Raw genomic sequence first — 230,686 nt, 5'->3', positions numbered from 1 at the left:
GTTGCGGTGAAACCACTGCAGTCCTCACCGCCCGTCGCAACATTGGCGACAGTTTACCTAACCGTGCCCGTTGGGCTGCCATTGCCACCAACGCTAAGCCCATGAACATCAACGTTATAAAACGTCTTTTCATTATCATAACTGCGGCAAAGATAACAAAAAATTCAAAAACCACACAAAAGGCGCCCCTTCTTTTACGCTCTTTCAAAAAAATTCTGTATTTTTGTAGCCCGAAAACAAATAACTAAATACTAACAATGAAGAAAATACTGCTCTTAACCATGTGGCTTGCTGTGGCACTAAATGCTATGGCACAAAATGCAGAACAAGCCATGAAGGCCGACTTGATGCAGATGTTGGCTAACTTTTCAACTTATCTTAAGAACGACTTCCAGGACTGTGCAGCCCCCAACAGCCTCAACGAGGTGTGTGGCTGTTTCAAGGGCGAGAACACGATGGGCAACGACGAGCGCGGTGTGCGCCCCAATGCCGACCTATCAATGATTTGCGCCTTTCTGGTGAAGTATGGCAAAGACCAGGTGACACTCCCTGCCAACGTGACGTGGGACGACCTGGAAACCATGGCCATGAAGAGCCTGGTGTTTGCCTACTCTACGCACAAGGCCAACAAGTTGAAGGTGTGTGCCGGCAACAAATACTGGGGGTCCGTCTCCACAAGCGATGCCGTGTGGGAGAGTTCGCTATGGGCTATGTCTGTAGCCTACTCAGCCTTCTTCCAGTGGGACAAGCTGACCAACGACCAGAAAGGCTACGTCTATAATCTGTTGAAAGCCGAGTGCAACTATGAGTTGGGCCGCAACATCCCCACCGGCTACAATGGCGACACCAAAGCCGAGGAGAACGGTTGGGAGGCCGACGTGCTGGCAGCCACGCTGGGCCTGTTTCCTAACGATGAGCTGGCCCCCCGCTGGTTCCAGCGCCTGCGCGAGTTTGCCATCAACAGCTATTCACAGAAAGACGACGCTACCGACCAAACCGTGATAGACCCCGACTACGACCAGAAGCGCGTGATGGATCTCTATAAAGGCAAGAACCTGTATGACGACTACACGCTGCAGAACCATAACTACTTCCACACCTCCTACCAGAACGTGGTCATCCAAGAACTGGGCGAAGCGGCTTTGGCGCTAAAGCTATTCCAGCAGGGACTCTATGGTGAGGAGAAATGGCAGACCAACGCCCTGATGCACAACAACGACAAGGTGATGAGCGAAGTGCTCTACTGGTTGGCCCTGAGCGACGGCGAACTGGCCATGCCTAACGGCAACGACTGGAGCCTGTTCCTCTACGACCAGATCACCTCCTACTCCACCAATGCCTGTTTCCTGCGCGATCCCCACGCCCTGATGCTCGAAGACCGTGCCTACCAGATGATCAAGTCACGCCAGCAGACCACCACCGACGGTCAGTGGCTGCTGCGCCCCGACGTAGGTGCACGCCGCATGGGCGTTGAGGCTCACCGCGTGATGATGACCTGGCTGATGCACGAGGTTCTTTCTACAGCCGATCTGACCCCCACACGCTGGGAGGACTTTAACCGCGAATATGCCGAGGCGAAGGTCTTTGCCTCACAAAACATTGTCCGAGCTTCCAGCCCGCAGCGTTTCACCACCTTCTCGTGGAGCACCGGTCTGCAGAGCTACACGGGCTATATTGCGCCCCACGTCTCTGCTTTGGAACAGTCAAACCTCATCGTGCCTTTCCGTGCCAACAATACCGGTAACTTCCTGGGCTGGTACGACGTGAGCGGCAAGAAGACCAATGCCACTCCTGTGGTGAGCGGCATCTACGACCTGCGTGGCAACAGCTATGTGATGAACGGCGAGCTGAACACCAACGATGGTGTACTAAACAATCGTTTCGCCATCTATTCCACCCCCGGCAATGCCGTTATCTATCTGGACTATGTGCGTGCCAATGCGCCTGTCACCATCACTGCCGAGAAAGGCGGACTCATGGCGATCAGCATGGATGAGTTTACAAAGACCAAGCGCACCTTCTACACAGCCGAAGGCGAACAGGAACTGGACGGCAACACACTGAAGAAGATGACAACACCCTGGGTGAACATCGACAACCAATTAGGCATTGTGACCAGCGGCAAGGGACAGATGGCTTTTGGTGAACGCGCCAACAACAATTCGGTGATGACGGCCAAGCTTTACACCTGCTACAATAATACCAGCAGAAGCGTGAAGAGCGGCGAGACGGTTGACCGTCGTGCCGTGGTCTATTACTCAAACACCGATGCGAAGACCACCTCACAGCTCTCTTCCTGTCTCACACCGATTACAACACCCGACGGATGGAACGCCGTCTTTGCTTTCGACCCTGATAGCACTGGTTATTTCATCCTGTCCAACTTTGCCAGCGACAAGCAGTTCCAACTGTCTGCTATAGAAACGCCATTGGGCTATCCCGTTCTGTCGGTGCCGTCACACTTTTACAGCTTCGCCTTAGAAGAGAATCATAGTCATATTGATGTAGTGAAGATCTACTATGACGACCCAAGCCTGATAACCATACAGGAAAAAGATAATCCCAACGTAGCCTACTTTACAAGCATGGCGGACTGCGAATGTGAGTACACCATTCGCGCTATCACAGAAAAAGGCGTTGTGGAAAAGACTTTCAAGACTTCTGGCACCGTCAAAGCATCAATTGTGGGAGGCGACCTTCTGATCGAGGAAGGTGCCACGTTTCCTGCTCCCGATGAAAAAGAAGACCTTACGCAAGGCTATGAAGACATCACGGAGAGCGTTCTAGAGAATGGCAACTTTGAGACCGACGAGACCTATGGCAAAGCCGATGGCAGCGTCACGCTGAATGGTGTCGTCTATAACCCCTGCTACACCAACACCGTGGCAGCCACCAATGCGAAGTGGCCCAACATCCTGCCCGTCAAAGGCTGGAAGGCAGGCAACGCGCTGAGCGGCGGTTCCAACTTCTGTCGCATGTACTCCATGCCCTACAGCACCACACAGTATTGCGCCAGCCCCAGTTCGGTAGGCAACTACACCGCCCGCTGTTCGCGCCCCATGGCCGATACGGCTTGTGGCAACCGTGTGCTGACGGTGCTCAACTCATGGGATGCGGGTACCAATGCCATCACGCAGACCGTCGTTCTGCCCAAGGGCAAGTTCCGTCTGCTAATGGATGCTCGCTACGAGTGTCCGAACCAGACCAACAATAATGGTACCACCATCACCACCAGCGGCAACAACACCTGCACTTCGATGACTGGTGTCAAGATTGGCACCAAGACCAACTACCGCTATCCATCTGCTAACGCCTCATGGCAGCTGCTGTGCTTCGACTTCGAACTGACCGCGCCACAAGAGGTCACCATCTCCATGGGCTACAAGTCATCAATCAGCGCCGGCGCAGCCAACAACACGCTGCTCTACCTCGACAACGTGCGCCTGCTGCAAGACAACAACACCATCGATGGCATCCACGAGCACCAGGCTGCAGCACCCCGTGGGGTGTGCTACGACCTCATGGGACGCCGCATAGCTGCCCCTGCCAAAGGGCTCTATATTTACAACGGAAAGAAAATTGTGAGATAAAAAAAGAGAATACTATCTGACCACGGGCATCGGTCGGCCAATCAGTGTCGAGTCGATCTTTGCCTTAGGCAGATGCAAGGGGCCTAAAGGCGAATGCAGGCTTTTGCCCTTAGAATCGAACCTGTTGACATCAAACCAAATGGTGTTTTCAGGTTCGGTTTGTTCTATACGCACATGGGCTGTGCCATGGCCCAGGATGCCTAGTCGTGCGGCGGCGCCATAGCTCAAGTCAACGATGCGTCCACGGATGTAAGGCCCGCGATCGTTCACCCTCACCACCACCGTCTTGCCCGTCTCGGTGTTGGTCACCTTCAGGAAGGTGCCAAACTTAAAGCTCTTATGGGCACACGTCATACTGTCGTGATGCAGTCGTTCGCCATTGGCCGTTCGTGTGCCGGTCATTCGTTTAGAATAATAAGAAGCCTTACCGCTCTGGCTCTGCGCCAAAGCAGTAAGGCTTATTGCCACTAACATTAGAAATATCGTTATCTTTCTAAGTTGCATTCAGTTTTTAATTATACGATGCCCTGCGCCAGCATGGCCTTTGCCACTTTCATAAAGCCTGCCACGTTGGCACCCTTCACGTAGTTCACATAGTTGCCCTCGCGACCGTACTTCACGCACTGCTCGTGGATGCCCGACATGATCTGATGCAGACGCTGATCCACCTCCTCGGCTGTCCACGACATGCGCATAGAGTTCTGTGTCATCTCCAGACCAGAGGTAGCCACGCCACCAGCATTCACAGCCTTACCGGGGGCAAACAGCTGACCGGCAGCAATAAACTTATTCACAGCCTCGGCGGTGCAACCCATGTTAGACACCTCAGCCACACAGAGAGGCTTCTGGGCCAGAATCATGTCGGCATCATCGCCGTTCAGCTCGTTCTGAGTGGCACAAGGCAGATAGATGTCGGCCTTCTGCTCCCAGGGCTTCTTACCTGCAAAGAACTTCGAGCCGGGGAATTCCTCCTCGTAGGGCTGACAGACGTCGTTGCCCGATGCACGCAGTTCCAGCATGTATTCTATCTTCTCGGCATCCAGACCCTCGGGGTCGTAGATATAACCGTCGGGTCCACTGATGGTGATCACCTTGGCACCCAGCTCGGTAGCCTTCTTGGCAGCACCCCAAGCCACGTTGCCGAAGCCCGAGAGAGCCACGGTCTTACCCTTGATATCGATGCCGTGGGTGTCCATCATCTGGTGAACGAAGTAGAGAGCACCATAGCCCGTAGCCTCAGGGCGCAGGATGCTGCCGCCCCACTCCATGCCCTTACCCGTCAGGGTGGCGCCATGGAACTGCGAGGTCAGTTTCTTATACATGCCGAAGAGGTAGCCAATCTCACGACCACCCACGCCGATGTCGCCGGCGGGCACGTCCATATCGGGACCAATCACCTTGTAAAGCTCGGTCATAAAGGCCTGACAGAAGCGCATGATCTCGGCATCGCTCTTGCCACGGGGAGCAAAGTCGCTACCGCCCTTACCGCCACCCATGGGCAGTGTGGTCAGTGCGTTCTTGAAGGTCTGCTCGAAGCCCAGGAACTTCAGAATAGAGAGGTTGACCGACGGGTGGAAACGCAGTCCGCCCTTATAGGGACCAATGGCGCTGTTGAACTGCACGCGATAGCCGATGTTCACCTGCACCTCACCCTTGTCATCGACCCAGGGCACACGGAATGTAGTGATGCGTTCGGGCTCCACGATGCGCTCCACGATCTTAGCCTTTTCAAACTCAGGGTGCTGGTTATATACATCCTTGATAGATTCGAGCACTTCGCGTACGGCCTGCAGGTATTCCAGCTCACCGGGATGCTTGCGCTCCAACTCTTGCATAATTTTCTGTACTTCCATAGTGTGTTATAGTTTTAAAGTTGTCAGATTGTTTATTTATACACCGCAAATATATGGAAAATTACGTTACCGACCAAGAAAAAAGGCAAAAACTTTCGTCTTTGCCTTTCAATTTGCCATTCTTTAACGATTTTCACTGTTCTTCAATATTGTACAGGAAGTCGTTGTATGGGTATTTCTGCACATGCAACTCGCGCACCTTATTATATAGTACGCTTCTCAGTTCGTCGATGTTCTCCTTCTGTTTTGCCGAGATAAAGAGGCAGTCGCCCTGCATCTTGGCCATCCAGGTGCGTTTCAGGTCGTCGAGCGAGATATTCTCCTTGGTGGGCTCACGCAGATCGTCTTCCTCCTGTGGGGTCCACTTATAGGCATCGATCTTGTTGAACACCACCATCGAGGGCGTCTCCGAGCAGCCCAGTTCGCCCAGCGTCTGCTCTACCACGCGTATCTGGTCTTCGAAGTCGGGGTGCGAGATGTCCACCACGTGCACCAGAAGGTCGGCCTCGCGCACCTCGTCGAGTGTTGACTTGAACGACTCCACCAGGTCTGAGGGCAACTTACGAATGAAGCCTACAGTGTCGGCCAACAGAAACGGCAGGTTCTCGATGGTCACCTTGCGCACGGTGGTGTCGAGCGTGGCAAAGAGTTTGTTCTCGGCAAAGACGTCGCTCTTCGACAGCAGGTTCATCAGCGTCGATTTGCCCACGTTGGTATAGCCCACCAGTGCCACACGTATCAGTCGGCCACGGTTCTTGCGCTGTGTGGTCTTCTGCTTGTCAATCTCGGCCAGTCGCTGCTTCAGCAGAGTGATGCGGTGCAGGATGATACGGCGGTCCATCTCCAACTGTGTCTCACCAGGTCCGCGCAGTCCCACACTACCTTTTCCGCCACCCGAGCCAGAGCCACCACCCTGGCGCTCTAAGTGCGTCCACAAGCGCTGCAGTCGGGGCAGCATGTAGCGGTGCTGTGCCAGTTCCACCTGTGTCTTTGCCTCGGCCGTCTGGGCGCGCATGGCAAAGATGTCGAGAATCAGCGAGGTGCGATCCAGTATCTTCACCTGCAGTTCCTTCTCGATGTTACGTATCTGTTTAGCGCTCAGCTCATCATCGAATATCACCATACCCACAGGCTGTGGTGCCTCGCCCATATCCTCGGCCGATATCAGCTGTTCTTCCTGCTGATCCATCCAGTCGTCGTAGGCATCTTGACACGCCTTGATATATTGTCTGATCTCGTCCAACTTACCGCTACCCACATAGGTCACGCTGCTGGGTCCGCCCACTTTCTGCGTGAATCGTTTCACCACGCGGGCGCCAGCCGTATCAGCCAGAAACTCGAGTTCGTCGAGGTATTCTTTTGTTTTTGCTTCGTCTTGTTGTGGGGTTATCAGTCCCACCAGCACAGCCGTCTCGGCCTTAGCTTCTGATATTACAAATTCCTTCATTCAATATAATTATCTGATAATCGGGTACAAAGGTATAAATAAAAAGTGGGATAACCATCAGGTCGTCCCACATTTTATTTATACAGATTGTATCTTACCGCTATAAGATTATTTCTTCTCTGCAGGGAACATCAGCATGAGGGCTGGCATACCACTGGCACCATAGCTCTCGACAACATCGTTCTTGCTGGTCTTCTTTGCGAAGTTACCCATCTGGATGCCACGAGTCTTGTCCATATTAGCATATGCACTCTGCAGATTAATCTGAATGTGTGACAGGTATTTCTGCTTCGCCACGTCATCCAAGCCACAATCATAAACCAGCATTTTGATATACTGCGCATAGATGGCTGCATAGACACCCTGCTCATAACCTTTCTCAAAGTCGAGAATGGATTTGGTGCACATGTGATCTATGATATAGTCGGCAGCGCGCTGTGCCTTTGTCAGGTAGCTGGCATCTTGAGTCAACTGATAGAGCATGCAGCTGGCACCGATATAGGTGGACTGATTGTAGAGGTGATCGCTGAAGCCTGGTGCACCACCATGAATACCGTCAGCCACACGGCCGTTGGCATCGACGAGCACCTCATCGGCCCATGCATAGACCTCCTTGGCCTTTTCCAGATACCAAGCCTTCGTCTGATACTTAGGACGGGGCTCTGCAGATGGTGTGCGTCCCTCTGGCACCAACTGATAGAGATGGCAAGCGGCAATCACTGTTGGGAAGTTGATGCAAGCCGAACGGAAGTCACCGGGCTTGTGAGGACGAGCGTGGTCAATGGGCTGCCACTCCCAGAACATACCGCCGCCGGCCTTGCCTGCAAAGCGGGTAGGATCGGCATAAGAACCATCGTCGCCCACTTTCTCAGAACCATACCACACGCGGCAGAAGCTCTGCTCTGAGTATTTCAGATACTCGGCTTTTCCAAATGTCTCGTAAGCACGAGCCAGAGCACCTGTCCACCACATGATGTCGTCATATACAAACCAGCCATTGTTCGTGCTGGGGTTGTCGAAATCGAAGTTCACATAGTGCGTCTTCTCACCATTATAGATCTTGTCGTGCAGTTTCTTGTATTTCTTCATGCGCGACTTGTTGCCCTCGGCCTTAGCACGATTATAGGCATTGACCACCATGTCGTAATAGATGGCCTGGCACCAGATGGCGGCAGCACATCCAGAAACATCGTTGTCGCGATAGCCGTTGCCGCGATGGTCGGCACGCGCCTGTTTGGTGTCTGCTTTATAAATGAACTCATCTGTGTCAAGGAATACGGCATTAAAGTCGTCGTAGGTTTTCCACTGTGCTTCGTTGTTGTAGGAAATGCTCACTTGGGCATTGACATGGCTCCACGCCATGAGACAAAAGAAAAGTAATGTTAGGTGTTTCATTGTTTTTAGCATATATATAAATTGAAGGCGCAAAATTACGAAATTAATCCTGATATGCCAAATGTTTTTTGTTCTATTAAGATTATTCGGCTATAGCTGGATGCTGACAATTGGCATCCACATATCATCTTCTTAACGTCACAAAAAAAGGCCCCTCAACGTGGCATCATACGGCTTTCATCGGCTCATTCAGGCCGAATCGACAGCTCACACTGCCCGTTTGAGAGACAAAAACAGGGGGTATTACAAACCATTAGTTTAACTCTTACTATCGACCTAGACTTTAGAATTGTCATTTCTAGAGTCTAGATGAGTGAATTCTAGACTTTAGGAAGGAGGAATCTAGACTTTAGAATGTGCAGTTCTAGAGTCTAGATCCGACACAAAACTTACCGAATTGCATCGCAAAACGGCCACTATTGCTTGCTAATAGTGCCACTATTGCCACGCAATACTGGCACTACTGGCATGAGAATGGGCTTAAATGAATGTTTAATCGTGCTCCTGCAGCCACGCCGTCAGCACTTGGCAATACTCTCGGTGGGCATCGACGAAGCACATGTGTCGCGAGCGGCGGAACAGATGCCAACGGCTGTTGAGGATGTGTTCATAGAGCGAAGCAGCCACAACGGGTGTGCAGATGTCTTGCGTGCCACTGCAGATGAGCGTTGGCTGCGTGATTTGGTTCAGCTTGCTGGTGTATTCAAAGTCCTTCAAACTGCCCAACGGCTGATACTCGTTGGGGCCCCAGCCATAGAGGTAGGCCTCTCTGCCTGCACGCTTCGGGCGCGTCAGGCACTCGGGCGACAGTGCATCGGTGCTGGTCACGAAGCGGTCGAAGTAATGATCGTTGGCACGCAGATAGTCGGGGTCATCCCAGTTGCCCGTAGCCTCGGCCCTGCGGATGGCAGCCTTGTCTTCTTCCGAGAGATAGGTGATGAGCCGATGTTGCTCGCTGGCCCACAGCGAACTGGACGCATGACCCGAGGAGAGAATCAGCGACTTCACGCCCACAGGCTTTTGATCGATGGCATAGGCAATGGCCTGCATGGCGCCCCACGACTGTCCCAGCAGGTGCACCTCGCGCAGATGCAGATGCTCGCGGATGGCCATGAGCTCGTCTATCCACGTCTGCAGTGTCCACAGCTCGGGATGTCCGTCCAGATAGGAGTTGCCACAGCCTATCTGATCGTAGGAGATGATCTGTCTGCCCGTGTCGGCCAGCTCGTCGAGCACCTCGAAATAGTTGTGCGTGCTGCCCGGGCCGCCATGCAGCAACAACAAGGGCGCCTTGTCGGATGGTTCTCCCACGATGCGGTAGTAGGTCTGATAGTCCAGAAACGGCATATAGCCTTCAGTAATACGATGATTCATGTTGTTAATAGTAGCTTAGTAATTAATCGATTGACGTTGCGAAGATACAAATTATTTTGAATACTAACAAGAAAAAACGCAAAAATACATCGTTGACAGCGAAACGGAAGTACAAAATAGTTAAACTAACCTAATAAAATTATAAATGTACGTACCATATATTATTAAATTACTACATTTGCACTACTAAAAAACATTACCAACCAAAACCTGAATAATAATGAATAAATATGCTGTCATCATGGCCCTTCTGTTACTATTCTCCCTAACAGGACGGGCAAAAGTTAAAACAACCGTGTGGGAAAATCCCTCTACTGAGTATGGAAGCCATTACGGCAATGGTAATTTTCTGCTCGACCTCGACGTAAGTAAGGTGGAATTGAAAACCGACGAGACGATGGTACACATCACAGCACGTCTTCGCCAAGCAGAAACAGACTACGCCTTCCAACTGACAGGCGACACCTATCTAAAAGTGGGCGAAAAACGTTTTTACAGAGTGTTGATTGACCCTAAAGAAACCAAGGAAAAAGGACTATACGAACTAGCCATCCACTTCCCACCACTTCCAAAAGGCACAAAGGCTTTCGACTTTTTCGCCAGCAACAATCAAGAGACATATCAGATCAAAGGCATCAAACCTGCAGAAGAACGCTGGAAACAGCTTTTCCCTTCGTATTGGAGCGACAAACAGGGCAACTGGAAAATAGCATTTCTGGATGATTGCGCCATCTACCAATGTAAGTTCTGGGACTATAGACAGTGCAGCGTGAACCAAAAGACAGGCGAGGCTGACATCGTCATGCAGAATGGCAATGACATAGTGAAAGTCAGCATTGGAAAGAACAAGAAAGGCATACGCACCATACAGATGGGCAACCAAAAAGAAGAACTAGCTATGATAACCTCTCGCTACATGCCCGACTACCCCACAAAGGACATGCGAACCGACTTTGTGGATACAGACTATAAAACCGACACTGTGACACTCATAGGCTGGATTAAAGACATGCCCGACTTCATGAAACCCCAGAACACCTTTGGCATCTGCCACGGGAATATCTATACCGATAATGAAGAAACTGTCAATGCCGACTTGGATGAAAAGGGCCGATTCATGATAAAAATACCTCTGCTAAACAGTTCGGAGCTTCTATGCGACTGGAATCGTTGCAATTTTTATACCATGCTTGAACCCGGCAAGACCTACTTTCTGCTGTATGACTACAAGGAGGGGCGACGTTACTTTATGGGCGACGACTGTAGGCTACAAAATGAACTTATCAAGTATCCACCCTGTTGGGATTCCAACAACTTTTATATTGGTTTAGAAGGAGCAGGACACGCTAGCGATGAAGAGCTCGAGCAGTATATGACATCGGTTGACAGTCTCTTAAAGGTTCAAACGGCCCAATTAGACGCTTTCTGCGAGCATCACCCTACCCTGTCTTCACGCTATCGTATTTTCAGTAAAGGAAACATGCTGACTAATCATGCACAATCATTCGGGCAGGCACGTTTCAGAATGCGTAATTTCATGCTATCCGACAATGCCCGCCGCTATGCTCACGACACCTTCTGGACTAAATTCGAGCATCCCTACACTTTGCATTCCTCTCTAAGCTATTTTATGCGCGATTATCTGGATGATGTACTAAGAGTTCACTCAAAACCAACTTCTTTGCTGATTGCTGACTATATCAACGATATTACATCCAGCGATGAGGAGCAGGCCCTTCTGACACGCTGGAGTAAATGGATTAACGAGGCAAATGCGAAAATAAATGCTGCTCCAACCAATGAAGAAAAGAAAAAACTGGCAGAAAAAATCAATGCCGACAATGCTGAACTGATCAGAGATATTAATCAGATCCTGAACAGACCAAAGGTTCAAAAGTTCCTTCACAGCATGTACACCCTACATAAAATGGAAAAAGAGTCATATCTTCTTGACTCAATGGGTATTGATCCATTTATCAAGAACGTCTGGCTCACACGAACTGTACTAAATACCTTTGAGCATGACCATTCATCGCTAACGCCAACTGTCTTAGACTCGATGACAGCCATCATTAATAACCCTTACAGCACTGCCTTGATAGAGGAGGCCAACAAGCACTATCTAGCCATCGAAAATCGAGAATTTGACAAGCAGGTACTGAAATCGGCAGACCATCTTGCCGGCATCACAGAGGGCGAAGCATTACTCAAGAAAATCCTGGAGCCCTATAAAGGAAAGATGGTGCTGCTCGACATTTGGGGCACCTGGTGTAGCCCTTGCAAGGAGAGACTGTCGCACTCTGGTGAAGAGTATGCCAGACTGAAAGACCACAACATTCAGTATCTCTATCTGGCCAACCATAGTCCACAGGAATCATGGGAGAATGTTATCAAGGAGTATCAGGTTTATGGACCAAACGTGGCTCACTACAATCTGCCTGATGAGCAACAGAAAGCCATTGAGAGCTATTTGAATGTGCATACATGGCCAACCTACAAGCTGTTTAATCAGAATGGTGAGCTCCTTGACGCAGACATTGATCCGATCGACCTCGACGAGCTGGAACAACAGATATACCGAATGCGATAGGGCTCAACTAAAGGATTCTTTTTCAAACATTAAAGCACGCCACCAGACAACAAAAAAGCAGAAAAGTCGTCATCTTTTAAAAATAATCATGTAACTTTGCAGCTGAAAACTGAAAGCTAACATTACAAACAAGATGAAAACTTTTCTACTGAACAGCATGGCGGCCCTCTTGACCCTGAGCGCCGGAGCGCAATGCGCTTACGATGACCAGAAGTTGCGCACAGACAGCCTGGACAGAGGTGTGGTGGCTGTACGCGACGGCAACAGTGTGTTTCTGAGTTGGCGCACACTGAAAGGCGACCGCAAAAACGAACCCTTTTACGTTTATAAGAACGGTGAACTGCTAACGAAAGAGCCACTGACCGAAGGTGGCACCTGCTTTGTGGACAACACTCCATTGGACAAAGTGAACATCTACGAGGTGCGCGGTGGAGCAGCCAACGGGCTGTTTACACTGCGCAGCGAAGCACCACATGGTTACGTGGCTGTGAAACTTGACAAACCTGCCGATGGTACAACACCCGACGGGAGGCCCTTCAGCTATACGGCCAACGATGCCAGCGTGGGCGACGTGGATGGCGACGGACAATACGAGATATTCCTGAAATGGGATCCTTCCAACTCGCACGACAACTCGCACGATGGCTATACGGGCTCCACACTGATAGACTGCTACCGACTGAACGGACAGCGGTTGTGGCGCATTGACCTGGGCAAGAACATACGCAGCGGCGCACACTACACGCCATTCATCGTCTATGACCTGGATGGCGACGGCAAGGCCGAACTGATGGTGAAGACGGCCGACGGCACCTGCGACGGCCAAGGCCACGTGATAGGCGACGCGGCGGTGGATTACCGCGAACTGCGCGGACGCATCCTGGAGGGACCTGAGTATATCAGCGTGTTCAACGGTCTGACCGGCGAGGTGATGGACACCAAGCCCTACATGCCCGGAAGAGGAAAACTGAGCGCCTGGGGCGACGACCGCGGCAACCGCTCGGAGCGCTACCTGGCTGGTGTGGGCTACTTTGGCCACAACACGGCCAGCGCCATCTTCTGTCGTGGCTACTACACCCGCAGCGTCATTGCCCTGTGGGACTGGGATGGGCACCAGCTGCAGAACCGCTGGACCTTTGACACCGACGATGCCCAGTGGAACGACTATGCCGGACAGGGCAACCACAACCTGCGCATCGCCGACGTGGATGGCGACGGCTGGGACGAGATAACCTATGGGTCGATGGCTGTGGACCACAACGGCGAAGGCCTTTACAACACGGGCATGGGACATGGTGACGCCATCCACCTGGTGCCCGATCCACTGACCGACCGACTCTACATCTGGGATTGCCACGAGAACCGCCGAGACGGCAGCGACCTGCGCGATGCCAGGACGGGCGAGGTGGTGTTTCAGATCAAAAGCACCAGCGACGTGGGCCGCGCCATGGCTGCCGACATCGACCCCACCAACTACGGATGGGAGCTGTGGAGCAGCGACAGCCACGGCATTCGCAACATGAAAGGCGACGTGATGGCCACGGCACAGGATGCCAAGGACCCACAGCACCAAAACAGGCTGGGCATGAAGATGGGACGCTGGCTGAGCATCAACTTCGGCATTTGGTGGGACGGCGACTTGCTGCGCGAACTGCTGGATCATGAGAGCGTCACGAAATATAATTGGGAGACCAAGAACATCGACCTGGTGAAACGCTTTGAGGGCATCCGCTTCAACAACGGCACGAAGTCGAACCCCTGTCTGGCGGCCGACATCCTGGGCGACTGGCGCGAGGAGGTGATGGCACGCAACGAGGACTCCAGCGAACTGCGCATCTACACCACCACCATCCCCACGAGCTATCGCATCAACAGCCTGATGAGCGACATCCCCTACCGCCTGTCGGTGGCCACGCAGAACGTGGGCTACAACCAACCTTCGGAACCTGGCTACTATATTGGTCCCGACAAACAAGACTACGTAAAATAAAAACTCCATACCTGACTATGAAAAGAATCATACTGACAGTGGCATTGATGATGCCTTTAATGCTGTCTGCACGCGAAGCAACAGTGACATCACCCAACGGAAAACTCACCGTAGAAATCAACGACCAAAATGGATGTGCCACCTATGCTGTCACTCTGGACGGACAGCAGATGGTGCTGCCATCGGCACTGGGACTGAAGACCGACTTTGCCGACTTCACCCAGGGACTGAAGATCCTGAACACAAAGGCCACGCCAGTGGACCGCAGCTACGAGATGCGACAGGTCAAACAGTCGAAGATGCACTATGTGGCCACACAGCTGGACGTTGACCTGGAGAATGCCAAGCACCAAAAGTTCACGGTGCAGTTCTCGGTATCTGACAACGATGTGGCTTTCCGCTACAGCATTCCACGTCAGAAGAACGACAATCCTAAATGTGCGTTCATCACAGAGGAAGCGACGGCATTCTTGCTGCCCGAACAAACCACAACGTTTATCTGTCCGCAGATTGGTCCGTTTACCGGATGGGAGCGCACTAAGCCCAGCTACGAAGAGGAATACAAAGCTGATGCGCCCATGAACGTGAAGTCGCAATATGGTCGGGGCTACACCTTCCCCTGCTTGTTTCATGAGGGCGACAAGGGCTGGGTGCTGATCTCTGAAACAGGCGTCAGCAGTCAATATTGCGGCTCGCACCTCTCTGACTATGAAGCAGGCAAGGGCTATACCATTGCCTTCCCCGATGCTAAGGAGAACAACGGCAACGGCTCGGCACAGCCAGGCATCATGCTTCCCGGCACAACGCCATGGCGCACCATCACCGTGGGACAGACTCTGAAACCTATTGTAGAGACCACCATCCCCTATGACGTGGTGGAACCGCTCTACGAACCGTCAGAGGACTACAAGGCGGGACGTTACACCTGGAGCTGGCTGATTTGGCAGGACAACTCCGTTTGCTGGGACGACCAGATTGCCTTCATCGACCTGGCTGCCGAGATGGGCTACGAATACTGTCTGGTGGATGGCTGCTGGGACACGCAGATAGGGCGCGACCGCATGCCCGCACTGTCGAAATATGCACAGGAGAAGGGCGTGGCCCTGATGTTGTGGTACAACTCGAATGGTCACTGGAACGACGCGCCACAGACCCCACGCGGATGTATGGACACCAACATGGCCCGCGACAAGGAGATGCGCTGGCTGAAAGAGATTGGCGTAAAAGGTATTAAGGTGGACTTCTTTGGTGGCGACAAGCAGGAAACCATGAAGCTCTATGAGGACATACTCTACGATGCCAACCGCTATGGCATTCAGGTGATCTTCCACGGTTGCACGCTGCCCCGCGGATGGGAGCGCATGTATCCCAACTATGTGTCGAGCGAGGCCGTGCTGGCTTCCGAGAATGTGTATTTCTCTGACTACCATGCTGCACAGGAGTCTTTCCAACTGACCATGCACCCCTTCTGTCGCAACGCCGTGGGCACCATGGACTGGGGTGGCGTGATCATGAACAAATACATGAGTCGCGACAACAAAAGTCGCCACCAGCGTCAGACCACCGACGGTTTTGAGATAGCCACCGGCTTCATCAATCAGGCTGCCATACAGTGTGTGGCCGTTCAGCCCAACAACCTCGAAGACTTGCCTCAGCACGAGCTCGACTTCCTGAAGCAGTTGCCCACCACATGGGATGAGACCCGCTTCATCGACGGCTATCCCGGCAAATATGTCGTGCTGGCCCGTCGCCACGGCAACGACTGGTACATCGCAGGCCTCAACGCCCAGAAGGAGCCTCTAAAGTTGACACTCGACATCGCTGGATACCAGATGCTGCTCAACGACCAGGCCGACAAGAAAGGACACATCACCGGAACAAGCATCACACGCATTGCGAACAAGGCCCTGAAGAAGGGAAAACTGAACATCACCGTGCAGCCAAACGGTGGTTTCGTGGTCTTCTGATTTAGTTAAAAAATCAAATTTCGCACCGCACTTACATATAAAATATGTATCTTTGCACCAAATAAATGTAAAAACTATGAAAACATTACTTCTTTCGCTTGCTGTGCTATTGATGCCAGCATGCATGTCTGCACAGGACCATACAGACGCATTCACCATCCGCATCAAAGGGATGAGATGCGAAGAGTGTGCACACAAGGTGAAGACCAGGCTGCTCAAAGAAAAAGGTGTGGAAAGTTTGTCGTTCGACCTGGAGAAAAGAACGGCTACGATTAGTTACGACCAGACGAAGATCAGTCCCGACTCTATCAAGTCTATACTGAAAGGTACGCGCTACAAGGCATCCCCCTACAACGAGAATGACACCATTCTGCGCGGCATGGGGCTGCAGATGAGCGACATGCACTGTCAGAACTGTGCCAACCGCATCATGAAACGCATGGAGGGCATGGTGGGTATCGACAGCATAGCGGCACATGTGGACAGCCACTACGTGTTCTTCCGCTACGATGCCAACCGCACGTGCAAGGCAGCTATCCGCGAAGTGCTGGGCGAGATGGGATTTACGCCCGTGAACTACTACACCAGCAAGGACATCAGCTTTGCCTACTTCCTGATTCCGGAAGACACCGACGTCGAGGAAGCCATCGAGATGGCACTCTCGCTGGAGGCGGTGGACGATGCCAACGCCAACAAGCAGAAGCACTCGCTGGCTATCACCTATGCCAACAAGTACACCACGGAGGAGAAGTTGCTGGAAGGACTGCGCAGCGCTGGCATCAAGGCCACACTGCCCGCCCCACACACGTGCAAAGAGTAACCAATCAGTATTGACCACAGAGACGTGAAGCGATTACTATCATTTTCATTACTGCTGCTGTGTGCAGTGGCCATGACGGCTGCCGACATACGCATCACCGTGACGGAGAAGAAAAGTCATGAGCCCATCATCATGGGTACCGTCATGCTGAACCCCATCGGACTGGGCGTGGTGACCAATATGGAGGGCGTGGCCGTGCTCAGCAACGTGCCCAACGGACAATACACGCTGGCAGTGAGCTACGTGGGCTTTCAGACCCGCCAGATACAAGTACGCGTGGACGGCAAGGACCTCGCCATGAAGGTGGAGCTGGAAGAGGCGTCACTGACACTGAAGGAGGTGAGCGTCACCGCTCGCCAGAACATCAGCGGTGCCTCGACATCGAGCGTCATTGGCCGACAGGCCATCGACCACCTGCAGGCCACCTCGCTGGCAGATATCATGCAGTTGGTGCCCGGCCAACTGATGGGCAACAACGACCTGACATCGGCCTCGAACCTGCAGTTGCGACAGCTGGTGAACAACAACACGTCTGCCTTTGGCTCGAGCATTGTGATTGACGGTGTGCCCATGTCTAACAATGGTGCTCTGCAGCAAGGCTCGTTCTCTTCGGCGGCCTTCACGGGTACCGACCTGCGCCAGGTGGCTGCCGACGACATCGACGAGGTGGAAGTGGTGAGAGGTATTCCCTCGGCGGAATATGGCGACCTGACCAGCGGACTGGTGGTGGTGCACTCGAAGGTGGGCGTCACCCCCTGGCAGTTTAAGAGCAAGATCAACCCAGGCATGATGAACTACAGCCTGGGCAAGGGTGAGAACATCGGCAAGATGGGCGTGGTGAACGGCAGTCTGGACTACGCACAGGCATGGGGCGACCCACGCATGAAGACGCGCTCGTTCCACCGCTACACGGCCACCCTGGGATGGGGCTACGACATCAACAGCCGCTGGCACACCAACACCAAGGTGCGCTACATGCAGGCCAAAGACTGGACGGGCAAGGATCCCGATGCCATTGCCGACGGCACCTACTCGGAGTCGAAGAACCAGACATTCTCGCTGACACACAACGGCAAACTGCAACTGAACAAGTTGCTGGCACGCACCGTTTCCTATACCATCGGTGTCAGTCTGACGCAGAACGACAGTCGCAACGCGTCGTTTGCCAGCGTCAGCTCGGGACTTTTGCCCATCATCACGGCCACAGAGACTGGCTACTACGTGGTGCCGTTTGAGACTCGCTCCTATCTGGCGACAGGTATCACGGAGAGTCGCCCTGGAAATATTTACGCCAAGGTGAGCGATCAGTTCTTCTTCCGCTCGGGGAAGACTCGCCAGTCGTTTAAGATTGGCGTTGACTATCACTACGACTGGAACAACGGACGCGGCTACTACAACGGCGACGAGCGCTATCCGCTGCGCCCCAACAGCGACGGACGCCCGCGTGCCTTCAGCGACATCCCTGCCCTACACCAACTGGCAGCCTATGCCGAGGACATGTTCACGTGGAATATTAATAAGGTGAACCGACTAAGGGCCACTGCCGGTGTGCGCTTCACGGCCTTGCAACCTTTTGGCAAGGTGGCAACAACGGCACTTTCACCTCGTATCAACGCCTCTTTCACCGTAACGAAGTGGCTGGACCTGCGTGCCGGCTTCGGCATGAACTCGAAAACGCCCGGACTGAGCTACCTCTATCCTGACAAGAAATACAACGACCGTGTGTCGGCCAACTACATGCCACAAGACGGTTCGGCACAACTGCTGGCCTACCACACACAGGTCTATGAGGTGGCCTACTCGAAGAACATGAAGAATGCCACCACTACGAAAGTGGAACTGGGCGTGGACTTCAAACTGCGTGGCGGCAAGAAACTGTCGCTGCTGGCCTACCGTGACAAGACACCCAACGGGTTTGGTCCGGTGACCAACTATTTCACTTATGCCGTCAACCACTTTGCCACCGTGCCCCCATTGGATGCCAGTGGCAACTATGACTTCACAAGAGGCTACGACCGTCAGGACATCATCGCCATGACAACAGGCGAGATAGGCAACACGAACACCACCGTGAACCGCGGTGTGGAAGCCGACATGGACTTTGGCACGGTGAAGATGCTGCGCACCTCGTTCTACCTGAGCGGTGCCTGGCAGGAGACCAAGACATGGTCCACCGACCTGAACAGCCAGTCGCCCAAGGCGGCCTTATTGCCCACAGCCTATTCGAGCATCGGCACAACGCCTTTCAAGGTGATCTATCCCTCGGGCTTGGACTATTCGAAATACCGCCGCTTTGTGACCACACTGCGCACGGTGACACACATCCCAGAACTGGGTATGGTGGCCTCGCTCACAGCACAGGCCATCTGGCAAGACTGGCACTCCAGCTATCAGGCCGACAAAGACCCCATCGGATGGATTGACAACGACCTGCAGCGTCATGACATCACCAGCGAGATGCTGAACGGCTACCTGGGCATGGATGCGAAATACTATGCAGCGAAGCCTACCGGACAAAGCAGCGTGGCCATACAGGACCTGCTGATACGCGTCAGTGACAACGAGCCTTCGAAGGCACCCGTCACCTGGAACCTGCAGGCGCGTCTGACAAAGGAACTGGGCAAGGTGGGCGGACTGTCGTTCTACGTCAACAACGCCCTCTACTACGAGCCCTACATGAAGGGCAACAACACCAGCACGCTGAGTCAGCGAAATGTTGGCATGAGTTTTGGTGCCGAACTTTATCTGAACTTATAAGCACATGAAGAAGAATATACTAGCCCTTTTACCCACCATACTGCTCGTGGCCTGCGTTGACTATCAGGACGTGAGCCACGCCATCGACGCACAGGTGCAACTGCAGATGCCGGCAGAATTTACTCAGGGCCATGACTACGAGGGCCATGACATCGTGATGACCATAGGCGACAAGACTCTGACTGCACAAACAGATGCCAACGGCATTGCCACCTTCAAGGCACTGATACCCGACATCTATGGCATATCTACCTCGTGGTCGATCAGCAAGGCGCAATATGAACAACTGACAGGACACGTGCTGACAGCCAACGGATGCACCGTGTCGGGCAGTCTGAACGAACAGCTCATCTCGGATGCGCAACAAGGTAAACCCATCGTGCTGCCTACATTCCTGGCCATCAAGCGCGATATTGTGATCAGCAAGATAGCCTCGGCTGGTTCGAAAGACCAGAACAACCGCAACTATATGGCCGGTAAGTATCTGGAACTCTACAACCAGGCCGATGAGACGGTGGATGCCAGTGGCCTGTATATCGGACTGCTTGACTCGACGAACCCGCAGCCTTTCACGCTCGACAACCTGCATGAGGTGTACAACGACGCCTATGTGGTGGTGAAGCAGGTGTTCCAGATTCCTGCCGACAAGCCCTACCCCGTGGCTCCCGGTGGTACGATACTGATTACCAACAGTGCGACGGACCACAGTGACATCAACGCAACTGAGCACGACCTGAGCGGTGCCGACTTCGAAGCGAAAGACGCCACGGGAAAAACCGTCAACAACCCTGCCACGCCGGCACTGCTGACTGCCTTCTCATCGACCAACGCCAACGCAACAATGAACCTGGTGCAGGGCGGTCCTTGCGGCGTGATCATCTTCAGAACCAGCGAGGACCTGACCGACTGGAAGCGCGACTATGCCTATGGCAAGACGTCGGGCATGATGTACCTGATGGTGCCTCGCGAACTGGTACTCGACGGTGTGGACTATCTGAAGAACAAAGCCACCGGCGTGGATATCAGTGCGAAGCGTCTCTATACCGACATCGATGCCGGCTACGCCCATATTGAAGCCACCAACGGTTATACCGGCGAGGTGGTGTATCGTCGTACGGAAAGCATTGCCACCGATGGTCACAAGATACTGATGGACACGAACAACAGCTTGAACGACTTCAAAGTTTCAACCACTATTAAACCCCGTGAATATGATGAATAGACGACTGACACTATCACTACTGGCACTGCTGGCTGCATATTCACAGGCACAGGAGAACAACTACCGCTATGCCGACGCTACACAGGCATGGAGACTGACCAACAATGCGGCTGCACTGGGACTGGACTCTACGGAGAACAGGGGCTATGCGCTCTTTAACGCCGATCATCAGAGCGGCGACTATAAACGGGTGCAGGAGGGATTGCCGACGAACCAGTTGCGATTCAAGACGGAGCGCTATCAGACGATTGGCAAATACCTGCACGGCTATGGTCGCTTTGACTTCGACTATGGCAGAGAGAAGAACAGAGCATGGTGCGACGTGATGCGCCCCTACGATGCGAACCCATACATGGCAGGAAGCGCCATCAAGGGGAAATACGACTTTCAGGACTTTGACTTCACAGCTGCTTTAGGAACAGTTGACCTGAACAACTGGCGCTACGGCCTCAGACTGGACTACAAGGTGGGCGACCTGAGCCGCCTGCGCGATCCGCGTTCCCGCTCGCAACTGCTGGACTACAAGCTTTCACCATCGGTCGTGCATACCATGGGAAGGCACACCGTTGGTCTCAGCGCCAGCTACCAGCGCCGCAAGGAGAAAATCACAGGCGTCACCACCGTGCAGCAAGACCCCACGTTGAAGTATTACCTGATGACGGGCATGGAACATGCCGAGGGAACGACTGGCGGTTATAGCAGTTTCGCACGTGAATGGGTGGATCACACCTTTGCAGCAGAGATTAGCTATGGCTATCGACATGCGGATGGACATTCCGTTGTTGCTGCAAGCATAGCGAGAGACAACGAGTATGTGTATGGTCAATATAAGTATGAACCGGGACGCTTCACCGGATTCACCTATGCACTTGATGCACACCACCGCAGCAAGGAGGGCCGTCTGCTTCATCAGCTGGATCTTCATGTGAGCTATCGCCAAGCCTATGCCGACGAATACCGGCAGAAGCTGCAACAGGAAAAGGATGCAAAGACGGGGTTCACCTCTTTTTATTATACGAACCTGATGACCTTCAAGAAGCGTTACCAGGTGAATTGTTTCGAGGCAAACATGCGCTACAGAGCGCATCTGACCAGTCAAAAAGATGAGAAAGCCTACTTCGGAGCCTCTATTTCCCTCAACGACAACGAGAACAAGTACCTGTTGCCCACATCAAGACTGTCACACGGAGGCACGTTGCTACTGACAGAAGGTGGCACCGCCATCGGCAAAAGGCTTTGGATAGATGCCGAAGTAGGCGGTTTCCTGTCACAAGAAGCTGCACTTAGCCTGGCAGACCCTGACACGGACTATGCCCAACAGGTGTTGCTAACCGACATGAACTACTACCGGGCCAACTACTGGACAGGGAAAGTGGCTGTGAGCTATCAGTTCCCACTGACGCTGAAAGGACAGACGTCCTGGTGGTTTGTGCGTGCCTACGGAAGCTATGTCAGGGCTAACGGACAGATGGACTGTCGCTGTATAGGACTGAGCATCGGACTCTATAATTAAGATTTTTTGGCAACTGAGATATTAAACCGACAGGCCTTGAGCCCGTCAAGAAAATGATTGTATAAACTAAGAAAAAAGGATAAAATGAAGAAAACAAAGATGACACTTGTCAGCGCAGCAGCTCTGCTGATGCTGGCTACCATGTTTCAAAGTGCGAAACCCGAGGAAGTGATGACCAAACAGGACGGCATGTACGTGATTAACACCACCACCCTGGGCAAAAAAGTGACCGGATATGTAGGTGCAACACCGCTGAAAGTCTATATTCAAAAAAACAAAGTGGTTAAGATTGAGGCACTGAAGAACCAGGAGACGCCTAAGTTCTTTGCCAAAGTGAAGCGCGAAATGCTCAGCAAATGGAATGGTATGAAAGTGAACGATGCACTGAATGCAAAAGTTGATGGCGTCACTGGTGCCACGTTCTCGTCGGAAGCCGTGAAGGACAATGTTCGTTTGGCACTGGAGTACTATAAGAAGAACAAGTAAAAAGTGTGTGTTTGTTTTGGAGTTTCGAAGATTATTCGTAACTTTGCCCTCTGTAACAAATACAATATGAAATTATAAAAGCTATGGCAACACCTGTTGAATTCAAGTACGCCCCAATGTTTCAGTTGGGCGAGGATAAGACCGAGTATAGACTTTTGAGCAAGGAAGGCGTTAGCGTCAGCCAGTTCGAAGGCAAAGAGATTGTAAAAGTATCTAAGGAAGCACTGACACTGCTGGCACAGCAGGCTTTCCACGACGTGGAGTTTATGCTGCGTCGCGAGCACAACCTGCAGGTGGCTCAGATCCTGAACGATCCCGAAGCCTCAGAGAACGACAAGTATGTAGCGCTGCAATTCCTGCGCAATGCCGATGTGGCAGCTAAGGGCGTTCTGCCTTTCTGTCAGGACACGGGTACAGCTATTATCCACGGTGAGAAGGGTCAGCAGGTATGGACTGGCTTTGAAGACGAAGAAGCGCTGAGCCTGGGTGTGTTCAACACCTTCACACAGGACAACCTGCGCTATTCACAGAACGCACCTCTGAACATGTATGACGAGGTGAACACCCGTTGCAACCTGCCCGCACAGATTGACATTGAAGCCACTGAGGGTGCTGAATACAAGTTCGTGATGGTGGCAAAAGGTGGTGGCTCGGCCAACAAGACCTACTTCTACCCCATGACCAAGGCTACAATCCAGAACGAAGGCACGCTGATCCCCTTCCTGGTAGAGAAGATGAAGTCACTGGGCACAGCTGCTTGTCCTCCTTATCACATCGCATTTGTAATCGGTGGTACATCGGCTGAGAAGAACTTGCTGACGGTGAAGCTGGCTTCTATCAAGTACTACGACTCACTGCCCACTACAGGTGATGAGACAGGTCGCGCCTTCCGCGATATTGACTTGGAGAAGAAGTTGCTGGAAGAGGCCCACAAAATTGGACTCGGCGCACAGTTTGGCGGTAAGTATCTGGCTCACGACATCCGCGTGGTTCGTCTGCCCCGTCACGGTGCAAGCTGTCCTATCGGTATGGGTGTGTCTTGCTCGGCAGACCGCAACATCAAGGCAAAGATCAACAAGGACGGTATCTGGCTGGAGAAGATGGACTCTAACCCCTGCGAACTGATTCCTGCAGAATATGCTAAGCCTGGTGAGGGTTCTAAGGGTATCGAGATTGACCTGAATGAGGGTATCGACGCTGTACGCAAGGAACTGTCTAAGTATCCTGTCAGCACTCGTGTTAACCTGAAGGGTACCATCATCGTGGCTCGCGATATTGCCCACGCTAAACTGAAGGCTCGTCTGGATGCTGGCGAAGGCATGCCCGAATACTTCAAGAAGTATCCCGTGCTCTATGCTGGTCCTGCTAAGACACCAGAGGGTTATCCCTGTGGTTCGATGGGCCCAACAACTGCCAACCGCATGGATCCATACGTTGACGAGTTCCAGGACAACGGTGCATCGCTGGTAATGATTGCCAAGGGTAACCGTTCACAAGTAGTGACCGATGCCTGCAAGAAGCACGGCGGTTTCTATCTAGGTACCATCGGTGGCGTGGCTGCCGTTCTCTCACAGAGCTCGATCAAAAGCATCGAATGCGTAGAGTATCCCGAACTGGGAATGGAGGCTATCTGGAAGATTGACGTAGAAGACTTCCCCGCATTCATCCTTGTAGATGATAAGGGCAACGACTTCTTCCAGACACTGAAGCCCTGGACACCCTGTCAGAAATAATATCAAGCTCACATGAAAAGGATTCCCGCCTTTTTGATAGGGGCAATTTTTCCCCTTCTTCTCACGGCGCAGAACGTTGAGAGAGGTGGCTGTATGCCAGACTTCGATACAGAAGCAACGCATCAGCACCGTGCAAGAAAGAAGCTTCCTCCTATCAAAAAGGATTGGGATTCCACTCGTGTGTATAAACACCCGGTAGTGCTTTTGAACTTCAAAGGCGACTCTACCTACTTCACTAAAAATCACACCAAAGCCTATTACGACTCGCTTTTTAATGCTCATGGCTTCAACGAGCGTGATGGCAAAGGTTGTATTGCCGACTATTTCCGTGAACAGTCGAATGGCTTATTAAACCTAAAATTCGATGTCTTTGGTCCTTATGAGGTTTCACAGAAAGCACAACGCAGAAAGAACCCGACAGAAAACACCAAAGACTATAATAAAGAAGCCTTAGGAGAAGCCCTGAATGCTTTTGTGGCAGAGAATGCAGACTTGGATTTTAGTCAATATGACTGGAACGGCGACAAGAGCATAGAGCAAGTCATCTTTGTATATGCAGGCACCAGTGGCAATATCAATAGTCCCTTATGCTGGGGCCACATCTGGCCACACACCAGCTTTTTAGACACCACCATTACCACAAAAAGCGGCTATCAACTTTCAGACTATACTTGCAGCGGAGAGATATGGCCTAACAACGCTTCTTACGGCTTAGGCACTATTTGTCATGAATACAGCCACTTTTTGGGATTACCCGACCTTTACCCTGTGAATGGTTGGCGGTATTCTGCCGTCGATGAATGGGACCTGATGGACGGTGGCAACTTCACAAACTACGGATGGTGCCCGCCCAACTACTCTCCCATGCAGAAGATGCTGCTGGGATGGGCTAAGCCTATTGAGTTGACCAATCCGACAAGCATCGTCAACCTGAAACCTATTTCGCAAGGTGGTGAGTGCTACAAAATCAGCCATTCGGACGACGAGTTTTACCTTTTGGAAAACAGGCAATGGGAAGGATGGGATGCAGGATTGCCAGGGAAAGGACTGGTGATCTATCACGTCTATTACCTTCCCAACGAATGGGCAGGAAATACCGTAAACAACACGGAAGGCCAACTGCACTATGAGCTTGTGAATGCCGACGACCTGGACTTCAGCGAATGGGAACAATTGCTGAAACAAAGAGATTGGAGCGCTTATCAGAATAGCCGCAGGCGAAACAATTATCACCTTAGCTCTTCTGCCTACCCCTGTATCACAGATTCTATTTCTTTGAGGAACGACAGCCTGACAAATACGTCGGTGCCCGCCAGCGTGATGATTACCAGAAATGCTGCAGGCGAGAACCTACTGTCTAAGCCTATTACGGATATACGAATGACGGAAGATGGCCTCATCTCGTTCAACTTCATGGGAGGTGATCCCGAAATACTGGAAGTAAAGCACCCATTTAACGACCGTAAAGTGGCACTTTACTATCAATTAGACGGCACTTTACGCCAACAAAACAGTAAGAAAGGGATTTATATCCTAAGAAGAGAAGACGGAAAAATGATTAAATTCGTAAAATAGCAACCAAACAAAACTGTAAAAATCATGAGATTAATTATTGAACCTAATTATGATTTGATGTCACAATGGGCAGCAAATCATGTGATTGAGAGAATTAACGCTGCTAACCCTACAAAAGAAAAGCCTTTTGTATTAGGACTTCCTACCGGTTCTTCGCCTATCGGCATGTATAGAGCCTTGGTAAAAGCCTATCTGGATGAAAGAGTATCGTTCAAGAATGTGGTGACATTCAACATGGACGAATATGTAGGACTGCCTGAAGATCACCCCGAAAGTTATCACTCATTTATGTTCTCGAACCTCTTTGACCATATCGACTGTCCCAAAGAGAACATCCACATTCTGAATGGTAACGCCAAGGATTTGGATGCCGAGTGTGCTCATTACGAACAGATGATCGAGGAAGCCGGCGGCATAGACCTTTTCTTAGGTGGTATAGGTCCCGACGGTCACATTGCATTCAATGAGCCAGGTTCAAGCCTGAGCAGCCGTACACGTCAGAAGACGCTGACCACCGATACCATCATTGCCAACAGTCGTTTCTTTGACAACGACATCAACAAGGTGCCTAAGACCGCTCTGACCGTAGGTGTTGGAACTGTGATGGCTGCCAAGGAAGTGATGATCCTGGTAAACGGTCATGCTAAATGTCGCGCTCTGCAAGCTGCCGTAGAAGGAAGCGTGAACCACATGTGGACTATCAGTGCACTGCAGATGCACCAGCACGGCATCATCGTGGCAGATGATGCTGCCTGCGAAGAACTGAAGGTTGGTACCTATCGTTACTTCAAGGATATAGAAAAAAATAACCTGCTGTAGTCAAACAGCAGGTTATTAAGAACCATATTAGTCGAGCTCTTCGTCAGCCTCGTAGCCTCCCATTTCGCGGATGGCATTTTTCAGCATCGTATATTGCTGATAGAGGTGGTTGACGGGGAGCTCGCCTTTTGTATAGTCGTGCATAGGGCTCTTCAGGAAGAAGCTGAGGAAGCGCTGTATGCCATAACGACCGGCACGAGCAGCCAAGTCACTCAGCAGACAGAGGTCCAGACAGAGTGGTGCGGCCAAGATAGAGTCGCGGCAGAGGAAGTTGATCTTGATCTGCATGGGATAGCCCATCCAGCCAAAGATATCAATATTATCCCATCCTTCCTTATTGTCGTTGCGAGGGGGATAATAGTTGATGCGCACCTTATGATAATACTGTGTGTCCTCATCGTTGCCATGACCATAGAGGTCGGGCTGCAAATCAGGACGCAGGATGGTCTCGAGGGTTGACAACTTGGAAACCTCTTTCGTACGGAAGTTAGCAGGCTCGTCGAGCACCAGACCATCGCGGTTGCCCAGGATATTGGTAGAGAACCAACCATTCAAGCCCAGGCAACGTGTGCCAATAATGGGCGAGAAGCCACTCTTCACCAATGTCTGACCTGTCTTAAAGTCCTTACCGGCAATAGGCATCTTTGTCTTTTCAGCCAACTCCCACATAGCAGGAATATCGACAGTGGTGTTGGGAGCACCCATGATGAAGGGAGCACCCTCGGTAAGGGCAGCATAGGCATAACACATAGAGGGAGCCACGTGCTCGCGATCGTCGGCCTTCATAGCCTTCTCGAGTGCTTCAAGTGTACCATGTACAGGCTCATAAACGGGCACATAGATCTCGGTAGAAGCAGCCCAGAGCACTACGATACGTGCGCAGTTGTTGGCAGCCTTGAAGTTGCGGATATCCTCACGCAACTGCTCTACCATCTCCCAACGTGTCTTGCAGTCCTTCACGTTGTCACCATCAAGTCTTTTAGCATAGTTCTTGTCGAAAGCGGCAGGCATGGGAACGATCTTCTCCAGTTCCTCACGTACCGGCATGATGTCCTTTTCCTTGAGCACCTCGCAATACATAGCACTCTGGAAAGCATTCTGAGGATAGACATCCCAACAGCCAAACACAATATCATCGAGCTTGGCCATTGGCACGATCTCATCATACTTCAAGTACTTTGCATCAGCACCACGGCCCACGCGCATCTTGTCATACTGCGTCATAGAACCAATGGGCTTAGTCAGGCCTTTACGAGCCATCAGAACACCAGTCATGAAAGTTGTGGCGACAGCACCATTACCCACAACCATGATGCCGAGTTTACCCTCGGCTGGTTTTACAGTTGATTGTTTCATTGTTTTAATTTGTATTGGTTAAATAAACATTACTTACTATTATCTATCTTAGAATGACGCCCTAAACGTAAATTTCACAATCTGCTTATGAGCGGTGGGCAACTCATTATAGCTGAGTCGTCGAATATACTCCACATGGAGGAGTTTGAAAATGTTGTGTATGCCTACAGATACCTCCCAGTAAGGACGGCTCTTATCCATCACATGACTACCCTCGGGGAACATCATCAGGACATCGCTCGACTGGTTCTCTGCCAAGAATGGATTGTTTTTATCCGACAAGCTTCCCCACAACATCTTAGCGCTGATAAACTCGCGCCATTTCAGACGCTTGAGGAAAGGAATGCGGTTAAACAGTTTGCCGTTAAGGTCCCAGTCGGCCATCACAGAGATGTAACGGTCGTTCAGGAACTCCATATTATTAATCAGGTTGAAAGTCTCGTCCTCGAGCACATAGCCTAAGTTAGCTACAGGCATAATCAGCAAGGGATAAGGCACCTGATTCCACTGGGCACCAAACTTGGTTCTGACGCCAAACTTACCCCAGTTCATGGGCAGCCAGAAGCGTTTGTAGAACTCACCCTCAGTGAAGTTATAACGATACTGTCCACCCAGCACGCCATCGAAGCCCATGGTATGCTGCAAGCGGAACACTGGCGCGTCAAGTGAGAGCGGCCAACGGTGCTGTTTGGTATTGATGAAGGTCTCGCCAGGAGCCAGTCGGAATCCCACAGTAGCTTCGGTATAGCGCATAGACTGAGGGCCTAAGCCGGTCATCTTTGGCTGCTTAAAGTACTGCGTATTATGATCACTAATAGCCTCAAGCTTGGTGAACGACAGATTGCCTATAGGCTGTAGCTTTTCAGTTTTTACATTACCAAAGAGCTTCAGTCCCCACTCCATCTCATAGTCAATACCAAGCTGCTGTCTGTTATAGAGGAACATCTTGTCCATCTCGGCAAACTTCAGTGAGGTGAACAGGTTGTCTTTATCGGTCTGGATAAACTTATCGCTGGCCAACATCACGTCGCGCATGGACTCGAAGTACATCGCCTTGCGCGGAAACTCGCGAGGCAGATAGCCAGGACGGTTGAACGTATAAGTGAGCTGTGCATCATAGTAGTTCTGATTCGACTCCATACCACGGGCATAATAGCCTTTCAAGAACAGATGCGGATGCAGGTTTGCCGTTGTCTGGGCCGAAGCACGCAAGCGCCACTTATCAAAGAAATTCTGGGAAACGATCGTATTGATAGGTCCGATATCCACTTTCGATGGATGGTCCTTAGTGCCTGTATCTACGAAGTTCTCTACAAGAGCTCTCAAAGCAAAGATGGCATACTTGAATCCTTTGATCTGCTGCAGGTTCTTCACAAAACTATCCATTGAGCTTTCACTCTTTGTCAGTTCTACCTGGCGATATTTAGCCCAGAAATCATCATCTTGCATCTCGGCATAGGCATCCTTTAGCACTTTCTTCTTACCTCTCAACAACTGGCGCGGCACCTCTGTGAAATCATAGTCACTATGGCGTGTCGTACGCACCACAATGAACTTCGACAATAGCTTAGAGAGATAGAGTTCCACCATCATGTCATCTACCGTCAGGACCCAGTCGCCATTAGGTTGCTTGGTGTATTCCTGAATGCTCTGCATGTTCTCCACCCAGTTCACACTGGTAGTCTTCGGAATGGTCAGCTCGCAACGCTTCACTTGATAACTGGAGTCATCAAGCACATACAAACGACCACGAAAACCAAAGTCCTGCTGATTGTTGGGGGTAAAGTCAAGCATGATACAACGATCAGTGCCTACCATCGTAGTATCCGAGATATAATAACGATAAAATGCTATAGCGTCTTTTCCGATAGGACTGGTAAACGGATATTGGAACAGACGGATATCATCCTCGTAGATGTCGATATCCGTAAAACATTCGGCCATTACCTGATTGATAATATCGCCCGTCTGGAAAAGGTCGTTGACACCCGTTGACGTCTCACCTTTGATGATACTTTTCTCTGTATGCGGGTCGCGACGATAGATCTCCTGCGTTACCTTTTCTTCTACCGACAGTGGCAATATGAGCTTATTGTTATAGGAGCTCACCTCCACCTGATTAAGCAACCAGGGGTGACGCTGAAACAGTTTCGACTCGAGGGTATCCAACTTCAGATCGTTCAGTCCGAACATAATCTTCTGATAGTTGTTATACTGATAATAGTCATGATTCTTCAGATCGGTCTTCTTCCTTGCGGCAATCACTTTCTTCATCAGTTCTACAGCAGGGTTGTTCTTACGACTGTACTTCGATCTTTTCTTCGAACTGACCTTCACTTCCTCAAGCACCTTCGAGTTAGGCTTCAAACGAACAATCAGATTCGCAGGCGTCTTATTATCTATATTTATCACCTTGGGGCTATAGCCAACAGCGCTGACCGTCAATCGCCATCCATGATGACGTTCAATCTTAAAATATCCTAAGCTATCAGCGCGAACAGCCACCTTGTTGCTGCGATAAATGATGCTAGCCATTGAAACAGGCTTACCATTACCGGCATCTATTACGTGTCCCGTAATCTGAGCCTGTGCTTCAACAGCTACCATCAGCATCAGCAGTATTAGCAAGATGGCTGACATTCTTAATCTTTGTGTTATCCTTCTCATATGATGCGGCAAAGTTAGCAATTAATTTGCTTTGCGCAAAACTTTTCCGTCACGGAAAGTGTTCTTTTTTACTTTTTTCAGAAAACCAAACGTCTTTTTTTAGTTATGGAACACCAATCCATCTCCAAACTCATCGACCACAATCGGTTTTTCTCGGTCTATTTCCTCTGCCAGAATCTTCTTCGACAGGTCGTTGAGCAGATACTGTTGGATAGCTCGCTTCACGGGTCGTGCTCCAAAGTCGGGATCATAGCCCTCTTCCGCCAGCCATGCCACAGCATGATCGCTGACTTGCAACTGGAAACCTTGTGGCTCCAACATCTTCTGTACACGTCCTAGTTGCAGACGAACCACCTGAGCTATCTCTTCTTTCGACAACTGCTGGAAGGTGATGATCTCGTCAATACGATTCAGGAACTCGGGACGCATGTTCAGTCGGAGCTGCTCGCGCGAAGCATTACTTGTCATTATGATAATGGTGTTCTTGAAATCGGCCGTACGTCCCTTGTTATCAGTCAGACGACCGTCGTCCAGCACCTGCAACAAGATGTTGAACACATCGGGATGTGCCTTCTCTATCTCGTCGAAGAGTACCACGCTATAAGGCTTGCGACGCACTGCCTCCGTCAGTTGTCCACCCTCATCATAACCGATATATCCCGGAGGCGCACCAATGAGTCGGCTGACCGTATGTTTCTCCTGATACTCAGACATGTCGATACGCGTCATCATCGTCTCATCATTGAACAGGTATTCTGCCAGTGCCTTTGCCAGCTCCGTCTTACCAACACCCGTGGTACCAAGGAAGATGAATGAAGCAATCGGTCGCTTGGGATCTTGCAGTCCTGCACGTGAACGACGCACAGCATCACTCACGGCCGTGATAGCCTCCTCCTGACCAATCACACGCTTATGCAGTTCCTCTTCCAGATGCAATAGTTTCTCGCGTTCGCTCTGCATCATGCGGGTCACGGGGATGCCCGTCCAACGGCTCACCACCTCAGCTATATCATCGGCCGTAACCTCTTCACGCACCAGCGAGTTGCCGCCTTGTGCGCTGGACAGCTGATTTTGAATAGCCTTGATATCATCCTCCAGAACCTTCAGTTTCGAATAGCGGATCTCTGCCACCTTACCATAATCGCCCTCGCGCTCAGCACGCTCAGCCTCCAACTTCAGGTTCTCCATTTCCTGTTTATCCTGTTGGATCTTATTAATAAGTTGGCGTTCGCCTTCCCACTTGGCACGGAATTGCGTCTCTTGCTCTTTCAGTTCTGCAATCTCTTTATCCAACTGAGCGATCTTAGGCTGATCACCCTCACGTTTGATTGCTTCCCGCTCTATCTCCAACTGAGCCAAACGACGCATAATCTCGTCCAGTTCCTCAGGCACCGAGTCGCGCTCCATACGCAACTTGGCAGCAGCCTCATCCATCAAGTCGATAGCCTTATCCGGCAGGAAACGCTCTGTGATATAGCGTTCCGACAGTTGTACGGCTGCAATACAAGCATCATCCTGTATTCTCACCTTGTGATGATTCTCGTAGCGCTCTTTCAGACCACGCAGAATAGAGATGGCCGAGAGTTCATCCGGCTCATCCACCATCACCGTCTGGAAACGACGCTCCAGCGCTTTGTCCTTCTCAAAATACTTCTGATACTCATTGAGCGTCGTAGCACCGATAGAACGCAGTTCACCTCGTGCCAACGCAGGTTTCAGAATGTTAGCAGCATCCATAGCGCCTTCACCCTTTCCTGCACCTACCAAGGTGTGTATCTCATCGATAAACAGGATGATGCGGCCCTCAGAAGCCGTGACTTCGTTGACAACACTCTTCAGGCGTTCCTCGAACTCACCCTTATACTTCGCGCCAGCCACCAGAGCACCCATGTCAAGCGAGAAGAGCTGCTTATCTTTCAAGTTCTCTGGCACGTCACCACGTACGATACGCTGAGCCAGTCCTTCCACAATAGCCGTTTTACCCGTACCAGGTTCACCTATTAAAATAGGATTATTCTTCGTACGACGTGAGAGGATCTGCAGCACACGACGGATTTCATCATCACGACCAATCACTGGGTCGAGCTTTCCTGCACGGGCCAGGTCCACCAGGTTCTTGGCGTACTTCTCCAACGACTGATAGTTGTCATCTGCACTCTGGCTTTGCACCTTCTGTCCACGACGCAGTTCCAGAATGGCCTGACGCATGTCTTTCTCGTTAGCACCGGTATCTTTCAGCATACGACTCACCGTTGAGTTAACTACAAGCAGTGCCAAAAGAATGGGTTCACAAGACACATACTCGTCGCCCATCTCTTTAGAAAAATCTTCCGCCTTCTGCAAAACCTTCTGGCTGTCGTTCGACAAATAGGGCTCCCCGCCCTGCACGCGTGCCAGGTGCTGGAGCTCTTGCGAAACCAGCACGTCTAACTGCTGCACATTGATACCCAACTTCTGGAACACGAAGTTGGTGATGTCTTGCGCCTTATCCATCAGAGCCTTCAACAAGTGAACAGGCTCAATGGACTGTTGACTGTTCTTGCGAGCTATGTTCACAGCCTGCTGAATAGTCTCCTGCGCTTTGATTGTAAACTTTTCAAATGTCATAATATTCTCCTTTCCAATTATTTAATTCGTTCTACCCAAGTTCCTCAAACTGTATGCCCAAGCCCAAACACAGACAAAACGACAATCAGGTATGACAATTTGTCACCACCAGACAAGCGCCCTCAGCAGCCAAGCACTCGTCTTATTTCGTTAAACTTTCTTTTTTTAACGCTACATTCCCCCCGTGTATCAATATTTATTTGTAACTTTGCTCAAAATGTGAGCTCCAATGAAGAAGTATATAATGATTACAGCCATCCTGCTGATGGCATCAACCACCTTATTGTATGGTCAATCCAAATTGACCTATGCTAATCTTTGGAAACAGGCCTACGATGCTGAAGAAAAAGATTTGCCTCGCACACAGATCACCATTCTTAAAAAGATTGCCCATAAAGCAGAGAAAGAAAAGAACTACGGCCAACTGCTGAAAGCCGAACTTTCAGAAGCCAAAGCCATCACCACCATCTCTGTTGACTCACTGAAGTCTGCCGTTGAACGCTTGGAGCTACGCGAGCAGAAGGCAGAAGGCAAGTGGGCGCTTCAAGCCGTCTATGATGCTGTACTCACAACGATATATGAAAACAATGCGCAGTCTTTCGACGATGCCAGACAACAAGCCGCGAGCTATCGCAAGAAGGCGCTTTCCCACCCAGACGTTTTAGCCGCCACAAAGACAACAGACTATACGCCTTTTGTCATCAAAGGGAAAGATAGCCATTTCTTCAACGACGACCTGCTGAGTATCATTGGCTACGAAACCGGTCAGACCAAGAAACTTCACAAATACTATCTGACCACGTCCAACCGCGAGGCACAGCTTCTCACGGCCATCGTTGACGCCACCCCCCGGCAGCTCGACTCGCTCATGACCTGCTATGGCGACCTGGACGTTTGTGGCGAAGCAGCCATCAGCCGCTATGAGAAGATGTCGTATGCCGATGTCGCCGAGCGCATCGCCTTCATCGACAATGCGCTGCAGCGCTGGGGCAATTGGCCACGCATGAACGAATTGCGCAATGCCCGCATGCGACTGGTCCAGGAACGGTTCTCTGTCAGTATCGACAAGCACATCACCATCCCTGACCGTGAGCAGAAGATTGCCATCCAAAATCTGAGAGGCATCAACCAGCTGTCGATGCAGATCTACAAGGTGAAAGCCGATGGAAACATCACGTTGAATCCCAACAATGTCGGTGACTATGAGAAGCTTAAGCCACTTCTCACCACAACACCTTTCAGTTGTAAGCGTCTGTATTCAGACTGGAAAGAATACGAGCTACTTAACGACTCCCTCACACTTCCTGGTCTGCCGGCAGGCATCTATCTGCTTGAGTTTTCATCGCGTCCCACCACATCTACCGCACGATTCCTCTACTTCGTCAGCAACGTCCGTTTGCTTTCGCAAAGCCAGCCCAACAACTACACGCGCTATGTGGTTGTCAACGCCACCACGGGCCAACCCATAGCTGGTGCTTCTGTCCGTCTGACTATAAACGACAAGGTCACCACACTCACCACTGGCGCAAAGGGTGAATGTTTCTATCAGTTCAAGGACGATCAGCGCGCAGAAGCATATGCTTCGACTAAGGACGACCCATTCTTTCCAAGTTCTTACTCCTACCGTCTTTATTCCTCCAAGAAAGAAACACGCGACATCAACTTTGTCGAGATCATGACCGACCGGGCCATCTATCGTCCTGGTCAGAAAGTTCACATGGCTGCCATTGCCTATCTCACCACTAAAGACAATGCCCACCGTGTGCTAAGCGGCAAAAAGCTCACAGCCTCTTTATATGATGCCAACAGCACCCTTTTGGAGGAGAAACAACTTCTCACCGATTCGTTTGGCACCGTCAGCACCGAATTTGCCCTGCCCACCAAGGGCATGACAGGTCATTATCACTTGCGTGTTGACGGCAAGAACCATTACTTCCGCGTGGAAGAATACAAGCGCCCCACGTTCCTGGTCGAGTTTCCCAAGGTGGAGCAAGACTACAAAGCTGGCGATACACTTACCATCAACGCATCGGCCAAGAACTATGCCGGCATACCTGTTCAAAACGCCAAGGTGACCTATCGCGTAGAGCGCCGTCGTGCCTGGTGGTGGTTTGCCAACATGCGCTATTGGGACACCCTGTGGTTTGGCAACCAACTGCAAGACGAGACCATCGCCACGGGCAAGGCCACGACCGATGCCAACGGCCAGTTCGAGGTCAAGCTACCACTGACGATGCCCGAAACCGAGCATCCTTTCTTCTGCAACTTCATTGTGACTGCCAACGTCACAGACATGGCTGGCGAGACACGCCACGGCGAACTCACGGTTCCTCTTGGCAATCGCAAGACTGCACTGAGCATTGACGTGGAAGACAAGATGCTGGCCGAGATGATGACACTGCCCACATTACACCTCAGAAATGCTGCTGGCAACGACCTCATACGCAAGGTTCGCTACCAGTTGGATGGCGGAAAATGGAGAACCATAGAGACCCGTGCAGCTATCAACCTGCCCCACCTGAAGAGCGGTAAGCACACACTCAAGGCTGAATACGAAGATGAGGTCGTTGAAAAGTCGTTCGTCATCTTCTCACTCAACGATACGAAGCCGGCAGAAGAGACCGACGACTGGTTCTACCTCTCCGACGAACGCTTCCCGAATGACGGCACGCCCGTCACACTCCAGATAGGCTCTTCTGCCAAAGATGTGCACATCATCTACACCATTGCAGCAGGCGACGCCATCATCGAGCAAGGCTCTGTTGACAAGTCCAACGAGCTTATCAACCGCAAGCTGACCTACAAGCCCACCTATGGCGATGGCCTGTCCCTGAGCTACGCATGGGCCAAGGAGGGGCGCGTTTACACTCACAGTTTCACCATCCTCCGCCCGATGGAAGACAAGAAACTGAAACTGCACTGGGAGACGTTCCGCGACAGGCTCACACCTGGTCAGCAAGAGGAATGGACCCTGAAGGTTGACCCTGTCGCAGCAGGAGGTACCCAACTCATGGCCACCCTGTTCGACAAGAGTCTCGACCAGCTCACCAAGCACGAATGGGGCTTCGAGCCCTTCACCAGTTTCTCTGTGCCATTCCTAAGCTGGAACTATAAGGAGGGATATAATGCTCAGAGATTTGCCACACGCAAGCTCACCCTTCTGAAAGTAGAGGATCTCAAGTTGAGCCACTTCGACAGCTCATGCTATCCCAGCATGTGGTATCCTCACGCCACGACCGTGACAAGACGTGGATTAAATCTGGCCGAAGTTCCTGTCAAAAGGACTAATGCCGACTCCGAAGTATATGAATGCCTTGAGGCTTCCGATGCTCCAATAGGCTCTTTCGGCAATGTTATTACCACCGGAAGTGCTGGTTTAAAGAAAAATACTGCCAACAATGCACAGTCAGCACAAGCCACAAGCGCTACCCCTCAAGTTTCCATGCGTGAAAACCTGCAGGAGACGGCCTTCTTCTATCCACAGCTGCTGGCAGATGCAGATGGGCGCATCTCTATGAAGTTCACTTTGCCCGAGAGTCTCACCTCATGGCGCTTCATCGGACTGGCTCATACCAAAGATATGAAATATGGACTGCTGGAGGGTGAAGCCGTGGCTAAGAAGGATGTGATGATCCAGCCCAACCTGCCCCGCTTCATTCGCATGGGCGACGAGGCCACCATCAGCGCACGCATCTTCAACACCAGCGACCACGCTGTAGAGGGCACCGCCCGACTGGAATTGCTCGATCCCGAAACGATGCAAGTTCTGCACGCCGACAGCCGTACCACTTTGGTTACGGCAAACTCCACCTTTGCCGTAACTTTCCCTTATGTTTGCCGTAACCAAAGTCAGGGTTTGGTAGTAGCAAAGTTATCCTTTGCTGGCGAAGGCTTCAGCGACGGCGAACAGCACTACCTTCCCATCCTGTCCGACAAAGAGCAGATGACCGTCACCATCCCATTCACACAGACGGTTCCTGGCACCAAGACCATTGACCTGGCTGCCATGATCCCTGCCGATGCCACACATCCCCGACTCACGTTCGAATACACCAATAATCCTGCATGGCTCATGATCCAGGCACTGCCCACCGTGGCTCATGCCAACGACCAGTGTGCCATCTGCCAAGCTGCTGCGCTCTACTCTAATACCGTGGGGCGCCACATCTTGGAGCAGAACCCGCAGGCCAAGCACCTCATTGAGGCCTGGAAGCAAGAGACTACCGACAAGACATCGCTGATGAGCGCTCTCGAGAAAAACGAAGAACTGAAGGATCTGCTACTCAGCGAGACGCCCTGGATGGCTGATGCCCGCCATGAGACCGAGCAGAAGCGCCAGCTCTCCGACTTCTTCGACAACTCACTGATGAACGCCCGCATCGCATCGGCCACCAGACAGCTCGACATGCTACAGCAGTTTGATGGCTCTTGGAGCTGGTGGCCTGGCATGAGTGGGTCGTTCTTCATCACCGTTGAGGTCTGCGAGATGCTGGTACGCCTGAACCAGATGGCAGGCGAGCAGGAAGATGTCAAGAAGATGCTGAAAGCCTCGTTCTCTTTCATGGATCAGGAAATCATCAAGATGGTCAAGGAGATGAAGCAAGACGAGAAGAAGGGTCATCGCCAGTCGTTCCCCTCCTACAAGGCGCTGCAGTATCTATACATGTCGAAGCTCAGCGGCAGAACGCTCTCTGCCAAGGTCAGCGAGGCACAAAGCTACCTCAAGAAACTACTGAAGAAAGACATCAAGCACCAAACCATCTACGAGAGAGCGCTCACAGCCATCATCCTCGAGTCGCCTGCTTACCTCAAGAGCATCAAGGAGCACACGGTTTACAAGGAGGACATGGGACGCTACTTCGACACGCCACGCGCCACTTACTCTTGGCGCGACTATCGCATTCCCTCACAGGTGGCTGTCATCGAAGCCTTGCAACGCCTGACGCCTGCCGACACAACGACGATCGACGAGATGCGCCGCTGGCTCCTGCAGCAGAAGCGTACACAGGCTTGGGACACGCCTATCAACAGCGTCAATGCCATCTATGCCTTCTTAGGTCAACAGTCTTCACAGACCTTACAGGGCAACCAGCGTTCTCAGACCGTCTTAAAAGTAGATAATCAGCTCATCGACATGCCGAAGGCCACCGCTGGCCTGGGCTACGTCAAGAGCACACAGGACTATCAGGGTGCTAAGACCTTCACCGCCGAAAAGGCCACCACTGGCACCAGTTGGGGAGCCGTCTATGCACAGTTCTTGCAGCCTGCTGCCAGCATCCAGTCGGAGGGCAGCGAGATCAGCGTGAAGCGCGAGATCATCGCCGACCAGCCCCTGAAGGTGGGCAACCGCGTAAAAGTGCGCATCATCATCAAGACTGAGCGCGATCTGGACTTCGTCGAGGTCATCGACAAGCGTGCCGCCTGCATGGAGCCCGTCAACCAACTGAGTGGCTACCGCAATGGCTACTACTGTGCGCCGAAAGACAACGCCACCTATTATTATTTCGACCGTCTGGCCAAGGGCAAGCGCGTCATCGAGACAGAATACTATATCGACCGCCCCGGCACCTACGAGACAGGCGCGCTCACCGCTGGCTGTGCCTATGCTCCCGAGTTCCGCGGCCAAACAGCATCAGAAACAATCATCGTAAAATGAAAAAGATACTGACTCTCACCTTGTTTTGCCTGACTGCATTCACCATTCAGGCACAGAAGCTGACCATCAGCAAGCAAACGATAGACGTAGGCAAGACGGCCTACGAAGTCCCCATCACTGGCACCTTTGAACTGAAGAACAAAGGGCCCAGGAGCATCGTCATCACCAATGTCAAAGCCGACTGTGGCTGCACCAAGACGGAATGGCCCAAGAGGAGCATCTCTTCGGGCGAGAAGTTCACCATCTCGATGACCTACGATGCCCGCATGCTGGGACATTTCAACAAGCAGATCGCCGTCTATTGCCGCACCAGCGGTCGCACGTCGAAGACGGAGATAAAACCTGTCTATCTGAAGATGAAAGGTGTGGTCCTGGCCGAGGCTTCTACCGAGAATATGGCTGAGAAATATCCCTACGACCTGAATGGACTGCGCGCAGACATCAACAATCTGGAGTTCGACGATGTGAACAAGGGCGACGTGCGCCAGGCAGAGTTCAACATCTACAACAACACCAGTTCGGTCATCACACCCAACATGCTTCATCTGCCTCCCTACCTCGCGGCAAAGGCCATCCCCGAGAAGCTGAGCCCTTATCGCACGGGTAAGATGATTGTAACGCTGAATAGCCAGAAGGTCTATGGCATGGGACTCACCCAGACATCCATCTATCTGGCCAGCACTCTGGGCGAGTCTATCCGTTCCGAGATTGAGATTCCCGTATCGGTGGTGTTGCTGCCCGACATGTCTAAGTTCGACGGCAACAACAAGCAGTTTGCGCCCAAGATGCAGCTGTCATCCAGCGAACTGTCACTGGATGCCAAGCACAAGAGCGGCGTCATCACCATCACCAACCAGGGACGCACCCCACTCAAGATTTCGTCCATGCAGCTCTTCACCAAGGGTGTGAAGGTGCAACTCAACAAGAGCGAGCTGCAACCTGGCGAGGTAGCCACCCTGAAAGCCAAGGTCTATCCTAACGACCTGAAGAAGGTGCGCTCTAAGCCACGTATCCTCATGATCACCAACGATCCTGACCATGCTAAAGTGGTCATCAGCATCAACTACAAATAAAGAAGACTATGGAGCACCCCGAGAACAGTTCTGAATATGCTGGCCTGCAGGTGAACAGCGGTGTGGAGCAACCCTCCATCATCAATCCTTACCTGAAGCGCAACCGCATACGCCGTCGTGAACTCACGGCCGACGAGATGGTGGAGGGCATCCTGAAAGGCGATGTCACCATTCTTTCGCAGGCCGTCACGCTGATAGAGAGCACCAATCCCGACCACCAAGCCAAGGCTCAGGAGGTGATCAACAAATGTCTGCCCTACAGCGGCAAGTCGGTGCGCATCGGCATCAGTGGCGTTCCCGGCGCCGGCAAGTCCACCTCTATCGATGAGTTTGGCATCCACCTGCTGAAGGAGAAAGGCGGTCGCCTGGCTGTGCTGGCCATCGACCCGTCGTCCGAACGCACCAAGGGAAGCATCCTGGGCGACAAGACCCGCATGGAGAAGTTGGCTGTTCATCCCGACTCCTTCATCCGTCCTAGCCCGTCGGCAGGCTCACTGGGTGGCGTGGCTCGCAAGACGCGCGAGACTATCATCCTCTGCGAGGCCGCTGGCTTCGACAAGATTTTCGTCGAGACCGTTGGCGTGGGACAGAGCGAGACAGCCTGTCACTCGATGGTCGATTTCTTCCTGCTCATCCAGGTGGCTGGCACTGGCGACGAGCTGCAAGGCATCAAGCGTGGTATCATGGAGATAAGTGATGGCATCGTCATCAACAAGTGCGATGGCGACAATGTGGACCGCTGTCAGATGGCAGCCACCAACTTCCGCAACGCACTGCACTTCTTCCCCATGCCCGAAAGTGGATGGACGCCCAAGGTACTGTGCTACAGCGGCTTCTATGGCACTGGTGTCAAGGAGGTCTGGGACATGATCTACGAGTATTTCGCCTTTGTGAAGCAGAATGGCTATTTCGACCATCGCCGCAACGAGCAGGCTAAATACTGGATGTACGAGAGCATCAACGAGCATCTGCGCCTAAGTTTCTACAACAATCCGCAGATCAAAGCACAACTCAACGCTGCCGAGCAGACGGTACTGGCCGGGCAGAAGACGTCATTCGTGGCCGCCCAGGATCTGCTCGACGATTATTTTAAATTGCTTAAAGAGTAAAGTTCAATGTTACAAGTTGAAATAGACGAAGGCAGTGGTTTCTGCTTCGGTGTGACCACCGCCATCAAGAAAGCTGAGGAGGAACTGAAAAAAGGCAAGACGCTCTACTGCCTGGGCGACATTGTCCATAATGGCATGGAGTGCGAACGACTGAAACAGATGGGCCTCATCACCATCACGCACGAGGATATGAAGCAGCTGCACGACGTGAAAGTACTATTGCGTGCACACGGTGAGCCCCCCGCCACCTACGAACTGGCGCGCCAGAACAACATCGAGATCATCGATGCCACCTGCCCGGTGGTACTGAAGTTGCAGAACCGCATCAAGCAGCAGTACGACACGGCCAAGAGCCAGATTGTCATCTTCGGCAAGAAAGGTCATGCCGAGGTGCTTGGACTTGTCGGTCAGACCGAGGGTTCGGCCTTCGTCATCGAGAATTTCGAGGAGGTGAAACAGCTTGACTTCACGCACGACATCTATCTGTATAGTCAGACCACCAAGTCGCTCGACGAGTTTCATCGCATCATCGAGTACATCCAGGAGCATATCTCGCCCGAAGCCACCTTCAAGAGCTTCGACACCATCTGCCGCTCGGTGGCCAACCGCATGCCCAACATATCGCAGTTTGCCACCCGCCACGACCTGATCCTCTTTGTCTGCGGGCGCAAGAGCTCTAATGGCAAAGTGCTGTTCAACGAGTGTCTGCGCGTGAACCCCAACTCGCACCTTATCGAAGGACCTGAAGAGATCAACTCCGAATGGCTGAAAGACATCGAGACCATTGGCATCTGTGGTGCCACCAGCACACCTAAGTGGCTCATGGAGCAGTGCCGCGATGCCCTACTAAAACTATAAATACGACTCATTATGGCTAACATACCACAAGAATTCAATTCTTTCTACCTGAAGGATGTATCGTTCATCAACCTGATGACTCGCCGCATCTTCAACGTACTCATCGTGGCTAACCCTTATGATGCCTTCATGCTTGAAGACGACGGGCGCGTCGATGAGAAAGTGTTCGACGAATATACCGAACTGGGCATGCGCTACCCACCCACCTTCACGCAGGTTTCTACCACCGAAGAGGCCAACGAGGTGCTGAAGACCACCGACATCGACCTGGTGATTTGCATGCCTGGTAATGCCGACAACGATGCCTTCACCGTGGCTCGCGAGGTGAAACAGGTTCACCCGCAGATTCCTTGCGTGGTGCTGACGCCTTTCTCACACGGCATCACACGCCGCATGCAGGATGAGGATATGTCTATCTTCGACTACGTGTTCTGCTGGTTGGGCAACACCAACCTCATCCTCTCCATCATCAAACTGATTGAGGACCAGATGAACATTGACCACGACATCCGCGAGGCCGATGTGCAGATGATTCTGCTGGTGGAGGACAATATTCGTTTCTACTCGTCTATCCTGCCCAACCTCTACAACTATATCCTGGCACAGAGCAAGCGTTTCTCGACCGAGGCGCTGAACCCCCACGCTGCAGCCCAGCGCAAGCGCGGACGCCCCAAGGTGGTGCTGGCCACCAACTACGAGGAGGCCATGTCTTTCTACCTGAAGTACAAGGACAACGTGCAGGGCGTGATCAGCGACACGCGCTTCCCCATGAAGGCATCGGTGAATCGCCTGTCGCACATGGAAGAGGGCGACCCCGAGGCCGGACTGAAACTGTTTCGCGAGATTCGCAAGCACGACGAGTTCGTGCCATTGATTCTGCAGAGCTCAGAGACCGTCAACAAGCAGAAGGCTGAGGCCGAGGGCTATGACTTCATAGACAAGAACTCTAAGAAGTTCAATGTGGATCTACGCAATCTGCTGGAGGAACATCTGGGCTTTGGCGACTTCATCTTCCGCGACCCCGAGACCAAAGAGGAGGTGATGCGCGTGCGCTCACTGAAGGAGTTGCAGGACAACATCTTCAAGATTCCTCACGACTCGCTGATGCACCACATACGCCGCAACCACATGAGCCGCTGGCTGTGTGCACGTGCCATCTTCCCCGTATCGCAGTTTCTGAAGCACGTCACCTGGCATAAGCTTCAGGATGTGGATGCCCACCGTCAGATCATCTTCGATGCCATTGTGCAATATCGTAAGATGAAGAACATTGGCGTGGTGGCCGTCTTCGACCGTGCTAAGTTCGACCGCTATGCCCACTTTGCCCGCATCGGCGATGGTTCGCTGGGCGGAAAAGGTCGTGGTTTGGCTTTTCTCGACAATATTATCAAGCGCCACCCCGAGCTCAACAAGTTCGAGAATGCGCCTGTACAGATTCCGAAGACGGTGGTGCTCTGCACCGACTTCTTCGACGAGTTCATGGACTCCAACAACCTGTGGAGCATTGCCCTGAGCGATGCCCCCGACGATGTCATCCTTCAACACTTCCTGAAGGCGCAGTTGCCCGATGCACTGATAGAGGACTTCTTCATCTTCTTCGAAGCCATCAAGAAGCCTATCGCCATCCGTTCGTCATCGCTACTCGAAGACTCTCACTATCAGCCTTTCGCTGGTATCTATTCCACCTATATGATTCCCTGGCTCGACGACAAGTACGAGATGCTGAGCATGCTGGCATGCGCCATTAAGAGTGTCTATGCCTCGGTTTACTATCGCGACTCGAAAGCCTACATGACGGCCACGCAGAACGTCATCGACCAGGAAAAGATGGCAGTCATCATCCAGGAGGTGGTGGGCCAACAGTATGGCGATCTCTACTACCCCACCTTCTCAGGTGTGCTGCGCTCGCTGAACTACTACCCCATTGGCGACGAGACGGCCGAAGAGGGCATTGCTTCACTGGCGCTGGGACTGGGAAAATACATCGTGGATGGCGGACAGACGCTGCGTGTATCGCCCTATCATCCGCACCAGATTCTGCAGACCAGCGAGATGGAGACGGCGCTACGCGACACGCAGACACGCTTCTATGCGCTCGACATGTCGCACGTAGGCACCGACTTCAAGGTCGACGACGGATTCAACATCAAGAGCCTGCGCGTGAAACAGGCCGATCAGGATGGCTCGCTGCGCTACATCGCTTCTACGTTCGACCCTATGGACCAGATCATCCGTCCCGGCATCTACGAGGGCGGACGCAAGGTCATCACCTTCGACGGTGTGCTGCAGCAGGGTGTATTCCCCCTGCCCGAGATTCTGCAACTGGCTCAGAAGTTCGGTGCCGAGGAGATGCGTCGCCCCGTAGAGATTGAGTTTGCTTGCAATCTGGACACCACTTCCACCAACCCTTCGGGCGGTGCTACTGGTTCGTTCTATCTGCTTCAGATTCGTCCTATCGTTGACTCTAAGCAGGTGCTCGACGAGGATCTGCAGAAGATTTCCGACGAGCAGTGCCTCATGCGCTCGCACAACTCGTTGGGACACGGCATCTCCGAAGATGTGGTCGATGTTGTCTATGTGAAGACCGACGAGAACTTCACGGCTTCCAACAACCCGATGATTGCTTGCGACATTGAGAAGATCAACCGCAAGTTTCTGGATGAAGGCAAGAACTACATTCTGATTGGTCCAGGCCGCTGGGGCTCCAGCGACTACTGGCTGGGCATCCCCGTGAAGTGGCCTCACATCTCGGCAGCCCGCGTCATCGTGGAGGCTGGTCTGAAGAACTATCATGTGGACCCTTCGCAGGGCACTCACTTTTTCCAGAACCTCACCTCTTTTGGTGTGGGCTACTTCACCATCAACACCTACACAGGCGATGGTGTGCTGCAAACAGACATCCTCGACGCCATGCCTGCCGTCGAAGAGACCGAATACGTACGCCACGTGCGCTTTGACCGTCCGCTCAAGATCATGATGGACGGCAAGAAGCAACAAGGACTGGCTATGCTGCCTGATAGAACCTAACAATATGCTCCTATGTTGAATCTAAACCTAACTACTACTATTCAGATGCCTGACCACTCGTTGCGTCGGGCAGTCATTGAGCTGTGCGGAAAGGTTGGAAAACCATTGCTGAAGCTCTCTACAAAAGACTATGAGGACAACGGGCTGGGACACCTTGTGCAACAGTTCGACGGACAGGCCGGACTGGTGAACATCGCCGTGTTCAACGAGCTGCAGCACACCATCACGGGTTGGCCTGGCGGAAAGCCTAATGCCGACGACAGCACTCGTCCTGAGCGTGCGCTGCCCTACCCCAAGCGCGTCATTGTGTTCTCGCCTCATCCCGACGATGATGTCATCTCGATGGGTGGCACCATTCGCCGACTCATACAGCAGAACCACGACGTACACATAGCCTATGAGACCAGCGGCAACATCGCCGTAGCCGATGAAGAGGTGCGGCTCTACATGCACTTCATCAACGGTTTCAACAAGCTCTTCGCCAATAGTGCCGACGAGGTCATCACGAACCGCTACCGCGACATCATGGGCTACATCAAACAAAAGAAGGAGGGCGACCTTGACACAGCGGAAGTGCTCACCGTCAAGAAGCTTATCCGCCGTGGCGAGGCACGCAATGCGTGTGGCTACAACGGCATCACCAAGGACCACACGCACTTTCTCGACTTGCCTTTCTATGAGAGTGGAAAGATAGAAAAGCTGCCCGTCACCGAGCGCGACGTGCACATCGTACAGAAGCTCATTGCCGACATTAAGCCTCATCAAATCTATGTTGCTGCCGACCTTGCCGACCCTCATGGTACACACCGCAAGTGTACCGATGTGGTCTTAGCAGCCATCGATCAGGAAAGACAGGCGGGAGCCGCATGGCTCAACGACTGTCGCATCTGGATGTATCGCGGAGCTTGGGCAGAATGGGATGTGGCCGACATCGAGATGTGCGTGCCCATGTCGCCTGAGGAGCTGCGTGAGAAGCGCAATGCCATTCTGCGCCATCAGAGTCAGATGGAGAGTGCGCCTTTCCTGGGCAACGACGAGCGCCTGTTCTGGCAGCGTGCCGAAGACCGCAACCGTGACACCGCCCGCCGCTACGACGAACTGGGCCTTGCCTGCTACGAAGCCATGGAAGCTTTCGTGGAATATCACTTTCCATCCGGATCCAAGTAAAAATCATCTACGGAATTTGGCACTTTAAGATAATTGTCCTATCTTTGAACTTGCATTTACAGTTACTTTTCGTAGGATATATGACAAAAAAGAGTTGCACATCAATGCAACTCTTTTTTTATGGAGTAGTGTCGATAAAGGCTTGCTCCTCTCGGATTTACCGGATAGTCAAAAGAGGAAACTTTTGACGTTGCAAAGATAGGAACAATTTCTATAAGTTCCAAATTTTTGCTATTCTTTTTATTTTTTGTTATTCATTTTACGCAGAGAATAGAACATCAACACATAACAATAGTGGCACTTTTGCATAGCAATAGTGGCAGTATTGATGTGCAATAGTGGCAGTTTTGACTTGCAAAAGTGGCACTTTTGAGTCGCATCTAGGGGCTGGAATGGAGCGATACAGGGGCTAGATTGAGTCAATACAGGGGCTAGAATGAGATTATCCAGGGGCTGGAATGGAGTATTTTAGCCCCTGGATGAAAATCAATACTTACGGAATGACACATTGAAAGCGCCAATATGAGGGTGTAAAAGCGCCTATATAAGGGTATTAAAGCGTCACTTTAAGGACACAAAAGCGCCCATGTCAGGACTCAAAAGTGGCGCTTTAAAAATGTAATGACTCCCCTCTCCCGTCGGAGAGGGGTTGGGGGTGAGGCTTCTGGGGGTGAGTCTTTTTTCTTACACCAACGGCGCAGCCTTCAACTGCTCGAGAGCTCGGCAGAGCTGATCGGGACACGAGGTGCTGCGCACACCGCAGTGGATGCCATTGAGTTTGCCGATGACGTCGTCGATATGCTGACCGATGACCAACTTGCTGACGCCCTGCAGGTTGCCATTGCATCCGCCCACAAAGAATACCTGCTGGATGATATCGTGCTCGTCGGCAGTGACGTCAATCAGTTTTGAACAAGTGCCTGTAGTCTCATAGAGGATATGTTTTGTTTTCATTGATATGCTGTTTGGTGATTCTTTTGATAATCAAGTTTGCCGGTGCAAAGGTACAAAATAAAACGGAAGAAAGGCGATTATTGTGAAAAAGGATGCACATAATTTGCATATTACAAGAAAAATACCGAAATTTGCAACACTTAAACAGATGATATGAAACATAAAGCAGGATTTGTAAACATTGTAGGAAACCCCAACGTGGGTAAGTCAACACTGATGAACCAGCTGGTGGGTGAACGCATCAGCATTGCCACCTTTAAGGCACAAACCACACGCCACCGCATTATGGGTATTGTGAACACCGACGACATGCAGATTGTGTTTTCTGACACCCCTGGTGTGCTGAAACCCAACTACAAGTTACAAGAGTCGATGCTGGCTTTCTCGGAGAGTGCGCTGACCGATGCCGACGTGCTGCTCTATGTGACCGACGTGGTGGAGAACCCCGAGAAGAACATGGAGTTTCTGGAGAAGGTGCAGAAGATGACCATCCCCGTGATTCTGCTGATCAACAAGATAGATGAGAGCGACCAGAAGACGCTGGGCGACATTGTCACGAAGTGGCACTCGCTACTGCCCAACGCAGAGATACTGCCCATTTCGGCCAAGAACAAGTTTGGCACCGACATCCTGCTGAAACGCATCCAGGAGTTGCTGCCCGAAAGTCCGGCCTTCTTCGACAAAGACCAGTTGACCGACAAGCCAGCCCGCTTCTTTGTCAGCGAGATTATCCGCGAGAAGATTCTGCTGTACTACGACAAGGAGATACCCTACTCGGTGGAGGTAGTGGTGGAGCGTTTCAAGGAGGACGATCGTCAGATACACATCAACGCCGTGATCTACGTGGAGCGCGACTCGCAGAAGGGCATCATCATTGGCCATCAGGGCGTGGCACTGAAGAAGGTATCTACAGAAGCCCGCAAGACGCTGGAGAAGTTCTTCGACAAACATATCTTCCTGGAGATTTTTGTCAAGGTAGATAAGGACTGGCGCTCGTCGAAAAAGGAACTTGATAATTTTGGGTATAATCCTGAATAACAATAAGAAATATTCCGAAGCACGACGTGTTTCGGAATATTTTTCGTATCTTTGGCTTCACCGAACTTACTCAGCACTCGGAAATGAAAAGAAAAGCAAGCTTTCCTTTTGCATTTCACTCGTTTTTTCGTAACTTTGCACCCAAATAATACGTATTATGGGAAATTTAGTAGCTATTGTAGGACGTCCCAATGTGGGAAAGTCCACTTTGTTTAATAGACTGACTAACAGTCGACAGGCTATCGTGAGCGACGAGGCCGGCACTACACGCGACCGTCAGTATGGTAAGTGTGAGTGGTGCGGACGCGAGTTCTCGGTAGTAGATACCGGCGGTTGGGTAGTCAACAGCGATGACGTTTTTGAAGAAGAGATTCGCAAGCAGGTGCTGGTGGCCACCGAAGAGGCTGACCTGGTGCTGTTCCTTTGCGACATTAAAAACGGCGTGACAGACTGGGACATGGATGTGGCTCAGATTCTGCGCCGTGCCAAGCTGCCAGTGATACTGGTGGCCAACAAGGCCGACGATGGTAAAGACCTGTACGGCCAGTACGACTTCTACAAGTTGGGCCTTGGCGATCCCTACTGCATCAGCGCTGCCACGGGTAGCGGTACGGGCGACCTGCTGGACAAGGTGCTGGAGGCACTGCCCGAGAAGCAGAAGGACGAGGCTGAAGACGGCATCCCCCGCTTTGCGGTGGTTGGTCGTCCAAACGCTGGTAAGTCGAGCATCATCAACGCCTTTATCGGCGAAGACCGTCACATCGTGACCGACATTGCCGGCACGACACGTGACTCTATCTATACTCGTTACGACAAGTTCGGATTCGACTTCTACCTGGTGGACACCGCCGGTATCCGTCGTAAGAACAAGGTGTCTGAGGACTTGGAGTTCTACAGCGTGATGCGCTCTATCCGCGCCATTGAGAACAGTGATGTGTGCATCCTGATGATCGACGCCACCCGTGGTATCGAGGCTCAGGACATGAACATCTTCCAGCTGATTCAGAAGAACAATAAGAGCCTGGTAGTGGTGGTCAACAAGTGGGACTTGGTAGAAGAGAAATCACAGGTGGTCATCGACACCTTCGAGCAGGCCATCCGCAAGCGCATGGCTCCATTCGTTGATTTCCCCATTATCTTTGCCTCGGCACTGACCAAGCAGCGCATCTTCAAGGTGCTGGAGACAGCCAAGGAGGTGTACCTGAACCGCAAGGTGAAGATTGGCACCTCGAAGTTGAACGAGGTGATGCTGCCCATCGTGGAAGCCACACCCCCACCCTCAATCAAGGGTAAGTATATCAAGATTAAGTACGTATCGCAGGTGCCCGACACACAGATACCTACGTTTATCTTCTACGCCAACCTGCCACAATACATCAAGGAGCCCTACAAGCGCTTCCTGGAGAACAAGATTCGTGAGAACTGGACGCTGACAGGTTCGCCTATCAACGTGTTTGTGCGACAGAAATAAACGCTGATGAAGAAAACGATATTTGCGATTGTCACACTGGTGCTGGTCTTCGCAGGCTGTAGCAAAGAGCTGACGCCTGAGGAAAAAGCGCAGGAGGCAGCACTGGCCTACTATAACAGTCTGCTGGCAGGCGACTACGCTGCATTCCTGGGCGGACGTGCCAACACAGACAGTCTGCCCGACAGCTATCGCGAAGGACTGCTGAAGATCTACCAGCAGTTTCTGGTCAGACAGCAGGAGGAGCATGGCGGCGTGGTCAGCATCGAGGCAAACCGCGCCTGCATGGACTCCACACTCAATGTCATGCAGGTATTCATGAACCTCAACTTCGCCGACTCTACCAAGGAAGAGATCGTGGTTCCGATGGTAGAGCACGACGGAGAGTGGAAGATGAAATAAGAATATTTTTTAGCAATAAAGGATAATGATACAATCAATGACGGGCTACGGCAAGGCAGTCGTAGCATTCAAAGACAAAAAAATCACTGCCGAAATAAAATCACTCAACTCCAAGCAATTGGATTTGACCACACGCATCACCCCACTCTATCGCGAGAAGGAGATGGAGATACGCCAGATGATTGCCGCCCAGCTGGAACGCGGTAAGGTGGACTTCGCACTCTGGATAGAGAAGAACGCCGGCGTGGACGCCACACCTATCAACACCGCACTGGTGGAGAACTACTACCACCAACTGAAGAGCGTGGCAGAGAAGGTGGGCATACCCGAACCAACCGACTGGCTCTACACGCTGACCCGCATGCCCGACGTGCTGACAAAGACCGAACAGGAGGTGCTCAGCGACGAGGAATGGGTGGCTGCACGCCAGGCCGTAGAGAGTGCCATTGCTGCGCTGGTTGACTTCCGCAAGCAGGAGGGTGCCGCACTGGAGAAGAAGTTCACCGAGAAGGTGGACAACATTGAGCGTCTGCTGGCCGAGATTGAGCCCTACGAGAAGAGCCGCGTAGAGAAGATTCGTCAGCGCATCGTGGAAGGCCTGCAGCAGATTCCCGGCGTGGAGTACGACAAGAACCGCCTGGAGCAAGAGCTCATCTACTACATCGAGAAGCTGGACATCAGCGAGGAGAAGCAGCGTCTGACCAACCACCTGAAATACTTCCGCGAGACCATGGCTAACGGTCACGGTCAGGGCAAGAAGCTGGGCTTCATTGCTCAGGAGATGGGTCGCGAGATCAACACCACCGGTTCGAAGTCTAATCAGGCCGAGATGCAAAACATCGTGGTACAGATGAAAGACGAACTGGAGCAGATCAAGGAGCAGGTGCTGAATGCGCTGTAAAACCTCCCCCGGCCCCTCCCAAGGAGGGGGGTGCCTAACGGGCACCGGTAGAAGGGATACCATCATTAGATAATGAAGTATGAATGATCTTGTTGATTCACAACATAGAGAAGAGGATATCAATACGCTAGGTGCTCCTCTCCCTGAGAAGGAGCGAGGGAGGTTCCGATACGAGACGACAGATGGTTCTACCTATAAACTACTGCTGAGAAATGCCAAAAGCAATCGTCGGCATATGACTCCCGCAGAGTCGGCGTTATGGGAATATCTCAGACACAAGAATCTAGGCGTGCGATTCAGACGGCAACATCCAATTTATGGTTATATTCCAGATTTTGTTTGTTTAGAGAAACAACTTGTTGTCGAGGTTGATGGAGGCTATCATTATATTGGTGACCATCCCATGAACGATGAAGAACGCACGAGATACCTAAACCAATATGGTTTTGAGGTGATACGCTTCACTAATGAGGAGGTTATTTGTAACATAGAGAAGGTAATAGATACCATAAAACAGGCAATAAACAATCAATGAACAATAAAACAACAACATCAGGAAATCCGCAAGGCGCTCCCCTCCTTGGGAGGGGTCGGGGGAGGTTGTTAATTTTGAGTGCCCCCTCCGGCAGCGGCAAATCAACCATCGTGCAGTGGCTGATGAAGGAGCATCCTGAGCTGAAATTGTATTTTTCAATCTCTTGCACCTCGCGTGCACCTCGTGGCACTGAGCAGAATGGTGTGGAATACTTCTTCCTGACACCCGAGGAGTTTAAGTCGAAGATTCAGAACGATGAGTTTCTGGAGTATGAGGAGGTATATCAAGATCGCTTCTACGGCACCTTGAAGCAGCAGGTGGAGCGCCAACGCGAGGCCGGACAGAACGTGGTGTTCGACGTTGACGTGAAAGGTGGCATCAACATCAAGAAGTTCTATGGCGAAGAGGCACTCAGCCTGTTCATTCAGCCACCCTCGGTAGAGGAACTGCGCCGCCGCCTGGAAGGTCGTGCCACGGATACACCCGAGGCTATTGCCGAACGACTGGCAAAGGCTGAATACGAAATGACGTTTGCGCCCCAGTTTGACCATATCATCGTGAACGACGACCTGGAAAAGGCCAAGCAGGAGACACTGGAAATCATAGCAAGATTCCTAAACGCGCCCGAACTCATCTAAGAGACAAAGGGACTGCAAACGGAATCAGGGGGTTGAGGAAATGGAAAGCGAAAGTCACACATACCCACAAGGCGCTCCCCTCCTTGGGAGGGGCCGGGGGAGGTCCATCGGCCTCTTCGGCGGTTCGTTCAACCCCATACACATAGGCCATATCTCGTTGGCCAAACAGCTGAAGCAACTGGCTGAGCTCGACGAGATATGGTTTATGGTTTCTCCACAAAACCCACTGAAGGAAAGCAGCGACCTGCTCGACGAAAAGCTGCGCTTTGAAATGACAGAAGTAGCCCTTCTCGGTGAAGAAGGACTTAAGGCCTGCGACTATGAGTTCCACATGCCCAGGCCTTCTTACACATGGAACACACTGCAACAACTCAGTAAGGACTTCCCAGAGCACACCTTTATATTATTAATAGGTGGCGACAACTGGCAGAATTTCCATCGCTGGTACAGAGCCGATGACATTCTTAACAACCATCGGATAGTGGTCTATCCCCGACGCGGCTGCGAGATTGACACAGCTTCGCTGCCAGCCAACGTGAGCGTAGCCAATACAGAGTTGCTCGACATCTCGAGCACCGAAATACGCGGACGAGTAAAACGAAACGAGTCTTTAGAAACTTGCGTACCAAAGGTTATCGAACCCTTGGTACGCAAGCTTTACAGGTAGTTAATCTTGATAATACCGCTATCGGCAATTTTCTGGAGGTCTGGCAACAAATAGACAGTCTGCCGTTCATCATCGCTGACAATATTGAAAGGCAAATCACGAAAGACCTCAGACAACGGACCATTCTTCTTAGTTCTGATGAGTGTGGCTTTCAAGCGCTCGACACCGCGGATTGCCAACGGTTCTTTCAGTGACGTGATGATAGCATTCTCTACTTTTTTCTTTGCCACACGACACGACACTACGAAATCAGTGATACTCCCTTCGCTGCCCTCTATCTGTAATGACAGGAAGGAAATAATGCCATAGTCACCAAACTTGTCTTTGCAGCCGAAAGCAAAAGCAACCACATCATTCCGTTTCAACAATTGCTGAAACTCATCTTCTGTATACCGATTGGTTGTCAAGTTCAACTGATTACTCCTTGACACTAGCTCAAAACAGCGTTGCTGATTCTGTGGGCCTACAGCATAGACCTCCAATGTCATTCCAAGATTTCTTAAATAGGCTTCATAATTGTCTGAGAAGCTTTCCGCAAATTGCTTCCGCGACACTTCTTGCATATAGGAAAGTCTGCGCTTTTTGCTCAATTCGCTGACGGGCACGTTGAATTCGTCGCGTTTCAACAACTGTTGCAGATTCTTTTCGTCGTAAACTCGCACCATGGGGAGCGCTGTTTTTACCTCTTCACGCTCTCTGACGTTGTCGTCGATAAAAGCAAAAGAACTGATGCCTAAGTTCAACCGCTTGGCAATCTCCTTGATATTGAGGCTTTTCTGCCCCCAGTTGATAGCAGGACACAGGAAATACTCGTCGATGCCCAGTTCCTTGAGTTTGTCGAATGCCGGCTGATAGTCGTTCTTGCTGGCTATCGAATTCAAGATGCCACGCTGGTCGAGCTGTCTGACAACGCTAAGGGCCTCGTCGTTGAGCACGACATTGCTATCATTTACCAACGTGCCTTTCCAGAGCGTATTATCCAAATCCCATACAACGACCTTTATTTTTTCTGCAGGTTTCTCTTCCTCAGCTGACTTCTGCGTCTTCAACCTGAACAGGTCCAGCCATGTGAAAACAATGGTGGTGTCGGTCTCTTCGTTCATCGGGGTGATGAATATGCGTGTTTCGGGCACATTGAATTCAATGGATGATATATCAACAGAAAGTTGGTTATCGCCTTTCTTCAGAGTAAACATTTGCGAGAAAAGGACTTTCTCGGGCTGGTCGATCTGTACCATTAGCTGCACCTGCTCCTTATCTCTCAGCTCACAGTCCATATAAAGCAGGTCAAACTTTTCGTTCTTCACGCAACAGGTGGTGAGCCAATGATTTTTGTAACGGTTAAACCGGGAATAGGGGGCATAGCTTGGCAGTAGTCCTCTCATGGCATGTGCCACTGCGAACACCATCTTCGACAAGCATTCATTGAGTTTGTCTGCCCTCCTGTAGACCATATCGCGAACGGGATGAGAGGCATACATAGCTTCGAGCTTAGCCCATTTCCTGAAAGTGCAGACAGCCGCATAAGGTAGAGAACCAGTCGATTCATAGCTTTTGCGGATGCCTCCCTGCATTCTGACGCAACGGTTGTCCTTACGCCGCTGGTAGTTTACACAGTGATGATAACAGTAAGGGGGACTACACTCTACGCAATGTTCCTCCCACATGAGCAGACAGCGGCTTTCATAATCGAAAGGCAGTTTGTGGGGTTTAGGCGAAATCCCTTTTTTAGGTTTATCTGTTGCAAATACGGTTTCAAACATGTTGAAATTCCTTCCTAAAGTGTTTCAAAAGAATATCCTTTTATTGTGCAATGCTCCAATATTGCAGGCAGCAACAGCCTTGTCCTCTGTTCGTGCTCTTTCGAGAAATGGAAGAGGACGATACCTTGCCCCTTGGCTGTATGAGCATCGATATCGGCCAGTATGCTGGTTAACTCAACGTCAGGACGCACGTCGCCTGACTCGACATCCCAAAGCACTATTCGCTTTTTCCTCAGGAGAAACATTTCCCAGAAGTTAAGAATACCCCATGGGGGTCTGAACAGGATTGTGCTAGTGGACAATATCTCATCACATTTTCTCACGTCGTCAGCATAGTGTCGCGGTTCTGTTTCCGGGCCATACAGGTGGGAGTAGGTATGATTGCCAACGGCATGCCCCTCAGCCATCAGTCTGTCGTAAAGATCAGGATGGGCCGCCACATTACAGCCACAGCAGAAAAAGGTGGCTTTTGCTTGATGAAGAGCCAGCTGTTCAAGAACGAATTCGGTGATGCCAGGCTCCGGACCGTCATCGAAGGTCAAGAAGACTGTCTTCGTCCCGGTATTGACGGGATGGTATGCAAGGAAGCTCTTGACGATGCCGAAGTACATATCGGTCTTGAAGTGCTTGAAAGAATCCAGTCGCATGAATTATTGCATTGTGTTAATCAAATTTCGAGTGGCCCATCCAAATGCCTATGCGGTTGCCTACAGCCGACGTAATGCGCCTGAAGTTGCCCTTCTTCAAGTTGAGCCACAGTTCTTCTAAGGAGCGTCCCATCTTCACCCAAGGATGTCCCCACCCCATCGTGCGGAAGGCCCGCTGCTTGTACTCCACGTTCTCTATCACATACTTCGGGTGCCGCAGAGGAAACGCCAGTTCATGGTGGCGCATGGTGAAGATGCGTCTCAGTCCGCTCGGAATGGTATCGTTGCTGCCGGAATAATGTGTGCCCTCGTCGGTAGCGCCTGCATTAGAGATCATGTTAACACGAGGTATGATGCTCAGCCCCGAGTTAAAGAACATAGATGCGTGGAAGAGCGTCTCGTAGTAAGCCTTGCCCAACGAACGGTGATAGCGGCAGAACTTCACGAAGTCTTTCTGATACTTGCGTTCCTTGATGAGCGCCTCCAGCTGGTGCATGTTGAACTTGTCGTCAAGGAAGGCATAATGTTCATCGTCCCACTGATCAACGACACGTCGCCAAGTGGCCCAGCCGTTGATGCTGAAGGTGGTGGTGAAGAAATAGTCGTAAGGCATGTCGGGTGTCTGCTCGTCGTAGTTCATACCCGTGATGATGCTGATGCGCTGGTCATTCTCGTAGCGATCAAGCATCTCCTTACAAAAGGGGAAAAACGAGAGTGAGGGACAGTCGTCATCCTCGAACTTGATACATTTGTCATAGAGCGAGAAGGCCCATTTCACCGACAGATAGTTGGAGGGATCGCATCCGCGGTTCACCTCGCTATAGTTACGATGAACAGTGCAGTGCCAGTCTATGGATGCATCGGCCACAATCTCCCGACACTGCATCATTTTCTCCATATCAGCCTCGTTGCGCGGACCGTCCTGATACAGCAATAGCTTGGAAGGGCGTGCCTTCTTAATCTGTTCGAACAGGCGCTGAAGCATGTCGGGTCTGTTGAAAAACAGAACCAGCACTGCAATATCAGTCTTGGCTGAATAGTACTCCATGATATTTCTGTAAGAATTAGTAGGTGCAAAAGTACAAATAATATTTTGAACTTCAAACAAATTATTGTACTTTTGCACGTCAAATCTCATCAATAAAGATATCGGGAACCTTCATATGACCACATCGTTTAGAGATAAACTGACCATACTCTGCCAATACGCAGAAGAATACTGGTTAGAACATTGGGGCTATCGACTGATGCCCACCAGGCAAAAGCGTTTCATCAAGTCACTCAAGAACCGCAAGACCATACGTGTGGCTTTCTTTGCCCTCGACATCGCCATGTGGAAGTATCAGGGACTGTACCGCCAACTGGAGGCCGACAAGCGATTTGAGCTGCACATCATCCTGTCGCCTACCATCAATCATGATCGGAAGCAGCAGCTAGACAATCTCGAGAAGATGCGTGCCTTCTTCACTGAGCATGGGATGGCCTACCACGACTGGCGTCTGGAAGACAACGAGCCGCCATTGGATGTGCGACACGAAATCAACCCAGACATCGTGTTCTACCCCCAGCCTTATCATGGTGTGTTCCATCCCAAACATTGTTTTCTGAAGTTCACCGACAGATTGATTGCGTATTATCCATACTGTTATCTTCAGGCCTCTACGGCCTATAACTACGATGGACCTTTCCAGAATATTGCATGGAAACTGTTCTACTTCGACCGTTATAGCTTGCAAGATGCTCAGCACTTTGCAAAGAACAAAGCACGCAATGCGGTCGTTACGGGCTATCCGAGTTCTGATATCTTCATGCGAAACGAGCCATCTACGGCCTGGCACGACGAACATCACCGGCGTAAACATCTCATCTGGGCTCCTCACTTCTCTCTGGCCAACGAAGGAACCTCGTTCTCACGATCAAACTTCCTGAATCTTTGCGACTTCATGGTGGAACTGGCCGAGCGCAACCAGGACCGACTGCAGATAGCGTTCAAGCCTCATCCCAGTCTCTATCGCGAGCTTTGCAAACATCCGGAATGGGGACAGGAGCGTGCAGATGCCTACTACCAGAAATGGGCCACGATGCCCAACACGCAGTTGGAAACTGGCGACTTCGTGGATCTCTTCCGCGGTTCAGACGCCATGGTCCACGACAGCGGTTCGTTTGTCATTGACTATCTGTACTTCAACAAGCCCGTCATGTTTATCAGCAGGGACGTCAGCCTGATTAAGAGAGAGGTGAGCAAGCTCAGCCAAATGGCCTACGACGAGCATTACATCGGAAAAGATCAGGACGACATTCAAAGATTCGTTGAAGAGGTGGTACTGGCTGGCAACGACACCAAACGAGAGGAGCGCACAGAGTTCCTGCAAAAGACGCTGCTCCCAGGCAACGGCAAGAGCGTTGCAGAGAACACCTATGAAGAAATCATTCGTTCGCTGGGACTTCAATAGACAGCGAATGATGCTTTGTTTTTTTTCTTTTTAGGGTTTCCTATTGCCTTCCTTAACGATTACCAGTGAGCAGACGAAGGAAGCCTGGCGCAAGCTTCTGCATCAGCCAATAAGCGCCCACGCTGATGGCATAGATAACCACCGGAACCAACAAATACTGGAAGAGCAGCAGGTCGGCAGGAAGATGCTTGAAGACAGCCTTCACAACGAAGAAAGCCAACGGCAATGAGAACTCGATGTGCAAGGCATATACAAAGAAACTGCTGTCATTGAGTATCTTTGGGAACCGGAAATCGGGACGATGCTGTAGCAACTTGTGAGCTAGACAAAAGGCTGTTGCCATGCCCGAAAGTGCATAAAGTGTTATCAGCTGGAAACCCCAGAAATGCTCGTAGCTTCCCACAGCCGTGAGGAATAGCAGCAAACCAACGGTCAACAGGTAGTTGAGCTTTCTCAACACCTTATTCTCTATATACAGATTGTGCTTGTTCATGCTCCAATAGCCACCCAACACGAAGTAAAGACATTGCACGCGCAACGTCATGTAGGGCCACACCCTGAAGCACAACAGCAAAAGAAGGAGCATGGCGCCATACTTTCCCGTGCGCTTCAAGAACCAATAGAAGACTGGCGAAAGCAGAACAATCAAGATCAAGTCACGCACATACCAGAAGGTGCCCAACACAGGACCATTGAGGAGCAAGGGCATGCCAAGTAGATTGGGATATTCGGCATGGTGCGAGGTGTAATCCCAGAAGATGTGTCCCCACGGGATGTTGTTCCAATAGTCAACAGCCTTTGTGGGAAGACTGGTTCCCCCAAGACTCTCGCCATAGAACACGAGCATCGTCAGAGGAATACACAGCAGATTCCACAAGACGAAAGGCACAAAGAGCGTGTGGAAACGACTCTTCAACTTGCGCTTGTAAGTGGAAAGGTCGAGCTTCTCCAACTGATAAAAGAACAGATAGCCTGAGATAAAAAAGAATGTGGGCACGGCTATCTGGGCAACACCATCACTGAGAAACACCTTGGCCAGACTGCACACATCCGCCATCGTGAGATGCGACCAATCTGAGACGTGCGTCACTTCGCCTCGAGAGTGTATCACTACGACCAGAAAGGTCAATGGGAAACGCAGTATGGATATGATCTTGGAGTTAATGGTTGGCATCATTCTTTCTTATCTTTTGTAACACGAACTGCTGGCACTCGTCCAGTATCTTCACCTTTGCGATGCGCATCACGGCATAGTATAATAGTGCAGCAATCAAGATGCGACTCGACAACAGCAGATAATCATTCTCAAGACCACACGTCAGCAGATAAGTAAGTCCCATCACGCCAAAAGCCGAGAGGGCAAAAGGTGCAAAGTCGGCAAAGAACGACGTCCAGCGATAGCCCGTCAGTCGCTTCAGGAAGAAGAACCAGATGGGCACCCACAGCAGATTGACAGCCACGAACACACAAACCATCACCCTGAGACCGTAGGGCCAGAGCGTATAGAGCAGTGCCAACTGAGCCAATCCCAACAGACAGGTATTCACCATATAGATGTTGCTCTTGCCACGCGCCACGATGGCATCTTGCATCAGCGTGACAAGTGGAACAAAGGCACAACTGAGACAAAGGTAGGGCAAAAGCTGAGCAGACTGCTCCCACTTCTGACCAATGGTGATCATGATAAACTCGTGAGACACCAATGCGAAACCGAACAAGACGGGGAATGAGATAAAGGCCGTGAAGCGCATCATCTTGCGCAGCACCCGCAACTGTCGTTCGCGCTCGTCCTGCAAACCGGCCAGCACAGGCACATCCACTTGCTTCAGCATGCCTTGCAACAGCAACATGCTCATGGAGCTCCACTTATAAGCCTGACTATAATCGCCCGTCTCCTCTTTAGTGAAATAGCGCCCCAGCAAGATACTCATAATATTGGCGTTGACCTGCATGAGAATGGCCGAGAGCATGATATTCACACTGAAGGGGAACATACGCTTCACGGGACCGAAGTCGATGTGTAGCGTTGGGCGCCAAGGACTGTAATACCACAGCAACAGGGTGTTGATGAGTATCAACGTGAGGCTCTGCGTAGCCAGCGACCAATAGGAGCAATGACAGTAGGCCATCACAACACCAATGACGCATGATGTCAATGTAGCTATCATCGTACATTTGGCCACCTCCTTGATCTTCAGGTTTTTCGTGAGATAGGCCGACTGAGCCATTCCCCAACTAGAGAACACAAAGCCCAGAAAGGCATAGCGACAAAGCAACACCAACTCGGGCTTATGATAGAAGTCAGCAATGAAAGGCGCAGAGAAAAAGAGGATCGCATAGAGTATCAATCCGGCAAAGACATTGAACCAGAACACCGAGTTGTAATCCTCGTGCTGCGGATTCTTTGTCTTCAGCAAAGCCGTCTTGAAGCCGCTGGACTGCAGTTCTGTGGCTATCACCGAGAAGATGGCAATCATGGCAATCATACCATAGTCGCCACGATCCAGTTTTCGCGCAAGAATAATGCCAAAGACCAACGCCAGCACCTGCTGAACGCCATTGCTCAGCCCACCCCAGAATAGACCTTTAGCAGTTTTCTCTTTCAGCGTCTCAGCCATCATTAAACCCAGATTTTCTTATCTTGAATTGACAATTCAAAGCCTACAGAGTGACCTTTTATACGTTCATAAATCTTTGTCGCAAAGACAATATCATGAAGTGCCATGCCGTAATTATAGCTAATGATTCGCTCTTCATCGTCAGCACGTCCTATGATCTTTCCCTCCAAGACCTCTTTTAATTCTGCATATTGACGAAATCTACTAAAGTACTTGAACTTTTGTATTTGCTCCGTATCATCTCCAAATACCTTATCAAAGAAAAGATCGCAATTCTGGAAGCCACGTGTATGCACAGGAACAAGTGTCAAGCCTGGCTTAAACCACGCATCATCGGGGAAAAGCAATTCTGTAGCCACAGTGACACACGATAAAAGTACGTCGGCTTCAGATAAGAATGTCCGTCTATCATCAATGATTTCAAAAGACACATTCTTAAAAGACTTAAAGCGATCAACAAACAAGTCCGCCTGATTCTTATAGCGCATCAGGCGGAACTTGATTGGTCTTTCCCTATTATCATCTATCAGACATAATGCCACAGCACGAGCAATATTGCCCAATCCCATCACTGAGTAGGTGTCAACTCCCTTGCGCTGCAGTTGTCTGACAGCCAATGCTGCTACAGCCCCGGTACGCATCGCTGTTATCCAGTTACCATCGATAAGCGCCAGGAGTTGTCCTGTTGCAGCCTCATATAGGTAAATGATACTCTGCAAGGTGGGTGTTTGTCCCTCAATACGATTTACCACTTTAATTCCAAAATATCTATTTCCGCCCTCATCAGGAAGCAAACAAGGCATAGACGTGATAAAATCAGAACGCTGAGGCACAACACTCAGTTTAGCTGGCATTTGGGCTTTATCCTTGATGAGGAAAGCATACTTAGCCCATTCGATACAATCTGAAGGAGAAATGCCTAATTGCTCGATTTGAGGTTGTTGTATGTTTGTTACCCAAATATTCTTCATTTACTCGCAGTTTCTCTTATTTATCCCACCTGACTACCAGGTTTCACATCTTTTGTTGTGGTTACAACGCTCAGACTCTCGTCGGCATCAACGGCAGAAAGAATCATGCCCTGGCTCTCGATGCCCATCATGGTGCGAGGAGCAAAGTTGGCCACGAAGAGAATGCGTTTTCCAATGAGTTCCTCTGGATTCTCATAGAAGGCTGCAATGCCCGAGCAAATGGTGCGATCGGTGCCAGAACCATCGTCGATGGTGAACTGAAGCAGCTTCTTCGACTTCTTCACCTTCTGACAATCCTTCACCAGACCTACACGAATATCAAGCTTTTCGAAGTCCTCGAACGATACGGTATCCTTGATAGGAGCGGCCTTATAAGCAGCTGCCTGGTTTGCCTTCTTGGTAGCCTCCAACTTGTCGAGCTGCTTCTGGATGACCTCATCCTCGATCTTCTCGAACAGCAGAGCAGGCTCGCCCAACTGGTGTCCAGCCTCCAGGAGGTTAGTGCTGCCCAACTGCTCCCACTCGAAGTTGTCGATGTTCAGCATCTCGCGCAGTTTCTTGCTGCTGAAAGGTAAGAATGGTTCGAAGGCAATAGCCAGGTTGGCGGTGAGCTGCAAGCAGATGTTCAGGATAGTCTCGCAGCGCTTGGGGTCGGTCTTCCATACCTTCCAAGGCTCACACTCGGTGATGTAGCGGTTGCCAATACGAGCCAGGTTCATGGCCTCGAACTGAGCATCACGGAACTTAAACTGCTCCAGCAGTGCCTCTACCTTAGCCTTCACGTCCTTAAACTCCTCGAGGGCCTGCTTATCCACCTCCTGCAGTTCGCCACAGGCAGGAACAACACCGTTCCAATACTTCTTGGTGAGCTGAAGTGCACGATTGACGAAGTTACCATAGACAGCAACGAGCTCGTTGTTATTGCGATCCTGGAAGTCCTTCCAGGTGAAGTTATTGTCCTTGGTCTCAGGTGCATTGGCAGTCAGCACATAGCGCAGCACATCCTGTTTGCCAGGCATATCTACCAGATACTCATGGAGCCATACAGCCCAGTTGCGCGAGGTAGAGATCTTGTCGTTCTCCAGATTCAGGAACTCATTGGCAGGCACATTGTCGGGCATGATATACTTGCCGTGGGCCTTCATCATCACAGGGAAGATGATGCAGTGGAACACGATGTTGTCCTTACCGATGAAGTGCACCAGACGGGTGTCCTCATCCTGCCACCACTTCTCCCAGTTGCCCCACTTCTCGGGCTCCTTCTCGCAGAGTTCCTTGGTGTTTGACACATAGCCGATAGGTGCATCAAACCATACGTAGAGCACCTTGCCTTCTGCATCCTTCACAGGCACAGGAATACCCCAGTCCAGGTCGCGAGTCATAGCACGTGGCTGCAGGTCCATATCCAGCCAGCTCTTGCACTGACCGTAAACGTTGGGGCGCCACTCCTTGTGCTCCTCCAGGATCCACTGCTTCAACCAGTCCTGATACTCGTTCAAGGGCAGATACCAGTTCTTGGTCTTTTTCAGCACAGGTGTAGAACCAGAGATGGTTGACTTAGGATTGATGAGTTCTGTGGGCGAAAGGTCGCGGCCGCACTTCTCGCACTGGTCGCCATAGGCACCCTGCGCATGACAGTGGGGGCACTCGCCAGTCACATAGCGGTCGGCCAGGAATTGCTTAGCCTCCTCGTCGTAGAGCTGCTCGGTTGTTTCCTCGGTCAACTTGCCCTCGTCATAGAGTTTCTTGAACCACTCTGCAGCAAACTTATGATGTGTCTCTGAGGTGGTGCGGCTATAGATATCGAACGAGATACCAAACTCCTCGAACGAGTCCTTAATCATCTTGTGATAGCGATCTACCACATCCTGAGGTGTGATACCCTCCTTGCGGGCACGTACTGTGATGGGCACACCGTGCTCATCGCTACCTCCGATAAACAGTACGTCGCGCTTCTTCAAGCGAAGATAGCGCACATAAATATCAGCAGGCACATACACACCGGCCAAGTGTCCGATATGCACGCCACCATTAGCATAGGGCAGCGCCGACGTCACCGTCGTACGCTTATAATTCTTGTTTTCCATCTTTGTTAAATACGTATTTATTCTTATTTTGGCCACAAAGGTACAAAAAACCCCACAGATGGCAAAATATCTGTGGGATTTCTTGTATTAAAATACAAATACAAAGCGTATGAAGAGGGGTGCGGCTGCGCCGCAAGATGAGAGATGAGAGATGTGCGGCGTTGCCGCAAGATGAGAGATGAGAGGTGAGAGGTGAGAAGGGAAAAGCACTCGTTTTGTAGAGCAAGAGTAGCATTTTTAATGGTCAATAGTCAATGAGCAATGAAGCAAGAGTGGCAGTATGGTGTTGGATCTAGAGTCTAGAATGGTGCAATCTAGAGTCTGGAATCGATCAATCTAGAGTCTGGAATGAGGAGTTCTAGAGTCTAGATGCGGAGTAAAAGTGCCACTATTAGAAAGCAAAAGGGCCACTATTGGAGAGCAAAAGGGCCACTCTTAGTCAGCAAAAGGGCCACTCTTGATCAGCCGTAGGGCCTGAATAGGTCGATCGGTTAGCTCAAATGAAATGCTGATGGCAGTTTTAAAGGTAGCGCAGAATATCGCTGAAGTGTTCCACTTTGATCAGTCGTTCGTGGTCAATATCGTCGAAATGCTCCAATTGCCACGTCACATGAAAGGGGATATGGATGCCCCAGGCACCAATAGCCAGCGCTGGCGCGATGTCGCTCTTCAGCGAGTTGCCAATCATGAGCAGTTCTGAGGGATGGATATGCTGGTGTTCACACAGCGCCAGAAACTCACGTTGGGTCTTATCGGAAGTAATCTCTACATCGTCAAAGTATTTCAGCAGTCCCGAGCGCTTCAGTTTGTTCTCCTGATCCTGCAGTTCGCCCTTGGTGAAGCACACCAACTTATAGGGACTATCCTGCAGTTTTTCGAGCGTTTCTGTCACGCCTTTCAGTGGTGTTGCAGGCAGACGTAGCAGTGACTTACAATCCTTCAACAGGTCGTTCAGTTCGTCTACCGACAGATGAGAGCCGCCCACACGCATGGCCGTCTCCAGGATGCTGATAGTAAAGGCCTTACAGCCATAGCCCATATCCGCCATATTGGCCGACTCTGTCTTAAAAAGCTCACGTTTGGGATCCTCACAATAAGGCGCTATCAGACGATACAGATGCTGTTCCACCTCGTCAAAAAAGCCCTGACAGTCCCACAACGTATCGTCGGCATCTATCGCCACCACTTTTATCTCATTGCCTCTCATATCCTTAAAGCATTGGTTTTCCATGCTAATAGTAACGCTTTTAGAATGTAATAGCTTTACTCCTGCACTGGAAAAGTTATTGTTTTGCAGTTGCAAAGTTACAGAATAAATATGAATTACTCCCCGCCCTCAAGCAAAAAAAGCATTTTATCTTGGCTGTTATAAAAAAAATGTCTATATTTGCAGTCATTAAATTATACAACTTAATAAGAATCATGGCAAACAAGAAACTTTTACTAGGCGACGAGGCCATAGCGCTGGGAGCTATCCACGCAGGTCTCTCTGGCGTTTATGCATATCCGGGTACGCCCTCGACCGAAATCACTGAGTTTATACAGAACAATCCATTAGCACAGGAACGCGGCATCCACAGTCGCTGGAGCACCAACGAGAAGACAGCCATGGAGGCTGCACTGGGCATGTCGTTCATGGGCAAACGAGCACTGGTATGCATGAAGCACGTGGGACTGAACGTCTGTGCCGACCCATTTGTCAACAGCGGTATGACGGGTGTCAACGGCGGCGTCATCGTTCTGGTAGCCGACGACCCCTCGATGCACTCTTCGCAAGACGAGCAAGACTCGCGCTTTTATGGAAAGTTTGCCCTGATTCCCACTTTCGAACCCTCTAATCAGCAGGAAGCCTACGACATGATGGCACGCGCCTTTGAGTACAGCGAGCAGCAGAAGTTGCCCGTGCTGATGCGCGTCACCACCCGTATGGCCCACTCGCGCGCAGTAGTTGAGGTGGCCAGCGAGGCTCGCCCTGAAAACGAGATGAACTACGATGCCATCGCTTCCAACTGGGTATTGCTGCCTGCCAATGCCCGCAAACGCAACGACGTGGTGACGGCTCAGCAGGCCACCCTCGAGGAAGACGCTGCCAACTCACCATATAATATATACGTAGAGGGTCACGACCGCAAGCTGGGTGTCATTGCCAGCGGCATCGGTTTCAACTATGTCAACGAGTGTTTCCCTGAGGGAAGCCCCTACCCCATCCTGAAGATCTCACAGTATCCCCTGCCCAAGAAGCTGGTGCGCCGCCTGATGGACGAGTGCCAGGAGGTGCTGGTTGTAGAGGAAGGACAGCCATTCATCGAGGATATGGTGCGTGGCGTGGCTGATATGAAGAACGTTCACGGTAAGTTGGACGGCACCTTGCCACGCACTGGCGAGCTGACACCCGACATCGTGAAGAAGGCGCTGGGCATGGAGATTGGCGAATGCTTCGATCCATGTGCCGACGTTGCCCCACGCCCACCTGCACTCTGCCAGGGTTGTGGCCACCGCGATGTGTATGCAGCCCTCAACGAGGTGCTGAAGGAATACGAGAATCCTCGCGTCTTTGGCGACATCGGTTGCTATACGCTGGGCTTCCTGCCACCCTTCCGCGCCATCCACTCATGCGTGGATATGGGTGCTTCAATCACCATGGCCAAAGGTGCTGCCGACGCAGGTCAGTGGCCAGCCGTAGCCATCATTGGCGACTCTACCTTCACGCACAGTGGCATGACGGGCCTGCTGGATGCCATCAACGAGAATGCCAACATCACCGTCATCATCTCAGACAATCTGACCACTGGTATGACTGGCGGACAAGACTCTGCCGGCACCAATAAGTTTGAGGCCATCTGCCGCGGTCTTGGTCTTTCCGACGAGCACCTGAAGGTGGTGGTTCCACTGCCCAAGAACATGCCAGAGATTACGCAGATCATCCGCGACGAGATCAACTACAAGGGAACGAGCGTCATCATTCCCCGTCGCGAATGCATGCAAACACTTCAACGTCACCTGAAACAAAAGAAAGCACAGAAATGAAAACAGATATCATCCTTTGCGGCGTAGGCGGACAAGGCATCCTCTCTATCGCCACCATCATTGGCGAAGCCGCCATGAACGAGAACCTCTATATCAAACAGGCCGAGGTACACGGCATGAGCCAGCGCGGCGGCGACGTACAGTCGAACCTGCGCATATCCAGCAATCCTATCCATAGCGACCTGATAGCTAAAGGCAGTGCCGACGTGATCATCTCGATGGAACCCATGGAGGCCCTGCGCTATCTGCCCTATCTAAAGAAAGACGGATGGGTCATCACCTCTGCTACACCCTTTGTTAACATACCCAACTATCCCGATATGGCCACCATCGAAGGCGACCTGGCCAAGTTGCCCCACGTCATCAGCCTCAACATTGAGCAGATGGCTAAGGACAATGGCGTGCCCCGCTCGGCCAACGTCATCCTGCTGGGTGCTGCCCAGAAGGCATTAGGCATCGAGTACCAGAAGTTGGAAGATGCCATCCGCCGCGTGTTTGGTCGTAAAGGCGAAGCAATCGTCGAGGCCAACATCAAGGCTCTGGCACTGGGACGTGAAGCTCAGAAATAACAATAAGAACAAAAAGAACTAATAACATGATGAAAAGATCTTATGTTTTCATAATGGCCATTCTCACCTGTAGCATCATCGCGTTTGCACAGGACAAGAGTGAGTACCACCAGCGTGCCCTTGAAGAAGAAGGCACCAACGTAACAGCCGCGCGCTCTTCCTACATCAAGGCCTTCCGCGACTATGTCAGCAAAGGTCAACTGAAGTCGGGCGTGGAGTGTGGCGTCAAGGCCGCATCGCTGTACTACAAAGAGAACGCTTTCAAAGAAGCCTTCGAGTTGCTGCGCGACATCGATGCAACGATCAGTAATGCCAGCGCCAACGAACAGGCTAAGGCTGGCATGCGCTACCTCACCTCGAAGGAGCGCATGCAGATGTACGTCAGAATGCGTCGCAGCGCCAGCGCGATGGACCATATCAAGAACATGGAGGTCTATGCAGCCAGGGCCAACGACGAGAGCTTGAAGAACGACCTGCTCTACAACAAGACCATCTACTATTACACCTTCGGACAGAACGAGCTGGGCGATGCCATGTTCACACAGATGTCGAAGAAGCTCACCGCCCAGAAGGAGTACGACAAGGTGGACGAAGCCTACAAGATGCTGATTGCCAACGGCCGTCGCAGCAACAGTGCCAGCTTGGTGGCCGAGTCTTATCGCAGCTATATGGTGTGGAAAGACTCTGTCAGCGCCCTGAAGACTGCCGAGGAGATTGACTCGCTGAAACAGCAGATAGCCGACAACGAGACCTCTATTGCCGACAAAGACAGCACGCTGTCCCTGCGCATGGGCTTCATCATTGCCCTCATCGTGGTCGTCGTAGCACTGGTCATCGCACTGGCCGTGGGCGGCATCACCCTCATGCGCTTCATCCTGCTCACCCGCAAGCAGAAGAAGACCATCAAGTTGGCCAACGAGAATAATGCGCTGAAGGCTAAGTTCATCAGCAACATCTCGGCCCAGCTGGAACCCACACTGCGCAAGATTGACGGACAACAGCCCGAGATCAAGGCTCTGCTCGAGTTCTCTTCGCACATTCAGACACTCTCAGACATCGAGAACTCAATGGACGAGGAAGTAGAACTGGAGGAGACCGCACTGACCCAATACTGTGAGGCACTGATGGATGAGATTCGCGACAAGGTGCGCAAGGACGTAGAACTGACCGTCAACGTGCCCAAGATGTTTGCCAACATCAATCGCGCCTACGTCTCTCACATCATTTTCCACCTGCTGAGCAATGCCGCTGAGCACACCCCAGAGGGCGGACATATCACCCTCGAGTTCAAGAAGCGCAGCGTGCATAAGTTCCAGTTCCTGCTATCCAACACCGGCGAGAGCATCCCCGAAGAGCAGCGCGACGAGCTCTTCAAGCCTTTCCGTGAAGTCCGCGACCTCACCACAGGCGACGGTCTGGGACTGCCTATCTGCAAGCAGATGGCGCTGAAGATGAAGGGCGACCTGGAAATTGACCCACAGTTCACTAAGGGCACACGCTTCGTGCTCGACCTGTTTGCATGATTATGAAACCAACACCAATAAAGAAAGAAATTGTAGATGCACTGATTGCCAAGATGGGCATTCAGGACTTTGCTAAAGCTACCATCCGCGAAGTGAAGCAGGTGGCAGCCACCGCCGAGAAAGATAGCGGCGTGGAGTATATCAAGATGGAGATGGGCATCCCCGGTCTGCCTGCCGCCAAGGTGGGTGTCGAGGCTCAGATCAAAGCCCTACAGAGCGGCATTGCTCACTCTTATCCCGACATTCAGGGCTATCCCGAACTGAAGAAGCAGGCCTCGCGCTTTGTGAAAGCCTTCATCGGCGTGGACATTGCCGCCGAGGGTTGCGTACCCGTTTGCGGCTCTATGCAGGGCACCTTTGCCTCGTTCCTCACCTGTTCGCAGGCCAACAAGCAGAAAGACACCGTCCTGTTTATCGACCCGGGCTTCCCTGTGCAGAAGATGCAGCTACAGGTGCAAGGCGTGAAGTACGAGACATTCGACGTCTATGACTTCCGCGGCGACAAGTTGCAGGCCAAACTCGAGAGCTATCTCAGCAAGGGTAACATCTGCGCTATTGTCTATTCCAATCCCAACAACCCCTCTTGGGTCTGCCTGACAGAGAGCGAGTTGCAAACCATTGGCACACTGGCCACCAAGTATGATGCCATTGTGATGGAAGACCTGGCCTACTTCGCCATGGACTTCCGCGAGGACCTGAGCGTACCCTTCCAGCCACCCTATCAGCCCACCGTGGCCCGCTACACCGACAACTACATGTTGCTGATCAGCGGTTCTAAGGCATTCAGCTATGCTGGTGAGCGCATCGGTGTGGTCTGCATCAGCGACAAGCTTTTCCATCGCCACTTCACCGATCTGGCAGCACGCTATGAAGGTCTGCCCTTCGGTCTGGTATTCTCTACCCGCATGCTCTATGCCTTGAGCAGTGGCACCAGTCACTCGGCACAGTATGCGCTGGCCGAGATGTTCCGTGCCGCTTGTGATGGTGAGTACCACTTCCGCGACGAAGTCAAGGTCTATGGCGAGCGTGCCCATAAGTTGAAAGAGATCTTCCTGCGTCACGGGTTCCACGTGGTTTACGACCGCGACCTGGATCGCCCCGTGGCCGATGGCTTCTATTTCACCATTGGCTATAAAGGCATGACCAGCGGCCAACTGGCCCGCGAGCTGATGTACTATGGTGTGTCGGCCATCTGCCTTGTCACCACGGGTTCGCATCAGGAAGGTCTGCGTGTCTGCACTTCGTTCATCGAAGATCACCAGTATGCACAGTTGGATGAGCGCATGAAGATCTTTGCAGAAAACAATCCCGCATAATTCATTAATCGTATAAAAACAAAGATAGCTACCATCTTGCGGATGATAGCTATCTTTGTTTTTTATATAGACGTCTTTTCTATTTCTCAACCAGAATGCGGGCATCGACGGCAGTCACATCATTTTCGTCGGCCAACAGCGGGTTGATATCCATCTCTTTGATCTCTGTGGCAAAGCGAAGCAAGGTGCTCAGGCGCACGATAATCTCGGCATACTTTCGCTCGTTGATGCCTTTTTGTCCGCGTGTACCTTTTAATATCTTATATGCACGCAGCGAGTGAATCATGGAGTAGGCCTCCTCATAGGACAAAGGCGCCAATCCTGACGACACATCCTTCAGCACCTCCACAAAGATGCCACCCAGGCCGCAGAGCACCACATGACCGAAACGCGGTTCGTATTTAGCGCCAATAAACAGTTCGCGGCCCTTTAGCATCTTCTGAACCATCACGGCCGTTGCCCCAGGTATCTGCATCATTCGCTCGAACTCGGCCACCAGCACCTCCTTTGAACGGATGTTCAGCGACACGCCGCCCACATCACTCTTATGGACAGGACCTACCACCTTGACCACCACGGGGAAGCCACACTTCTCGGCAAAGGCCACCACCTGTTCCTTGTTGTCACTCACAAACTCGGGCACCGTAGGAATGCCGGCAGCTGAAAGCAGATCATGAACCAGGTTGGGGGCGATATAACCATTATCGGCAATACCATCAATGATTCTCCTTATCTGCGGCACATCCACACCATTCACCACCACGTTCTGTTCGGCGGGTGCCGGTGTCTTCATGACCTGTGTCAGTGCAGTAGCCAGCGTCACCTCATCGCAGAAGTTCACATGACCACGTTTCAAGAACTCCTGCACCTCGGGACCTGCCGTGCTCAGACTGGGCAGAATGGGGAAAATAGGTTTCTTGCATTCCATAATCTTCTTATGCAGCACATCATAGACCTCGAAGATCTTGACCAGTCCCGGTGTACCGAAAATAACCATGATAGCATCGATGTCGGCCATCTTCTCGCAATAGTCAATGGCTATGCCAAGATGCTCGGCCGTACCTGTAGCCAGAATATCGATGGGGTTCGACACACTACTGCCTGGCAGAAGCTTCGATTTCAGTTCCTCGGCCACGGGCCCAGTCAGCGGTGGCACGTTCATGCCTCCTTTTGCCAGTGCATCGGTGAGCATCACACCTGGTCCGCCAGCATGAGTAATTACTGCTATTCTTAGTGGAGAACTGAGAGATGAGAGATGAGAGGTATGATTAGTTTTGCCATTATGAGTTTCATTACCTTGAGGATGAAGGTAATCATACCTCTCAGTTCTTAGTTCTCCGTTCTCAGTTACTTTAAAGATACAGCCCACGGTGGTCAGTTCTTCACGCGAGAAGCAACGCACGATGCCGGCCTTGCGGAACAGAGCCTCAACAGCCGAGTCACTCGAAGCAATGGCGCCCGTGTGGCTGCTGGCCGCACGGCTTCCTGCCGTCGAAGAACCGGCTTTGATAGCTGCAATCCTGCAGCCCTTCTTAATCAAGGACGTAGCATGATAAAGCAACTTATCTGGATCGGTAATATTCTCGATATAGAGCAGTTTGACGTGGGAGTCGTTTTCAGCATCGAAATGCTCGTCCATATATTCCAGTACGCTCTCGATACCTATTTGTTTACCATTGCCTATAGACCACACGCTGTTGAACTGCAGGCCTTTGCTGACAGCACTCTCCAGAATAAACACTGCCGTAGCACCCGACCCCGAGATGAAGTCCACGCCCTTGGCATTCAGGTGAGGAATAGGTTTGGTGAATACGGAGTGGTGCCAACGCGTAAGCAGACCTATACAGTTAGGGCCTATCAGCGCACAATCATACTGCTGGCAAGTGTCCAGGATGCGTTTTTCCAGCTGTGCACCCTCTTGTGTCTCCTCGCTAAAACCGGCCGATATGATAATAAAGGCACGTACCTGCTTCTCGCGGGCCAACAGTTCCACATAGTCTGGACAGAACTTGGCAGCCACTACCAGGATAGCCAGGTCGGTGGGCGGCAGTTCCTTGGGGTCGTGGAAGGCCTTGATACCCTGCACCTCGTCCTCTTTGGGGTTCACCACGCGCAGCGTACCTTCAAATCCTCCACTCAACAAATTTCGCACCACGGCACCACCGGGTTTATGCACATTGTTAGATCCACCAATCACCACAATGCTCTCTGGTTTTAGTAGTTGTCTGTTTATCATAGCTTTTTTGTATTTTGTTGCAAAAATAATACAATTTAAGGAGAAGACAATAAGTTTCGTGACTATTTTTTGGCGAAAAGCAATAATTATTGTACTTTTGCAACACACAAACCTAAAAACTTAGACATGATTTGGAATCCCAACAAAGAATGCATGAGCCGCGATGAAATGAGCGCTCTGCAAGGTAAACGACTTCACAAGATTGTGGAGTACGTGTACCACAATGTACCCTTTTATCGTAACAAACTTCAGGCTTTGGACATCCGCCCCGACGACATCCAAACCATCGAAGATATCAAGAAGTTGCCCTTTACCACCAAACAGGACTTGCGCGACAACTATCCCTTTGGTCTGCAGGCAGCACCTCAGAGCGAGATCATCCGCGTGCATGCCTCTTCGGGCACCACTGGCAATCCCACCATCGTGGGTTACACCCGCAAGGACATCGGTATCTGGAGCGAGACCATGGCCCGCTGTCTCACAGCCTTTGGCGTGACCCGCGACGACATTTTCTCTGTGGCCTACGGCTACGGACTGTTCACTGGCGGTCTGGGTGCGCACTACGGTGTGGAGCACATGGGAGCCTCTGTCATTCCCGCAGGAACGGGCAACACCGAGAAGCACCTGAAGCTGATTCGCGACCTGGGTATCACGGGCATTGCCTGTACGCCGTCTTACGCCCTCTATCTGGCTGAGACCATGGAGAAGATGGGTATCAAGAAGGAAGACATCCGTTTGAAGATTGGTGCCTTCGGTGCTGAGCCATGGACCGAGCAGATGCGACAGGAGATTGAGGCGTGTCTGGGACTGAAGGGTTATAACATCTATGGACTGAGCGAGATCATGGGTCCCAGCGTGAGCTACGAGTGTGAGATGCAACACGGCAGCCACATCAACGAGGACCACTTCTATCCTGAAATCATCGACCCCGTGACCCTGGAGCCCCTGCCCAACGGCGAGACCGGCGAACTGGTGTTCACCACGCTGACCAAGGAGGGCATGCCACTGCTGCGCTACCGCACCCGCGACCTCTGTTCGCTGTTGCCCGGCGTCTGCGAATGTGGTCGCACCAACATCCGTATGGGCCGCATCGAAGGTCGTTCAGACGACATGCTCATCATCCGCGGTATCAACGTCTTCCCCTCACAGGTGGAGAGCGTCATTCTCTCTATGCCAGAGTTTGCGCCACGCTACATGCTGGTGGTAGACCGCGTCAACAACCTCGACACGCTGCAGGTACAGGTAGAGCTGCGCCAGGAATACTTCACCGCCACCTTCGACACGCCCGCTGCCGTTGCCGAACTCGAGAAGAAGCTCAGCAACAAGTTGAAGAGCGTGCTCAGCATCGTGGCCAAGGTACAGCTGAAAGCCCCCAACACCATTGAGCGCAGTCAGGGCAAGAGCGCACACGTGATTGACAACCGAAAACTGTAGAAAAACAACCATTCCCCCACCCCTCACCGCGAGGGGTGGGAGTTAATACTGAAACCTTTATAAACTATTTCAAATATTACTCAATGAAACAAGATAATAACATAATGCCAGAGAGCCCTTACTTCAATCCGGAGCGCGAGACCATGACACGCCAGCAGATTGAGGCCTTCCAGTTGGAGCGTCTCAAAGAGACTGTGCACCACTGCATGAGCAACGAGTTCTACCAAAAGAAATTTAAGGAGGCAGGCATCACGCCCGATGACATCCAGTCGCTGGCCGACATCCGCAAGCTGCCTTTTACCACCAAACAAGACCTGCGCGACACATACCCCTTTGGCATGAGCTGTGTGCCCCTGCGCGACTGTGTGCGTCTGCACTCTTCCAGCGGCACCACCGGCAACCCCACCGTGATACTGCACACCCAGAAAGACCTCGACGAATGGGCCAATCAGGTGGCACGCAACCTGTGGATGGTGGGTCTGCGCCCCGACGATGTGTTCCAGAACTCATCGGGCTATGGCATGTTCACCGGCGGACTGGGTTTCCAGTATGGCGCCGAGCGCCTGGGCATGCTCACCGTTCCCGCTGCTGCCGGCAACTCTCTGCGCCAGATTAAGTTCATCAAGGACTTTGGCACCACGGCCATCCATGCCGTACCCTCATACGTAACCCGCCTCTACGAGGTGATGCAGGAGCAGGGCGTTGACCCGCGTCGCGACACCAAACTGAAGGTGCTGGCCATTGGTGCCGAGCCTCACAGCGAGGAACAGCGCAAGCGCATCGAGGAGATGATGGGTGTGAAAGCCTACAACTCGTTTGGTATGAGTGAGATGTGTGGACCTGGTGTGGGCTTCGAATGTCCCGAGCAGAATGGTCTGCACTTCTGGGAAGACTACTACATCGTAGAGATTGTCAACCCCGAGACCCTGGAGCCTGTGCCCGATGGCGAGATTGGCGAACTGATACTCACCACCCTATGTCGAGAGGCCATGCCGCTGTTGCGCTACCGCACCCGCGACCTCACCCGCGTGCTGGGACGCAGCTGTCCCTGCGGTCGCAACCATGTACGCCTGGACCGCATGCGCGGACGTTCCGACGATATGATGGTGCTGCGCGGTGTCAACATCTTCCCCATCCAGATTGAGAAGATCTTGATGCAGTTCAAAGAACTGGGCAACAACTATCTCATCACCCTGACCACCGACGACAACAACGACAACATGACCGTAGAGGTGGAGCTGGCCGACATGTTCACCGACGACTACAGTCGCTTGCAGCAGCTCAACAAGGACATCACCCGTGCCTTGAAGGACGAAATACTGCTCACGCCACGTGTCAAACTGGTGCCCCGCGGCACACTGCCCGTCAGCGAAGGTAAAGCCGTGCGTGTGGTAGATAAGCGCAAGGTGTACCAGTAAGCTATAGAGACAACAATAAAGAAACAACATAACCAAGTAAAATACTAGTATTATGACAATTAACCAACTATCCATCTTCATTGAGAACCGTTCGGGCACACTCGTTAAAGTTCTCGACCTGCTGAAGCAGTCAAACATCCAGATCATTGCTTCCACCATTGCCGACACGGCAGAGTATGGCATCTATCGCATCATCTGCAGCGAACCTTCACGCGCCTATGAGGAGCTGAAGAACGCAGGCGTGGCCGTAGCCCTATCAAAGGTGTTCGCCATCCAGTTGGACAACGAGCCCGGTCGTGCTGCCGACGCCGTCAAGACATTCAGCGATGCAGGTCTGGGCATCACCTACCTCTATTCATTCCTGTTGGCAGGTAAGGGCATCCTGATTTTCCGCACCGACGACACCGACAAGGCGAAGGAGGTCATCAAGTCAAACGGACTGAACTATATCTGCGAGAAAGACTTCGCATCGATCATCTAAACACCTTCTGAAGGTGTCATCAATAAAGGCCAGAATTCCATGAATTTTGGCCTTTATTTGTTTTATGCTTGCCAAAAAATCTTATAGCGGTTTTGGCACTGTCAGATAATTGTGCTACCTTTGCAGCGCAATATTGCAAGATAACTGAAAAAAATAACGAGCTTTTTTCCCTACCCACTGGGCGAAAGCCATGATGGTGGAAGCTTTTTAAACTATGATTTATTGTATATCAAAGAAAATGGACGTGGCTGGTAGCCACCAACTATCATTATCGTACGACAGCAAGTGCAGCCGCTTGCACGGTCACAACTGGACAATCACCGTTTTTCTGGCCTCGGAAGATGTCAATGCCGACGGCATGGTGATTGACTATTCACACATCAAGAAAGCCATTCACGGCTATCTGGACCACGGCAATCTCAACGACCTGTTGCCCTTCAACCCCACGGCCGAGAATATCGCCGCCTGGGTGGTGAAGCAGTTTCCCCAGTGCTATAAAGCCATCGTAGAAGAGTCGTTTGGCAACGTAGCACAAGCCTACGACAATGATTTTCCCATCGACGCCCGCTATCTGCTGTGATGTATAGAGTCAACGAAATATTCTATACCCTTCAGGGTGAGGGCCGACACACCGGACGTGCCGCGGTCTTTGTACGCTTCAGCGGTTGCAACCTGCGCTGTCCTTTCTGCGACACTGACTTCAGCCACTATCAACCGATGACGGCCGACGAGATTATCGAGGCCATCAGTCAGTGGCGCTCGTGCGGCTTTGTCGTTCTCACAGGTGGCGAGCCATCGCTGCAGGTCGATGATGCACTGATAGAAAAGCTGCATCAGGCCGGTTTCTATGTAGCCATAGAGACCAACGGCACTCACACGCTGCCAGTCAGCATCGACTGGATCACATGGTCGCCTAAAGATCAGTTTGCCGACCATGTGCCAGCACCCCAACTAAACAAGATTAACGAAGTGAAAGTAGTGTTCGACGGTCTGCACGATCCCGAACGATATGCCAGTGAAGCTAAAGATGCCTACCTGTGTCTGCAACCTTGCGACACTGGCGACAACACAAGAAACCAACAACTTACTGAACAATGCGTGACATACATCCAGCAGCACCCGCACTGGCACCTGTCACTGCAGACGCATAAACTGATAAACATACCCTAAAGACAATGGACGCAATCAACGAGTTCTTTACCGCTATGGGCGCTTTCCTCTGGGGATGGCCCATGATCATACTACTGCTAGGTACACATATCTTTCTGACATTCAGACTGCGCATACCGCAGCGCAAGATACTGACGGGCATCTGCATGTCACTGCGCAAAGACAAAGGAGCCACCGGCGACGTCAGCCAGTTTGGTGCCTTGGCAACAGCCATGGCTGCCACTATTGGAACGGGCAACATCGTGGGCGTGGCCACTGCTGTAGCCCTGGGCGGTCCGGGTGCAGTGTTGTGGTGCTGGTTGACGGGCATCTTTGGCATGGCCACGAAATATGCCGAAGGACTGTTGGCCGTCGAGTACCGCGTCAAGGCAGAAGACGGTCACTACTATGGTGGACCGATGTATGCCCTGGAGCGTGGTCTTGGCATGAAATGGCTGGCTATCCTGTTTGCCGTATTCACCGCGCTAGCCTCGTTTGGCATCGGTTGTACGGTGCAGGCCAACTCCATTGCCCTGCTCACCAACGAGACTTTTGGCATCCCCACCTGGGCTATTGGCATCTCCGTCTGCGTGCTCACGGCCTCGGTCATCCTTGGCGGTGTGAAGTCCATCTCAAAGGTATGCACCATCTTGGTGCCTTTCATGGCTATCCTCTATATCTTAGGGTGCATCATCATTCTCTGTATGAACAGCTCCTATGTGTGGCCTGCCATCCAGCTCATCGTTCGTTCCGCCTTTAACCCCGAGGCTGCCGGCAGTGGCTTTGTGGGTGCTTCGGTCATGATGGCCGCCCGCTATGGCATTGCCCGTGGTCTGTTCTCCAACGAGAGCGGTATGGGTTCGGCACCTATTGTGGCTGCCGCCGCCCAGACACGCAACCCCGTACGTCAGGCCCTGGTGTCAAGCACTGGTACTTTCTGGGACACGGTCGTCATCTGTGCCATGACCGGCATCGTACTGGTCAGCAGCATCCTGGCCTATCCCGAGATCACCTATAGCGACGGTGCTGCCCTGACAAAAGTAGCTTTTTCAAAGATTCCATACATAGGAGCGCCCATACTCACCTTCGGCATTATCACCTTCGCGTTCAGCACCATCCTAGGATGGAGCTATTATGGTGAAAGTGCCGTGAACTATATTGAGAAAAAGAAGGCTAATCGTTTCTATCGCATCCTCTACATCGTGATGCTTTTCTTTGGCTGCATCATCAACCTCGACATCATATGGAACATTGCCGACTGCATGAATGCACTGATGACCATCCCCAACCTCATCGCACTATTGTTGCTCAGCGGAGTGGCGGCCAAAGAAACAAAACGCTATCTTTGGGAGAACAAGTTGGACGAAGAGATGGAAGACACCTACTGTCCGCCCAACAACGAGAAATAGTCCAGCACGGCCTCCCACGTCTTGAACGTATCCGAACCAAACTCCAGACGGGTGGCCATTGAATCGCGAGTCATCGTCTTCTCAATCAGGTAGTCGCCATACAGCAAGTGTCGCTGATTGGTGAAGATGGTGTGTCCCCATGCCATCACATCGAAATACTCGCGGAGCCATGCCACCACCTCGGCATAGTCGGCAGGACAAGACGAGGCCGAAGGTGCTACAAAGTACACCTGATAGTTCTCTACCAGTTGGCGCACCGTCTTCTGACTGCTACTTGAAGGCTTCTTATAGTCATCCCACAAGCATTCCACACCTATATATACGATAGGACGCTCGCGTTTTTCCTGGCGGTCGTCGATCCATCGAATCACCGGCACTACCGAGTGCATGAACGAACGGTCGTCCATGCGGTGTTCGCCATGAAAGTGGATGGCGTTGGGATAGTGCTGCTGAAACATCTCAAAGGTATCTACAACGTTATCACGGTCGCCAAAGAGACCATACACGCGCTGACGCTCGTCGTCTGTCACATGGGCAAAGCGCTGCTCGGAAACGGTGCGATAGGCTTTCACCAATGCTTTATCTACATAAAACTGATTCACACCATCAAGACGCGGATTCTGGAATGTCTGTGTGCCCGTCAGGCCGTGAGCCTGCATCGTGTCGGCTATGTTCATGGCCGGATTCAAGCAGATGCGGTCGAAGCCAGCAAGCTGCTCGGTGTACATACCGCCCATCGACGTACCCAGGATGAGCGCTGGCTGCTCGTCCTTGCACAACTGCTTCAGCAGCGTCATAGCCTCAAAGGGATCTACGGGCAGATCGGGTGCCACCACTTTAGCATTGGGGAACACCGTACGCAGACGCGTCACCGTGCCCGACTGACCACTGGAGCCAAAGCCATGCACATACATCAACGTTTTACCACTGAGCAGTTCGGGGTATTGCTTCACATAAGGGTTTTCCATATCCTAACATTTAATCTTGATGATTTATCTCTATTCGTATTTGTTTTGCAAAGGTAATATTTTTCATTGATAACACCAAAACTATAGCATAGCGCTTTCGATTCACTTGACTTATATCAATTAAATAACAAATCAATAACTTTTTTGATTGTTTTTGTTGCGGATTGAAACTTTTTACCCTACCTTTGCATCGTGTTTTTCATAGTATTAGATTTAAGGTTAACAAAGGTTGGGTCACAGCGGTGACCCTTTTTTTATGTTTTTTAGCTTTAAAAGATTAAATATTGATACCATAAGTCTGCTTTACTTCACTCATCACAAACGTGCTTTCAATAGCACCCACATGGTCAATGTCGCCCAACTTGGTGAGCACAAACTCCTGATACTGTTTCATATCACGCGCACGTACTTTTAATAAATAGTCGTACGAGCCTGAGGTGTTGTAGCATTCCGTCACTTCGGGTATGCGCTGTATGCGACGCACGAAGGCATCAGCGATCTCGTGGTTGATCTGCTGCAACTTCACTTTGCAGAACACCTGCAAGCCCTGCCCCAACTTCTCGGGGTCGAGCACTGCCACATACTTTTTGATGTAGCCCTTCTTCTCCAGTCGTTTTTGGCGCTCAAAGACCGGCGTAGGCGTCAGATGCACGGCTTCTGCCAGTTCTTTTGTGGTCAATTTCGCGTTTTTTTGCAGCGTTTTCAGTATCTGCAGGTCGGTTTCATCTAGTATTTCTGCCATTTTTTAGAGTTTTATTCTGTTTGAAGTATCAAATAAGCCGTTTCTCGGAATTTTATTCTTTTACAAATGCAAAATTAGTAATATCTTCTGGATTCTACAAGAAATTTGGTTATTTTTTCCAAACATAGTACCTTTGCAACGTCAAAAGGACAAAACAAAAAATGAAATCATAAACAATAACCAAATAAAAGAAAGGAAAAAGATTATGGCACAGAAGAATTATCGATTTGAGACTTTGCAACTCCACGTAGGTCAGGAACAGGCCGATCCCGCAACCGACGCCCGCGCCGTGCCCATCTACCAGACCACCTCTTATGTGTTCCGCAACTCACAGCATGCTGCAGACCGCTTCGGTCTTCGCGATGCAGGCAACATCTACGGTCGCCTGACCAACTCCACCCAGGGTGTGTTTGAAGACCGTGTGGCAGCCCTTGAAGGCGGTGTAGCCGGTTTGGCTGTAGCTTCTGGCGCCGCTGCCATCACCTATGCGCTGCAGAACATCGTGCAGGCTGGCGATCACATCGTGGCTGCCGACAACCTGTATGGTGGTTCTTACAACCTGATCACCCACACGCTGGCCACACAGGGCATCAGCAATACCATTATCAACGTCAACGACCTTGCTGCTCTCGAGGCCGCTATCAAACCCAACACAAAAGTAGTATATGCCGAGACCTTCGGCAACCCCAACAGTGATGTGCTCGACCTTGAAGGCGTAGCCGCTGTAGCCCATAAGCACGGCATCCCCTTCATCGTTGACAACACATTCGGAACGCCATACCTTATCCGTCCGCTGGAACATGGAGCCGACATCGTAGTACACTCGGCTACCAAGTTCCTTGGCGGTCATGGTACCTCGCTGGGCGGTGTGATCGTTGATGGTGGTAAATTTGACTGGAAAGCTAATCCCGACAAGTTCCCCACACTGGCAAAACCCGATCCCTCTTACCACGGCATCGTATTTGCCGATGCAGTAGGTGCCGCAGCCTATGTGACGCGTATTCGTGCCGTCATTCTGCGTGACACGGGTGCAGCCATCTCTCCTTTCAACGCATTCATTCTGTTGCAGGGCGTAGAGACTCTGAGTCTGCGCGTAGAGCGCCATGTAGAGAATGCTTTGAAGGTTGTTGACTTCCTGGCCAACCATCCTAAAGTGGCCAAGGTGAACCACCCCGCACTGGCAAGCCATCGCGACCATGCGCTGTACAACAAGTACTTCCCCAATGGTGCCGGCAGCATCTTCACCTTCGAGATCAAGGGCGGACAGGAAGAGGCTTGGAAGTTTATCGACGCACTGCAGATCTTCTCGCTGCTGGCTAACGTGGCCGACGTGAAGAGCTTGGTGATCCACCCCTACACCACCACCCACTCACAGCTGTCGCCCGAGGAACTGGCTGAGCAGCACATCACACCTGCAACGATCCGTCTGAGCATCGGTACAGAGCATATCGATGATATTCTGGACGACTTGAAGCAGGCTCTCGACAAGATCTAATCTTGCCATATCCTCAGTGTGCACGAATTTTACGGATGTTGTTCATTTACATGACAGATTCGTATAATTCGTGTCATTGATGATGAGAAGTTAGAAAAAAGTAGTAGCTTTGCAGTCGGAAAGAATAAATAGATTAATCATCCATGAAGTATATCTTAGCAGACAATCAGGAGTTGACGCGCTTCGCATTGGAGAGCCTACTCACAAAAGATAATGAGAACACGGTGTATAAAGCATCAGACAAGGCTGGACTTGTGGCATTGCTGAAGGAACACGAGTGCGCCACTGTACTGCTCGATTACACCATGTTTGACTTCACCGACGAAGATCAGCTGCTGATAGTGGCCGAACGTTTCTCGCTGTCTGAATGGATCCTGATCAGTGACGAGCTGACCTCCAGGTTCATGCGTCGTGTCATCTATTCGTCGCACCAGTTCAGCATCGTTTTCAAGGATGGTTCACTGCAGGAGTTGCGCGACGCGCTGCAATCCGTGAGTCACCACCAGCGCTTCATCAGTCAGCGTGCCCTTGAAGCCATCATCAGTCAGCAACAGGAGGAAGAAGAACAACCCAGTCTGCTGACAGCTACCGAGACAGAGATTGTGAAAGCCATCGCTCAGGGCAAGACCACCAAGGAGATTGCCACCGAGCGCTTCTCAAGTGTCCACACCATCACCACCCATCGCAAGAACATCTTCCGCAAGTTGGGCGTCAACACAGCCCACGAGGTGGTCAAATATGCTCTGCGAGCCGGACTGATCGACTCGTCAGAGTTCTACATCTAAACATCAACCATACACATACACACACAAACGCAAATACAAAACGGTTTAAATAGGTAAGGATGAAGAAACAAACTATTGCGATTAACAACCCATTCGTACGGCCAGATGCTTACGGAGCGCTGGCCGTACCTGTGTATAATAATGTGGCATTCGAATTCGATGATGCTGCTGTGATGGCAGATGCCTTCTGCAACCGCATCAAGGCACCCGACTACGCACGTGTAGAAAACCCCACCGTGACCAACTTCGAAGATCGTGTGAGAGCGCTGACGGGAGCTGCCCACGTCACGGCCTTCAACTCGGGCATGGCTGCCATCAGCAACACACTGCTGGCCGTAGCCGAACAGCAGAAGAACATCGTCTCGTCGCACCACTTGTTTGGCAATACACTGGCTCTGCTCATTAATACGCTGAAGCGCTTTGGCGTAGAGGCACGACTGCGCGACCTCACCAATCTGGAGGCCGTGGCCGACGCCATTGACGAACAGACCTCTGCGGTATTCCTGGAGGTGGTCACCAACCCCCAACTGGAAGTGGCCGACCTGAAAGCCATCGCCGAGATTGCCCACAAGAAAGGCGTTCCCGTGATTGCCGACTCTACGGTGATCCCATTTACAGAAACGCACCTGAAAGAACTGGGCATCGACATCGAAGTGGTGTCGAGCACCAAGTATCTGTCGGGAGGTGGCACCTCGCTAGGTGGACTTGTCATTGACTATGGCACCTTTCCTGAAATCAACAAGCGCGTGAAGTACGACATACTCTTCAACCTGGGTGCCTACATGACGCCGCAGGCTGCCTATATGCAGACACTCGGACTGGAAACACTGGATGTGCGCTATCAGCGCCAGGCTGCCAACGCACTATGGCTGGCTCAGCAGTTGAGCCGCGTGGTGAAGGTCAACTACATCGGTCTTGAAGACAATGCCTATCATGCGTTGGCCCGACAGCAGTTTGGAGCTACTTCCGGAGCAATGTTCACCATCGACCTCGAATCGAAAGAGGCGTGTTTCCACTTCCTAAACCGGTTGAAGCTGGTGCATCGTGCTACAAACCTATTTGACAGTCGCACGCTAGCCATCCACCCGGCCTCAACCATTTTTGGCAACTTCAAAGAGGAACAGCTAAAGGCTATGGACGTACGACAGACCACCATTCGTCTGTCCATCGGACTGGAAGACAAAGAGGATATTCTCGCAGACATCAAACAGGCACTCGCATGACATACGACTTTGATAAGATAATTGACCGCACAGGCAGTGGCGACCTGAAGCACGGCGTGCTGCAGGAGCGTTATGGCCGTAGCGACCTGCTGCCTCTGTGGGTGGCCGACATGGACTTTGAGACGCCACAGTTCATCACCGATGCCTTGCGCCAGCGCTTAGAGCATTCGCTCTTTGGCTATACCGTGGTGCCCGATGAGTTATGGACCAGCATCATCCAGTGGATTCAGGACCATCACCAGTGGGAGGTGGAGCGCCAGTGGCTCACCTATATCCCTGGCATCGTGAAAGGCATAGGCATGGCCATCAATGTCTTCGTGAAGGAAGACGAGAAGGTCATCATCCAGCCCCCCGTCTATCATCCCTTCCGCCTGACACCCGAGGGCAACGGACGCAAGGTGGTTTACAACCCGCTAAAGGAAGTGGACGGCACCTATGAGATGGACTTCGAACAACTGACCGAGGTTGTTGACGACAAGTGCCGACTGCTCATCTTGAGCAATCCCCACAACCCTGCCGGCATCTGTTGGTCTAAGGAAACGTTGCAGCGACTAGCTCATTTCTGCTACGAGCACCACATCATCGTGATTTCCGACGAGATACATGCCGACATGGCGCTCTTTGGCAATAAGCACACACCCTTTGCCTCGGTAAGCAACGAGGCCGCCCAAATCAGCATCACCTTCGGCGCGCCCTCGAAGACGTTCAACATTGCAGGCATTGTGAGCAGTTATGCCATCGTGCCCAACGACTCGCTGCGTCGCCGCTTCTACACTTGGCTCGAAGCCAACGAACTGAACGACCCGCCCCTCTTTGCGCCCATCGCCACCATCGCTGCCTATCAGCAGGGAGAAGACTGGCGACGCCAGATGCTCAGCTATGTAGAAGACAACATCCGCTTTGTAGAAGATTATTGCAGGGATTATCTGCCTCAGATAAAACCTTGGCGTCCACAGGCATCGTTCCTCGTCTGGCTTGATTGTCGCGACTTGGAGCTCAGCCACGATGCACTCGTGGATCTCTTTGTCAACCGCGCCCACCTGGCCCTGAACGACGGTGCCATGTTCTTTGCACCGCAAAGCAACAGGCCGACCAAGGGCAGCACCGATGCCCAAGGCTTCATGCGCCTCAACGTAGGAACGCCCCGTGCCTTGCTTCATCGTGCATTAGAACAGTTGAGAGATGCTTGCACCACATAGCACATAACCACCTAAGATGGGTCGTTTTGACTTCCAACACTTCCCCTTTTATCATCCAAGACCTACACTTTGCCCATGCAAAAGCGTAGGTCTTGTTTTGATTCTAGGGGCTAGAATATCAACGTCTAGGGGCTAGACAACACGAATCTAGGGGCTAGACAGATACAATCTAGCCCCTAGAATCATCCATTCCAGGGGCTAGATTCGACTCAAAACAATAACTATTGCATCGCAAAACGATAACTATTGCATCGCAAAACAATAACTATTGCGAGATAAAAGCCCTACTATTACTCACAAAAAGTTGCCCTTTTATTTTGTTTTATCCCCACTTCTTCGTATCTTTGCAATCAAGTATCGGCGCGAAGCCTCAGAGGAGGTGCCGGTATGACTTTTGTGGAACAATTAATAGCATCAGCTATTTATTCAGAGAATCTTGAAACCTCGGAAATTTCATAGATGTATAACTTTGAGTAAGTCAGCCGATGCCCGTGCTATGGCGCGGGCATGACTTATATCTTAGTTATACAGGTACGTTCCGAGGACCTCAAGATTCAAGAGAAGAGCCATGACTCGCGCTTCTTTTGTGTCCTGAGGTTTCCTTGCATTGACGTACCTGTAAGTCAACCTGAAGATATAGTCTGATTGCTCCTAAAACAACATATAGATTATATGATAAAACTGAATACGACATAAGGGACCATTGTGTCTTTATGCATCCTTGATTGGCTGATCAACCAGAACTTGCACTTCACGAACACATCAGTCGGACAAGCAGTTGGATGTTTACGCTCATTTGGGCGTGGACAGTTGGATTGTTGTCTGATGTGGGCTGTGCAAGGCCTTGGTTGAACACATCTTTCTTCCACGCCCTCTTTTCAAAATTCACGAAAAGGGGGCTTTTTCGTGAGCCTTCGAAAGAAAAGATATGACAAAGAAGAAATATACATTCATTGATTTGTTCGCTGGGTGTGGAGGACTTTCGGAAGGTTTTCTTCAAACAGGAAAATTCGAAGGACTTGCACATGTTGAGTGGGAATCTCCGATGGTTAATACACTTCGACAACGCCTTGTTGACAAGTGGAGCCACAGCGTGGAAGATGCACAGAAACGTGTTATTAAGTTCGATGTTCAAAAGACTGAAGAGCTTATAAATGGTAATTGGTCGTCTGAAACAAAAGAACTATACGAAAAAGAGAACCATCCAGAAATTGTAGCAAAAGGCCTTAGAGGATTAGTCGGAGAGACTGTTGACCTCATAATTGGCGGCCCTCCCTGTCAAGCCTATTCTATTGCGGGGCGTGCTCAGTCGCCAACAGGGATGAAGTTCGACTACAGGAACTATTTATTTGAGAGCTTTGTGAAAATTGTAGATGCTTTCAAACCCAAGGGCTTCGTATTCGAAAATGTTCCTGGTTTATTAAGTGCATGCCCTGGAGATATACCTGTTCGTAATCGTATATTCGAGGCATTTAAAGCAATTGGCTATGATATTCGTACACCAGATCTACTGAAAGGTTCTGTCTATTGTGCTGAGGATTATGGTGTTCCTCAGAAACGAAATCGTGTGATTATCATAGGCACTCAACATGGTTCTGGACTTGCTGTTGATGACTTCTATCATAGTCTCTCTTCACACAAAAGTAAAAAGCCCCACAAAACTGTTAAGGATGCTATTGGTAATATGCCAAAACTATTCCCTAAAGACAAGATAATCCGTGTAGGTAGGAATAATGTATCGCATGAGCAAAGAGATGGTGAACAAATTGATTTGCACATTCCGCGATACCATGGTGAACGAGACCAGAGATTATTTACAGAGTGGCTGGCAAAAAATATGAATTCTTTCTCCCAACAGGAAAAGAAAGACCTTTATACGAGAATTACGGGGCATACTTCCAATCACATCAAGTATCGCAACTTAGAATGGGATAAGCCGTCTCCTACAATCGTGGCTCACTTGCATAAGGATGGATACATGTTCATTCATCCTGACATAGACCAATTGCGAACAATCACCATTCGAGAGGCAGCACTGCTTCAGTCGTTTCCTATCGACTACAAGTTTGTCGCATCCAATCCCTATTGCTACAAAATGATAGGAAACGCTGTTCCTGTATTGTTTGCAAAGGCTATTGCAGAATCCATGTACGAAGTTTTAGAATCCAAGAAATGAAAAGAAAACTAAACATACTAATAGCCTGCGAAGAAAGCCAAGCTTGTTGCAGGGCATTTCGAAAGCTGGGACATAATGCTTTTAGTTGCGATCTATTTAAGTGCAGTGGTACCATTTTTGGAACTAACAAAACGGAGCCGCATCCTGAATGGCATTTTAATCACGATGTAACTACCGTCCTTAATAAAACAGACTTGACTCTTCAAGATGGCAGTCAAGCAGTTATCGAAGGAGATTGGGATATTATGATTGGGCACCCTCCATGTACGTTCCTAGCCGTTAGTGGCGCAAAATGGCTGTATGATCCCAATCAGAAAGACAGGCCAATCGAAGAAAGGGATCCTCATCCAAGTTTCCCTAACAGAAGAAAAGACCAAGAAGATGGTGCAAATTTCTTTATGTTTTTGGCGAATGCGGATGTCAAGCGCATTGCAATAGAAAATCCCGTTGGCATTATGAGTTCGCGATGGAGAAAGCCGGACCAATCTGTTCAGCCGTATATGTTTGGAGACCCCTATTCCAAAAATACTTGTTTGTGGCTAAAGAATTTGAGGCCTCTCCATCCCTCAAAACCGACAGAAGATCATGGTGCAAGAATTTTCTTTGGAAGTGGAAAATCACAGCCATTATGGTATTCTGATGGATTGACGAAAACCAAGACAAAAGAGGAAAGACAAAAATGGAGAAGTAAGACATTCCCCAATATTGCAAGGGTATTTGCTGAACAATGGACCATTCAAATTGCTGCTGAAGAGGATTTGCTTGATGATAACGAGTGGGATATCTTAGGCAGAGACTATCTGGATATTCTAAATGAAATGACTGGTGATATCAGATATAAGACCTCAACACCAGACGTGCAAATAGAGAAAAAAAGATATCCAACTCATTTCAATCCTAAACTTGTTTCTATAATAGAAAAAAGGGAACAGCGCTTGATAGAGTCGTGGATTTCTGAATAACTTATGTACTAACCTAAAACTTTAAATATATGAAGGTTTATCTACGAAAGATGTTTAATCATGATATTACTCATGAGGTAAGCGTGACAGAAACAATTATATCTAAGTTCTTTGAAGGCGAAAGAGACAATTTGGTATTTGTACGAGAGGGACATGAGAAGGGAACTCGCTATCCCGTCCTTATCAACAGCACAACTGACGCTCGTTTTGGTGGGCAATTTAAAAGCATCTATAAGGAAGACAATGTAAAAGAAGGAGACATCCTTGCAATAAAGAAAAGGGAAGACGGTATCTATTCTCTTTCTGTTATATATCAAGACGCAGAGAATTATGAGCAAATCAAAATGGCTTTTTCCGGAAGAGAACGTCATGTTGTCATTGATGATAAATTTCTGAAATAATTGTATTATGGCATTTGAATCACTTTTATATGACCCTGTTAGGGATTGGATAAAAGAAAAGAGAAAATCCGAAGTCAGTTGGGATAATATCAAGTCGGGTATGAACAAGTTATCACAACTTTTGGATTCAATGGAGAGTTTCTTCAATTGGCCTCATATGACAGAGGACGATTGGCTTGAGATTGTAGAACAACAACGTATTTCAGAAGAGAATACTGAAAAAATTCTGTCCCAAGTGAAATCTGCGACAATTCATGACGAACATGAAGAAAATGACGTAACAGATATTCCTCGGGGCGAGAACTCTGCGTGGCAGACTTACCGTAGAAAGTTGAAAGCTAAAGATTTCAAAGAAGTAAGTATTGATGAAATAGAAAAAACTACTTATAAGCTTTTAAAGAGACTGAGTCTCGACACGACACAAATCCCCCCAAGAAAAGGCTTGGTTATTGGAAATGTTCAATCTGGAAAAACTGCCAATATGGCGGCTCTTATGGCTATGGCTGCTGATTGGGGATGGAATATGTTTATAATTCTCTCTGGTACCATAGACAATCTACGTGAGCAGACACAAAAGAGATTGTTTGGCGACCTTCATGACCCTGTTTGTAAGATGCAATGGATATCTTTAGACAAGTTGAGACCCAATATGATTACAGGTCAGCGAGCTCAAGACATGTCTTTTGAATCCAACCAAAGATACATGAATGTATGCTTAAAAAATAGCACGAGACTCAAGAATCTCATAAAGTGGTTGCAAGAAGATAAAAACAGTCAAGAGAAAATGAAAATCCTTCTGATCGATGATGAGGCTGATCAGGCAGGTATAAATACGGCAAGAATAGATGCACAAACGAGAAAGGCGATAAATAAATTACTCTGTGCATTGGTTAATGGCAACAACTACAATAACCTACCGATAGAGACAAAATATAAAGCAATGAATTACATAGGATATACTGCAACTCCTTATGCAAATATCCTAAATGAAGCAAGCAGGGAGTCATTATATCCTAGAAGCTTTATAACTACATTGCAAGTTTCTAATGAGTATTTTGGACCTCAGCAAATCTTTGGGTGTGAGGACATGGATGAGTATGACGGTCTAGACATCATAAGGAAAGTTTCCCAAGATGATCTTAATTTGATTAGAGAAATTCATTCTGGCACTTCTTTAGACATACCTAACTCTTTAGCAGATTCCATTTGTTGGTTTATTTGCAGTGTTGCATGTGTACGTATATGGGGCAGAAAGAGTCCTGTCAGTTTACTTGTTCACACAAGCCAAAGAACTGATCATCATTCACATATTGCTGATTCAATTAAACATTGGGTAAAAGATAATAGTAGAAAAAGTATTATAACTCATTGCGAACAGCTTTGGAATTCCGAAAAAGACAGATTTACGGTTGAGAACTTTTTTGAACAGTATCCGAATTATGGAGAGAGCAAAATAAGAGATTATCCTGAATTCGATACAATGAGACCGGTTATTGAAGAATTCCTAAGGTCGGGCCTTTCTTCAATTCCTTTGGGAGAGGACAGTAAACCTGAATATCACAAGGGAATTCACTTGTGTATAGACAACTGTCAAAACAATGGCACGCAGAATGGTATGTTCCTAAGGTTAATGTATCCACAAGAAAAGATGGAATTTGCCCCAGCTTTTATTGTGGTTGGTGGTGCTACGCTTTCTAGAGGACTTACAATTGAAGGGTTGGTAAGTACGTTCTTCTTACGTTCTGTAAGACAGTCAGACACATTGATGCAGATGGGAAGATGGTTCGGATATAGGAAAGGGTATGAAATTCTACCTCGAGTGTGGATGACTGAACGCGCAGTTCAACAATTTGAGTTCCTGTCTTCTTTGGACTATCGTCTAAGAATAGAAATATCCAGAATGGAACATTTGGGTATAACTCCCGATAAGTATGGCCCAAGAGTTAAATCACATCCTCAAGTTAGCTTTATTCGTATCACAGCTTCGAATCGAATGCAAAGAGCTGAGGATATGGATTTTAGTGGTTCTACATCACAGACATATGTGTTTGACAATAAAAAAGAAACATTATTGGCAAACCAAGAAACTACTAAATCATTTTTGTCAAAACTTAAAGCACCAGAACCTCATAAAGTATGTAATAAACATGCAAGTTCATCATTCGTTTGGAGGGACATAGATTATTCTGATATCAGAGATTTCCTTGTGGCTTTTCATTATTCAGAAAGACAGGGAGCATTCAATGATATAGACCACATGATGAGATGGTTTGACTCTATCGTTTCTAACGGTAATATGACAAAATGGAATGTCATATTAGCAGGAAAAAAGAATTCTCAAGCGAAACCATGGGTAGTAAATGACACAATTTCTGTAAACAAAATAACTCGTGCCCAAAAGAAACGAAAAGAGGATGGAGTAATTAATATCGGAACGCTTCGTGATCCACATGATATTATTGCTGATATTGATTTGGATGGTGCTTCTAGTGAATTAATCAATAAAGTACACAACTTTAAATCAAAAGATGCCTTGTCTATACGAAATGATTCTGGACTTGGAAATATCCCCCAATTGATTATATATGTGATTGACAAGGATTCTAAGAGCTCTTCAAAGACGAGGGACGATTTGAATGCAGTAGAGGATATTGTTGGTATATGCATTAATGTTCCTGAAGATAATGATGGTAACGGCAGGACACAATCTGTCGCAATTCGCATTTCTAATGATGTGTTTAATTATATTGAGGATATAAATGGAACAGATGAAGATTGAAATCTTGGAACCATATAAAATGGTCCAGAAAGGCAGTGCTTTGTATAGATTGCTAATGAACGATCATACCCCTGTTCTTGATTTGTTTGTAAGAGAGTCTATTCAAAACAGTTTAGATGCTGCAGCTAGTAAAGATAACATGTCAATTCCTGTTGATGTCCATTATCGTGTTGGCAAATTTGACAGTTCAAGATTAAATAAATGTCTTGAAGGAGTTGAAGATAAATTAAACCAAAGATTTCCTGTTGGCGGAGATAGTTATAAATATATATCTATTAGTGATAGTGGTACTCAAGGGCTTACTGGCCCCATGAGACTTGAAGACGTCGTTGGTGACAACTCCGGTAATTTGATAAATCTTGTCTATGATATATGTAAGCCTCAAAATGATGCTAGTGCAGGTGGCTCCTGGGGTATTGGAAAAACAATATATTTTAGAATAGGCATTGGTCTTGTTGTTTATTATAGTCGAATATTAAACAGCCAAACAAAGAAATATGAATCTAGGTTGGCTGCCGGTTTAGTCGAAAACGAGTCATCTAATGATGCAATTATTCCTCAATATAAGAACAACCTCAAATATGGGATTGCATGGTGGGGACAAATGATTGATCAAAACAAAACCATGCCCATTACTGATGAAGATTATATAAAAGACTTTTTGTCAATATTTGATATAAGTGAGTATACGGGAAATCAAACGGGAACTACTATTATAATTCCTTATATTAATGAGAAGAGACTTCTAAATAATAATGCTATAACATGGAATGGACAAAATGGTTTTATACCCAATTGGATGAACTCAATAGAGGAATATCTTCGTATAGCTGTTCAGCGTTGGTATTTTCCTAGGCTTGACAATAAGAGAAATAAGAGCTTCAAAAGATTAGAAGTCCAAATTAACGGTCGTCCCGTTGATTATGATTCCTTCCTTCCTTTATTCAAATTGGAACAATCTCTATACAATAAAGCCTCTGGGCTGAACGTCGACAATGATTACCTACCAAAAACAGATGTCAAGACAGATGGGGTTCGTTTAAAATCTGTTTTAGAGGAACCTCTATCAGGTAATTTGTCGTATGTTAAAGTAAAGAAAGAAATGGTTGGAATGTGCCCACCAGACAATGATTACCATCCCAATGTAAACTTCAATATACAAATAAATGACCCAACAAAGAATGATCCTGTCGTAGCTTATTGCAGAAAGCCAGGAATGATTGTCGCATATGATCAAGAATCTTGGGTGAGGAATGTTCCGCCTTGTTCTTCTGATGAGTTTATACTAGCAGTTTATGTCTTAAACTCAAACAACAAATTGGCTTCTTCTGATATGTCATTAGAGGAATATATTCGAAAGGGAGAACATGCAGATCATTCTTCTTGGAATGATAGTAGTGTTGATGGGAAAAACCCAACTATCGTCCAAAGAATTCAGAATAATGTCTCCAGAAACCTTGTTTCTGCTTTTTCTGATGTAGATGATAATTCTCCTCGTAAAAATTCCGGATTGGGGAAGTTTTTAGGAGACATGATTTTGCCACCAATTGGATTTGGAACGCAATCAACAAATAGACCAAGACGAGATTCTTCTGGTGGGTCAACCTCTAGAAGTTCTGTACGTTATAAACTAGAGAATGTAGACTACAATGGGGATGTTATGTCAATCTCATATAAAGTTAGTTCTGAATTCGAAGCAAAAGAGCTCGGTCTTGAAACATTAATCTCGTCTGAATCCACATCAATAAGTTTTGATATTTGGGAGCAGGAGTTAGGCTTGGATTTACCTTTCCGTATAATATCTCACAGTATCAAAATCAATAAAATTGATAAAGAAAAATGTTATAATACTTATCTGATAAAAGACACAGACAAGGAGACTGATGAACTCCTTGAAATCAGACGTAATAAAACCACCAAAGGTTCATGTTACGGAATGAGTGTCGTTTTTCACGAGAAACATACTTTTGATGCCTCTATTACCATCAAGATGCTGCTATACAAAAGAGATGTAAGGCCAGTAATTAAACCATTATAATAGAAATATGAGTCAAACTATACCTCTTTTTCCTACATTCAATGAAGACGCGAAATCCGATGTCTTCAAATTAGAAGAATACGTATTCACTTATAAGCGAGATGACGAGATTATTGAGCTTATACAGGAAAGTGATGATACGGGATTACGTACGGAAGCGGCTTTATCTGACGAAACGGGGTATTGGAATCCTGATGAATATCCTTTATGCGTCAATCGTAAGATAAGAATAATAAAAGCTGCCCATCTTTTTTCTACGGGGGAGCCTTCTCCTGACGCATTGTATGCTATTGCATGTCATGATGCAACTATTGGGTTGGCCCTAAAATGGTATTCCGCTGAATCAAATCAGTGTGGAGCTATTCCTATAGGTACAATTACAAACACCACTAGGAATACAGAATTCACTATAAACTATAATTTTGACAAAGCGAGTATACGCGGCGAAATTTTCTTTAAGATCATTTTATATATTTATAGGTCAGGAAAGCCAAATGATTATGAAAGGCATTTTGCTAACACACCTGGTACGGTCTTAGGTGAGATTGATACCTTTGCAGTCAGAATTGATGGCAATGGTTCTTTCTTCCCAATATACGAAATTGATAAACCAGGCGAACCTCTTTGGGATGTGAAATGTACATGGACAGATGCTGCTTCAGATCCTTTTAGTGATTGTGTTTCGATTTTTATTAATAAAGCGCATAAGAATTACAAATATTTAAATAGAGAAGATGCGAGAAACTTTAATACTCAGTTGTTCTCAGAAATAATGTCAAGTGCAATATGTGTCATTGTTGAGACACTGAGGTCCGAAGAGAACAGCTTGTCTTCATTAGAAAATGCTCAAGAAGGCAGTGTCGCGCAGGCTGTTAGTTACTTTAGGGAGAAACTGGATTGGAATATAAAATCTAGCCAACTTACTTCCAGGTCAGTTAGATTATTCTTTGAAGAAAAATTTAAGAAGCTATGATAAATAAAGTAAAGACACTATCTCGTTCTGAATGCCAAGAGATGATGACATCTTGGATTGATTCAAAAGGTGATATCTTACCCTTTGTGGACTCTGATTATACTGTAATTAGAGAAGATATAGGGAAAATCTATCAGGATGCTTCTGATTCATGGGATATTTCCTATGGCAGACATGATTATTTTGTAGATGTCATTTTTGGTCTAAAGCTTTACAATTATTTGAATAGTCAAAGTTGGTTTAGTTTGAGAGTTGCATCGAATACAGATTTTTGGAGATATCTATCAGTTGCGGTTGTTCCTCACATTGTTTCTAATAGATGGGGGCTTGATAATGAAGATCATTATTGGAAACGTCCTATGCGTATATGGTTAAGATCTCTTTGGTGGTATGTCCATTTTTCCTGGTGTAATTCCATAAAAGAGACGAAGACTTTATTATTAAAGCCGATGTTTTCTACTGATACGATTTTGAATATCGTGGAGCGTTCAGGTAAAAATGGTACAAACATTGAATTATATCGAGATATTTTGCAAACATATAGCAATTTTAGTATGGATGTAATATCAAAATATAAAGCAAGAGGCTTGAAGGAAACAGACTTGTTTAGGGCTATAATGAAACTGAATACAGCAAAAATCATTGTTACTGAGCCTAACTTGTGCATGGATGGTGTCCATGGATATGTTTCATTACTGTGTGATGATCTCAACATAAGACTTTAAGATTGAAGATATGGAAGAATTAATAAAAGAACTTAAGACTCATTTTGCAGCAGGATTAGATGGTCTAAGAAGAATAACTACTCTTCCTGATGAGTATGCTGCATATACTTATCGAAATAGTGGCGTGTTTGGCCTGGCGATTGAATATGATGATGAGAAGGTCATAAATGAGACTGCTAATGAAGTGATATATAGTACTCAAACGCTTTTAAAAGAGTCAGGCGAGAAAAAATTTTTGTTGCTTACGTGCCTTGACGAGGAATATCGAAATCAATTTGCAGAACTAAGTTATAGTTTTGTTACCCCAGGCAATAATGGCGAAAACAGAAAAACAATACTTACTGATCCAATTTCTTGGTGGAATAAATGGACAGAATTGCTTGGTGACCGTAAAAGCAAAAAAGCTAGTTATGATGTTTTGGCAGAGTTGATAGCCTTGGATTATTTGTATCAGCAAGATAAATCCACTCGATGGTCTGCATCAGAGGCAGGAACACATGATATAGAGTCTGATAGCCAAAGTTTTGAAGTAAAGTCAACGACAAAGAAATCGGAGTCTCACATAACAATTTCAAGCCGTTTCCAATTAGAAAGTAAAAACAAATTGCAGCTGTTTTTCTTCCGCCTTGAATGTTCCCTTTCTGGTTTCTCAATAAATGATGTTGTTAATAGTTTGGAGAAACATGGATATGATCGAAATCTGATAGAATCTCAATTAAATGAAAAAGGATTTGTCAGAGGAAGAAGTACGAGAAATATTAAATACACAATACTTGAAGTTCGAAGGTTCGTTGTAGATGATAACTTCCCTAAAATAGTTGAGAAATCTTTCAAAAATGATGTGTTCCCCCAAAACATAATAAAGATTTTATATACTATAGATTTAGAAGGCATTAAATATACATCCATGAACTTTATCATGAATAGTGATGGGACTATATCAAGCGAATTGGGAAATAATTGCCATGTTACATCTATAAATACAGAAGAACCCGAAGAAAACCATACGGACATATATCCAGAATACACCCCAAATTGCATTCCACTATACTCAATGCGTGCTGCATGTGGAGTATTAACAAGAAATGATGCCTCGGATGGAGACGAACCTGAAATAGAAGGTTGGGTCGATGTTTCTGGCCGGGGGTTCACTCCTGATAAGGATAAGTTCTTTGTTGTATATGCAAAAGGCGATTCGATGAATCCAAAGATAATGGATGGCGATCTTTGCGTTTTCGAATGGTATAATAAGCGAGGTGGTACACGAGAAGGTGATATTGTGCTAATATACGCTGAAGATAAAATTGACGCCGGTTCAAATTATACCATTAAGAAATATCATAGTGAGAGGGCAAAAACGGATGATGGTTGGGAGCATGAAAGAATTATATTACTACCTCTTAATCCTGATTACGAGCCTATAGAACTCTGTGAAGATATGCACCCGTATACTATAGGCATTCTTAAATGTGTATTGTAATGACAGTAAGGAACTGGCCTCTGTCTTGTTAGAAGGCTTATGTGAGATGGAAGAAGTCTGGCGGAATAGGGCTGATGTTATGCAATAAAAACAACATAAATAAGCATAAAAGTTGATTATGTAGCTAAAATATTTGGCATAATCAACTTTTATGTTTATTTTTGCAGCAGCAGAATAAAGAAAAGAAGTCTTATGAAGACTAACAAAATCATGGATGAGATTCGCAATACAATCTCTCCAGAGATGAAATTACAGATGGAACTGTCTGTTGCTATTGCAAACCGCATCTACGATATCCTTGAGGAAAAAGGTATGTCGCAGAAGGATTTTGCTCGCTTAATGGGTAAGACCGAGACAGAAGTGAGTAGATGGCTTTCGGGAACTCACAACTTGACGATGGCTACTATTTGCAAGATATCCGCAGCTTTAAATGCAGATGTTGTAAAGGTGGCTGATCATGAGAAAGAACCCGCCTACGCCTAAAATTGCCTCATGGACAAACTCACTCCACAACAACGGCGATCAGCTAACATGGCTGCTATCCGGTCGAAGGATACAAAGCCGGAGATGATTGTGCGCAAAGGGTTGTGGATGCGTGGATTCCGATACAGGCTGAACCACAAGCGTTTGCCAGGGCATCCAGACTTGGTGCTGAGGAAATACCGTACGTGTATCTTTGTGAACGGTTGTTTCTGGCATGGACACAAGTGCAACCTCACCCCCGTCCCCTCTCCAAAAGGCGAGGAGAGAATGGATTTAGAGAGTTCGGAGTGCTGCAAGATTCCGAAGACGAACAGGGAGTTCTGGGTGGCGAAGATTCGCAGGAACAAAGAGCGTGACAAGGAGGAACAACGCAAGTTGGCTGAGATGGGCTGGCATTGCATCACGGTATGGGAGTGTGAACTGAAGCCCAAAAAGAGAGAGCAGACATTGGACTCTATAGCTTTCACCCTGAACCATATCTGGTTGCAAGATCATGGTGCAAAAGGTATTTCTTATCATGAGTTGACAGAAGAAAGTATGCCTATGCCAATAGCTGCGGAGGAAATATAGTATACCCGCTATCTGGAACTTAACTATTTTGCTGCATCCTGAATGACGAGACCAGCCAACATAAAGCCGAAGATGGCTGTGATATGAGCTAAGGTTCCGTTAATCTGGGCTTTCGAAGAACACCACTCATGGTTCAGGAGACTCTGGTCGCCTGGACCATTTTTTGCTTTGGGGCACATACACTGCTCTGTGCCACAGGTGGCGTTCTGACCACGATTCTCTAGCAGCTCGTCGCTATAGACGCACTGGAACTTGCGTTTGGGGAATGTCTTCTGACTCTTGAACTTTTTTCTCAACGCACGTGCCAAGGGGTCGCCCTGCACCTTCCAGAACTCTGTCACCTTGATACGCGTGGGGTCCAGTTTCAAGGCAGCACCCATGGAGGAAAACAGCTTTGCCTGCGTGCGACATGCCAATAGTATCAAGTAGGCCTTGTCTTTCAACGAATCGATAGCATCAATAATATAATCATAGGTGTCCAACTGGAAACTGTCGGCAGTTTCTTCCGAGAAAATTTTCTGTAGTGCGGTAATCTCTGCCTTCGGATTGATACTGAGCAAGCGCTCCTTCAGAGCATCCACCTTCACCTGTCCAACGGTCTTGGTGGTGGCCATCAGCTGACGATTGATGTTGGTGATACACACGCGATCGGAGTCAACAATAGTCAGTTGGCGGATGCCACTGCGCACCAGGCTCTCGGCACACCACGAGCCAACGCCGCCCACACCAAAGATAATCACACGCTTTTGGGCAATGCGGTCCATCGCCTCATTACCTAGCAGCAACTCACTCCTACGAAATATTGCACTATCTAATGCCATCATTTTCAAATTTTGGGTGCAAAGGTACTGATTTTCTGTCAAATGGACTTCATATAAACATTAATTAAGGAAAATGAGCATAGGGGAAAATACAAAAATCCATATAAATGAGGATTGCACAAGACGGACGGAAGTAGTAACTTTGCAGCCGCAAAACTATTGGAATGATATTACAAACACTACATGGATAGTATTTTTCTGAAAACACTGCTCGGCAAAGAGTGTCATCGTCCACCAGTATGGATGATGCGACAGGCTGGTCGCGTGCTTCCCAACTACCAAGAGATGCGAAAGCACCACACCTTTTCCGAACTGATAACCACCCCAGAACTAGCTGCTAAAGTGACACTGCTGCCAGTACAAGACTTGGGCGTCGATGCAGCCATTCTGTTTAGCGACATTTTGACCATACCCATGGCTATGGGAATGGAGATAGACTGGACCGACCATGGTCCACGATTCAACAATCCGCTAGCAGCACAACAACATCCACTCCGCCAGTTGGACATCAAGCCCGAGAAGCTGGACTATGTCTATCAGGCCATCGACCACGTGGTGGAACAAAGTGAGGTGCCTCTCATCGGATTCAGCGGTGCGCCGCTCACCATTCTCTGCTACATGCTGCAAGGCATCAGCACCAAGTCAACCTTCCCCGATGCGAAATTATTCTTTTACGAGCGTCGTGAAGAGACCCAACAACTCATCAACGCCATCACCGAGTTGACCATCGATTATGCCCAGAAGCAGATCATGCACGGCATAGATGCGTTCCAACTGTTTGAGAGTCATTCAGGCTTGGTACCCATAGAACTCTACAACGAGCTCTTCCTGCCCGCCGTTTGCCGCATCACCGATGCCGTGCGTTCAATGGGCATCCCCCTGATATTCTTCCCGAAAGGATTGGGATGCGGACTCAGACACATCACGCCCGACGTTTGCGACTTCGTGAGCATCGACTGGCAGACATCACTCACTGAGGCACGCGAGATGGTTCATCCCGAGGTGGGACTTCAAGGCAACTTCGACCCTCACCTGCTCTTTGCATCGCAAGACGACATTGCACGCACACTGGAGTCCTACAAGCCCTTCTTCAGAAAGCATCCCCGCTGGATCATTAATCTGGGCCATGGCGTATTGGCCGATACCCCCATTGAGAACGTTCATTTTTTTGTAGATTGGATTAAAAACACAAATTGGAAATGATAAAATACGAATCCATCAATCACCAACACACATCACTGGCAGACAGAGAAGAATACTTCAGACAGGTCAAACACGAAAGCGACACGCCGTCTGTATTTCTTCAGACTTGTAACCGCATGGAACTATACCATGGCAGTGGCGAGGTTCCTGATGAGGTGGCGCGCCATCTATTCAGAGTGGTCAGCGGATTGGAGTCGGCAATCATAGGCGAGCGAGCCGTACAAGGACAAGTAAAAGAGGCCTACACTCTGGCCAAGCAGACACAGAAGTTGCCCACCGAACTACACAAGCTTTTCGAGACAGCCCTGCAGGTAGGAAAACGCGTACGCACCGAAACACAGATCAGTCAAGGTGCTGTCAGCCATTCTCTGGCAGCCATTGAGATTATCGAACAGGAACAAATCAACCTGCAAGATGCACGCATCACCATCGTCGGTGTCAACAAGCTGACCGAGGAGATCATCAAATTTCTGCAAAACAAGAAAGCGAAGCTGGTGTTCCTGGCCAACCGCACCGAAGAGAAAGCACGACGCATGGCCGAACCTTTCGGTATAGACATCTTCCGTTTGGAAGATAAACATAATTTCCTGAAGGACACCGACATCCTGATCAGTGCCACCTCAGCGCCCGATGCCATTATCCATCCCGATGATCTGACGCCAGGACGCTCGCTGTTGGCCATTGACCTAGCTTTCCCTCGTGACATCGACCCCGCCGTGGCACAGATGGAGAACGTGAAGCTCTACAACCTACACGACGTAGAGTTGAAAGTAAAAGAGAATATCTCCATCCGTCAAGACGAGGTGCAGAAAGCAGAACAAATCATAGAAGAAGCTATCGCAGAACTCCGTGAGACACTGGAGCGCCGCAAACGTTATAAGAAAGCCATTCGCGTGACCGCTCGCAGCAGCAAACTGTCGCAGATACAGGTGAAAGAGGTGTTCGGTCGTTTTCCCGATACTCCTTACAGACTCATCACCCGCCAGTCTTATGGCGATAAACATCAAAAGATATCACTGCTGAACGGCGAGGCGCCCGATGACATGTTCACGCGCGAGCTCGACACTGCCCTGCTGACCGGCAAAGCAGACATAGCCATTCACTCGGCCAAGGACCTGCCAGAGAGCCTGCATCCAGACCTAGAGGTGATTGCGCTCTACGAAGCCTTCGACAAAACCGACTCGCTGGTGAGCCGCGACCACATCTCGTTGGCCGACCTGCCAGAAGGAAGCTCTGTAGGAACCAGTTCTCCGCTGCGCCGAGCAGAACTGCTGCAACTGCGACCCGACTTAAAGATTGTCAGCATCCGCGGCTGCATAGAAGACCGCGTAGAACAGGTACGCAGCGGAAAAGTGGATGCCGCCATCGTGGCCACTTGTGCACTGAAGCGACTGGGCATGGAAGATGAGATAACAGAAGTGCTTCCATTCTCCACCCACCCCATGCAGGGTCGCCTGGCCATCACGGCACTCAAAGGACGTGACGATCTGAAAACCATTTTTGCAAAAGAGAGTATCTTATGAAAACACTCTTCACAGGGTTGACCTCGCCAAACAAGGATTTTATCCACACGCCACTGATTGAGATAGTACCAGTGGACGACCGTTCTGCCCTGCAGCGTGCTGCTGACAACATCAGCAACTACGACTATGTGCTTTTCACATCAAGATATGCCGCCAAATACGTAGGGAAGCTTTTTGCCCAAGCGCGGCAGATCGTCTCTATCGGCAGCACGACGACCGCAGCCCTGCAGCAATCAGGGATAGAAGCGATGAGCGAAGTGGAGGAAGACAATTCATACGGTGTCATCGAATGGTTTCGCCATCAGCCCTGTGGACGCGTGCTGATACCACGATCCAACCTGGCGCTGCCCATTATTCCCGAAGGTCTCCGAGAGCTAGGTTTCGAGGTGGAATGCGTGACGGCCTACGTGAACCGCATGCCCGAGCATGCAGAGAAAGTCAATCTCAGCGAGGTGGAGCGCATTGTGTTTACATCACCCTCTACCATCGACAACTTCATACGCTTGTATGGTTTCATTCCCACAGACAAGCAGCTAGAGACCAGAGGCCCCATAACCGAACAACACTTACAAAAAAGAATAAAATAACAACAATTATGAAACGATTCAGAGAATTCCGCAAGGATCAGGCCACACGCGACAAGTATGCCGATGTTGCCGTGAACGTCAAGGACTTTATCTATCCTTACTTCGTAGTAGAAGGTGAGGGCGTTAAGGACGAAATCAGTACCATGCCCGGCATCTATCGTTTTTCTATCGACACACTGGTAGAAGATGTGAAAGAGTGCTATGCACTGGGCATCGACAAGGTGCTGCTCTTTGGTGTCATCGAGGATAGTCAGAAAGACGAGCGTGGCACGCTGGCCTACGCTGAAGATGCACTGGTATGCCGTGCTGTGAAGGCAATCAAGGCTGCCCAGCCCGAGGTATGCGTGATCACCGACGTCTGCCTGTGCGAATACACCAGTCATGGACACTGCGGACTGCTGCACGACCACGACGTGGAGAACGACTCTACCCTGCCCCTGCTGGCCGAGATGGCATACGTTCACGCCAAGGCCGGTGCCGACTTCGTGGCTCCTTCAGCCATGATGGACGGACAGATTGAGGCCCTCGACAAGCGTCTGCGCGAGGCTGGTCTGCGCGACAAGTGTAAGATTCTGGCCTACTCTGCCAAGTATGCTTCGGCCTTCTATGGTCCTTTCCGCGACGCAGCTGATTCAGCTCCTGCCTTTGGCGACCGCAAGACCTACCAGATGGACTATCGCACCCACGACCAGGGTCTGGAGGAGATCGCTGCTGACATCGAGGAGGGAGCCGACTGGACCATGGTGAAGCCCGCTATGCCCTATCTTGACATGATAGCCCGCGGTGTGGAGCGCTTCCCACAGGTGCCCATGGTAGCCTATCAGGTGAGCGGTGAATACTCTATGCTGAAAGCAGCTGCCAAGTTGGGTTATCTCGACGAACAGCGCGTGGTCTTCGAGAGCCTCATCGCCATCAAGCGCGCCGGTGCACAGTATATCATTTCGTATTACGCTAAAGAGTACATGCAGCGATGGGCATAAACGAACGTAAGTTATCAGCTGCAGCCTTTGAACAGGCGCAGAAGGTGATTCCCGGCGGTGTGAACAGTCCGGTGAGAGCCCTGAAGAGTGTGGGCACCACGCCCCTCTTTGTGAAGGAGGCTAAAGGTGCATACTTCACCGACATCGACGATAACAAGATTATCGACTTCTGCATGTCGTGGGGTGTGTTCATCCTGGGTCACAACAACGAGCGCGTGAGTCAGGCAGCCATTGACGCAGTGGGTCGTGGTAGCAGCTACGGCATTCCCACACTGGCAGAGACCACACTGGCAGAAAAGGTGCGCGAGGCTATTCCCTCGATGGAGCGCCTGCGCTTTGTGAACAGTGGCACCGAGGCCACCATGTCGGCCATCCGTGTGGCTCGTGGCTTTACGGGCCGTGACATCCTGGTGAAGTTTGAGGGCAACTATCATGGTCATGCCGATCACTTGCTGGTATCAGCAGGTTCGGGTGTAGCCAATATCTCTAACGCCTCGTCGGCCGGTGTGCCCGAAGGTTTTGTGAAATATACGGCTGTACTGCCCTATAACGACGTCGATGCCCTGAAGCAGTTCTTTGCCAAGCATGGCGATCAGGTGGCAGCGCTCATCCTGGAGCCTGTGGCTTGCAATATGGGTGTGGTGGTGCCTACAGAAGACTTCCTGAAGACAGCACGCCAAGTGACCGAACAGCATGGCGCCATCCTCATCTTCGACGAGGTGATCACCGGTTTCCGCCTGTCGCGTGGTGGTGCCCAGGAGCGTTTCGGCATCAAGCCCGACATGACCACCGTTGGTAAGATCGTGGGTGGTGGATTCCCTGCTGCTGCCTTTGGTGGTCGCGAGGACATCATGAAGGTGCTGGCCCCCGAAGGACCTGTCTATCAGGCTGGCACACTGAGTGGCAACCCTGTTGCCATGGCAGCAGGTATCGAGACACTCACACAGTTGTCGCGCCCTGGTTTCTATGCCGAGCTCGAGGCTAAGAGCGATGCCTTCATTGCCAAACTGGAGCAGATCATTGCAGGCAAGGGCATCCAGTTGAATCGCTGTGGCTCCATGTTCACCATGTTCTTCAACGATCAGCCTGTCAACAATTTCCAGGATACCAAGTGCAGCAATCAGGAGCGCTTTGCCCGCTACTTCCGCAACATGCTGAGTCGCGGTATCTATGTGAGTCCGTCGCAGTTTGAGGGCAACTTCATCTCTGAGACTCACACGCCCGAGATTCTTGACTACGTATTACAAAGCATTGCCGAAAGTATCGAATGAAGACTATCCAGAAAATAAAACAGTGGTTGCAGTCCTTGTCGTTCAGAACAGGTGTCATCGTGCTCCTGTGCTGCATACCATTCTATATCCTATCCTTCGCCCAGATGTTGTTGCCCATCAGCGTAACGGCCAAAGGCATCCTGTGGACAGTGCTCTTCGGACTGGCCAAGACCTGCCAATATGGTGGTCTCACCATTCTTGGCGTCGAGGGCTATAAACGTCTGAAAGGCAAACTAAGAAGAACAAAGGCATAGTTCTTCACCTTTTTGCACAATAGTATTTATGCTGCTTATCCGACCAATCAAACCGGATAAGCAGCATTTTTTTTGCCCATCTGCAGTCAAATACCACACACAGGGTATGCGAATGCCGCACACATGGGATTGTAGGAATGCTGAAAGCACCGTACCTTTGCATTGTCAAAAGCCCCCTAAGTTAGGGGGATGGGGGTCTGAACAGGCGCAGGCATCCCATAGAAAGAATATTTTTGGTCTGGTTCTCGTCTGTTCAGACCCCTAATTCCCTAACTTAGGGGACTTTAAAAAAGGTAAGAATTATGAAAGCAGTAAAAGGATTGATTTGGATGATGATGATGGCTGTGGCATTTACAGCCTGCAGCAGTGACGATGAAAGTGCGCCCCTAACGCTTAATTCCCTTGCCGGTGACTTTATCGGAGAGGCTACTGGAACATTGGTTTCCATTAATGAGAAGGGTGAAGAATTTAGTCAGGACGTAACACCACAGGGCACTGAGACAGCAAAAATCACAGTAAATGAGGACGGAACATTAACCTTAAGACAGCCCACGTTCTATGTTGGAAAAGGTGCCTTTCCTGGTGCTATCATATATAAAATACCTGCTACGTTGACTGATAATGTAATCACATTCTCGATAAAAGACTATGGCAGTATGAATGGCGTTTATACGGTAGCAGGCGACCTTAACGGCAAGTATCAAGATAATCGTCTGATACTAGACTACACATTCAAGCATGCTGGCTCGATGGTAGGTACGATTCACTTTGAAGGCATCCGCAAATAAATGAATACTATCGAACAGCATTCTTCTGCTGGTATTTCGTCAGGTGCATCGGTTCTACCCTTTGCATTTTTTGTAACGACAGTTATTGGACTGTCGTTTTTTGAGTTTGTAGATATCAATCTTCTCATAGTCGTAGGTCTCGTAGCTGTCATTGGAGGCTCTTTATTATCCACTGATAGACAACAGTACTGGGCAACAGTATTTACTTTTTTCGGCAGTCGAACGGCTGTTACCGCTTCGTTGCTTTGGCTTATAGTAGGTGTCTATGGAAACATCCTGAAGGAGGGACATCTTGTGGAGGGCTTGGTGTGGGCGGCAATCACTCTGGATTGTGGAGGCACGGCATTCATTATTGTTACTTTCCTATTCTCTGGCTTGTTCGCCATATCTACGGGGTCAGGCTTTGGCACGATCAGTGCGATGAGTCTGACGTTATTTCCTGCAGGCATCGCTGTTGGAGGAGATGCGGCTCTTCTGGGTGGAGCCATCCTCTCTGGGGCCGCCTTAGGAGATAGTATCTCGCCAGTTTCTGATACCGCTGTGATAGCTGCCTCTACTCAACAATATGATGATGGCAGGGTGGCAGACGTAGGTGAAAGTATACGCCATCGTCTGTCCGTTGTTTTATGGGCTGTCGTCCTAACGCTGCTATTCTTTTCTTTTGTGGGATTATGGAGGACGGAGACATTGCAGACAGACATCTCTTCCGGTTCGGATGACTATAAGGGTCTTTTCCTGCTATTTCCAATCCTGGTTGTGATGATACTGGCTTTACGTAAGGTGAATATTTTTGTGTCGCTCTTTGTGGCTATCGTGGTGGCAGTGGCCATCGGACTGGGATTACACCTTCTCACTCTCGGCAATCTTGTTCATATTGAAGATGGACATGTTAGTGGGGCGATAGTTGAAGGTATAGGAAGCATGGCCAATATCTGTCTGCTACTCATGGTTGTGGTGTCGCTTTCAGGTCTTATCATTCAAAGTGGTGCGATGAAGCAGTTGATATCACTGCTGAATGGTTATACGACTCATTCGCAACAGCGAACAGAGATTACCCTCTTTTCCCTGGTGGCCATTGCTGGTATCCTGATTGCAGCCGTCAACACCATTGCCAATATCTGCGTTGCCCCCTTTGTAAATGATATAGGACAACGGCAGGGAATCCACCCTTTTCGTCGCACCACAATTCTTGCCACCGTTATCTGCACGTTCCCCTTTGTGCTCCCTTATGGTGGGTGCCTGCTCCTTTTGATGAAGGGGGTTGAAGCTTTAGGAGCGACTGTTGAACTGGAAGCAACCGACATGTTCTTCACAACCGTCTATCCCTGGTTCTTGTTGGTATGTTGTTTCATAACATGTATTATCCGTCATCACCATAGAAAATGAATACATTAACGAAATTGATTCTTGACGATATGCGTCCAGCTTTGGGCGTCACTGAACCTGGAGCCATCGCTTTTGCTGTAGCCTCGGCAAAGGGGTATGTCAAGGGGAATTTAAGGAGCATCCGTCTCACGCTCAACAGTGGCATGTATAAGAATGCCTTCACCTGCGGCATTCCTAATAGTAATGAGGTGGGCATTGCTCATGCTGCTGCTTTAGGTTATGTAGCAGCTGTTGCCGACAAGAAACTGGAATGTCTTGACGGCGTAAAACCTATCCACAACCGTCAGGCAAGGAAGATAGTCAGTGAAGGTCGGATACAAGTGACGATGGGCGATGTATCCAGTCGTATTTACATCCATGCTGTCGTCACAACTGATAAGGGCGATGCAAGTGTTACGATAGAGGACACCCATATTAATATCACAGAGATTGTGCAGAATGGAAAGGTTGTTCTTAAAGCTGCAAAGAAAAAGAACAACGGGAAAAGGGCAGCAGCCGACACGCCTCTGATTCACCGCTATACTCTACGACAACTGCTGAACTATGTAAACAGGGTTCCTATTGACGAGATAACTTTTATTAGACATGCTTATGATTTGAATCTCGCCCTTTTTCAGGAAGCACTCCAAAGCAGTAAGGCCACCATTACAGATTACCTGTATTCACAAAACCACCGGCAGGTAATCTCTGCTGACGAACAGAAGACTGCTTCTCTGCTTTGTAATGGCGCTATCGAGGCGCGTGTTCTCGGCTTGTCAAAACCTGCAATGAGCATCACGGGTAGTGGTGCCCATGGCATCATTGCCACGCTTCCTCTTTATGCTTCGTGTCGGGTGAATGACTATGGTGAGGAACAGTTGCTGCGTGCCACGGCCCTCAGCTATCTTGTCTGTATGTATATTAAGGAATATTCAGGAAAACTCTCTGCTTTCTGTGGATGTGCTATCGCGGCAGGTACTGGAATGGCTTGCGGATTGGCTTATCTGAAGGGTGGAACACATAAGACCTTGACATTGGTCATACAGAATATGGCTTCGAGTATCACGGGGATGATTTGTGATGGTGGTAACCATGGCTGTGCGATGAAAGGTATCGTGGCGGTAGATGCCGCCTACCAGTCGGTCAACCTAGCCCTCTGCGGTATTGCTATTGAGCGACAGCACGGCATCAATGGCCCGTCGGCAGAACAAACGATGCGCCATATAGGACTGATTGCATCGCCTGGAATGGTCCAAACAGAGGGTGTTATTGTAGATGTGATGCGTCAGAAATAGTCATTTTTTCATCGAAATACCATACTCTCGGTATGCGAATGCCGTACACGTGGGATTGTGGGAGCACGGAAACCGCCGTACCTTTGCACCGTCGAAAGTATTAAACGGATAAATATAAAAAAGGATAAGGTATGAAGAGTTTTCAGACAACACGATTAGCAATACTATCTTTTGCCATTGTTTCTCACTGTGCGGCGTTGGCTGCCCCTATTATAGGAAAGGTGGCCGACGCCGAGACGGGAGAAGCTATTATTGGTGCAACGATATACGATGCCCGCAATCATGTGGGGGTTATCACCGATGCCGAAGGGCATTTCAGCATTGATGTGACAACTTTTCCATCTGAGTTAAAAATCAGTTACATCGGTTATGAACAGCAAGTCATCAGCGTGAAAGGTAGTGACAAGAATCTCGTAGTGGCTCTGAAAGAGGAAGATCACAAGCTGAACGAGGTCGTTGTGGTGGGTTATGGCACTCAGAAGCGCACACAACTGACTGGCAGCGTGACTAAGTTGAAGGCCGACATCTTTGAAAAGGTCACTGCACCTACCCTTGACGTAGCCCTTGGCGGACAGGTGGCAGGTCTGAACGTGACTGCCAGCAGCGGACAGCCGGGTGCCGACAGTCATATACGTATTCGTGGCGGCAACTCGGTAAATGCCAGCAATGAGCCACTTTACGTGGTCGATGGCTTCATCTATTTTAAAGATGCAGCCAACAACAGCACAGGTATTGGTGCCATAGAGGGTTCACTGAACCCACTGGCTACCATCAACCCCAATGACATCGAATCGATAGAGGTGCTGAAAGACATCTCTGCCACCGCCATCTATGGCTCGCGTGGCGCCAACGGCGTGATTCTCATCACCACCAAAAAAGGAAGGCCTGGTGAAGGAAAGGCTCGCGTGAACTATAACTACTCGGTAGGCGTGAGCAATATAGCCAAAAAGCTGGACCTACTGAATGCCAGCGAATGGGCACAGTATCAGAAAGACTATTACAGCAACAAAGGCGGTTACAGCGATGCTGAGATTGTTGCGTTGGGCACAGGAACCGACTGGCAGGATGCCGTGACACGTACGGCATTGCAGCAAACCCACGAGCTGAGCATCAACGGCGGTACAGAGAAGAACCGCTACGCCTTCTCTGCCAACTATACCGACCAGGAAGGAATTATTCTGAATTCCGGCTTTGAGCGCTATAACTTCCACACCAACGTGGAATGGGAATTGCAGAAGGATTGGCGTTTTGGCGTCAATGCCACCTACGGGCGTTCTAAACAACAAGGACTGACCACCGCCGAGGCAAAGGTGTTTAATTCATCGCCCTTCTCGGCAGGCATCACCAACAGCTTTGTCTATGCACTGCTGATGCCACCAGTGGTAAGCGTGTACAATGCCGATGGCTCGTATAACTTCGGCAACCCTTATGAATATGCCTACTTTGCCATTGGCGATCATGCCGCCAACCCTGTCTATGACCTTAAGGAGAGTGTGGCCGAGAATATTAACAACTACCTTTTGAGCAACGTATGGACCACATTCCACGTCGGCCACCTCACCCTTAAGGCTTCTCTGGGACTGAACAGCGAGAAACTGACACAGAACTACTTCTCGGGGGCCTATACCTCGCTGGGACTGGCCACGCAGGGCATTGGTGGTACGGGCAACAGACAGACAGATGTATGGCAACAGGAATATACAGCTACCTACGACTTGGACCTGGACAGTCATCACCTTGACATACTTGGCGGCTATACACGTCAGACACAGACATCGACACACAGCGCCATCCGCACGAACCACTTCACCAATGAGAGTCTGAAGCAGCACAACCTGGGTGACGGTGCCGAAATCTACACGCCCAAGACGGGCATCAGTGAAGCTCGGCTGAACAGCTTTATTGCTCGCGCCAACTATACGCTGGCCGACCGCTACAATGCCACCGCAACCTTCCGTGCCGACAACAGCAGTCGTTTTGCTGCAGACCACCGTTGGGGCTACTTCCCTTCATTGGGACTGTCGTGGAATGTTGACAGGGAGAAATTTCTGCAGGGTATTCACGGTATCGACTACCTAAAGGTGAGACTGACCGGTGGCCTTGTTGGCAATCAGGAAATCAGCGACTATGCCTTTACCACCAGTTACGCCACTGGCTCGTATGGCGGCAGCAGTAGCTACGCCAAGCAGAACACGGCCAACGACAAACTGAAGTGGGAAACGACGGCATCTTACAACTTCGGCATAGACCTGGGGTTGTGGAACGACCGTGTGAGCGTGGTGTTTGATGCCTACTACAAGAAGACCAGCGACCTGCTGCTGGTGGTTCCAATGGGCTTCTCTTCGGGTGTCACCACCCAACTGCAGAACGTGGGAAACGTGGAGAATAAGGGTGTAGAGCTGGCTGTCAACGCAACACTGCTGCAGCGCAAGGGACTGCGCTGGACAGCATCGGCCAACGTAGCCTACAACCACAACGAGATCACCAACATGGGCACTACTAACAACGTGATACAAGGTTCAGACAACCAGCAGATTCTAAGACGCGGCGAAGCACTGGGCTCGTTCTACGGACTGCGGTTTGCAGGCATCGTGCAAAGCGATGAGGACGTAAGCAAGCTGCCCACCGTCAACGGACAGACGCCTAAGCCAGGCGACCTGAAGTTCGTGGACACCGACGACAATGGTCACATTGACGGCAACGACCGACAGATTCTGGGCAGCATACAACCAGACGTTGTCTATGGCTTCTCGACACAGTTGTCATGGCGCCACCTTGACCTCTCTGCTTCATTTGCCGGAAGCTATGGCAACGAGGTGTACAATGCGCTAGGCCGCCGACTGGAACTGACCAACGACTCGTACAACGTGCTCAGCACCGTCAAGGACTCGTGGACCCCTGCGCGCGGTGGCAACACGCTACCCCTGGCTTCTAATGCCCGGCCCATTGGCTACATAGACAGTCGCTACGTACAGAATGCCAGCTATTTGAAACTCAGAAACCTGACCATTGGCTACAATCTTAAAGTGGACAGTGCTAAATGGAAAGTTGAAAGTCTTCGCCTCTATGCAACGGCATCAAACCTCTTCACCCTTACATCCTATAAGGGCTACGACCCCGAGGTGGCCAGTGGCACCGACAGCGGTGTCTATCCTTCATCGCGTAGCTTCGTGTTTGGCGTGAACATCTCATTGTAATCATTCAACTAACATAAAAAGAGGAAATAAACATTATTGTATTAACTAAAGGTAAAAAGGAGATTTCAGTATGAAGAAAGCAAGAATCCTACTCAGTGCCGCTTTGGCAACAACCCTTTCACTTGGTTTTGTGTCATGCTCTAGCAATGACAGTGACAATCAGGTAACCGATGAGAATGTCGTAGCCGATGACGCCTCAGCCCTCTCGCTCGTCAATGGTGTTTACAGTCACTGGCAGCCCCTGTCATCGTCGTTCTCATTCATCATTGAACTGAACTCAAACAAGCTCATTTCTTTCGAAGGTGAGGAAAGTGAAGCTGGTCCGGTCAACAGCCGTTTCGAACAGGAGCCCACCACGTGGTATCAAGTTAAGATTTTCAACCACCTGCTGCTCGGCATTGCTCAGGCCAATGAGGCCATCACGACAATCAACAATTCGGTGGAAGCCGGAAAAGTCACACAAGCAGGCTACAACGCTGCAGTTGGTAAAGCTAAGTTTCTGCGTGCTTTGGCCTATCTAAAGTTGGCCCAATTGTGGGGAGAAGTGCCCGTATTCACAGAGAATGGCGGCTCTACAACTGAACGACAGAGCATAGACAACGTGCTGGCACAGGTGGTTAAAGACTTAACCGATGCAGAGTCACTGTTGAAAGACTACGACGGCGACCCACGCACACCGTCAAAACAAGCAGCTCAGGCACTGCTGGCTCGTACTTACCTGGTATGGGGCGACAACCCACTCTCTGCTGCAGAGGTGCAAGCCATTGCTGCCGGCCAGACAGACCCTCAGTTCACAAAGACAGACAGTCGTTTGGAGAAGGCTGTGGAATATGCAAACAAAGTGATCAACAGCGGTCTGCTGGCACTCGACCCCGACTTCAGCAAACTCTATGGTCGTGACTACGAGAGCAACAAGCGCGGCACCAACGAGCATCTGTTCACCATTGCTCACGATGGCGACAAGGTTGATGCTCAGGGCAATCACCAGACTCACTGCTCGTGGACATTCCCCTTCCAGAATGGTGAGAACGGCAATGGTTACACACAGAACCACACCGAGGTGGCCGACGACAACCTCTACGACGACTGGAAGCGCGAGCAGCCCAACGACAAGCGACTGGCAGAGACCTACCTCATTGAAGTCAAAAACCCTGAAGATCAAAAGATCTACCATTACTACTCACCCGTATATACGCCCATCAACGGTAAGGGTGTTGATCAGAGCTACGAGGACGCCGAGAATCTGGAGATCACCAAGAACAGCGTGGACCGTATTGAGATTCGCTATGCAGAGGTACTGCTCATCAAGGCTGAAGCACTCGTACAGTTGGGTCGCAACAGCGAAGCTGCAGAGCCTTTCAACCAGTTGCGTCGCCGTGCAGGCATCGCAGAGGTCAGCGCTCCCACCTTCGAACAGATCAAACGTGAATGGGACTATGAGTTTACCTACGAGCAGTTCTCGGTATTCAACTCTTATCGTTGGAAGGACCTGATTAGCAGCGTCAAGAAGGTGGCCAGCTATAAGCACTTTGCCGACAACTGGAAGACCGCACTTGGCAACACCTACAATGCCGACCAGGAGGCCTACTTCACCAAGGTGCACAACCACCTGCGTGCCAAATACAACAACATCCGTGGCCGTCACTACCGTCAGCCTATCCCAACAGGTCTCAGCGGTGAGGACCTGGGCATTGCTCAGAACCCGGGCTATTAATTAATTCCTAATATCATATAACCAAGAGAGGGGAATGGACTGCAACAGGCAGTCGGTTCCCCTCAATCTATAGTTTATACCTTTTATATGGTATTCGAATGCCTTGAACATGGGATTGTGGGTAAAGAAAAAGCCTAGTACCTTTGCATCGTCAAAAGCCCCCTAAGTTAGGGGGATGGGGGTCTGAACAGGCGCAGGCATCCCATAGAAAGAATATTTTTGGTCTGGTTCTCGTCTGTTCAGACCCCTAATCCCCTAACTTAGGGGACTTTAAAAAAGGTAAGGAATATGAAAAAAGTAAAAGGATTGTTTTTAGTTTTAGTCGTTGTAGCACTGACAGCCTGCAACAGCAACGACGACGGCGTGCAGGCGGGTATTGAGATTCCCGGTATCACCATCACGGACGACATAGATTGCTGTTCTGCAGAAGAGGCACTACAGGTATATCGTTTCCTACAGACACTTAAGATCGTGCCAGAGCTACAGACCGATGTTGACGGCAAGTACAACGTGTTTGCCTATACGAAGACTGGTGATTTTCACAATGGTTACAACGAAGTGTTCTTTGTGGCAACAAAGAAGGCCACAGGCAACTACATCAAGAACTTCGAGATTTCTGGACTGAACCCACTGATGCACATGGTGAAAATGGATATGTACCACAGCACGCCAGTGGGCCCTGTTGCTGAGAGCTTCAACGATGGTTATCTGGCAGTGAAGCGCACATGGGTTTCATTTATCATGAACACCAGCGATGCCGGCAACTGGAACCTATCGTACGACGCCCTGATACTGGGAGCCAAGGGCGGCATAGAGAAACACGACATCGTTGTCAACGCCCTCCCCGACGGACAGGCCTGGGTGAAATCGTTTAAGGCAGGCAACGACACATACTACCTGTCACTGGTGAACCCCTCTGACTTCGAGACGGGAACCAACGAGATCCAAGCCTATATATCGAAAAAGAGTGCGAAAGCTACCGATCCGTATCAGGTTGCCACCGAGACGTTTATCGTGGATATCGACCCACGCATGCCAGACATGGGCAACCATACCTCGCCCAACAACACGCCACTCGTGAAACAAGAGGATGGCAGTTACAAAGGCACCATCAACCTGACGATGACTGGCCTGTGGCGTATCCACCTGACGGTCAAGGATGAACAGGGCAATGTGGTGGCTGGCGACAGCGAGCTGAGTTCGCTTTACTGGGACGTGACCATATAATTGATCGACCATATATAATCATAGAGAAAGCTATTCGATAACAGAAAAGAGATTGTATGATAGGAGTCATTTTGCTATCAGCCATATTATTAGGAGACACCCTCACCACCTCGTCACAGAATCTGGACGAGGTGGTAGTTGTATCACGCGGACAGGGTGGAAAGCGTTCTACGAAAGGACAGGTGGCTACCATCGACGAGCACCTGCAGGAACTGAACCATGTAGAACTGGTGCGACGCGGCTCGTATGCGTGGGAGCCTATGGTGAACAACATGCAGACCGAAAGGTTATCTACAACCATCGACGGCATGAAGATATTCTATGCTTGCACGGACAAGATGGACCCCGTCACCTCCTATGTAGAAAGCAGCAATCTGCAGAGCATCACCCTGAACAGTGGCCTCAACGGCAATCCACAGGCTACGGGCAACATCGGTGGCGCACTGGACCTGAAACTGCGCAAGGCTGGTTTTCTGCACCACCTTGATTCACGCGACATCTATAAGTTCAACGCAAACACCGGCTACGAGACGAATGGCCATGTGCAGGTGTATGGCGCTGACGGGGCTTACTCTTCGAAACAGTTCTACGTCAACGGAGGGGCGTTCTATCGCCATGCCGACAACTACAAAGCTGGCGACAGGCGCAAGGTGGACTTCTCGCAGTTTCAGAAAGTAAACGCCTTTGTGAACAGTGGCTATCGCCTGGCCCCCAACGATGCCCTTGAAGGCACGTTTATCTACGACCGGGCCACAGATGTGGGCTATCCCGCACTGAACATGGATGTGGCTAAGGCCGAAGCATTTATCACCTCGCTGGCCTACAAGCACCTGTTCGAAAACTCGATATGGGAATCGTGGGAGACCAAGGGCTACTACAACCACATCACCCATATCATGGACGACACCACACGCCCCGACGTGCAGATACATATGGACATGCCCGGCAAGAGTTGGACATCGGGCTTCTACTCCACGCTCACCTCACAGTTCACATGGCTTCGTGTGCCCAATGGTGTATCGCTGAACATCGACGGCTATTACAACCGCCTTTTTGCCGACATGACGATGTATCCCGGCGGAGCCGCCCCCATGTACATGGTCACATGGCCCGACGTGGGCACGCTGAACATGGGTGCAGCCATCACCGACGACATTCGCTTGACGGATCATTCCACGGTACATCTCTCAGGCAAACTTTCGTGGCAGCACCAGCGACTGAACAACGAAGAAGGTTACAAAGCCTTGCGGGTGTTCTTTCCAGGCATGCATCAACAGTATCATCAGACCACCGGTCGTATCGCAGCCAACTATCAGTTATCAACTGTCAATCATCAGTTCAACATTGGTGCCGGATGGGGCAGCCGTGCGCCCACGGTGACAGAGGCCTATGGTTACTACCTGAACAACACATTCGACCAGTATGACTACATCGGCAACCCACGTCTGAAGAACGAGAGTGCGATAGAACTGAACACAAGCTTCAATTTTACAATTCTTCCATCTTTCAATTTTTCAATTGATGCCAACGCGTTCTTCTTCTCCAACTACATCATCGGCCAGTTCGAGAACCGACTCAGCGCCATGACCGTGGGAGCAGAAGGCGTCAAGGTGTATGGCAACATCAGTCATGCCACGATAGCCAATGCCACCTTATCGGCCGAATGGCGACCAGTGAAAGGTCTGCGGTGGCAAGCCAAAGGCAGCTACAGCACCGGACGCGACGACGAGGGAGACTATCTGCCTCTGATCTCGCCCTTCAGTTATCAGACACGTCTTTCTTATGCCACAGGATCGTTGGCCTTTCAGGCAGAAGTGAAGGGAAATGCGCTGCAGTCTAACTACGGCGAGAAGTATGGCGAGACGAAGACAAACGCCTGGACGGTTGTGGGCTTGTCGGGCTCATATGCTTGGAGCCACATTGTATTGAGGGCTGGCGTGGAGAACCTCTTCGACAGATACTATTCCACCTATGCCGACTGGTGCCACATTCCACAGAAAGGACGCAATATTTACGTGAATTTATCGTTTGAACTATAATGAAAAGAACTATTATTTGGATACTGGCACTCGTCGTTGGTGCCGTTTTGGGAATGTTGGGCATCACATGGCTCGACGATGTGATGAACTTCATTGCTACCATCTACACACGCTTATTCCAGTTGTTGGCCGTGCCCACCATCATCCTGGCTGTCATCACCACACTGGCCACATTCGGTTCGAAGGGAACGGGAAAAGTCTTCGTGCGCACCCTGAGCTACACCCTGCTCACCACCATTGCTGCAGCTGCGGTGGGAGGCCTGCTCTATGTAGTGATAGCCCCATCCACACTTCCCGAAACGGTTCTGTCGGCCCTTCCATCGGTCAGCAACGAGGAGACGGTAGTAGAACTTTCTTACTTCGACCATCTGCTCTCGGTCATCCCAAACAATATTGTCAAGCCCGTGCTCGAGGGTAATGTCCTGTCGTTGCTACTACTGGCTTTTGCCGTCGGCATTGGACTCTCTAAACTGCCCGACAGCGAGAACAAGGCCGTCGTCACCAAAGGACTGCTCGGGCTGCAGGAACTGCTCTTCCTCTTGATACGCTGGCTCATCGCCACACTGCCGCTGGGCATCGTAGCCTTCTCGGCACAGTTGTCCGCACAGGTCAGTGCAGGCGTCATCGCCGATTCGATTGGCAGGTATGTCCTGGTCGTACTGGGTGGCAACGTGATTCAGTTCTTCGTGGTGCTGCCGCTGTTCCTGCTACTGAGGGGCTTGAATCCTGTTCACGTCTTGAGCCGCATGGTGCCAGCCGTACTGATGGCGCTGTTCACCAAGAGCAGTGCAGCCACCCTCCCCGTCACGATGGAGACAGCCGAAGAGCGACTCGGCATCAAGAGAAACATCGCCCGCTTTGTGCTGCCCATCTGTACCACGATCAACATGAACGGTTGTGCCGCATTTATCCTCGTCACCTCACTCTTTGTGATGCAGCAAGGCGGCGAGCCCATCACCCTTGGCACCATCCTCCTATGGCTCGTCATATCGGTTGTGTCGGCCGTGGGTAATGCTGGCGTCCCCATGGGATGCTATTTCCTCACCCTCTCACTGATGTCGGGCATCGGTGCACCTGTTGCCGTGCTGGGCATCATCCTGCCTATCTACACCATTATCGACATGGTGGAAACAGCCGAAAACGTGTGGTCTGACTCGTGCGTTGCAGCGATGGTTGACCACGATTTATAGACTTTTTTCACCAAAATACCACGTTCATGGTATGCAAATAACCCACCCGTGGTATTGTGGGGATGAGAAAAACGCCGTAACTTTGCACCGTCGAACATTAATAATCACGATGTCAAGATGATTGATCATTAAAAGCATCACAAAAAAAACAGAGAGACAACAAAAGAAAACGTCATTGGACAAATTAAACAAAAAGGATAAGGTTATGAGTAAAATTGCAAAACAGCTGACCGAGCTCGTCGGCAACACCCCACTTTTGGAGCTCAACAAGTATTCTAAGGCACAAGGACTGGACACTCCCGTCATTGCCAAAGTAGAGTTTTTCAACCCCGGCGGTAGTGTAAAAGACCGCATCGCACTGGCGATGATTGAGGACGCAGAGCAGAAAGGTATTCTGAAACCCGGCGCCACCATCATCGAACCCACCAGCGGAAACACGGGCGTAGGATTGGCTCTGGTATCAGCCGTTAAGGGCTACCACCTTATCCTTACCATGCCTGAAACCATGAGTGTAGAGCGCCGCAACCTCGTTAAAGCCTATGGAGCCGAGGTTCGTCTTACCTCAGGAAAAGACGGTATGCCAGGTGCCATCCGCGCTGCCGAGGAGCTGCGCGACAGCATTCCCGGAAGTGTGATCCTGCAGCAGTTTGAGAATGGTGCCAACCCTGCTAAGCACTATGCCACCACAGGTCCTGAGATCTGGCGCGACACCGACGGTCAGGTTGACATCTTCATCGGCGGTGTGGGTACTGGCGGTACCATCAGCGGCACTGGTAAGTACCTGAAGGAGCAGAACCCCAACGTGAAGATCATCGCTGTAGAGCCCAAGTCGAGCCCTGTGCTGAATGGTGGTCAGAGCGGACCTCACAAGATTCAGGGCATCGGAGCAGGTTTTATTCCTAAGACCTACAACTCTGACGTTATCGACGAGGTATTCGATGTAGAGAACGACGATGCTATTCGCACCGGCCGCGAGATTGCTCAGCAGGAAGGTCTGCTGGTAGGTATCTCTGCAGGTGCAGCTCTCTACGCAGCCATCCAGGTGGCTAAGCGCCCAGAGAACAAAGGTAAGAAGATCGTTGTGCTGCTGCCCGACACCGGCGAGCGCTACCTCTCTACCGTTCTCTACGCATTCGAGGACTATCCCTTGTAAACTAAATAATCGATACCATTCACTGGGAGTGTGCATATTTGCGCACTCCCTTTTCTTTTGTACGAAGGTTGATATGGAAAGACTGGTCGCTGGCTTCGTTATTCTCACTATAAAGCGAAAGGAAAGCGGCTGTTTTACGTGGTAATAGTGGCTGTTTTAGTTTCTAATAGTGGCACTATTGCCTTGCAATTCGGTAAGTTTTGCACCGCATCTAGAGTCTGGAAATGCGCTATCTAGAGTCTAGATGCACTCGTTCTAGAGTCTAGATTTACCCATTCTAGAGTCTGGAATCATCCTTTCTAGAGTCTATAACCGAAATAAGAGCTAAACTATTGGTACATAAAAGCTACAATATAAGCCCGCAAAACGCCAGAAACAGGCCTGCCATTCGCCCTCTATTGAAGGAAGAAACGGGCTCCCCCACTCGATGCCCATCGAGCTATTATTTTACCAAATTGTGCTTTCTTTTACCATAAACGGAACATTCGGGGGTATTCTCCTGTTTTCTTCGTTCCTTTGCACCGCAAACAAAACTAGATAAAAGATTGTTTCCCCAACAGATTATCAACTATAACGAAATAAGAAAATGACAAACGAAAGACAAAAGCTTAACCGTGAGTTAGCCCAGATGTTGAAGGGCGGAGTGATTATGGATGTGACAACACCCGAGCAGGCCAAGATAGCCGAGGAAGCAGGTGCTTGTGCCGTGATGGCGCTGGAGCGCATTCCTGCCGATATCCGTGCCGCTGGCGGTGTGTCAAGAATGAGTGATCCCAAGATGATTCGCGGCATTCAGGAGGCCGTGAGCATCCCCGTGATGGCTAAATGCCGTATCGGTCACATTGCCGAGGCACAGATTCTGCAGGCCATCGAGATCGACTACATTGACGAGAGCGAGGTGCTGAGCCCTGCCGATAACATCTACCACATCGACAAGACCAAGTTCGACGTGCCCTTCGTCTGCGGTGCCAAGAACCTGGGTGAGGCATTGCGCCGCATCGCCGAGGGTGCTACCATGATTCGCACCAAGGGCGAACCCGGCACAGGAGACGTGGTACAGGCCGTGAGCCACATGCGCATGATGCAGAGCGAGATTCGCCGTCTGGTGAGCATGAGCGAGGACGAGCTCTTCGAGGCTGCCAAGCAGTTGCAGGCTCCCTACGAGCTGGTGAAGTATGTTCACGAGAATGGAAAACTGCCCGTTGTCAACTTTGCCGCTGGTGGCGTAGCAACACCTGCCGACGCTGCCCTGATGATGCAGTTGGGCGCCGAGGGCGTGTTTGTGGGCAGTGGTATCTTCAAGAGTGGCAACCCACGCAAGCGCGCTGCAGCCATCGTCAAGGCTGTCACCAACTATCAGGATTCTAAGATGCTGGCTGAGCTCTCAGAGGATCTGGGCGAGGCAATGGTTGGTATCAACGAGCACGAGATCGAGCTTCTGATGGCAGAACGAGGAAAATAAGCGTCATGAGAATAGCTGTATTAGCACTACAAGGAGCATTTGCCGAACACGAGCAAATGCTCCACCGTTTAGGCGTAGAGACCTTCCAGGTGCGCCAGTTGGCCGACTGGCAGCAACCGAAAGACGGACTGATCATTCCCGGTGGCGAATCCACCACACAGGGAAAACTGCTCCACGACCTGGGCCTCTTCGAACCCATCCGCCAGGCCATCAGTGAGGGACTTCCCGTCTTTGGCACCTGCGCCGGCCTGATCCTGCTGTCGCCCATGCACCTGGGCACCATGGACATCAGCGTGCAGCGCAATGCCTATGGCCGCCAGTTGGGCAGTTTCCACACCACTGCCGCCGTGAAAGGCATTGGCGAAAACGTGCCCATGACCTTCATCCGTGCACCCTATATCAAGGAAGTGCTGTCGCCCCAGTGCGAGGTACTGGCAGAAGTTGACGGACACATCGTGGCAGCGCGCCAAGGCAAACAGTTGGTCACCGCTTTTCATCCGGAATTAGATCAGGACACCAGCGTGCATCAAGCCTTCCTGAACCTCATCACGGAATAGGTCGAATGATTTTGTCAACTTCATGTTGCATTTTTACCAAATCAGAATAAAAGTAGGTTAAAAGGAGTTGCTATTCCTTCGAAAACATGGTAAGAATTAGTCAATTCCTTCTTTTATTAGAAAATAATGTATTACCTTTGCGGGCAGAAAAAAAGTAAATTTCAATCAAACATTTTAAGTAAATAACGATTATGGTAAATTACAAGGATTTGGGTCTCGTAAATACTCGCGAGATGTTCAAGAAGGCTGTAGCCGGTGGTTACGCTATCCCCGCATTCAACTTCAACACCATGGAGCAGATGCAGGCTATCGTTCAGGCTGCTGTTGAGACAAAGTCTCCTGTTATCATGCAGGTTTCTAAGGGTGCTCGTAACTATGCTAACGCTACCATTCTGCGCTACATGGCCGAGGGTGCTGTACAGTATGCTAAGGAGCTGGGATGTGAGCATCCCGAGATCGTTCTTCACCTCGACCACGGTGATAGCTTCGAGCTCTGCAAGGATTGTATCGACATGGGCTTCTCAAGCGTTATGATCGACGGTTCTTCACTGCCCTACGAGGAGAACATCGCCCTGACCAAGAAGGTTGTTGACTACGCTCACCAGTACGATGTAACTGTTGAGGCTGAGCTCGGCGTTCTGGCTGGTGTTGAGGATGAGGTTGTTGCTGAGGAGTCTCACTACACCAAGCCCGAGGAAGTTATCGACTTCGCTACTCGCACAGGTTGCGACTCACTGGCTATCTCTATCGGTACTTCTCACGGTGCTTACAAGTTCAAGCCCGAGCAGTGCACACGCGATCCCAAGACTGGTAAGCTCGTTCCTCCCCCATTGGCATTCGACGTACTCGCTGAAATCGAGAAGAAGCTTCCTGGATTCCCCATCGTGCTCCACGGTTCTTCTTCAGTTCCTCAGGACGAGGTTGACACCATCAACAAGTTCGGTGGTAACCTGCCCGACGCAGTAGGTATCCCCGAGGAGCAGCTCCGTCAGGCTGCAAAGAGCGCTGTTTGCAAGATCAACATCGACTCTGACTCACGTCTGGCTATGACTGCTGCCATTCGCCAGCACTTCGCTGAGCATCCCGATCACTTCGATCCTCGCCAGTACCTGAAGCCCGCTCGCGAGAACATGAAGAAGATGTACATCCACAAGATTGTGAATGTGCTCGGTTCAGACGGCAAACTGGCTCAGTAATCCATAAAGCCTATTATAAAAGAGGGAAAGACCACTGGTTTTTCCCTCTTTCTTTTTGCCCATTACTAAAAAATGCTTACCTTTGCCAAATAATAAAAAAGAAGAAACAAAGCATGATTGTTTGCATTGCAGAGAAGCCCAGTGTGGCAAAAGATATTGCACGAATTATTGGTGCAACAGCTTCGCACGATGGCTATATGGAAGGTAACGGCTATCAGGTGACGTGGACGTTCGGTCACCTGTGCGAGCTGAAGATGCCCGAAGACTACACCCCCATGTGGAAGTCGTGGAGTCTGTCGTCACTCCCCATGATTCCCCCTAAGTTTGGCATCCGTCTGAAAGAAGATGAAGGCATCAAGAAGCAGTTTGCCACCATCGAGCGACTGATGTCGCAGGCCGACAGCATCATCAACTGTGGTGACGCCGGACAGGAGGGTGAGCTCATCCAGCGCTGGGTGATGCAGAAGGCACAGGTGAAGTGCCCCGTGCAGCGATTGTGGATTTCTTCTATGACCGACGAGGCCATCCGCGAAGGCTTTGCCAACCTAAAGGACCAGACCGAATATCAGTCGCTCTATCTGGCAGGACTGAGCCGGGCCGTGGGCGACTGGCTACTGGGCATCAACTGCACACGTCTTTATACCATTAAGTATGGACAGAACCGTCAGGTGCTGAGCATCGGTCGTGTTCAGACCCCCACGCTGGCACTGATTGTGAACCGTCAGAAAGAGATTGACAACTTCAAGCCCGAGCCCTATTGGGTGCTGGCCACCGTCTATCGCGACACCACGTTCACCGCCACATCGGGTAAGTTCACATCGAAAGAAGAAGGCGAGCAGGCCTTTGCCACCATCGAGGGAAAGCCTTTCGAGGTGACCAAGGTGGAGAAGAAAAACGGTAAAGAGACGCCGCCATCCCTCTACGACCTCACCTCGTTGCAGGTGGATTGCAATAAGAAGTTTGGCTTCTCGGCCGAGATGACACTGAACCTCATCCAGCAGCTCTACGAACAGAAGTTGGCCACCTATCCACGTGTGGACACCACCTTCCTGCCCGATGATGTCTATCCCAAATGTCCGCAAACCATGAATGGTCTGTTTCAGGTGAAGTTTGCCGGTCAGGCGCCCTATGCCGAACTGGTGAAAGCCCTGGGTGGCAAACCACTTATCAAGTCGAAGAAGGTCTTCGACTCTTCCAAGGTGACCGACCACCACGCCATCATCCCCACAGGCATCGTCCCCCAGAACCTCACCGACATGCAGCGCAAGGTGTACGACCTCATCGCCCGCAGGTTCATTGCCGTGTTCTATGCCGACTGCCAGTTTGCACAGACCACCGTGCTGGGCAAGGTCGATGAGATTGAGTTCAAGGTGACCGGACGCACCATCCTGGATGCCGGCTGGCGCGCCGTCTATGCAAAGGATGTGCAGACCGAGGACGACGAGAAGAAGCCCGATGAAGAAGAGCGCACCCTGCCCGCGTTCACCAAGGGAGAAAGTGGGCCTCACACGCCTACACTGACGGAGAAGATGACCACACCACCTAAGTTCTATACCGAAGCCACCCTGCTGCGTGCCATGGAGACTGCCGGCAAACTGGTTGACGATGAGGAACTGCGCCGTGCCATGAAGGAAAACGGCATCGGTCGTCCTTCTACGCGTGCGGCCATCATCGAGACCCTCTTCAAGCGCCATTACATCAAGAAAGAGCGCAAGAACCTGGTGGCCACGCCAACAGGCATCGAACTGATTGACCTGATTCGTGAGGAACTGCTGAAGAGTGCCGAACTGACTGGTATTTGGGAAAAGAAGCTTCGCGACATCGAAGCTCAGAAATACGACCCTAAAGTGTTTATCGACGAGCTGAAGAACCAAGTCAACGACATCGTGCGTCAGGTCATTGCCGACCAGAGCAACCGTCGCGTGACCATCGAGGTAGCCCCCGCCCCCAAAGCCAAGGATGCGCCGAAGGAGAAAGCGCCCAAGAAGAAACAAAAGAAGACCAAGACAGCCACCGAACAACCTAAGTCAACCGCCGAGCAACCTCAATCAGTTTCTGCTACCACGGCACTGGAAGGCACGCCCTGTCCCCTTTGCGGTCAAGGCACCATCATCAAAGGAAAGACGGCCTATGGTTGTTCACGTTGGAAGGAAGGATGTACCTTCCGTATGCCTTTCGATCAGCCCCTTAAGCAATAAAATGTCGATCCCGACGTTATATAAGGGTATGCGTAAGATATTCTTTATATTATATATAGGTATGATCTGCATCCTGCTTTCAGGATGCGGAGCCGATACCGCTATGAAGAAGGGTGATAAGTATTACGCCCTCGGAGAATATTACGACGCTGCCACACAATACAAGAAAGCTTATTCGCAAACACCCGCCAAGGAGCGCCAGTTGCGCGGTCTTCGTGCACTGAAGATGGCCGACTGCTATCGCCGCATCAATCACACGCAGCGGGCTATTGCAGCCTATAAAAACGCCATCCGCTTCAAGCAGAAAGACTCGCTGACTCTGTTTCATCTGGGAAGACTGCAACTGAAGAACGGCAGCTATAAGGATGCTGAAAACACCTTCCTCGAGATGATAGAGGAAGGCAACCGGTCGCAGCTGGTCAAAAACGGTCTGCAGTCGGCCCGCATGGCACCGCAATGGAAGGCCGAGGCCGAATATTCAGGCTACACCGTCAAGCGTGAAGATATCTTCAACTCGCGTCGCACGGACTATTCTCCGATGCTGGCAGGCGATGACTACAACCAGCTCTACTTCTCGTCCACACGCAATCAGGCCAAAGGCGACGAACTGAGCGGCATCACCGGCATGAAGAATGCCGATATCTTCGTGTCGCAAAAGGACGAGAAAGGGAAATGGCAGAAGCCCGAGGCTATCGAGTCTGACCTGAACAGCGATTTCGACGAGGGCGCCTGTGCTTTCACGCCCGACTTCAAGACGATGTATCTCACCGTCTGCAAGACCGACCCCAACTATCCTCGCTTTGCCAAGATAGCTACGGCCACACGCAGTGATGCCTCGTGGGGCAAGGCTACCGATCTGGAGATCACCAAGGACACACTCTCTGCCTTTGCCCATCCTACCATCTCGCCCGATGGTGAATGGCTTTACTTCGTCAGCGACATGCCTGGCGGACTGGGCGGCTACGACATCTGGCGCATACAGATTACCGGTCGTGGACTGGTGGGACTGGAGAACCTGGGCGCGCCCATCAACACGGAAGGCAACGAGCTCTTTCCCTCTTTCCGTCCTAATGGCGACCTCTACTTCTCGAGCGACGGTCACCCCGGCATGGGCGGACTGGATATCTTCATTGCGAAGCCCATCACCGAAGAAAGACAGGACGATTCCTCTGGTCAGACCTCTGAGCTTTATACCATAGAGCACCCTGGCGTGCCACTCAACTCGGCAGGCGATGACTTCGGCATGACCTTCGAAGGCCTGCACAACCGCGGTTTCTTCTCTTCCAATCGTGGCAATGCCAACGGTTGGGATCACATCTATTCGTTTGAGAAATCGGAAGTCATCCAGACCGTCAAGGGTTGGGTCTATGAAAAAGATGGTTATGAGTTGCCCCAGGCACTGGTATATATGGTGGGCAACGATGGAACAAATAAAAAACTGAATGTGAAAGGTGATGGTTCATTCACCGAAGAGATACAACCCGGTGTGGACTATGTTTTCCTGGGCACCTGCAAGGGATTCCTGAACCATAAGGAAGAACTGCGCGTAGAACCCGTCAAGGAGTCGGAGGAATATGTGCTGCAGTTCCCGTTGGCATCGCTTTCGGCACCTGTGCTGATACGAAACATCTTCTATGATTTCGATAAAGCCACCTTGCGACCTGAGTCCACACAGGCACTCGACAGCCTTATCACGCTGCTCAACGAGAATCCTAACATCACCATTGAGCTGAGTTCGCACACCGACTTCCGCGGTGCCGATGCTTACAATCAGCGATTGTCTCAGCGTCGTGCTGAAAGTGTGGTCAACTACCTCATCGACCATGGCATTGCCCAAGACCGCTTGTCGCCCGTGGGCTATGGTGAAGAGAAACCCAAGGTGGTGAAGCGCAAGCTCACCGAAACCTACCCTTGGCTGAAAGAAGGCGATGTGTTGACCGAGGAGTTTATCAGCGCATTAAAAGACGAAGAGAAACAAGAGATTTGTCACCAGCTGAACCGCCGCACCGAGTTTATCGTGCTGCGCACCACTTATGGGCTTGGCGCTACAAATCACTAATCTTCAATTTATCACTATACATCAACTCGATGACGGCCACCAACAGGAGACCGCAGACCACCGACAGCACCACCGACAGATTGATATTGAGCGGCTCGGGCATCATTACGTATGCCATCAGTGTGCGCATCATCACAACAAACTGTGCCATCAGCGATTCCCATCCGCGGAATACCACAAACAGCACCATGAAGACCGTGACGCAGAAGATGTTCCACAGGTGCGTAAACCAATTGACACGCTGTGGCAGCCGCTGCATCACACGATTGGTGAAGCCATCGTCAGCAACCGGTGTGCTGGCGACTTCACTGAAAAAGTTCTGTAATAAGCGTTCGTTATCTTCCATCATATCCATTCTGTCTTAAATAAGTTGCTAATTTATCTTTCCCTCGCGAGAGGTGCGACTTCACCGTCCCCTCTTTCATGCCAGTTATCTTGGCAATGCCGGCGATGTCGTAACCCTCTATCAGTTGTAGGGTGATACAACTTCGTTCGTCGGGTTTCAGTAGTGCCAGCGCAGCATAGATATCCATCTGCAAGGCTGTCTGTGCGCCACTGCTGCTTCGCTGTGGCACCACATCTACATCTTCCGTGATGCGATGCCGCCGCGTATAGTCGTAATAAACGTTATAAGCAATGCGCATGATCCACGTTTGAAAAGAGGCCAGTCCCTTGAACGAAGCAATGTTCGTATAGGCCTTGATAAAGGTATCTTGCGCCAGGTCATCGCTCAGCTGACTGTCACCCAGCGTCTGGTTCAGGAAGAACTTGCGCACAGGCGACTGGTATCGGCGCACGAGCTCGTCGAAAGCTCGCTTATTGCCGAACACCGCCACCTGTGCAACTAGAGAAAGGTCACTAAATGTAGCCACTTCTTAATTCAAACGTGATTAACTTAACTTATAACTATCTGATAGGTCTCTCAGGAATCACGATCCATGCTACGACATAGAAGATGAGACCACAAAAAGCCGTAAAGAGCGTCAGTGCTGCGTAGCCTAAGCGTACGAGTACGGGATCAAAATCTAAGTATTCTGCCAGTCCAGAGCAAACGCCACCCAATATGCGGTCGTCGCCACGATATAATTTTCTAGTCATGATTTTATCCTTTCTTTTTTAAAACACTATTGATTTTATTTTTTCATAAATCAGAGTCCGATTTGCCTTTCTCTTGTTCGTCTCTCATCTGCTTCATCTTCTTGGCTCCAACCACCTTGCCCAGTCCAATACAGAACACCAGGGCACCGATACCAAAGCCCACTTCGTCAATGATCAGTCCGAGGAAGATGAACAGTCCTACGCCTACGAAGCACTGGCGCAAGCCTTTCTGGTAGTCGTCTTCAATCATTGATGACGACTGTGTCCAGTCGGCGCTCGACTGCTGATAGTTTCCTCCGCTGATTTGTTCGGGAGCAGCATTGACGTTCGATTGCGGGTCTGCCTGCTGCTTGTTCATGTTCATGTTCATCATTCTCTCCCTATTACGCTTGCGACTATGCTTCAGCACTACAACGACGATGACAATTATCAAGATAATGGGAAGCAGCAGGATGAGAAATATGATGGCAAGGATAGATGTGATAGTACCCCATGGCACAAGATCAAATGACTTGTTCAGCAGAGTCATGTTCTTTTCGAGTTCCTCGAGTTCAGCGTCGTTAGAAGCATTAATACTAATCACGCGAGTGACAGATGACTGCTTCTGAGCTGTGTCTGCACTGGTTGTGTCAGAAAACACCTCGATAGAATTCTTACTCGTTGAGTCCACCAGCTCCATCGTTGTTGTCGGCTGGGAGGTGTGGCGATGTTTCTGCGCCAAGGTCTGCATGCTCACAGAGAGCGCCAGCAGTATGGTAAGTCCAACTAAATACTTTTTCATTTTTATTCCCTTTCTATTAATTACATGTTATTCTTAACTGTTAGTTTTTCGGTATTCAGATCGCCCGAACCGTGTGCACTGCTATTCAGCATATCTACATTGCCAGACAGTTCGATGTCGCCCGAGCCTACCAGTCTGGCATTCACGATTCTGGCTTCGCCGAAATTCATCTTGATATCGCCCGAGCCTATCAGTTCCATGGAGGACTTCTGCGTTCTGACGTACTTCACATCCACATCGCCCGAACCTACCAGGTTCACATTCACCTGGTCGCAGATTACATTCTGGAATGTCACATCGCCCGAACCTACCAGGTTGATATCCAGAACATCGGTATCCAATAGTCCCCGGCATACGAAATCGCCCGAGCCACTCACCTTCACTCCGATCAGATCAGGCGACTTAACCGTCACTTTCACACCGCCACTGCTGACATCTCCGAAGTGAAACAGGCGGTTGGTACCCCTCATGCGGATCTGCAGTGTATGGTCATTGACCACCGTCTCCACTTTCTTCATGACAGCATCAGGTGCCGTCACACTGATCTCGAACGAGTCACTCTGCATGTACTCTACGTCCATACTGCCCAGCATCTCGATCTTCTCAAAATCCTTCACCTGAGTCACGGTTTCTGTCCTGACATGCTCGTTCTTGTAATTGAAGCGGCAGGATGTGCACGAAGCGAGAAGTCCTGCGGCAATCACCATCAACATTATTTTTTTCATACGTCAACTGTTTTTTAATTTGTTACTTTTTATCTGTTAGACGCAATTAAAAACTAATTAGTTGCAAAGGTATAAAAAAAATGATTAACTTTGCATCGAAATGACTAATTTACCCTCAGAATTTACCCATTTCACACGCCTGCTGATGGGCGACGAGCGTTTCGAGCGTTTCCTTCATTCGTTCGAAGAGCCTTCTCCAGTCAGCATACGTCTGAACCCCCTGAAAAGCAATGGGCTCAAGGCTATCGATGGCGAACAGGTGCCCTGGTGTCAGGGTGGCTATTACCTGAAGAGTCGTCCTAACTTCACGTTCGACCCCCTGTTTCATGCTGGTTGCTACTATGTGCAAGAGGCCTCATCGATGTTTCTCGACGAGGTGCTCCGACAGCACCTTCCCGCCATTCTCAGAGAGACAGGCGGAGGCACCGCCCTCGACCTCTGTGCAGCACCTGGTGGCAAGTCAACGCTGCTACGCGCTGCCCTGCCTGCCAACTGGACGCTCTACAGCAACGAACCCATGCGCAACCGCGCCAGCATCCTGCTGGAGAACGTCACCAAGTGGGGCCACGATCGTCATCACGTCACCAACCTCTTCCCCAAGGACTACCGCAAGTCGAAGATGAAGTTCGACCTCATCCTCTGCGATGTGCCCTGCTCGGGCGAAGGCATGTTCCGCAAGGACGAAGCCACCATCGGCGAGTGGAGCCCACAGAACGTGGAGCGCTGCTGGCAGTTGCAGCGCGACATTGTCAGCGATGCCTGGCAGTGCCTCAATGAAGGGGGCCTTCTTATATATAGTACCTGTACTTTTAATACTAAAGAGAACGAAGAGAACATCCAGTGGATCATCGACGAACTGGATGCCGAGGTGCTGCCCGTAGCCACGAAGGCAGAATGGCACATCACCGGTTCGCTGCTCGAAGGGTTCACCCATCCCGTCTATCGTTTCATCCCCGGCATCACGCGTGGCGAGGGTCTTTTCATGTGTGTACTCAGAAAGCGAGGCGACATCGCTTCTTCTGCATCCAAGAAGAAGGGAAATGCCGACGCCCTGAAGGTGCTCACGCCCCCAGTTTCACCGTTGCCGGCAGAGGCCGACCGCGTGGAGCTCACCTACCAACAGGCCATCGCCTATCTGCGTGGCGAAGCCTTGGTGCTGCATGCCGACACCCCTCGAGGCATCGTGGCAGTGGCGTTCCAGCAGCAGGTGCTAGGCGCCATGAAGAACATTGGCAGTCGTGCCAACAACCTCTATCCTAAGGAGTGGCGCATCAGGACCACCCACACCCCCGACACCCACTCGCCCATATTAGGATGACCGACGAGCAGATAGCTAAGAAAAAGCAGAACGCAGGAGCGAAGAAACCTTCCATGAAACGGCGCGACGACCATCACGACTACACCGAGCGCCGCATATACATGATTACCATCGAAGCAGAAGGGCGTCGCCCCCTCTTCGGGACACTGAAAGGAGATCCTTACGCGCCTGCCGATAGCGAGCAAGCCCCTCATATCCAACTATCAGAGATAGGCCAAGCCATTCAAAACGAATGGATGGGCATTCACGACTATTACCCCCAAATAGAGGTGAAGGCCATCCAGATGATGCCCGACCACCTGCACGGCATTCTCTTTGTCACCGCCCCACTGCCCGTGCACCTGGGCCAAGTCATCTCCGGTTTTAAAGCAGGCTGCCGCAAAGCCCTGCGGGCCCTCGAGCAAGCCGCAGCGCAAAAAGCAGCGGCCGCAAGCAAAGCAGCAACCACAGGCAATGCAGCGGCCGCAGGAAAAGCAGCGGCAAAGCCGCTACCTACGGAGAAGGCGCTGCCTGCAAAGAAGGCGCCAGCCTCTCAGCAGGTGGCGGCTCCGCCGCTGCCCCCCAGCCGCTCTCTTTTCGCAAAGGGTTACAACGACCTCATTCTGCGCTCCTACGATGAGCTGCCCACATGGATCAACTACCTCCGCGACAACCCGCGCCGCCTGATGCTGAAGCGCGCCCGCCCTGAGTTCCTGCGTCCTTTCTTCCACCTCCGCATCGGCTCGCAGACCTATAGCGGCATAGGCAACCGCCAGTTGCTGGCGGCTCCCCACCGCATGGCCGTCCGCCTGTCGCGCCGACTGACCGACAGCGAGATCGAGCGAGAGATCAGCCGTCATCTTGAGGCCGCACGCCAAGGTGTGGTTCTTGTATCGCCAGCCATCTCACCAGCCGAGAAGCGCGTCATGCGGGCCGTTTTCGATGCCGGTTTTCCCACCATCGTACTCATGGAAAATGGTTTCGGCCCTTTGTCGAAACCCCACGGTGAACAATTCTATGCCTGCTCCAAGGGCACACTGCTCATGCTGTCGCCCTGGGAGCACCATAACGAAAGAAGAAATCTCACAGCCTACCAATGCCAGCAACTGAATCTGATGGCATTGGAGATAGCACAACTAAAATAGCATTACCAGCAATGGGATGGATATCATGGATAGCAGCGTGGTGATGAAGGTCACCTCGGCTATCAACGTGGTGTCGCGCTGGTACTTCAGACAGAGGATGGTGCCATAGGTGGCTACGGGCATAGCGATGACCACCGTGTTGATGCTGGTGACATAGGGGTCGAAGCCCAGCGCCAGACATAGGAAGTGCACACCGACGGGCAATAAGACCAGTCGGAACAGTGTGGTGCCATAGACCGTCATGTTTCCCATTAGGGCACGCAGTGGCAGTTGCGACATCGACGAACCGATAATCAGCAGGGCTGCCGGCACGGTGATGTTACCAATCATGGTCAGTGGCTGACTGACATAGGCGGGGATATTGTCGATGCCCAGCGCCACGATGAGCATAGAAAGATAGGCCGAGAGCATGGGTGTGCTGTAGAGCACCTTCTTGTTGAACCGCTCACGGTCGCTGCCTTGTCCGCCAGTGATCATCATGGTGCCAATGGTAAAGACGGCAAACGTGTTCACCACGTTGAGCACAGCGGCATAGAACACCGCCTGCTGACCAAAGATGCTGGCCACCACAGGATAGCCCATGAACCCCACGTTGCCAAACACCAGTGCAAAAGCCACGATGCCACGGTCGCTAGTATTCTTGGTGAGCACATGCGAGAGACCCCATGCCAGCAGCGTCAGCACCACATAGGTGAAGGCACTGATGCCCAGCAGTGGCAGGATATACCTGCGATCGGGCATGTCGCCAGTCATAGACGACGCCAGAATCAAGGCCGGACAAGTCCAGTTGATGACCAGACTCGACAGTTTGCGATCGAACTCACCTCCCATATATCCCAGTTTGCCGGCGGCATATCCCACCACAACAATGACAAACAGGGTCATCATCACTTCCAACATACGCTATCCTTTATTTTCTTTATTTCGCTGCGAAAGTAATTAAAATCCCGTTACTATCCAAGTTTTTCGCTCTTTTTTTCGCACTTTTATCTTCCAGAACAAGCACTATTGTGCTGCAGAAGTAGCGGTCTTGAAAAGCAATAGCTATACTATCGATTTCAGCCTAGGGGCTAGACAGGTGCTTTCCAGGGGCTAGATTCAGTCGTTCCAGGGGCTGGATGGACGCCATCTAGGGGCTGGATTGGAGCAATCCAGGGGCTAGATCGGAAGCAAAAGGGCTACTATTGCATGACAAAACTAACGCTATTGCAAAAGAGAAGTGCCACTTTTCGATGGGAAAAGTGGCACTTCTCATATACTGTAGCTCTTGTTTAGCTGAAAAATCGCGAATTGAGGGGTTTATGATTTCTCTTTTCCTTTGAACGACTTCACCTTCATGCCGAGTTTGCCTGGCAGGATGGCGTTGAGCAGGATGCCCACAAGGGCAGCGATGGCCAGGCCCGACAGGTGGATAGGACCAAAGGCGATATCGTCGTTGGCGCCATACTTCACACCGATGGCCAGCACCAGGATGAGCGCTGCCACAAACACGTTGCGCGAGCTCTTCAGGTCAACATTCTCCTCCACCAGGTTGCGCACGCCGACAGCCGAGATCATGCCGTAGAGAATGAGGCTCACACCACCGATGGTGGCTGCGGGCATGAGCTGCACCAAGCAGGCGAACTTAGGACAGAAGGCCAGGATGATGGCCAGACAGGCTGCAATGCGAATCACTTTGGGGTCGAACACCTTGGTGAGGTTCAGCACACCCGTATTCTCGCCATAGGTGGTGTTGGCTGGAGCACCAAAGAGCGATGCAAAGGCAGTAGCCACACCGTCGCCAGACAGCGTGCGGTGCAGGCCGGGGTTAGACAGGAAGTCCTTGCCCACGGTCGAACTGATGGCAAACATATCGCCAATGTGCTCCATGATGGTGGCAAAGGCAATAGGCATGATGGCCAGAATAGACGAGAGCATGAGAGTGGTGTTGCCATCCTCGAACACGGCCAGGATGGTGCGGTCTTTTGCAATGGGGAAACCCATCCAGGCAACCTCGCTCAGGGGTGTGAAATCAACTTCGCCCATGAGTGCTGCAATGATATACGACAGGACGACACCCAGAAGCACGGGGATGATCTTGATGATACCCTTACCCCACACCGACGATGTGATGACGGTGACGATAGAGATGATGGCCAGAGGCCAGTTGGTCTGACAGTTGGCGATGGCCGATCCCGAGAGCACCAAGCCGATGGCAATCACGATGGGTCCCGTGACTACAGGTGGGAAGAAGTGCAAAATCTTCTGTACACCAAAAGACTTGATGAGTCCGGCCATGACGAAATACAGGAGTCCGGCACACGCCACACCCATGCAAGCATAGTCGAGCGCCAGTGTCTCGGAGAGTCCCTGAGCCATGCCCATCTCCTTGACTGAGGCATAACCGCCCAGAAAAGCGAACGACGAGCCGAGGAAGGCAGGCACATTCCACTTAGAGATGAAGTGGAACATCAGTGTTCCGATGCCCGCAAAGAGCAAGGTGACGGAAACATCAAGACCAGTGAGAAGAGGTACGAGAACGGTGGCGCCAAACATGGCAAACAGGTGTTGCACACCAAGCACCATCATGCGAGGCAAGCCAAGCTGACGGGCATCATAAATAGCGTTTTGCTGCTCCATTTTTTGAGTATTTGATTTAATCCGGCTGCAAAGTTACATTATTATTATGAAACAACCAAACAATTGTCGCACCGGATGTATATCTGAAAATACAACGATGATTATTTGGCAGTATCTGCTTTTTTATGTATTTTTGCACTCCAAACAAAACCATTATGAAACAATATCTGGATATTCTGAACCGCATTCTAACCGAGGGTACAGAGAAGGGCGACCGCACGGGTACGGGCACCATCAGCATCTTCGGTACGCAGAGTCGCTACGACCTGAGCAAGGGTTTCCCGCTGTTGACAACCAAGAAGTTGCACCTGAAGAGCATCATCTACGAACTGTTGTGGTTTCTTCAGGGCGACACCAACGTGCGCTATCTGCAGGAACACGGCGTAAGAATATGGAATGAATGGGCCGACGAGAATGGCGAGCTGGGCCCCGTCTATGGACACCAGTGGCGCTCATGGCCCGACTACCAAGGTGGTACGATCGACCAGATCAAGTATGTGCTGGACCAGATTAAGAACAACCCCAACTCGCGCCGCATGATTGTGTCGGCATGGAATGTGGCCGAGGTCAACAAGATGGCGCTGCCTCCTTGCCACACCATGTTCCAGTTCTACGTGGCCGACGGACGCCTGTCGCTGCAGCTCTATCAGCGCTCGGCCGACACGTTCCTGGGCGTGCCCTTCAATATTGCCAGCTATGCGCTGCTGTGCATGATGATGGCACAGGTCACAGGACTGCAGCCCGGCGAGTTTATCCACACCACCGGCGACACGCACCTGTATCTGAACCACCTGGAGCAGGCCAAGCTGCAGCTCACCCGCGAGCCACGCCCACTGCCCACCATGAAGATCAATCCCGACGTGAAGGACCTCTTCTCGTTCCAGTTCGAGGACTTCCAACTGGAGAACTACGACCCATGGCCACACATTAAAGCAGAAGTAAGTGTATGATTTCAATGATTGCCGCCGTAGCCAAGAACAGGGCTATCGGCTTTGAGAACAAACTGATATACTGGTTGCCCAACGATCTGAAGCGCTTCAAGGCGCTGACCACGGGCCACACCATCGTGATGGGACGACGCACCTTTGAGAGTCTGCCCAAAGGCGCCCTGCCCAACCGTCGCAACTGCGTGCTGTCAACATTGGTCAGCGAACTGCCCGGTTGCGAGTGTTTCAAGAGCTGGGACGACTTCATCAAGACCTGTAGCCCCGATGAGGATATCTATATCATCGGTGGTGCCAGCCTCTATCGCGACCTGATAGACAAGGCCGACCGCCTGTGTCTGACCGAGATTGACGACACGCCGGCACAGGCCGACACGTTCTTCCCCGACTACAGTGGATGGAAAGAAGAAGCGCGCGAACAACACTCGATCGACGAGCGCCATTCGCACGCTTATGCTTTTGTTGACTATGTCCCTGCTTAAAGATCCTCCTCGTCTGCGTTGATCATGTCAACGATGGGGAGCGGACGGTCAATGGGCGAGTGGAACGAGATGAGACTCTCGCTGCGCGCCAGACCCAGAGGCTGCAACTTGTCGTGAACAAAGGTGAGCAGGTGGTGGTTGTTCAAGGCGTAAACCTTGATAAACAAGTCGTAGTTACCTGTGGTGTAGTGGCACTCCACTACCTCGGGCATACCTTTCAGCTTCTCTACCACCTCGTCGAACGACTCGGGGTTCTTCAAGTTAAGACCAATGAAAGCGCATGTCTCGTAACCCACCTTCTCAGGATCAATCACGAACTGCGAACCTTTCAAGATGCCCATGTTTGTCAGCTTCTGAATGCGCTGGTGAATGGCAGCACCGCTGACATTACATGCGCGAGCTACTTCCAGAAAAGGAATACGCGCATCTTCAGAAATAAGTTTCAGTATTTGCTTATCTAAGCGATCAAGTTTCTGATTTGCCATATCTTATAAAATGTATTATCCGTGCAAAGATAATACATTTTTTCCATTTGTACAACTACTTTATAGTCATTTTTAACAGAAATGTTTCAATTCAAAACATTTATGTTCTATTTTTCTGTGGCTGAATAGTTGATTTTCAGCGCATAAGTTTTCTTCAAAGCTTTCTTCACTTCGGTAATCAAGCCCACGGGCACCTGCTTGTCGGCCTTGATGGTAACGGTCATATAAGCCTGGTCGTCACTAGCCATCTTGGCACGCTCGGCATCCACGCACTTCTCTACATCGGCCAGCTTCACCACCTTATCGTTGATTTGAATGCTGAACTCATCGGGGGCGGCACCAGGCTGACGACCGATGAAGATGTAGCAGTTGGAGGCTTTATGGGTGAGCGATTGCAGTTCCTGTCCCTGCGGGATGCTGTATCGCACCTTCTCCTCGGCACTGCGCATGTGGGTCACCAGCATGAAGAAGAACAGCACAGTGAAGATCAGATCGGGCAGCGAGGCAGTGTTCAGCATAGGCACATCGGGGCGCTGCTTCTTGCGGAATGAATAGCGGTCGAACCTCATTGTTCACCTCCTTCCTCGGTCTCACTGCGGTCGCTGATGCGCTGCGGATAGACCATCTGAATGGCTTCGCGTTCTTCGGGGGTGCACTTAGTCAGCGGACGACCAAAGTGCTGCATGGCCAACTGGTTGCGCAGGTGCATATAGCCTCGCGCTATGGCGTTCTGCATCTGGAAATAGGCATCATAGGTGGCCTTACTGTCGGCCTCGATCATGATGACGTGCTTGTCGCTGACCTCGCAGAGTCCAAACAGGTTCACCTCGCGGCGGCTTTTCTCGGGCAGCGAAGGATCGTTCTTGGCATTGGCCACAAACTCCTCTACCCGCTCAGTCAGCGCTTCGGGGGTGATTACCTCGTCATTGCACGTGAGGCGGTTGTCGGCATCCAACTTCAGCACCAAGGCATTGCGCTGCTTCACCACCAGTTCCTGCACCTGGGTACTCTCTTCGGGCGGTGGCAACTGGCGAGGCATCACCTTGTCTATATCGTCCATCGACGAGGCCACGAGGAAGAATATCAACAGCATGAACGAGATGTCTGCTGTCGATGTGGTGTTCAATTCGGGAACGTCCCTCTGCTGTCGTCTGCGGAACATAACTTTTCTTACTTTAGTTTACGACTCAACCCCGATGTGCTGACGATAACGCCCAGAGCGGCTATCAGCATCAGCACCACCGATGTCCAGATAAGCATATCGCTGACGCGCAACCAGAACACATCATCGAAGGTGCGACCGTTGATGGTCAGCGGTGTGGTGTCGGCCAGCAGATAGGTCAGCGCCAAGAGGGCCAACAAGCCAGCGCCGACGCCCGCCATCAGGGGTGTCACGCGTACATGGCGCAATGCCGACCACAATGCGAGACCTGTGCCTACGGCCAACAGGATGTAGATGGTATAGAGTATGACGTCAATCATTTCCCTTACTTTGACTTTTGTTTCGAGATAATATCTAGCAGCGAAATGGCCGACTCTTCCATCTGTGAGGTCAGGTGTTCTATCTTGGAAAGTATGAAGTTATAGAACAACTGCAGAATCAAGGCTACAATAATACCGAAAATAGTGGTTATCAGCGCCACCTTCATGCCCGATGCCACAATCGTAGCATTGGTATCGCCCGCCTCCTGAATCTGGTCGAAGGCCATCACCATGCCGACCACGGTGCCCAGGAAGCCCAACGAGGGAGCAATGGCAATAAACAGGCGGATCCACGAACAGCCTTTCTCCAACTTGGCCGTCTGCACCGAACCGTAGCTCATCACCGAACGCTCGATGGTGTCCATGCTGTCTTTGATATGCATCAGTCCCTGATAGCAGATGCTGGCCACAGGACCACGGGTGTTGCGGCACAAGGTCTTGGCACCTTCCACATCGTCGGCCTCCACCTTTTTCTCAATGTCCTCCAACAGTTTCTTGGCATTAATCTCTGACAGTGTCAGGTAGATGATGCGCTCAATACAAACAGCCATGCCCAGCACTAGTGCAATGGCCACCAGCGACATAAAGCCTGCCGTGCCTTCCACAAACTTGGTCTTCAGCTGCTGGTGGAAACTCATGTCGCCATCGGCCATCTCCTGCAAGGCAGCCATATCTTCTTCGCCAACCATCTCCTCTACAGAGAGAGTGGCCAGACTGTCTTGCGCCATGCTTTCACCCACGGTGATGGTCAGCAAGAGGGCAACGAGTATAAACAAAAACTTTTTCATATCCTTTTTTCGTTTTGCGGGGCAAAGGTAATAATAATATTTCAAAAGATGTCGTAATTAAAAAGAAAAATAGTACCTTTGCCGCGTCAATGGAGATAAAGAAGAGCGATAAGGCCGATTTGGAAGGCAAGCGCACCGAGTGGTTTCTGCTGGGACTGATTGTGGCGCTGGCCTGTGTGTTCGTGGCATTAGAATACACGATAACACCCGACGACCCCTTGGATGATCCAGACCTGATGGAGATGTTGGCCAACGATGAAGACCTCTCGTCGCTGATGCGAACGGAAGACGAGCTGGCGCTGGCACCGAAAGCAGAACCTAAGCCCACCATGAAGCTCGTGGTGAAGCCCGACGACCAGACACAAGACAACAAGCCACAGGTGGACGAAGAACCCGTAGAGACCGACCTGAGCAACGACATGGATGCCGTCGATGAGTTGGAACCGCCTCCCCCACCCGACGAAGAGGCCGTGAGCTTCCGTGTGGTAGAAGATCTGCCGCAGTTTCCCGGTGGACCGGTGGAGTTCATGAAATGGCTCACTCGCAACCTGAAATACCCCGCCATTCTGCAAGAAGCCAAGAGACAGGGCAAGGTGGTGGCTGAGTTCATCGTCAACAAAGACGGTTCGGTGACTGACGTCAAGGTGGTTTCTTCTTTTCATCCTGCCTGCGACCGCGAGGTGCTGCGCGTGCTGCGCACCATGCCCCGCTGGACTGCCGGCATCCAGGACGGAAAGCCCTGTCGCACCAAGGTGTGCATCCCTGTAATATTCAAATTGTAAAAAAGACAGATTATGTTGAACGCAAACGACATTCTAAAGAAAGTAAACGCCGCCCTCGACGGCATGAGCTACGACCGCAAACCCACATCGCTATACGACCCCATCAGCTATGTGCTGTCACTGGGAGGCAAGCGCATACGTCCCGTGCTGATGCTGCTGGCCTACCAGCTCTATAAAGACCAGCCCGAAGACATCATGATGCCTGCCCTGGGCCTGGAGACCTATCATAACTACACACTGTTGCACGACGACCTGATGGACAATGCCGACCTGCGCCGCGGTCATGAGACCGTACATAAGAAGTGGGATGCCAACAAGGCCATCCTCTCTGGCGACTCGATGCTAGTGCTGGCCTATCAGCGCATGATGCAATGCGACGCACGCCATCTGCAGGCCGTACTGGAGGTGTTCACCGAGACGGCCCTCGAGATTGGCGAAGGACAGGAGTACGACATGACTTTCGAGACGCGCAACGACGTCACCGAAGATGAATATATCGAGATGATCCGCCTGAAGACCAGCGTGCTGCTGGCCTGCGCCACCAAGATTGGCGCCATCCTGGCCGATGCCTCTGAGGAGGACACCTACAACCTCTATAAGTTTGGCGAACAACTGGGACTGGCCTTCCAGTTGCAAGACGACCTGCTCGACGTCTATGGCGACCCCGCTGTGTTTGGCAAGGCCATTGGCGGCGACATCACCTCCAACAAGAAGACCTACATGCTCATCAATGCCGTGAACCGTGCCAACGACAAGCAGCGCAGCGAACTGATGCGCTGGATCGAGGCCAAGACGTTCGACCGCGAGGAGAAAGTACGTGCCGTGACGGCCCTCTACGACGAGATTGGCATCCGCCAGTTGTGCGAGGAGAAGATCAACTATTACTTCACCGAGTGTCGTAAGTATCTGGCCAAGGTCAACGTGAGCGAGGAGCGCAAGCAGCTGTTGCTGAGCTACACCGACGAGATGATGAAACGTAAGAAGTAAAAACAATGCTACGCTTCGTTGACACCCATATTCATATAGATGGAGAGGAGTTCGATGCCGACCGTCTGGAGGTAATGGCCCGTGCCCGCGAGGCTGGAGCCGCAGCACTCTTTGTACCTGCCATCGACCTCCCCACATCACGTCGCATCATTAACCTTTGCGCTCAACATCCCGACTTTCTCTACCCTATGGTTGGCTTGCATCCCGAGGAGGTACGTCCCGATTGGCGTGAGCAATTAAAAGAGATATACAAACTGCTTCCCTCTTCCATCGCCATAGGCGAAGTGGGACTTGACTTCTATTGGAGTAGAGAGTTTGAGAATGAGCAGTTAGAGGCATTCGAGGAACAGGTCCGTTGGTCGGTAGAGACCCGTCTGCCACTGATGATTCATTGTCGCAAGGCACAAAACGAGATGGTAGCCATTCTCAAACGTTATGCCAACGACCTGCCAGGTGGTGTATTTCATTGTTTTACGGGTAATGAGATTGAAGCCCGCGAACTTCTTCAGTTTTCTCGTTTCGTATTGGGAGTCGGCGGTGTCTCAACCTTCAAGAAGAGTCACCTGCCCGAAGTTCTTCCCGCTGTGGTTCCTTTAGACCGTCTTGTCCTGGAAACTGACGCGCCCTATATGGCGCCAGTTCCTATGCGTGGTCAACGTAATGAGAGTGCCTACATCCCCTACATTGCCACCCTTTTAGCGAAGAGTTATGGTGTTAGTGAAGAGGAATTAGGTCGGCAGACTACAGAAAACGTTGAAAAAGTTTTTGGGATTCACTTTTAATTCGTACCTTTGCAAGGCAAAACCAAAAAGGAGAGGTGCTCGAGTGGTTGAAGAGGCACGCCTGGAAAGCGTGTAACCGGCAAAACCGGTTCGCAGGTTCGAATCCTGTTCTCTCCGCAAACAAAAACGTCAAGCTTCATGCTTGGCGTTTTCTTATTACGAAGACAACAGGTTCTCACGGTTCTTTCAGTCGCTTTGCTTTGTGAAAGCGCCCTTACAGGTCGAGCACGAATCCTGTTCTCTCCGCAGGAAAGAAATAAAACAATACGGCTGCAATCACTTGCAGCCGTATTGTTTTATTTAGAACTTATATCTTAAACCTGCGGATAGCATGCCTTGTTCTCCGACACCGACTTCCGCAAAACCGCGAATTGTCTGACTACCAACTTCGAGACCTAATAATGAACATTGGAAGTTGAAGACCACGTCGGTGTCACTATAGTCTGTACCACCTGCAGCATCGTCCTTTTGACTCTCATTGAGGAAGCTCACGCCAACACCCAATTTAGAATACATACCAAAGTTCTTTTTACGTAGCCAGTCAAACTTCGCTGTAGGAATAATGCTCAGGTTGTGACGCTTTGCAACACCCGACTTCTCTGTTTTACGCGTATTATCATTGTCGTTCTTCACCGTGACAAACATATCACGGCTCATGCCATTATACGCAACGAAGCCACCCAGTCCAATCACTTTATTTACATGATAATAGTACTCCACAGAAATAGTTGGATAATACGTTGCATCACCATAACTGTATTTCTGATTCTCCAAGCTCCATCCTGCAGTCAAGACAGGAAGCACCACGTTCGTCGCAATGATTTCTGTTATGTCACCAATGGCGCCAATAATTTCTGTATTAGCACCAACACCAACCGAGACACCAACCTCATGTTTGGTGTCGTAATACTTGTGAGTCTGAGCATGAACAGTGGTGGTTGCCAGTATCAATGCAACAAATACAAACAACAGTTTCTTGATATTTCCCATGATTATACACATTATTAATTAATTAGTTACTTTTCCCAATGGAAAACCCGTAAAGAAACAGGCTTCGGCTGCAAATATACAAAACTATTCCGAAATAAATCATAAAATAATGCGTTATAATAAAGTAATGGCATATATTTTTTGTATATTTGCCGTCAATTTCGGAATAAACAATGAGAAAAACCGTTCTGTTAAGCCTGTTGTCGGTCTTCTCCCTATGGGCGAAGGCACAAGACAGCGAGACCGCATTCAACTTTCTGCGGTTGCCTGTCAGTGCACATGTTGCTGCACTGGGCGGTGACAACGTATCGGTCAACGAAGACGATGCCTCATTGGTGTTCCACAATCCAGCCCTTATCAACAACGTCACAGACCGCACTATGAACCTGAACATGATGACCTATATGCAAGGAGCACTCACGGGTTCGGCCTCTTACACACGAGCTTTGAACGAGCGAGGCACATGGGGCGTTCAGGGACGCTTCATCTCTTATGGCGAGATGAAACAGACCACCTTCGACAATCAGCAGACGGGCACCTTCCATGCCAACGACCTGGCATTGGGCGGTACCTTTGCCTACGCACTGACCGACCATATCAGCGGTGGTATCACCGCCAAATGGGCAGCCTCTTACATCGGCAACTACAACTCGATGGCGGTGGCTGTGGACCTAGGACTGCACTACTTCGATGAAGACTCACAATGGGGCATCGGTGCTGTGGCACGCAACCTGGGTGGACAGATCAAAGCCTACGAGGATGACTTCGAACGCATCCCACTTGATCTGCAGCTGGGTGTCACCAAACGACTGACGGGCTCGCCCCTGCGTTTCTCGGCCACCATGGTACGACTGAACGACTGGGAATACGGCATCGGCAAGCACCTGGTGCTGGGTGCCGACCTGCTGCTCACCGAACAGTTTTATGTGGCTGCCGGCTATAACGGCATGCGCGCCTCGGAAATGAAGATCAGCAGCGGCGACGAGACGTCCTCGCATGGCGCAGGCCTTTCGCTGGGTGCCGGTCTGTCGCTGGAACGCCTCAAGCTGCACCTCGCCTATGGCAAATACCACGTTAGTAGCACATCATTAATCATTAATTTCAGCTATACACTATGAAAAAGATTACGATAGCCATTGATGGCCACTCTTCATGTGGCAAAAGCACAATGGCCAAAGCACTGGCTCGCAAACTTGGCTATATCTATGTAGATACCGGCGCCATGTATCGCTCGGTGACGCTCTATGCCCTGCGCCACAACTTGTTTTGCGAGGATGGCAGCATCAAGACCGACGAGTTGAAACAACAGATGGCCAACATCTGCATCTCGTTCCAACTGAACGCTGAGACCGGCCGCCCCGACACCTACCTCAACGGTGAGTGCGTGGAACAGGAGATTCGTTCGCTGGAGGTGAGCAACCATGTGTCGCCCATCGCCACACTGGGTTTTGTGCGCGAGGCAATGGTGGCACAACAGCAGCAGATGGGTAAGGACAAAGGCGTCGTGATGGACGGACGCGACATCGGCACCGTGGTGTTCCCCGATGCCGAACTGAAGATCTTTGTGACCGCCTCGGCCGAGGTTCGTGCACAGCGTCGCTTCGACGAGTTAAAGGAAAAAGGAATGCCTGCCGACTATGCCGACATTCTGAAGAATGTGCAGGAGCGCGACTACATCGACTCTCATCGTGAGGTGTCGCCCCTTCGTCAGGCTGACGATGCCCTCTTGCTCGACAACAGCCACATGACCATTCCCGAGCAAGACGAATGGTTGATGGAGCGCTATAACGAGGCCATCAACAAATAAGAAAAGGTACTCTTAAAACCATAAAGGACCATTCCCGTGACCCACGCCTAGGTGGCGCCCCGCGAGAATGGCCCTTTTTATATATTCTTTTGCCAGCAAGACCGACTCTGTGAGCGAGGTGCCCTTAGCCAGATACGTGGCAATGGCACTCGACAGTGTGCAACCGGTGCCATGAAGATTAGCCGTGATGATTCTCTGCGAGGAATAGACCTGGCGCCCTCCATCGGCAAGACAGAGTGTGTCGTTCATCATCTCGCCATCGGCATGTCCGCCCTTCACCAGATAAGCCACGCCAGCCTCCTGCAGTGCACGCAGGTCCAGCACGTCGGCCTCGGGAATATTGGGCGTCACCAGGGTGCATAGTGGCATCAGTTCGCGTTGAACATAGTCAATACAGTCTTCTGTCATCAACCGCGCCCCACTGGTTGATATCATCACAGGATCATACACCACATACTTACAGGGGTTATTTCTCAGTCGAGCGACGATACGTTCGGCCACTTCCCTGTTGGGAATCATGCCAATCTTCACGGCCTTCACATCGAGATCGGTGAAGACCGACTCCATCTGACTGCTCACCACATGCCCCGGCACAGGCATCACATGCTGCACACCCATCGTGTTCTGCGACGTGATGGCCGTTATCACCGTGGCACCATAGCATCCCAGTGCCGTGATGGTCTTCAAGTCTTGTTGTATGCCGGCGCCAGCACTGCTGTCACTGCCAGCTATTGAGAGTACTACCTCCATGCGTCTCCAAGTATCATGGCTCCTCCAAAGCCCATTTCTTTCACTTCATCTATTCTGTCAAACGTCACGCCCCCCAGCGCCATCACACGTTCGTCTATCAGTCCTTTTGCCCGGGCTTCGGCTATCTGCTGGCGTGTAAAAGCCGAGCGATAGCCTTGTTTGGAGATGCTATCAAAGATAGGACTCAGACTCATATAAGCAAAAGGCTGCTGGCGACATTCGGCCAACTCCTGAAACGAATGGCACGAGATGCTGACAGCACCTGTCCAGCCAGCGGGTGGTTGCGGGTTACGATGGTTCAAATGGATGCCATGTAAATGACATGCTACGGCCAACTGATGCTGATCGTGCAACACCAGCCGGTCGTAGATGTCACCTGGCAACGATATCAGTAGTCGCATCACCTCCTCGCGACTGGCTTGAGGCTTTCGGATGTGCACCAAGTCAGCCCTGCCGCTGCGCAGCAGTGCGATGATGCAATCTGCTTCACCATCGAAAAAGTCGGGACGAGTGATGACGATAATCATACGGCTCGGTTGATATAATCGAACGAGGCATCCCAATCCTTCCACACCGGCTCGCGACCCAGTTCCTTCAGTCGGGCGTTGATCACCTTGGCCGTACGCTCATCGCTCACGGTAAACTGCTCGAGCGCCTGAGGATAGGTGTGGTAGCCACCGGGATTCACATGACTCTCGGCCGACATGGTGGTGACGCCCAGCGTGCACATGTTATCGCGGATATAAGCCGGCTCACGGGTAGAGTAAGAGATATCTACGTCGTGGTCGAAGATACGCATGGCGAAGGTGGCCTGCGCCAGTTCGCGGTCGGTCATGAAGCAGTTGGGCTGGAAGCCTTCGTTCTGCGCCGGACGCATGCGTGGGAAGTTGATAGAGTACTTCGTGCGCCAGTAGTGTTTCTGCAGGTAGCGCAGGTGGTGAGCCATCATCGTCACGTCGGTGCGCCAATCTTTCTCAAGACCGATGAGCACACCCATGCCAATGGAGTGTACGCCAGCCTGTCCCATGCGGTCGAAGCCATCGCAGCGCCACTCAAAGCGGCTCTTCATGCCACGTGGATGATACAGCTGGTAGTGCTCGCGGTTGTAGGTCTCCTGAAAACAGATCACGCCATTCAGGCCGTGGTGGGTCAGTTCACGATACTCCTCCATCTTGAGCGGCATCACCTCTATCTTGATATTCGAGAAATAGCGCTTGGCAATGTCGATGGCCTTAGCCAGATAGGGCACACCCGCCTTGGCAGGGTTCTCGCCCGTCACCAGCAGGATGTTTTCAAAGGGAGCCAACTGCTTGATGGCTTTATACTCATCCTCGATCTGCTCGGGGGTGAGAATGGTGCGCGCCATCGGGTTCTCGCGGTGGAAACCGCAATACACGCACGAGTTGGAACACGAGTTCGTGATATAAAGGGGGATGAACATGGACATGGTGCGTCCAAAGCGTTCCTCGGTATAGCGGCGTGAGAGTCGGGCCATCGTCTCCAGATAAGGCTCGGCGGCGGGCGAGAGCAGCGCCATAAAGTCGCTTACATCCAGACGGCTCTTGCCCAGTGCTCGGCGCACATCGGCATCGGTCATCCGAGCAATACGCTCGGTGGTCTCGTCCCAACTGATATTCTTTAGTTCGTCAGAAAACATATCTTCTTATTTTGATTTACATGGTCGGAAAGCATATTCCTTCAGTTCATGGATAGTGGGATGCTCGCCACATAGGGCGCAGTCGCTTCGCTGAGCAAAGTCAAAGCGCTGCCACTGCATCGTCAGGGCATCGAAGGTGAGAAGGGCGTTGGTGAGTGGCTGCCCCACCCCCGTCACACATTTAATACATTCGGTGGCCTGGAGAGTGCCTAGCATGCCGGCAATAGAGCCCAGCACGCCCACCATGGCACAGGTTTCCACATCCTCTTTGGCAGATGGTTCGGGAAACAGGCATCGGTAGCAGGCCGTGCCTGGCACATGGGTCATCAACTGACCGCTGTAGCGACTGATGCCGCCCATCGAGAAGGCCTTGCCCTGCATCACACAGGCATCGTTGACCAGATACTTCGTGGCAAAATTGTCGGTACCGTCGATGATGAAATCGTAGGGGCGTATCAGGTCCATGGCGTTGTCCTCACTGAGATAGGTCTCGTAGGTCTCGACCTTGACATCGGGATTCAGAGCGGCGATACGCTCTTGGGCTACTTCCACCTTGGGGCGCCCCACATCAGGCGTGCTATGCAGCACCTGTCGTTGCAGGTTGGTGATGCTGACGCTATCACCATCCACCACACCGATGGTGCCCACACCGGCGGCTGCCAGATAGAGAGCCACGGGCGATCCCAGACCTCCAGCACCAACCAGAAGCACTTTGGCCTGCAGTAGTTGCTCTTGCGCCTCCTGCCCAAAGCCTTCCAGTATCAGATGCCTGTTATAACGCCTACGTTGTTCGCTGGATAATTCCATCAGTGCTCTGTCTTATTTCTTCAACTTCCTCAAGTCGTGCGTCAGCTTGGCAGCACAGAAGTTAGGACCGCACATGGTGCAGTACTCACCATCGGTGTGACCTGCCTCTTCGAAATATTGCAGTGCCAGTTCGGGATCGAGCGAGAGGTGGAACTGATCGCGCCAGCGGAACTCGAAGCGAGCCTTCGAAAGGGCATTGTCGCGGATGCAGGCACCAGGATGCCCCTTGGCCAGATCGGCAGCGTGAGCCGCAATCTTATAGGCGATAATACCTGCGCGCACATCATCTTTGTTAGGCAGCGCCAGGTGCTCTTTCGGCGTCACGTAGCAAAGCATGGCCGTGCCCATCCAGGCTATCTGCGCACCACCGATGGCACTGGTGATGTGGTCGTAGCCAGGCGCAATGTCGGTCACGATGGGACCGAGTGTATAGAAAGGAGCCTCGTGGCATTTCACCAACTGACGCTCCATGTTCTCGCGAATCTTCTGCATGGGCACATGACCGGGACCCTCGATGAAGGCCTGCACATTCTTCTCCCAGGCGCGTACCACCAGTTCGCCCATGGTGTCGAGCTCAGCAAACTGAGCGGCATCGTTGGCATCGGCCGTACAACCAGGGCGCAGACCGTCGCCCAGCGACAGGGCCACATCATATTTTGCCACAATGTCGCAGATGTCATCAAAGTGCTCGTAGAGGAAGCTCTCCTTGTCGTGCAGCAGGCACCACTTGCTCATGATGCTACCGCCACGACTCACGATGCCGCACAGGCGGCTGTCGGCCAAATGCACGTTGTGACGACGAATGCCAGCATGAATTGTGAAGTAGTCCACACCCTGTTCGCACTGCTCAATGAGTGTGTCGCGATAGACCTCCCACGAGAGGTCTTCCACCTTACCATCAACTTTCTCCAGTGCCTGATAGATGGGCACCGTGCCTACCGGCACCGGACAGTTGCGAAGAATCCATTCGCGCGTCTCATGGATATTGTTACCCGTCGATAGATCCATCAGTGTGTCGCCACCCCACTTACACGACCAGACAGCCTTGTCCACTTCCTCGTCAATAGACGATGTGGTGGCCGAGTTGCCAATATTCGTATTAATCTTCACAGCAAAGTTGCGACCGATAATCATCGGTTCGCTCTCAGGGTGATAGATGTTTGCAGGGATGACGGCACGTCCGCGAGCCACCTCGTCGCGCACATATTCTGGAGTGATATGCGTCTTGATGCCCAGTGACTCGCAGTTCATGTTCTCACGGATAGCCACATACTCCATCTCGGGTGTGATGATGCCCGCCTTGGCGCAAGCCATCTGGGTGATACCCAGTCCTTTCGCCTTACGTTCATCTATCCACTGCTGGCGCATGCGTGGCAGTCCTTTCTTTAAATCCACCGTATAATGAGGGTCGGTGTAAGGACCGCTGGTGTCATATATATATATTGGTGCGTTGGTTTCTGTGTGTGTCTTTCCATTTTTATCTCGTGTCACAGTAGGCGTCAGGTTCACCTTGGTCATACCCACTTTCACACTGGGATAGATGGTGCCTTGCATATAGGCCTTTTCACGTTGAGCGTAAGCTTTATGGTCGTTGATCATACTTTGTTTTAAATAAATTAAGCGTTAAGAAAAGCTGTTAGAGGACTGGTGGCTTCGGCGCAGTCGGCAATGGCACCTAGACCTGCTTCGTAGGCCTGTCGGCCAGCAATCACGGCCTGACGGAAGGCGTCGGCCATGCGTACGGGGTCGCCAGCTACGGCAATGGCTGTGTTCACCAGACAGCAGTCGGCACCCATCTCCATGGCTTCGGCCGCATGACTGGGTGCGCCAATACCTGCATCTACCACCACGGGCACGGTGGCCTGGTCTATAATGATCTGCAGGAAGTCCTTCATGCGCAGTCCTTTGTTGGTGCCGATGGGGGCAGCCAGCGGCATAACGGTTGCTGCGCCAGCCTCCTCCAGGTGTTTGCACAGCGTGGGATCTGCCTGACAGTAGGGCAACACCACGAAACCCAGTTTCACCAGTTGCTCGGTGGCCTTCAGTGTCTCTACCGAGTCGGGCAAGAGATAGCGTGGGTCGGGATGGATCTCCAGCTTCAGCCAGTTGGTGCCGAAGGCCTCACGAGCCATCTGTGCGGCAAACACAGCCTCCTCGGCATTACGCACGCCCGAGGTGTTGGGCAACAGCTGTATGTTTTTGTTCTGTGTGATGTGTGTCAGCAGGTTGTCATCCTTATCACCGAGTTCGATGCGCTTCATGGCCACCGTCACCATTTCCGTCTCACTGGCCTTGATAGCCTCTGCCATCAGGGCGTTGTTGTTAAACTTTCCCGTTCCCAGGAACAGGCGCGAGTTGAACTCACGACCTGCGATTACTAATTTACTCATTATCTACAATCTTTATCAATCTTTTCATTTCATCGACGGGGTCCACCGCATTGATGACTGCACCACTGATGGCAATCCCCGTCACGCCGGTCTTCATAATGCTGGGCACATCAGCTGCTGTGATGCCGCCAATGGCGACGATGGGCAGGTCGATATGCTCGTTTCTCATCCGTTCCGTGATTTGTCGGTAGCCCTCAAGTCCCAACACCGGCGACAAGCGCTCTTTGGTGGTGGTGAACCGAAATGGGCCGCATCCTATATAGTCAGCTCCAGCCTCAGCGTGTGCTTTCACGTCGTCGAACGTATTGGCCGTGCCACCAATGATATAGCCATCGCCCAACAGGCGGCGTGCCTCGGCTATCGGCATATCGTTCAGTCCCAGATGGACACCGTCGGCATGCAGTTCTTTTACCAACTCTACGTGATCGTCAATGATCAGCGTGGCGCCAGCGTTTTGACACATCACCTGTGCCAGCTTTGCGGCCCGTCTTACTTCCTCAATGGGGGCGTTCTTCATGCGCAGCTGCACCCATCGGCATCCGCCTTGCAGGGCCAGAGCAATCGTGTCCAAATAATTATACTGGTCGTTGTAATGACTAATAAACTGTATCATCCGCCACAAGCAGCTTTAATAATTATCACTTCGCTACCAGCGTTGAGGCATGTCTCAGCCCACGCTTGTCGCGGTACCATTCTCATCTCCATCGCCATGGCGATGCCCTTTTCAGGCAATCCTAGTTCATGTGCCAGTTCTTCTAATGTAGCAGCCGCTGTCTGCTGTTCTTTCCCATTCAGTTTAATAGTCATAACCCTTAAACAAAAAAAGCTCGGGCAAAGACCCATTGGCGGTCCTTACCCGAGGTTTATAATTATAATCAGTGCTCATTCCCTACGGCAGCATTACCTGCATCAGGTCAATGGGTATAATCTCAGCCTCCTGCATTTCTTCTTATTTTAATAAGAAAGGTAAGCAAAAAGCACCCCGAGTAATTTGTTCTGCGTGCAAAGGTACGAATATTCTATCAAATTGCAAAGAAAATCTTCACTTTTCTTTCTTTTTATTATTATTTAAACTTGATAGCATCCGCAATGGCCTTGGCCATCTGTCCTGCTCCCTTCTCGTTGGGATGTATCATATCGCGCGTCATGCTGGCCTCGTCGGTGAGCACCGCATGGAGGTCGATGATGGGCAGTTTGTTCTTCTTAGCCACCTGCTGGATGGCAGGAATGACGCCGTTGACGATGACAGAGTCGGTGATGCCCCACTGGTCGCGGAAGGCCTTGATGGGCGTACAGAGATAGATCTGCGGATTAGAGGGCAACTTGCGCAGCGTGTTGATCATCGTCTGCATGTCACGTGCAAACTCTTTCGAGTGCTTGCTCCAGATGAAATCCTTAGAATCGTTGGTGCCAAGCTTGATCACCACGATGTTGGGTTGGAAGGCCTGTGCATCGCGCCATGCCTGCTCTATCATGTAAGGATGGTCACCATTGTTCAGCATGGTGCGTGCGCCCACGCCATAGTTCTTCACATGATAGCCCTTGCCCAGTATCTTCTGCAGTTGTGCGGGATAACCTTTCAGGTCGGCCATGTCGATGCCCGAACCATCGGTGATGCTGTTGCCGATACATGCCACGCGGATGGCATCCCTGCGAGGCGCCTTGTGTGTGTCGAGCCATGTGGTGAGGTCGTTCAGCATCTGCTGGTGATAAGGCCAACTGTCACGGAAGCCAAAACCATGACCGCCTGTAGGATAGACGTACATAGCACAGTCGTTGCCGGCACGGCGCATCGACTCATAGTAGCGCAGACAGTTGTTCACCACAGGCACCACCTGGTCGTCGCTGGCCGTGAAGATAACGGCTGGCGGTGTCAGATGACGGCGCACCGCATTCTGGTTAGACCACTGCTTCACCAGCTGCTCGTTCTCCATGCCATCTTTTCCCAGGAATCCCTCGCTGCTACCGCGATGGCCCTCGCGCGGATTCATTGAGATGACGGGATAGAACAGGATGCTGAAGTTGGGGCGACAGTCAAACTCGCTATGTGTAGATACCGACGAAGCCAGATGACCGCCTGCCGAGAAGCCCATGATACCCACGTCGTAGGGGTTCACATGCCAGAAATCGGCCGAGTCGCGCACCATACGGATGGCTGCCTGCGCATCGCCCAGGGGGATATTGCGGTCGCCCTTCGGCATGCGATAGGTCAGCACAAAGTAGGCAATGCCCTGCTTATTGAAATACTCAGCCCAGTCGTGTCCCTCGTGCTGAAGGGCCAGGTGACTATAGCCACCGCCAGGACAATCGACCACAGCCCTACCCGTCGGCATGTCGGGCAGATAGGCCACCATGTTCGAAGCCCCGTCGGGCGTGATGTTTACTGTGAATTTGCGTGCAGTCTGTGCCTGCACGGTCATGGCCACCAGGGCACATGCAAAGAGTAATAGTCGTTTCATTGTTGTTTTTGGTTGTTAGTTACCAACGCGCAAAGGTATGACAAAAATCCCAAACTGCCAAGTCTTTCCAAAGAAAAGAGTGCGAGGTGGCACGTCTTCAGGGTGGTTTTCCTATTCCCTGAGACCCCCAAAGGCGCCGTATTACGCATCAAGATATCACACATGCATCGAAAAAACAAGAACACGGGGATGCGTCTGTTTTGACACATCCCCGTGAACATTTGAAGCGCCTGAAGCGCAATATCAGATTTTACTTCACAAACTCTGATGGTATCTCAGGCATGGCACCATTCTGCGTACACACATAGGCCGAAACCTGAACGGCGGTGCGATGTGCTTCGGGCACACACTTGCCATTGAGGATAGAACCAACGAAAGAACCCGTGAACGAGTCGCCGGCGCCAACGGTATCGGCCACTTGTACCTTGGGCGTTTCTTGGAAAGACATCTGCCCCGGTGTGAAGACATACGAGCCATTAGTACCGCAAGTCAGCACCAGCATATCGAGATTATACTTACCCAGAATGAGCCAGCACTTGTTCTCCATATCAAGACCAGGATAACCGAACATGCGTCCTATCAAAACGAGTTCCTCGTCGTTGATCTTCAAGATGTTGCAGCGCTGCAGCGACTCTTTGATAATCTCTTTCGTATAGAACTGCTGACGCAGGTTGATATCGAAGATTTTCAGGCAGTCGGCAGGTGTAGCATCTAGGAACTGCTGGATAGTGCGGCGACTCACCTCATGACGCTGAGCCAACGAACCGAAGCACACAGCACGACAGTTACGGGCAATCTCTGCAATATCTTGATCGAAGGGAATATTATCCCAGGCCACATTTTCTTTTATATCATAACTGGGAACACCTTCTTCGTCAAGTTGCACCTGCACCGTACCTGTGGGATAAGGCACACGTGGCAACAAATCATTGAGGTTGTGTTGGCGTAGCGCCAAAAGCGTCTCCTCGGCCAGTTCATCCTGTCCCAGAGCGCTAACGGCAATCGTATTATCCATGCCCAGGAACTGTCCGGCATGATATGCGAAGTTGGCAGGTGCACCACCCAGTTTCTTTCCCTCGGGAAGCATGTCCCACAAGACCTCGCCAAGTCCTACTACATAACGTTTCTGATTCATAGTTCTATGCGGTTTTTAATTGTTTGATATACGTAAAGAGATAGATGACGCCTACTGCCATCACGACAACTGCACCAGCCTGACCAAAGCCATCGCTCATGAAGCCCATGAGCAGTGGGAAGATGGTACCGCCAAAGAGTCCCATAATCATCAAGCCACTCACCTCGTTCTGCTTGTCGGGCATCGACTCCAGTGCTGTAGCGAAACACATCGAGAACACGTTCGAGTTGCCATAACCAACCAAAGCAATGGCAAGATAGAGTTCCCACTGTGCCTGTCCGATGAACAGCAACAACATTGACAGGGCCATCATGACAATACTGACAATGAAGAAAGTGCGCATCCTCAGCACACGCAGGAAAAACGAGCCAGTGAGACATCCCACCGTACGGAAGATGAAATATAGCGAGGTGGCGAAGGCAGCCTCATCAAGGGTCATGCCAAGACGTTCCATCAGAATCTTTGGCGCTGTGGTATTGGTTCCCACATCGATGCCCACGTGACACATGATACCCAGGAACGACAGCAGAACGATAGGCGTACCCAGCAGTTTCAGACATTCCATAAACGAAGAAGCCTTGCCCTCAGGAGCGGGCTCGTCAATTGGTGTTACAAAAAGCAGGATGGTGGAAAGCACACCCACTACGAGGAAGATGCCAAACAACACGCGCCAAGAAAGTCCAAACTCAGGTATCACCATTGTGGCGCCCCACATAGCTAGGTAAGGAGCCGAGAACGAGGCGATGGCTTTTACAAACTGTCCGAAGGTGAGCGTTGAAGCCAGATTGCCACCCCCCATCACGGTAGATACCAGCGGATTGAGCGACGTCTGCATCAAGGCATTGCCAATGCCCAGCAGAGAGAATGCCACCAACATGATGCCAAAGGTCTCACCAAACAGTGGCAACAGCAAAGACACCACCGTGACGACAAGCGACAGCAACACGGTCTTTTTGCGACCTATCTTATTCATCAGCATGCCTGTAGGTACACTGAAGATCAAGAACCAGAAGAATACCAACGAAGGAAACACGTTAGCCACCGAGTCGCTCAGCAACAAATCCCTCTTCACATAATTGGAGGCGATGCCCACCAAGTCCACGAAGCCCATGCAGAAAAAGCAGAGCATCACAGGAATCAGATAAATAGACTTATTTTGCTTCATATCATTAAATTTTCAATCCTTAATTATTAATTTGATATACAACGGCCTTTCCACCCTTCACCTTTATATTATTATAAGGCTCGGCAGGGAACACCAGATTCGTCATAGCCATCTTGCCATCGGCATCGAACACCTCGATGCTGCATCGGTCAATAAAGATGCGTAACTGTTTGATGTGTCCATAGGTTGGTGCAACGGTCACACAAGGGAAGCTCTCGCTGAAACTAGCATCACAAGACTTCGTGCGGTCCATCGAGAACTGCTGCTTGACGGCATCGTAGGTCATCACCACCTGCTCGCCCTTTACATTAGAAAGAACAATCTCGGCCTGTGATTTCACGTCAACCACAATCTCGCAAGCCTCCGTGGGATGTTTCACCTTTTGACCACGAAGGGCCAACATCTCTTTGGCAGGAACCACACTGAGATAGGTCTCCTCGCCACAGGTAAACAGCCCCAGGTCGCGAGGGATGCTGTTTGCAGAGCGGAACTGCTTTGTAGGCACCTGGTTGGCATATTGCCAATTGCTCATCCATGCCAGCACCACCCTACGGTTCTCAGGGGCGTTGTAGAACGATACCGTGGCATAGTGGTCCTTGCCATAATCCATCCATTTAGTGACCTTTGGCATCGACTCGCAGGTGAACTTATGACCATCAAAATGACCAATGAAATACTGTGTCGCACTGCCTCCAAAGGGGCCACCGGGGTTGATATTACAAATCAGCACCCACTTGTCGTCAATCTTGAATAAGTCGGGACACTCCCATACACCGCTATGGTTGCCATACTCCTTGCCAAAAGCGCTCTCGTACTTCCACTCTTTCAGGTCGTGCGATGAATAGATGCGCATCTCCTGACCGGCAGCCAGTATCAGATTCCACATCTGGGCATCCTCGTTCCAGAAGGCATTCGGATCGCGGAAGTCGGGCACATCGCTAGTAAACATCACGGGATTGCCAGAAAACTTCTTAAAGCTGCGTCCGCCATCCTTCGATACAGCCATAGACTGCGTCTGGTGCATACCGGCAGAAGTATAGAAAGCCACCACCGAGTCGCCGGCGGTTACACACGAACCACTGAAGATGCTGCCCAGCCAGTCGGGCTCAAGGGCAATGGGTTGTGATTCCCAATGAATCAGGTCGCGCGAGGTAGAGTGGCCCCAGTGCATGTTCTCCCACTGCGAGCCATAAGGATTATACTGATAATAAAGGTGCCAGACACCGCCGGCAGCACCTGCCTGTCCATCGTTGCCTGTCTGCGATGACGGCATATAAAACATGCCATTGGGATCGTTCATCCATCCATACTGCGGGGTGTGATGATAAAGTGGACGGAAATGCTCACGGTTAGCCACATCGAAAGTGTCGGAATAGGCCATGTCGCGCCAGCAAACAAACTCGCTGACGGCACCCTTCTGGCGACGGTCTCCGTGAAACTCTATATCCATTAGGCAGGCATCATTCAGCTCGTATGGCACCCAATAGTCCACACGATCAATGGCCAACTTCACGTTGAGCCGTTTCACCATATTATTATATGCATCCAGCACGGCAATAGAAGCGATATCTTCGGTTTCCTGTATTGGAATCAAAAGATAGCGTGAGTTTTCTGTAATCTTCAACATGGCATGACTGTCGCCCAGCACAATGGGCGACACATGTGCCGTTATACCTGTTGCCATCGCAATGGCTGTCAAGAATGATAATAACTTTTTTGCGTTCATATATTCGAGTTTTTAGTTTCAATATCAATGTTATCCTGAACGCAATCTCTTACCCTTATATTATCACCAAACCTTTTACCAAATAACCTATATTTTACTGTTGTTCGATGCAAAAGTAAGTGTTTTTTTCCTTTTCAGTTATCATTCTTGTTACAAACAATAGGAAAATTCGTTCATAGCAACATTTTTGCGCACATTGAACGAATATTTTCCTAATTGTTGGAAGGCAGGGAGAACATCATCACGGCAGCGAGGCCTTTGATGATGTTTATTCCCCAGACATTCATAATAGTATTAATTTAATATTGAGTGACCTTCACATTGCTAACAGTCACCGCACCGCCATAACTATTGATGCTCCAGTTGTTGTTCTGTATGCCATAGATACGGTTGGTGTAGCAAACATTATCGTTGATGTACATCACACAAACAGAGTTGTCGGTGTAGATATCAATCTGATAGGTATTATCCTCAGGACGTGGCACCTCGTAGCCATCGATAGCCTCGATGAAACCCTTACCTTCCTCACCCTCCTGTTCGAAGTTCACCTTACGCTTTGCGCCACCAGCCTCGGGGTTAACCATCATGGTGTAGTACTTCTTGGCATTGGCACTACGTACCAGCGAGATACCGAATCGGTCGGCATCGCCTTCGGTCTTCACCGTCATGCTGATATGGTTGTGATAGCCCAGTCGGTTGAACATCACGTAGGCACCTTCACCAGTGAGTCGACTGTTGTCATAGCCATTGCTGGCCACCACCTGTAGGTTCTGCTGCTTGTTGTACTTTGCTGCCATTGCAGGCACCTCGCCCAACGAGATAGTTCCGTCTTCATGCTGAATAATCTTATGACAAACCAGTGCGCCACCCCAGTTAGGTTCGCCACCAGCGCCCACATTGACATTCTTGGCATCGATGTCTGCACCCGAACGGTAAGGACACCATCCCCATATATAGCGGTCGGTGCCGTTCGAAGCTGTCTTACCGGCATAGAAGCCACGGCTATCCAACACGCCCTCCTTATAGTCGGGCCATACTTTAGGATCATTCAGACAGGCTTTCAGCTCTTCCCAGCTCTTAGCCTTGACATACTTCATCTTACGACTCCAATTGACGGCCTGGCCTTCGCTGAACACCAGATACCACCAGTCGCCCATCTTGAACACATCAGGACATTCGCACATGCGTTCCCACACCATATTGAACTGTCCTACGTGCTCCCAGTTCTTCATATCAGCAGACTTAAAGTCGGCAAATTTAGGATCGCCGCCATAAGAAGGAGCCGTAGAGATTACCATATGATAGAGGCCATCGTCGGCCACAAATATCTGTGGGTCACGGAAGTCCCAGCCAGAATAGCCATAGTCAGGTCCATGCAACTGCCAAAGGTTGTCGCGAGTCCAGGTCTTAAAGTCGGTCGATGTGGCACGCATCACAACCTGGCGATCCTTGCAGTCGGGGTTCTCACCAGTATAGTAGATGTAGTACAGACCCTCGCTTTCGTTGTAGTAGCAGCAGCCCGTACCCAGCGCAGCATCCTGCTGATAGTCATTACTTCCCACGGCCAGTACCTCGCCTATTGACTGATAGTTGCAGCCATCGGTGGTCTGAACGCCCCAATAGGGGTGGAAGCAATACTTAGCATTGTCGTCATAGTCCTGCAGGTACATCACCTTGAAGTTGCCAGCCTTCTGATCGTAGAAAGGCATTGGGTCGCCAACGCGTCCGAGTGCAGGCTTAAAGTAAGTCAAGAAGGCATTCTCGTCAACTGGCGTATAACGCTCTTCGCTGCTACTCCAGTCCTTGGCAGGATCACCCACTATCTTGTCGTCAGAGCAAGAGAAGAGCGCGATGGCAGCCAAGCAAAGACTCATCACTGTCATTGTGTTGGGCAATTTGTTTATGATTAAAGTGTTCATATTGTTCTATTTAAATAAGGTTAGACAATTATTGATTACTCACCGGTGAGATAATGATAGGCATTCATCAGTATTTTGCCCATATTCTCATGGTAAACAGAGGTATAGTCTGTAGGAGAATACCAGTCGAGCAGACCAGCACCGAAACAGATGATACCACCCTTTCCAAACTCACCATTGTAGTTTTTCAGTTCCCAAGAAGAAATCTCGTTGCCATGACCTGTCAGGCGGCGTGCCTTTCCACCTGTCACTTCGTCGAACTTCTGATAGAGGGCGTCGTCTGAAACACCATCCCAGTGGTACTGTGATGCAGAGTTACAGATGGTGTAGTCCTTATCAAGCGTGTAGATAGCCTCGGGGTTAGCCGGGTTGACAACAAGTCCCTGCCACAAAGCATGACTCTTGTCGAATACGGGAAGCGTCCAGGGATCGTCGCCCATCTGTGGACCACCTTCGCCATTGCCACCCCAACAGTTGTTTGGACAACCATCTTGTGGCATAGCGCCCAATGCCGCTGCCAGGTTAACGCCCATGCGCTGCAGCACGAAAGCGCCACCTTTCTTCCAGTATTCCTTCAACTTTGGCAATGCCTCCATAGCACTCTTCTCGCCTCCCTCAAAACCAGAGAAAGAAGTATAGGCACCCGTCTGGCGGTGGAAGAAGATAAACTTACACTCGTCCAACAGTCCATCGAAGTTGGCTATCTGTTCCCAAGAGACATAAGCCGAGCCCTGAATATTACTGGTCAGCCATTTGGCTGCAGCCTTCTCTTCGTCCTTCAGGTCGTCAACGTTTGCTGCATTACCTGCAAAGATAGCCACGGGCTTGTCGATAAGCACAATCTTCACGGTATAGGTATTCGTGGCCGTACCGTCGTTCAGCGTCAACTGGAACGGATTTTCAGGATCACTGAAATCAGCCGTTGAACCACTGGCAGGGAAGCTGACAGCATCCTCGCTATTGTCCACGGTAAAGGAAGCATTGCTCAAGTCGATACCACTGATGCCCAACACATAAACCGTGATGGTTTTATCGTCCTCATTGACAGCACCCTTAATGCCCGAGAGGTAGAAATTATAAAGTTTGGCCTCATCGTTACGTACGGCAATGCGATACTCCATCATCAGGTCGCCATTGGTGATGCGCAATGTCTGGTCGGCCTCCACGTTAATGTGGTCGCCCTGCTTCATGCTACTGGTGGCACCTGGCGAAACAATCAGACTGGTTACAACCATGTCGTTCTTATCCATAAAATCGACAGGTACCTTTACTTTTATCAGTTTAGTCGCCATATCAATGGTTCCCTCGTACTTATCGTTTAGCACAAACTTCTGCACCAAACAGTCGCCATCCACACTGAGACTACCCGTACGGTCGTCAGAGCAGGCTGCAAACCCACAGGCCACCATCAGTGCACATATGATATTAAATATTTTAGTCTTCATAATATTCCGTTTTATGTTCATTTTACCAATTACCACAGTTTTGAGTGTACTTACCATTAGAAGCAGCCATCTGTTCATGAGGAATAGGCAGGTATTCGTTCTTATCGGCCACAAACTGTGCACCCTCTAGGAATTTAGCGCTCTTACTCTCACTGGCGTAGAAGCTATTGATCACGCTGGCTGCCTCACCCCATCGTACGAGGTCGAAGAAGCGCTCGCACTCCATGGCCAGTTCCAGACGGCGTTCCATCTTGACAATGTTCAAAGTCTGGGCTTTGTCGTAAGTGCCTTCGTAAGGTTTCACGTTGTAACGCACATTCAGAGTGCTGGGATAGTTGGCCACAACACTGCTGGACTGCATGCTCTTAGCACGATTGCGGAGCTTGTTCACCAGCTGGATAGCCTCGCCGGTCTTGTTCAACTGTGCCAATGCTTCTGCACGCATGAGCAGCACATCTGCATAGCGGAACACGATGCGGTTCATCGATGTAGCCCACTGGTTGTCTGCATTGAAGATATACTTGTCTGTCAGGTCGGGATCAACACACTGCTTCAGAGAGATGAAGTTGCCATAGTTGCCATTTGAACGGCTCCAGGGTTTACCTTCACCGATGGTGAGCTTAGGACTGGGGTTGAACATAAACTGTGTGCCAGGCATACCTACAGTGATGAAGAGTCGTGGGTCAACAGTCTGACTGTTGCCGACGGTCTTTCCCACAAGCACAGCATAGTCCGTGGCATTAGCCTCATCGAACATCGGATGACCTTCAAAGTCGGTCTTATAGGCATTCACCAGGTTGTGCGATGGTTTGTAGAAGTCGCAACCGCCCAGAATACCTTCTAGCTCGGGTGGAATCAGACGGTTAGAGAAGTTCAGGTTACCATAGTTGGTGCCATCGTTCTTTGAATATTGAATAGCCCAGATGCTCTCTTTACCATTCTCGTAAGCTTCCTCTGGACGGAAGTTGTTGTGCAAGTCACCCTCCAGATCATAGCCGCGATACAGGGTGAGCTCGGTGTATTCCACCACCTTCTTCAGGTCGTCTTCATTAATGCTGGTCACCTGATTGCTGTTGGCATCGTCCTGACGATAGGCTTTATAGAGATAGGTCTTAGCCAGGAAGGCTGCGGCTGCCGACTTATTAGGGCGTCCTTTATCAGCCTGAGTCTGAGGCAGATGCTCGTAGGCATAGTTCAAGTCTTCGATAATCTGCATCCAACCTTCGTCGTTACTATACTCGGTGTTTGAGATATTCTTAATATCCTCTTCCTCCAGATTGGGCTTATTGACGAAAGGAATCTTCTTAAACAGTCGTTTCAACTGGAAATGACCGTAGGCACGCAGGAAGCGCATCTCGGCTATGCGCTCTTGAACGGCAGCATCGTTCTGGTCGCCGTTCGACAGCACGTTGAGACAAAGATTAACGCGCGACAGATACTTATAGAGTCGAGTCCAAATAGAACTGAAGTTCCAGTCGGTAGTCATCACACCAGTACACAGTTCCAGATTGTGGAAAGGCGTACCGTCTGAGTGGTCTGCACCACCAACATAAGCATCGTCCGAGCGGGTATCATAATTCCACAAAGAGAACGAAGCGTTCATATCCTCGATGGTTACCAAGCCGGCATACGCCGACGTCAGGATATTGTCTGCATTGGCAGGGTTCTTAGCCTGCTCCTCTGTCAGTGTAGCCTGTGGCAGTTGGTCGTCGAGGAAATCAGAGCATGAAGTGAAGCCACCAAATGCGCAACATGCAACAATTGCTTTATATATAGTCTTCATAATGATCAAATTTCGATTATCAGTTATCAGTTAAAACGATACATTCATACCGAATGTGAGGTTGAGGGGGATAGGATAGCCAAAGCCTGGGTTCTCAGGATCTACGCCAGTAAACTTGCTGCTCTTGATGGTCAGCAGGTTTTGTGCTGAAGCATAGAGACGTACACGTTCCATCTTCATCTTGCTGACAAGCGTCTTGGGCAAGTTGTAGCCCAACTGAATGGTACGCAACTTAGCAAAAGAGCCATCCTCGATATAGTATGAAGACAGGCGACCTTCGTTGGCAACATCACGGGTGCTCAGCGCGGGGATGTCGCTACCAGGATTAGCAGGACTCCATGCGTCGAGAACGCGGGTGCCCTTGTTCAGATAGGGAAGGTTCACCTTATCATAAGTATTGGTCCAGAAGTCGGTCTGCGTCTTATAGTCGTAACAGTTGACGTCAACGCCCTGAACGCCCTGCCAGAACATAGACAGGTCCCAGTCCTTATACTGCAAGTATATATTCAAGCCCCACGTAAAGTCGGGTGTGGGATTGTAGATCCAAGCCTGGTCACTCTCGTTGATAGTGCCGTCTTTAACCACATCAAGATAGCGGATGCGGCCCAGTCCGGCAGCCTCCTGAGAGGCATGATTACTAATCTCATCCTGCGTACGGAACAAGCCGTCGGCCACATAGCCCACCTCTGAATACATGGGGTGCCCGATGATGCTGAACACGCCATTGCCGCCATAGGTACCTGCCGCAGCAACCGTCTCAGGCAGTTTGGTCACTTCGTTGGTGTACTTACTGATGTTACCAGTGATATCCCAAGAGAAGCCGTTGGCCAACTTATGACGGTAGCCCAACGAGAACTCCCAACCAACGTTCTTCACCTCGCCGGCATTGATCCACTGCGAAGAACCTTCGCCCTGTGTGCCAAGACCCTTCATCTCGACAAGGATGTCGGTGGTCTTCTTATAGAACCAGTCAAAGCTACCATAAATATCTCTGTTAAGGAGCGAGAAGTCAAAACCAAGGTTATGCTGCATGGTCGTCTCCCATTTAATATCCTCGTTACCAATCTGCTTGCGGATATAGCCGCTGGGGAGGTTGGTGCCACCATTACTACCGGTGATGTCGTAAACCGTACCTGCAGGGGCCTCACCATTCCACAACTCTGTCGTAACCACAGGTGCATACATCGTGAAGCGAGCGGTATTCGAGATTTCCTGGTTACCGGTCATACCCCAAGAGTAGCGCACCTTCAGGTCGTCGAGCCAGCTTCGCGTGCCTTCCATGAATTTCTCCTGAGTGATACGCCAGCCTGCTGATGCAGATGGGAAGGTACCATATCTGTTGTTCTTACCGAAACGGCTGGAACCGTCACGACGTAAGGTGAAAGAAGCCATGTAGGTATCATTATAGGTATAGTTGGCTTTCCCGAAGAAAGATACCAGCGAGAAGCCACCGCCAGAGCCTTCGGCCACTTGTCGACCAGAGCCTGCAGTGGGCCACATATAATCGGTAGTCAGCACAGCCATCCCATAGCGGCGAGCATTACTCCAGTTATCGTCAGTACGGTTCAACTCCGTACCAACCATGGCATCAGCACGGTGCTTGCCAATCTCCAGATTATACGTAGCGATGGCGTTCCACATCCAGCGCTGTGCATGTTCCTGGCGCATCTCGGCTGCCGTTTCCGAGTTGGCTATCTTACCATTAGCCACCGGATACTGGAAGTTGCGCTGCTGCTTCTGACTGTAGTCCAAGCCAATCGTAGAACGAATCATAAAGTTCTTAAACGGTGTGATACTGATATGGGCATCACCGAAGATACGCCACATGGTGTATTCGTTGTCTTTGGTTCTTGAAAGCATGCTCAGTGGATTCTCGCGCTCGGGGAAAGCGCCTACGGGCTGGGCATACTCACCATTTTCAGCATAGATGGGGAAGTTAGGACTGAACTGCAGGGCGTTTCTAAGTATGTCGCCAGGAGCGTCTGTTCCCTTGGTGCGGTTCAGGGTGAAGTTCTCACCAATAGTGACGATATCGTCCAACAGCTTATACTCGGTGTTGGCACGTGCCGACAGACGACTGAACTCCGACTCTTTGATCGTACCCTTGTTGTCGTAGTAGCCCATAGAGAAGAACGAGCTGCCCTTTTCAGAGCCACTGCTCACAGAGAGGTTATACTGCTGAACGATGCCCGTGCGAGTCACCTCGTCAAACCAGTCGGTATCGCCTGCATGAAGGGTGCCATTGGTGTCCAGATAGTTGTCCATCGTCACGCCGTAGAGTTGAGGATGACCATTCTGGTCGTAGCCCCAGTCGAAGTTATACCCCACAATATTCTTATTGGGGTCCTTGCCGTCGTTCACGTTGGCCTGCCAAAGGGCCTGTCCAAACTCTCGCGCATTCAAGGTCTTTATCTTATGCGCATAGAACGAGGCAGCCACGCTGCCGTCAAAGTCCACTCTTACCTTACCTTCCTTGCCACGCTTGGTCGTGATGATAATCACACCGTTGGCAGCGCGCGAACCATAGATAGAAGCCGAGGCGGCATCCTTCAGCACCTGGATGCTCTCAATGTCGTTGCCGTTCAGCTCGTGCATACCAGACTTGGTAGGCACACCATCTATAATATATAGAGGATCATTATTGTTCAGCGTACCCAAACCACGAATACGTACCGTTGCAGCGCCCGAGGGATTACCGTCGGCTGTGATGTTCATACCCGGCACACGTCCTTGCAGAGCCTTCATGGGGTTGTTCTCGTTCTGCTTGGCCAGCTCGCCAATATTTACTGTCGAGACAGCGCCCGTCAAGTCTATCTTGCGCTGAGTGGTATAACCTGTCACCACCACTTCCTGCAGCACCTGATTGTCGGGCTTCAGTTCCACACGCATGCCATTCTTTGCCGGCACTTCCTGTGGCTGATAACCGATGTAGGTAACCACCAGCACCTTGCCAGCCTCCACTTTCAAAGTGAACTCACCATCGAAGTTGGTTACTGTTCCGTTCGCTGTGCCTTTTTCCTTCACCGTGGCACCGATGACTGTTTCGCCAGTTTCATCGACCACTGTACCCGAAACTGTTGTCTGTGCATACATCACCGTACAAAACAGCAGGGTAAGGAAACTCAAAAACACTCGTTTTGCTTGTTTCATTAGCTTTCAGTTTTTAGTTAATACTTCTGTTAGAAAAATTATGCCACAAAAGTAAATAATATTAGTAGCTATAGATTGAAAATATCGTTCATGCCACCCAAAAATTGTTGCAATGTAACATTTTTACGATGGAATGAACGATATTTGATATTTCAATAAGGTTTACTTTCTGACGTCGCCAGGCACCATGCCATAGGCTTCTTTAAAACATTTGGTGAAATAGGATGGTGCCGTGAAGCCTACAGCATAGGCCACCTCGCTGACGCTCTTGTCTGTGGTAAGCAATATCTGATAGGCGCGATTCAGACGCGCAGTACGAAGCAACTCTACGGGCGAGGCCCCCGTCATAGCCTTCACTTTGCGATAGAGCTGAACACGACTGAGGCTCATCGCAGAGGCCAGATCATCCACACTGAGGTCACTGTCCTCCAGACGGGTTTCCACCACTTCACGGAAATGCGAGATAAACGAGCCCTCCACCGGACCGGCATCCGTTCCCTGCTCTTTCACGACGTCAGCAGGTGTCTGCTGTTCCGCCACAGGAGCGATGGGCTCCATGTTCCATAGGGTGTTTGTCACACGTTCGCGCTGAATAGCCACCTTGCGCAGATGCTGCAGGTAAGACAAGACAATCACGAGCAACAGTAGCACAATCACACCTATAGCCAACCAGTTGATGACGTGCTGCGTGTTCAGTTCCTGCAGATAGGAGTCAGCCTTTTGATGAATCTGGTCCAGCCGATGCGTCTGTCGCATCAGCTCTTCGTTCTGCATCAGCAGCACCTTGGCATTGTCGTGAGTCACGAGGGCCGACATCATCATCGTCTCTTTTTCATAGGGCTGACCTTCCAGTATCTTCACCGCTAGGTCTATCAGTTGATCTCCATGGGTGGGATAGATATAAGAGGCTTCCAACAGCGAGTCGCGCACCAGCTGAATACCGCCGCCCTGACCCTGAAGACCATCAATGCCACAATACAGCACCTTGTTGCCTAGAGCTTTTCTCGCCCCCATCGCAGTGCGGTCGTTGGCGCCAAACACTAGGTCCACGTGTTCGTTTGGGTGGTTGGCCATCCACTGGCGTGTCGTCTCATACCCCGTTTTTTCGGTCCAGTCACCTTGCAACGAAGCCAGCAGCTTAATCTGCGGTGCCTTCTTCAGGGCATCAATAAAACCATTGTGGCGTTCGATAGCAGGCGAAGAACCTTCCAGTCCTTTGATTTCCAATACCGAGCCCCTGCCATGAAGACAAGAAACGATATACTCGCCCATCACACGTCCCATCTCATAGTTGTCGGCACCGATAAAGGCAGTATATTTTCTGGAGTTCGTTTTTCGCTCAGACACAATGACTGGTATGCCCTTATCGTAAGCGCGATCAATGGCGGGAGAAATGGTCTGCACCTGATTGGGAGCCACTATCAGCAGGTCGATGCCTTCGTTCACCAGACTGTCAATCTGTTGCACCTGTCTCTCATCATTATCATGGGCAGCAGCAAACTTCAACTCCACATTATTATGGAAATAGGTTCCCATCTGGAGTTCATAATTCTGCTTGTCGCGCCAGATGTCCTCAGAGCACTGCGAAATACCAACGCGATATTTCGTCTGACGCTCAGAGCACGACATCATGAAAAGCGCGAAACAGATTAAGGACAAAAATAGTTTCTTCATCTGACCAAGTACATCAATTTAGCTTTAGTTTTGCAAAAATAAGCAAAAAATGCAAAACGTCCAAGCATTTATTGTTTTTATTTATCCAAAGCAATATACTGCATGATAAAATGTTCGGCTATCGGCAAGAAGCGATCATGCCCCCGGGCATTGAGATGAGCCGTGTCGCGACGACCATTCTGAAAGTAAACATCGCGGAAGCGGTCGTTCTGCGCATATATATTACTATGGTGATAGGCATCAAACACAGGGATGGCGCGCGAAGCACACACCTTCAGCATACAGTCCACCACAGCTTCGAAGTTGTGCGCATTCACATCGTTATCAGCCCGCATCCATGGCGTGAAGAAAAACAGTTGTGCACGTGGGTAGCGGTCTATCAGTCCATCGCACAGTTCTGTCAACTTTTCTCTAAACAAATCAACACCAATACTGTCTAGCCGTGTCGCATCGTTATGTCCTGCTATCACCACGATATAGTCGAGCGAGTCATTCATCTCCTGATAGCGGTTTACCATTGCCTTTCCCCAGCGGTTTAGGTCTATAGAAATACAGTTCCCGTTACGCCCGTAATTATAGTATTGCATACCCTGTCGTTGAGCGAACTTATAATGCCAAGTATTTTCCACAGGTTCACGATGGTTACGCACATAGCTGTCGCCCAACACGCCGATACGTTTTCCAGCCAGCGGTTGCTGCGCACATACAGCCACGACAGTCCCCATAGCCAGCAGGACAGATAAGAATAGTTGTTTCATTGTTTACTGTTTGTTTAGGAATTAATTTGCAATTGCAAACTTAATCAAAAAACTTTGAAAATTGATTTTTAACCACAAAAATTAGCTTAAATTAAAAAAAAATGTCTTTTTCGTTTTTATGGATATAAAATAATGTCTATATTTGCACCATACTAATTCACTAAGCAAATATTACTAACAAAATAACTTATGATCAAACTTACTGCTATCAAGAAGACTATCATGCCATGTGCAATGATGTGCGCTATGATGCTGTTGACCCCTCCATTCGCTGGATGGCAAAGTGCTTATGCATCTGTTCAACAACAGAAGAGCCAGATCAAAGGTACAGTTGTAGATAGTCAAGGTGAGCCAATCATTGGCGCCAGCGTTGTCATCGTAGGTGGCAAGACTGTTCAAGGTACCGTAACCGACTTCGACGGTAATTTCACGCTGAACGTAGCTCCTGGTACCCAGTTAAAAATCTCTTATGTAGGTTTCAAAGAGACTACCGTGAAAGCCTCTAACGGCATGAAGGTAGTCATCGAAGAAGAATCGACCATGCTGAAGGGCGTCGAGGTTGTGGCCTACGGTGTTCAAAAGAAGGTGACCGTCACGGGTGCCCTTTCTTCCGTTAAGGCCGAAGACCTGGTACGTACGCCAGTAGGCGACGTTACCAACGTGCTTGCCGGTCAGCTCTCTGGTGTAACAACTATTCAGTCATCAGGTGAGCCAGGACAAAATGCCACCAACATCTTTGTTCGTGGTCAGGGAACTTGGGTTGACTCTAAGCCTTTGATCCAGGTAGACGGTGTTGAGCGCGAGATGTGGGATATCGACCCCAACGAAATCGAGAGCATCACCGTACTGAAGGACGCTTCTGCTACAGCTGTATTCGGTGTACGAGGTGCCAACGGTGTTATTTTGATCACCACCAAGCGCGGTCAGGAAGGCAAAGCCAAAGTGACAGCCAACGTTTCATTCTCTGCCATGACTCCAACCAACCTGATTGAGCAGGCCAACTCTTACGAGTACGCACTATTCCACAACCAGGCTACTATTGGTGATGGTGCACAGAAGGGTGTATTCACAGATGCAGTCATTCAGAAATTCAGAGATGGAAGCGATCCTATCCGCTTCCCAAATATGCGTTGGGACGAGTATATCATGAAAGATGTAACGCTCCAACAGCAACACAATATTAATATATCTGGCGGTAACAAGACGGTGAAGTACTTCATCTCTGCCGGTATGTTCACACAAGACGGTATGTTCAAAGAGTTTGGCAAGTCTTGGGACTATGGCTACGAATACCAGCGTTTCAACTATCGTGCCAACCTCGACATGGACGTCACAAAGACCACTAAGTTAAGCTTCAACATTGCCGGTAAGGTAGATGATGCCGCACGTCCAAGAACTGGTGGCGGTGCAGCTGCTATGATTAAGGCCATCTACAATGCCACACCTTTCTCAAGCCCTGGTATTGTTGACGGACGCTATATCGTGAACTCTAACTCTAATGCCGACAATGAGGACGGCATCATGCTGCCTTTTGTTGGCGACACCCCAATGACATACTATGCTTACCAGCCTGGTGCCATTCAGACCAACAACAACAAGTTGTCTATGGACCTGATTTTAGAGCAGAAACTTGATTTCATCACTAAAGGACTGACATTCAAAGCGAAGGGTTCTTACAACAGTGACTTTAATGTAACAAAGACCCTCACTGCCAGTGTTGCCAACTACACTCCTGTCGTATTGGCACAACGCGATGAAAACAATGATATCATCTATGAAAATGGCAACGTGATGACGCAGCCTATGCTCTTCCGTAAGAATGGTTCGGATGTTGACCCAACCTATGCTTACGGCTACGGAAAAGGACGCGACTGGTATGTAGAAGGTTCATTCACCTACAATCGCTCTTTCGGTATGCACACCATCACCGCTTTGGCACTCTATAACCAAAGCAAAAACTACTATGTAAAAGACGCAGACAATGCCTATACCGACATTCCACGTACGTATGTAGGTTTGGTAGGTCGTGTAACCTACGACTGGAACAACCGCTATATGGCCGAGTTCAACATTGGTTATAACGGTTCTGAGAACTTCGCTCCCGGCAAGCGCTTTGGTACCTTCCCAGCAGGATCAATCGGATGGGTAGTCAGCGACGAGCCATTCTTCAAGCCCGTCAAGAACGTTGTTTCTTTCTTGAAACTGCGTGCATCATGGGGTCTTGTTGGTAACGACAAGGTGAGTGCAAAGCGTTTCATGTATATCCCCGACCCATACAACGTAAACCAGAATGCTTTGCTGGAGCGTACCGGTAAGGATACTGGTGCATTCGGTTATAACTTCGGTGTGGAGAATGGTACCACAGCAATGGGTGCTGTTGAATCAGCCAAGAACTCTGCCGACGTAACTTGGGAGAAGGCTTTCAAGCAGGACTACGGTTTCGACATGTATTTCCTCAACGATCGCCTGCGCACCAACTTCGACTACTACAAGGAGCATCGTAAAGATATTCTGTGGCAGAACAACAACTCACCTTCGCTGCGTGGTTTCTCTATCCCATACACCAACTTTGGTGAAGTTGATAGCTGGGGTTGGGAAGTTTCTGTCAACTGGCAGGATAAGATTGGTAAGGAGTTCCGTTACTGGGCAAAGTTAAACCTTTCTTACAACCAGAATGAAATTCAGATTGACGGACAAGCTCCTCAGACCAACGATTACATGTACACCAAAGGACATCGTATTAATTCTCGTTCACTGCTGAAGTTCTGGAAGTATTACTATGAAGGTGCCGAAGAAGACTATATGAAGGAGTTTGGTGTTGAGTCATTCCCAACTCAGTTGGTAGCCAACCTTCAGCCTGGTGATGCTATCTATGTGGACTTAGACAAGAGTGGCAAGATTGATGGTAACGACTATGCCGTAGGCCTTGGTCACACCAACGATCCTGAATATATCACTGGTTTACAGATGGGTTGCTCATGGAAGAACTTCACTTTCAATGCTCAACTCACTGCAGCATGGAATGTTTCTCGCCTTATTGAAGGTGCCTTCCGCACTCCATTTACAGCGTCAGCTGGTCAGAGCACACAGGGCGGTGGACTGCTCAAGTACCATGTGGATCATTCATGGACAGCCGAGAATCCAAGCCAAGGCGCAGAGTATCCCCGTGCCACATGGAAGAACGCCAACCAGAACTATGCACCTTCAACACTCTATGAGAAGGATGCCAAGTACCTGCGTCTGAAGACCATTCAGTTGGCTTACGACTTCCACCTCCCATTCATGAAGGTACTGGGTCTGAACCAGATGCAGTTGGCCATCAGTGGTTACAACCTGCTTACATTCACTCCATACATTTGGGGTGATCCTGAAACAACTGCCAGTGGTAATCCCTCTTACCCTTTGCAGCGCACTTATACGGCCAGTCTTAAACTGGGATTCTAACTTCAGCTAACTTATCTAATTAAATAAGGATATCCCAATATGAAAATATATCAGCATATCACAAGCGGCGTCATCACAATGGCTATGGGAGGAGCACTACTCATCTCAGGCTGTACAGACGAAATTAAGTTTGGCGACGCCTTCATCGAGAAGTCACCTGGTGGTACAGTAACCATCGACACGGTGTTTAACAACCCAGAATATGCCAAGCAGTTCTTGACAGGTATCTATGCTTTACAATACTACGGACTTCCCTACAACCAAAGTGTCAACCACAGTGCAAGCCCATACGTTGGTAAGCTCGACGCCCTGACAGACGCCTATCAGTTGCACTGGAATAGCAACACCGTCTATAACAGTTTCTATTCTGGCACACTGAATGCCAACGAGCAGCCACTCATCAGCTATAGCAACGACTATGTCTGGGAGGCCGTGCGTCAGGCTTGGATCTTCATTGAGAACATCGAGAAGGTTGAAGGTATTTCAGCAGCCGAGAAGAACAACATGATTGCTCAGGCCAAGTGTTTGATAGCAGCTCGCTACTTCGATTTGTTCAGCGTATATGGCGGACTGCCCATCGTTGATCACGCCTTCAGCGGCACAGAGAGCAGCTATTCTTTCCCACGCGCAACAGTTGAAGAGACTGTCAATTTCATGGTTAACCTGCTCGACGAGGCCATCCCTGATTTGCGATGGGCCTACAATGGCAACACCTCTGACACTGACGACACTAACACTGGTCGTTGGACTGCCGCAGGCGCCATGGCTCTTAAAGCCAAGATCCTGTTATTCTCTGCATCGCCTCTTTACAATGCAGATCAAGGTTACTATGATGGTACTACTGAAGCAGAAAAGCAGCACTTGGTATGGCACGGTAACTATGATGCACAACGTTGGCAGAAAGCACTTCAGGCTTGCAAAGACTTCTTCAATCGCCTATCCACGGATGGTTTCTACAAGCTGATGGAACCTACAGACCCTGAGGTGAACTGCAAGAATGATGCTAACGGCTACCGTCAGGCCTACCGCTATGGCTACATCCGTCAGGGCAGCAAGGAAGTGCTCCACTCTACCCGCGTAGCCACAGTCTATGGTACACAGGGTACCTACGCTTGGTGGAACTGGGTCGGCAATGGCCGCCATTCATACCTGCCCACATTGGAATACATGGAGATGTTCCCCTGGAGCGATGGTGCTCCATTCAACTGGGAGAAGGACGCTGCTGCAGGCCGCATCAATGGTGATAAGGGCCGTCTGTTCTATCAAAACAAGGTAGGCCGTGGCGGTGCCGTATCAAAGACGCCTTCACGCGACCCACGTCTATATGAAAACATTCTTGTGAACGGAACCACCGAACAGTTTGACTGGAACAAAGGTGTGCCCTCTGGCAATGCCTACGAGCTATGGGTTGGCGGTTATCATGAGAACTGGGACGTTCTTGGTCCTCAGAAGAATGCAGAGACCGGCCTTACAGAGTATATTCTTCAAGAGAAGCTCTTCTCTAAGTATTCTACGGGTATGGGTGTCATCAAGTACTACCTGGGTGAGGAATACCACCGCAAATTTATGCATTGGGTTTACCTGAGCCTGGACGAGATGTACCTGATGTATGCCGAGGCTTTGGCACAAACTGGCGACCTGGCTGGTGCCATCGCACAAGTAGATATTGTTCGTGCTCGTGTAGGTCTTCCTGGCCTGGCTGCAAAGAACGCAGCCTTGAACCTGACCAGCAACAAGGACAACCTCATCAACGAGATTCTGCGTGAGCGTGCTTGCGAGTTGGGTATGAGCAACAACCACTATTATGACATGATACGCTACAAGCGTACTGACTGGATTGTGAAACCCCTACACGGACTGATCACTTATCGTTTGATGCAGAACAGTAAGGGCGAATGGGTTCGCAACTATGAACCATGGATGGGTACCCACAAGGACAATGGTATCGCAGAACCCTACCGTTTCGAATACGAAACCTTCCAGTTGATGAACCGCGAGCGTCAGCAGTGGGGCAAGGATCCCAACTCTCCCGAGATCAAGAAATGGCTGTTGTTCCCATTCCCCGTTACAGAGGTCAACAAGGGCTATGGTCTAATCCAGAACCCCGGCTGGTAATATTCTTGAGTTAATGGGTAAGAATTAATAATTTAAGAATAATAGAAGATATGAACAAGAAAAATATATACGTGCTTTCACTGCTTGCAGGCCTCAGCCTGCCAGCAGCAGCGCAGAAAGACTCAACTACGCTGACTGGCAATGACTTCATTGATCAAGTCATCGAGGTGGGTGCAAGTAAGAATTTCACCCGCGCCCAGTCAACAGCCGCTGTTTCTGTGATTAAGAGTCAGGACGTTGACAAGCGTTCTTCTAAGAATATCGGCAACTCTATCCTGGGTCAAGGCAATGGTCTGATCTCACTCGATGGCGCTGGCATCTATTATGCTGCCAATCCCACGTTCTACGTACGTGGCCTGCAGAGTCTCAGCACCAGCGCCCCACTGATCTTGGTTGATGGTATCGAGCGCGACATCACACTGCTGAGCCCCGAAGAAGTGGACCACGTAGCCATTCTTAAAGATGCTGCCGCTGTTGCACTCTATGGTTATAAGGGTGCCAACGGTGCCATCCAGATTACCACGAAGCGTGGTCAGTATAATAGCAACAGCATCCGTGTGAACTACGACCACCTGATTAACTATCAGATTAATCGTCCTAAGTTCGTCAATGCCTATACTTATGCCAACGCCATGAACGAGGCACTGGCTAACGAAGGTGCAGAACCACGCTATGGCACCGACGAGCTGAATGCCTATCAGAACGGCACCTATCCTTTCCAGGCACCTAACGTGAACTGGGTGGACGAGACCTTCCGTCATCATGGCGTCACTAACAAGTATGCCATTGAGTTTAAAGGCGGTGGCGAGCGTTTCCGCTACTTCACCATGGTGAACCTGCTTTCAGACAAGGGTTTCATCAAGAACTTCGATGCCAACGAGGGTTACTCAACACAAGACAAATACGTTCGTGGTAACATGCGTACCAACTTGGATATTGACCTGACCCCAACCACCGATTTGAAAGTGAACCTGTTGGGTGTGTTGAGCGAGATGTCACGTCCCGGCAACGAGACTGACCTGTGGAAAAACGTATATTCACTGCCCGCCAATGCATTCCCCATCAAGAGTGAGACTGGCGACTGGGGTGGTAATGCCACCTATGCTGGAACACTGAACCCCGTGGCACAGTCAACGGCAGCCGCCTACTACAAGATTCACGAACGTGCTCTGTTTGCCGATATGACTTTGCAGCAGGATTTGAAGTACTGGCTCGAAGGTCTGAGCTTCACTGCTCGCATGGGTTACGACATGTACTCAACACTTTTCGAGAACCACAGCCGTGAGTATATCTACGGCAGCTATCCCGTATCTGGATGGGCAGGCGGTGCTCCCGTTCTGGGTTCATACTTCACTGGTGGTAAAGACGGCACCATGAGCAAGGATGCCAACACCAACAACTACCAGCGTCGCATGACCTTCCAGGCTAGTCTTAACTACGACAAACAGCTGACTGACAACGACTATGTTTACGGACAGGTGAAATATGACTACGACTATCAGAACACCACAGGTGTAAACACAGCCATCACACGCATGAACTACGCATTGTGGGCACACTACGCTCACAAGAACCGCTACTTGGCAGACCTCGCTTTGGTTTACTCAGGCAGCAGCCGCTTGGCTCCCGACACAAAGTGGTCGTTCTCTCCCACCCTGTCAGCCGGTTGGGTGCTGAGCAAGGAGAACTTCATGAAGGACGTTAAATTTGTCAACTTCCTGAAACTTCGCGCCAGCCTCGGTCTGATCAATGCCGACTATCTGCCAGGCGATAACGTATGGACCTACTACACCCAGTCTTACTCACAAGCTGGTGGTGGCTATGCATTCGGTAGTGGTTACGACTCAGCCATGTATGGCCCTGTAACCATCGGTCAGATGGCCACACCTAATCCCTCACATGAGAAGGCTACCAAGTTCAATGTTGGTTTGGATGCAACTTTGTTCGACGGTCTGAACATCGAAGTTGACTACTTCATGCAAAACCGCCACGACATTTGGGTATCGGGTGCTGGCTTCTACACCTCACTGATTGGTTTCGATGCTCCATATCTGAACCAGGGTAAGGTTAAGCAGCATGGCTTCGAGGTTGCAGCCGACTACACCAAGAAGCTGGGTGAGGTTACCCTGAACGTAGGTGCTAACCTGATGACCTACAGCAACGAGATCAAGGACATGGCCGAAGAGCCACGCCTCTATTCTAACCTTGTTCAGACTGGCAATCCTCTGAGCTCATCTTACGGACTGATTGCAGAAGGCATCTTTACCAGCGAAGCCGAAATTGCTGCCAGCCCCACACAGACCTTCTCTACAGTCACCGTTGGTGACATCAAGTACAAGGATGTGAACAACGACAACGTGATTGATAACAACGACGTTTGCAAGATTGGATACAGCGCCAACTGCCCTGAACTGTTCTATAGCTTCCATCTGGGTGCCGAGTACAAGGGCTTCGGTTTTGATGCCATGTTCCAGGGCGTAGGTCGCTATTCTGCCAACATCAACTCATCTGCATACTTCAGCACCATTGTAAATAACAATGCACTTTCACAGTATGTCTATGACAACCGTTGGAACAAGGAAACTAACAACGTGGCCAACGCCAAGTTCCCACGCCTCAGCTCTGCCAGCAATGCCAACAACACACAGAACAGCACCTTCTGGCTGCGCGATCGTTCTTACATGAAGCTGCGCAACGTAGAGCTCTACTACCACTTGCCCAAATCGCTGCTGACCAGCACTAAGATTGTCAATGCTGCCAAAGTTTACCTGCGTGGCAACGACCTGCTCACCTTCGACCACATCGACGAGGTTGATGCAGCCTCTTACGGCGTTACAGCACCCCTGAACCGCAGTGTTGTATTCGGACTGTCAGTAACTTTCTAACCCACAAAAAACAATGACTATTATGAAAATCAAATCATATATCATCAGTGCTTCTGCACTACTGGCACTGGCTTCTTGCAGCGACCAGATGGACTACCACGAGTACAAGGTAGATGGTGCTGACTATATCAAGGAGATGTTCAGCCGCGTTGGTGGTTTCACTACCACAATCTATCAGCAGTTGGACCAGGACTTCGGTAACTATAGCGGTGCAATGCTGAGCTCAGCCACCGACGAGTCTGTTTACTCACATCCTGGCAATCAGATTGAGGACTTCTACAATGGTGCATGGAGTCCCACCAATGCCAAGAGTTCTATCTGGAGCTCTTGCTACAAAGGCATCAGCTATTGCAACCTGTTGCTCGACGAGTTCCAGGGACTCACCTTCCCCGACTATCAGCTGGATATTGAATACAAGAAAGAGATGCAGCAGTACGAGAACTACCAGTGGGAAGCCCGCTGGGCTCGTGCCTACTTCTACTTCCTGCTGGTGCGCCAGTATGGCGATGTGCCCTTGAAGGTGGAGAACATGGATGCTACAAAGGCCAACAGTCTGCCCCGCACTTCGTCTGACGAGATTTTCCAGTTTATCGACGATGAGTGCGCTGCTATCAAAGACAACATCATGAAGGACTATGGCACACTGGGCCTGGGCGTTGCCGAGACTGGTCGCGCCAACGACCTCGCCGTGCTGGCACTGCGTGCGCGTGCTGCTCTCTACTATGCAAGTCCATTGTTCAACCCCGAGAACGACAAGGAGCGCTGGCACCAGGCAGCACTGCGCTGCAAGGAGGCTATCGACGCATGCAAACTGCGCGGCATGGGCCTTACCAGCGACTATGCATCACTGTTCCAGTCGGACAACTATAAGGACACCAAGGAGCAGATCTTCATTCGTCGTCAGAACTCAACCTCTGCCAACAACAACTACGAGAAGTACAACTTCCCTGTAGGTATGGAGAATGGCGGTGGTGGAAACTGCCCCACTCAGAATCTGGTTGACGCTTTCGAAATGACCAATGGTAAGGCCATCGACGAAGAAGGCAGCGGCTACGACCCACAGAATCCTTATGCCAACCGCGACAAGCGTCTGGGATGGATTGTAGCAGTCAACGGCGAACAGTGGCCAAACTCTAACCCCACCCTGCTGGAGACGTTCGAAGGTGGCGCTAATGGTCCTCAGCTAACCAATGGCACACCCACTGGCTACTATCTGAAGAAGTACTGCAACCCCACCACCATCATTGGTGCTAAGGGTGCCAATGCGTTCTATCACAACTATGTAATTTTCCGTCTTGGCGAGCTCTATCTGGACTATGCCGAAGCACTGCTCAACTGGAAAGGCGATGGCTATACCACCGACTCAGAGTTCAGCATGTCGGCAGCTGCAGCCATCAACATTGTTCGTGCCCGTGCCGGACAGCCTGACCTGGCAACTGGTTTGAGCCTGGCCGACTTCACCAAGAAGTATGAGAACGAGCGCTTTGTGGAACTGGCCTTCGAGGGACACCGTTTCTTTGACGTTCGTCGATGGAAGAAGGCACCAGAGTACTTCACCACCATCAAGACAATGAAGATTACCCGCACCGAGCAAGTGATTGACAATGGCGACGGCACCACTTCTGTTCAATATGACTACACCTACACCCCGCAGGTGAACAACAAGACTCGCAACACATGGAATGACAAGATGTACTTCTTCCCCATCCCACAGAGCGAGATTCAGAAGTCGGGCGGTGCTTTGAAACAGAACCCTGGTTGGTAATAGAATAACTATTATTATAACTAACAACATTAATTTACTAATTTAATCTCTTTAATTATGAAGAAATTCTATCTTTTACTAACGGCCTTTGTGGCTATGGTAACAGGTGCTAATGCAGGTATTATCAACCTGGTTAGCCAAGACTATGAGTCAGGTGATGTTGCCTCTTGGAATTGGACATCTCCGAATTTGGCTGGCGGTATGGCAATCGCTGGCGACGATTTCGGTAAATTTTTCCAGTTCAGTCTAGGCAGTAACAACGGACGTAACTGTTATACAGTATGGGGTGAAGACGTTTTTGCAGACAAGCTGAAAGAAGGCAAGTACCACATTGAGTTCGAGTGGAGCTATGCTACTTTGGCTAACAACCAGTTTGGTACAGAATTCGCACTGTTCTCTGGCACAAAGCCCGATGCAAACAATGGTGTCATCAATGCTAAAGAGCACACCTTGTTCTCAATCACGGAGTCAGCAGACAATCACAATCTGTTTTTCATCAATGGCGACACTGAGAACACATTTGCTGTTGAAGCCGGTGCGTGGTATTCTATCTTTATTGATGTCGACACCTTAGCACATGAACTATCTTATCAGATTACGTCACAGATCAATTCATCAGATGTTAAGGCAGAAGGTAAACGTAGTTTTGACGCTGGCACCAACATGCTGATTTCTGGTTTGAACATCTATGCTGCCCGTTGGTACAGTGTACTTCAGATGGACAACCTCAAGGTTCAGGTTATCACCGAACAAGACTTTGCGAACGTTCCTTCTGTAGCCCTGACTGGTGTGAACGGTACAGAGCGTACCTACACCATTGCCTTCCTCGAGGGAGAGACTCTGCACGTAAAGGGTACCGATGGCCAAGAACAGGAAATTGAGTATTCAGACTGCGATGGTTCTTATCAGTACACCACTTCAACCTCTGGTACAATCGAGGTTTGGACAACTTCTGGCGAAGCTACATCTGAAAAGGTAACTGCAGAAGTAGAATGCGTTCTGTTCCAACTTCCCGCTGCTGTAGCCACAATCACCAATGCTTCAAAGGGATATGCTAAGGAGTACACCATCACAGTTGACAATAGTGAGGTTCCCACCAAGCCCCAGATTTTCATTGCTTACGAGTTCAAGTCTGGCGACAAAGTTATCCAGAAAGCAGAGGATCAGCTGAATGGTGTAAAAGTTAATGTTGAGGATAAGGGTATCCTGACTATCCAGACTATTGCTCCTGGATTCGGAACAACAACCGTCAACGTTGAAAACAATCAGGCTTTCGCCATCAAGAACGATATCGACTTCCAGCACATGACTGGTGCAGAACTGACAGAGAAGGGCTTCGATGCCATGGAGGACCTTGATTCTGAAACAACCTCTGGTGAGAGCAACTGGACTGGCCGTATGCGTATGTACTATCAGGTTGACTCTGGCGAGAAAGATAATGATCAGAACACTATCTGGACTAATGTTCCCGTTTACGGTCCTACAACTCAGAACTATGAGGCTATCAAGCGCTATCAGTATCTGCAGTCTAAACTGAACGAAGAAACTGCTGCTTCTCTGTTTGCTCCTATGTATCTCTGGCACGACTCTGTTAACGTATCACCTTCTATTACAAAGTACTATGAAGAAGGACAGCCTAAGACGGACCATCTGGGACATGTAGGCGGTAGCACCAACGTGAAGATGTACGAAGGTATCGGTCTATGCTTCTCTGGTAACCTGGGTGATGGTGGTGACTTCTATATCAACGAGAGCATGACTTATGCCGCTATCGTTATCAACAACGTTACTATGGGTGTTGACGGTCTGACCGATGAGGACTTCATCATTGTTTCTAAGATTGACAACTATGGTGGTGGCTCTATCCACCCACAGTTCCCCATTGGTACCGAACCTGAAACAGCTATTGCTGCTTACAAGGCTGCTCACCTGGGTGGTGTAAACGAGGTGCACACTGGTCTGGAGACCTTCCAGCTCTATCGTGTTGATACAGCCCTGAGCCGCGTCCTCGTTCTGACTCCCGACAACAATCCTGCAGGCATCAACGAGATGAACTACAACAAGGTGGTTTCTGACCACAACGCTCCTGTTTACAACATGAACGGTGTTCGTATGAACATGAACAGCCTGAACAAGGGTGTTTACGTTAAGCAGGGTAAAAAGTTTGTGATTAAGTAAGCGAAGAATCAAACACGTTTGTATTCTTCCGAACGTGAACAAACAATACCAATCCCCACAGCCAACAGGTTGTGGGGATTTTTGTATTCTCTCAGTACCAAAATCAGTACCACGTTTTGGTACTGGTCGTACCAGGCGTTGGTACTGAGGCTACCAAGCGTCGGTAATCACGCTACCAAGTGGTGGTACCAAAATCGCACATGTGGTTTACTACGGTTAAACCTCTTTTCTCTCAAATTCCACAAGTTAAAAACCAATTATTTCTGTTGTGTTTAACAGAATTTTCATATCTTTGCCCACGAACTAATAACGATAACAATACTAAAACAATATGAAGAAAAAACTCTTATTCCTATCAGCACTGTTGCTAACAACGGCTACCAACGGCTTTGCACAGCGCCGCACCGATGCGCTGGATCGTGGACTGACCGCTATCAAGACGGCCGACGGTGTGTTCTGCTCCTGGCGTATTCTCGGCGAGGAGTACTACGATGTGAAGTACAACCTCTATCGCAACGGCACACAGGTGGCCTCGAACCTGGAGGTTTCAAACTTTAAGGATGCTGCCGGAACCACCGACAGTAAATATACGGTCAAGGCGGTGGTTCGCGGCGTAGAAGAAGCCACGGGCAGCAAGGTGGCCGACGTATGGGCCAGCAACTACAAGGAGATTACTCCCACACACAGCGGTCTGAAGTCTGTGTATGTGCCCAACGATGTATGCTGCGCCGACGTTGATGGCGACGGACAGGTGGAGATGCTGATGAAATTCGACAACCAGAGCGAGATCTCGCAGTCGTACCCCAAGAACGGTCCGAAGATTGACGGCGTGGACACCAAGGAGTATAGCCTCTTTGAGTGTCTGAAAATGGACGGCACCCGTCTGTGGTACATCAACTGCGGTCCTAATATGGGCGACTTCCAAAACAACGAGCAGAACATTGCTGCCTACGACTGGGACGGCGACGGCAAGGCGGAGGTCATCATGCGTGCTGCCGACGGCACCACCATCTACGATGTGTACGGTACTCCCCACGTTGTTGGCGACCAGACCAAGAACTACCGCGCAGCTACGGGCGGCGGTACCAACTGGTTTATGCACGACGGTGCCGAGTATCTGGTCTATCTGAACGGTGAGACCGGTGTGCCCTATCAAATCATGGAATACCCCCTGAAACGACTGGAGGATGGCGAGACCGACCTGGAGAAGGCGTGGGGCGACGGCTACGGCCACCGCTCGTCAAAGCACTTTTTCGGTGCGCCCTATCTGGACGGTCGCAAGCCCAGCATCTTCCTGGCGCGAGGCATCTACACCCGTCATAAGATGATTGCACTGGACGTTAATCCTGCCACTCACGAGCTCTCTGTACGCTGGCGCTGGAACTGCAACGACAGCAGCTCGCCCTGGTATGGCAACGGCTACCACAACTACGCCATTGCCGATGTTGACTGGGACGGACGCGACGAGATATGCTTCGGCTCGATGGTGATCGACGACAACGGCAAGGGCCTGTCGACAACGGGGCTGGGGCATGGCGATGCTCAGCATCACAGCGACTTCAACCCCTACAAGCATGGTCATGAAATCTTTGCCTGCCTGGAAGACAACCCCGGCAACAACTACCGCGACGCCACCACAGCGAAAATATACCACCGCTTTGTCAGCAGCAAGGACGACGGTCGCTGCATAGCCGGCAACTTCTCTAACGACTATCCCGGTGCTATGGGCTTCTCGGGCTACGACAATCCCATCAGCTGTGTCACCGCCGACTACATCAGTGGCATGAACAAAGGGGGCATACCCGACAACTTCCGCATCTACTGGGATGGCGACCTCTGCGACGAGGGACTGAACTACTCGAACGGTAAGAACACGGCCATCGCTATCTATAAGTATAACAAGGGCGTGCTGGAGACGCTAGCCGGCTCGCTGACCAACAACGACACCAAGGGCACCCCCTGCTATCAGGGCGACCTGTTTGGCGACTGGCGCGAGGAGGTGATTGCCCGCACGGCCGACAATAAGATCCGTATCTACACCACCACCATTCCCACCACGTGGCGCAACTACACGCTGTGGCACGACATGCAGTACCGCAACGCCATGGTGTGGCAGATGAACGGTTACAACCAGCCACCCCACGTCAGCTACTTCCTGGGCGAACTGGAAGGCATCACCGCTGCCCCACCCGCTCTGACCAACACCAACCGCACTGAGATTCAGAATGGCGGTAGCATCGGTACGGCTCAGAACGACCAGCAGGTGATGATGGCCGAGACCAACGACATGACCGTCAGCGTGGCCGATGGTGCATCGCCCTACATCTTCTTTGACAATGCGCCAAGCTGGGTGCAGGGGCACGACAACAATAATAATATCACCCGCAGCTACTTTACCCACACGCTGACTGGCGGTGCCTTCACAGGCAGTATGCGCCTGGTGAAGCAGGGCGACGGCACACTGGTGCTGCCCAACGTCACCGAGACCTACACCGGCAACACCGATGTATGGGCCGGCACACTGCAGTTTGACGGTACCATGCAGTCAAGTAGCGTATGGCTGAACCGCCACACCAACCTGATCAGTAATGGCGGCACGTTCAATGGCGGCATCAAGGCCGACTATAATGCCACCATCTATCCTGGCGGCAAGAACGCCACGGGCAACCTCACCACCACCACACTGGCTCTGGGCTTCGGTTCGCGCGTGGTCTTCGACATTGCCAAGACGGGAACTGCAGACAAGGTCAATGCCCAGAAACTCGTCATTGAGAAGAAAGACTGGCAATATGGCCCAGAGTATGCAGCACCAGTGTTCCAATTCAACAACGCCGATATCGACGCTCTACCTGCCGGCAACTATCTGTTGGGCGACATCACAACCATCGAAGGCAACATCAACGATATCGTCTTGGAGGGATTTGAAAAGAAAAAGGTAGCTTTGGCTTATGAAGAAGGTAAGCTCTATCTAGTCATCATCAAACTTCGCGATGCTACCAGCATCATCTGGGACGGCGGTGAAGACGGCATATGGGACTTCGGAGAGACTGAAAACTTCAAGCGCGACAACGAGAGTATCATGTTTGTAACTGGCGATGAGGTGACCTTCAACGACCAGGCTAGCAAGTCAGACATCACCATCCAAGGTGTCGTTGCACCAGCCAGCATCGTCTTTGCCAACAACAGCAAGAACTTCACGCTGAGTGGTGAAGGCAGCATCATCGACAACACCTCGATAACCCTTCAGGGCGAGGGTCAGGTGAACATCACCAACACCAACAAATTCACGGGCGCTATCTACCTGAACGGTGGAAGGCTTTCAGTAGCTTCGCTGGCCAACAACGACGGTGTGGACTATGCTGCGCTGGGCAGCGCCAAGAACAAGCTGACGTTTAACAATGGTACATTGAACATCCTAAAGACCATGTCAACATCGCACCCCTTCGCCATTACTTCTGTTGGAACGATCAACGTGGACAACGGCATAACACTGACACACAATGGCGCCATCAGCGGTTCTGGCAAGCAGTTGGTCAAGACTGGTAATGGCACGCTGCAGGTTCATGGAAACGCTCAGTATGAAGAACTCGTGGTGAACCAGGGCACTGTTCATGGTGGCGAGATTGGCGACGTACACACCTACCCCACCAACATCACACTGAACGGAGGCACACTGAAAGACCCCGACAACATGTATAGCTACTCCACCAACAGGGCCAACGTCAACGTGCCCGAGGGTAAGACTGCCACATGGACACTCGACTCTCGCTGCTACTACAAAGGCAAACTGACGGGTAAGGGCAAGCTGACGGTCAATGTCACCAACACACGTTCACAGATGCAAGGCGACTGGAGCCAGTTTGAAGGCACCATCAACTTCCAAAATCTGAAAACGGGCTCTTACGATCCTTCCATCATGTGGGACAACAGCTATGGTCTGGCCAAGGCCACCATTCACGGTGTCTTCAACAACAATGGCAAAAACATCACCATCGGTGCTATCGACGATAATGCGACACTCTCTGGTGCCGGCGTCTACTCGGTGAAGAAGGTCAACATGAAGGTGACCAGAGCGCGCGGCAACAGCACAAACACCAAGATTGAAGCCGTGGGCACGCTCTCTATTACAGAAGAGATCAATGTGACGTGGAGCGGTGTCAGTCCTAAAGCTGGTGAAGAGGTCATACTCTGGAAAGTGGGCCGACTGGCCACCTCGTCGTCTGTCATCATTAACCTGCCCACCCTGCCTAGCGGTCTTGAATGGGAAACGTCAGAGCTGCTGAAAAAGGAGGGTAAGCTGCGCGTCATAGAAGCCACTGCTGTCAAGACCCTGCAGCAAAACGATGCCCATGGCCAACTATTCAACCTGGGCGGCATGCCTATTGACAAGCCCACAAAGAAGGGCATATACATCAGAAACGGAAAGAAAATTATCATTAAATGAATAAAAAGAACATCCTCACTTTGATGTGCGGTCTGCTGGCAATGACAGCAGGCCATGCACAGAAGCCGTCTGACACAGCCACCACACAGATGGAGAAGTTAGACCGTGGACTCGTTGTCCTGCCCACCACGTCTGGCAAGGTGTTTGTCAGCTGGCGTCTGCTGGGCACCGACACACAGCAAACCAGTTTCGAATTGCTAAAAAACGGAAAATCCTACAAGAAGAATATTCTCACGGCCACCTCGCTGAGTGTCAGTGGCACAACCAACGATGCCTTTCAGGTGGTGACCTATCAAAAAGGTGTGGCCGTGGATACCACCAAGGAAGTGAAGCCTTGGAAGAGCTCGTACCTGAGCCTTCATCTTGACCGCCCGGCGGAAGTTGGTGGCTATGCCTACTTCCCCAACGACTGTTCGGTGGGCGATGTGGATGGCGACGGCGAGTATGAGATCATCCTGAAATGGGACCCTGAGAACTCTAAGGACAATTCTAACTCTGGAAACTCAAACCCAGTCATCTTCGACTGCTACAAACTAGACGGCACCAAGTTGTGGCGAATCAACTTGGGCATCAACTGCCGAGCTGGCGCCCACTACACCCAGTTCATGGTCTATGACTTCGATGGCGACGGCAAGGCAGAGATGATCTGCAAGACAGCGCCCGGTTCAAAGGATGGACTTGGCAACTATGTCAACAAAGCAGCTACAGACACGCAGATCTCAACGGCAGACAATACTGCTGACTATCGTGACAATGGCACTGTGGACAAGGGAACAGGCCACATCCTGAGCGGCCCTGAATACCTGACCGTCTTCGAAGGACTTACAGGCAAGGCTATCCACACCATTTGGTATAACCCCAACCGTGCAGGCAACTTCAACCGCAGCGACAAGCACCCTGCCAAGAACTTCTGGAACGATGCCTACGGCAATCGTGCCGACCGCCATCTGGCTTGCGTGGCCTACCTAGACGGCCCCGACAAGAATCCCAGCGCTGTGATGTGTCGCGGCTACTATACCCGTGCCTACCTATGGGCTGTGGACTTCGATGGCAGCCAACTGAAGCACAAGTGGTTGCACGCCAGTGTAAGCAAGACCACCGTAGAACTCTATGATGCCAACTGGAACAAGACCACTAAAACATACAGCACGAACACCAGTGGCGTAGGTTCTTACTACACCATGTTCGGCAATGGCAACCACAACCTCAGCGTGGGCGATGTCGATGGAGACGGCAAGGACGAGATCATCTGGGGAAGCGGTGCTGTGGACAATGATGGTAAGTTGCTTTATGCCGTTGGCTTCGGCCATGGCGATGCCATCCATCTGGCCGACCTTGACCCAGACCGTCCGGGCTACGAGGTGTTTGACGTTCACGAAGAGTCGGTAGCAAGCTATGGTGCCGACCTGCACGACGCACTGACGGGTGAGGTCATCATTCGCCGCACCCGCGACCGCGACACCGGTCGTGGCATCGCAGCCGATTTCGATGCCAACCACCGTGGCTGCGAGTTTACCTATGCCACCCAGTTGGACTCTTATACCATCAAAGGCACCTCAATCGCCTCAGCTAATCCCGGTATGAACTTCCGAATCTACTGGGATGGCGACATGTACGAGGAGATGCTCGACGATGTGACCATCAATAAGTGGAACAATGGTGCTGCAACACCGCTGGGCCTAGGCTTCAACAGAAACGCCGTGGCGGCCTATGGCAGCCCCGCCTCATGCAACAGCACGAAGGCTACGCCCTGCCTCACCGCCGATATCTTTGGCGACTGGCGCGAAGAGCTGATTCTGTGGAGCAAGACCGACAGTGCTACGCTGAACATCTACACGTCTGCTTATCCCACCCAGTACCGCGTACCTACCCTGATGCACGACCATGTGTATCGTATGGGCATCTGCTGGCAGAACGTGGCCTACAACCAGCCACCGCATCTGGGCTACTACCTGCCCGACTACATCGAGTCGTTCCAAGGCGTAGATGCTACAGGCATCCAGGAAGTGCAGAGCGCACCAACCACCCAGGCCCCAAGGTACTACAACCTGCAGGGCCAGCGCATCGAGAAGCCTCAGCACGGCATCTACATCCACAACGGCAAGAAATACCTGGCAAAATAAAGCCCCACGCTTCTCCGCAAGCAGCGGCTCAGCCGCTGCCCCCCAAAAGGAAAAAACAAAAACGCCCGTTCGAACTGAACGGGCGTTTTCATTATATGCTATCTAAAATCTATTGTTTCAACTTAAACGAATGTTCAATGCTGTTCATCTCTTCGCGGAAGGCTTGATCCACCTTTAACAGCTTCTCTACGCTAGAACAGCTGTAGAGCACCGTAGAGTGGTCGCGGCCACCAATCAGCTGTCCAATGCGCGACGCAGGCATCTTGGTGTATTTCTGTGCCAGATACATTGATATCTGACGAGCCTGCACAAACTCGCGCTTGCGGCTCTTGCTATACACCTGCTGCTGGTTCACACCGTAGTGCTTGCACACCGTCTCCAGGATGTCGTCGATGGTAAGCGGATGATTGTCTATCTTCACGGCACGCTTGATCACGCGCTCGGCCAAGTGCAAGTCGATGTTTGAGTTATAGACGATGCTATAGGCCAACAGCGAGTTCAGCACGCCCTCGAGGTCACGCACGCTGCCATTGGCCGTCTGTGCCACGTACTGCAGCACTTCCTTCGAGATCTTCAGTCCATCGCGACGGCACTTCGACTCCAGAATATCCACACAGAGCTGAACGTTGGGCTTCTCCAACTCGGCAATCAGTCCGCAAGAGAAACGCGTCAGCAGACGGTCTTTCACCCAGGTGAGGTCCACAGGAGGACGATCGCTGGCCAGAATGATCTGCTTGCCCAGACGGAACAGGTGGTCAAAGATGTGGAAGAACGTGTTCAGCGTTTCCTTGGCACTGGCCCACTCCTGGATATCATCGACGATGAGCACATCCAGACTCTGGTAGAAGTTGATGAAGTCATTGGTCGTATTCTGGCGCACCGAGTCGGTGAACTGCACCTGGAACAGGCGAGCAGAGATGTAGAGCACGCGCTTCTTGGGATACATGCGCTTGCACTGCAGACCGATGGCGTTGATCAGGTGGGTCTTACCGCAGCCTGAAGGACCAAACACGAAGAAGGGGTTGAAGGTTGACTTGCCCGGATGCTCGGCGATAGAAAGGCCCACCGTGCGGGGCAATTTGTTAGAAGCGCCCTCGATATAGTTATCGAACGTCTTCTTGGTGTCGAGCATGGGGTTCAGGTCCTGAGGCACAGCTGCCTCGATGGTGGTGGGAGCCTTGTTGGCACGTGCCCTTGGTGGCACGGTGTCAAGCGTAGAGTCACCCTCGCTCTCCCAGCCCTGAACCTTCTTGTTCACCTTATCTGTAACAACGCGATAAGTCAGCTTCACGTTCTCTTTGAAGCTGTTGTTTAGCGCCCAAGCGATAAGACGCACGTAGTACTGCTCCAAGTACTCGTAGATGTACGGACTTGGAACCTGAACCAATAGCGTTCTTTTCTCAGAGTCATACGACTCGAAAACGATTGGCTCGAACCACGTTTTATATATTTGCTCCGAGACGTTCTGTTTGATAAGGTGCAGACACGTGTCCCAAAGCGCCAAATGATCTTTTTGCATCTTAGGCGTTAATACTTTTATTTTTTATTATGTTACAAGATAGGTTATTCCCTATGGCTGAACTTGTGAGTGCAAAGTTCGTATTTTTTTTCCACTTAACAAAATCTGCCCAAATTACTTTTTGTGTTTACAAATCTCGTAACTTCCTATAAATAGGTGGTTTATGATGTTTCACAACAAATGCTACACAACCACCACTTGTGTAATTCGAAAGCGCTGTTATTCAAGCATTTAGCTTGTTTTTTGAAAGAAAAGCGAGCAAATTGTTATTTAGACAAAATAAAATTTAATTGCCTTTCCTACCGAATACAGAGAAGTGGACATAGCGTTTGGGATGCAGACGCAGGTCCATCATCAGCGAATCGGCGTGATACATCGTCGCGTTGAGGTTGTTGTAGAGCGCACGGTCGTTGAGCAGCAGGCCCAGCGTGCCCTCTTTGCTGTTCATCTTGTCGGTGGTCTGCTGCAGGTTGTCCATCGTGGCGTTGACCTTATTCATCGTGGCCGCCAGGTCCATCTCGTTCAGTTGACGGGTGAAGCCCTCGGTATTAGCCAGCACACCATCAGCCTTTTTCAGCATCTGGGGCATCTGCTTGTTCAGCGATGCCGTCAATGTGTTCAGTTCGCTGGTGGTTGTGGTGAGGTTGGCCGTCACGCCATCCACGTTATGCAGGATGCTGGCCAGCGCGGGGTCGGCCAACAGCTTGTTCAAACTCGTCAAGATAGAGTCCACCTTTGGAATCATGGCCTCCAGCTGTGGCAACATGTCGGCAGCCTTATCCATCGAGCCACGTGCTATCTCGCCTCTGATAGTGTCACCGATCTCCATCAGTTCCACCGGGTTCTTACCGAACCTCAGCTCCATCTTCACGTTGCCCAGCAGGTCGCTGGAGATGGCTGCTGTGGTGCCCACGGGCAACTGCAGCTTCTTGTTCAGTTCCACCAGGGCCAGGATGTTCTTCGGATTGTTGTAGTCGTAGATGATCTTCTTCACCACACCCACCTTGAAGCCATTGGCATAGATAGGACTCGATGCCGACAAGCCGCTGACGTTGTCGAACTTGGCATAGTACTCATTGCCTTTGTTAAACAGGTTCAAACCTTTCAGAAACTGCATGCCAGCAAACAGCACGATGATGCTCACCACGGCCATCAAGCCTATTTTTACTTCCTTTGTTAGATACTTCATGGTTTCCTCTTATTTTTATTTCTTATTTGTTTTATACTCGCGAATGGCATCCTGCACACTGATGCGCACGCCATCCTTGAAGGCCACGATAAACGCCTCGGGGAATTTCTTAGCCACCTCGCGGCGCTTCTCGCTGATCTGTGCATAGTCGGTAGATGCGCCCACGGTGTATTTCCACAGGCCACCATCCTTATAGCTCTCCACGTCTTTCAACCCCTTGAAGCGCTCGTTGCCCACACGCAATTGCCGATCGCTGGCCAAGAACTGCACTTTGAACACCGGAGCCGACGTGTTGACTGCGGGTGCAGTCGTCTCTGTTCTGACTGCGGGTTTCTTTTCCTTCACCACCACTGGCTCTTCCACCTTGACGGTGGCAGCGGCTTCCACAACCTCCGCAGGCTTCTCCTGCTCCGTCTGCCCTGCGGTCTCGGCTGGTGCTGGTGTCTCCTCCACCTTTGGTGTCTCCACGGGCTGGCTCACCTTGGCCGGTGTTTTTGTGGGCAAGGCAGGTGTGATGCCCTGACTCTTGTTCTTAAACTCCAAGAAAGCCTGATAGATGCCTCGTCCCATGGCATCGACATTGGTGGGGTTGGTGAGGTAGGCCTCTTCCGAAGCCGTGGTGATATAGCCCAGCTCAATCAGGCAGGCAGGCATTGACGTCTCGCGCAGCACGAGGAAAGCATCCTGCTTCACGCCCTTGTTGGGGCGTCCGGCTGTGGCGCAGACGCGCTTCTGTATCAGTTTGGCCAGCTCCACGCTCTCCAGCATGTTGTCGTCGTTGATCATCTCGAAGATGATATAGCTCTCGGGCGAGCGAGGGTCAAAGCCCGCATAGTGCTGCTGGTAGTCTTGCTCTATCAGCACCACGTCGTTCTCGCGCATGGCGGCACTCAGTTTCTCGTCGCTGCGTCGCATACCCATGGTGTAGGTCTCCAGTCCCGACACCGGCTTCTTGCTGGCCACCGCGTTGGTATGTATCGAGATAAACACGTCGGCCTTGTTTCTGTTGGCGATGCTGGCACGCTCGTGCAGGGGGATAAACACGTCGGTCTTGCGCGTATAGATCACCCTCACGTCGGGACAGTTCTGCTCCACATAGCGGCCAAAGGCCAGTGCCACACTCAGGTTGATATTCTTCTCTTTCGAGCGTTTGCCCAGTGCGCCGGCGTCCTTTCCGCCGTGTCCGGCATCGATCACCAGCGTATAGCGGTGCTTGCCAGCTGCCGTCATGGTGCAGGCCACGCCTAATAATATAAATAAGGTGTATAATAGTTTTCTTAGCATTGCTTTGTTTTGTCGTTTGTCAGATGCAGATTGACGCCCGCTCCTGCGCAGGCAGCGCCCATCGGCGGGTTGTTCTTGATCAGCTGTATGTCGGCATAGGCGGTCTCAGTCCACTTCTGGAAGATGGCCTTGCCGATGCGCAGCGCCACATGTTCCAGCAGTTGCGATGGCTGCATCATCTCGGACTTCACCAGCTCATAGAGCTCGGCATAGTTCAGCGTGTCGTCCACGGTGTCGCTCTCGGCCGCCTTGGCATAGTCATAGCCCACCGTCACGCTGACGGTATATTCCGCGCCCACCTTGCGTTCCTGTGACATCACGCCATGGAAGGCATAGAAGCGAGCCTCCTTCAGCAGCACCTCGCTGCGCGTGATGGTCATCATAGGGCAGCCTCGTCAGCGGTCTGTTCGTCGCTATCAGCACTGCCGGGAGCATATTTCTTCAGAGCGCGCTCCACACCGTTCTTCCACGTGTTGATGCTCTCCGACTGCAGCTGCAGCGAGCCCACCAGTTTGATGACGTGTTCGATAGGCATGCGATAGCGCAGAACGCCCGAGATCAGCTTGGCATAGTTCCAGTATTCGGGGTTGAAGCGCTCCGACAGTCCCTCCACGGTGATCTTATAGCCGCGCGTGTTGGTGAACTGGAAGTCATAGCGCTTGGTACCGTCGGCGTTCACCTGTTTCACGATGCGTCCTTTGGTCACCGACTTTGGCAGCATGATGCCCTCATCGTCGTCTTGCAGACCTGTGAATATCTCGTAGGGATAGCCGTTCAGCAGTCCAACCAGCGCCACCCATTTCTCCTTGTTGTTTTGAAAGCGCACCACGTCGCACTCCAACACCTGCGGGCGCACTTCGGTCACCTGTGGGTGCAGTTGCGAGAGGTCTGCCTTCTGCGAACAAGCATGCAGATAGCCCAGCACGCGTTTCAGCTGTGCCTCGTTCAAGGCATCTTTCTGGTTCTTTTCCTGCTTCAGGATGTTGCCCATCCACTGCTGTTCGCCGCCTTCTTCAGCAAACAGAACTTGCAGCAGCTCATCGTTCGATAAGGTCTTCTGATTCTCCATTCTGTTACACATCTTTAATTATGGTGCAAAGTTACGAAAAGTCGAGAGAAGAACAAAACAAACTCATTTGTTTTTTCTTCCGAGGCGCAGTAACTTCGCGACTTTTGTCGCAAAGTTACGAAAAAACGAGAGAAGAACAAGGCAAACTTGTTTGTTTTTCTTTTGTTTTCCCTCGCAATAGTTACGCTATTGTCTCCTAAAACAGTTACTTTTATCATGCAAAACAGTAACTTTTGCTCCTCATCTAGCCCCTGGATGCGCCAGATGCAGCCCCTAGATGCGGCTCATCCAGCCCCTGGATTTCTCCTTTCCAGGGGCTAGCCCCGAAACAATAGTTTTAGTACTACAATCTAAAGCCGCCACTTCTGCGCCATAAAACTGCCACTTCTGCACGTGAAAACTGCCCTTGTTTAATAACAAAAACCTTTAAAAACCCCTTTCTGAGCCAGAAGCCTCTACCGAGGCTTTAATGCTGTTAGTGGAAGACTTACTTGTGAGCAAGCTCACAGCTCGTCTTCCACTAACAACGTTACCCTTTCAGGGTCTCTGGCTCAAAAAGGAAAAACCTCGGACCTTCGGTCCTAAAAAAACAGATTTCCTCCTAACCTCATGCACCCTCCTAACCTTCCCCTCTCGACCACGGGATGCTTGCTGCCAAAGGGACGCAAATAAGGGAAAGGCTATGAACAAAATTTAATAGTTATTGTTTTTTAAACTTATAAACGAAGGCGTAGCCTGTTTTTTGGGGTTTTTCGCTGCTGTTGTTGTCGATGAGCTCATCGACAACAACAGCAGCGGGTTTTAACGGTTTTTGTTTACCCACAAGGGAATGACCTAACATAAAAAAAATTAATTAATTTTGTTCTTCTCTCGACTTTCACTAACTTTGCCACTGGAAAAGAAAATATAAAGCAAGATGAAGAATTTATTATCACGCCGTAGCATCAGGAAGTATGCCGACCGTCCCGTGGACGAGATGCTGCTGAACAGACTGATGACCGAGGCCGCCCGCACACAGACCATGGGCAACCTGCAACTGTATAGCGTCGTCGTGACACGATCTGACGAGATGAAAGCCAAACTGGCACCCGCCCACTTCAACCAGCCCATGGTGACGGCGGCACCCGTGGTGCTGACCATCTGCGCCGACTTCAACCGCACCAGCCAGTGGGCACGCTGCCGAAAGGCTGAACCGGGCTACAACAACTTCCTGTCGTTTCAGAATGCGGCCATCGACGCCCTGCTCTACACGCAGACGCTCTGCAACCTCATGGACGAAGAGGGACTGGGCTACTGCTATCTGGGCACCACCGTCTATATGCCGCAGATGATCATCGACACGCTGCAACTGCCCCAGCTGGTGATGCCCGTGGCCACGCTGACCGTGGGCTGGCCCGCCGAAGAGCCAGCGCTGAGCGACCGCCTGCCACTGGAGAGCTTTGTACACCAGGAGACCTACAGCGACTATACGCCTGCCGCCATCGATGCCTACTACCGCGAGAAAGAGGCGCTGCCCGAGAACCAGCACTTTGTGGAGCTGAACCACAAGGAGACGCTGGCACAGATCTTCACAGACATCCGCTACACCCGCAAGGACAACGAGGCTATGTCGGCCGGACTCATGGAGGCCTTGAAGCATCAGGGATTTCTGTAAGAACAAACCATAAACACTTCATTTTATCATCATCATGAAACAAACTACTCTCTGCAACAAGCTGCTGTCGCTGATGGCAGCATGCCTGCTGTCGCCACTCGCCCTGTGGGCACAGGTGTCGTTTGGCAATGCCCGTCTGCTGAACGACGACTGGCGCTTTCTGCGCATAGACAGCACTCAGCACATCTATGAACAACCCTCCATGAAGGAGGCCAGCTTCGACGACACCGCATGGCGCCGCCTGTCACTGCCCCACGACTGGAGCATCGAACAGCCCATGTCGCCCGACAAGGGTTCGTGCCAGGGCTATCTGCCCGGCGGCATCGGCTGGTATAGGAAAGCACTCACTCTCCCCTCGGAGGGGACAAGGGGGAGGCTTTTTATCTACTTCGAAGGAGCCTACAACTACTCGGAGGTGTACCTGAACGGACACTTGCTGGGCAGCCGTCCGTCGGGCTTCGCCTCGTTTATGTATGACCTGACGCCCTATCTGCGCGCAGACGGACAGAACATGATTGCCGTGCGCGTGAGCCACGACCAGGAGAACGACTCGCGCTGGTACACGGGCTCGGGCATCAACCGCAACGTGTGGCTCATCGAAGCCCCCGAGGTGCATCTGGCACAGTGGGGCACGGCCTACCGACTGGTGTCTATCAACAAGCGCAAGGCTGTGGTAGAGGTGGATGTGGAGACCACCGATGAACGTGCCGACCAGTCGGCCAAGCTGCCGCTAAAGGCCGACGTAAGACTGCTGGACGCCAGCGGCAAGGTGGTGGCACAGACCTCTACCGCCATACAGACCAAAGAGAAAAAGACCGTCAGACTGAACGTCAACAATCCACACCGCTGGAACCTGGACGACCCCTATCTCTACACACTCACCACCACCCTATCCTCCAACTTAGAACAGCTGGACGCCTCCACCGTGAAGGCTGGAATGCGCACGCTGGACTTCTCACCCAACAAGGGCTTTGCCCTGAATGGCCAGTGGATGAAGGTGAAGGGCGTCTGCCTGCACGACGATGCCGGCGTGCTGGGCACCGCCGTGCCTAAGGAGGTGTGGCACCGCCGCATCGTGGAGCTGAAGGCCATCGGCGTGAACGCCATCCGCATGAGCCATAACCCGCACGCTCCCGAGCTCTACGACCTGTGCGACGAGCTGGGCATGCTGGTGATGGACGAGGCCAGCGACGAATGGGAGTTCCCCAAGCGCAAGTGGCTGAAGGGCTGGAACAAGGGCGTGCCCGGTTTCCAGGGCACCTACACCTACTTCGAGGAGTGGATAGAGCGCGACGTGGCCGACATGGTGCGCCGCGACCGCTGTCACCCCTCGGTGTTCATGTGGTCTATAGGCAACGAGGTGGACTACCCCAACGACCCCTACTCTCACCCGGTGCTCAACGGCAACGGCACTGACTTCACGCAGCCGGCCTATGGTGGCTATAAGCCCGAGCAGCCCAACGCCGAGCGCATTGGCTGCATCGCCCAGCGACTGGCCAAGGTGGTGAAAGACATTGACCGCTCACGCCCCACCACAGGTGCACTGGCCGGTGTGGTGATGTCTAACGAGACGGCCTACCCCAGCGCCATCGACGTGGTGGGCTACAACTACACCGAGAGTCGCTACGACGTGGACCACCAGCGCTATCCGCAGCGCGTGATCTATGGTTCGGAGAACCGTCACGACATGGATGCATGGCGTGCAGTGCGCGACAACGACCACATCTTCGGACAGTTCCTGTGGACGGGCATCGACTATCTGGGCGAGAGCGGTCCCTGGCCCGCCCGCGGCTCGTCGGCCGGACTGCTCGACCTGGCTGGTCAGCGCAAGCCCGGCGGCTGGTATCGAGCTGCGCTGTGGAGCGACAAGCCCGTCTGCTTCATCCAGATGTACCCGCTGCACCGCGGCAATCGCAATCGAGGCAAGCAGCGCGTGGTGTGCTTCACCAATGCTGCCACCGCCCAACTGCTGATAGACGGCAAGCCCGCCGACTGCCAGATGCAGCGCGACGAGCAGACCGGCATGCCTTTCTGGGAGATCAACTACAAGGGCGGCACACTGCGCTGCGAGGCTTCAAACGGTGCTAGCTACGAACTGCCCGAGACGAAGGCGCCCTATGCGCTGCGTCTCAGCACCGACTCGGTGGCTCACCTCTTCGTGGAGGTGGTCGATGAGCAAGGCAACGTGGTGCGCCAGGCCGACAACGAGGTGACCATCCACCTGCACGGAGCGCAACTGCTGGGACTGGAGAATGGCGACATGATGGATCCCACCGTGAACGCGCGTCAGCAGAAGAACCGTCTGCGCGTGCTCAACGGCCGCCTGGTGGGCTACTTCCACAAAGCAAAAGGTGCAGAGACCGTCATCACGGCCACCGCACCTTTCCTGCAGTCTGCTGAAATAAAGATTCAGTAATTGTTTTTTATGATGTCCTTCGAGATATAAAGAAACTCAGACCTCTCAATTGGTTTTCAACCTATTCCTCCCCCTCACAGGGGGAGGTTAGGAGGGGGTCTTTTTTATTTATTCTACGACCACAGGCTTGTACTTAGGCACCAGAGCCTTCATGATGACCCAACCGATGAGGTAGGCCACGGCACAGTAGCAGAACACGATCATGTAGCCAGCAGGCTTGCCCGTCTGGCCAAAGAAGGTGAAAGCCTCGCCCTGAGCCTCGGCATAGTCGAAGAGCACACCCGAGGTCTTGTTGATAGCAAAGCTGCACAGTCCGCCAAACATGGTGCCGATGCCAGTGATAGTGGCTACGGCCGACTTGGGAAACATGTCGCCAATAGTGGAATAGAGGTTGGCCGACCATGCCTGATGACCAGCACCCGCCAAACCGATGATGACAGCAGGTATCCAGGGCGAGATGCCCGACAGGGGCTGAGCAAACATGGCGAAGATGGGGAAGAAGGCGAAGATCAGCATGGCACGCATGCGACCAATATAGGGATTCATGCCGCGCTTCTCTACAAACAGTTTGGGCAGGTAGCCGCCATAGATGCTGACCACGGTGACGATGAGATAGAGCACGAAGAGCAACATCTTGCCGGTCATCGTGGTGACGGGATAGCCCAGCTGGTTGAAATAGTCGGGCGCCCAGAAGAGGAAGAACCACCACACACCGTCGGTAAACAGCTTGCCCACGATGAAAGCCCACGTCTGGCGATACTTGAAGCAGTCCAGAAGCGAGAACTTCGGGCCGTTATCGGCCTCGTCGGCAGTAGCAGCATCGATGGCCTCGACTTCTCTGTCAGACTCGATATAGATGAGTTCGGACTTATTGACAAAGCGGCTCTTGACGGGCGACGTATAGACAAACACCCAGAGGCCAGCCCATACAAAGCCGATGGCACCGATGATGATGAAGGCCATCTCCCAACCGAAGGCATCGGCCAGAGCGGGAATGGTGAGCGGCGCAATGAGGGCACCGATAGAGGCACCGGCATTGAAGATAGAGGTGGCCAGGGCACGGTCTTTCTTAGGGAAATACTCGGCTGTGACCTTGATGGCTGCGGGGAAGTTGCCCGACTCACCCATGGCCAGTATCATACGACAGGCGATGAACAGCCACACACTGGCGGTGAGCCCGAAGAGACCTACCTGCGAGGCTTTCTCCACGGTGCGCAGGGTCTCGATGCTATCAATATCGTTCAACCAGCAGGTGGCCACGCCACAGCCTGCATGCAGACAGGCACCGATGCTCCACACCACGATGGCCCAGATATAGCCTTTCTTAGTGCCCATCCAGTCGATGAAGCGACCGGCAAAGAGCGATATAAAGGCATAGAAGAGCGAGAAGATGGCGGTGATGGTGCCATAGTCGTCGTTGTCCCAGTGGAACTCGGTAGAGATATAGTTGGTGTTGAGCAATGACAACACCTGACGGTCCATATAGTTGATTGTGGTGGCCATGAACAGCATGCCACAAATCACCCAACGGAAGTTCGTCATCTTTGAGGTTTCAACAGGTGTCATGATGCGTTAACGGATATCAATTACGGGAATGTTGTCTTTGTCGTTATAGTAGAGGTTCTCGCCTGCCATACCCCAGATAAAGGTATAGTAATAGGTACCGGCAGCAGCATGGATGCTCCATTCAGGACTCATGATGGCCTGCTCGTTGTGCAACCATACCACGCGGCTTTCATCGGGCTGCCCCATGATGTGGGCGATGGTCTGGTCCTGAGGCAGGTTAAAATAGTAGTAGGCCTCGATGCGACGACCATGGGTGTGAGGAGGCATGGTGTTCCAGGCAGCACCGGGGTTCAGCTGGGTCAGACCCAACTGCAACTGACAGGGACCTTCCTCGAGCACGTCGTTGACGATGAGCTTATACACAGTACGGTTGTTGCACTCCTCCAGCGAGCCCACGGGGCCCCAGACGGCAGCCTTCAACGAGCCCTTACGACCGTCGAGAGTGATCCACTGCGTCTTGTAGTGCTGGTGGGCGGTGGCCGAGTTCAGGTAGAACTTGGCAGGCTTCTTGGCATCCTTTGAGCGGAAGAGCACCTCTTTGTTCACATCCTTGCCCTTGGCAATATGTCCACGACCGATATAGAGAGCCTCTTTGGGAGCCAGTGCATACTCCTTGCCATCGACGATGACCACGCCGTCGCCCTCGCCGCAGTTCACCACGCCGAGCTCGCGGTTGTAGAGGAAATACTTATCCTTGATGGTGGGATCCACGTCAAGTCCCAGTTCCTGGAAGTTCTCCAGCTTCAGCGTCTTGGCCACGGGCATTGCACCGCCAAAGATGAAGCGGTCGTAATGCGAATAAGTCAGGTTGATCTTGTCGGCTTCCATCACCTTCTCCATCACGAAGCGCTCGCGCAGTGTCTTCGTGTCGTAGTGCTTCACATCCTCAGGATGGCAAGCCGTCTGGAAGTTCACGGTCTGTTGGGCATTGGCACCCAGCGCGCCCATCAACAGGGCGAAACTCATGATTGCTTTTTTCATATCTCAAACTGTTTTAGGATTTGTCTATTATGATTTCTTTTCCTCTCGAACGATGCGCAGGCGGTTCCATACCACCATCGCTGCTGTCAGCAATGTCAGAACGCCCATGCCTATCCACTGCAGGTATTTCACACAGGCATAGACCACATAGCCAAAGAGCGAAGAGGCGAAGTCCAAGGCACCGGCCTGGAAGCCCTCGGGGATCTGGGCGGCCTTGTCTTGCGTAGCAGCGAATACCGTGTTGGCAGCATTGGTGAAGGCAGGCGCCATGTCGGTGACAAAATAAAGACCGATGGTCACGGCCACCAAGCCCACGATAAAGGTCTTCACCACATTACCCTTGGTGAAGGGCAGCACCATCACAAAGACATAGAACATGCCGGCCAGCGATGCCAATGGCAGGAACTGGTTGCCTGCCTTCGACAGGGCGATGGCCAGAATCAGCGTGACGGGAATCAGCAACAGCGACACAACGAGCGTGGTGGGATGGCCAATCACCAGTGCAGGCGACATGCCGATATACACTTTCTTGCCCTTGAACTTACGCTTCACCACCTCCTGAGTCTTCTCGGAGATAGGCATCAGGCCATCGATAAACAGACGGGTGATGCGGGGAATCAGCTCCATCACGGCACCCATCGTCACACCCAGGAAGAGCACAGACTTCACGATGCTCATCACGGCATCCGACGTAGAAGCGAAGCCGGCGGCATACGCCTCAAAATGGATGAAGTGATCATAGTGTGCGGCAGCACCAATCAGGGCACCCACGATGACACCGAGCACCAGCGGTTCGCCCAGCACGCCAAACTTCTTCTTCAGACCCTCGGCATCGATATCCAGTTTAGAGAAACCTGGAATGCGATCGAGCAGCCAGTTGATGGCGATGGCAAACGGTGTAAAGCTCTGACAGAAAGGCTGAGGGATTGAGATACCTTCCATATTCTCATAGTAGCCCTGGAAGCGGTCGGCCGTCAGGTCGGCCATGACCAGCGTGACGATATAGCAACTGATGGCAGCGAAATAGCCCCACAGCAGACTCTCGTCCATCACGAAGTAGGCCACAGCGCCAATGAAAGCGAAATGCCAGTAGTTCCACAAGTCGATATTCACCGTGCGTGTGCACTTGGTGATGAGCAGCAGGAAGTTGATGCCCAAGCAAATGGGGATAATCAGCGCACCCACTGCCGTATTGTAGGCCACAGCTGCTGCTGCAGGCCATCCCATGTCAAACACTTTCAGGTCGAGGTTGAAAATCTTAGAAACGGCATCCAGCGGGGTGTTGAAATTGGTGGTCAGCAGAGCCGTCACGATGCCCAGTCCTACGAAACCGACACCCACATAAAGACCACTCTTGAGCGACTTGCCGAACTTCATGCCGATGCATAAGCCGATGATTGTGAAGAGAATCGGCATCATGACCGACGCTCCCAACTGAATAATGTAACTAAAGACTTGTTCCATCTTATCTTAAAAATTATTTGTTTTAGTGTAGTTGTTTGGCCAGGTTTTCTCTTAGCCTGTGCAAAGATACAACAATAATCGTAAACACGAAAATTTTTTGCAACTTTAATGCCGAGGCCAAGCCGAGGCCTACGGAGAAGGGAGCAAAGAGCGGAGAGCCTGAGGGCCAAAAGCTAGCAAAAAAGAAGCGCGCCGACCTTTATTAGAAGAAAAGGTCGGCGCGCCCATATCCTATGACTCCCCTCTCCCCTCGGAGAGGGACCGGGGGTGAGGTCTTTCTTAATCCTGAAAATAAATTCTCTTCACACGGTTTGAAACACCGGTGAGCACCTCGTAGGGGATGGTGTCGATGGTGTCACTGAGCACAGTGACGGGCAGGTTCTTACCAAAGATCTCGACGCTGTCGCCCTCGTGGCAGTCGATGTCGGTGACATCGATCATGGCTACGTCCATGCAGATGTTGCCTACGTAGGGAGCCTTCTGGCCGTTCACCAGGCAGTAGCCGTGGCGATTGCCCAGGTGGCGGTTCAGGCCGTCGGCATAACCGATAGGTATGGCGGCAATCATGCTGTCGCGCTCTAGGATGGTCTTGCGACTATAGCCCACGCTGTCGCCGGCCTTGACAGGTCGCATCTGCAGAATGGTGGTCTTCAGCGTAGAGACGGTAGAGAGCATCTGGTTGGTGCGAGGATCCACACCATAAAGACCAATGCCCAGACGACACATGTCCATCTGTCGCTCGGGGAAGTGCTCGATACCGGCTGAGTTGTCCATGTGGCGTAGTATCTTGTGCTGGAAGGCGTCTTGCAACTGGCGACTGGCCTTGTCGAACAGTTGGAACTGATGGGCCGAGAAGGCGTCGAAGTCATCGCTGTCGGAACCCACGAAGTGCGAGAACACCGAACGGGGGATGATGGCCTGCTGATGCTTGAGGCAGTCGATAAGACGTTCCATGTCGTGCTCGGGGTCGAAGCCCAGGCGGTGCATGCCCGTGTCGAGCTTCATATGGACGGGCCATCCGGTGATGCCCTGCTTACTGGCTGCATTGATGAGGGCCTCCATCAGGCGGAACGAATAGACCTCGGGCTCGAGGTCGTAGTCGAAGAGCGTCTGGAAGGACGACATCTCGGGGTTCATCACGATGATGTTCTGGGTGATGCCAGCCTTACGCAGAGTCACACCCTCGTCGGCCACGGCCACAGCCAGGTAGTCCACACGGTGGTCTTGCAGTGTTTTGGCAATCTCCACGGCACCGGCACCATAGGCATCTGCCTTGATCATGCACACCATCTTGGTGCCAGGTTTCATGAACGAGCGGTAGTGGTTCAGGTTATCGACTACTGCATTGAGGTCCACCTCGAGGATGGTCTCGTGAACCTTCTGTTCCAGGAGCTCGCTGATGTGCTCGAAACCAAACGAGCGGGCGCCCTTCAACAGAAGTATCTGGTCGTGCAACGAATGGAACAGTGCGCTCTGCAGGAACTCATCGACGGTGGTGAAGAACCATTTTTTCTCCACGGCGATGCGGTTGGCCTGCGACGTAATCTCAGGACCGATGCCGATGAAACGGTCGATGCCACGCTTCACGAGCAAGTCGGACACCTCGCCATAGAGCTCGGCTGGCGACTCACCACTCTGATAGATATCGCTCAGGATGAGCGTCTTGGCTTTCTCTTTCAACTCAGGACGACGGTTCATGAAGTCGAGTGCGATGTCGAGCGAGTTGATGTCGCTGTTGTAGGAGTCGTTGATCAGCGTGAGTCCGCGCTGGCCCTCTTTCACCTCCAGACGCATGGCGATGGGTTCCAACTGCGACATACGCTCGGCAATCTCCTCGGGCGTAAGTCCCAGATAAAGCGCCACCGTGGCACAGGTGATAGAGTTCTCGATGCTGGCCTCATCGGTGAAAGGAATATCGAACGAGCCCTCTACACCTTTATATATATAGGAGATATGATGGTCATCGACCTTGACATACATGGGAGCCTTCTCGCTGTAGCGCGACCAGCCGATGCGCTCGCCCTGATACTGCGAACGGCGCACACATCGGCTCACGGTGTCATCGTCAGAAGGATAGACCACCGCCTGCGTGTTGCGGAAGAGCTGCAGTTTCTCCATGCATTTCTCGTCCATAGAGCGGAAGTTTTCCTGGTGTGCAGAACCTAAAGAGGTGAGCACACCGATGGTGGGCTGGATGATGTCGTGGAGCGACAGCATCTCGCCGGGTTCGCTGATGCCAGCCTCAAACAGAGCTACCTTGGTCTGCTCGTTGAGCAACCACACCGACAGGGGCACGCCAATCTGCGAGTTGAAACTGCGCGGTGAGCGTGTCACCTTCATCGACGGCATCAACAACTGGTAGAGCCACTCCTTGACCCATGTCTTACCGTTAGAGCCCGTGATGCCCACCACGGGGATGTCGAACTCGTCGCGATGGCGCTCGGCCAGGCGCTGCAAGGCTGCCAGTGGCGAAGGCACTTTCAGAAAGTTGGCGTCGGGATAAAGGGCTTCACGGTCGGCCGGCACCTGTTCGACAACAAACGATCGAACACCGCGGCGGTAAAGCTCGTCAATATACTTATGTCCGTCATTGCGCTTGGTGCGCAAGGCGAAGAATAGAGTCTGTTCAGGAAAACAAAGTGAACGGCTGTCTGTCAAAAGCCACCCAATGGTGGTATCGCTCTCTCCGTAACGACGTGCTCCTATGAGCGTCGCTACCTTCTCTATTGTGTAAGTCATCGTATTCTATTTACGTCTTATTTTGGCTGCAAAGATACTAAGTTTTCATATAATCGCAAAAAATTATAGCTATAATTGATGTGATGACAGCTATAATTTATTTGCACAAGCAGCTACATATCGCCACCGGTGTCCCTGGAGCATGCCGAGTCTTACAGATTAAATTCGCCTTAATAATAGATAACAGGATAAAAAACAAAGGAGTTCTTTTTGGTACTTCACACGTTTTTTTGTACCTTTGCAGCAAAATTAAAACATCTATATTAATAAGGTTATTAAGGAATTATGATTCTTTTCTTCAAAACCCCCGCTAAGAGCGTGATAGCCACCGAGGTGGATCATCAGCTCACACAAGCAGAAGTTCAGGAACTTTGTTGGCTCTACGGCAATGCCGAGCTTGTTGATGCCCAGACGATGGAAGGTTTCTTCGTCGGTCCACGTCGCGAAATGGTGACCCCTTGGTCAACGAATGCTGTTGAGATTACTCAGAATATGGGACTCAGCGGCATTTCTCGTATAGAAGAGTACTTCGCAGTTGATTCAAAAGATGCTGAGCACGACGAGATGCTGCAGCGCATGTATGAAGGACTGAATCAGGATATCTTTACGATTAACATCCAGCCAGAGCCCATCAAGTATGTGGACAATCTGGAGGAATACAACGAAAAAGAGGGCCTGGCACTCTCTCCCGAGGAGATTGAATACCTCCACGGACTGGAGAAGCAGAACGGTCGTCCTCTGACCGACTCAGAGATCTTCGGTTTTGCCCAGATCAACTCTGAGCACTGCCGCCACAAGATCTTCGGTGGTACGTTTATCATCGACGGCAAGGAGATGGAGTCTAGCCTCTTCGCCATGATTAAGAAGACCACACAGGAGAACCCCAACAAGATTCTCTCTGCCTATAAAGACAACGTCGCTTTCGCACAGGGTCCCGTGGTAGAGCAGTTTGCTCCAAAAGACCAGAGCACCAGCGACTACTTCCAGGTGAAGGACATCGAGAGCGTGATTTCACTGAAGGCCGAGACCCACAACTTCCCCACTACCGTAGAGCCATTCAACGGCGCTGCCACAGGTACCGGTGGTGAGATCCGCGACCGTATGGGCGGTGGCGTAGGTTCATGGCCTATCGCTGGTACGGCTGTATATATGACAGCCTATCCCCGTTTGACCGATGATGACAAGCTGACTCGCGACTGGGAGAACATCCTGCCCGTGCGCCAGTGGCTGTATCAGACACCAGAGCAGATCCTGATCAAGGCTTCGAACGGTGCTTCTGACTTCGGTAACAAGTTCGGTCAGCCACTGATCTGCGGTTCGGTGCTTACCTTCGAGCATCAGGAGCCCAACGACACCAAGTATGCTTACGACAAGGTGATCATGCTGGCCGGTGGTGTGGGTTATGGCACCAAGCGCGACTGCCTGAAGAAGGAGCCTCAGCCAGGCAACAAGGTAGTCGTTGTAGGTGGTGATAACTACCGCATCGGTTTGGGTGGCGGTTCTGTATCATCAGTAGATACAGGTCGCTACAGCAACGGTATCGAGCTGAACGCCGTTCAGCGTGCTAACCCCGAGATGCAGAAGCGTGCCTACAACCTGGTGCGTGCACTCTGCGAAGAGGATGTGAACCCCGTTGTCTCTATCCACGACCACGGTTCTGCCGGTCACCTGAACTGCTTGTCAGAGCTTGTTGAGGAGTGCGGTGGTGAGATTGACATGACCAAACTGCCTATTGGCGACAAGACCTTGAGCTCTAAGGAGATCATCGCCAACGAGAGTCAGGAGCGTATGGGCTTGCTCATCGACGAGAAGCACATCGAACACGTGCGCAAGATTGCTGAGCGCGAGCGTGCTCCGCTGTATGTGGTTGGTGAGACCACAGGCGATGCTCACTTCTCGTTCAAGCAGGGCGACGGCGTGAAGCCCTTCGACCTCGACGTAGCTCAGATGTTTGGTCACTCTCCCAAGACCATCATGAAAGATAATACTGTAGAGCGTCACTATGAGGACGTGGCCTACAGTCAGGATAAGATTAATGAATACCTCGACCGTGTACTCCAGCTGGAGGCTGTGGCTTGTAAGGACTGGTTGACCAACAAGGTGGACCGCTCTGTGACAGGTAAGATTGCCCGCCAGCAGTGTCAGGGTGAGATCCAGTTGCCTCTGAGCGACTGTGGTGTAGTAGCACTCGACTATCGTGGCGTGAAGGGTATCGCCACCGCTCTGGGTCATGCACCTCAGGCCGGTCTGGCTAACCCAGCTGCCGGTTCTGTACTGTCTGTTGCCGAGGCACTGACCAACATCGTTTGGGCTCCTCTGGCCGACGGCATGGATTCACTGAGTCTCTCAGCCAACTGGATGTGGCCTTGTCGCTCACAGGAGGGTGAGGATGCCCGTCTGTATGCTGGTGTGAAGGCACTCTCTGATTTCTGCTGCGACCTGCACATCAACGTACCAACAGGTAAGGACTCGCTGTCTTTGAGTCAGCAGTATCCTAACGGTGAGAAGATTATCTCTCCGGGAACCGTGATCGTATCTGCCGGTGGTGAGGTGTCAGACATCAAGAAGGTGGTATCTCCCGTATTGGTAAACGATAAGAACGCATCACTCTATCATATCGACTTCTCGTTCGACGAGCAGCACCTCGGTGGTTCGGCCTTTGCTCAGAGCCTTGGCAAGGTGGGCGACGACGTGCCCACAGTGAAGAACGCCGAGTACTTCGCCGATGCCTTCATGGCTGTTCAGCAGTTGATTGAGAAGGGTTGGATCATGGCAGGTCACGACATCTCTGCCGGTGGTCTGATCACCACGCTGCTGGAGATGTGCTTCGCCAACCAGAAGGGCGGTCTGCACATCAACCTGCACGACATCTGCAAGAACGGCGATGTAGTGAAGGCCCTCTTCGCTGAGAACCCCGGCGTAGTGATCGAGGTGAGCGATGAGCACAAGCAGGAGTTTGCCGACTTCATGGAAGAGCAGGGCGTAGGCTTTGCTAAGATTGGTTACTCGGTACCCGAGAGCTGCAACATCGTTGTAAAGGCTGGCGACAAGGAGCTGACCTTCGACATCGATGCCCTGCGCGACACCTGGTATAAGACCTCTTATCTGCTCGACCGCAAGCAGAGCTTCAACGGTAAGGCCAAGGAGCGCTTTGAGAACTACAAGAAGCAGCCCATCGAGATGCAGTTCAACAAGGACTTTACTGGTAAGCTGGCTCAGTACGGCATCTCTGCCGACCGCCGTCAGCCTTCAGGCATCAAGGCAGCCATCATCCGTGAGAAGGGTACCAATGGTGAGCGTGAGATGGCCTACTGCCTGTATCTGGCTGGCTTCGACGTGAAAGACGTGATGATGACCGACCTGATCAGTGGTCGTGAGACATTGGAGGATATCAACATGATCGTGTTCTGCGGTGGCTTCTCTAACTCCGACGTACTTGGTTCGGCTAAGGGATGGGCTGGTGCCTTCCTCTTCAACCCCAAGGCTAAGGAGGCCCTGGATAAGTTCTATGCCCGCAAGGACACCCTGTCACTGGGTATCTGTAACGGTTGTCAGCTGATGGTTGAGCTGGGTCTCACAGGTGCTAAGGGTGCTAAGATGCTGCACAACGACTCTCACAAGTTCGAGAGTGAGTTCATCAGCCTGAGCATTCCTCAGAACAACTCAGTGATGTTCGGTTCGCTGAGCGGCAACAAGCTCGGTCTGTGGGTAGCCCACGGAGAGGGTAAGTTCCAGTTGCCCGAGGCAGAGAGCGCCTACAACGTGATTGCTAAGTACAACTACGCTGGCTATCCCGCTAACCCCAACGGTTCTGACTACAACGTGGCAGGTATCTGCTCTGAGGATGGTCGCCATCTGTGCATGATGCCACACCTGGAGCGTGCCGTGTTCCCCTGGCAGAACGCTTGGTATCCTGCCGACCGTCGCAATGATGAGGTAACGCCTTGGATTGAGGCCTTCGTGAATGCACGTAAGTGGGTGGAGGCGCACAAGTAATGAACATCTATTTAGAATCATTTAAAACCTTCTTTAAGATTGGCATATTCACCCTCGGGGGTGGATATGCCATGATACCTTTAATAGAGGAAGAGGTGGTGAACAAGAAGCAATGGGTGAGCAAGGAGGAGTTTCTTGACATCATTGCCATTGCGCAGAGTTGTCCTGGCGTGTTTGCTATCAACACCAGTATCTTTATTGGTTACAAGCTGAGCAAACTGCGTGGTGCCATCGCCACGGCCTTAGGCACAGCCCTACCCTCGTTTCTGATTATCCTGGGCATCGCTATGTTTTTCCACGAGTTTCAGGATAATCCCATCGTAGCATCGATCTTCCGCGGCATCCGTCCTGCCGTAGTGGCGCTCATCGCCGTGCCTACCTTCAATCTGGCAAAAAGCGCCCACGTGTCATGGGCCAACTGCTGGATACCCATCGGAGGAGCGCTGCTCATCTGGTTGCTGGGCGTATCGCCTATCTTTATCATCCTGGCAGCAGCCATCTGCGGATGGTGCTACGGGAAATATATCAAACCTACCATTTAATAATGATATACCTATATCTATTTATTACATTCTTTGAAATAGGCCTCTTCGGCTTTGGCGGCGGTTACGGTATGTTGTCGCTGATTCAGGGCGAAGTGGTGCATCACTGGGGATGGATGACAACCTCGCAGTTCACAGACATCGTGGCCATCAGTCAGATGACACCTGGTCCAATAGGCATCAACTCAGCTACCTATTGCGGCTACACGGCCTGTCATAATGCGGGATTTGGTGTGGGTATGTCTGTACTGGGCTCGGCCGTAGCAACCTTTGCGCTGATGCTACCTTCGTTCATCTTGATGATACTGATCAGCAAGATGTTCATGAAATACATGAAGACCAACAGCGTGCAGTCTATCTTCATCGGACTGCGCCCTGCCGTGGTAGGCCTCTTGGCCGCAGCCACTTTGTTGCTGTGCACCAAGGAAAACTTCTCTACACCCGACGAGAACATGTGGCAGTTTGTGATCAGCGTGATGCTGTTTGTAGCCACCTTTGTGGGCACCATGTTCTTCAAGGTGAACCCCATCAAAATGATTGTGATGAGCGGATTTGCCGGGCTCCTTCTCCTTTATTGATCCTCTGTCGTTGTATCTCGACGATGGAACACGCGATGGACTAATCCACCCATAAAAGCAAAAATGATATAGGAGAAAAGGCCTGCGATGATACCGTCGGTGATGCTACCCGTGACGGGCATCAGCAGGATGGTGAGGAATGCTGGCATCATCTCTTTGGTATTGGTCAGCGAGATATGGCGCACAGAACCAAAGAGATAAAGACCTGCCATGACCATTACAGGTGCTGTAGCCGCTGCAGGGATGGCCAGGAAGATGGGAGCCAGGAACAAGCTGGCGGTGAAGCACAAGGCCACAACAAAAGCAGAAACGCCCGTACGGCCGCCCTCAGCAAATCCAGTGGCACTCTCAGCATAGGTCGTCACGGTGCTACATCCCAGACATGCACCCGTCACCGTGGCAAGGGCATCACTCAGCATGAGCGAACGCAGATGTGGAATACGACCACTCTTACGTATCAGTCCGGTGCATGCCATGATACCTACGATAGTACCTAAACTATCGAAAACATCAAAGAACAGCATGATAAGCACACAGACCCAGAGATCGGGCTGGAAGAGGTAATCCAACGAAAACTGACAGAAAAGGGGGGCTGGCGATACCGGCATTGAGAACACCTCGCCAGGTACCGTGGTCACACCCATGGGAATACCAATCAGTGTCACAAAGACGATGCTGAGCAGCAGACCGCCCTTAATATGCAGAATGGCAAACAAGCCCGTCAGAATAAGTCCTATCAGGAAAAGAATGGAAGTGGGCGTGCCTAACGTCTCCAGATGGTTGAAGACGGTGCCATCGGCCAGCATGCCACTGCTCTTGAAGCCCAACATGGCGATGAAGAAGCCAATACCTGCAGCAATGGCATACTTCAGAGAAGAAGGCACAAGTTCGAATACTAGCTGACGGAGGTTTCCAATGCAAAGCAGCACAAACAGGATTCCTTCAATCAGCACGGCCGTCAGTGCAAACTGCCAGGGATAACCCAGCGACAAGCAGACCGTTTGAATAAAAAAGATGTTGAGCGTGAGACCTGGCGCCTGACCAAAAGGACGCTTGGCAAGAAAAGCCATGAGCAGCGTGCCAACGATGGTGGCCAGGATAGAGGCTGTGAACATGGTGTCAACGGGGAAGCCCACACCTCGCAACGACTCGAACATGGCTGGCAACAAGGCCAGGATATAAACCATGGTGGTGAAAGTGGTCAGACCGGAGACGATCTCCGTCTTAAGGCTATGGCGATGAACGGAGAAGCCCATCAAAGCGAGGAATTTTTCTTTCATACGTCGAAATGAATGGGAATAACTAGATCTAACTTTGCTCCGCCTACATAACTGGTATCAAGATCCAAGGTGCCATGGATGCGCTCGGCTATCATGCGTGCAATAGAGAGGCCAAGACCTGTGCCAGGCACAAAATTGTCGAGCTTAGAGAAGCGCTCAAACACGAAGTCTTTCTTATCGGCCGGAATACCAGGACCGGTATCCACAACGGAGATACACAGCTGATCGTCAGTACTGTTAAGACGAAGTGTGACACTGCCCTGACTGGTAAACTTCACCGCGTTGCTCAACAATTTCTGAAGGATGGTATTAATCATGTGCGGATTCGTCTTCACAATCAAGTCTTCACTCACATTATTCTCTATATTGAAAGTCAACGTGGCAGGGAATAACGGACGGAAAGCATCTGCCGCAAAACCTACGATAGCCGCAGCAGGACAATCCTCGAGAGGGGGTACCATGCAGTTGCTCTCCAAGTCGGAAATCATGATAAGGTCGTCGAGGATGGTGGTGAGCTGTCGGGTGTTCTCCTGGATGCGCGTGCTCAGGTCCAGTCTCTCCTCCTGCGGGATGTCGATACCTGGAGTGGCCAGCACCTGACTGAAACCACTGATTGCATTCAAAGGCGTACGAATCTCATGCGTCATGCTCTGGATGAAAGAGGTCTTGACACTCAAAGCCTGCTTAGCACGGTCGCGCTCGATGGCCAACTGCTTGTTCTGCGCCACTACCACGTTGCGCTCGCGCTCCAACTGTCGGTTTTTGATTTCCAGACGATGGTTCCAACGGTTGTTGATAACTAAGAAAACCAGCATGGCAGTGATTGTCAGGATCATGGCTAAACCACCCGTTGTGAATCGCGAACGCTGTTGAAGCAACTCGTTCTGTGCTCTTAGTTCTTCGAGTGTGGCCAACGAATCGACCTGCACTGCATCGGCCCAAACGGGCATCGAGATAAGAAGTAAACTCAGGAGCAAAAATACAGGAGCCGACACCTTTAATAATTTCATGCTTCAATTAATTTAGTTTTATTTTGTGGCAAAGATACGAAAAAACAAGACTCAAACAAAGAAAATGAAAGCAAAATGAACATAAAGTGGTTAAATTACAATAATAAAGACGCATTTTTGCCAGTTTTCCGCACTAAACGTCGTATATTTGCAAGGAAATATGACAATTAACTATCAAAACAATCATTAAAATACAAGCTACGAAAGCAAATGAAAAAATTACTAGCACTACTCTGCATTGCAGCCTGTTGCGCTACGGCCGAAGCACAACGCCCACGCCGCATGGCTTTTTCGAGTGACACCATCATGGCACACGACCCTGTCATGGCTTATGAAAACGGCACTTACTACCTGCTCTCTACGGGCATCGGCGTGCAATGGGCCACCTCTCGCGACCGTAAGACCTGGACCGTACAGGCAACTCCCTACATCGAAGACCTGCCCGCCTGGACCCACGACTCGGTGCCAGGGTTCAAGAACCATGTCTGGGCGCCCGACGTCATCAAATGGCACGGACAATGGTGGCTGGCCTATAGCTGTTCGACGTTTGGAAAGAACACCTCAGCCATCGGTCTGATGTCGGCAAAGGCACTGAACGGAAGATGGGAAGACCGTGGATGCATCGTGGCCTCGAAAGAGAAAAGAGACCAATGGAACGCCATTGACCCTAACTTTGTCATCGACGATGACGACCAGCCCTGGATGACATGGGGCTCGTTCTGGGACGGCATCCAGATAGCCCGACTCGACACCACCATGCATCTGGCTTCAAAACCTGTGACCATCGCCCGCCGCCATCTGCCCAACGACCCTCGTGCGGCTGAGAACCCCACGTCGAAGTTTGCCGGTCGCAATGCCATCGAGGCGCCTTTCATCCTGAAACATGGTGGCTACTACTACCTGTTCGTGTCGTGGGACTACTGCTGTCGCGGTTCGAAGAGTAACTACCGCGTGGCGGTGGGACGCTCGAAAAACGTGGCAGGCCCCTACCTCGACAGTCAAGGCCGCAAGATGCTGGAAGGCGGAGGCAACCTGTTCTTTGAAGGCGATAAGAAGGAGTTTGAGGCCGCCGGCCACTGCTCAGCCTACGACTGGAACGGCGAGAGCTGGTTTGTGTGTCATGGCTACGCCACGAAATTCAACGGTGGCGCCATCCTAATACAGCGACCTATCAAGTGGAATAAAGAGGGGTGGCCATACTTGGAAAAGTAAGGAACTGTCAGCCTCTTGGAGCTTTATTTGAGCTGAATTAAAGTCCTTTTCTTACCGTTTTACAGGATAAGAGAAGGACTTTTATCGAGCAATAGTTTTGGTTTTGATTTTGTGCTAGAGTCTGGAAAAGGGGATTCTAGATACTAGACGACTGACTTCTAAACTCTAGACTACGCCATTCTAGACTCTAGAATCGAGGCAAAACTGGCAGTATTGGAAGGCAAAACTGGCAGTTTTAGAAAGCAATAGGGGAAGTATTGGAAAACAATAGTGGCAGTTTTACCATTTGAAACTGCCACTATGGCGAGGCAAGACCTATGGCTTTAATAGCTTGAAGGGCTAAGGTGCTATAAAGAAAAAAGGATTCTGTCGAGGCAGAATCCTTTTTTTGTTGTTTATTTCAGAGGTGCAGGACCATCCAGTGTCGGGGTGACGGGGATGATGCGACCTTTCTTATCGAATGTCATGCGGTCGATGCACACCTCGCGGTGAATGCCCGGCTCGTGGTTCACGTAGTTCTTGTTGATGCGGTGGTAAACGATGTACCACTCGTCCTTACCGGGAATCTGCAGCACGGAGTTGTGAGCGGTGCCATAGATCTTGTCCTCGGGCTTCTGCTTGATCACCAGATAGTTCTGTTCGTCAATGATGATAGGACCAAGAGGTGACTTCGCGGTGCCATAGCATACGTGATAGTTGGGTGAACCTGTGTCGTCAACACTCCACATGAAGTAATAGGTGCCCTTGCGATAGAACACATAGGCGCCCTCGCGGAATGCCCATGTCTGCAGGTTGCCGCCCTTGGGCGTCATGTGGGTGATGGTCTCCTTCTTTACAGAGAGCATATCGTCGTTCAGCTCGGCGCCTGCCATAAAGCCATTGCCCCAGTACAGGTAGCACTTGCCGCTCTTGGGATCTTTGAATACATCCACATCGATGGCCTGTCCGCCACGAGCCTCCTTAGGACGATCGTTGTCGGTGATGATAGGTGCACCGCTATCCACGAAGGGACCTGTGGGGCTATCGCTCACGGCTACGCCAATCTCCTTGCGGTTGGTCTTGGGGTTGTGGGCCGAGAAATAGAAATAGTACTTGCCCTTCTTCTCGATGATGCAGGGAGCCCAGGCATTGCCTGTGGCCCATTTCACCTGGTCGCCCTTGACGTCGAGCATCTTGCCCTCGTCCTTCCAGTCAACCAGATTCTCTGAAGAGAACACACTGAAGTCGTGACCACCCCATCCGGGAGTGCCGTCGGTGGTGCTGTAGATATAGTATTTCTTAGTCTTGCTGGAATAGAGCACCTCGGGGTCGGCATGGAAGCCGCTGAGGATGGGCTGCTTATGATTAGGGAACGCCTTCAAAAGACGTTCTTTCTCAGCACGGGTGATAGGGATGATGGTTCCATGACGAGGGGTGAACTTGCCGCGCATCTCGGTGTTCTGCACAAACTTGAAGGTCTTCAGGTCCTCCGACTTGCAGAACTGATAGTGACCATTGCCATAGCAGTCGTACATGATGATCCACGACTTGCCGTCGATCGCCTTGCAGACGCCGACGCCCTCAACGGCCTCTTTGGTCTGCTCCACGTTGCCGCCAATCATCTGCCACTTGTCGGTGAGGTTCTTGGCCACAGCCTGATAGATGCCCCTACCCGACTCCTGCTTGTAGAAGAGATGATACATCTGGTCGGCATCGTTATAGACGATGTCTCCATCGATGGTGGCATTGCCGGCGTCAAACAACCACTGAGGTTCGCCCTCCAGATCGGTGAAGTCCTTGTTGGCATACTGATAATAGATCTTATCGTAAGAGCCGTGGTCGCTGGTACGTAGTGAATAGAACACCATATACTTGCCAGCCTTACGGTCGTAGATGGTCTCTGGTGCCCACACACGAATCACGTTCTTCCACTTCTTGGTATAACGTGTGGGAAAGTTGATGGTGGAGTGCTGCCAGTTGACGAGGTCTGTTGACTTCAACAATACCATACCGCGATTACTGCTCCATCCCAACGATGAGCGCATGTCGGTGACCACCATGTAGAACGTCTTGCCATCTTCGCCACGAAGGATGTGAGGATCGCGCACACACTGTGTCAGTGCAATGGTGTCGCTCTCAATCACAGGCATACCATCGTTCAGCGGTGTGTAGTTGTAGCCATCGTCACTCAAGGCATAGCAGATCTGCTCGTCCTTGGGGTCATTACTGTTGAAGTAGGTGAAAAGGTAGGACACCATCTCATTGGGGTCCTGCTGCTCCAACGCCACGGGCTGCTTGGTTTTCTGCGCAGACGCTGGACATACTGATGCGACCATAAAAAGGGCCATCAATAGAGATTTTGTAGTACACATAATTGTTTATGATAGTTAGTTTGAATTCGTTTTAGTGAACTTGTTTATCATTCAGTAGGCAAAGGTACTGAAAAAGGATGAGATAGCAAAAGGTTTTCGGACTATTCTTTGGCTATTCAATAGAAAATGTGTATTTTTGCAGCAAAGTTACAGAAGAACATTATTAAAAGACTGCTTAAAATGGATGTAAGAAACTGGAATAGATTCTGCAACATACTAAGTATTATCGCTATACTGATTATAGCCACACCGTCAGCCAATGCCCAAAACATCCAGAAAGGTAACTACGGTTACCTGTATTGTCACATGAGTGACCAAGGTGAGTACACGGCATACGCCCTGAGCCGAGATGGCTACCACTACGAGGATGTGCTGGACGGCAAGGCCATCATGGACCCTAAAGAGCATGCCCGCATAGAGGGCGGCCAGCGTGATGCCTACATCACACGCAGCTACGATGGCAAAGGCTTTGTGATGGTGACCACCGACATGTGTGTGGCCAAGAGTCATGTGTGGGACAACTACGGCATCGACCTGCTGAAAAGCGACGACCTGATCCACTGGACCAGCGTCACCTTCGACTATCGCCAGGGCACCAGCATCTTCTCGGATGCCAATGCCACCAGCGTCTATAAGAACTGGAGCACCATCAACCGCGTATGGGCACCACAGATTTTCTGGGATCCCAACTATACCTGGGAGAATGGCGAGAAAGGCGGCTACTTCATCTACTACTCTATGTGGAACCGCGCCGAAGAGGCCTACGACCGCATGTACTACAGCTATGCCGACAAGTCGTTTACGAAGCTGACCCAGCCCCGACTGCTGTTCGACTGGGGCTATGCCACCATCGATGCCGACATCAACCTGCTGCCCGACGGACTCTATCACATGCTGATCAAGAAAGAAGGTGGCAAGCCTGGCATCTATACCGCCACGTCGAAGCACCTCACCCACGGCTGGGGCGAACCGGTAGAAAACGACTATGTATCGTTTGAAGGAAAGAAGAAGTGCGAAGGCTCAAGTGCTTTCCAACTGATAGGCGACAAGACCTGGCGCGTAGCTTATATCCAGTATAGCGACCGCCCCAAGCACTACCGCATCTGCCAGGCCGACGAGAACCTGCGCAACTTCCGCGACCCTGTAGATATTGAGGGCGTCACGGCGCCTCAGCATGGTTCATTCATGCGTCTGACCAAGAAGGAGTATAAGCGCCTGAAGAAGTGGTCTGACCAACAAAACAAGAAATAACAAACCCTATAAAAAGCAAGACAACAAGAATATTATGTCATGCATACTGCATATTGAAACAAGCACGGACGTTTGCTCTGTAGCTGTGAGCGAAGACTCCCATGTCATTTTCCAGCAGGACGACCATTCCGGTCCTAACCATGCTGAGCGACTGGGCACCATGGTTGACGAGGCCCTCTCGTTCACCGATAATCATGCCATCCCCTTCGATGCCGTAGCCGTGAGCTGCGGTCCTGGTTCCTATACCGGTCTTCGCATCGGTGTCTCGATGGCTAAAGGCATCTGCTATGGCCGCAACCTGAAGCTGATTGCCGTCCCCACCCTGGAACTGCTGTGCGTACCCGTACTGCTGAGAGAGCTGGTTCCCGAGGGCGCTCTCCTCTGCCCCATGCTCGACGCACGCCGCATGGAGGTCTATGCCGGCCTCTACGACCGTGCACTGAAGCCCGTGCGCGAAGTGCGTGCCGACGTGGTAGATGCCGACACCTATCGTGAGTACTTAGACAAGCAGCCCGTCTATTTCTTTGGCAATGGTGCCAAGAAATGCATGGACATCATACAGCACCCCAACGCACATTACATCGATAGCATCGAGCCACTCGCCAAATGGATGCAGCCCCTGGCCGAGCGCCGACTGCTGAGCGAGCAGGTAGAAGACGTGGCCTACTTTGTGCCTTTCTATCTGAAAGACTACGTAGCCAAGATGCCATCAAAGCTGATTTAGAATATGGAAATAAAAGGATTAGATTATAACACCCAACGCGAAGCATTGCTGCTTCCGGAATACGGCAGGGAGATTCAGAAGATGGTGGACCACGCCGTAACACTCCCCACACGAGAGGAGCGTCTGCGCTGTGCTAAGACCATCGTTCGCCTGATGGAGACCAAGATTCCCCACATACGCGACAATGCCGACTATGAACAAGCTCTCTGGGACCACCTCTATCTGATGAGTCACAAACAGCTGGACATCGACTGGCCCTTTGACATCAGCAATGCTGACGTCATCAATGCCAAGCCAAAGCCCATGGCCATTCCACAAGAGCACACCCACCTGCGCCACTATGGCCACCTGGTGGAGGAGCTCTTCCAGAAGTTGAAGACCATGGAGCCCGGCGAAGAGCGCGACGAGCTGACCCGCCTGACCGCCAACCAGATGAAGCGCGACCTCGCCTTGTGGGGACGCGGTTCGATGGACAACGAGAAAGTGGCCGATGATCTGGCCCGTTTCACCGATGGCGTCATTCAGCTCGACCTTGCAAACTTCACCTTCACCCCCGTGAAGATGAACGAGGAGCCCAAACGTAATAACAAGAGAAAGAAGTAAACAGCCCCCTGCCCATGTCAGCATTTCAAATAGAAGGAGGTCATCTGCTCAGCGGAACCATTATTCCTCAAGGTGCCAAGAACGAGGCCCTGCAAGTCATCTGTGCGTCTCTGCTCACCAGCGAGCCTGTCACAATCAGCAACATCCCTCACATCCGTGACGTGATGAATCTCATACAGTTGCTGAAGGATATCGGCGTGAAGGTTGTGGAAGACCAACCCTCCACCTATACGTTCACGGCAGACGACCTGGACCTGAAGTACCTGGAGAGCGACGAGTTCGTACAGAAATGTGCCCAACTGCGTGGCTCAGTCATGATGATTGGACCACTGCTGGCACGTATGGGTAAGGCCATCATCGCCAAACCCGGTGGTGACAAGATTGGCCGCCGCCGTCTGGACACCCACTTCCTGGGCTTCCAGCGCTTGGGAGCACAGTTCAACCACGTAGCCGAACGCAACGTTTACGAGATAGCTGCCACACGCTTGAAAGGCACCTATATGTTGCTCGACGAAGCTTCGGTCACCGGTACGGCCAACATTGTCATGGCTGCCGTTCTGGCCAAAGGTACTACAACGATTTATAACGCAGCATGCGAACCCTACCTGCAGCAGCTCTGCAAGATGCTGAACAGCATGGGCGCACGCATCAGCGGCATTGCATCCAACCTGCTCACCATCGAGGGCGTTGACCACCTTCATGGCACCACCCACCGCATCCTGCCCGACATGATTGAGGTAGGCTCATTCATTGGTATGGCAGCCATGGTTGGCGATGGCATACGCATCAAGGACGTCTCTATCAAAGACCTTGGTATCATCCCCGACACGTTCCGTCGCATGGGTATCAAGGTGAAGGAAGAGGGCGACGACCTCTTCATCCCCCGCATGCGTCACTACGAGATACAGTCTTTTATTGACGGCACCATCCTCACACTTGCCGATGCACCCTGGCCTGGCCTGACGCCCGACCTCCTTTCGGTGCTGATCACCGTGGCCACACAGGCACGCGGTTCTGTGCTGGTGCACCAGAAGATGTTTGAGAGTCGTCTGTTCTTTGTCGATAAGCTCATCGACATGGGCGCACAGATCATTCTTTGCGACCCCCATCGCGCGGTGATCGTGGGTCACGACCGCAAGCTTCAGCTTCGTGGTGGCCGCATGTCGAGTCCCGACATCCGTGCAGGTATCGCCCTGCTCATCGCTGCCATGAGCGCCAAAGGCGTGAGCCGCATCGATAATATTGAGCAGATAGACCGCGGTTACGAGAATATTGAAGGACGCCTGAATGCCCTTGGCGCAAAGATTCAACGCATATGATACGCAAAGAAGACGTCTATAAGATAGGAAAACTGGGAAAGGCGCACGGCGTGAAGGGCGAAATCAGCTTCATGTTCGATGACGACATCTTCGACCGTGCCGATGCCGACTACCTCATCCTGGAGGTCGATGGCATCCTGGTGCCGTTCTTCATGGAAGAATACCGTTTCCGTTCCGACTCCACCGCGCTGGTGAAGTTCTGCGACATCGACACACTTGAGCGCGCAAAGGAACTGACCAACTGCGATGTGTTCCTGCCACGCGACATGAACGAAGATCAGGAGGACATCACCTGGACCTTCCTTGTTGGCTTTTCTATCATCGACCACGACAGTCAGAAGACGGTGGGACGCATTGCCAGCATCGACGATTCCACCATCAATATCCTGTTTTGTCTGGAAGACGGACAACTCATCCCCGCCTCCGAGGATCTTATCACAGCAATTGATCAAAACAAGAAAACAATAACAATGGCCCTGCCTCAGGGCATCTTTGACATATGAAACAAATAGCAATTCTTGGTTCTACAGGCTCTATCGGCACACAAGCCCTTGAAGTCATCGAGGAGCATGCCGACCTCTACGAGGTGTATTGCCTGACGGCCAACAATAAAGTGGAGCTCCTGGCTCAGCAGGCCCATAAATTCAAGCCTGCTGCCGTTGTCATTGCCAACGAAGCTCGCTACGAAGAACTCAAACAGCTGATGAGCGACATGCCCGACGTGAAGGTCTATGCCGGTGCGCGTGCGCTCGACGAGATTGTGGAAGCAGGTCCTATCGACATGGTTCTGACCGCCATGGTTGGTTTTGCCGGCCTTTCTCCCACCATCCATGCCATCAAGGCTCATAAGACCATCTGTCTGGCCAACAAAGAGACACTGGTGGTGGCCGGTGAACTGATCTGCAAGCTGGCCCTTGAGAACCGCGCCTCCATCCTGCCTGTTGACAGTGAGCATTCTGCCATCTTCCAGAGCCTGGTGGGCGAGGACAACAACCCCATCGACAAGATTCTGCTGACAGCCTCGGGCGGTCCTTTCCGCTTGAAGAGCATGGAAGAGATTGCACACGTCACCAAGGCTGATGCACTGCGTCATCCCACCTGGGATATGGGCGCCAAGATCACTATCGACTCTGCTTCGATGATGAACAAGGGCTTCGAGGTGATTGAAGCCAAATGGCTCTTTGGCGTCGAGGCTTCGCAGATACAGGTATTGGTACACCCCCAGAGCATCGTACACTCAGCCGTACAGTTCCAGGACGGTTCGGTGAAAGCACAGCTCGGCGTGCCCGACATGCGCTTACCCATCCAATATGCCTTCTCCTTCCCACAGCGTCTGCCCCTCAGCGGTCAGCGCCTGGACTTGTTCAAGCAGCCCCTCGAGTTCTTCGAGCCCGACCTCAACAAGTTCCGCTGTCTGGCCATGGCCTACGAAGCCATTCGTCAGGGAGGCAACATGCCCTGTATTGTCAATGCAGCCAACGAGATCGTGAACCGCGCCTTCCTCGAGGACCGTTGCGGATTCCTGCAGATGGGCGACATCATTGCCCAGACCATGCAGCGCGCCACCTTTGTGAAGGCCCCCACCTACGAAGACTATCTCAACTCCGATGCCGAGGCACGTCGCATCGCCACGGAGCTCTTATAATTAACCACAAACACCCAACAAGAACAACATGGAAGTATTTCTCATAAAACTCCTGCAGTTCATGCTTGCCATCGGACTGCTTGTGCTCCTTCACGAAGGAGGCCACTTTTTCTTCTCTAAGCTCTTTGGCGTACGCGTAGAGAAGTTCTACCTCTTTTTCGACGTCAGCATCGCCAAATGGAAAGGCGCCCTTCTCAAGTTTAAGCCTAAGAAGAGCGACACCGAGTACGGCATCGGTTGGCTTCCCCTGGGAGGCTACTGCAAGATTGCCGGTATGATCGACGAGAGTTTCGACACCGAGCAGATGAAGCAGCCCGTGCAGCCCTGGGAGTTTCGCGCTAAGCCAGCATGGCAGCGCCTGTTCATCATGATTGGCGGTGTGCTGGTCAACTTCATCCTGGCGCTGTTCATCTATTCTATGGTGCTCTACACTTGGGGCGAGTCGTATGTACCCGTCAGCGAGATGACACAAGGCATGGAGTTCAACAAGCAGGCCCACGAACTTGGCTTCAAGGATGGCGACGTCCTGCTGGCTGCAGACGGCCAACCCTTCGAGAAGTTTGGCAGCGACCTGTTCCGCTCTATCTCAGAAGCAAAGCAGGTGGACGTGCTGCGCCAAGGACAGCCTGCCACCGTCACCCTGCCCGGCGACCTGAACCTGCTGGAGATGATTCAGTCGGCACCCATCTTCTGTCGTGCCTATCTTCCTGCCGTGGTCGATAGCGTACTGCCCAACACAGCAGCTGCTGCCGCCGGTCTTCAGAAAGGTGCCGTATTGCTGAGCATCAATGGCAAGGCCATCAACTCCTACAATCAGTTTGTAGATGAGATTGGCAGAATGAGCGATGTGTTCAAAGCCGCACAGACACCACAAGAGCAGTTGGCTGCCCGTGCTATCACCCTCGTCTATCGTCAGCAGGGCCGCACGTACCGCGCCAGCACCACATTGAATTCCGAGATGAAACTTGGCTTCTCGCCAAAGGCTATCTACGAGCCTGTCACCACCGAGTATAGCTTCTTTGAGAGCTTCCCCGCTGGTATAAAGTACGGTTGGAACGTGCTTGCCTCGTATGTGGACGACCTGAAGTATGTCTTCACCTCTGACGGCGTCAAGTCGCTCGGCGGCTTCGGCACCATTGGCAACCTGTTCCCTGCCACTTGGAACTGGCATCAGTTCTGGCTGATGACGGCTTTCCTCAGCATCATCCTGGCCTTCATGAACATCCTGCCTATCCCAGCTCTCGACGGTGGTCACGTGCTGTTCCTCATCTACGAGATGATCACACACCGCAAGCCCTCTGAGGCCTTCATGATACGCGCAGAGTATGTAGGTTTCGGCATTGTCATCCTGCTGATGATCGTTGCCAACCTAAACGATATTTTGAGACTTCTGTAAGAGCTTTAGGACGGCTGCATACCAGCATCCAAAGCCCACATAGATAAGTATGGTCTGCACTACTGAAGGATGCAGATTGTCAATCACTGAATAAGGTATTTGTGCCAACAGCGCAAGTACCTTATTTAATATATGTACCACTCCCACCAGCAGCTCACCGACCACATCGAAGGGTGTCACCCAGAAAATCAATGCCAGATACAGGATGACGGTGACCGAAGGAATAGCTATGAGGTTGGTCAACAGGAAATAGGGGGAGAACGTACCGAAATGATAGGCCAACAGCGGCGCCACGCCTATCTGCGCAGCTACCGACACTACCATCAAATCCCACATCCATTTGACAAGCGGATGCGCCATCATCCAGCTCTTATCCACCAGTTCATCGACCACAGACGTGATGAAGATGATGGACAATACCGCTGCAAACGACAACTGGAAACCGATGTCATACACCACCGTGCGGTCGGCCAGCATCAGGATCAGGGCCGTCAGTGCCAACACGTTGAGCGGTTGGCCGCGCCGCCCACCCAGCGACAGCAGCGAATAGACGGTCAGCATGATAGCAGAACGCACCGTGCTCGTGGCCAGGCCCGTGAGCAGCGTGTAGCCCCACACCATCGAGAGGATCAGCGTCTGCACCAATATGCTCCGCTGTCTGTTCAGCGTCAGCCTCATCAGCAACATATAGATGATGCTGAGATGCAATCCGCTCAGCGCCAGCACATGAGCAGCTCCCGTCACTGCATAAATTCGCCTCAGTTCGCGGCTCACCCCTTTCTTTTCGCCCAGTGTCATCGCCGCCAGCACACTGCGGTCGGCCTCATCGGTGGTCAGCGTGGCATATCGTGCAGCCATCTGGTGACGATAGTTATCCATCATTTTGTGCGCAGAAGGAGCCTGTGAAGCGTGCCGCGCCTGCTCGTCGGCCGGGTGGAAGCTATTATACAAAATGAGACCCACCATCATACAAATGGTGAGTCCCAATAGTGCTGTGAAATGCAATCGCCTCATGCCGCTGTTCACGTGTGTTTACTCTTCCAATGGTTTGATGGGCAGCTCCAGGACAAAGCGTGTGCCCTCGTAATACGTACGGTCGATATACAACTTACCGTGCAGCGCCTCGGCAAGACGACGACTGATGGGCAGCCCCAGTCCTACGCCCTCGCTATATTCGTTCAACTTGACAAAGTTCTCGAACACCTCGTCAAACTTATCCACTGGTATGCCGATACCCGTGTCGGTGACTGTGATCTGGAGGTTGAACTCGTGCAATCGGCAGCCCAACGTGATGCCACCCTCCTCCGTAAACTTCACGGCATTGTTGAGCACCTTATTCAATATCTCGGTCACGATGTTCGGATTACTATTGATGATGTAGTCGTCGGGCAACTCGCTCTCGAACGAGAACATCAGATCCTTACGCTGGGAAGCCTTGGCCAGGTTCAACACATTCTTGCACACCTCGTTCACGCGCATCGGCGTGCGCTCCTGTTCCACCACGATACTCTCGCCGTGGGCCAGCTCCAGCAGTTCGTTGATGATCACGGTGATGATCTCCACATTCGTCGATATGCGCTGTTCCAGCTCCATACGCTCATGCTCGCTCAGGTCCATGCCGTTCAGACAGAGCACCTGCGAGAAACCATTAATAGCATTGAGGGGTGTTCGTATCTCATGACTCATCGAGCGGATGAAGGCCGACTTCATGCGGTCGGATTCTTCTGCACGGTCGAGTGCGATACGCAACTGATGATTGCGCTTCCAAATGGTGCGCATCAAGTTCCTTCGTCCCATGATATAGACGAAGATATAAACAAAGAGTGATATGTAAAAAATGAGTTCCCAGTTCATCGTTGATCTCATTAGGTTATTGCAAAAGTAGAAAAAAAATTAAGTATCCGCAAAAATTTTAGGAGTTTTAACTAAAATAGAACAATATTTTACGTTCGAATATTGAAAAAAATAGTAATTTTGCCAACAGAAGAAAATCACTTAAAACACACTAACAATGAATCTACGCAAATTAACCCTTCTATTTTTTATCATGACGAGTGTCGGTCTATCGCACGCACAATCATTCTATCTCTGCACTCAAGGCGACACGCGCACAGCTAGTCAGGTGACGTTTTCCAACAATGGCTCCACGCTGAATGGCAATATCCAGACTAATACCATAGACAGCATCACCATGCATGTGCCAGCGTTGAAGTACGTTGGTGGCGACATATCCCTGCTACCCAAATACGAAGAGCAGGGGGCTCAGTTCAAAGACAAGAATGGCAATGCCATTACCGACCTGGTGTCTTTCGTCAGGGAACAAGGTTGGAACACCATCCGTGTGCGTCTGTTCGTTGACCCGGTAAAAGGCCAGGCCATCACCGACGATGTCAACAAGAAAGAGGTGGTCCAAGATCTCGACTTCGTGACTACACTGGGAAAGCGCATCAAGGATGCCGGCATGCTGTTCATGCTCGACTTCCACTATAGCGACACCTATGCCGACCCTAGCAAGCAGTGGACACCACAAGACTGGCAATCGCTCAACGACGACCAGCTGAAGACAAAGCTCTATGAATACACCCGCGACTGTCTGCAACAGCTGAAAGACAATGGTGCTGCACCCGACTTCATCCAGACTGGCAACGAGATTAGCTATGGCATGTTATGGGGTGCCAAGGGTACCTCGGCCAACCGCTGTTATTCCACGAGTTCTGCTGACAATTGGAATCGCTTCTTCGACTTGCTGCGCGAGGCAAGCAAAGCCTGTCGCGAGGTTTGTCCGCAGGCCAAGATCATCCTACACAGCGAGCGCGTGCCAAAGGTCAACGTATTGACAGATTACTTCGACCGCATGAAGGAGGCCCAGATTGACTTCGACATCATCGGTCTGAGTTACTATCCCTACTTCCATGGGGCTCTGTCTGTTTTAGAAAACACCCTTACTACGCTGGAAAACAAGAAATATGGCAAAGACATCCAGATTGTGGAAACCGGCTATCCATGGAAATGGGTCGTACCGGGCACTACAACTGATTTGCAGAGCACCTACCCCTACTCCAACGAAGGACAGAAGAAATACACCACAGATTTGATTTCTCTTTTGAAGAGTCATCCACAGGTGAATGGTCTGTCGTGGTGGTGGGCCGAGGCCAATGCCAAGGGCGCCACTGGCAACCTGAACACAGATTGGTATAACGCTAGTCTTTTCGACAACAACACGGGCAAGGCTTTGGATGCACTCTACGAGCTTCAGAGTTTCAAATAAGCAACAAGTAGCCTGTTTCGTAGGTTTCAGAGCATAACCGCCGCTACCTAACCCCATAAAAGCTATGGTTTCGCATCGCAAAAGCAGCCGTTTCATTTCCTAAGAGTGGCAGTATTGACTTCTAATAGTGCCAGTATTGACTTCTAATTCGGTAAGTTTTGATCCGCATCCAGCCCCTGGAAGTTCGCTATCCAGGGGCTGGATGCGCTCATTCTAGGGGCTAGATCCACCCCATCCAGGGGCTGGAATAGACCATTCCAGGGGCTGGAACAAAATCAAAAGTAAAACTACTGGTGTTTTAAACTCTTTCTCTTACCTCTCAAAAGAGAAAGAACAGGCCCTTCATTCTTCCCAAACAAAAGCATAAAAGAACCAATCCCTCCCCTCGGGGAGGTGAGGAGGGGGTTACAAAAATAGGCAGCGCTCTTTGTGGTGACACAAACAGCGGCTGCCTATTTCAAAAGACAGAAATTATAATAGGTTGATTAATGACCTAAACTGCTGGATGCCCTGATGGTTGTTGTCAAGGGCTTCCACCTCACTGAGATAGCGCAAGGCATGTGCTTTGTCGCCCAGACCGTAATAGCCCAAGGCCAGCATATACTTACAGTGGATCTGGTTTTTCAGGTCGAGCGAGTCTTCCCATATCAGGAGGTCAGGCAGCGACACGGCGAAATAGTCCATCACCTGATGCTCGAAGATGTGCTGTTTGCCATAGTTGATCAACTTATTAAACAGTCCGCGGGCCTTGTCTTCCTGTCCCAGTTTGCGATAACACAACCCTGCATAGAAAATCTTGTCGGGCTTGGCATCATTATAATACATCGCTGCAGCGGGCTCGGTGGGGCCAGCGGTGCCTTCCTCGTAGCGTCCCAGGAAGTAGAGGAAGTCATTATCCTGAGCACCGTAGAGTTTTCCCTCGCCTAAGTGAGCGGGGTAAACCAAGCATTCCTCCAACAATCTCTTAGCCTTGGCCGACTGCGGGTCTGCCTTCAGCAACTGCTTAGCCAGCTCCACACGACAGATCTGATACTGCGCAGGCACCTTGCCTTCACCGCCCTCCCATGGGTGGAAGATGTGGGCATCCAACTTCTTCATGGCTTCCTCATAGCGGCCCACCTGGTTCAGCAGGGTGATCTCCTCCAGCACCAGGTCGTCGCGCTGGGCGATGAGCTGCGGATAGCGCTGCAAGAACTGCAGGCGCTCCATGTGCGGACGATGCAGGCGCTTATAGAGTTGATCCAGTTCCATCAGCACGCGTGCATCGCTCTCGTCGAGATGGAAGGCGCGCTCCATGCACTCCAGCGCTAAGGCCTCGCGGTGCTGCTTGTTGAAGTAAGCCAGCGCCAGGTTGCGCCACACCGTTGGGAAGTCGGCATTGCGCTGGCTGGCCATCTCCCAGTTTTCCACTGCCAAGTCATACTGACGGGCTGCATAATAGAGGCAACCCAGGTAGTAGGGCGCCAAGGCACAACCGTGCTTCTTAGCCGCTTCCAGCACGATAACATCCTCCTGTCGGTTGGGGAAGCAATAGTCGGGGCATACCTTCTCGGCCTGTTCGAAGTAGGGAGTACCGTCGGCCTGCTGCTGTTCGGCGATAAAGCCCATATAATAATAGGTCATCGGTGTGACGGCCTTAGCCTCGATGGCCAGTTGCCAGATGGCCATCGCCTCGTCGTCGAGACCGGCAGCCTGATAGTCGAGCGCCAGCTCGTCGTAGTTCTTGGCCAGTCCCTGCATCAGTCCTTGCAGTTCGTCGAGCGTAGCCTGACTATTGCTGATGAGATACTGCTCGTAGCGACAACCATAGTTGAAGAGATCAGTCTTCAGCGCTGCCTCGCACACGTGCTCGGCACAGTCGGTCTTGCCCATGCGGCGAAGCACGGCAGCCTTCAGTGCCAGCGCTTTCTGGTTGTGGGCGTTGAACACCAGCGAACGGTCCAGTTCGTCGATGGCCTCATCATAGCGACCCTGTCGGGCACTGATCTTGGCGGCCTCAAAGAAGCCTGCGTCGGCCCACGCCTTGCTCCATGTGGCTTTCCAGAAGAGCTCGTAGGCCTCATCGTAGCGCTGCTGATACTTCAGCGCCAGCGCCAGGTTGTAGATGGGCTCACTGTCGTAGGGGTTAGGATTGCGCTTCTGCGACAGTTTCACGGCCTTGCGCAAATAGGTCTCGGCCAGTGCGAAGCGTCCCTTACGGATGTACCACAGTCCCATGGCGTTGAGACAGCGGATGTCGTTAGGATCGCGTCGAAGTGCCTCTTCGTAGTAGTCCAGCGGACTCCACGTGGCGTGGCGATACTGCTCCAGATGCAGACCTGTGAGATACAACTGCTCGTTGGTCTTGATCTGTTCGGGCAGCAACGCTGCTTCGGCACTGTCGGGTATGGGGCGGATCTCATCGGGCTCGGCATGCCATTGCAGCACGCAGCGCTCGGTGTTGTTGTACATGCGCTTGTAGATGCAGAGGTTCAGGGTTTGCAGGTCGGTCAGCGGGAAGGTCTCGGTCAGCACGGCCTCGGGTGTGAGCTCTTTTTCCTCGTCATAGAGCACCTCGCCAGCGTCTGTTGCCAGCACGAGTCTCACCTGCTGACGCGAGGTGGCAAACACCTTCATCATGGTGCGCTGCTGGCCCTCGGCATCCTCGGTCAGATCTACATTCACCAAGAGGTCTTTAGAGGCTTCCTTCACCACGCCCAACTCGCGATAGGGCATGAAGTACTGCACAAACTGCTTCTCCTCATAAGGCATGAGCCACGAGAAGTCGGGCTGGTTCTCGGTATAGACGCCGGCCATCAACTCGATATAGGGACGGAAGCCCTCTTTCAGGTTGGCGGTGAGAGGTGAGAGGTGAGATGCGGCATCACCCTTGTCGTCGGCAATATCGTCGGTGAGGTTGCGGTCCCAGGCGCGTCCGAAGTCGCCATTGCCCCAGGTCCATTGTTTCTTTCCGGGCGAGAAGTGATGACTGGCCACGTGCAGCATGCCTGCGTGGGTGTCGTTCTCGTAGCCACCCTCGAAGTTATAGCGTGAGTTCACGCCCATATACGAGGTAGGCACGTAGATGTTCTTATAGTTGGAGATATCCACACCTGCCGAATAGTCCATCTTATAATAGGTGCCGGTGGCGATGGGGAACGATGAAACGGCACGTTTTCCGTGGTCAAACACGGCATTGATGTCGGGTGGGAACACCGACTGATAGGCGTCGTTCACCTCTACTGCGGGATTGGCCCACCAGAGGAAGGTCTGTGGCACGTCGGTGCGGTTGTACAGCACACCACGGATCTCCAGGTAGGCACAGCCCGGGCGCAGCACAAAACCGGCCATGCCCTTCTGGTGGAACATCTTCTCCATCTCGCTCACCCACACACATACCGAACCGTCTTCGCGCTCCTCGATAGTGCAGTCGGCCGGCATAAACGTGGTGGGACGATGGTGCTGGGGCCAGTTGAACTCTATACCGCCCGAAATCCAGGGACCTACCAGACCTACCAGCGCAGGCTTGATGACGTGGTTGTAGTACACAAAGTGGCGCTGGGCTATCTTGTCGTAGGCCATCTGCACCCTGCCGCCCAACTCGGGCAGCACCATCACCTTGATATATTCGTTCTCCAGATAGACGGCCTTATATTCCTTGTCCACCTTCTCATTGCTGATGCTCTCTATCACAGGATAAGGATAGACCACACCACTGGACCCCTGATACACGCGTTTCTCCAGGAACATGGGGTTCTTGTCGGGACGTCCCACCTCGTAGGTAGGTATCGTCACCATCTCTCTCCAGGCTTTTACCATTTTTTTTATGTTATGCTATGTTGTTTTTATGAATGTTTCTATTACTCTTCTGCCAGCTGCTTTCCCTTGGTCTCAGGACAACGGCGATACAGGAACACCAGTGCGCCGGCACAGATCACGGCATAGATCCAGAACGAACCGCTGCTGCCCAGGGCGGCATTCATCGAGGGGAACGAGAACGTCAGCGTGCAACAGCCCACCCACAGGGCAAACGTGCAGATGGACATGGCCAAACCACGGATGCGATTGGGGAATATCTCGGCCAGCAGCGTCCACGTCACCGGGCCCAGGGTCATGGCATAGACCGAGATGGCTGCCACTACCAGCACCACCATGACCAGGCCTTTCACCTCGAAGTAGTAGCAGGTGCCCAGCGTGAGGTAGATCAGGGCCAGTCCGCTGGCGCCCATCAGCATCAGCGTGCGACGTCCCCACTTCTCGATGGTGTAGAGGGCTACGAAGGTGAACACCACATTGGCCACACCGGTAATGACGATATTGATAAACATACCATCTACATCGAAACCGGCACTGGTGAAGATCTCCTGTGCATAGTTGAAGATCACGTTGGTGCCGCACCACTGTTGGAACACAGCTATTACCAGGCCAAGCAGCAGAACCTTACTGTATTGTGGAGAATTGAAAAGTTGAAAGATTGAAGGATTGAAGTTTTTTCCTTTAGATTTCAATCCTTCCATTCTTCCACTCTTCAATTCTAAATACACAGGGCTTTCGGGGATGAAGCAGCTCAGCAACAGGAACAGGGCTGCAGGTATGGTCTCGGCCCAGAACATCCAGCGCCAGCCCCACTCCACGTTCCATGACAGATTGTCGGCCACGGCCGAGTCGCGCGCCAACAACATGTTGACGACCTGTGCAGCGAGGATGCCCAGCACGATGGTCATCTGGTTGAGACTCACCATGCGGCCTCGGATATGTGCCGGACTGACTTCCGCGATATACATGGGAGCCAGTGCCGACGCCACGCCGATGCCCATGCCTCCTACGAGGCGGGCTATATTAAACAAGGTAAAGTCACTGAATGCGCCTGTGGCCACGGCAGACACGGTGAACAGCACGGCTGAGGTAAACAGCAGCGGCTTGCGTCCGTACCTGTCGGCAGCAACGCCTGCCACCATGGCACCCATCAGACAGCCCACCAGCGCCGATGTCATGGCTACGCCCTGATACAACGGACTGTCGGCAATCGAGAAAAACAATTCGTAGAAAGGTTTGGCTCCACCTATCACCACCCAGTCGTAGCCAAAGAGCAAACCGCCCATGGCCGACACCATACAGATGAAATAGATGTAACCTTTACTGTGATTTTGCATAAGGCTTTTATAGTTTATTGGTTATTTAGTTTATAATTTCGGTGCAAAGATAGCTATTTTCCGCATTCCAGTTTATAGACTTTTCTCTTCTTTATATGGACTATTTTACTTCAATAACGCACACGTTTATCAATTATTGTAGTATTTTTCTCTAATTCTTATGGTTATTAGCCGCACACGCATGTCAACATAAAGAAATAATGCCTACCTTTGTAGCGCTAAATAGTATATCATGCCAAAACTAAAAGACGGATTCCTTGGGGAACAATCAATCATACTACCACCTATGATCGTAGATATAGAGGAACGCGACCCGCTGGTCAGCAGTCTGTATATCACCGACATCGGTTTCTATCCCATGGCTGAGCATCATTATCGCAGCCGCAAGAATGGCATCGACCAGTATGTGCTCATCTACTGCGTCGATGGCAAGGGGTGGTATCGCGTAGGCGACAAGGAATATCAAGTAGAGCGCAATCAGTATTTTATTCTCCCGGCCGGTGTACCCCACTCTTACGGGTCGTGCGAAGGACAGCGCTGGACCATCTATTGGGTGCACTTCAAAGGGGCGCATGCAGCCATCTATGCCGAGGGAGCACAGAAGCCGCAGACCATCGGTGTGGCTATCAACTCGCACATCAGCGAGCGCAACAACATCTTCGACGAGATTCTCAACACGCTGCGGGCGGGCAACGAGATTGAAGACCTGCGCTATGCCTCCAGCCTGTTGCACTACTATCTGGCCTCCATGCGCTACTTGCAACAGTGGCGACGGGCGCCCCAACTGGTTGACATCGTCGAGGCTGCCATCCACTATATGGAAGAGAACATCGAGCGGCGCATCACACTGCAGGACGTCACGCATTACGTGGGCTTCTCGATGAGCTATTTCTCGGCTCAGTTCAAGAGGAAGACGGGCGTCAGTCCGCTGGCCTATTTCAACAGACTCAAGATCAGGCATGCCTGTCAGCTGCTGGAGGGCACTGACCTGCACGTCAACCAGATATGCTACAAGCTGGGGTTCGAAGACAGCCTATACTTCTCCCGCCTTTTCTCAAAAATCATGGGAGTATCTCCCACGACATATCGTCAACAAAACAAACCTAATCAACAAAACCAAACTAAAAACAACCAAGATGAAAAAGAACACCTTTAATGTGTGGTGCTTGGCAATGGTCATGATGAGCATGACTGTCAGTAGTAGTTGTATGGCTAATGGCCACCATGTTTCAGGAAAGCGCGTAGAAGCGCTCAGCACCTCGGCTTGGAAAAAGTCGAAGTGGATTTCAGTGAAGAACGCCCCTGTTGTGACGGGCGAAGTGAGAGACGGCAGCCGCGCTGCAGACGGTGCCAACTGGTTTATGTGCACCATTGACAACGAGCAGAAGGTGCGCAAGGCCACGTGGATGACGGCATCACTGGGCGTGTCGGAACTCTTTGTCAACGGCAAGCGCATTGGTGAGGAGGTGCTGCGCCCCGGTTTCACACATCGCGAGAAGACCAAGCGTTCGTTCACCTACGACGTGACCGACGTCTTTCTCAAGAAGGCGGGTCAGCGCAATGTGCTCTCGGCACAGGTCACCCCGGGATGGTGGGCCGACAAGATTGTCACGCCGTGGGGCACTGACGGCATGATTGGCCATAAGTGTGCTTTCCGTGGCGTCCTGGAGATTGAATATGCCGATGGCAGCAAGCAGACTTACGGCACCAACCTGCAGGACTGGAACGCGGGTATCGCTGGGCCAGTGACGCATGCGGCCATCTATGATGGCGAGGCCTACGATGCACGTATCGCCCAGGGCTTCTGCACGCCCGAGGCGTTTTCAGCACCCGAGGAGAACAATGAATTTCGTGGGGAGGTGTTGCCCTCTTGCGGTGCTGAGGTCTATGCCCGCGAGGATCTGGCGCTACGTCCCGTTCAGGCCTACGTATGGAAAGAGGTAACGGGCGCACGCGAGGGCGAATATGGAAAGGTGGTCATCGACCGGACGTTCGAGCCTGGCCAAGCCATCACGCTGCATGCCGGCGAGACACTGATCGTGGACTTCGGTCAGAACTGTGCCGCCGTGCCTTCCTTTGTCTTCAAGGCTGCTGCAGGCACACGCCTCAGCTGTCTGCCGGGCGAACTGCTGAACGACGGCAACGGTGCACGCAGTCGCGGCATGGACGGGTCCGAGGGTAGCGTACATCGTGAGAACCTGCGTGCGCATGACAACTGTTTCCGATTGGACTACACCTTTGCCGGCAATGGTCAGTATGAGACCTATCAGCCTCGTGCCACCTTCTTCGGCTATCGCTATGTTTCTATCTCGGCCACAGCCACCGTGTGCATCAAGTCGCTGAGGTCTGTTCCCGTCACCTCCATCCACAAGAATCTGGAGATTGGCACCATCAGCACCGGCCATGAACTGGTGAACCGACTTATCTCCAACACACTGTGGGGACTGCGCTCTAACTATCTGTCGGTGCCTACCGACTGTCCGCAGCGCAACGAACGACTGGGATGGACGGCCGACACACAGGTGTTTACAGAAACGGGCACCTTCTTTGCCGACACGAAGACGTTCTTCCATAAATGGATGCGCGACATGAGCGACTCGCAGGATGCGCTGGGCGGTTACCCGGGCGTGGCTCCCGTGGCACAATATGGTGGTGAGTGTATGCGTCTGGGATGGACCGACGCCGGCATCATCGTGCCCTGGACCATCTGGAAACAGTTTGCCGACACCGAAATCATCAACCAGAGCTGGGAGTCTATGAAGCGTTTCATCAATCGCGTCAATGCCACTTGCTACCGCCATCAAGACCTCGTAAGTCAGAACGGCAACTACCAGTGGGCCGACTGGCTGAGCTACGAACCGCTGGAGAGTTGTGGCGGAACGGCCTTCGACAGCCATGGTCCGCTGCCCGAGGCGGTGGAATACTGGAACTACCTCAGTGCTTGCTACTGGCAGATGGATGCCGAGATGATGCGCGACATGGCAAAAGCCACCGGTCGCGACTATAAGACCTACGAAGAGATGGCCATCCGCGCCAAGACCTACACCCAGGAGCACTTCCTCAATGCCGATGGTACCTTCAAAACACAGATACTGAACACGATGCAGACGCCCGCTCTTTTTGCCCTGAAGAACCACCTGGTGGATGGACAAGCCAAGCAGCAGATGGTGGCACGTCTGCGTCAGAACTTCAAGGACCATGACGGCTGTCTGCAGACGGGCTTCCTCGGCACCTCTATCATCATGGGCACACTGACTGACAACGGCATGGCCGACATCGCCTACGACCTGCTTTTCCAGCGCAAGAACCCCAGCTGGCTTTACAGTATAGACAATGGTGCCACCACCATGTGGGAGCGCTGGAACAGCTATATGAAAGACAAGGGCATGGGACCTCGCGGTATGAACTCGTTCAATCACTATGCCTATGGTGCCGTGTGCGAATGGATATGGGAGACCGTAGCCGGCATCGCTGCCGACCCCACACAGCCTGGTTTCAAGCATATCATCATGCGCCCCGTACCCGACAAGCGTTTAGGTCATCTCGATGCTCAATACCAGTCGGCTGCCGGCCTCATCAAGAGCCACTGGCACTACGACAAGGACGGACAGTGGACCTGGCAGTTCACCATCCCCAAAGGTGCTTCCGCCACCGTCTATCTGCCGGGAGAGACTATGCCCAAAGAATACAAGAGTGGTACTTACAAGATTAAAAAAGTACAAGAGTAGTACTTACAAGATAAAGAAAGCATATAAAAAAAGTACACTGAGCATGCATTGATATGAACCCCGAAAGTTAGACAAAAAACTTTTGGGGTTTTATTATGTCTGGAAGGAAACAAAAGAAACATGATTATGCAGACCGTTTGAAATATATGCGTCTGTTGGAGTCTGGCAGATCTATCCATTCTATCTGCACTGAGTATGGTATTAATAACAATCAGCTTCGTGTTCTATGGGCAAAGTATCAGCGTTATGGTGTGTCAGGCTTGCGAAAAAGCGAGATTATCAAGGCCGATTTTGCATTAAAGAGCCAAATTGTCCTTGATATTGAGGAAAATCACTTACCTTTGCATGTAGCTTCATTAAAGTATGGTGCT

At 51.1% G+C, this 230,686-nt stretch carries 170 protein-coding genes, 1 tRNA gene, 2 pseudogenes and 1 riboswitch (1 of these 174 cut by a window edge); of the genes and pseudogenes, 104 read left to right on the top strand and 69 right to left on the bottom strand.

What is annotated here, in order from left to right:
- Nucleotides 1–133, bottom strand: the start of a protein-coding gene (locus tag T433_RS0101785; RefSeq protein ID WP_027454623.1) for a S8 family serine peptidase. It extends 2,027 nt beyond the left edge of the window; the window shows 133 of its 2,160 coding nt (coding positions 1–133); the start codon lies at nucleotides 131–133; its stop codon lies off the left edge, out of view.
- 124 nt (nucleotides 134–257) lie between these two features.
- On the opposite strand from T433_RS0101785, the gene T433_RS16710 reads away from it, so the two are divergent.
- Nucleotides 258–3,590 carry a hypothetical protein gene (locus T433_RS16710; RefSeq protein ID WP_052356938.1) on the top strand — a complete coding sequence of 1,111 codons (3,333 nt, stop codon included), beginning with the start codon at nucleotides 258–260 and terminating at the stop codon, nucleotides 3,588–3,590.
- 12 nt (nucleotides 3,591–3,602) lie between these two features.
- On the opposite strand, the gene T433_RS15750 is transcribed toward T433_RS16710, so the two are convergent.
- From T433_RS15750 to pepI, 5 genes are all read right to left on the bottom strand, one after another.
- Nucleotides 3,603–4,064, bottom strand: a complete 462-nt coding sequence (locus T433_RS15750) for a septal ring lytic transglycosylase RlpA family protein (protein ID WP_231477972.1) — start codon at nucleotides 4,062–4,064, stop codon at nucleotides 3,603–3,605.
- Nucleotides 4,065–4,105: 41 nt separating this feature from the next.
- Complete coding sequence (gene gdhA, locus T433_RS0101770; RefSeq protein WP_027449181.1) at nucleotides 4,106–5,443, bottom strand: NADP-specific glutamate dehydrogenase; 1,338 nt, start codon at nucleotides 5,441–5,443, stop codon at nucleotides 4,106–4,108.
- A gap of 133 nt (nucleotides 5,444–5,576) precedes the next feature.
- Complete coding sequence (hflX, locus tag T433_RS0101765) at nucleotides 5,577–6,890, bottom strand: GTPase HflX (protein WP_027454622.1); 1,314 nt, start codon at nucleotides 6,888–6,890, stop codon at nucleotides 5,577–5,579.
- Between the two features lie 108 nt (nucleotides 6,891–6,998).
- Complete coding sequence (locus T433_RS0101760; RefSeq protein WP_044109006.1) at nucleotides 6,999–8,285, bottom strand: glycoside hydrolase family 76 protein; 1,287 nt, start codon at nucleotides 8,283–8,285, stop codon at nucleotides 6,999–7,001.
- A gap of 492 nt (nucleotides 8,286–8,777) precedes the next feature.
- The gene (gene pepI / locus T433_RS0101755; RefSeq protein ID WP_027454620.1) at nucleotides 8,778–9,659 is read right to left on the bottom strand and encodes a proline iminopeptidase; all 882 of its coding nucleotides are present in this window, start codon (nucleotides 9,657–9,659) and stop codon (nucleotides 8,778–8,780) included.
- A 220-nt stretch (nucleotides 9,660–9,879) separates the two neighbouring features.
- Between pepI and T433_RS0101750 the strand changes: the two genes are divergently transcribed.
- From T433_RS0101750 to nagB, 11 genes are all read left to right on the top strand, one after another.
- A complete protein-coding gene (locus tag T433_RS0101750; RefSeq protein ID WP_081778311.1) occupies nucleotides 9,880–12,249 on the top strand; it encodes a TlpA family protein disulfide reductase in 2,370 nt (789 codons plus the stop codon).
- Between the two features lie 133 nt (nucleotides 12,250–12,382).
- Entirely contained in the window at nucleotides 12,383–14,239 is a 1,857-nt protein-coding gene (locus T433_RS0101745) for a rhamnogalacturonan lyase (RefSeq protein ID WP_044109004.1), read from the top strand.
- 17 nt (nucleotides 14,240–14,256) lie between these two features.
- Nucleotides 14,257–16,206, top strand: a complete 1,950-nt coding sequence (locus tag T433_RS0101740; RefSeq protein WP_027454617.1) for a glycoside hydrolase family 97 protein — start codon at nucleotides 14,257–14,259, stop codon at nucleotides 16,204–16,206.
- Nucleotides 16,207–16,282: 76 nt separating this feature from the next.
- Nucleotides 16,283–17,026: a heavy-metal-associated domain-containing protein gene (locus T433_RS0101735; protein WP_027454616.1), complete on the top strand. Its 744-nt coding sequence runs from the start codon at nucleotides 16,283–16,285 to the stop codon at nucleotides 17,024–17,026.
- A 72-nt stretch (nucleotides 17,027–17,098) separates the two neighbouring features.
- Complete coding sequence (locus T433_RS0101730; RefSeq protein ID WP_044109002.1) at nucleotides 17,099–19,783, top strand: TonB-dependent receptor; 2,685 nt, start codon at nucleotides 17,099–17,101, stop codon at nucleotides 19,781–19,783.
- 4 nt (nucleotides 19,784–19,787) lie between these two features.
- On the top strand, nucleotides 19,788–21,005 hold the full coding sequence (locus tag T433_RS0101725) for a DUF4876 domain-containing protein (RefSeq protein ID WP_027454614.1): 1,218 nt from the start codon (nucleotides 19,788–19,790) through the stop codon (nucleotides 21,003–21,005).
- A complete protein-coding gene (locus tag T433_RS0101720) occupies nucleotides 20,995–22,518 on the top strand; it encodes a DUF6850 family outer membrane beta-barrel protein (RefSeq protein WP_027454613.1) in 1,524 nt (507 codons plus the stop codon). Before T433_RS0101725 ends, T433_RS0101720 begins: the two co-directional genes overlap by 11 nt.
- An 84-nt stretch (nucleotides 22,519–22,602) precedes the next feature.
- Complete coding sequence (locus tag T433_RS0101715) at nucleotides 22,603–23,004, top strand: FMN-binding protein (RefSeq protein WP_027454612.1); 402 nt, start codon at nucleotides 22,603–22,605, stop codon at nucleotides 23,002–23,004.
- An 83-nt stretch (nucleotides 23,005–23,087) separates the two neighbouring features.
- On the top strand, nucleotides 23,088–24,737 hold the full coding sequence (locus tag T433_RS0101710) for a fumarate hydratase (protein WP_027449169.1): 1,650 nt from the start codon (nucleotides 23,088–23,090) through the stop codon (nucleotides 24,735–24,737).
- Between the two features lie 93 nt (nucleotides 24,738–24,830).
- Nucleotides 24,831–26,312 carry a M6 family metalloprotease domain-containing protein gene (locus tag T433_RS0101705; protein WP_027454611.1) on the top strand — a complete coding sequence of 494 codons (1,482 nt, stop codon included), beginning with the start codon at nucleotides 24,831–24,833 and terminating at the stop codon, nucleotides 26,310–26,312.
- A 24-nt stretch (nucleotides 26,313–26,336) separates the two neighbouring features.
- A complete protein-coding gene (gene nagB, locus T433_RS0101700; RefSeq protein WP_027454610.1) occupies nucleotides 26,337–27,131 on the top strand; it encodes a glucosamine-6-phosphate deaminase in 795 nt (264 codons plus the stop codon).
- 27 nt (nucleotides 27,132–27,158) lie between these two features.
- Here the strand turns inward: nagB and T433_RS0101695 are convergent, their stop codons facing one another.
- From T433_RS0101695 to clpB, 3 genes are all read right to left on the bottom strand, one after another.
- Nucleotides 27,159–28,487: an inositol-3-phosphate synthase gene (locus tag T433_RS0101695; RefSeq protein WP_027454609.1), complete on the bottom strand. Its 1,329-nt coding sequence runs from the start codon at nucleotides 28,485–28,487 to the stop codon at nucleotides 27,159–27,161.
- A 48-nt stretch (nucleotides 28,488–28,535) separates the two neighbouring features.
- Entirely contained in the window at nucleotides 28,536–31,127 is a 2,592-nt protein-coding gene (locus T433_RS0101690; protein WP_044109000.1) for a DUF5686 family protein, read from the bottom strand.
- 126 nt (nucleotides 31,128–31,253) lie between these two features.
- Nucleotides 31,254–33,761 carry an ATP-dependent chaperone ClpB gene (gene clpB / locus T433_RS0101685; protein ID WP_027454607.1) on the bottom strand — a complete coding sequence of 836 codons (2,508 nt, stop codon included), beginning with the start codon at nucleotides 33,759–33,761 and terminating at the stop codon, nucleotides 31,254–31,256.
- Between the two features lie 229 nt (nucleotides 33,762–33,990).
- Between clpB and T433_RS0101680 the strand changes: the two genes are divergently transcribed.
- The 6 genes and pseudogenes from T433_RS0101680 to T433_RS14340 form a co-directional block, all read left to right on the top strand.
- The gene (locus T433_RS0101680) at nucleotides 33,991–39,417 is read left to right on the top strand and encodes an alpha-2-macroglobulin family protein (protein ID WP_027454606.1); all 5,427 of its coding nucleotides are present in this window, start codon (nucleotides 33,991–33,993) and stop codon (nucleotides 39,415–39,417) included.
- Complete coding sequence (locus T433_RS0101675; protein WP_027454605.1) at nucleotides 39,414–40,490, top strand: DUF1573 domain-containing protein; 1,077 nt, start codon at nucleotides 39,414–39,416, stop codon at nucleotides 40,488–40,490. Before T433_RS0101680 ends, T433_RS0101675 begins: the two co-directional genes overlap by 4 nt.
- Before the next feature lie 8 nt (nucleotides 40,491–40,498).
- The gene (meaB, locus tag T433_RS0101670; RefSeq protein WP_027454604.1) at nucleotides 40,499–41,599 is read left to right on the top strand and encodes a methylmalonyl Co-A mutase-associated GTPase MeaB; all 1,101 of its coding nucleotides are present in this window, start codon (nucleotides 40,499–40,501) and stop codon (nucleotides 41,597–41,599) included.
- Between the two features lie 6 nt (nucleotides 41,600–41,605).
- Complete coding sequence (locus T433_RS0101665) at nucleotides 41,606–42,457, top strand: 4-hydroxy-3-methylbut-2-enyl diphosphate reductase (protein ID WP_027454603.1); 852 nt, start codon at nucleotides 41,606–41,608, stop codon at nucleotides 42,455–42,457.
- Between the two features lie 12 nt (nucleotides 42,458–42,469).
- Nucleotides 42,470–45,484 (top strand): PEP/pyruvate-binding domain-containing protein, encoded by a 3,015-nt coding sequence (locus tag T433_RS0101660; protein WP_027454602.1) that lies wholly within the window; start codon nucleotides 42,470–42,472, stop codon nucleotides 45,482–45,484.
- A 27-nt stretch (nucleotides 45,485–45,511) separates the two neighbouring features.
- A pseudogene (locus tag T433_RS14340) lies at nucleotides 45,512–46,651 on the top strand (PIG-L family deacetylase); the annotation flags it as partial.
- A gap of 684 nt (nucleotides 46,652–47,335) precedes the next feature.
- Here T433_RS14340 and T433_RS0101650 read toward each other — a convergent pair.
- Entirely contained in the window at nucleotides 47,336–47,605 is a 270-nt protein-coding gene (locus T433_RS0101650) for a TIGR03905 family TSCPD domain-containing protein (RefSeq protein ID WP_027454601.1), read from the bottom strand.
- A gap of 153 nt (nucleotides 47,606–47,758) precedes the next feature.
- On the opposite strand from T433_RS0101650, the gene era reads away from it, so the two are divergent.
- From era to nadD, 7 genes are all read left to right on the top strand, one after another.
- A complete protein-coding gene (era, locus tag T433_RS0101645) occupies nucleotides 47,759–48,643 on the top strand; it encodes a GTPase Era (protein WP_027454600.1) in 885 nt (294 codons plus the stop codon).
- A gap of 157 nt (nucleotides 48,644–48,800) precedes the next feature.
- Nucleotides 48,801–50,114 (top strand): ribosome biogenesis GTPase Der, encoded by a 1,314-nt coding sequence (gene der / locus T433_RS0101640; protein WP_027454599.1) that lies wholly within the window; start codon nucleotides 48,801–48,803, stop codon nucleotides 50,112–50,114.
- A gap of 6 nt (nucleotides 50,115–50,120) precedes the next feature.
- Nucleotides 50,121–50,513, top strand: a complete 393-nt coding sequence (locus tag T433_RS0101635) for a hypothetical protein (protein WP_027454598.1) — start codon at nucleotides 50,121–50,123, stop codon at nucleotides 50,511–50,513.
- 25 nt (nucleotides 50,514–50,538) lie between these two features.
- The gene (locus tag T433_RS0101630) at nucleotides 50,539–51,414 is read left to right on the top strand and encodes a YicC/YloC family endoribonuclease (protein ID WP_027454597.1); all 876 of its coding nucleotides are present in this window, start codon (nucleotides 50,539–50,541) and stop codon (nucleotides 51,412–51,414) included.
- A 79-nt stretch (nucleotides 51,415–51,493) separates the two neighbouring features.
- Nucleotides 51,494–51,949 carry a DUF559 domain-containing protein gene (locus T433_RS16960; protein ID WP_044108997.1) on the top strand — a complete coding sequence of 152 codons (456 nt, stop codon included), beginning with the start codon at nucleotides 51,494–51,496 and terminating at the stop codon, nucleotides 51,947–51,949.
- Between the two features lie 74 nt (nucleotides 51,950–52,023).
- Nucleotides 52,024–52,587, top strand: coding sequence for a guanylate kinase (gene gmk, locus T433_RS16955; RefSeq protein WP_345938754.1), 564 nt, complete (start codon nucleotides 52,024–52,026; stop codon nucleotides 52,585–52,587).
- 40 nt (nucleotides 52,588–52,627) lie between these two features.
- A complete protein-coding gene (gene nadD / locus T433_RS0101615) occupies nucleotides 52,628–53,254 on the top strand; it encodes a nicotinate (nicotinamide) nucleotide adenylyltransferase (RefSeq protein ID WP_044108995.1) in 627 nt (208 codons plus the stop codon).
- Here nadD and T433_RS15745 read toward each other — a convergent pair.
- From T433_RS15745 to T433_RS0101600, 3 genes are all read right to left on the bottom strand, one after another.
- Nucleotides 53,245–54,921, bottom strand: a complete 1,677-nt coding sequence (locus T433_RS15745) for an HAD-IIIC family phosphatase (protein ID WP_162164155.1) — start codon at nucleotides 54,919–54,921, stop codon at nucleotides 53,245–53,247. The genes nadD and T433_RS15745 overlap by 10 nt on opposite strands.
- 110 nt (nucleotides 54,922–55,031) lie before the next feature.
- A complete protein-coding gene (locus tag T433_RS0101605; protein WP_081778307.1) occupies nucleotides 55,032–55,664 on the bottom strand; it encodes a polysaccharide deacetylase family protein in 633 nt (210 codons plus the stop codon).
- A 16-nt stretch (nucleotides 55,665–55,680) separates the two neighbouring features.
- Nucleotides 55,681–56,712 carry a hypothetical protein gene (locus T433_RS0101600; RefSeq protein ID WP_027454592.1) on the bottom strand — a complete coding sequence of 344 codons (1,032 nt, stop codon included), beginning with the start codon at nucleotides 56,710–56,712 and terminating at the stop codon, nucleotides 55,681–55,683.
- Nucleotides 56,713–56,827: 115 nt separating this feature from the next.
- On the opposite strand from T433_RS0101600, the gene T433_RS0101595 reads away from it, so the two are divergent.
- Nucleotides 56,828–58,117: a CDP-glycerol glycerophosphotransferase family protein gene (locus T433_RS0101595; RefSeq protein ID WP_155808261.1), complete on the top strand. Its 1,290-nt coding sequence runs from the start codon at nucleotides 56,828–56,830 to the stop codon at nucleotides 58,115–58,117.
- A gap of 52 nt (nucleotides 58,118–58,169) precedes the next feature.
- On the opposite strand, the gene T433_RS0101590 is transcribed toward T433_RS0101595, so the two are convergent.
- The 5 genes from T433_RS0101590 to T433_RS0101570 form a co-directional block, all read right to left on the bottom strand.
- The gene (locus T433_RS0101590; RefSeq protein ID WP_027454590.1) at nucleotides 58,170–59,294 is read right to left on the bottom strand and encodes an acyltransferase family protein; all 1,125 of its coding nucleotides are present in this window, start codon (nucleotides 59,292–59,294) and stop codon (nucleotides 58,170–58,172) included.
- On the bottom strand, nucleotides 59,278–60,738 hold the full coding sequence (locus tag T433_RS0101585) for a lipopolysaccharide biosynthesis protein (protein ID WP_345938753.1): 1,461 nt from the start codon (nucleotides 60,736–60,738) through the stop codon (nucleotides 59,278–59,280). Before T433_RS0101585 ends, T433_RS0101590 begins: the two co-directional genes overlap by 17 nt.
- Nucleotides 60,738–61,706 (bottom strand): ornithine cyclodeaminase family protein, encoded by a 969-nt coding sequence (locus T433_RS0101580; protein WP_027449147.1) that lies wholly within the window; start codon nucleotides 61,704–61,706, stop codon nucleotides 60,738–60,740. Before T433_RS0101580 ends, T433_RS0101585 begins: the two co-directional genes overlap by 1 nt.
- Nucleotides 61,707–61,726: 20 nt before the next feature.
- Entirely contained in the window at nucleotides 61,727–63,793 is a 2,067-nt protein-coding gene (metG, locus tag T433_RS0101575; protein WP_027449146.1) for a methionine--tRNA ligase, read from the bottom strand.
- A 520-nt stretch (nucleotides 63,794–64,313) separates the two neighbouring features.
- Complete coding sequence (locus T433_RS0101570) at nucleotides 64,314–65,000, bottom strand: HAD family hydrolase (RefSeq protein ID WP_027454588.1); 687 nt, start codon at nucleotides 64,998–65,000, stop codon at nucleotides 64,314–64,316.
- A gap of 215 nt (nucleotides 65,001–65,215) precedes the next feature.
- Between T433_RS0101570 and T433_RS0101565 the strand changes: the two genes are divergently transcribed.
- Genes T433_RS0101565 through T433_RS0101550 form a run of 4 tightly spaced genes read left to right on the top strand, consistent with a single transcriptional unit; the run spans nucleotide 65,216 to nucleotide 70,228 of the window.
- Nucleotides 65,216–66,820 (top strand): thiamine pyrophosphate-dependent enzyme, encoded by a 1,605-nt coding sequence (locus T433_RS0101565; protein ID WP_027454587.1) that lies wholly within the window; start codon nucleotides 65,216–65,218, stop codon nucleotides 66,818–66,820.
- A complete protein-coding gene (locus T433_RS0101560; RefSeq protein ID WP_027454586.1) occupies nucleotides 66,817–67,389 on the top strand; it encodes an indolepyruvate oxidoreductase subunit beta in 573 nt (190 codons plus the stop codon). Before T433_RS0101565 ends, T433_RS0101560 begins: the two co-directional genes overlap by 4 nt.
- Nucleotides 67,390–67,415: 26 nt before the next feature.
- Nucleotides 67,416–68,912, top strand: coding sequence for a sensor histidine kinase (locus tag T433_RS0101555; protein WP_248616455.1), 1,497 nt, complete (start codon nucleotides 67,416–67,418; stop codon nucleotides 68,910–68,912).
- A 2-nt stretch (nucleotides 68,913–68,914) separates the two neighbouring features.
- Entirely contained in the window at nucleotides 68,915–70,228 is a 1,314-nt protein-coding gene (locus tag T433_RS0101550; RefSeq protein WP_027454584.1) for an aminotransferase class I/II-fold pyridoxal phosphate-dependent enzyme, read from the top strand.
- A gap of 79 nt (nucleotides 70,229–70,307) precedes the next feature.
- Here the strand turns inward: T433_RS0101550 and T433_RS0101545 are convergent, their stop codons facing one another.
- Nucleotides 70,308–72,464, bottom strand: a complete 2,157-nt coding sequence (locus T433_RS0101545; RefSeq protein WP_027454583.1) for an acetate--CoA ligase family protein — start codon at nucleotides 72,462–72,464, stop codon at nucleotides 70,308–70,310.
- Nucleotides 72,465–72,590: 126 nt separating this feature from the next.
- Between T433_RS0101545 and T433_RS0101540 the strand changes: the two genes are divergently transcribed.
- The 6 genes from T433_RS0101540 to T433_RS0101515 all read left to right on the top strand — a co-directional run bounded on the left by T433_RS0101540 (nucleotide 72,591) and on the right by T433_RS0101515 (nucleotide 78,355).
- Nucleotides 72,591–73,898 carry a phenylacetate--CoA ligase family protein gene (locus T433_RS0101540; protein ID WP_027454582.1) on the top strand — a complete coding sequence of 436 codons (1,308 nt, stop codon included), beginning with the start codon at nucleotides 72,591–72,593 and terminating at the stop codon, nucleotides 73,896–73,898.
- A 104-nt stretch (nucleotides 73,899–74,002) separates the two neighbouring features.
- Entirely contained in the window at nucleotides 74,003–75,316 is a 1,314-nt protein-coding gene (locus T433_RS0101535) for a phenylacetate--CoA ligase family protein (RefSeq protein WP_027454581.1), read from the top strand.
- 52 nt (nucleotides 75,317–75,368) lie between these two features.
- A complete protein-coding gene (locus T433_RS0101530; RefSeq protein WP_027454580.1) occupies nucleotides 75,369–75,797 on the top strand; it encodes an amino acid-binding protein in 429 nt (142 codons plus the stop codon).
- A 217-nt stretch (nucleotides 75,798–76,014) separates the two neighbouring features.
- On the top strand, nucleotides 76,015–76,377 hold the full coding sequence (locus T433_RS0101525) for a 6-pyruvoyl trahydropterin synthase family protein (protein WP_027449136.1): 363 nt from the start codon (nucleotides 76,015–76,017) through the stop codon (nucleotides 76,375–76,377).
- Nucleotides 76,377–76,967: a 7-carboxy-7-deazaguanine synthase QueE gene (locus T433_RS0101520; RefSeq protein WP_027449135.1), complete on the top strand. Its 591-nt coding sequence runs from the start codon at nucleotides 76,377–76,379 to the stop codon at nucleotides 76,965–76,967. The genes T433_RS0101525 and T433_RS0101520 overlap by 1 nt, the downstream gene beginning before the upstream one ends.
- Before the next feature lie 5 nt (nucleotides 76,968–76,972).
- Nucleotides 76,973–78,355, top strand: coding sequence for an alanine/glycine:cation symporter family protein (locus T433_RS0101515; RefSeq protein WP_027454579.1), 1,383 nt, complete (start codon nucleotides 76,973–76,975; stop codon nucleotides 78,353–78,355).
- Here the strand turns inward: T433_RS0101515 and T433_RS0101510 are convergent.
- Both T433_RS0101510 and T433_RS0101505 read right to left on the bottom strand, forming a co-directional pair.
- Complete coding sequence (locus T433_RS0101510) at nucleotides 78,328–79,323, bottom strand: YqiA/YcfP family alpha/beta fold hydrolase (RefSeq protein ID WP_027454578.1); 996 nt, start codon at nucleotides 79,321–79,323, stop codon at nucleotides 78,328–78,330. The genes T433_RS0101515 and T433_RS0101510 overlap by 28 nt on opposite strands.
- Nucleotides 79,324–79,600: 277 nt before the next feature.
- Nucleotides 79,601–80,065: an Lrp/AsnC family transcriptional regulator gene (locus T433_RS0101505; protein WP_027449132.1), complete on the bottom strand. Its 465-nt coding sequence runs from the start codon at nucleotides 80,063–80,065 to the stop codon at nucleotides 79,601–79,603.
- 205 nt (nucleotides 80,066–80,270) lie between these two features.
- Here T433_RS0101505 and T433_RS0101500 point away from each other — a divergent pair, with 205 nt between their 5' ends.
- From T433_RS0101500 to T433_RS0101435, 14 genes are all read left to right on the top strand, one after another.
- Nucleotides 80,271–81,560 (top strand): O-acetylhomoserine aminocarboxypropyltransferase/cysteine synthase family protein, encoded by a 1,290-nt coding sequence (locus T433_RS0101500; RefSeq protein WP_027449131.1) that lies wholly within the window; start codon nucleotides 80,271–80,273, stop codon nucleotides 81,558–81,560.
- A 143-nt stretch (nucleotides 81,561–81,703) separates the two neighbouring features.
- On the top strand, nucleotides 81,704–82,345 hold the full coding sequence (locus T433_RS0101495) for a response regulator transcription factor (RefSeq protein WP_027449130.1): 642 nt from the start codon (nucleotides 81,704–81,706) through the stop codon (nucleotides 82,343–82,345).
- Nucleotides 82,346–82,404: 59 nt separating this feature from the next.
- On the top strand, nucleotides 82,405–83,568 hold the full coding sequence (locus tag T433_RS0101490; protein ID WP_027454577.1) for a trans-sulfuration enzyme family protein: 1,164 nt from the start codon (nucleotides 82,405–82,407) through the stop codon (nucleotides 83,566–83,568).
- Nucleotides 83,565–84,767: a MalY/PatB family protein gene (locus T433_RS0101485; protein ID WP_027454576.1), complete on the top strand. Its 1,203-nt coding sequence runs from the start codon at nucleotides 83,565–83,567 to the stop codon at nucleotides 84,765–84,767. Before T433_RS0101490 ends, T433_RS0101485 begins: the two co-directional genes overlap by 4 nt.
- A 928-nt stretch (nucleotides 84,768–85,695) precedes the next feature.
- Nucleotides 85,696–86,943 carry a DNA cytosine methyltransferase gene (locus T433_RS0101480; RefSeq protein ID WP_027454575.1) on the top strand — a complete coding sequence of 416 codons (1,248 nt, stop codon included), beginning with the start codon at nucleotides 85,696–85,698 and terminating at the stop codon, nucleotides 86,941–86,943.
- On the top strand, nucleotides 86,940–87,905 hold the full coding sequence (locus T433_RS14330; RefSeq protein WP_248616454.1) for a hypothetical protein: 966 nt from the start codon (nucleotides 86,940–86,942) through the stop codon (nucleotides 87,903–87,905). Before T433_RS0101480 ends, T433_RS14330 begins: the two co-directional genes overlap by 4 nt.
- A gap of 29 nt (nucleotides 87,906–87,934) precedes the next feature.
- Nucleotides 87,935–88,306, top strand: coding sequence for a hypothetical protein (locus T433_RS0101470; protein ID WP_027454574.1), 372 nt, complete (start codon nucleotides 87,935–87,937; stop codon nucleotides 88,304–88,306).
- A gap of 7 nt (nucleotides 88,307–88,313) precedes the next feature.
- Entirely contained in the window at nucleotides 88,314–91,085 is a 2,772-nt protein-coding gene (locus T433_RS0101465) for a Z1 domain-containing protein (RefSeq protein ID WP_044108992.1), read from the top strand.
- Nucleotides 91,075–93,123, top strand: a complete 2,049-nt coding sequence (locus T433_RS0101460; RefSeq protein WP_027454572.1) for a hypothetical protein — start codon at nucleotides 91,075–91,077, stop codon at nucleotides 93,121–93,123. Before T433_RS0101465 ends, T433_RS0101460 begins: the two co-directional genes overlap by 11 nt.
- A 7-nt stretch (nucleotides 93,124–93,130) precedes the next feature.
- The gene (locus T433_RS0101455) at nucleotides 93,131–94,096 is read left to right on the top strand and encodes a hypothetical protein (RefSeq protein ID WP_027454571.1); all 966 of its coding nucleotides are present in this window, start codon (nucleotides 93,131–93,133) and stop codon (nucleotides 94,094–94,096) included.
- Entirely contained in the window at nucleotides 94,093–94,821 is a 729-nt protein-coding gene (locus T433_RS0101450) for a DUF6339 family protein (RefSeq protein ID WP_027454570.1), read from the top strand. The genes T433_RS0101455 and T433_RS0101450 overlap by 4 nt, the downstream gene beginning before the upstream one ends.
- Before the next feature lie 10 nt (nucleotides 94,822–94,831).
- The gene (locus T433_RS15740; RefSeq protein WP_052356934.1) at nucleotides 94,832–96,301 is read left to right on the top strand and encodes a PD-(D/E)XK motif protein; all 1,470 of its coding nucleotides are present in this window, start codon (nucleotides 94,832–94,834) and stop codon (nucleotides 96,299–96,301) included.
- Nucleotides 96,302–96,493: 192 nt separating this feature from the next.
- Nucleotides 96,494–96,784, top strand: coding sequence for a helix-turn-helix domain-containing protein (locus T433_RS0101440; RefSeq protein WP_027454569.1), 291 nt, complete (start codon nucleotides 96,494–96,496; stop codon nucleotides 96,782–96,784).
- Between the two features lie 9 nt (nucleotides 96,785–96,793).
- The gene (locus T433_RS0101435) at nucleotides 96,794–97,354 is read left to right on the top strand and encodes a very short patch repair endonuclease (RefSeq protein ID WP_027454568.1); all 561 of its coding nucleotides are present in this window, start codon (nucleotides 96,794–96,796) and stop codon (nucleotides 97,352–97,354) included.
- 23 nt (nucleotides 97,355–97,377) lie between these two features.
- On the opposite strand, the gene T433_RS0101430 is transcribed toward T433_RS0101435, so the two are convergent.
- The gene (locus T433_RS0101430; protein WP_027454567.1) at nucleotides 97,378–98,175 is read right to left on the bottom strand and encodes a tRNA threonylcarbamoyladenosine dehydratase; all 798 of its coding nucleotides are present in this window, start codon (nucleotides 98,173–98,175) and stop codon (nucleotides 97,378–97,380) included.
- Nucleotides 98,176–98,358: 183 nt separating this feature from the next.
- Between T433_RS0101430 and hemE the strand changes: the two genes are divergently transcribed.
- The 20 genes from hemE to porE all read left to right on the top strand — a co-directional run bounded on the left by hemE (nucleotide 98,359) and on the right by porE (nucleotide 125,433).
- The gene (hemE, locus tag T433_RS0101425; RefSeq protein WP_044108991.1) at nucleotides 98,359–99,378 is read left to right on the top strand and encodes a uroporphyrinogen decarboxylase; all 1,020 of its coding nucleotides are present in this window, start codon (nucleotides 98,359–98,361) and stop codon (nucleotides 99,376–99,378) included.
- Nucleotides 99,375–100,901, top strand: a complete 1,527-nt coding sequence (hemA, locus tag T433_RS0101420; RefSeq protein WP_027454565.1) for a glutamyl-tRNA reductase — start codon at nucleotides 99,375–99,377, stop codon at nucleotides 100,899–100,901. Before hemE ends, hemA begins: the two co-directional genes overlap by 4 nt.
- Entirely contained in the window at nucleotides 100,898–101,488 is a 591-nt protein-coding gene (locus tag T433_RS0101415) for a uroporphyrinogen-III synthase (protein WP_027454564.1), read from the top strand. The genes hemA and T433_RS0101415 overlap by 4 nt, the downstream gene beginning before the upstream one ends.
- 8 nt (nucleotides 101,489–101,496) lie before the next feature.
- On the top strand, nucleotides 101,497–102,468 hold the full coding sequence (gene hemB / locus T433_RS0101410) for a porphobilinogen synthase (protein WP_027449123.1): 972 nt from the start codon (nucleotides 101,497–101,499) through the stop codon (nucleotides 102,466–102,468).
- On the top strand, nucleotides 102,459–103,739 hold the full coding sequence (gene hemL, locus T433_RS0101405; protein WP_044108990.1) for a glutamate-1-semialdehyde 2,1-aminomutase: 1,281 nt from the start codon (nucleotides 102,459–102,461) through the stop codon (nucleotides 103,737–103,739). The genes hemB and hemL overlap by 10 nt, the downstream gene beginning before the upstream one ends.
- Nucleotides 103,736–103,993, top strand: a complete 258-nt coding sequence (locus T433_RS0101400) for a hypothetical protein (protein WP_044108989.1) — start codon at nucleotides 103,736–103,738, stop codon at nucleotides 103,991–103,993. Before hemL ends, T433_RS0101400 begins: the two co-directional genes overlap by 4 nt.
- Nucleotides 103,994–104,313: 320 nt before the next feature.
- Entirely contained in the window at nucleotides 104,314–104,781 is a 468-nt protein-coding gene (locus T433_RS0101395; protein WP_155808259.1) for a hypothetical protein, read from the top strand.
- Nucleotides 104,782–105,021: 240 nt separating this feature from the next.
- On the top strand, nucleotides 105,022–106,167 hold the full coding sequence (locus T433_RS14320) for a Na+/H+ antiporter NhaC family protein (protein ID WP_162164154.1): 1,146 nt from the start codon (nucleotides 105,022–105,024) through the stop codon (nucleotides 106,165–106,167).
- A complete protein-coding gene (locus T433_RS0101385) occupies nucleotides 106,164–107,441 on the top strand; it encodes an L-cysteine desulfidase family protein (protein WP_027454561.1) in 1,278 nt (425 codons plus the stop codon). Before T433_RS14320 ends, T433_RS0101385 begins: the two co-directional genes overlap by 4 nt.
- A 131-nt stretch (nucleotides 107,442–107,572) precedes the next feature.
- Entirely contained in the window at nucleotides 107,573–110,638 is a 3,066-nt protein-coding gene (locus T433_RS14315; protein WP_081778304.1) for a SusC/RagA family TonB-linked outer membrane protein, read from the top strand.
- A 70-nt stretch (nucleotides 110,639–110,708) separates the two neighbouring features.
- Nucleotides 110,709–112,352, top strand: a complete 1,644-nt coding sequence (locus tag T433_RS0101375; RefSeq protein WP_027454560.1) for a RagB/SusD family nutrient uptake outer membrane protein — start codon at nucleotides 110,709–110,711, stop codon at nucleotides 112,350–112,352.
- 288 nt (nucleotides 112,353–112,640) lie between these two features.
- Complete coding sequence (locus T433_RS0101370; RefSeq protein ID WP_027454559.1) at nucleotides 112,641–113,579, top strand: FixH family protein; 939 nt, start codon at nucleotides 112,641–112,643, stop codon at nucleotides 113,577–113,579.
- Nucleotides 113,580–113,635: 56 nt separating this feature from the next.
- Nucleotides 113,636–115,618, top strand: a complete 1,983-nt coding sequence (locus tag T433_RS0101365) for a TonB-dependent receptor (protein WP_027454558.1) — start codon at nucleotides 113,636–113,638, stop codon at nucleotides 115,616–115,618.
- Nucleotides 115,618–116,808, top strand: a complete 1,191-nt coding sequence (locus tag T433_RS14310; RefSeq protein ID WP_052356932.1) for a dicarboxylate/amino acid:cation symporter — start codon at nucleotides 115,618–115,620, stop codon at nucleotides 116,806–116,808. The genes T433_RS0101365 and T433_RS14310 overlap by 1 nt, the downstream gene beginning before the upstream one ends.
- A gap of 205 nt (nucleotides 116,809–117,013) precedes the next feature.
- Nucleotides 117,014–117,961 (top strand): cysteine synthase A, encoded by a 948-nt coding sequence (cysK, locus tag T433_RS0101355; protein ID WP_027449116.1) that lies wholly within the window; start codon nucleotides 117,014–117,016, stop codon nucleotides 117,959–117,961.
- 586 nt (nucleotides 117,962–118,547) lie between these two features.
- On the top strand, nucleotides 118,548–119,423 hold the full coding sequence (gene pdxS, locus T433_RS0101350) for a pyridoxal 5'-phosphate synthase lyase subunit PdxS (protein ID WP_027449115.1): 876 nt from the start codon (nucleotides 118,548–118,550) through the stop codon (nucleotides 119,421–119,423).
- Nucleotides 119,424–119,428: 5 nt separating this feature from the next.
- Nucleotides 119,429–119,980 carry a pyridoxal 5'-phosphate synthase glutaminase subunit PdxT gene (gene pdxT, locus T433_RS0101345; protein ID WP_027449114.1) on the top strand — a complete coding sequence of 184 codons (552 nt, stop codon included), beginning with the start codon at nucleotides 119,429–119,431 and terminating at the stop codon, nucleotides 119,978–119,980.
- 191 nt (nucleotides 119,981–120,171) lie between these two features.
- Nucleotides 120,172–121,176, top strand: coding sequence for a class II fructose-bisphosphate aldolase (locus T433_RS0101340; RefSeq protein WP_027449113.1), 1,005 nt, complete (start codon nucleotides 120,172–120,174; stop codon nucleotides 121,174–121,176).
- Nucleotides 121,177–121,289: 113 nt separating this feature from the next.
- Entirely contained in the window at nucleotides 121,290–123,374 is a 2,085-nt protein-coding gene (locus tag T433_RS0101335; RefSeq protein WP_027454557.1) for a DNA topoisomerase 3, read from the top strand.
- A 28-nt stretch (nucleotides 123,375–123,402) separates the two neighbouring features.
- On the top strand, nucleotides 123,403–125,433 hold the full coding sequence (porE, locus tag T433_RS14305; RefSeq protein WP_044109041.1) for a PorE family type IX secretion system protein: 2,031 nt from the start codon (nucleotides 123,403–123,405) through the stop codon (nucleotides 125,431–125,433).
- Here the strand turns inward: porE and T433_RS15735 are convergent.
- Genes T433_RS15735 through T433_RS0101310 form a run of 5 tightly spaced genes read right to left on the bottom strand, consistent with a single transcriptional unit; the run spans nucleotide 125,420 to nucleotide 128,037 of the window.
- Nucleotides 125,420–125,782, bottom strand: coding sequence for a DUF5056 domain-containing protein (locus T433_RS15735; protein WP_052356931.1), 363 nt, complete (start codon nucleotides 125,780–125,782; stop codon nucleotides 125,420–125,422). The two genes, porE and T433_RS15735, sit on opposite strands and share 14 nt — an antisense overlap.
- Complete coding sequence (locus tag T433_RS0101320) at nucleotides 125,769–126,305, bottom strand: RNA polymerase sigma factor (RefSeq protein WP_027454556.1); 537 nt, start codon at nucleotides 126,303–126,305, stop codon at nucleotides 125,769–125,771. Before T433_RS0101320 ends, T433_RS15735 begins: the two co-directional genes overlap by 14 nt.
- 34 nt (nucleotides 126,306–126,339) lie before the next feature.
- A complete protein-coding gene (locus tag T433_RS16100; protein WP_081778302.1) occupies nucleotides 126,340–126,531 on the bottom strand; it encodes a PspC domain-containing protein in 192 nt (63 codons plus the stop codon).
- Nucleotides 126,532–126,574: 43 nt separating this feature from the next.
- Nucleotides 126,575–127,312, bottom strand: a complete 738-nt coding sequence (locus T433_RS0101315) for a DUF6249 domain-containing protein (RefSeq protein ID WP_155808257.1) — start codon at nucleotides 127,310–127,312, stop codon at nucleotides 126,575–126,577.
- A 20-nt stretch (nucleotides 127,313–127,332) separates the two neighbouring features.
- The gene (locus T433_RS0101310; protein WP_081778301.1) at nucleotides 127,333–128,037 is read right to left on the bottom strand and encodes a head GIN domain-containing protein; all 705 of its coding nucleotides are present in this window, start codon (nucleotides 128,035–128,037) and stop codon (nucleotides 127,333–127,335) included.
- Between the two features lie 100 nt (nucleotides 128,038–128,137).
- Here T433_RS0101310 and T433_RS0101305 point away from each other — a divergent pair, with 100 nt between their 5' ends.
- Nucleotides 128,138–129,355, top strand: coding sequence for a methyltransferase RsmF C-terminal domain-like protein (locus T433_RS0101305; protein WP_044108986.1), 1,218 nt, complete (start codon nucleotides 128,138–128,140; stop codon nucleotides 129,353–129,355).
- Nucleotides 129,301–130,479, top strand: coding sequence for a hypothetical protein (locus T433_RS0101300; RefSeq protein WP_155808255.1), 1,179 nt, complete (start codon nucleotides 129,301–129,303; stop codon nucleotides 130,477–130,479). Before T433_RS0101305 ends, T433_RS0101300 begins: the two co-directional genes overlap by 55 nt.
- On the opposite strand, the gene T433_RS0101295 is transcribed toward T433_RS0101300, so the two are convergent.
- Together T433_RS0101295 and T433_RS14295 are read right to left on the bottom strand one after the other, a co-directional pair.
- Nucleotides 130,471–131,367, bottom strand: coding sequence for an AEC family transporter (locus T433_RS0101295; protein WP_248616453.1), 897 nt, complete (start codon nucleotides 131,365–131,367; stop codon nucleotides 130,471–130,473). The genes T433_RS0101300 and T433_RS0101295 overlap by 9 nt on opposite strands.
- Before the next feature lie 411 nt (nucleotides 131,368–131,778).
- Nucleotides 131,779–133,098, bottom strand: coding sequence for a uracil-xanthine permease family protein (locus T433_RS14295; protein ID WP_044108984.1), 1,320 nt, complete (start codon nucleotides 133,096–133,098; stop codon nucleotides 131,779–131,781).
- 155 nt (nucleotides 133,099–133,253) lie between these two features.
- On the opposite strand from T433_RS14295, the gene T433_RS0101285 reads away from it, so the two are divergent.
- Nucleotides 133,254–134,048 carry a thymidylate synthase gene (locus T433_RS0101285; RefSeq protein ID WP_027454550.1) on the top strand — a complete coding sequence of 265 codons (795 nt, stop codon included), beginning with the start codon at nucleotides 133,254–133,256 and terminating at the stop codon, nucleotides 134,046–134,048.
- The gene (locus tag T433_RS0101280; RefSeq protein ID WP_027454549.1) at nucleotides 134,045–134,524 is read left to right on the top strand and encodes a dihydrofolate reductase; all 480 of its coding nucleotides are present in this window, start codon (nucleotides 134,045–134,047) and stop codon (nucleotides 134,522–134,524) included. Before T433_RS0101285 ends, T433_RS0101280 begins: the two co-directional genes overlap by 4 nt.
- On the opposite strand, the gene T433_RS0101275 is transcribed toward T433_RS0101280, so the two are convergent.
- The 5 genes from T433_RS0101275 to T433_RS0101255 all read right to left on the bottom strand — a co-directional run bounded on the left by T433_RS0101275 (nucleotide 134,521) and on the right by T433_RS0101255 (nucleotide 137,279).
- A complete protein-coding gene (locus tag T433_RS0101275) occupies nucleotides 134,521–135,009 on the bottom strand; it encodes an Lrp/AsnC family transcriptional regulator (RefSeq protein WP_027449103.1) in 489 nt (162 codons plus the stop codon). The two genes, T433_RS0101280 and T433_RS0101275, sit on opposite strands and share 4 nt — an antisense overlap.
- 107 nt (nucleotides 135,010–135,116) lie before the next feature.
- Nucleotides 135,117–135,578, bottom strand: a complete 462-nt coding sequence (locus T433_RS0101270) for an ExbD/TolR family protein (protein WP_044108982.1) — start codon at nucleotides 135,576–135,578, stop codon at nucleotides 135,117–135,119.
- The gene (locus tag T433_RS0101265) at nucleotides 135,575–136,171 is read right to left on the bottom strand and encodes an ExbD/TolR family protein (RefSeq protein ID WP_027454547.1); all 597 of its coding nucleotides are present in this window, start codon (nucleotides 136,169–136,171) and stop codon (nucleotides 135,575–135,577) included. Before T433_RS0101265 ends, T433_RS0101270 begins: the two co-directional genes overlap by 4 nt.
- A gap of 8 nt (nucleotides 136,172–136,179) precedes the next feature.
- The gene (locus T433_RS14290; protein WP_027454546.1) at nucleotides 136,180–136,491 is read right to left on the bottom strand and encodes a hypothetical protein; all 312 of its coding nucleotides are present in this window, start codon (nucleotides 136,489–136,491) and stop codon (nucleotides 136,180–136,182) included.
- Between the two features lie 5 nt (nucleotides 136,492–136,496).
- On the bottom strand, nucleotides 136,497–137,279 hold the full coding sequence (locus T433_RS0101255; RefSeq protein WP_027454545.1) for a MotA/TolQ/ExbB proton channel family protein: 783 nt from the start codon (nucleotides 137,277–137,279) through the stop codon (nucleotides 136,497–136,499).
- 89 nt (nucleotides 137,280–137,368) lie between these two features.
- Between T433_RS0101255 and T433_RS0101250 the strand changes: the two genes are divergently transcribed.
- From T433_RS0101250 to T433_RS0101235, 4 genes are all read left to right on the top strand, one after another.
- Nucleotides 137,369–138,061 carry an energy transducer TonB gene (locus T433_RS0101250; RefSeq protein WP_027454544.1) on the top strand — a complete coding sequence of 231 codons (693 nt, stop codon included), beginning with the start codon at nucleotides 137,369–137,371 and terminating at the stop codon, nucleotides 138,059–138,061.
- A 12-nt stretch (nucleotides 138,062–138,073) separates the two neighbouring features.
- Nucleotides 138,074–139,048 (top strand): polyprenyl synthetase family protein, encoded by a 975-nt coding sequence (locus T433_RS0101245; RefSeq protein WP_027454543.1) that lies wholly within the window; start codon nucleotides 138,074–138,076, stop codon nucleotides 139,046–139,048.
- Between the two features lie 5 nt (nucleotides 139,049–139,053).
- Nucleotides 139,054–139,830: a TatD family hydrolase gene (locus T433_RS0101240; RefSeq protein ID WP_027454542.1), complete on the top strand. Its 777-nt coding sequence runs from the start codon at nucleotides 139,054–139,056 to the stop codon at nucleotides 139,828–139,830.
- A gap of 29 nt (nucleotides 139,831–139,859) precedes the next feature.
- Nucleotides 139,860–139,947, top strand: a tRNA-Ser gene (locus T433_RS0101235).
- Between the two features lie 183 nt (nucleotides 139,948–140,130).
- Here the strand turns inward: T433_RS0101235 and T433_RS0101230 are convergent.
- Entirely contained in the window at nucleotides 140,131–140,820 is a 690-nt protein-coding gene (locus T433_RS0101230; protein WP_155808253.1) for a hypothetical protein, read from the bottom strand.
- Nucleotides 140,821–140,993: 173 nt separating this feature from the next.
- On the opposite strand from T433_RS0101230, the gene porQ reads away from it, so the two are divergent.
- On the top strand, nucleotides 140,994–141,938 hold the full coding sequence (gene porQ, locus T433_RS0101225) for a type IX secretion system protein PorQ (RefSeq protein ID WP_027454540.1): 945 nt from the start codon (nucleotides 140,994–140,996) through the stop codon (nucleotides 141,936–141,938).
- Complete coding sequence (gene cmk / locus T433_RS0101220; protein WP_027454539.1) at nucleotides 141,935–142,627, top strand: (d)CMP kinase; 693 nt, start codon at nucleotides 141,935–141,937, stop codon at nucleotides 142,625–142,627. The genes porQ and cmk overlap by 4 nt, the downstream gene beginning before the upstream one ends.
- Nucleotides 142,628–142,639: 12 nt before the next feature.
- Here the strand turns inward: cmk and thiD are convergent, their stop codons facing one another.
- The 18 genes from thiD to T433_RS0101130 form a co-directional block, all read right to left on the bottom strand.
- Nucleotides 142,640–143,377 (bottom strand): bifunctional hydroxymethylpyrimidine kinase/phosphomethylpyrimidine kinase, encoded by a 738-nt coding sequence (gene thiD, locus T433_RS0101215; RefSeq protein WP_027454538.1) that lies wholly within the window; start codon nucleotides 143,375–143,377, stop codon nucleotides 142,640–142,642.
- Nucleotides 143,368–143,904 carry a thiamine phosphate synthase gene (locus T433_RS0101210; protein ID WP_027454537.1) on the bottom strand — a complete coding sequence of 179 codons (537 nt, stop codon included), beginning with the start codon at nucleotides 143,902–143,904 and terminating at the stop codon, nucleotides 143,368–143,370. Before T433_RS0101210 ends, thiD begins: the two co-directional genes overlap by 10 nt.
- On the bottom strand, nucleotides 143,901–145,034 hold the full coding sequence (gene thiH / locus T433_RS0101205; RefSeq protein ID WP_027454536.1) for a 2-iminoacetate synthase ThiH: 1,134 nt from the start codon (nucleotides 145,032–145,034) through the stop codon (nucleotides 143,901–143,903). Before thiH ends, T433_RS0101210 begins: the two co-directional genes overlap by 4 nt.
- Nucleotides 145,035–145,040: 6 nt before the next feature.
- Entirely contained in the window at nucleotides 145,041–145,841 is an 801-nt protein-coding gene (locus T433_RS0101200; RefSeq protein WP_027454535.1) for a HesA/MoeB/ThiF family protein, read from the bottom strand.
- Between the two features lie 12 nt (nucleotides 145,842–145,853).
- Nucleotides 145,854–147,440 carry a phosphomethylpyrimidine synthase ThiC gene (gene thiC / locus T433_RS0101195; protein WP_027454534.1) on the bottom strand — a complete coding sequence of 529 codons (1,587 nt, stop codon included), beginning with the start codon at nucleotides 147,438–147,440 and terminating at the stop codon, nucleotides 145,854–145,856.
- A 17-nt stretch (nucleotides 147,441–147,457) separates the two neighbouring features.
- Nucleotides 147,458–148,231: a thiazole synthase gene (locus T433_RS0101190; protein WP_027454533.1), complete on the bottom strand. Its 774-nt coding sequence runs from the start codon at nucleotides 148,229–148,231 to the stop codon at nucleotides 147,458–147,460.
- Nucleotides 148,224–148,844 (bottom strand): thiamine phosphate synthase, encoded by a 621-nt coding sequence (locus tag T433_RS0101185; RefSeq protein ID WP_044108979.1) that lies wholly within the window; start codon nucleotides 148,842–148,844, stop codon nucleotides 148,224–148,226. The genes T433_RS0101190 and T433_RS0101185 overlap by 8 nt, the downstream gene beginning before the upstream one ends.
- Nucleotides 148,841–149,038 carry a sulfur carrier protein ThiS gene (gene thiS / locus T433_RS0101180; RefSeq protein WP_027449085.1) on the bottom strand — a complete coding sequence of 66 codons (198 nt, stop codon included), beginning with the start codon at nucleotides 149,036–149,038 and terminating at the stop codon, nucleotides 148,841–148,843. Before thiS ends, T433_RS0101185 begins: the two co-directional genes overlap by 4 nt.
- Nucleotides 149,039–149,100: 62 nt before the next feature.
- Nucleotides 149,101–149,226, bottom strand: a riboswitch (TPP riboswitch).
- Nucleotides 149,227–149,295: 69 nt separating this feature from the next.
- A complete protein-coding gene (gene axeA1 / locus T433_RS0101175; RefSeq protein WP_027454532.1) occupies nucleotides 149,296–150,690 on the bottom strand; it encodes an acetylxylan esterase AxeA1 in 1,395 nt (464 codons plus the stop codon).
- Between the two features lie 250 nt (nucleotides 150,691–150,940).
- Nucleotides 150,941–151,825 carry a carbohydrate kinase family protein gene (locus T433_RS0101170; RefSeq protein ID WP_027454531.1) on the bottom strand — a complete coding sequence of 295 codons (885 nt, stop codon included), beginning with the start codon at nucleotides 151,823–151,825 and terminating at the stop codon, nucleotides 150,941–150,943.
- A 4-nt stretch (nucleotides 151,826–151,829) separates the two neighbouring features.
- Nucleotides 151,830–152,990, bottom strand: coding sequence for an MFS transporter (locus T433_RS0101165; protein WP_027454530.1), 1,161 nt, complete (start codon nucleotides 152,988–152,990; stop codon nucleotides 151,830–151,832).
- Nucleotides 152,991–153,009: 19 nt separating this feature from the next.
- A complete protein-coding gene (locus T433_RS0101160; protein WP_027454529.1) occupies nucleotides 153,010–154,716 on the bottom strand; it encodes a glycoside hydrolase family 32 protein in 1,707 nt (568 codons plus the stop codon).
- A gap of 299 nt (nucleotides 154,717–155,015) precedes the next feature.
- Nucleotides 155,016–156,635: a glycoside hydrolase family 32 protein gene (locus T433_RS0101155; protein WP_081778300.1), complete on the bottom strand. Its 1,620-nt coding sequence runs from the start codon at nucleotides 156,633–156,635 to the stop codon at nucleotides 155,016–155,018.
- A 35-nt stretch (nucleotides 156,636–156,670) separates the two neighbouring features.
- Entirely contained in the window at nucleotides 156,671–158,080 is a 1,410-nt protein-coding gene (locus tag T433_RS0101150; RefSeq protein WP_027454527.1) for a DUF4960 domain-containing protein, read from the bottom strand.
- Nucleotides 158,081–158,102: 22 nt separating this feature from the next.
- Nucleotides 158,103–159,863 (bottom strand): RagB/SusD family nutrient uptake outer membrane protein, encoded by a 1,761-nt coding sequence (locus T433_RS0101145; protein ID WP_044108974.1) that lies wholly within the window; start codon nucleotides 159,861–159,863, stop codon nucleotides 158,103–158,105.
- A 30-nt stretch (nucleotides 159,864–159,893) separates the two neighbouring features.
- Nucleotides 159,894–163,013, bottom strand: coding sequence for a SusC/RagA family TonB-linked outer membrane protein (locus T433_RS0101140; protein WP_027454525.1), 3,120 nt, complete (start codon nucleotides 163,011–163,013; stop codon nucleotides 159,894–159,896).
- 162 nt (nucleotides 163,014–163,175) lie between these two features.
- Entirely contained in the window at nucleotides 163,176–164,687 is a 1,512-nt protein-coding gene (locus tag T433_RS0101135; protein WP_027454524.1) for an AraC family transcriptional regulator, read from the bottom strand.
- Between the two features lie 77 nt (nucleotides 164,688–164,764).
- Complete coding sequence (locus T433_RS0101130; RefSeq protein ID WP_027454523.1) at nucleotides 164,765–165,445, bottom strand: SGNH/GDSL hydrolase family protein; 681 nt, start codon at nucleotides 165,443–165,445, stop codon at nucleotides 164,765–164,767.
- 189 nt (nucleotides 165,446–165,634) lie between these two features.
- Between T433_RS0101130 and T433_RS0101125 the strand changes: the two genes are divergently transcribed.
- The 7 genes from T433_RS0101125 to T433_RS14280 all read left to right on the top strand — a co-directional run bounded on the left by T433_RS0101125 (nucleotide 165,635) and on the right by T433_RS14280 (nucleotide 184,399).
- Entirely contained in the window at nucleotides 165,635–168,889 is a 3,255-nt protein-coding gene (locus tag T433_RS0101125) for a SusC/RagA family TonB-linked outer membrane protein (protein WP_027454522.1), read from the top strand.
- A 39-nt stretch (nucleotides 168,890–168,928) separates the two neighbouring features.
- The gene (locus T433_RS0101120; protein WP_027454521.1) at nucleotides 168,929–171,004 is read left to right on the top strand and encodes a RagB/SusD family nutrient uptake outer membrane protein; all 2,076 of its coding nucleotides are present in this window, start codon (nucleotides 168,929–168,931) and stop codon (nucleotides 171,002–171,004) included.
- A 50-nt stretch (nucleotides 171,005–171,054) separates the two neighbouring features.
- On the top strand, nucleotides 171,055–173,889 hold the full coding sequence (locus T433_RS0101115) for a SusC/RagA family TonB-linked outer membrane protein (RefSeq protein ID WP_027454520.1): 2,835 nt from the start codon (nucleotides 171,055–171,057) through the stop codon (nucleotides 173,887–173,889).
- A 22-nt stretch (nucleotides 173,890–173,911) separates the two neighbouring features.
- Nucleotides 173,912–175,654 carry a RagB/SusD family nutrient uptake outer membrane protein gene (locus T433_RS0101110; RefSeq protein WP_027454519.1) on the top strand — a complete coding sequence of 581 codons (1,743 nt, stop codon included), beginning with the start codon at nucleotides 173,912–173,914 and terminating at the stop codon, nucleotides 175,652–175,654.
- 57 nt (nucleotides 175,655–175,711) lie between these two features.
- The gene (locus T433_RS0101105) at nucleotides 175,712–177,832 is read left to right on the top strand and encodes a hypothetical protein (protein WP_155808251.1); all 2,121 of its coding nucleotides are present in this window, start codon (nucleotides 175,712–175,714) and stop codon (nucleotides 177,830–177,832) included.
- A gap of 331 nt (nucleotides 177,833–178,163) precedes the next feature.
- Complete coding sequence (locus tag T433_RS14285) at nucleotides 178,164–182,276, top strand: rhamnogalacturonan lyase family protein (protein ID WP_052356928.1); 4,113 nt, start codon at nucleotides 178,164–178,166, stop codon at nucleotides 182,274–182,276.
- Entirely contained in the window at nucleotides 182,273–184,399 is a 2,127-nt protein-coding gene (locus T433_RS14280) for a rhamnogalacturonan lyase (protein WP_162164153.1), read from the top strand. The genes T433_RS14285 and T433_RS14280 overlap by 4 nt, the downstream gene beginning before the upstream one ends.
- 109 nt (nucleotides 184,400–184,508) lie before the next feature.
- On the opposite strand, the gene dnaA is transcribed toward T433_RS14280, so the two are convergent.
- The 5 genes and pseudogenes from dnaA to T433_RS0101070 form a co-directional block, all read right to left on the bottom strand.
- A complete protein-coding gene (gene dnaA / locus T433_RS0101090; RefSeq protein WP_027454517.1) occupies nucleotides 184,509–185,918 on the bottom strand; it encodes a chromosomal replication initiator protein DnaA in 1,410 nt (469 codons plus the stop codon).
- Between the two features lie 286 nt (nucleotides 185,919–186,204).
- Complete coding sequence (locus T433_RS0101085) at nucleotides 186,205–187,107, bottom strand: MlaD family protein (protein WP_027454516.1); 903 nt, start codon at nucleotides 187,105–187,107, stop codon at nucleotides 186,205–186,207.
- Between the two features lie 15 nt (nucleotides 187,108–187,122).
- Nucleotides 187,123–188,391 carry an N-acetylmuramoyl-L-alanine amidase family protein gene (locus tag T433_RS0101080; protein WP_027454515.1) on the bottom strand — a complete coding sequence of 423 codons (1,269 nt, stop codon included), beginning with the start codon at nucleotides 188,389–188,391 and terminating at the stop codon, nucleotides 187,123–187,125.
- The gene (folB, locus tag T433_RS0101075; RefSeq protein ID WP_345938752.1) at nucleotides 188,385–188,774 is read right to left on the bottom strand and encodes a dihydroneopterin aldolase; all 390 of its coding nucleotides are present in this window, start codon (nucleotides 188,772–188,774) and stop codon (nucleotides 188,385–188,387) included. The genes T433_RS0101080 and folB overlap by 7 nt, the downstream gene beginning before the upstream one ends.
- A gap of 50 nt (nucleotides 188,775–188,824) precedes the next feature.
- Nucleotides 188,825–189,262: pseudogene (locus T433_RS0101070) on the bottom strand (adenosylcobalamin-dependent ribonucleoside-diphosphate reductase); the annotation flags it as partial.
- Nucleotides 189,263–190,376: 1,114 nt separating this feature from the next.
- Here T433_RS0101070 and T433_RS0101060 point away from each other — a divergent pair.
- A complete protein-coding gene (locus T433_RS0101060; RefSeq protein ID WP_027454512.1) occupies nucleotides 190,377–191,114 on the top strand; it encodes a nitroreductase family protein in 738 nt (245 codons plus the stop codon).
- 34 nt (nucleotides 191,115–191,148) lie between these two features.
- Nucleotides 191,149–193,530, top strand: a complete 2,382-nt coding sequence (locus T433_RS0101055) for a glycoside hydrolase family 2 (protein WP_027454511.1) — start codon at nucleotides 191,149–191,151, stop codon at nucleotides 193,528–193,530.
- Between the two features lie 108 nt (nucleotides 193,531–193,638).
- Here T433_RS0101055 and T433_RS0101050 read toward each other — a convergent pair whose 3' ends face one another.
- The 4 genes from T433_RS0101050 to T433_RS0101030 form a co-directional block, all read right to left on the bottom strand.
- Complete coding sequence (locus tag T433_RS0101050; RefSeq protein WP_027454510.1) at nucleotides 193,639–195,096, bottom strand: MFS transporter; 1,458 nt, start codon at nucleotides 195,094–195,096, stop codon at nucleotides 193,639–193,641.
- A 6-nt stretch (nucleotides 195,097–195,102) separates the two neighbouring features.
- Complete coding sequence (gene kduI, locus T433_RS0101045; RefSeq protein ID WP_027454509.1) at nucleotides 195,103–196,077, bottom strand: 5-dehydro-4-deoxy-D-glucuronate isomerase; 975 nt, start codon at nucleotides 196,075–196,077, stop codon at nucleotides 195,103–195,105.
- 27 nt (nucleotides 196,078–196,104) lie between these two features.
- Entirely contained in the window at nucleotides 196,105–197,541 is a 1,437-nt protein-coding gene (locus tag T433_RS0101040) for a PTS galactitol transporter subunit IIC (RefSeq protein ID WP_027454508.1), read from the bottom strand.
- Nucleotides 197,542–197,820: 279 nt separating this feature from the next.
- On the bottom strand, nucleotides 197,821–200,280 hold the full coding sequence (locus tag T433_RS0101030) for a bifunctional UDP-N-acetylmuramoyl-tripeptide:D-alanyl-D-alanine ligase/alanine racemase (protein ID WP_027454507.1): 2,460 nt from the start codon (nucleotides 200,278–200,280) through the stop codon (nucleotides 197,821–197,823).
- Nucleotides 200,281–200,565: 285 nt separating this feature from the next.
- On the opposite strand from T433_RS0101030, the gene purL reads away from it, so the two are divergent.
- From purL to T433_RS0101015, 3 genes are read left to right on the top strand one after another with little or no spacing between them, the layout of a single operon-like run.
- Nucleotides 200,566–204,276, top strand: a complete 3,711-nt coding sequence (gene purL / locus T433_RS0101025) for a phosphoribosylformylglycinamidine synthase (RefSeq protein WP_027454506.1) — start codon at nucleotides 200,566–200,568, stop codon at nucleotides 204,274–204,276.
- Nucleotides 204,276–204,818 carry a chromate transporter gene (locus T433_RS0101020; protein ID WP_027454505.1) on the top strand — a complete coding sequence of 181 codons (543 nt, stop codon included), beginning with the start codon at nucleotides 204,276–204,278 and terminating at the stop codon, nucleotides 204,816–204,818. The genes purL and T433_RS0101020 overlap by 1 nt, the downstream gene beginning before the upstream one ends.
- A gap of 2 nt (nucleotides 204,819–204,820) precedes the next feature.
- Complete coding sequence (locus tag T433_RS0101015) at nucleotides 204,821–205,396, top strand: chromate transporter (RefSeq protein WP_027449055.1); 576 nt, start codon at nucleotides 204,821–204,823, stop codon at nucleotides 205,394–205,396.
- On the opposite strand, the gene T433_RS14275 is transcribed toward T433_RS0101015, so the two are convergent.
- On the bottom strand, nucleotides 205,390–206,676 hold the full coding sequence (locus T433_RS14275) for an NCS2 family permease (protein WP_044108972.1): 1,287 nt from the start codon (nucleotides 206,674–206,676) through the stop codon (nucleotides 205,390–205,392). The two genes, T433_RS0101015 and T433_RS14275, sit on opposite strands and share 7 nt — an antisense overlap.
- The gene (locus tag T433_RS14270; protein ID WP_081778298.1) at nucleotides 206,673–207,686 is read right to left on the bottom strand and encodes a sensor histidine kinase; all 1,014 of its coding nucleotides are present in this window, start codon (nucleotides 207,684–207,686) and stop codon (nucleotides 206,673–206,675) included. Before T433_RS14270 ends, T433_RS14275 begins: the two co-directional genes overlap by 4 nt.
- Nucleotides 207,687–207,896: 210 nt before the next feature.
- Here T433_RS14270 and T433_RS0101000 point away from each other — a divergent pair, with 210 nt between their 5' ends.
- Nucleotides 207,897–208,898: a family 43 glycosylhydrolase gene (locus T433_RS0101000; protein ID WP_027454503.1), complete on the top strand. Its 1,002-nt coding sequence runs from the start codon at nucleotides 207,897–207,899 to the stop codon at nucleotides 208,896–208,898.
- A 395-nt stretch (nucleotides 208,899–209,293) separates the two neighbouring features.
- On the opposite strand, the gene T433_RS0100995 is transcribed toward T433_RS0101000, so the two are convergent.
- Nucleotides 209,294–211,249, bottom strand: coding sequence for a glycoside hydrolase family 43 protein (locus tag T433_RS0100995; RefSeq protein ID WP_081778297.1), 1,956 nt, complete (start codon nucleotides 211,247–211,249; stop codon nucleotides 209,294–209,296).
- Between the two features lie 180 nt (nucleotides 211,250–211,429).
- Between T433_RS0100995 and T433_RS0100990 the strand changes: the two genes are divergently transcribed.
- From T433_RS0100990 to rseP, 7 genes are read left to right on the top strand one after another with little or no spacing between them, the layout of a single operon-like run.
- Nucleotides 211,430–212,500, top strand: coding sequence for a glycoside hydrolase family 43 protein (locus tag T433_RS0100990; RefSeq protein WP_044109026.1), 1,071 nt, complete (start codon nucleotides 211,430–211,432; stop codon nucleotides 212,498–212,500).
- 34 nt (nucleotides 212,501–212,534) lie between these two features.
- Nucleotides 212,535–213,224: a tRNA (adenosine(37)-N6)-threonylcarbamoyltransferase complex dimerization subunit type 1 TsaB gene (tsaB, locus tag T433_RS0100985; RefSeq protein ID WP_027454500.1), complete on the top strand. Its 690-nt coding sequence runs from the start codon at nucleotides 212,535–212,537 to the stop codon at nucleotides 213,222–213,224.
- 3 nt (nucleotides 213,225–213,227) lie between these two features.
- Nucleotides 213,228–213,827, top strand: a complete 600-nt coding sequence (locus tag T433_RS0100980; RefSeq protein WP_027449049.1) for a DUF4290 domain-containing protein — start codon at nucleotides 213,228–213,230, stop codon at nucleotides 213,825–213,827.
- A gap of 14 nt (nucleotides 213,828–213,841) precedes the next feature.
- Entirely contained in the window at nucleotides 213,842–215,146 is a 1,305-nt protein-coding gene (murA, locus tag T433_RS0100975) for a UDP-N-acetylglucosamine 1-carboxyvinyltransferase (RefSeq protein WP_027449048.1), read from the top strand.
- Nucleotides 215,143–215,649, top strand: coding sequence for a ribosome maturation factor RimM (rimM, locus tag T433_RS0100970; protein WP_027449047.1), 507 nt, complete (start codon nucleotides 215,143–215,145; stop codon nucleotides 215,647–215,649). The genes murA and rimM overlap by 4 nt, the downstream gene beginning before the upstream one ends.
- Complete coding sequence (locus T433_RS0100965; RefSeq protein ID WP_027449046.1) at nucleotides 215,646–216,791, top strand: 1-deoxy-D-xylulose-5-phosphate reductoisomerase; 1,146 nt, start codon at nucleotides 215,646–215,648, stop codon at nucleotides 216,789–216,791. Before rimM ends, T433_RS0100965 begins: the two co-directional genes overlap by 4 nt.
- Before the next feature lie 28 nt (nucleotides 216,792–216,819).
- Complete coding sequence (gene rseP, locus T433_RS0100960; RefSeq protein WP_027454499.1) at nucleotides 216,820–218,187, top strand: RIP metalloprotease RseP; 1,368 nt, start codon at nucleotides 216,820–216,822, stop codon at nucleotides 218,185–218,187.
- Here rseP and T433_RS14265 read toward each other — a convergent pair.
- Complete coding sequence (locus T433_RS14265) at nucleotides 218,161–219,201, bottom strand: ComEC/Rec2 family competence protein (protein ID WP_081778296.1); 1,041 nt, start codon at nucleotides 219,199–219,201, stop codon at nucleotides 218,161–218,163. The genes rseP and T433_RS14265 overlap by 27 nt on opposite strands.
- Before the next feature lie 18 nt (nucleotides 219,202–219,219).
- Nucleotides 219,220–220,053 (bottom strand): sensor histidine kinase, encoded by an 834-nt coding sequence (locus tag T433_RS0100950; RefSeq protein WP_081778295.1) that lies wholly within the window; start codon nucleotides 220,051–220,053, stop codon nucleotides 219,220–219,222.
- Nucleotides 220,054–220,198: 145 nt separating this feature from the next.
- On the opposite strand from T433_RS0100950, the gene T433_RS14260 reads away from it, so the two are divergent.
- Complete coding sequence (locus T433_RS14260; protein ID WP_081778294.1) at nucleotides 220,199–221,455, top strand: glycosyl hydrolase 53 family protein; 1,257 nt, start codon at nucleotides 220,199–220,201, stop codon at nucleotides 221,453–221,455.
- A gap of 471 nt (nucleotides 221,456–221,926) precedes the next feature.
- Here T433_RS14260 and T433_RS0100940 read toward each other — a convergent pair whose 3' ends face one another.
- Nucleotides 221,927–225,253, bottom strand: coding sequence for a DUF5107 domain-containing protein (locus T433_RS0100940; RefSeq protein WP_027454497.1), 3,327 nt, complete (start codon nucleotides 225,251–225,253; stop codon nucleotides 221,927–221,929).
- Between the two features lie 41 nt (nucleotides 225,254–225,294).
- Nucleotides 225,295–226,587, bottom strand: coding sequence for a sugar porter family MFS transporter (locus T433_RS0100935; RefSeq protein ID WP_027454496.1), 1,293 nt, complete (start codon nucleotides 226,585–226,587; stop codon nucleotides 225,295–225,297).
- Nucleotides 226,588–226,819: 232 nt separating this feature from the next.
- Between T433_RS0100935 and T433_RS14255 the strand changes: the two genes are divergently transcribed.
- From T433_RS14255 to T433_RS0100920, 3 genes are all read left to right on the top strand, one after another.
- On the top strand, nucleotides 226,820–227,743 hold the full coding sequence (locus tag T433_RS14255) for an AraC family transcriptional regulator (RefSeq protein WP_044108969.1): 924 nt from the start codon (nucleotides 226,820–226,822) through the stop codon (nucleotides 227,741–227,743).
- Between the two features lie 16 nt (nucleotides 227,744–227,759).
- Nucleotides 227,760–230,315 (top strand): family 78 glycoside hydrolase catalytic domain, encoded by a 2,556-nt coding sequence (locus tag T433_RS0100925; RefSeq protein ID WP_428837365.1) that lies wholly within the window; start codon nucleotides 227,760–227,762, stop codon nucleotides 230,313–230,315.
- Between the two features lie 95 nt (nucleotides 230,316–230,410).
- Nucleotides 230,411–230,686: helix-turn-helix domain-containing protein (locus tag T433_RS0100920; RefSeq protein ID WP_027454494.1), on the top strand; the 276-nt coding region annotated here is incomplete at its 3' end.

Source organism: Xylanibacter brevis ATCC 19188 (assembly GCF_000621725.1).
Taxonomy (GTDB): Bacteria; Bacteroidota; Bacteroidia; order Bacteroidales; family Bacteroidaceae; genus Prevotella; species Prevotella brevis.
This window is presented reverse-complemented; position numbering and strand designations above follow the sequence as displayed.

Coding starts and splice junctions, on each gene's coding strand:
- T433_RS16710 (WP_052356938.1), top strand. CDS start 258: ATGAAGAAAATACTGCTCTTAACCATGTGGCTTGCTGTGGCACTAAAT.
- T433_RS15750 (WP_231477972.1), bottom strand. CDS start 4,064: ATGTTAGTGGCAATAAGCCTTACTGCTTTGGCGCAGAGCCAGAGCGGT.
- gdhA (WP_027449181.1), bottom strand. CDS start 5,443: ATGGAAGTACAGAAAATTATGCAAGAGTTGGAGCGCAAGCATCCCGGT.
- hflX (WP_027454622.1), bottom strand. CDS start 6,890: ATGAAGGAATTTGTAATATCAGAAGCTAAGGCCGAGACGGCTGTGCTG.
- T433_RS0101760 (WP_044109006.1), bottom strand. CDS start 8,285: ATGAAACACCTAACATTACTTTTCTTTTGTCTCATGGCGTGGAGCCAT.
- pepI (WP_027454620.1), bottom strand. CDS start 9,659: ATGAATCATCGTATTACTGAAGGCTATATGCCGTTTCTGGACTATCAG.
- T433_RS0101750 (WP_081778311.1), top strand. CDS start 9,880: ATGAATAAATATGCTGTCATCATGGCCCTTCTGTTACTATTCTCCCTA.
- T433_RS0101745 (WP_044109004.1), top strand. CDS start 12,383: ATGAAAACTTTTCTACTGAACAGCATGGCGGCCCTCTTGACCCTGAGC.
- T433_RS0101740 (WP_027454617.1), top strand. CDS start 14,257: ATGAAAAGAATCATACTGACAGTGGCATTGATGATGCCTTTAATGCTG.
- T433_RS0101735 (WP_027454616.1), top strand. CDS start 16,283: ATGAAAACATTACTTCTTTCGCTTGCTGTGCTATTGATGCCAGCATGC.
- T433_RS0101730 (WP_044109002.1), top strand. CDS start 17,099: ATGACGGCTGCCGACATACGCATCACCGTGACGGAGAAGAAAAGTCAT.
- T433_RS0101725 (WP_027454614.1), top strand. CDS start 19,788: ATGAAGAAGAATATACTAGCCCTTTTACCCACCATACTGCTCGTGGCC.
- T433_RS0101720 (WP_027454613.1), top strand. CDS start 20,995: ATGATGAATAGACGACTGACACTATCACTACTGGCACTGCTGGCTGCA.
- T433_RS0101715 (WP_027454612.1), top strand. CDS start 22,603: ATGAAGAAAACAAAGATGACACTTGTCAGCGCAGCAGCTCTGCTGATG.
- T433_RS0101710 (WP_027449169.1), top strand. CDS start 23,088: ATGGCAACACCTGTTGAATTCAAGTACGCCCCAATGTTTCAGTTGGGC.
- T433_RS0101705 (WP_027454611.1), top strand. CDS start 24,831: ATGCCAGACTTCGATACAGAAGCAACGCATCAGCACCGTGCAAGAAAG.
- nagB (WP_027454610.1), top strand. CDS start 26,337: ATGAGATTAATTATTGAACCTAATTATGATTTGATGTCACAATGGGCA.
- T433_RS0101695 (WP_027454609.1), bottom strand. CDS start 28,487: ATGAAACAATCAACTGTAAAACCAGCCGAGGGTAAACTCGGCATCATG.
- T433_RS0101690 (WP_044109000.1), bottom strand. CDS start 31,127: ATGTCAGCCATCTTGCTAATACTGCTGATGCTGATGGTAGCTGTTGAA.
- clpB (WP_027454607.1), bottom strand. CDS start 33,761: ATGACATTTGAAAAGTTTACAATCAAAGCGCAGGAGACTATTCAGCAG.
- T433_RS0101680 (WP_027454606.1), top strand. CDS start 33,991: ATGAAGAAGTATATAATGATTACAGCCATCCTGCTGATGGCATCAACC.
- T433_RS0101675 (WP_027454605.1), top strand. CDS start 39,414: ATGAAAAAGATACTGACTCTCACCTTGTTTTGCCTGACTGCATTCACC.
- meaB (WP_027454604.1), top strand. CDS start 40,499: ATGGAGCACCCCGAGAACAGTTCTGAATATGCTGGCCTGCAGGTGAAC.
- T433_RS0101665 (WP_027454603.1), top strand. CDS start 41,606: ATGTTACAAGTTGAAATAGACGAAGGCAGTGGTTTCTGCTTCGGTGTG.
- T433_RS0101660 (WP_027454602.1), top strand. CDS start 42,470: ATGGCTAACATACCACAAGAATTCAATTCTTTCTACCTGAAGGATGTA.
- T433_RS0101650 (WP_027454601.1), bottom strand. CDS start 47,605: ATGAAAACAAAACATATCCTCTATGAGACTACAGGCACTTGTTCAAAA.
- era (WP_027454600.1), top strand. CDS start 47,759: ATGAAACATAAAGCAGGATTTGTAAACATTGTAGGAAACCCCAACGTG.
- der (WP_027454599.1), top strand. CDS start 48,801: ATGGGAAATTTAGTAGCTATTGTAGGACGTCCCAATGTGGGAAAGTCC.
- T433_RS0101635 (WP_027454598.1), top strand. CDS start 50,121: ATGAAGAAAACGATATTTGCGATTGTCACACTGGTGCTGGTCTTCGCA.
- T433_RS0101630 (WP_027454597.1), top strand. CDS start 50,539: ATGATACAATCAATGACGGGCTACGGCAAGGCAGTCGTAGCATTCAAA.
- T433_RS16960 (WP_044108997.1), top strand. CDS start 51,494: ATGAATGATCTTGTTGATTCACAACATAGAGAAGAGGATATCAATACG.
- nadD (WP_044108995.1), top strand. CDS start 52,628: ATGGAAAGCGAAAGTCACACATACCCACAAGGCGCTCCCCTCCTTGGG.
- T433_RS15745 (WP_162164155.1), bottom strand. CDS start 54,921: ATGTGGGAGGAACATTGCGTAGAGTGTAGTCCCCCTTACTGTTATCAT.
- T433_RS0101605 (WP_081778307.1), bottom strand. CDS start 55,664: ATGCGACTGGATTCTTTCAAGCACTTCAAGACCGATATGTACTTCGGC.
- T433_RS0101600 (WP_027454592.1), bottom strand. CDS start 56,712: ATGGAGTACTATTCAGCCAAGACTGATATTGCAGTGCTGGTTCTGTTT.
- T433_RS0101595 (WP_155808261.1), top strand. CDS start 56,828: ATGACCACATCGTTTAGAGATAAACTGACCATACTCTGCCAATACGCA.
- T433_RS0101590 (WP_027454590.1), bottom strand. CDS start 59,294: ATGATGCCAACCATTAACTCCAAGATCATATCCATACTGCGTTTCCCA.
- T433_RS0101585 (WP_345938753.1), bottom strand. CDS start 60,738: ATGATGGCTGAGACGCTGAAAGAGAAAACTGCTAAAGGTCTATTCTGG.
- T433_RS0101580 (WP_027449147.1), bottom strand. CDS start 61,706: ATGAAGAATATTTGGGTAACAAACATACAACAACCTCAAATCGAGCAA.
- metG (WP_027449146.1), bottom strand. CDS start 63,793: ATGGAAAACAAGAATTATAAGCGTACGACGGTGACGTCGGCGCTGCCC.
- T433_RS0101570 (WP_027454588.1), bottom strand. CDS start 65,000: ATGAGAGGCAATGAGATAAAAGTGGTGGCGATAGATGCCGACGATACG.
- T433_RS0101565 (WP_027454587.1), top strand. CDS start 65,216: ATGGCAAACAAGAAACTTTTACTAGGCGACGAGGCCATAGCGCTGGGA.
- T433_RS0101560 (WP_027454586.1), top strand. CDS start 66,817: ATGAAAACAGATATCATCCTTTGCGGCGTAGGCGGACAAGGCATCCTC.
- T433_RS0101555 (WP_248616455.1), top strand. CDS start 67,416: ATGATGAAAAGATCTTATGTTTTCATAATGGCCATTCTCACCTGTAGC.
- T433_RS0101550 (WP_027454584.1), top strand. CDS start 68,915: ATGAAACCAACACCAATAAAGAAAGAAATTGTAGATGCACTGATTGCC.
- T433_RS0101545 (WP_027454583.1), bottom strand. CDS start 72,464: ATGATAAACAGACAACTACTAAAACCAGAGAGCATTGTGGTGATTGGT.
- T433_RS0101540 (WP_027454582.1), top strand. CDS start 72,591: ATGATTTGGAATCCCAACAAAGAATGCATGAGCCGCGATGAAATGAGC.
- T433_RS0101535 (WP_027454581.1), top strand. CDS start 74,003: ATGCCAGAGAGCCCTTACTTCAATCCGGAGCGCGAGACCATGACACGC.
- T433_RS0101530 (WP_027454580.1), top strand. CDS start 75,369: ATGACAATTAACCAACTATCCATCTTCATTGAGAACCGTTCGGGCACA.
- T433_RS0101520 (WP_027449135.1), top strand. CDS start 76,377: ATGTATAGAGTCAACGAAATATTCTATACCCTTCAGGGTGAGGGCCGA.
- T433_RS0101515 (WP_027454579.1), top strand. CDS start 76,973: ATGGACGCAATCAACGAGTTCTTTACCGCTATGGGCGCTTTCCTCTGG.
- T433_RS0101510 (WP_027454578.1), bottom strand. CDS start 79,323: ATGGAAAACCCTTATGTGAAGCAATACCCCGAACTGCTCAGTGGTAAA.
- T433_RS0101505 (WP_027449132.1), bottom strand. CDS start 80,065: ATGGCAGAAATACTAGATGAAACCGACCTGCAGATACTGAAAACGCTG.
- T433_RS0101500 (WP_027449131.1), top strand. CDS start 80,271: ATGGCACAGAAGAATTATCGATTTGAGACTTTGCAACTCCACGTAGGT.
- T433_RS0101495 (WP_027449130.1), top strand. CDS start 81,704: ATGAAGTATATCTTAGCAGACAATCAGGAGTTGACGCGCTTCGCATTG.
- T433_RS0101490 (WP_027454577.1), top strand. CDS start 82,405: ATGAAGAAACAAACTATTGCGATTAACAACCCATTCGTACGGCCAGAT.
- T433_RS0101485 (WP_027454576.1), top strand. CDS start 83,565: ATGACATACGACTTTGATAAGATAATTGACCGCACAGGCAGTGGCGAC.
- T433_RS0101480 (WP_027454575.1), top strand. CDS start 85,696: ATGACAAAGAAGAAATATACATTCATTGATTTGTTCGCTGGGTGTGGA.
- T433_RS14330 (WP_248616454.1), top strand. CDS start 86,940: ATGAAAAGAAAACTAAACATACTAATAGCCTGCGAAGAAAGCCAAGCT.
- T433_RS0101470 (WP_027454574.1), top strand. CDS start 87,935: ATGAAGGTTTATCTACGAAAGATGTTTAATCATGATATTACTCATGAG.
- T433_RS0101465 (WP_044108992.1), top strand. CDS start 88,314: ATGGCATTTGAATCACTTTTATATGACCCTGTTAGGGATTGGATAAAA.
- T433_RS0101460 (WP_027454572.1), top strand. CDS start 91,075: ATGAAGATTGAAATCTTGGAACCATATAAAATGGTCCAGAAAGGCAGT.
- T433_RS0101455 (WP_027454571.1), top strand. CDS start 93,131: ATGAGTCAAACTATACCTCTTTTTCCTACATTCAATGAAGACGCGAAA.
- T433_RS0101450 (WP_027454570.1), top strand. CDS start 94,093: ATGATAAATAAAGTAAAGACACTATCTCGTTCTGAATGCCAAGAGATG.
- T433_RS15740 (WP_052356934.1), top strand. CDS start 94,832: ATGGAAGAATTAATAAAAGAACTTAAGACTCATTTTGCAGCAGGATTA.
- T433_RS0101440 (WP_027454569.1), top strand. CDS start 96,494: ATGAAGACTAACAAAATCATGGATGAGATTCGCAATACAATCTCTCCA.
- T433_RS0101435 (WP_027454568.1), top strand. CDS start 96,794: ATGGACAAACTCACTCCACAACAACGGCGATCAGCTAACATGGCTGCT.
- T433_RS0101430 (WP_027454567.1), bottom strand. CDS start 98,175: ATGGCATTAGATAGTGCAATATTTCGTAGGAGTGAGTTGCTGCTAGGT.
- hemE (WP_044108991.1), top strand. CDS start 98,359: ATGGATAGTATTTTTCTGAAAACACTGCTCGGCAAAGAGTGTCATCGT.
- hemA (WP_027454565.1), top strand. CDS start 99,375: ATGATAAAATACGAATCCATCAATCACCAACACACATCACTGGCAGAC.
- T433_RS0101415 (WP_027454564.1), top strand. CDS start 100,898: ATGAAAACACTCTTCACAGGGTTGACCTCGCCAAACAAGGATTTTATC.
- hemB (WP_027449123.1), top strand. CDS start 101,497: ATGAAACGATTCAGAGAATTCCGCAAGGATCAGGCCACACGCGACAAG.
- hemL (WP_044108990.1), top strand. CDS start 102,459: ATGGGCATAAACGAACGTAAGTTATCAGCTGCAGCCTTTGAACAGGCG.
- T433_RS0101400 (WP_044108989.1), top strand. CDS start 103,736: ATGAAGACTATCCAGAAAATAAAACAGTGGTTGCAGTCCTTGTCGTTC.
- T433_RS0101385 (WP_027454561.1), top strand. CDS start 106,164: ATGAATACATTAACGAAATTGATTCTTGACGATATGCGTCCAGCTTTG.
- T433_RS14315 (WP_081778304.1), top strand. CDS start 107,573: ATGAAGAGTTTTCAGACAACACGATTAGCAATACTATCTTTTGCCATT.
- T433_RS0101375 (WP_027454560.1), top strand. CDS start 110,709: ATGAAGAAAGCAAGAATCCTACTCAGTGCCGCTTTGGCAACAACCCTT.
- T433_RS0101370 (WP_027454559.1), top strand. CDS start 112,641: ATGAAAAAAGTAAAAGGATTGTTTTTAGTTTTAGTCGTTGTAGCACTG.
- T433_RS0101365 (WP_027454558.1), top strand. CDS start 113,636: ATGATAGGAGTCATTTTGCTATCAGCCATATTATTAGGAGACACCCTC.
- T433_RS14310 (WP_052356932.1), top strand. CDS start 115,618: ATGAAAAGAACTATTATTTGGATACTGGCACTCGTCGTTGGTGCCGTT.
- cysK (WP_027449116.1), top strand. CDS start 117,014: ATGAGTAAAATTGCAAAACAGCTGACCGAGCTCGTCGGCAACACCCCA.
- pdxS (WP_027449115.1), top strand. CDS start 118,548: ATGACAAACGAAAGACAAAAGCTTAACCGTGAGTTAGCCCAGATGTTG.
- pdxT (WP_027449114.1), top strand. CDS start 119,429: ATGAGAATAGCTGTATTAGCACTACAAGGAGCATTTGCCGAACACGAG.
- T433_RS0101340 (WP_027449113.1), top strand. CDS start 120,172: ATGGTAAATTACAAGGATTTGGGTCTCGTAAATACTCGCGAGATGTTC.
- T433_RS0101335 (WP_027454557.1), top strand. CDS start 121,290: ATGATTGTTTGCATTGCAGAGAAGCCCAGTGTGGCAAAAGATATTGCA.
- porE (WP_044109041.1), top strand. CDS start 123,403: ATGCGTAAGATATTCTTTATATTATATATAGGTATGATCTGCATCCTG.
- T433_RS15735 (WP_052356931.1), bottom strand. CDS start 125,782: ATGATGGAAGATAACGAACGCTTATTACAGAACTTTTTCAGTGAAGTC.
- T433_RS16100 (WP_081778302.1), bottom strand. CDS start 126,531: ATGACTAGAAAATTATATCGTGGCGACGACCGCATATTGGGTGGCGTT.
- T433_RS0101315 (WP_155808257.1), bottom strand. CDS start 127,312: ATGAAAAAGTATTTAGTTGGACTTACCATACTGCTGGCGCTCTCTGTG.
- T433_RS0101310 (WP_081778301.1), bottom strand. CDS start 128,037: ATGAAAAAAATAATGTTGATGGTGATTGCCGCAGGACTTCTCGCTTCG.
- T433_RS0101305 (WP_044108986.1), top strand. CDS start 128,138: ATGACTAATTTACCCTCAGAATTTACCCATTTCACACGCCTGCTGATG.
- T433_RS0101295 (WP_248616453.1), bottom strand. CDS start 131,367: ATGATGACCCTGTTTGTCATTGTTGTGGTGGGATATGCCGCCGGCAAA.
- T433_RS14295 (WP_044108984.1), bottom strand. CDS start 133,098: ATGGAGCAGCAAAACGCTATTTATGATGCCCGTCAGCTTGGCTTGCCT.
- T433_RS0101285 (WP_027454550.1), top strand. CDS start 133,254: ATGAAACAATATCTGGATATTCTGAACCGCATTCTAACCGAGGGTACA.
- T433_RS0101280 (WP_027454549.1), top strand. CDS start 134,045: ATGATTTCAATGATTGCCGCCGTAGCCAAGAACAGGGCTATCGGCTTT.
- T433_RS0101275 (WP_027449103.1), bottom strand. CDS start 135,009: ATGGCAAATCAGAAACTTGATCGCTTAGATAAGCAAATACTGAAACTT.
- T433_RS0101270 (WP_044108982.1), bottom strand. CDS start 135,578: ATGAGGTTCGACCGCTATTCATTCCGCAAGAAGCAGCGCCCCGATGTG.
- T433_RS0101265 (WP_027454547.1), bottom strand. CDS start 136,171: ATGTTCCGCAGACGACAGCAGAGGGACGTTCCCGAATTGAACACCACA.
- T433_RS14290 (WP_027454546.1), bottom strand. CDS start 136,491: ATGATTGACGTCATACTCTATACCATCTACATCCTGTTGGCCGTAGGC.
- T433_RS0101255 (WP_027454545.1), bottom strand. CDS start 137,279: ATGAAAAAGTTTTTGTTTATACTCGTTGCCCTCTTGCTGACCATCACC.
- T433_RS0101250 (WP_027454544.1), top strand. CDS start 137,369: ATGGAGATAAAGAAGAGCGATAAGGCCGATTTGGAAGGCAAGCGCACC.
- T433_RS0101245 (WP_027454543.1), top strand. CDS start 138,074: ATGTTGAACGCAAACGACATTCTAAAGAAAGTAAACGCCGCCCTCGAC.
- T433_RS0101240 (WP_027454542.1), top strand. CDS start 139,054: ATGCTACGCTTCGTTGACACCCATATTCATATAGATGGAGAGGAGTTC.
- T433_RS0101230 (WP_155808253.1), bottom strand. CDS start 140,820: ATGGGAAATATCAAGAAACTGTTGTTTGTATTTGTTGCATTGATACTG.
- porQ (WP_027454540.1), top strand. CDS start 140,994: ATGAGAAAAACCGTTCTGTTAAGCCTGTTGTCGGTCTTCTCCCTATGG.
- cmk (WP_027454539.1), top strand. CDS start 141,935: ATGAAAAAGATTACGATAGCCATTGATGGCCACTCTTCATGTGGCAAA.
- thiD (WP_027454538.1), bottom strand. CDS start 143,377: ATGGAGGTAGTACTCTCAATAGCTGGCAGTGACAGCAGTGCTGGCGCC.
- T433_RS0101210 (WP_027454537.1), bottom strand. CDS start 143,904: ATGATTATCGTCATCACTCGTCCCGACTTTTTCGATGGTGAAGCAGAT.
- thiH (WP_027454536.1), bottom strand. CDS start 145,034: ATGTTTTCTGACGAACTAAAGAATATCAGTTGGGACGAGACCACCGAG.
- T433_RS0101200 (WP_027454535.1), bottom strand. CDS start 145,841: ATGGAATTATCCAGCGAACAACGTAGGCGTTATAACAGGCATCTGATA.
- thiC (WP_027454534.1), bottom strand. CDS start 147,440: ATGATCAACGACCATAAAGCTTACGCTCAACGTGAAAAGGCCTATATG.
- T433_RS0101190 (WP_027454533.1), bottom strand. CDS start 148,231: ATGAGTAAATTAGTAATCGCAGGTCGTGAGTTCAACTCGCGCCTGTTC.
- T433_RS0101185 (WP_044108979.1), bottom strand. CDS start 148,844: ATGATACAGTTTATTAGTCATTACAACGACCAGTATAATTATTTGGAC.
- thiS (WP_027449085.1), bottom strand. CDS start 149,038: ATGACTATTAAACTGAATGGGAAAGAACAGCAGACAGCGGCTGCTACA.
- axeA1 (WP_027454532.1), bottom strand. CDS start 150,690: ATGAAACGACTATTACTCTTTGCATGTGCCCTGGTGGCCATGACCGTG.
- T433_RS0101170 (WP_027454531.1), bottom strand. CDS start 151,825: ATGAATCAGAAACGTTATGTAGTAGGACTTGGCGAGGTCTTGTGGGAC.
- T433_RS0101165 (WP_027454530.1), bottom strand. CDS start 152,990: ATGAAGCAAAATAAGTCTATTTATCTGATTCCTGTGATGCTCTGCTTT.
- T433_RS0101160 (WP_027454529.1), bottom strand. CDS start 154,716: ATGAACGCAAAAAAGTTATTATCATTCTTGACAGCCATTGCGATGGCA.
- T433_RS0101155 (WP_081778300.1), bottom strand. CDS start 156,635: ATGAACACTTTAATCATAAACAAATTGCCCAACACAATGACAGTGATG.
- T433_RS0101150 (WP_027454527.1), bottom strand. CDS start 158,080: ATGAAGACTAAAATATTTAATATCATATGTGCACTGATGGTGGCCTGT.
- T433_RS0101145 (WP_044108974.1), bottom strand. CDS start 159,863: ATGAAGACTATATATAAAGCAATTGTTGCATGTTGCGCATTTGGTGGC.
- T433_RS0101140 (WP_027454525.1), bottom strand. CDS start 163,013: ATGAAACAAGCAAAACGAGTGTTTTTGAGTTTCCTTACCCTGCTGTTT.
- T433_RS0101135 (WP_027454524.1), bottom strand. CDS start 164,687: ATGAAGAAACTATTTTTGTCCTTAATCTGTTTCGCGCTTTTCATGATG.
- T433_RS0101130 (WP_027454523.1), bottom strand. CDS start 165,445: ATGAAACAACTATTCTTATCTGTCCTGCTGGCTATGGGGACTGTCGTG.
- T433_RS0101125 (WP_027454522.1), top strand. CDS start 165,635: ATGATCAAACTTACTGCTATCAAGAAGACTATCATGCCATGTGCAATG.
- T433_RS0101120 (WP_027454521.1), top strand. CDS start 168,929: ATGAAAATATATCAGCATATCACAAGCGGCGTCATCACAATGGCTATG.
- T433_RS0101115 (WP_027454520.1), top strand. CDS start 171,055: ATGAACAAGAAAAATATATACGTGCTTTCACTGCTTGCAGGCCTCAGC.
- T433_RS0101110 (WP_027454519.1), top strand. CDS start 173,912: ATGAAAATCAAATCATATATCATCAGTGCTTCTGCACTACTGGCACTG.
- T433_RS0101105 (WP_155808251.1), top strand. CDS start 175,712: ATGAAGAAATTCTATCTTTTACTAACGGCCTTTGTGGCTATGGTAACA.
- T433_RS14285 (WP_052356928.1), top strand. CDS start 178,164: ATGAAGAAAAAACTCTTATTCCTATCAGCACTGTTGCTAACAACGGCT.
- T433_RS14280 (WP_162164153.1), top strand. CDS start 182,273: ATGAATAAAAAGAACATCCTCACTTTGATGTGCGGTCTGCTGGCAATG.
- dnaA (WP_027454517.1), bottom strand. CDS start 185,918: ATGCAAAAAGATCATTTGGCGCTTTGGGACACGTGTCTGCACCTTATC.
- T433_RS0101085 (WP_027454516.1), bottom strand. CDS start 187,107: ATGAAGTATCTAACAAAGGAAGTAAAAATAGGCTTGATGGCCGTGGTG.
- T433_RS0101080 (WP_027454515.1), bottom strand. CDS start 188,391: ATGCTAAGAAAACTATTATACACCTTATTTATATTATTAGGCGTGGCC.
- folB (WP_345938752.1), bottom strand. CDS start 188,774: ATGATGACCATCACGCGCAGCGAGGTGCTGCTGAAGGAGGCTCGCTTC.
- T433_RS0101060 (WP_027454512.1), top strand. CDS start 190,377: ATGAAGAATTTATTATCACGCCGTAGCATCAGGAAGTATGCCGACCGT.
- T433_RS0101055 (WP_027454511.1), top strand. CDS start 191,149: ATGAAACAAACTACTCTCTGCAACAAGCTGCTGTCGCTGATGGCAGCA.
- T433_RS0101050 (WP_027454510.1), bottom strand. CDS start 195,096: ATGACACCTGTTGAAACCTCAAAGATGACGAACTTCCGTTGGGTGATT.
- kduI (WP_027454509.1), bottom strand. CDS start 196,077: ATGAAAAAAGCAATCATGAGTTTCGCCCTGTTGATGGGCGCGCTGGGT.
- T433_RS0101040 (WP_027454508.1), bottom strand. CDS start 197,541: ATGGAACAAGTCTTTAGTTACATTATTCAGTTGGGAGCGTCGGTCATG.
- T433_RS0101030 (WP_027454507.1), bottom strand. CDS start 200,280: ATGACTTACACAATAGAGAAGGTAGCGACGCTCATAGGAGCACGTCGT.
- purL (WP_027454506.1), top strand. CDS start 200,566: ATGATTCTTTTCTTCAAAACCCCCGCTAAGAGCGTGATAGCCACCGAG.
- T433_RS0101020 (WP_027454505.1), top strand. CDS start 204,276: ATGAACATCTATTTAGAATCATTTAAAACCTTCTTTAAGATTGGCATA.
- T433_RS0101015 (WP_027449055.1), top strand. CDS start 204,821: ATGATATACCTATATCTATTTATTACATTCTTTGAAATAGGCCTCTTC.
- T433_RS14275 (WP_044108972.1), bottom strand. CDS start 206,676: ATGAAAGAAAAATTCCTCGCTTTGATGGGCTTCTCCGTTCATCGCCAT.
- T433_RS14270 (WP_081778298.1), bottom strand. CDS start 207,686: ATGAAATTATTAAAGGTGTCGGCTCCTGTATTTTTGCTCCTGAGTTTA.
- T433_RS0101000 (WP_027454503.1), top strand. CDS start 207,897: ATGAAAAAATTACTAGCACTACTCTGCATTGCAGCCTGTTGCGCTACG.
- T433_RS0100995 (WP_081778297.1), bottom strand. CDS start 211,249: ATGTGTACTACAAAATCTCTATTGATGGCCCTTTTTATGGTCGCATCA.
- T433_RS0100990 (WP_044109026.1), top strand. CDS start 211,430: ATGGATGTAAGAAACTGGAATAGATTCTGCAACATACTAAGTATTATC.
- tsaB (WP_027454500.1), top strand. CDS start 212,535: ATGTCATGCATACTGCATATTGAAACAAGCACGGACGTTTGCTCTGTA.
- T433_RS0100980 (WP_027449049.1), top strand. CDS start 213,228: ATGGAAATAAAAGGATTAGATTATAACACCCAACGCGAAGCATTGCTG.
- murA (WP_027449048.1), top strand. CDS start 213,842: ATGTCAGCATTTCAAATAGAAGGAGGTCATCTGCTCAGCGGAACCATT.
- rimM (WP_027449047.1), top strand. CDS start 215,143: ATGATACGCAAAGAAGACGTCTATAAGATAGGAAAACTGGGAAAGGCG.
- T433_RS0100965 (WP_027449046.1), top strand. CDS start 215,646: ATGAAACAAATAGCAATTCTTGGTTCTACAGGCTCTATCGGCACACAA.
- rseP (WP_027454499.1), top strand. CDS start 216,820: ATGGAAGTATTTCTCATAAAACTCCTGCAGTTCATGCTTGCCATCGGA.
- T433_RS14265 (WP_081778296.1), bottom strand. CDS start 219,201: ATGAGGCGATTGCATTTCACAGCACTATTGGGACTCACCATTTGTATG.
- T433_RS0100950 (WP_081778295.1), bottom strand. CDS start 220,053: ATGAGATCAACGATGAACTGGGAACTCATTTTTTACATATCACTCTTT.
- T433_RS14260 (WP_081778294.1), top strand. CDS start 220,199: ATGAATCTACGCAAATTAACCCTTCTATTTTTTATCATGACGAGTGTC.
- T433_RS0100940 (WP_027454497.1), bottom strand. CDS start 225,253: ATGGTAAAAGCCTGGAGAGAGATGGTGACGATACCTACCTACGAGGTG.
- T433_RS0100935 (WP_027454496.1), bottom strand. CDS start 226,587: ATGCAAAATCACAGTAAAGGTTACATCTATTTCATCTGTATGGTGTCG.
- T433_RS14255 (WP_044108969.1), top strand. CDS start 226,820: ATGCCAAAACTAAAAGACGGATTCCTTGGGGAACAATCAATCATACTA.
- T433_RS0100925 (WP_428837365.1), top strand. CDS start 227,760: ATGGTCATGATGAGCATGACTGTCAGTAGTAGTTGTATGGCTAATGGC.